General features: G+C 66.0%; 210 protein-coding genes, 7 tRNA genes, 1 other RNA gene, 5 pseudogenes and 1 riboswitch (1 of these 224 cut by a window edge). Of the genes and pseudogenes, 112 read left to right on the top strand and 111 right to left on the bottom strand.

All coding sequences use genetic code 11. The features are described 5' to 3' along the window. Positions 1-371: 371 nt before the first annotated feature. Positions 372-5,870, top strand: a pseudogene (locus tag E9536_RS11290) (YadA-like family protein); the annotation flags it as partial. Between the two features lie 82 nt (positions 5,871-5,952). After that, positions 5,953-6,768 carry an EAL domain-containing protein gene (locus E9536_RS11295; RefSeq protein ID WP_060084006.1) on the top strand — a complete coding sequence of 272 codons (816 nt, stop codon included), beginning with the start codon at positions 5,953-5,955 and terminating at the stop codon, positions 6,766-6,768. A gap of 291 nt (positions 6,769-7,059) precedes the next feature. Here E9536_RS11295 and E9536_RS11300 read toward each other — a convergent pair whose 3' ends face one another. Further along, on the bottom strand, positions 7,060-7,743 hold the full coding sequence (locus E9536_RS11300; RefSeq protein WP_049098221.1) for a GntR family transcriptional regulator: 684 nt from the start codon (positions 7,741-7,743) through the stop codon (positions 7,060-7,062). A 542-nt stretch (positions 7,744-8,285) separates the two neighbouring features. Between E9536_RS11300 and E9536_RS11305 the strand changes: the two genes are divergently transcribed. The 3 genes from E9536_RS11305 to groL all read left to right on the top strand — a co-directional run bounded on the left by E9536_RS11305 (position 8,286) and on the right by groL (position 11,696). Continuing rightward, entirely contained in the window at positions 8,286-9,056 is a 771-nt protein-coding gene (locus E9536_RS11305) for a response regulator transcription factor (RefSeq protein ID WP_136469873.1), read from the top strand. Between the two features lie 659 nt (positions 9,057-9,715). Further along, positions 9,716-10,009 (top strand): co-chaperone GroES, encoded by a 294-nt coding sequence (groES, locus tag E9536_RS11310; protein WP_011351136.1) that lies wholly within the window; start codon positions 9,716-9,718, stop codon positions 10,007-10,009. A 46-nt stretch (positions 10,010-10,055) separates the two neighbouring features. Beyond that, entirely contained in the window at positions 10,056-11,696 is a 1,641-nt protein-coding gene (gene groL / locus E9536_RS11315; RefSeq protein WP_021163332.1) for a chaperonin GroEL, read from the top strand. Between the two features lie 187 nt (positions 11,697-11,883). Here the strand turns inward: groL and E9536_RS11320 are convergent, their stop codons facing one another. Continuing rightward, positions 11,884-12,750: a hydroxymethylpyrimidine/phosphomethylpyrimidine kinase gene (locus E9536_RS11320; protein WP_027788204.1), complete on the bottom strand. Its 867-nt coding sequence runs from the start codon at positions 12,748-12,750 to the stop codon at positions 11,884-11,886. 254 nt (positions 12,751-13,004) lie between these two features. Between E9536_RS11320 and E9536_RS11325 the strand changes: the two genes are divergently transcribed. The 8 genes from E9536_RS11325 (at position 13,005) to E9536_RS11360 (ending at position 19,631) form a co-directional block, all read left to right on the top strand. Then, positions 13,005-13,175 (top strand): rubredoxin, encoded by a 171-nt coding sequence (locus E9536_RS11325; protein ID WP_004186709.1) that lies wholly within the window; start codon positions 13,005-13,007, stop codon positions 13,173-13,175. Positions 13,176-13,278: 103 nt separating this feature from the next. Then, positions 13,279-14,580 (top strand): hypothetical protein, encoded by a 1,302-nt coding sequence (locus tag E9536_RS11330; protein WP_060372244.1) that lies wholly within the window; start codon positions 13,279-13,281, stop codon positions 14,578-14,580. Between the two features lie 194 nt (positions 14,581-14,774). After that, a complete protein-coding gene (locus tag E9536_RS11335) occupies positions 14,775-15,353 on the top strand; it encodes a YqgE/AlgH family protein (protein ID WP_027788202.1) in 579 nt (192 codons plus the stop codon). After that, on the top strand, positions 15,350-15,799 hold the full coding sequence (gene ruvX, locus E9536_RS11340) for a Holliday junction resolvase RuvX (protein ID WP_027788201.1): 450 nt from the start codon (positions 15,350-15,352) through the stop codon (positions 15,797-15,799). Before E9536_RS11335 ends, ruvX begins: the two co-directional genes overlap by 4 nt. Continuing rightward, positions 15,786-16,298: a bifunctional pyr operon transcriptional regulator/uracil phosphoribosyltransferase PyrR gene (gene pyrR / locus E9536_RS11345; RefSeq protein ID WP_059695976.1), complete on the top strand. Its 513-nt coding sequence runs from the start codon at positions 15,786-15,788 to the stop codon at positions 16,296-16,298. Before ruvX ends, pyrR begins: the two co-directional genes overlap by 14 nt. Before the next feature lie 73 nt (positions 16,299-16,371). Next, the gene (locus E9536_RS11350) at positions 16,372-17,403 is read left to right on the top strand and encodes an aspartate carbamoyltransferase catalytic subunit (protein ID WP_006476735.1); all 1,032 of its coding nucleotides are present in this window, start codon (positions 16,372-16,374) and stop codon (positions 17,401-17,403) included. 61 nt (positions 17,404-17,464) lie between these two features. Continuing rightward, a complete protein-coding gene (locus E9536_RS11355; RefSeq protein ID WP_136469874.1) occupies positions 17,465-18,754 on the top strand; it encodes a dihydroorotase in 1,290 nt (429 codons plus the stop codon). A 19-nt stretch (positions 18,755-18,773) separates the two neighbouring features. Beyond that, the gene (locus E9536_RS11360) at positions 18,774-19,631 is read left to right on the top strand and encodes a lysophospholipid acyltransferase family protein (RefSeq protein WP_136469875.1); all 858 of its coding nucleotides are present in this window, start codon (positions 18,774-18,776) and stop codon (positions 19,629-19,631) included. Between the two features lie 45 nt (positions 19,632-19,676). Here E9536_RS11360 and E9536_RS11365 read toward each other — a convergent pair whose 3' ends face one another. Further along, positions 19,677-20,516 carry a symmetrical bis(5'-nucleosyl)-tetraphosphatase gene (locus tag E9536_RS11365; RefSeq protein WP_136469876.1) on the bottom strand — a complete coding sequence of 280 codons (840 nt, stop codon included), beginning with the start codon at positions 20,514-20,516 and terminating at the stop codon, positions 19,677-19,679. A gap of 340 nt (positions 20,517-20,856) precedes the next feature. On the opposite strand from E9536_RS11365, the gene rfbB reads away from it, so the two are divergent. Genes rfbB through rfbD form a run of 4 tightly spaced genes read left to right on the top strand, consistent with a single transcriptional unit; the run spans position 20,857 to position 24,251 of the window. Then, a complete protein-coding gene (gene rfbB / locus E9536_RS11370) occupies positions 20,857-21,918 on the top strand; it encodes a dTDP-glucose 4,6-dehydratase (RefSeq protein ID WP_060206475.1) in 1,062 nt (353 codons plus the stop codon). Positions 21,919-21,929: 11 nt separating this feature from the next. After that, entirely contained in the window at positions 21,930-22,823 is an 894-nt protein-coding gene (gene rfbA / locus E9536_RS11375) for a glucose-1-phosphate thymidylyltransferase RfbA (protein ID WP_027788194.1), read from the top strand. Next, the gene (gene rfbC, locus E9536_RS11380) at positions 22,808-23,359 is read left to right on the top strand and encodes a dTDP-4-dehydrorhamnose 3,5-epimerase (RefSeq protein ID WP_027788193.1); all 552 of its coding nucleotides are present in this window, start codon (positions 22,808-22,810) and stop codon (positions 23,357-23,359) included. Before rfbA ends, rfbC begins: the two co-directional genes overlap by 16 nt. Before the next feature lie 7 nt (positions 23,360-23,366). Further along, the gene (rfbD, locus tag E9536_RS11385) at positions 23,367-24,251 is read left to right on the top strand and encodes a dTDP-4-dehydrorhamnose reductase (protein ID WP_196589625.1); all 885 of its coding nucleotides are present in this window, start codon (positions 23,367-23,369) and stop codon (positions 24,249-24,251) included. Between the two features lie 150 nt (positions 24,252-24,401). Here the strand turns inward: rfbD and E9536_RS11390 are convergent, their stop codons facing one another. The 8 genes from E9536_RS11390 to E9536_RS11425 all read right to left on the bottom strand — a co-directional run bounded on the left by E9536_RS11390 (position 24,402) and on the right by E9536_RS11425 (position 36,077). After that, positions 24,402-25,520 carry a glycosyl transferase gene (locus E9536_RS11390; RefSeq protein ID WP_027788191.1) on the bottom strand — a complete coding sequence of 373 codons (1,119 nt, stop codon included), beginning with the start codon at positions 25,518-25,520 and terminating at the stop codon, positions 24,402-24,404. Then, a complete protein-coding gene (gene wecB / locus E9536_RS11395; protein WP_059695965.1) occupies positions 25,511-26,611 on the bottom strand; it encodes a UDP-N-acetylglucosamine 2-epimerase (non-hydrolyzing) in 1,101 nt (366 codons plus the stop codon). The genes E9536_RS11390 and wecB overlap by 10 nt, the downstream gene beginning before the upstream one ends. A 14-nt stretch (positions 26,612-26,625) precedes the next feature. Beyond that, complete coding sequence (locus tag E9536_RS11400) at positions 26,626-30,303, bottom strand: polysaccharide pyruvyl transferase family protein (RefSeq protein ID WP_136469877.1); 3,678 nt, start codon at positions 30,301-30,303, stop codon at positions 26,626-26,628. Then, positions 30,300-31,607 carry an ABC transporter ATP-binding protein gene (locus E9536_RS11405; RefSeq protein WP_136469878.1) on the bottom strand — a complete coding sequence of 436 codons (1,308 nt, stop codon included), beginning with the start codon at positions 31,605-31,607 and terminating at the stop codon, positions 30,300-30,302. The genes E9536_RS11400 and E9536_RS11405 overlap by 4 nt, the downstream gene beginning before the upstream one ends. A gap of 132 nt (positions 31,608-31,739) precedes the next feature. Then, the gene (locus E9536_RS11410) at positions 31,740-32,978 is read right to left on the bottom strand and encodes a glycosyltransferase family 4 protein (RefSeq protein ID WP_059695957.1); all 1,239 of its coding nucleotides are present in this window, start codon (positions 32,976-32,978) and stop codon (positions 31,740-31,742) included. A gap of 1 nt (position 32,979) precedes the next feature. After that, positions 32,980-33,588 carry an acyltransferase gene (locus tag E9536_RS11415; RefSeq protein ID WP_027788186.1) on the bottom strand — a complete coding sequence of 203 codons (609 nt, stop codon included), beginning with the start codon at positions 33,586-33,588 and terminating at the stop codon, positions 32,980-32,982. A gap of 116 nt (positions 33,589-33,704) precedes the next feature. Next, on the bottom strand, positions 33,705-35,132 hold the full coding sequence (locus E9536_RS11420) for a mannose-1-phosphate guanylyltransferase/mannose-6-phosphate isomerase (protein WP_059695955.1): 1,428 nt from the start codon (positions 35,130-35,132) through the stop codon (positions 33,705-33,707). A 117-nt stretch (positions 35,133-35,249) separates the two neighbouring features. Continuing rightward, positions 35,250-36,077, bottom strand: coding sequence for an ABC transporter permease (locus tag E9536_RS11425; protein ID WP_162923032.1), 828 nt, complete (start codon positions 36,075-36,077; stop codon positions 35,250-35,252). 746 nt (positions 36,078-36,823) lie between these two features. Here E9536_RS11425 and E9536_RS11430 point away from each other — a divergent pair. The 4 genes from E9536_RS11430 to E9536_RS11445 are packed head-to-tail and all read left to right on the top strand — an operon-like array spanning position 36,824 to position 41,555. Beyond that, positions 36,824-37,678: a glycosyltransferase family 2 protein gene (locus tag E9536_RS11430; RefSeq protein WP_027788183.1), complete on the top strand. Its 855-nt coding sequence runs from the start codon at positions 36,824-36,826 to the stop codon at positions 37,676-37,678. Continuing rightward, positions 37,675-38,637 (top strand): SDR family oxidoreductase, encoded by a 963-nt coding sequence (locus E9536_RS11435; RefSeq protein ID WP_060311398.1) that lies wholly within the window; start codon positions 37,675-37,677, stop codon positions 38,635-38,637. The genes E9536_RS11430 and E9536_RS11435 overlap by 4 nt, the downstream gene beginning before the upstream one ends. Before the next feature lie 5 nt (positions 38,638-38,642). After that, positions 38,643-39,659, top strand: a complete 1,017-nt coding sequence (locus E9536_RS11440; RefSeq protein ID WP_175756224.1) for a glycosyltransferase family 4 protein — start codon at positions 38,643-38,645, stop codon at positions 39,657-39,659. 12 nt (positions 39,660-39,671) lie between these two features. Further along, positions 39,672-41,555: a nucleoside-diphosphate sugar epimerase/dehydratase gene (locus E9536_RS11445; RefSeq protein WP_027788180.1), complete on the top strand. Its 1,884-nt coding sequence runs from the start codon at positions 39,672-39,674 to the stop codon at positions 41,553-41,555. 87 nt (positions 41,556-41,642) lie between these two features. Here E9536_RS11445 and E9536_RS11450 read toward each other — a convergent pair whose 3' ends face one another. Genes E9536_RS11450 through E9536_RS11470 form a run of 5 tightly spaced genes read right to left on the bottom strand, consistent with a single transcriptional unit; the run spans position 41,643 to position 47,080 of the window. Further along, the gene (locus E9536_RS11450; RefSeq protein WP_027788179.1) at positions 41,643-42,749 is read right to left on the bottom strand and encodes a glycosyltransferase; all 1,107 of its coding nucleotides are present in this window, start codon (positions 42,747-42,749) and stop codon (positions 41,643-41,645) included. A 27-nt stretch (positions 42,750-42,776) separates the two neighbouring features. Further along, positions 42,777-43,799 carry a UDP-glucose 4-epimerase GalE gene (gene galE / locus E9536_RS11455; RefSeq protein WP_027788178.1) on the bottom strand — a complete coding sequence of 341 codons (1,023 nt, stop codon included), beginning with the start codon at positions 43,797-43,799 and terminating at the stop codon, positions 42,777-42,779. A 15-nt stretch (positions 43,800-43,814) separates the two neighbouring features. Further along, positions 43,815-44,951, bottom strand: coding sequence for a glycosyltransferase family 4 protein (locus E9536_RS11460; protein ID WP_027788177.1), 1,137 nt, complete (start codon positions 44,949-44,951; stop codon positions 43,815-43,817). 51 nt (positions 44,952-45,002) lie between these two features. Next, the gene (locus tag E9536_RS11465) at positions 45,003-45,827 is read right to left on the bottom strand and encodes a glycosyltransferase (protein ID WP_136469879.1); all 825 of its coding nucleotides are present in this window, start codon (positions 45,825-45,827) and stop codon (positions 45,003-45,005) included. After that, a complete protein-coding gene (locus tag E9536_RS11470; protein WP_136469880.1) occupies positions 45,824-47,080 on the bottom strand; it encodes an oligosaccharide flippase family protein in 1,257 nt (418 codons plus the stop codon). Before E9536_RS11470 ends, E9536_RS11465 begins: the two co-directional genes overlap by 4 nt. Positions 47,081-47,343: 263 nt before the next feature. Between E9536_RS11470 and E9536_RS11480 the strand changes: the two genes are divergently transcribed. The 3 genes from E9536_RS11480 (at position 47,344) to E9536_RS11490 (ending at position 51,839) form a co-directional block, all read left to right on the top strand. Further along, entirely contained in the window at positions 47,344-48,738 is a 1,395-nt protein-coding gene (locus E9536_RS11480) for a phosphomannomutase/phosphoglucomutase (protein ID WP_021161706.1), read from the top strand. Positions 48,739-49,660: 922 nt separating this feature from the next. Continuing rightward, entirely contained in the window at positions 49,661-50,539 is an 879-nt protein-coding gene (locus tag E9536_RS11485) for a methyltransferase domain-containing protein (protein WP_136469881.1), read from the top strand. A 253-nt stretch (positions 50,540-50,792) separates the two neighbouring features. Continuing rightward, positions 50,793-51,839: an acyltransferase gene (locus E9536_RS11490; protein WP_168799520.1), complete on the top strand. Its 1,047-nt coding sequence runs from the start codon at positions 50,793-50,795 to the stop codon at positions 51,837-51,839. Between the two features lie 2 nt (positions 51,840-51,841). Here E9536_RS11490 and E9536_RS11495 read toward each other — a convergent pair. After that, positions 51,842-51,994, bottom strand: a pseudogene (locus tag E9536_RS11495) (IS5/IS1182 family transposase); the annotation flags it as partial. A 222-nt stretch (positions 51,995-52,216) separates the two neighbouring features. Further along, on the bottom strand, positions 52,217-53,866 hold the full coding sequence (locus E9536_RS11500) for an FAD-dependent oxidoreductase (RefSeq protein WP_081084643.1): 1,650 nt from the start codon (positions 53,864-53,866) through the stop codon (positions 52,217-52,219). A gap of 222 nt (positions 53,867-54,088) precedes the next feature. Between E9536_RS11500 and E9536_RS11505 the strand changes: the two are divergent. The 4 genes and pseudogenes from E9536_RS11505 to waaA form a co-directional block, all read left to right on the top strand. Next, positions 54,089-54,864: pseudogene (locus E9536_RS11505) on the top strand (IS3 family transposase); the annotation flags it as partial. A gap of 118 nt (positions 54,865-54,982) precedes the next feature. Then, positions 54,983-56,011, top strand: a complete 1,029-nt coding sequence (waaC, locus tag E9536_RS11510; protein ID WP_348772152.1) for a lipopolysaccharide heptosyltransferase I — start codon at positions 54,983-54,985, stop codon at positions 56,009-56,011. A gap of 57 nt (positions 56,012-56,068) precedes the next feature. Beyond that, positions 56,069-56,953 carry a Kdo hydroxylase family protein gene (locus E9536_RS11515; protein WP_021161704.1) on the top strand — a complete coding sequence of 295 codons (885 nt, stop codon included), beginning with the start codon at positions 56,069-56,071 and terminating at the stop codon, positions 56,951-56,953. A gap of 37 nt (positions 56,954-56,990) precedes the next feature. Further along, on the top strand, positions 56,991-58,349 hold the full coding sequence (gene waaA, locus E9536_RS11520) for a lipid IV(A) 3-deoxy-D-manno-octulosonic acid transferase (RefSeq protein ID WP_136469884.1): 1,359 nt from the start codon (positions 56,991-56,993) through the stop codon (positions 58,347-58,349). A 63-nt stretch (positions 58,350-58,412) separates the two neighbouring features. Here the strand turns inward: waaA and ureG are convergent, their stop codons facing one another. From ureG to hemN, 16 genes are all read right to left on the bottom strand, one after another. Next, on the bottom strand, positions 58,413-59,060 hold the full coding sequence (ureG, locus tag E9536_RS11525) for an urease accessory protein UreG (RefSeq protein ID WP_027788168.1): 648 nt from the start codon (positions 59,058-59,060) through the stop codon (positions 58,413-58,415). A 14-nt stretch (positions 59,061-59,074) separates the two neighbouring features. Next, positions 59,075-59,755 (bottom strand): urease accessory UreF family protein, encoded by a 681-nt coding sequence (locus tag E9536_RS11530; RefSeq protein ID WP_042976674.1) that lies wholly within the window; start codon positions 59,753-59,755, stop codon positions 59,075-59,077. Next, complete coding sequence (gene ureE, locus E9536_RS11535) at positions 59,742-60,365, bottom strand: urease accessory protein UreE (RefSeq protein WP_060083989.1); 624 nt, start codon at positions 60,363-60,365, stop codon at positions 59,742-59,744. Before ureE ends, E9536_RS11530 begins: the two co-directional genes overlap by 14 nt. Positions 60,366-60,389: 24 nt before the next feature. Then, complete coding sequence (gene ureC / locus E9536_RS11540; protein WP_136469885.1) at positions 60,390-62,096, bottom strand: urease subunit alpha; 1,707 nt, start codon at positions 62,094-62,096, stop codon at positions 60,390-60,392. Between the two features lie 28 nt (positions 62,097-62,124). After that, the gene (locus E9536_RS11545; protein ID WP_021161917.1) at positions 62,125-62,430 is read right to left on the bottom strand and encodes an urease subunit beta; all 306 of its coding nucleotides are present in this window, start codon (positions 62,428-62,430) and stop codon (positions 62,125-62,127) included. 8 nt (positions 62,431-62,438) lie between these two features. Beyond that, a complete protein-coding gene (locus E9536_RS11550; RefSeq protein ID WP_006491064.1) occupies positions 62,439-62,741 on the bottom strand; it encodes an urease subunit gamma in 303 nt (100 codons plus the stop codon). A 236-nt stretch (positions 62,742-62,977) separates the two neighbouring features. Continuing rightward, complete coding sequence (locus E9536_RS11555) at positions 62,978-63,853, bottom strand: urease accessory protein UreD (RefSeq protein ID WP_136469886.1); 876 nt, start codon at positions 63,851-63,853, stop codon at positions 62,978-62,980. Between the two features lie 173 nt (positions 63,854-64,026). Beyond that, entirely contained in the window at positions 64,027-64,719 is a 693-nt protein-coding gene (urtE, locus tag E9536_RS11560; RefSeq protein ID WP_027788162.1) for an urea ABC transporter ATP-binding subunit UrtE, read from the bottom strand. 4 nt (positions 64,720-64,723) lie between these two features. Next, positions 64,724-65,581, bottom strand: a complete 858-nt coding sequence (gene urtD / locus E9536_RS11565; protein ID WP_027788161.1) for an urea ABC transporter ATP-binding protein UrtD — start codon at positions 65,579-65,581, stop codon at positions 64,724-64,726. Continuing rightward, positions 65,578-66,765 (bottom strand): urea ABC transporter permease subunit UrtC, encoded by a 1,188-nt coding sequence (urtC, locus tag E9536_RS11570; protein ID WP_021161913.1) that lies wholly within the window; start codon positions 66,763-66,765, stop codon positions 65,578-65,580. The genes urtD and urtC overlap by 4 nt, the downstream gene beginning before the upstream one ends. Position 66,766: 1 nt before the next feature. Further along, on the bottom strand, positions 66,767-68,386 hold the full coding sequence (gene urtB / locus E9536_RS11575; protein ID WP_136469887.1) for an urea ABC transporter permease subunit UrtB: 1,620 nt from the start codon (positions 68,384-68,386) through the stop codon (positions 66,767-66,769). 139 nt (positions 68,387-68,525) lie between these two features. Beyond that, positions 68,526-69,833, bottom strand: coding sequence for an urea ABC transporter substrate-binding protein (gene urtA / locus E9536_RS11580; protein WP_059685649.1), 1,308 nt, complete (start codon positions 69,831-69,833; stop codon positions 68,526-68,528). 437 nt (positions 69,834-70,270) lie between these two features. Beyond that, complete coding sequence (locus E9536_RS11585) at positions 70,271-70,594, bottom strand: rhodanese-like domain-containing protein (RefSeq protein ID WP_011351193.1); 324 nt, start codon at positions 70,592-70,594, stop codon at positions 70,271-70,273. A gap of 14 nt (positions 70,595-70,608) precedes the next feature. Continuing rightward, positions 70,609-71,265: a protein-L-isoaspartate O-methyltransferase gene (locus E9536_RS11590; RefSeq protein ID WP_021157052.1), complete on the bottom strand. Its 657-nt coding sequence runs from the start codon at positions 71,263-71,265 to the stop codon at positions 70,609-70,611. 104 nt (positions 71,266-71,369) lie between these two features. Beyond that, complete coding sequence (locus E9536_RS11595; RefSeq protein ID WP_060357140.1) at positions 71,370-71,627, bottom strand: hypothetical protein; 258 nt, start codon at positions 71,625-71,627, stop codon at positions 71,370-71,372. Between the two features lie 70 nt (positions 71,628-71,697). Then, positions 71,698-73,089 (bottom strand): oxygen-independent coproporphyrinogen III oxidase, encoded by a 1,392-nt coding sequence (hemN, locus tag E9536_RS11600; RefSeq protein ID WP_060357141.1) that lies wholly within the window; start codon positions 73,087-73,089, stop codon positions 71,698-71,700. A gap of 172 nt (positions 73,090-73,261) precedes the next feature. On the opposite strand from hemN, the gene E9536_RS11605 reads away from it, so the two are divergent. From E9536_RS11605 to E9536_RS11615, 3 genes are all read left to right on the top strand, one after another. Then, a complete protein-coding gene (locus E9536_RS11605) occupies positions 73,262-73,579 on the top strand; it encodes a YkgJ family cysteine cluster protein (protein WP_034195806.1) in 318 nt (105 codons plus the stop codon). Continuing rightward, complete coding sequence (locus E9536_RS11610; protein WP_027788156.1) at positions 73,576-74,157, top strand: DUF1439 domain-containing protein; 582 nt, start codon at positions 73,576-73,578, stop codon at positions 74,155-74,157. The genes E9536_RS11605 and E9536_RS11610 overlap by 4 nt, the downstream gene beginning before the upstream one ends. Positions 74,158-74,238: 81 nt before the next feature. Next, positions 74,239-75,069 (top strand): undecaprenyl-diphosphate phosphatase, encoded by an 831-nt coding sequence (locus E9536_RS11615; protein ID WP_060357142.1) that lies wholly within the window; start codon positions 74,239-74,241, stop codon positions 75,067-75,069. Between the two features lie 111 nt (positions 75,070-75,180). Here the strand turns inward: E9536_RS11615 and trmB are convergent, their stop codons facing one another. Next, positions 75,181-75,948 (bottom strand): tRNA (guanosine(46)-N7)-methyltransferase TrmB, encoded by a 768-nt coding sequence (gene trmB / locus E9536_RS11620; RefSeq protein ID WP_021157058.1) that lies wholly within the window; start codon positions 75,946-75,948, stop codon positions 75,181-75,183. A gap of 133 nt (positions 75,949-76,081) precedes the next feature. Then, positions 76,082-76,156, bottom strand: a tRNA-Gly gene (locus tag E9536_RS11625). Positions 76,157-76,411: 255 nt separating this feature from the next. On the opposite strand from E9536_RS11625, the gene E9536_RS11630 reads away from it, so the two are divergent. The 3 genes from E9536_RS11630 (at position 76,412) to E9536_RS11640 (ending at position 79,428) form a co-directional block, all read left to right on the top strand. After that, positions 76,412-77,317 carry an Imm72 family immunity protein gene (locus E9536_RS11630; RefSeq protein WP_136469888.1) on the top strand — a complete coding sequence of 302 codons (906 nt, stop codon included), beginning with the start codon at positions 76,412-76,414 and terminating at the stop codon, positions 77,315-77,317. Positions 77,318-77,552: 235 nt separating this feature from the next. Further along, complete coding sequence (locus E9536_RS11635; RefSeq protein ID WP_027788152.1) at positions 77,553-77,897, top strand: cupin domain-containing protein; 345 nt, start codon at positions 77,553-77,555, stop codon at positions 77,895-77,897. 370 nt (positions 77,898-78,267) lie between these two features. Then, positions 78,268-79,428: an enolase C-terminal domain-like protein gene (locus tag E9536_RS11640; RefSeq protein ID WP_136469889.1), complete on the top strand. Its 1,161-nt coding sequence runs from the start codon at positions 78,268-78,270 to the stop codon at positions 79,426-79,428. A gap of 11 nt (positions 79,429-79,439) precedes the next feature. Here the strand turns inward: E9536_RS11640 and E9536_RS11645 are convergent, their stop codons facing one another. The 3 genes from E9536_RS11645 to E9536_RS11655 form a co-directional block, all read right to left on the bottom strand. Then, positions 79,440-80,066: a LysE family transporter gene (locus E9536_RS11645; RefSeq protein ID WP_060357145.1), complete on the bottom strand. Its 627-nt coding sequence runs from the start codon at positions 80,064-80,066 to the stop codon at positions 79,440-79,442. A 124-nt stretch (positions 80,067-80,190) separates the two neighbouring features. Next, positions 80,191-80,532: an SMR family transporter gene (locus E9536_RS11650; RefSeq protein WP_027788149.1), complete on the bottom strand. Its 342-nt coding sequence runs from the start codon at positions 80,530-80,532 to the stop codon at positions 80,191-80,193. Between the two features lie 122 nt (positions 80,533-80,654). Then, positions 80,655-81,575, bottom strand: coding sequence for a LysR substrate-binding domain-containing protein (locus E9536_RS11655; protein ID WP_136469890.1), 921 nt, complete (start codon positions 81,573-81,575; stop codon positions 80,655-80,657). Positions 81,576-81,745: 170 nt separating this feature from the next. Here E9536_RS11655 and E9536_RS11660 point away from each other — a divergent pair, with 170 nt between their 5' ends. The 3 genes from E9536_RS11660 to scpB all read left to right on the top strand — a co-directional run bounded on the left by E9536_RS11660 (position 81,746) and on the right by scpB (position 85,159). Beyond that, positions 81,746-83,068: an MFS transporter gene (locus tag E9536_RS11660; protein WP_021157066.1), complete on the top strand. Its 1,323-nt coding sequence runs from the start codon at positions 81,746-81,748 to the stop codon at positions 83,066-83,068. A gap of 61 nt (positions 83,069-83,129) precedes the next feature. After that, on the top strand, positions 83,130-84,353 hold the full coding sequence (locus E9536_RS11665) for a CaiB/BaiF CoA-transferase family protein (protein WP_136469891.1): 1,224 nt from the start codon (positions 83,130-83,132) through the stop codon (positions 84,351-84,353). Continuing rightward, the gene (scpB, locus tag E9536_RS11670; RefSeq protein WP_060174675.1) at positions 84,350-85,159 is read left to right on the top strand and encodes a methylmalonyl-CoA decarboxylase; all 810 of its coding nucleotides are present in this window, start codon (positions 84,350-84,352) and stop codon (positions 85,157-85,159) included. Before E9536_RS11665 ends, scpB begins: the two co-directional genes overlap by 4 nt. Before the next feature lie 83 nt (positions 85,160-85,242). Here scpB and E9536_RS11675 read toward each other — a convergent pair whose 3' ends face one another. The 3 genes from E9536_RS11675 to E9536_RS11685 all read right to left on the bottom strand — a co-directional run bounded on the left by E9536_RS11675 (position 85,243) and on the right by E9536_RS11685 (position 87,299). Further along, positions 85,243-85,785, bottom strand: coding sequence for a chromate transporter (locus tag E9536_RS11675; RefSeq protein WP_027788146.1), 543 nt, complete (start codon positions 85,783-85,785; stop codon positions 85,243-85,245). After that, positions 85,782-86,393, bottom strand: a complete 612-nt coding sequence (locus tag E9536_RS11680) for a chromate transporter (protein WP_124839589.1) — start codon at positions 86,391-86,393, stop codon at positions 85,782-85,784. Before E9536_RS11680 ends, E9536_RS11675 begins: the two co-directional genes overlap by 4 nt. Before the next feature lie 150 nt (positions 86,394-86,543). After that, entirely contained in the window at positions 86,544-87,299 is a 756-nt protein-coding gene (locus E9536_RS11685) for a DeoR/GlpR family DNA-binding transcription regulator (protein ID WP_059685625.1), read from the bottom strand. Between the two features lie 81 nt (positions 87,300-87,380). Between E9536_RS11685 and E9536_RS11690 the strand changes: the two genes are divergently transcribed. From E9536_RS11690 to E9536_RS11710, 5 genes are all read left to right on the top strand, one after another. Then, positions 87,381-87,980 carry an NUDIX domain-containing protein gene (locus E9536_RS11690; protein WP_021157072.1) on the top strand — a complete coding sequence of 200 codons (600 nt, stop codon included), beginning with the start codon at positions 87,381-87,383 and terminating at the stop codon, positions 87,978-87,980. Further along, positions 87,977-88,357, top strand: coding sequence for a hypothetical protein (locus E9536_RS11695; RefSeq protein WP_060206505.1), 381 nt, complete (start codon positions 87,977-87,979; stop codon positions 88,355-88,357). Before E9536_RS11690 ends, E9536_RS11695 begins: the two co-directional genes overlap by 4 nt. 189 nt (positions 88,358-88,546) lie before the next feature. Then, positions 88,547-89,419 (top strand): Sir2 family NAD-dependent protein deacetylase, encoded by an 873-nt coding sequence (locus E9536_RS11700; RefSeq protein ID WP_060193887.1) that lies wholly within the window; start codon positions 88,547-88,549, stop codon positions 89,417-89,419. Between the two features lie 181 nt (positions 89,420-89,600). Continuing rightward, the gene (gene crcB / locus E9536_RS11705; protein ID WP_027788140.1) at positions 89,601-89,987 is read left to right on the top strand and encodes a fluoride efflux transporter CrcB; all 387 of its coding nucleotides are present in this window, start codon (positions 89,601-89,603) and stop codon (positions 89,985-89,987) included. Positions 89,988-90,010: 23 nt separating this feature from the next. Further along, on the top strand, positions 90,011-90,361 hold the full coding sequence (locus tag E9536_RS11710; RefSeq protein WP_027788139.1) for a DUF190 domain-containing protein: 351 nt from the start codon (positions 90,011-90,013) through the stop codon (positions 90,359-90,361). Positions 90,362-90,373: 12 nt separating this feature from the next. On the opposite strand, the gene E9536_RS11715 is transcribed toward E9536_RS11710, so the two are convergent. Continuing rightward, the gene (locus E9536_RS11715) at positions 90,374-90,937 is read right to left on the bottom strand and encodes a YggT family protein (protein ID WP_027788138.1); all 564 of its coding nucleotides are present in this window, start codon (positions 90,935-90,937) and stop codon (positions 90,374-90,376) included. 75 nt (positions 90,938-91,012) lie between these two features. After that, entirely contained in the window at positions 91,013-91,942 is a 930-nt protein-coding gene (locus E9536_RS11720) for a DUF2520 domain-containing protein (RefSeq protein ID WP_060083972.1), read from the bottom strand. Positions 91,943-92,469: 527 nt separating this feature from the next. On the opposite strand from E9536_RS11720, the gene E9536_RS11730 reads away from it, so the two are divergent. Continuing rightward, positions 92,470-92,772, top strand: a complete 303-nt coding sequence (locus E9536_RS11730) for a hypothetical protein (protein WP_021157078.1) — start codon at positions 92,470-92,472, stop codon at positions 92,770-92,772. 124 nt (positions 92,773-92,896) lie between these two features. Here the strand turns inward: E9536_RS11730 and E9536_RS11735 are convergent, their stop codons facing one another. Both E9536_RS11735 and E9536_RS11740 read right to left on the bottom strand, forming a co-directional pair. Beyond that, entirely contained in the window at positions 92,897-93,565 is a 669-nt protein-coding gene (locus E9536_RS11735; RefSeq protein ID WP_059695907.1) for a LysE family transporter, read from the bottom strand. A gap of 58 nt (positions 93,566-93,623) precedes the next feature. Further along, a complete protein-coding gene (locus E9536_RS11740) occupies positions 93,624-95,180 on the bottom strand; it encodes a UbiD family decarboxylase (RefSeq protein ID WP_136469892.1) in 1,557 nt (518 codons plus the stop codon). Here E9536_RS11740 and E9536_RS11745 point away from each other — a divergent pair. Both E9536_RS11745 and E9536_RS11750 read left to right on the top strand, forming a co-directional pair. After that, positions 95,152-95,346 carry a hypothetical protein gene (locus tag E9536_RS11745; protein WP_124535574.1) on the top strand — a complete coding sequence of 65 codons (195 nt, stop codon included), beginning with the start codon at positions 95,152-95,154 and terminating at the stop codon, positions 95,344-95,346. The genes E9536_RS11740 and E9536_RS11745 overlap by 29 nt on opposite strands. Before the next feature lie 430 nt (positions 95,347-95,776). Continuing rightward, the gene (locus tag E9536_RS11750) at positions 95,777-96,886 is read left to right on the top strand and encodes a lytic transglycosylase domain-containing protein (protein ID WP_059695904.1); all 1,110 of its coding nucleotides are present in this window, start codon (positions 95,777-95,779) and stop codon (positions 96,884-96,886) included. Positions 96,887-97,014: 128 nt separating this feature from the next. Here E9536_RS11750 and E9536_RS11755 read toward each other — a convergent pair whose 3' ends face one another. From E9536_RS11755 to E9536_RS11795, 9 genes and pseudogenes are all read right to left on the bottom strand, one after another. Then, complete coding sequence (locus E9536_RS11755) at positions 97,015-98,211, bottom strand: pyridoxal phosphate-dependent aminotransferase (protein WP_136469893.1); 1,197 nt, start codon at positions 98,209-98,211, stop codon at positions 97,015-97,017. Positions 98,212-98,284: 73 nt separating this feature from the next. After that, positions 98,285-98,722: a transcription antitermination factor NusB gene (gene nusB / locus E9536_RS11760; protein WP_027788132.1), complete on the bottom strand. Its 438-nt coding sequence runs from the start codon at positions 98,720-98,722 to the stop codon at positions 98,285-98,287. Continuing rightward, the gene (ribH, locus tag E9536_RS11765) at positions 98,719-99,237 is read right to left on the bottom strand and encodes a 6,7-dimethyl-8-ribityllumazine synthase (RefSeq protein WP_011351235.1); all 519 of its coding nucleotides are present in this window, start codon (positions 99,235-99,237) and stop codon (positions 98,719-98,721) included. The genes nusB and ribH overlap by 4 nt, the downstream gene beginning before the upstream one ends. A 53-nt stretch (positions 99,238-99,290) precedes the next feature. Further along, entirely contained in the window at positions 99,291-100,433 is a 1,143-nt protein-coding gene (ribBA, locus tag E9536_RS11770; protein ID WP_027788131.1) for a bifunctional 3,4-dihydroxy-2-butanone-4-phosphate synthase/GTP cyclohydrolase II, read from the bottom strand. A 186-nt stretch (positions 100,434-100,619) separates the two neighbouring features. After that, the gene (locus tag E9536_RS11775; RefSeq protein WP_027788130.1) at positions 100,620-101,138 is read right to left on the bottom strand and encodes a DUF1993 domain-containing protein; all 519 of its coding nucleotides are present in this window, start codon (positions 101,136-101,138) and stop codon (positions 100,620-100,622) included. Between the two features lie 146 nt (positions 101,139-101,284). Next, a pseudogene (locus E9536_RS11780) lies at positions 101,285-101,556 on the bottom strand (riboflavin synthase); the annotation flags it as partial. A gap of 14 nt (positions 101,557-101,570) precedes the next feature. Beyond that, positions 101,571-102,692, bottom strand: coding sequence for a bifunctional diaminohydroxyphosphoribosylaminopyrimidine deaminase/5-amino-6-(5-phosphoribosylamino)uracil reductase RibD (ribD, locus tag E9536_RS11785; protein ID WP_060083969.1), 1,122 nt, complete (start codon positions 102,690-102,692; stop codon positions 101,571-101,573). A 15-nt stretch (positions 102,693-102,707) separates the two neighbouring features. After that, positions 102,708-103,991 (bottom strand): glutamate-1-semialdehyde 2,1-aminomutase, encoded by a 1,284-nt coding sequence (hemL, locus tag E9536_RS11790; RefSeq protein ID WP_014897811.1) that lies wholly within the window; start codon positions 103,989-103,991, stop codon positions 102,708-102,710. A 191-nt stretch (positions 103,992-104,182) separates the two neighbouring features. Then, positions 104,183-104,635, bottom strand: coding sequence for a hypothetical protein (locus E9536_RS11795; RefSeq protein ID WP_048024193.1), 453 nt, complete (start codon positions 104,633-104,635; stop codon positions 104,183-104,185). Positions 104,636-104,890: 255 nt separating this feature from the next. Here E9536_RS11795 and E9536_RS11805 point away from each other — a divergent pair, with 255 nt between their 5' ends. Further along, on the top strand, positions 104,891-106,108 hold the full coding sequence (locus E9536_RS11805) for a Bcr/CflA family multidrug efflux MFS transporter (protein ID WP_136469894.1): 1,218 nt from the start codon (positions 104,891-104,893) through the stop codon (positions 106,106-106,108). A 98-nt stretch (positions 106,109-106,206) separates the two neighbouring features. Here the strand turns inward: E9536_RS11805 and E9536_RS11810 are convergent, their stop codons facing one another. The 3 genes from E9536_RS11810 to zwf all read right to left on the bottom strand — a co-directional run bounded on the left by E9536_RS11810 (position 106,207) and on the right by zwf (position 110,350). Next, entirely contained in the window at positions 106,207-108,135 is a 1,929-nt protein-coding gene (locus E9536_RS11810; protein ID WP_059695899.1) for a bifunctional transcriptional regulator/glucokinase, read from the bottom strand. Continuing rightward, the gene (gene pgl / locus E9536_RS11815; protein ID WP_136469895.1) at positions 108,113-108,793 is read right to left on the bottom strand and encodes a 6-phosphogluconolactonase; all 681 of its coding nucleotides are present in this window, start codon (positions 108,791-108,793) and stop codon (positions 108,113-108,115) included. The genes E9536_RS11810 and pgl overlap by 23 nt, the downstream gene beginning before the upstream one ends. 87 nt (positions 108,794-108,880) lie before the next feature. Beyond that, on the bottom strand, positions 108,881-110,350 hold the full coding sequence (zwf, locus tag E9536_RS11820) for a glucose-6-phosphate dehydrogenase (protein ID WP_027788124.1): 1,470 nt from the start codon (positions 110,348-110,350) through the stop codon (positions 108,881-108,883). Between the two features lie 432 nt (positions 110,351-110,782). On the opposite strand from zwf, the gene E9536_RS11825 reads away from it, so the two are divergent. From E9536_RS11825 to ugpC, 4 genes are all read left to right on the top strand, one after another. Beyond that, a complete protein-coding gene (locus E9536_RS11825; protein WP_027788123.1) occupies positions 110,783-112,030 on the top strand; it encodes an ABC transporter substrate-binding protein in 1,248 nt (415 codons plus the stop codon). A 137-nt stretch (positions 112,031-112,167) separates the two neighbouring features. Further along, positions 112,168-113,106, top strand: a complete 939-nt coding sequence (locus E9536_RS11830; protein WP_027788122.1) for a sugar ABC transporter permease — start codon at positions 112,168-112,170, stop codon at positions 113,104-113,106. Further along, the gene (locus tag E9536_RS11835; protein WP_006476648.1) at positions 113,096-113,953 is read left to right on the top strand and encodes a carbohydrate ABC transporter permease; all 858 of its coding nucleotides are present in this window, start codon (positions 113,096-113,098) and stop codon (positions 113,951-113,953) included. The genes E9536_RS11830 and E9536_RS11835 overlap by 11 nt, the downstream gene beginning before the upstream one ends. Positions 113,954-114,065: 112 nt before the next feature. Further along, on the top strand, positions 114,066-115,184 hold the full coding sequence (gene ugpC / locus E9536_RS11840) for a sn-glycerol-3-phosphate ABC transporter ATP-binding protein UgpC (RefSeq protein ID WP_021163438.1): 1,119 nt from the start codon (positions 114,066-114,068) through the stop codon (positions 115,182-115,184). 89 nt (positions 115,185-115,273) lie between these two features. On the opposite strand, the gene E9536_RS11845 is transcribed toward ugpC, so the two are convergent. The 3 genes from E9536_RS11845 to trxB form a co-directional block, all read right to left on the bottom strand. Beyond that, on the bottom strand, positions 115,274-115,897 hold the full coding sequence (locus E9536_RS11845) for a trimeric intracellular cation channel family protein (protein WP_027788121.1): 624 nt from the start codon (positions 115,895-115,897) through the stop codon (positions 115,274-115,276). Then, positions 115,884-116,663, bottom strand: a complete 780-nt coding sequence (locus E9536_RS11850) for a Smr/MutS family protein (protein WP_027788120.1) — start codon at positions 116,661-116,663, stop codon at positions 115,884-115,886. The genes E9536_RS11845 and E9536_RS11850 overlap by 14 nt, the downstream gene beginning before the upstream one ends. Positions 116,664-116,799: 136 nt before the next feature. Further along, positions 116,800-117,762, bottom strand: a complete 963-nt coding sequence (gene trxB / locus E9536_RS11855; protein WP_021163435.1) for a thioredoxin-disulfide reductase — start codon at positions 117,760-117,762, stop codon at positions 116,800-116,802. A 413-nt stretch (positions 117,763-118,175) separates the two neighbouring features. On the opposite strand from trxB, the gene E9536_RS11860 reads away from it, so the two are divergent. The 3 genes from E9536_RS11860 (at position 118,176) to E9536_RS11870 (ending at position 122,720) form a co-directional block, all read left to right on the top strand. Then, entirely contained in the window at positions 118,176-120,485 is a 2,310-nt protein-coding gene (locus tag E9536_RS11860; protein ID WP_021163434.1) for a DNA translocase FtsK, read from the top strand. A 46-nt stretch (positions 120,486-120,531) separates the two neighbouring features. Continuing rightward, positions 120,532-121,221 (top strand): outer membrane lipoprotein chaperone LolA, encoded by a 690-nt coding sequence (gene lolA / locus E9536_RS11865; protein ID WP_021163433.1) that lies wholly within the window; start codon positions 120,532-120,534, stop codon positions 121,219-121,221. Between the two features lie 188 nt (positions 121,222-121,409). Beyond that, on the top strand, positions 121,410-122,720 hold the full coding sequence (locus E9536_RS11870) for a replication-associated recombination protein A (protein ID WP_027788118.1): 1,311 nt from the start codon (positions 121,410-121,412) through the stop codon (positions 122,718-122,720). A gap of 39 nt (positions 122,721-122,759) precedes the next feature. Here the strand turns inward: E9536_RS11870 and E9536_RS11875 are convergent, their stop codons facing one another. Further along, positions 122,760-123,026, bottom strand: coding sequence for a DUF2164 domain-containing protein (locus E9536_RS11875; RefSeq protein WP_021163431.1), 267 nt, complete (start codon positions 123,024-123,026; stop codon positions 122,760-122,762). A 263-nt stretch (positions 123,027-123,289) separates the two neighbouring features. Between E9536_RS11875 and serS the strand changes: the two genes are divergently transcribed. The 3 genes and pseudogenes from serS to E9536_RS11890 all read left to right on the top strand — a co-directional run. Further along, positions 123,290-124,591 carry a serine--tRNA ligase gene (gene serS / locus E9536_RS11880; RefSeq protein ID WP_021163430.1) on the top strand — a complete coding sequence of 434 codons (1,302 nt, stop codon included), beginning with the start codon at positions 123,290-123,292 and terminating at the stop codon, positions 124,589-124,591. Between the two features lie 136 nt (positions 124,592-124,727). Continuing rightward, positions 124,728-124,818, top strand: a tRNA-Ser gene (locus tag E9536_RS11885). Between the two features lie 117 nt (positions 124,819-124,935). Further along, positions 124,936-125,194, top strand: a pseudogene (locus E9536_RS11890) (methyl-accepting chemotaxis protein); the annotation flags it as partial. Here E9536_RS11890 and E9536_RS11895 read toward each other — a convergent pair. Next, positions 125,194-126,354, bottom strand: a complete 1,161-nt coding sequence (locus tag E9536_RS11895) for an alkane 1-monooxygenase (protein WP_136469896.1) — start codon at positions 126,352-126,354, stop codon at positions 125,194-125,196. The pseudogene E9536_RS11890 and the gene E9536_RS11895 overlap by 1 nt on opposite strands. Before the next feature lie 263 nt (positions 126,355-126,617). Beyond that, a complete protein-coding gene (locus E9536_RS41385) occupies positions 126,618-126,773 on the bottom strand; it encodes a hypothetical protein (RefSeq protein ID WP_168799521.1) in 156 nt (51 codons plus the stop codon). A gap of 119 nt (positions 126,774-126,892) precedes the next feature. Between E9536_RS41385 and E9536_RS11900 the strand changes: the two genes are divergently transcribed. The 5 genes from E9536_RS11900 to E9536_RS11920 all read left to right on the top strand — a co-directional run bounded on the left by E9536_RS11900 (position 126,893) and on the right by E9536_RS11920 (position 130,187). Further along, complete coding sequence (locus E9536_RS11900) at positions 126,893-127,534, top strand: GNAT family N-acetyltransferase (RefSeq protein ID WP_226113008.1); 642 nt, start codon at positions 126,893-126,895, stop codon at positions 127,532-127,534. 169 nt (positions 127,535-127,703) lie between these two features. Beyond that, complete coding sequence (gene minC / locus E9536_RS11905; protein ID WP_059695888.1) at positions 127,704-128,483, top strand: septum site-determining protein MinC; 780 nt, start codon at positions 127,704-127,706, stop codon at positions 128,481-128,483. Positions 128,484-128,542: 59 nt separating this feature from the next. Beyond that, the gene (minD, locus tag E9536_RS11910; protein ID WP_027788114.1) at positions 128,543-129,358 is read left to right on the top strand and encodes a septum site-determining protein MinD; all 816 of its coding nucleotides are present in this window, start codon (positions 128,543-128,545) and stop codon (positions 129,356-129,358) included. Positions 129,359-129,370: 12 nt separating this feature from the next. Continuing rightward, complete coding sequence (minE, locus tag E9536_RS11915) at positions 129,371-129,625, top strand: cell division topological specificity factor MinE (RefSeq protein ID WP_006486661.1); 255 nt, start codon at positions 129,371-129,373, stop codon at positions 129,623-129,625. Positions 129,626-129,785: 160 nt separating this feature from the next. Further along, positions 129,786-130,187, top strand: a complete 402-nt coding sequence (locus E9536_RS11920) for a YXWGXW repeat-containing protein (RefSeq protein WP_059695887.1) — start codon at positions 129,786-129,788, stop codon at positions 130,185-130,187. Positions 130,188-130,303: 116 nt separating this feature from the next. Here E9536_RS11920 and E9536_RS11925 read toward each other — a convergent pair whose 3' ends face one another. Beyond that, positions 130,304-131,863 (bottom strand): chloride channel protein, encoded by a 1,560-nt coding sequence (locus tag E9536_RS11925; RefSeq protein WP_059695987.1) that lies wholly within the window; start codon positions 131,861-131,863, stop codon positions 130,304-130,306. Positions 131,864-132,033: 170 nt separating this feature from the next. On the opposite strand from E9536_RS11925, the gene waaC (E9536_RS11930) reads away from it, so the two are divergent. Next, positions 132,034-133,032, top strand: a complete 999-nt coding sequence (gene waaC / locus E9536_RS11930) for a lipopolysaccharide heptosyltransferase I (protein ID WP_136469897.1) — start codon at positions 132,034-132,036, stop codon at positions 133,030-133,032. A gap of 19 nt (positions 133,033-133,051) precedes the next feature. Here the strand turns inward: waaC (E9536_RS11930) and E9536_RS11935 are convergent, their stop codons facing one another. The 9 genes from E9536_RS11935 to rph all read right to left on the bottom strand — a co-directional run bounded on the left by E9536_RS11935 (position 133,052) and on the right by rph (position 139,576). Beyond that, on the bottom strand, positions 133,052-133,231 hold the full coding sequence (locus tag E9536_RS11935) for a hypothetical protein (RefSeq protein ID WP_021164136.1): 180 nt from the start codon (positions 133,229-133,231) through the stop codon (positions 133,052-133,054). A 104-nt stretch (positions 133,232-133,335) separates the two neighbouring features. Further along, entirely contained in the window at positions 133,336-134,646 is a 1,311-nt protein-coding gene (locus E9536_RS11940) for an MFS transporter (RefSeq protein ID WP_136469898.1), read from the bottom strand. A gap of 298 nt (positions 134,647-134,944) precedes the next feature. Beyond that, the gene (locus E9536_RS11950; protein WP_136469899.1) at positions 134,945-135,436 is read right to left on the bottom strand and encodes an energy transducer TonB; all 492 of its coding nucleotides are present in this window, start codon (positions 135,434-135,436) and stop codon (positions 134,945-134,947) included. 334 nt (positions 135,437-135,770) lie between these two features. Further along, complete coding sequence (locus E9536_RS11955) at positions 135,771-136,064, bottom strand: hypothetical protein (RefSeq protein ID WP_027788108.1); 294 nt, start codon at positions 136,062-136,064, stop codon at positions 135,771-135,773. A gap of 233 nt (positions 136,065-136,297) precedes the next feature. After that, positions 136,298-136,693 carry a hypothetical protein gene (locus tag E9536_RS11960; protein ID WP_027788107.1) on the bottom strand — a complete coding sequence of 132 codons (396 nt, stop codon included), beginning with the start codon at positions 136,691-136,693 and terminating at the stop codon, positions 136,298-136,300. A 142-nt stretch (positions 136,694-136,835) separates the two neighbouring features. Beyond that, positions 136,836-136,923: transfer RNA gene (locus E9536_RS11965), tRNA-Ser, on the bottom strand. A 44-nt stretch (positions 136,924-136,967) separates the two neighbouring features. Beyond that, complete coding sequence (gene hemW / locus E9536_RS11970; protein ID WP_027788106.1) at positions 136,968-138,182, bottom strand: radical SAM family heme chaperone HemW; 1,215 nt, start codon at positions 138,180-138,182, stop codon at positions 136,968-136,970. A 34-nt stretch (positions 138,183-138,216) separates the two neighbouring features. Continuing rightward, a complete protein-coding gene (gene rdgB, locus E9536_RS11975; protein ID WP_021164128.1) occupies positions 138,217-138,843 on the bottom strand; it encodes an RdgB/HAM1 family non-canonical purine NTP pyrophosphatase in 627 nt (208 codons plus the stop codon). A 1-nt stretch (position 138,844) separates the two neighbouring features. Next, positions 138,845-139,576 carry a ribonuclease PH gene (gene rph / locus E9536_RS11980; RefSeq protein ID WP_059695881.1) on the bottom strand — a complete coding sequence of 244 codons (732 nt, stop codon included), beginning with the start codon at positions 139,574-139,576 and terminating at the stop codon, positions 138,845-138,847. Between the two features lie 173 nt (positions 139,577-139,749). On the opposite strand from rph, the gene E9536_RS11985 reads away from it, so the two are divergent. From E9536_RS11985 to E9536_RS12000, 4 genes are all read left to right on the top strand, one after another. Continuing rightward, a complete protein-coding gene (locus E9536_RS11985) occupies positions 139,750-140,673 on the top strand; it encodes a YicC/YloC family endoribonuclease (RefSeq protein WP_059529547.1) in 924 nt (307 codons plus the stop codon). Positions 140,674-140,761: 88 nt separating this feature from the next. Beyond that, complete coding sequence (gene gmk, locus E9536_RS11990; protein ID WP_027788102.1) at positions 140,762-141,445, top strand: guanylate kinase; 684 nt, start codon at positions 140,762-140,764, stop codon at positions 141,443-141,445. A 58-nt stretch (positions 141,446-141,503) separates the two neighbouring features. Next, positions 141,504-141,707 (top strand): DNA-directed RNA polymerase subunit omega, encoded by a 204-nt coding sequence (rpoZ, locus tag E9536_RS11995; RefSeq protein ID WP_006025620.1) that lies wholly within the window; start codon positions 141,504-141,506, stop codon positions 141,705-141,707. Between the two features lie 63 nt (positions 141,708-141,770). Continuing rightward, positions 141,771-144,137 (top strand): bifunctional (p)ppGpp synthetase/guanosine-3',5'-bis(diphosphate) 3'-pyrophosphohydrolase, encoded by a 2,367-nt coding sequence (locus E9536_RS12000; protein ID WP_021164124.1) that lies wholly within the window; start codon positions 141,771-141,773, stop codon positions 144,135-144,137. Between the two features lie 190 nt (positions 144,138-144,327). On the opposite strand, the gene E9536_RS12005 is transcribed toward E9536_RS12000, so the two are convergent. The 3 genes from E9536_RS12005 to E9536_RS12015 form a co-directional block, all read right to left on the bottom strand. Then, positions 144,328-144,404, bottom strand: a tRNA-Arg gene (locus E9536_RS12005). A 60-nt stretch (positions 144,405-144,464) separates the two neighbouring features. Continuing rightward, positions 144,465-144,541: transfer RNA gene (locus tag E9536_RS12010), tRNA-Arg, on the bottom strand. Between the two features lie 66 nt (positions 144,542-144,607). Then, positions 144,608-144,684: transfer RNA gene (locus E9536_RS12015), tRNA-Arg, on the bottom strand. 129 nt (positions 144,685-144,813) lie between these two features. Between E9536_RS12015 and greB the strand changes: the two genes are divergently transcribed. After that, the gene (gene greB, locus E9536_RS12020) at positions 144,814-145,377 is read left to right on the top strand and encodes a transcription elongation factor GreB (protein WP_136469900.1); all 564 of its coding nucleotides are present in this window, start codon (positions 144,814-144,816) and stop codon (positions 145,375-145,377) included. Between the two features lie 77 nt (positions 145,378-145,454). Here the strand turns inward: greB and E9536_RS12025 are convergent, their stop codons facing one another. Together E9536_RS12025 and E9536_RS12030 are read right to left on the bottom strand one after the other, a co-directional pair. Then, on the bottom strand, positions 145,455-146,600 hold the full coding sequence (locus tag E9536_RS12025; RefSeq protein ID WP_060083963.1) for a porin: 1,146 nt from the start codon (positions 146,598-146,600) through the stop codon (positions 145,455-145,457). Between the two features lie 499 nt (positions 146,601-147,099). Then, positions 147,100-147,366, bottom strand: a complete 267-nt coding sequence (locus tag E9536_RS12030; RefSeq protein WP_027788099.1) for a hypothetical protein — start codon at positions 147,364-147,366, stop codon at positions 147,100-147,102. Positions 147,367-147,765: 399 nt separating this feature from the next. Between E9536_RS12030 and E9536_RS12035 the strand changes: the two genes are divergently transcribed. Together E9536_RS12035 and E9536_RS12040 are read left to right on the top strand one after the other, a co-directional pair. Next, positions 147,766-147,969 carry a cold-shock protein gene (locus E9536_RS12035; RefSeq protein ID WP_011351289.1) on the top strand — a complete coding sequence of 68 codons (204 nt, stop codon included), beginning with the start codon at positions 147,766-147,768 and terminating at the stop codon, positions 147,967-147,969. A 141-nt stretch (positions 147,970-148,110) separates the two neighbouring features. Beyond that, a complete protein-coding gene (locus tag E9536_RS12040; RefSeq protein ID WP_136469901.1) occupies positions 148,111-149,250 on the top strand; it encodes an exonuclease domain-containing protein in 1,140 nt (379 codons plus the stop codon). A gap of 18 nt (positions 149,251-149,268) precedes the next feature. On the opposite strand, the gene E9536_RS12045 is transcribed toward E9536_RS12040, so the two are convergent. Continuing rightward, positions 149,269-149,862: a chorismate mutase gene (locus E9536_RS12045; RefSeq protein WP_060174687.1), complete on the bottom strand. Its 594-nt coding sequence runs from the start codon at positions 149,860-149,862 to the stop codon at positions 149,269-149,271. A gap of 223 nt (positions 149,863-150,085) precedes the next feature. After that, complete coding sequence (locus E9536_RS41390) at positions 150,086-150,190, bottom strand: chorismate mutase (protein ID WP_162269111.1); 105 nt, start codon at positions 150,188-150,190, stop codon at positions 150,086-150,088. 240 nt (positions 150,191-150,430) lie between these two features. Here E9536_RS41390 and E9536_RS12050 point away from each other — a divergent pair, with 240 nt between their 5' ends. The 3 genes from E9536_RS12050 to E9536_RS42055 all read left to right on the top strand — a co-directional run bounded on the left by E9536_RS12050 (position 150,431) and on the right by E9536_RS42055 (position 153,909). Beyond that, the gene (locus E9536_RS12050; RefSeq protein ID WP_136469902.1) at positions 150,431-150,820 is read left to right on the top strand and encodes a DUF2946 domain-containing protein; all 390 of its coding nucleotides are present in this window, start codon (positions 150,431-150,433) and stop codon (positions 150,818-150,820) included. Between the two features lie 312 nt (positions 150,821-151,132). Then, positions 151,133-153,310 (top strand): TonB-dependent receptor, encoded by a 2,178-nt coding sequence (locus E9536_RS12055; protein WP_247873435.1) that lies wholly within the window; start codon positions 151,133-151,135, stop codon positions 153,308-153,310. Then, positions 153,298-153,909, top strand: coding sequence for a hypothetical protein (locus tag E9536_RS42055; protein WP_136469903.1), 612 nt, complete (start codon positions 153,298-153,300; stop codon positions 153,907-153,909). Before E9536_RS12055 ends, E9536_RS42055 begins: the two co-directional genes overlap by 13 nt. 79 nt (positions 153,910-153,988) lie before the next feature. Here E9536_RS42055 and E9536_RS12065 read toward each other — a convergent pair whose 3' ends face one another. From E9536_RS12065 to pepN, 7 genes are all read right to left on the bottom strand, one after another. Beyond that, positions 153,989-154,243: a GlsB/YeaQ/YmgE family stress response membrane protein gene (locus E9536_RS12065; RefSeq protein WP_027788093.1), complete on the bottom strand. Its 255-nt coding sequence runs from the start codon at positions 154,241-154,243 to the stop codon at positions 153,989-153,991. A 260-nt stretch (positions 154,244-154,503) separates the two neighbouring features. Then, the gene (locus tag E9536_RS12070) at positions 154,504-154,716 is read right to left on the bottom strand and encodes a hypothetical protein (protein WP_059695867.1); all 213 of its coding nucleotides are present in this window, start codon (positions 154,714-154,716) and stop codon (positions 154,504-154,506) included. Continuing rightward, positions 154,713-156,446 carry an FAD-dependent oxidoreductase gene (locus E9536_RS12075; RefSeq protein WP_136469904.1) on the bottom strand — a complete coding sequence of 578 codons (1,734 nt, stop codon included), beginning with the start codon at positions 156,444-156,446 and terminating at the stop codon, positions 154,713-154,715. Before E9536_RS12075 ends, E9536_RS12070 begins: the two co-directional genes overlap by 4 nt. Positions 156,447-156,590: 144 nt before the next feature. Further along, complete coding sequence (locus E9536_RS12080; RefSeq protein ID WP_060372282.1) at positions 156,591-157,400, bottom strand: LuxR C-terminal-related transcriptional regulator; 810 nt, start codon at positions 157,398-157,400, stop codon at positions 156,591-156,593. 170 nt (positions 157,401-157,570) lie between these two features. Further along, positions 157,571-157,646: transfer RNA gene (locus E9536_RS12085), tRNA-Thr, on the bottom strand. Positions 157,647-157,852: 206 nt separating this feature from the next. Next, positions 157,853-158,866 carry a class 1 fructose-bisphosphatase gene (locus E9536_RS12090; RefSeq protein ID WP_006485729.1) on the bottom strand — a complete coding sequence of 338 codons (1,014 nt, stop codon included), beginning with the start codon at positions 158,864-158,866 and terminating at the stop codon, positions 157,853-157,855. Between the two features lie 279 nt (positions 158,867-159,145). Further along, positions 159,146-161,839, bottom strand: coding sequence for an aminopeptidase N (pepN, locus tag E9536_RS12095; RefSeq protein ID WP_136469905.1), 2,694 nt, complete (start codon positions 161,837-161,839; stop codon positions 159,146-159,148). A 187-nt stretch (positions 161,840-162,026) separates the two neighbouring features. Here pepN and E9536_RS12100 point away from each other — a divergent pair, with 187 nt between their 5' ends. Further along, entirely contained in the window at positions 162,027-162,728 is a 702-nt protein-coding gene (locus tag E9536_RS12100) for a DUF4136 domain-containing protein (protein WP_048024326.1), read from the top strand. Positions 162,729-162,782: 54 nt separating this feature from the next. On the opposite strand, the gene E9536_RS12105 is transcribed toward E9536_RS12100, so the two are convergent. From E9536_RS12105 to E9536_RS12150, 8 genes are all read right to left on the bottom strand, one after another. Next, positions 162,783-163,355, bottom strand: a complete 573-nt coding sequence (locus E9536_RS12105; RefSeq protein WP_021163944.1) for a TMEM165/GDT1 family protein — start codon at positions 163,353-163,355, stop codon at positions 162,783-162,785. A gap of 78 nt (positions 163,356-163,433) precedes the next feature. Continuing rightward, positions 163,434-163,571: riboswitch (yybP-ykoY riboswitch) on the bottom strand. Between the two features lie 178 nt (positions 163,572-163,749). Then, positions 163,750-165,066: a guanine deaminase gene (guaD, locus tag E9536_RS12115; protein ID WP_027788087.1), complete on the bottom strand. Its 1,317-nt coding sequence runs from the start codon at positions 165,064-165,066 to the stop codon at positions 163,750-163,752. Beyond that, positions 165,063-165,410 carry a hypothetical protein gene (locus E9536_RS12120; RefSeq protein WP_081066142.1) on the bottom strand — a complete coding sequence of 116 codons (348 nt, stop codon included), beginning with the start codon at positions 165,408-165,410 and terminating at the stop codon, positions 165,063-165,065. Before E9536_RS12120 ends, guaD begins: the two co-directional genes overlap by 4 nt. Before the next feature lie 27 nt (positions 165,411-165,437). Then, complete coding sequence (locus E9536_RS12125) at positions 165,438-166,463, bottom strand: adenosine deaminase (protein ID WP_060311311.1); 1,026 nt, start codon at positions 166,461-166,463, stop codon at positions 165,438-165,440. Between the two features lie 18 nt (positions 166,464-166,481). Further along, entirely contained in the window at positions 166,482-167,486 is a 1,005-nt protein-coding gene (gene xdhC / locus E9536_RS12130) for a xanthine dehydrogenase accessory protein XdhC (RefSeq protein WP_027788085.1), read from the bottom strand. Between the two features lie 638 nt (positions 167,487-168,124). Next, the gene (locus E9536_RS12140; protein WP_027788084.1) at positions 168,125-168,637 is read right to left on the bottom strand and encodes a disulfide bond formation protein B; all 513 of its coding nucleotides are present in this window, start codon (positions 168,635-168,637) and stop codon (positions 168,125-168,127) included. Between the two features lie 140 nt (positions 168,638-168,777). Beyond that, a complete protein-coding gene (locus E9536_RS12145; protein WP_027788083.1) occupies positions 168,778-170,154 on the bottom strand; it encodes an amidase in 1,377 nt (458 codons plus the stop codon). A gap of 6 nt (positions 170,155-170,160) precedes the next feature. Continuing rightward, positions 170,161-170,841, bottom strand: a complete 681-nt coding sequence (locus E9536_RS12150; RefSeq protein ID WP_136469907.1) for a GntR family transcriptional regulator — start codon at positions 170,839-170,841, stop codon at positions 170,161-170,163. Between the two features lie 280 nt (positions 170,842-171,121). On the opposite strand from E9536_RS12150, the gene E9536_RS12160 reads away from it, so the two are divergent. Both E9536_RS12160 and E9536_RS12165 read left to right on the top strand, forming a co-directional pair. After that, complete coding sequence (locus E9536_RS12160; protein ID WP_060311309.1) at positions 171,122-172,309, top strand: type 1 glutamine amidotransferase; 1,188 nt, start codon at positions 171,122-171,124, stop codon at positions 172,307-172,309. A gap of 115 nt (positions 172,310-172,424) precedes the next feature. Beyond that, positions 172,425-173,117: a DUF2968 domain-containing protein gene (locus E9536_RS12165; protein ID WP_136469908.1), complete on the top strand. Its 693-nt coding sequence runs from the start codon at positions 172,425-172,427 to the stop codon at positions 173,115-173,117. 79 nt (positions 173,118-173,196) lie between these two features. On the opposite strand, the gene E9536_RS12170 is transcribed toward E9536_RS12165, so the two are convergent. Further along, positions 173,197-173,919 carry a hypothetical protein gene (locus E9536_RS12170; RefSeq protein WP_247873436.1) on the bottom strand — a complete coding sequence of 241 codons (723 nt, stop codon included), beginning with the start codon at positions 173,917-173,919 and terminating at the stop codon, positions 173,197-173,199. Between the two features lie 324 nt (positions 173,920-174,243). Continuing rightward, complete coding sequence (locus tag E9536_RS12175; protein ID WP_134319937.1) at positions 174,244-174,498, bottom strand: hypothetical protein; 255 nt, start codon at positions 174,496-174,498, stop codon at positions 174,244-174,246. On the opposite strand from E9536_RS12175, the gene E9536_RS12180 reads away from it, so the two are divergent. Beyond that, complete coding sequence (locus E9536_RS12180; protein WP_059695985.1) at positions 174,497-175,792, top strand: MFS transporter; 1,296 nt, start codon at positions 174,497-174,499, stop codon at positions 175,790-175,792. The genes E9536_RS12175 and E9536_RS12180 overlap by 2 nt on opposite strands. Before the next feature lie 90 nt (positions 175,793-175,882). Here E9536_RS12180 and E9536_RS12185 read toward each other — a convergent pair whose 3' ends face one another. After that, positions 175,883-177,793, bottom strand: a complete 1,911-nt coding sequence (locus E9536_RS12185; RefSeq protein WP_060193929.1) for a tetratricopeptide repeat protein — start codon at positions 177,791-177,793, stop codon at positions 175,883-175,885. 58 nt (positions 177,794-177,851) lie between these two features. Here E9536_RS12185 and E9536_RS12190 point away from each other — a divergent pair, with 58 nt between their 5' ends. Continuing rightward, positions 177,852-179,495, top strand: coding sequence for an FAD-dependent monooxygenase (locus E9536_RS12190; RefSeq protein WP_060206536.1), 1,644 nt, complete (start codon positions 177,852-177,854; stop codon positions 179,493-179,495). A gap of 8 nt (positions 179,496-179,503) precedes the next feature. On the opposite strand, the gene E9536_RS12195 is transcribed toward E9536_RS12190, so the two are convergent. Genes E9536_RS12195 through E9536_RS12210 form a run of 4 tightly spaced genes read right to left on the bottom strand, consistent with a single transcriptional unit; the run spans position 179,504 to position 184,806 of the window. After that, complete coding sequence (locus E9536_RS12195) at positions 179,504-179,755, bottom strand: formate dehydrogenase subunit delta (RefSeq protein ID WP_027788075.1); 252 nt, start codon at positions 179,753-179,755, stop codon at positions 179,504-179,506. Between the two features lie 7 nt (positions 179,756-179,762). Continuing rightward, positions 179,763-182,714, bottom strand: a complete 2,952-nt coding sequence (fdhF, locus tag E9536_RS12200) for a formate dehydrogenase subunit alpha (RefSeq protein ID WP_060372290.1) — start codon at positions 182,712-182,714, stop codon at positions 179,763-179,765. A 17-nt stretch (positions 182,715-182,731) separates the two neighbouring features. Further along, a complete protein-coding gene (locus E9536_RS12205) occupies positions 182,732-184,309 on the bottom strand; it encodes a formate dehydrogenase beta subunit (protein WP_136470025.1) in 1,578 nt (525 codons plus the stop codon). Continuing rightward, a complete protein-coding gene (locus tag E9536_RS12210) occupies positions 184,306-184,806 on the bottom strand; it encodes an NAD(P)H-dependent oxidoreductase subunit E (RefSeq protein WP_027788072.1) in 501 nt (166 codons plus the stop codon). The genes E9536_RS12205 and E9536_RS12210 overlap by 4 nt, the downstream gene beginning before the upstream one ends. A gap of 131 nt (positions 184,807-184,937) precedes the next feature. Between E9536_RS12210 and E9536_RS12215 the strand changes: the two genes are divergently transcribed. Then, positions 184,938-186,044 carry a substrate-binding domain-containing protein gene (locus E9536_RS12215; protein ID WP_124839610.1) on the top strand — a complete coding sequence of 369 codons (1,107 nt, stop codon included), beginning with the start codon at positions 184,938-184,940 and terminating at the stop codon, positions 186,042-186,044. Between the two features lie 101 nt (positions 186,045-186,145). Further along, positions 186,146-186,415, top strand: coding sequence for a hypothetical protein (locus E9536_RS12220; protein WP_042973441.1), 270 nt, complete (start codon positions 186,146-186,148; stop codon positions 186,413-186,415). Positions 186,416-186,443: 28 nt separating this feature from the next. Here E9536_RS12220 and E9536_RS41395 read toward each other — a convergent pair whose 3' ends face one another. After that, complete coding sequence (locus tag E9536_RS41395; RefSeq protein WP_168799522.1) at positions 186,444-186,713, bottom strand: hypothetical protein; 270 nt, start codon at positions 186,711-186,713, stop codon at positions 186,444-186,446. A gap of 79 nt (positions 186,714-186,792) precedes the next feature. Here E9536_RS41395 and E9536_RS12225 point away from each other — a divergent pair, with 79 nt between their 5' ends. The 10 genes from E9536_RS12225 to E9536_RS12270 all read left to right on the top strand — a co-directional run bounded on the left by E9536_RS12225 (position 186,793) and on the right by E9536_RS12270 (position 194,429). Continuing rightward, the gene (locus E9536_RS12225) at positions 186,793-187,146 is read left to right on the top strand and encodes a DUF4148 domain-containing protein (protein WP_027788069.1); all 354 of its coding nucleotides are present in this window, start codon (positions 186,793-186,795) and stop codon (positions 187,144-187,146) included. A 577-nt stretch (positions 187,147-187,723) separates the two neighbouring features. Then, positions 187,724-188,041, top strand: coding sequence for a hypothetical protein (locus E9536_RS12230; protein WP_136469910.1), 318 nt, complete (start codon positions 187,724-187,726; stop codon positions 188,039-188,041). Beyond that, positions 188,025-188,774 carry a hypothetical protein gene (locus tag E9536_RS12235; protein WP_136469911.1) on the top strand — a complete coding sequence of 250 codons (750 nt, stop codon included), beginning with the start codon at positions 188,025-188,027 and terminating at the stop codon, positions 188,772-188,774. The genes E9536_RS12230 and E9536_RS12235 overlap by 17 nt, the downstream gene beginning before the upstream one ends. 181 nt (positions 188,775-188,955) lie before the next feature. Beyond that, positions 188,956-189,213, top strand: a complete 258-nt coding sequence (locus E9536_RS12240) for an AlpA family phage regulatory protein (RefSeq protein WP_136469912.1) — start codon at positions 188,956-188,958, stop codon at positions 189,211-189,213. Between the two features lie 4 nt (positions 189,214-189,217). Further along, complete coding sequence (locus tag E9536_RS12245) at positions 189,218-189,544, top strand: hypothetical protein (protein ID WP_136469913.1); 327 nt, start codon at positions 189,218-189,220, stop codon at positions 189,542-189,544. Next, positions 189,541-190,344, top strand: coding sequence for a toprim domain-containing protein (locus E9536_RS12250; protein ID WP_136469914.1), 804 nt, complete (start codon positions 189,541-189,543; stop codon positions 190,342-190,344). The genes E9536_RS12245 and E9536_RS12250 overlap by 4 nt, the downstream gene beginning before the upstream one ends. Before the next feature lie 16 nt (positions 190,345-190,360). Continuing rightward, complete coding sequence (locus E9536_RS12255) at positions 190,361-191,662, top strand: virulence-associated E family protein (protein ID WP_168799523.1); 1,302 nt, start codon at positions 190,361-190,363, stop codon at positions 191,660-191,662. Between the two features lie 214 nt (positions 191,663-191,876). Then, complete coding sequence (locus tag E9536_RS12260; RefSeq protein WP_136469916.1) at positions 191,877-192,308, top strand: single-stranded DNA-binding protein; 432 nt, start codon at positions 191,877-191,879, stop codon at positions 192,306-192,308. A 264-nt stretch (positions 192,309-192,572) separates the two neighbouring features. Next, on the top strand, positions 192,573-193,265 hold the full coding sequence (locus tag E9536_RS12265; protein WP_136469917.1) for a hypothetical protein: 693 nt from the start codon (positions 192,573-192,575) through the stop codon (positions 193,263-193,265). 696 nt (positions 193,266-193,961) lie between these two features. After that, on the top strand, positions 193,962-194,429 hold the full coding sequence (locus E9536_RS12270) for a phage terminase small subunit P27 family (RefSeq protein WP_136469918.1): 468 nt from the start codon (positions 193,962-193,964) through the stop codon (positions 194,427-194,429). A gap of 7 nt (positions 194,430-194,436) precedes the next feature. On the opposite strand, the gene E9536_RS12275 is transcribed toward E9536_RS12270, so the two are convergent. From E9536_RS12275 to ompA, 5 genes are all read right to left on the bottom strand, one after another. Beyond that, entirely contained in the window at positions 194,437-195,678 is a 1,242-nt protein-coding gene (locus E9536_RS12275; protein WP_136469919.1) for an integrase arm-type DNA-binding domain-containing protein, read from the bottom strand. Between the two features lie 177 nt (positions 195,679-195,855). Beyond that, positions 195,856-196,225, bottom strand: a transfer-messenger RNA (tmRNA) gene (gene ssrA / locus E9536_RS12280). Positions 196,226-196,242: 17 nt separating this feature from the next. Then, complete coding sequence (gene gph, locus E9536_RS12285) at positions 196,243-196,959, bottom strand: phosphoglycolate phosphatase (protein WP_136469920.1); 717 nt, start codon at positions 196,957-196,959, stop codon at positions 196,243-196,245. Positions 196,960-196,972: 13 nt separating this feature from the next. Further along, the gene (ubiG, locus tag E9536_RS12290; protein ID WP_027788067.1) at positions 196,973-197,671 is read right to left on the bottom strand and encodes a bifunctional 2-polyprenyl-6-hydroxyphenol methylase/3-demethylubiquinol 3-O-methyltransferase UbiG; all 699 of its coding nucleotides are present in this window, start codon (positions 197,669-197,671) and stop codon (positions 196,973-196,975) included. Between the two features lie 154 nt (positions 197,672-197,825). Beyond that, positions 197,826-198,494, bottom strand: a complete 669-nt coding sequence (gene ompA / locus E9536_RS12295) for an outer membrane protein OmpA (RefSeq protein WP_021157465.1) — start codon at positions 198,492-198,494, stop codon at positions 197,826-197,828. Between the two features lie 527 nt (positions 198,495-199,021). Here ompA and gyrA point away from each other — a divergent pair. The 16 genes from gyrA (at position 199,022) to cysM (ending at position 216,767) form a co-directional block, all read left to right on the top strand. Further along, entirely contained in the window at positions 199,022-201,625 is a 2,604-nt protein-coding gene (gyrA, locus tag E9536_RS12300) for a DNA gyrase subunit A (RefSeq protein ID WP_027788066.1), read from the top strand. An 83-nt stretch (positions 201,626-201,708) separates the two neighbouring features. Next, positions 201,709-202,308 carry a DUF2059 domain-containing protein gene (locus E9536_RS12305; protein WP_021157463.1) on the top strand — a complete coding sequence of 200 codons (600 nt, stop codon included), beginning with the start codon at positions 201,709-201,711 and terminating at the stop codon, positions 202,306-202,308. A 155-nt stretch (positions 202,309-202,463) separates the two neighbouring features. Continuing rightward, positions 202,464-203,546: a 3-phosphoserine/phosphohydroxythreonine transaminase gene (gene serC, locus E9536_RS12310; RefSeq protein WP_027788065.1), complete on the top strand. Its 1,083-nt coding sequence runs from the start codon at positions 202,464-202,466 to the stop codon at positions 203,544-203,546. 33 nt (positions 203,547-203,579) lie between these two features. Further along, positions 203,580-204,662 carry a prephenate dehydratase gene (pheA, locus tag E9536_RS12315; RefSeq protein WP_048024358.1) on the top strand — a complete coding sequence of 361 codons (1,083 nt, stop codon included), beginning with the start codon at positions 203,580-203,582 and terminating at the stop codon, positions 204,660-204,662. Positions 204,663-204,848: 186 nt separating this feature from the next. Beyond that, positions 204,849-205,775 carry a prephenate dehydrogenase/arogenate dehydrogenase family protein gene (locus E9536_RS12320; protein ID WP_091923236.1) on the top strand — a complete coding sequence of 309 codons (927 nt, stop codon included), beginning with the start codon at positions 204,849-204,851 and terminating at the stop codon, positions 205,773-205,775. 13 nt (positions 205,776-205,788) lie between these two features. Next, positions 205,789-207,093 carry a 3-phosphoshikimate 1-carboxyvinyltransferase gene (aroA, locus tag E9536_RS12325; RefSeq protein WP_059695838.1) on the top strand — a complete coding sequence of 435 codons (1,305 nt, stop codon included), beginning with the start codon at positions 205,789-205,791 and terminating at the stop codon, positions 207,091-207,093. Positions 207,094-207,106: 13 nt separating this feature from the next. After that, positions 207,107-207,793, top strand: coding sequence for a (d)CMP kinase (gene cmk / locus E9536_RS12330; protein WP_006476573.1), 687 nt, complete (start codon positions 207,107-207,109; stop codon positions 207,791-207,793). Positions 207,794-207,917: 124 nt separating this feature from the next. Further along, entirely contained in the window at positions 207,918-209,648 is a 1,731-nt protein-coding gene (gene rpsA, locus E9536_RS12335) for a 30S ribosomal protein S1 (RefSeq protein WP_306304903.1), read from the top strand. Positions 209,649-209,670: 22 nt separating this feature from the next. Next, positions 209,671-209,994, top strand: a complete 324-nt coding sequence (locus E9536_RS12340; RefSeq protein WP_006486894.1) for an integration host factor subunit beta — start codon at positions 209,671-209,673, stop codon at positions 209,992-209,994. Positions 209,995-210,204: 210 nt separating this feature from the next. Further along, a complete protein-coding gene (locus E9536_RS12345) occupies positions 210,205-210,498 on the top strand; it encodes a LapA family protein (protein WP_021157458.1) in 294 nt (97 codons plus the stop codon). A 53-nt stretch (positions 210,499-210,551) separates the two neighbouring features. Beyond that, complete coding sequence (gene lapB, locus E9536_RS12350) at positions 210,552-211,724, top strand: lipopolysaccharide assembly protein LapB (protein WP_059485227.1); 1,173 nt, start codon at positions 210,552-210,554, stop codon at positions 211,722-211,724. Between the two features lie 90 nt (positions 211,725-211,814). Beyond that, complete coding sequence (locus E9536_RS12355; RefSeq protein ID WP_027788058.1) at positions 211,815-213,215, top strand: UDP-glucose/GDP-mannose dehydrogenase family protein; 1,401 nt, start codon at positions 211,815-211,817, stop codon at positions 213,213-213,215. 7 nt (positions 213,216-213,222) lie between these two features. Continuing rightward, positions 213,223-214,173, top strand: coding sequence for a D-glycero-beta-D-manno-heptose-7-phosphate kinase (gene rfaE1, locus E9536_RS12360; RefSeq protein ID WP_051363294.1), 951 nt, complete (start codon positions 213,223-213,225; stop codon positions 214,171-214,173). A 63-nt stretch (positions 214,174-214,236) separates the two neighbouring features. Continuing rightward, positions 214,237-215,229 carry an ADP-glyceromanno-heptose 6-epimerase gene (gene rfaD, locus E9536_RS12365; protein WP_027788057.1) on the top strand — a complete coding sequence of 331 codons (993 nt, stop codon included), beginning with the start codon at positions 214,237-214,239 and terminating at the stop codon, positions 215,227-215,229. Between the two features lie 73 nt (positions 215,230-215,302). Then, on the top strand, positions 215,303-215,650 hold the full coding sequence (locus tag E9536_RS12370; RefSeq protein WP_060083941.1) for a helix-hairpin-helix domain-containing protein: 348 nt from the start codon (positions 215,303-215,305) through the stop codon (positions 215,648-215,650). A 214-nt stretch (positions 215,651-215,864) separates the two neighbouring features. Beyond that, positions 215,865-216,767, top strand: a complete 903-nt coding sequence (cysM, locus tag E9536_RS12375) for a cysteine synthase CysM (protein WP_136469921.1) — start codon at positions 215,865-215,867, stop codon at positions 216,765-216,767. Positions 216,768-216,845: 78 nt separating this feature from the next. Here the strand turns inward: cysM and mltB are convergent, their stop codons facing one another. Beyond that, positions 216,846-218,189: a lytic murein transglycosylase B gene (gene mltB, locus E9536_RS12380; RefSeq protein WP_168799524.1), complete on the bottom strand. Its 1,344-nt coding sequence runs from the start codon at positions 218,187-218,189 to the stop codon at positions 216,846-216,848. A gap of 43 nt (positions 218,190-218,232) precedes the next feature. On the opposite strand from mltB, the gene E9536_RS12385 reads away from it, so the two are divergent. After that, positions 218,233-219,156: a histone deacetylase family protein gene (locus E9536_RS12385; RefSeq protein ID WP_021157450.1), complete on the top strand. Its 924-nt coding sequence runs from the start codon at positions 218,233-218,235 to the stop codon at positions 219,154-219,156. Positions 219,157-219,186: 30 nt separating this feature from the next. Here the strand turns inward: E9536_RS12385 and E9536_RS12390 are convergent, their stop codons facing one another. Next, positions 219,187-220,107: an alpha/beta hydrolase gene (locus E9536_RS12390; protein WP_136469922.1), complete on the bottom strand. Its 921-nt coding sequence runs from the start codon at positions 220,105-220,107 to the stop codon at positions 219,187-219,189. Positions 220,108-220,323: 216 nt separating this feature from the next. Between E9536_RS12390 and E9536_RS12395 the strand changes: the two genes are divergently transcribed. The 6 genes from E9536_RS12395 to E9536_RS12420 all read left to right on the top strand — a co-directional run. Beyond that, the gene (locus E9536_RS12395; RefSeq protein WP_136469923.1) at positions 220,324-221,358 is read left to right on the top strand and encodes a methionine ABC transporter ATP-binding protein; all 1,035 of its coding nucleotides are present in this window, start codon (positions 220,324-220,326) and stop codon (positions 221,356-221,358) included. After that, a complete protein-coding gene (locus tag E9536_RS12400; protein ID WP_006486982.1) occupies positions 221,348-222,001 on the top strand; it encodes a methionine ABC transporter permease in 654 nt (217 codons plus the stop codon). The genes E9536_RS12395 and E9536_RS12400 overlap by 11 nt, the downstream gene beginning before the upstream one ends. Positions 222,002-222,030: 29 nt before the next feature. Continuing rightward, positions 222,031-222,825, top strand: coding sequence for a MetQ/NlpA family ABC transporter substrate-binding protein (locus E9536_RS12405; RefSeq protein WP_027788052.1), 795 nt, complete (start codon positions 222,031-222,033; stop codon positions 222,823-222,825). 228 nt (positions 222,826-223,053) lie between these two features. Then, positions 223,054-223,803 (top strand): electron transfer flavoprotein subunit beta/FixA family protein, encoded by a 750-nt coding sequence (locus tag E9536_RS12410; protein ID WP_021157446.1) that lies wholly within the window; start codon positions 223,054-223,056, stop codon positions 223,801-223,803. A gap of 16 nt (positions 223,804-223,819) precedes the next feature. Next, positions 223,820-224,755 (top strand): electron transfer flavoprotein subunit alpha/FixB family protein, encoded by a 936-nt coding sequence (locus E9536_RS12415; protein ID WP_027788051.1) that lies wholly within the window; start codon positions 223,820-223,822, stop codon positions 224,753-224,755. 98 nt (positions 224,756-224,853) lie between these two features. Further along, positions 224,854-225,985, top strand: the 5' portion of a protein-coding gene (locus tag E9536_RS12420) for an acyl-CoA dehydrogenase (protein WP_136469924.1). The gene runs 659 nt beyond the window's last position; 1,132 of the gene's 1,791 nt are visible here — the first part of the coding sequence; its start codon is at positions 224,854-224,856; its stop codon lies off the right edge, out of view.

Consider the following 225,985-nt stretch of genomic DNA (forward strand, 5'->3'; position numbering starts at 1 on the left):
GTGCGGGCCGCCTTCGACTGGAAATCAGCGATGAACCAGTTTGCTATCCTGTTTGGCGAGCGATTCACGCAGGCGCGCGGATAAGGCGCTGTTCAACCGCCTCGCCCACAAAAATGCGGACAGGTTCGACGGGCCCGACAACCAGCTACAACATGGGCTGTACCACCGGCAGCGACGTGCTTTTCATGGGCGGCTATTCAGGGGGGCCGGGAATCAATTCGGGCGCCAGCACGTCGACCACATGGATCACTGTCAACAACGCGACGACGCCAAGTTCGAGCGTCACCGGCTCCATACCGGGGCAGTCGATCGAACTGTATGCACCGGGAAGCATCATCCTGAATGGCAGTAACGTCAACGTATCCAGCAATAAAATCATCAACCTTGCGAACGGTACCGTTGCCGCCGGCAGCGGGGACGCGGTCAACGGCGGCCAACTGTTTACGCTGTCGACTTCGACGTCGACCGGCTTGTCGTCGGCCACCAGCTCGATTTCTTCGCTGTCGACGTCGACTTCGACGGGGCTGTCGTCCGCGAACAGCTCGATCACGTCGCTGTCGACCTCGGCGTCGACGGGCTTGTCGTCGGCCACCAGTTCGATTTCTTCGCTGTCCACGTCGACCTCGACGGGCATTAGCTCGCTGTCCACTGGCCTGAGTTCGGCTAATAGCACGGTGTCGTCGCTGTCGACTTCGACGTCGACGGGCTTGTCGTCGGCGAACAGTTCGATCTCCTCGTTGTCCACGTCGACCTCGACTGGCATCAGCTCGCTGTCGACCGGCCTGAGCTCGACCAACAGCTCGGTGTCGTCGCTGTCGACCTCGACGTCGACGGGTTTGTCGTCCGCGAACAGCTCGATCACGTCGCTGTCGACCTCGACGTCGACGGGCCTGTCGTCGGCGAACAGTTCGATATCCTCGTTGTCCACGTCGACCTCGACGGGCATCAGCTCGCTGTCGACCGGCCTGAGTTCGACGGATAGCTCGGTGTCATCGCTGTCGACTTCCACGTCGACGGGGCTGTCGTCGGCGAATAGCTCAATCTCCTCGTTGTCGACCTCGACTTCGACGGGTCTGTCGTCCGCGAACAGTTCGATCTCCTCGTTGTCCACGTCGACCTCGACGGGCATCAGCTCGCTGTCGACCGGCCTGAGCTCGACCAACAGCTCGGTGTCGTCGCTGTCGACCTCGACGTCGACGGGTTTGTCGTCCGCGAACAGCTCGATCATGTCGCTGTCGACCTCGACGTCGACGGGCCTGTCGTCGGCGAACAGTTCGATATCCTCGTTGTCCACGTCGACCTCGACTGGCTTGTCGTCGGCCAACAGCTCGATTTCTTCGCTGTCCACCTCGACTTCGACGGGCATCGGCTCGCTGTCGACCGGCCTGAGTTCGACGGATAGCTCGGTGTCATCGCTGTCGACTTCCACGTCGACGGGGCTGTCGTCGACGAATAGCTCAATCTCCTCGTTGTCGACCTCGACTTCGACGGGTCTGTCGTCCGCGAACAGCTCGATCACGTCGCTGTCGACCTCGACGTCGACCGGTCTTTCGACGGCGAACAGCTCGATTTCTTCGCTGTCCACCTCGACCTCGACGGGCATCAATTCGTTGTCGACGGGCCTGAGCTCGACGGATAGCTCGGTGTCGTCGCTGTCGACTTCCACGTCGACGGGGCTGTCGTCGGCGAACAGCTCAATCTCCTCGTTGTCCACGTCGACCTCGACGGGCATCAACTCGCTGTCGACGGGCTTGAGCTCGACGGATAGTACGGTGTCGTCGTTGTCGACCTCGACGTCGACCGGTCTTTCGACGGCGAACAGCTCGATTTCTTCGCTGTCCACGTCGACCTCGACGGGCATCAATTCGCTGTCGACGGGCCTGAGCTCGACGGATAGCTCGGTGTCGTCGCTGTCGACTTCCACGTCGACGGGTTTGTCGTCGGCGAACAGCTCAATCTCCTCGTTGTCGACCTCGACTTCGACGGGTCTGTCATCCGCGAACAGCTCGATCACGTCGCTGTCGACCTCGACGTCGACGGGCTTGTCGTCGGCGAACAGCTCGATTTCTTCGCTGTCCACGTCGACCTCGACGGGCATCAACTCATTGTCGACGGGCCTGAGTTCGACGGATAGCTCGGTGTCGTCGCTGTCGACCTCGACGTCGACCGGTCTGTCGTCGGCGAACAGCTCGATTTCTTCGCTGTCCACCTCGACTTCGACGGGCATCAACTCGTTGTCGACCGGCCTGAGCTCGACGGATAGCTCGGTGTCGTCGCTGTCGACGTCAACATCGACCGGTCTGTCGACGGCCAACAGCTCGATTTCTTCGCTGTCCACGTCGACCTCGACGGGCATCAACTCGTTGTCGACGGGCCTGAGCTCGACGGATAGCTCGGTGTCGTCGCTGTCGACCTCGACGTCGACCGGTCTGTCGTCGGCCAACAGCTCGATCTCCTCACTGTCCACGTCGACATCGACGGGCATCAACTCGCTGTCGACCGGTCTGAGCTCGACGGATAGCTCGGTGTCGTCGTTGTCGACTTCGACGTCGACGGGTTTGTCGTCGGCGAATAGCTCGATTTCTTCGCTGTCCACGTCGACCTCGACGGGCATCAGCTCGCTGTCGACGGGCCTGAGCTCGACCGATAGCTCGGTGTCGTCGCTGTCGACCTCGACGTCGACCGGCTTGTCATCGGCCAACAGTTCGATCTCTTCGCTGTCCACGTCGACCTCGACGGGCATCAGCTCGCTGTCGACGGGTCTGAGCTCGACCGATAGCTCGGTGTCGTCGCTGTCGACCTCGACGTCGACTGGCTTGTCGTCGGCCACCAGCTCGATCTCTTCGCTGTCCACGTCGACCTCGACGGGCATCAACTCGCTGTCGACCGGTCTGAGCTCGACGGATAGCTCGGTGTCGTCGTTGTCGACTTCGACGTCGACGGGTTTGTCGTCGGCGAATAGCTCGATTTCTTCGCTGTCCACGTCGACCTCGACGGGCATCAGCTCGCTGTCGACGGGCCTGAGCTCGACCGACAGCTCGGTGTCGTCGCTGTCGACTTCGACGTCGACCGGCTTGTCATCGGCCAACAGTTCGATATCTTCGCTGTCCACGTCGACCTCGACGGGCATCAGCTCGCTGTCGACGGGCCTGAGCTCGACCGATAGCTCGGTGTCGTCGCTGTCGACCTCGACGTCGACTGGCTTGTCGTCGGCCACCAGCTCGATCTCTTCGCTGTCCACGTCGACTTCGACGGGCATCAGCTCGCTGTCGACGGGCCTGAGCTCGACCGATAGCTCGGTGTCGTCGCTGTCGACCTCGACGTCGACTGGCTTGTCGTCGGCCACCAGCTCGATCTCTTCGCTGTCCACGTCGACTTCGACGGGCATCAACTCGTTGTCGACGGGCCTGAGCTCGACCGATAGCACGGTGTCGTCGCTGTCGACTTCAACGTCGACGGGTTTGTCGTCGGCCAACAGCTCGATCTCTTCGCTGTCCACGTCGACTTCGACGGGTTTGTCATCGGCCAACAGCTCGATCACGTCGCTGTCGACCTCGACGTCGACGGGCTTGTCGTCCGCGAACAGCTCGATCACGTCGCTGTCGACTTCAACGTCGACCGGCTTGTCGTCGGCCACCAGCTCGATTTCTTCGTTGTCCACGTCGACCTCGACGGGGCTGTCGTCCGCGAATAGCTCGATTTCTTCGCTGTCCACCTCGACTTCGACGGGCATCAGCTCGCTGTCGACCGGCCTGAGCTCAACGGATAGCACGGTGTCGTCGCTGTCGACGTCAACATCGACCGGTCTTTCGACGGCGAGCAGCTCGATTTCTTCGCTGTCCACCTCGACCTCGACGGGTCTGTCGTCCGCCAACAGCTCGATCACGTCGCTGTCGACTTCGACGTCGACCGGTCTGTCGTCGGCGAACAGCTCGATCTCTTCGCTGTCCACGTCGACCTCGACGGGTCTGTCGTCCGCGAACAGCTCGATCACGTCGCTGTCGACTTCGACGTCGACCGGCTTGTCGTCGGCCACCAGCTCGATTTCTTCGTTGTCCACGTCGACCTCGACGGGCCTTTCATCCGCGAACAGCTCGATTTCCTCGCTGTCCACGTCGACTTCGACCAGCATCGGCTCGCTGTCCACCGGCCTGAGCAGCACGAACAGCACGATCCTGTCGCTGTCCACCTCGACGTCGACGGGTATCGGCTCCTTGTCCACGGGGCTCAGTTCGACCAACAGTTCGATGACGTCGCTGTCCACGTCGACCTCGACCGCGATCGAAGCCGCGAAAACGCACTACTACAGCGTCAATGATGGAGGTGCGCAAGGGGCGAACTACGCGAACAGCGCAGCGACGGGCATCTACTCGCTGGCCGCCGGCGTAGCCGCAACTGCCGCGGGCGCAAGCAGTGTCGCGGTCGGCTACGGCTCGAACGCACAATCGGACGGCTCGGTCGCGATCGGTCAAAGCGCGTCGGCAACAGGTGGCAAGGCCGTGTCGATCGGCTCCGGCAATACCGCGAGCGGCGACGGCGCGGTCGCGATCGGCGACCCGAGCGTCGCGACGGGCACCGGCGCAGTCGCGATGGGTGCGAACGACACGGCGACCGGTACCGGCGCAGTGGCGCTCGGCAATGCGAGCACGGCAACCGGCAACAGCGCGCTCGCACTCGGCAACTCGAGCCAGGCCACCGCGGACAACACGATCGCACTCGGCAACCAGGCCACGGCCAGCGCGATCGGCGCGCAAGCCTACGGGTCGGGCGCGACGGCCAGCGCGACCGACGCACTCGCGCTCGGTTCGAATGCCACCGCGAACGTTGCCAACTCGATCGCGCTCGGTGCGAACGCGGTCACCGGCAATGCGGTCGCGGTGTCGAGCGTCACGGTCGGCGGTGTCGCGTACTCGGTCGCCGGCGCCAGTCCGGTGGGCGTCCTGAGCATCGGTTCGCCGGGCGCGGAACGCCAGATCACGAACGTCGCTGCCGGCCAGGTGTCGGCCACCAGCACGGACGCGATCAACGGCAGCCAGTTGAACGCGACGAACCAGGCGGTCAACAGCCTGTCGACGTCGACCGCGACGAACGTCGCATCGCTGTCGACGGGTATCAACTCGCTGTCGACGGGGTTGAGTTCGACCAACAGCAACGTATCGTCGCTGTCCACCTCGACCTCAACCGCGATCAACGCGCTGTCGACATCGACGGCGGCCGGTCTCAGTTCCCTGTCCACCGGCCTGAGCACGACGAACAACAGCGTGGCCTCGCTGTCGACTGGCGTGACGAACATCAACAACCAGTTGAGTCAGCTTTCCACGTTGATGACGACGAACACGACGAACACCGCCGGCGTCGCTGCCGACATGAACGGCACCGGCTCCGACAAACCAACCGTCACTGCCGGCTCGAACTCGGTGGCAATCGGCGCGAATTCGAACGACGGCGGTCGCTCGAACGTGGTGTCGGTCGGCAGCGACACGCAGCAGCGCCAGATCACGAACGTCGCGCCGGGTACGCAAGGCACCGACGCGGTGAACGTGAACCAGCTGACGCAGGTGCAGACGACGCTGTCGACGGCACTGTCGGGCCAGCAGGCGCAGATCAACTCGCTGGGTTCGCAACTGCAGCAGACCGACCAGATGGCGAAGCAGGGTATCGCGGCCGTCGGCGCGATGGCGTCGATCCCGCAGCTCGATCGTGACGCCAACTTCGGGATGGGTGTGGGCACGTCGACCTTCCTCGGCCAGAAGGCGATGGCGGTCAACATGCAGGCGCGCATCACGGACAACCTGAAGGCGTCGATCAACGGCGGCTTCAGCGGCGGTCAGAAGGTGATCGGCGCCGGCATGCTGTATCAGTGGAAATAATTGCATGTTCGCGCACGGCCGACTGAAAGCCCGGAGCGGGAGCAAGGCGTATCGGCGGGCACCGGAATTTCGAGTGCGTGCATTGGAGATCGCTGTGGATGGTGCGGCCGTGCGTTGCAATACCGATGATCTTGTCGAAGACGCGGAGCGTGGATTGGCGCGGAAGGAGTTCTTTTTCGTTTATCAGCCAAAGCTCCGCCTTCAGACCGGATTGTTGTCCGGATTCGAGTCATTGATACGCTGGCAGCATCCGGAGCGCGGCGTGTTGATGCCGGCGGCGTTCATTGACCTCGTCGAAGATTCGCATCTGACATGCCGATTCACTGATTATGTGGTCGAGGAGTCCGCGCGCGTGCTCGCCGGTTGGGCTGCGCTCGGCTATGACGATTTGTCTCTGTCCGTCAATTTGCCCGCTCATGAAGTCACGCGGCCGGGAATGGCAAGAAGACTGGCGCTCGTTCTGGATTCCTACGCCGTCCGTGCCGCGAATTTTCAGATTGAACTGACGGAGTCCATCGATCCTGGCCCGATAGAGGCACTTGCCGCGGCCGTGTCATCGATTCGAGATCTTGGGGCGAGCGTTGCGATCGATGATTTTGGTTCGGGGTGCTGGTCGTTGACCAAATTGCATGGCCTGGCTGTCGATACACTCAAGCTGGATCGATCCTTCATGCGCGACGTTCATGAAAGTGCTGAATCGAGAGCGATGGTCGAAGCGCTCGTCGAGCTTGGGAGCCGCTTGAAGAAGAACGTCGTCGTGGAGGGTGTCGAAACCAGGGCTCAGTTCGAGTGGCTGAGAGAAATGATGCAGATTGATTGCCAGGGATACTACATCTCCGAACCCGTTCGAGAGGAGCAGGTGGATCGATTGATCGAACGATGCGGAATTCCGGGGTGAAGCGAGGGCGTTGTTGTTCAGGGGGAATCCACTTGACCGCGGCCTGGCGGGGCGTGACGAGTGTGGCACTCCGTGACGGGTCGACATGGGCGGGGTGTCCACGCGATGCCTTCAGGGGATGATGCCGTTGCGTCAAAACCGGCATGCTTACGAGCGAGCGTGCGCATTATTTGCCGGGCACAGGCGCAGGCTCGACTCATCGAAGGCGCGGGATCGAACGTGCCATGTAACGCATGAAAGGACAGGCCGCAACCTTGAGTCGATATCGCGAATCGAAGCCGAAAAGTACGATCAGGCCGACACGCGCGAGTGATGCGGTTCAAAGTCGCGAGTAAAGCAATCTCGCGTGAATGCGTCGATATAGTCCATCATCAAATCGGATGAGCGTCCGGCTTCCTGCTCGTCACCGGCAGCGACTGCTCGCGCGACTCTCGTGTGCTGCAGGCTCGCCGACGGCAAATCATCCAGCTGCTTGTGATACATGAAGTAAAAGCGTCGCGACAGGGCATGTAACGGCGCGATGGCCTCGGCGGCGAACCGATTCCGTGAAAACTGCGCGATGAGTTGATTGATCGCATAGACGCATCTCAAGTAGGCGACGACGTCTCGAGATTCGCCTGCCGCGTCGAGTTTTTTGGCGATTTCGCGGATCTGTTCGCGCTCCTCTGGCAATGACCGCCGTGCAGCGCGTTGCGCGATGAGGCGTTGGAGTTCACGGCGCGTTTCGAGTACGAGCAACTGATCATGAATGTTCGGGACGGTGATCATGATGCCGTGTCGTGGAACGATCTGAAGGAGATGCGACGCAGCCAGTCGTTGCGCGGCCTCGCGAACCGGCGTTCTCCCGGTATTCAGCTTTTCTGCGAGAGAGGCCTCGGACCAGACGCTGCCGGGCGCAAGCTCCAGCGTGACGATGAGTTCCTCGAGTTTATCGTGGGCTTGTTCGGCCAAGGTACTGCCAGTCAGTCCGTTCATTTGCCTAAGTGTTTGCCTGAGGAATATCACTAACATATTAGTCAGGTCCCCCCTTGTTTTCAACTCGAGACTTAAAAAGGGCAAGGTCGAGGAACGGGTTTACCCCCCTTTGATCTCTGGCAGGTGTCTCGATATCCTACTGATATGTTAGTAACATTTGAGTGGCATGGTATGTGGATGCGCCATTTCGAGCCAGGGCGGGCGATGAGTTTGCTCGACGCGTCGATCGCTATCGAGGCCGGCATGAAATGGCAATCCAGGCGCCGGCTTGCCTGGCAGGCTCGCGACGGTCTGCCAATCCGCATCGTCAACGCCGCTCTTTGGTGTTGGGCACGGAACAGCGGGTACTTGGAGAAGTTGATGACGGGAAAGGTTGCAAGGTCGTGTATCGCTGGATGGTGAGGTTGATGTAGGGGTGAGATGAGGTTGGTTTCAATCGGTCGGCGTTATCAAAAACAAAACATACGTTCAGACCTGTGTATTCAGGCGATCGATTTGGAGTGCGATGAAAATCATTCGGGTCGACGAAGGCTGGGGGTGTTATGAGTATCTTGTTAGTGGAAGGGGATCACGATCAGGCGTCGGCCCTTGAAAGGGCGCTGCACGGGTCGGGTCAGGAAATTTTCCGGGTGTGCGATAGCACACGGGCTGTTCAGTTTCTGAAAAAGGAGAGGGTCGAACTCATCGTGCTCGATTGGCGAATTCCAGATGCCAACGGCCTGAATTTGCTGCACTGGATTCGGGCCAACGTCGGAGATGAGCCGGTCGTTTTGTTCCTTGCCGCGAGAACGCTTGAAGCAGATGTTGCCGCCGCGCTGGACGCAGGAGCCGACGAGTACATCGGCAAGCCGTTCCGCGAGATCGAGTTGGCCGCTCGCGTCAACGCGCTGTTGCGTCGAAATGGCCGCAACAAGAAACCCGACAGCAGGGTCGAGGTCGGAGCGTATGTGTTGAACCCGCTGGCGCGCACAATCGCCGTGCACGGAAAGATCATCGACTTGACGGCAAAGGAATTTGCGCTGGCAAATTTCCTGTTCACCAACATCGGGAGCGTGCTTTCCCGGGATTCCCTGTCGACGCTGGCGTGGGGGCGAGCGCTCGATGGAACATCGCGGAGCCTCGACACGCATATCTATCGACTTCGACAAAAATTGGCGCTTCGTCCGGAAAACGGGCTTCAATTGAGTGCCGTGTATACGCATGGCTACCGGCTCGATATGGTCGACGACTTTTCGATGGCGGAGAATTTTGCGGCCCGCGGCCCGGTCCCGCAGCGTGCGATTGTCGAGAGCCCTGCTTCCGCGCTGGTTTAGACAATTCCGGGAGATTCGTCCGTCTAATTGTGTGAAGGTGATCCGGGCTGCTCTCGGCGGTTATCGCGTGGGCAGCCCGTTTCGCGCCAGCGATTTCGTGGATCCGATGCATGACGTGTCGACGGGCAGGTCGTCCGGGTTCTGTGCGATTCCGTGCGCCAGCCATGGCGCAGCAAGATGATGAACTTCTCTTGTCTAGAGGGGACGAATGCGGTGCGGTGCCTCCTCCCCGCGGGCGCAGTGGGGTATTCGTACCCCATATAATTTGCCTGGGTTTGCCCGGATACGCGGGATATCCCTGAGGGATCGTGGCCGTGTGGTTTTCCGGTGGGGACGGATCGGGCAAGTGGCGCGCGGCGTCTTCCCGGTTTCTCGGGCTGTCGCCCGGGTTTATGTCCAAGCTATTGTTTTTGCAGGACATATCGGGGGTTTCCCTGGTTCGTCGAGGTTGTCCCGGGTTCACGTTCGGGTGAGCAACGTTCGAGGTCGAGCGGGCTTCGCCGGCCCGAAAAAAACCGTCAATTCCCCTTCTTGAATTTGTCAAAACCCGTCCATATAATTAGCACTCGCTGCACGAGAGTGCTAACAATTCTCTGCCGGGCGATAAGCCGGGCAGATTCCCTAAGCGTTCTTCAATCTCAGTCAAGAGAGGAGTGAATATGAACCTTCGTCCTTTGCACGATCGCGTGATCGTCAAGCGCCTGGATCAGGAAACCAAGACCGCCTCGGGCATCGTGATCCCCGACGCCGCTGCTGAAAAGCCGGACCAGGGCGAAGTCCTGGCCGTCGGCCCGGGCAAGCGTGACGACAAGGGCGCCCCGATCGCGCTCGACGTGAAGGTCGGCGATCGCGTCCTGTTCGGCAAGTACGCAGGCCAGACCGTGAAGGTCGACGGCAACGAACTGCTGGTCATGCGCGAAGAAGACATCATGGCCGTGGTCAACGCCAAGTAAGCGTCCACCGACGGTACATATTCCCAAGAATTCAAGGAGTTAGAAGATGGCAGCTAAAGACGTCGTATTCGGCGATTCCGCCCGTTCGAAGATGGTCGAAGGCGTGAACATTCTCGCCAACGCAGTCAAGGTCACGCTGGGTCCGAAGGGCCGCAACGTGGTGCTCGAGCGCAGCTTCGGCGGCCCGACGGTCACCAAGGACGGTGTGTCGGTCGCGAAGGAAATCGAGCTGAAGGACAAGCTCCAGAACATGGGCGCGCAAATGGTCAAGGAAGTTGCTTCCAAGACCAGCGACAACGCAGGCGACGGCACGACGACGGCAACCGTCCTCGCGCAATCGATCGTTCGCGAAGGCATGAAGTACGTCGCATCGGGCATGAACCCGATGGACCTGAAGCGCGGCATCGACAAGGCAGTCGCAGCGGCTGTCGACGAGCTGAAGAAGATCAGCAAGCCGTGCACGACGAACAAGGAAATCGCACAGGTCGGCTCGATCTCGGCGAACAGCGACACGTCGATCGGCGATCGCATCGCTGAAGCGATGGACAAGGTCGGCAAGGAAGGCGTCATCACCGTCGAAGACGGCAAGTCGCTGGCCGACGAACTCGACGTCGTCGAAGGCATGCAGTTCGACCGCGGTTACCTGTCGCCGTACTTCATCAACAACCCGGAAAAGCAAGTCGCCGTCCTCGACAACCCGTTCGTGCTGCTGCACGACAAGAAGGTGTCGAACATCCGTGATCTGCTGCCGGTGCTCGAGCAAGTCGCGAAGGCTGGCCGTCCGCTGCTGATCATCGCTGAAGACATCGAAGGCGAAGCGCTCGCAACGCTGGTCGTGAACAACATCCGCGGCATCCTGAAGACCGTTGCGGTCAAGGCGCCTGGCTTCGGCGATCGTCGCAAGGCGATGCTGGAAGACATCGCGATCCTGACGGGCGGCCAAGTGATCGCCGAAGAAACCGGCCTGACGCTCGAGAAGGCAACGCTGGCAGAACTGGGCCAGGCGAAGCGCATCGAAGTGGGCAAGGAAAACACGACGATCATCGACGGCGCAGGCGAAGCCGTGAACATCGAAGCACGCGTGAAGCAAGTGCGCGCGCAAATCGAAGAAGCGACGTCGGACTACGACCGTGAAAAGCTGCAAGAGCGCGTGGCCAAGCTGGCCGGCGGTGTTGCGGTGATCAAGGTCGGCGCAGCGACCGAAGTCGAAATGAAGGAAAAGAAGGCACGTGTCGAAGACGCACTGCACGCAACGCGCGCAGCTGTGGAAGAAGGCATCGTGGCAGGTGGCGGCGTTGCGCTGATCCGCGCTCGCACCGCGATCGCAGGCCTGACCGGCGCGAACGCCGACCAGAACGCCGGCATCAAGATCGTGCTGCGCGCAATGGAAGAGCCGCTGCGTCAGATCGTCACGAACGGCGGCGAAGAAGCCAGCGTCGTGGTGGCGGCAGTTGCTGCAGGTACGGGCAACTACGGCTACAACGCAGCGACGGGCGAGTACGTCGACATGGTCGAAGCCGGCGTCGTCGACCCGACCAAGGTCACGCGTACCGCACTGCAGAACGCAGCTTCGGTTGCAGGCCTGCTGCTGACGACGGACGCAGCTGTTGCCGAACTGCCGAAGGAAGACGCACCGATGCCGGGCGGCATGCCGGGCGGCATGGGCGGCATGGGCATGGACATGTAATCGACTTCGGTCGATGGTGTCCGGAGCGCGCAGCGATGCGCGTTCCAGCCAAAAGAAAAGACCCGCAGCGATGCGGGTCTTTTTTTATTGGTGCCGTTGAATCGGCGGCGGGTGCGGGACGGCCGGGTGCGGCAAGGATGGCGCCGCGAGTTCGCCGCGACGGCGGGACGTGCCCGCCGTGTTCGGCTCAATGCCGGTGCGACGTCCTCGGCACCGGGTCGACCTTCACCGCCGGCGGGGTATCGGCGTCTTCATTGCTGCGCGCCCAGAAGAACCGGTCGGGCAAATACGCGCCCATGCCGGGCCGGAACGCGTCACGCACGGCCTGGTACAGGTATTCCTGCGCTTCACGAACCGCTTCGGGCGGCTCCTGGCCGTTCGCGAGCAGTGCCGCGATGGCCGCGCCCAGCGTGTCGGTGATGCCCATCAGCCGATGCGGCGAACGATCCCACATGTCCTCGCGCAACTGGCCTTCTTCGCCGTACAGCGTGTTGACGAGCCGGTGCGAGCCGGTCTCGGACGACAGGATGTACTCGCAGCCCTGCGACAGCAGGTGCGACACGGCTGCGTCGAGATTCGGCGCCTCGGCGTCGCCGTCCGGCTGTGCGAGCGCGATCAGCGTCGCGTAGTCGGCAACCAGCAGCGTGGTTTGCGGCGCGAGCAGGTCGGCGATCGATTCGCGCAGGTCGTCGGCGGCGAGCACGTGTTCGTCGTCGAGCGTGAAGTCCGGCGCGAGTACGAGCGGCACGCCGTCGTAGTCGGCGACGACCTCGGCGATCGCGCTCACGACTTCCGCACGCGTCGCCGCGCCGATCTTGAATGCGGCAACCGGCATGTCTTCGAGCAGCATGCGGGCCTGGGCGGCGACCACGTCGGGATCGAGGCCGGTGACTTCGTCGCAGGCGGCCGAGTCGCGCACCGTGTAGCCCGTCAGGACGGACACGCCGTGACAGCCCATGCTCGCCAGGGTCATCAGATCGGCTTGGAGGCCGGAGCCGCCGGTGGGATCGGACAGGCCGAAGGTGAGGACGATCGGAGGGGCGTTGCTGGACATGTAAAAATGGGGCAAGAGAAAAACGGGAAAGCGACGGACATGCGGACGGCGAGGCGAAATGGGCGTTTTCGGCCCTGTGTTGCCCGGCAGGCCGCACTTTTCAGCCATTATGCGGCGGAATCCGGCCCGCACGACGGATTTTTTAGCGCAGCGCAACGTAGTCGCCTTACTCCAGCGCGATTGCTAGGCAGTCCGGCCCCGACACGGTACCATCATGGCTCCCGAATTTACCGACTTTCCCGACGCGGCTTAAGATGGAATACAAGAGCTGGATGTGCCTGATTTGTGGCTGGATTTATGACGAAGAAGCCGGGCTGCCCGAAGAGGGCATCGCCCCGGGCACGCGCTGGGAAGACGTCCCGATCAACTGGACGTGTCCTGAATGCGGCGCCCGCAAGGAAGACTTCGAGATGGTCCAGATCTGACCGGACCCTCGGCCCACGGCACACCGCTCAGGCCTCGCATCGGTCCGGCGCTCGCGCGCCGAGGCCTGCGCGAGCGACTTGACGATGACAGGCGCGCGTGTGCATGAGGCCCGAACCGGCGAACGTTCCCCACCCTGACGCATTGCCCAACCCGCGCGGCGGGGCCGTGCGCGCGGCCGACGCGTGGCTTGCGGCGGCTGCCGACGCATTCGAGCGTCGCGACGACGCGGCCGCGCCGCTGTCCGCCGCGGCGGCCGTGCTGGCGGAAGCCGGCTGGCTGCCGGCCGCGCGATTCGCGGGGCAGTTGTCGGCCGCCGTGCCGCTCGTCGCCGTCGAGCCGACTTCGGCCGGCTGGCGGGCCGCGCTGCGCGATTTCCGCGCGGCCGTCGGCCGCCACAACCTGCGCGAGCTCGCCTGCTCGCCCGTTCTCTTCGAACATTTCCGTGCCTTGCGCGCGCAAAGCGCCGCCGACCTGCGCGCGAGCGCGCCGCTCGACGCGCTCGCGCTCGTCGGCCGTGCGGTGCCGCCGGCCACGCTGCGCGCGTTGCCCGATGCGTTTGCGACCCGGATTCGTGCCCGCTACGAACAGGCGCTGCTTGGCGTGCTGCGCGCGGGACACGGCGCGCCTGATGCGGCACTCGCCGAACTCGACGCGATGCTGGCCGTGCTGGCGGGCGACGATCCCTACGATTTCTGGCGGCTCGCGGCCGCGTGCGTGCGCGCGCTGCGCGCCAGCGGCGCGCCGGAGCTGAAGCGCTTTCTCGCGCGGACGAACCTGCTGCTCGGCGAGCACGCGCAGGGCCGGCGCAGTGCGCCGCCGGAACTTGTGCGCGAGACGGTGGCGCTGCTGTGGCGCGATTTCGCGCTGTTCGGCGCCGCAGCCGAGGATGTTGCACTCGTCGACGTGCTGCACGACTACGGGCTGACGGTCGACTGGCACGTCGCCGGCACGCCCGCATCGGAGGCGCTGTGGGAGGCCGATGCCGCCCGGGCCGAGCACGATGCGGTTGCCGCCGCGCCGACCCGCGCGCTTGGCGTCGTGACGGTCAATGCGCATGCCTATGAGGATTTCCTGCAGACGGCCGATGCGTCGATGGCCGACCTCGCTGCCGATCCGGCCGCGGCCGACGCGGGGGCCGCATGGCACGCGTCTGGCGCCGCCTACCGGGTCGGTACGGCCGCATGCGCGCTCGGGCTCGGCCATGCGGCGCTCCTGGCCGACACGCTGGGCCTGGCGTGGCGGCGTGCGGCGCACGGCGTGCCGCTCGCCGACGGCGGCCTCGATGCGCACGGCCACGCGTCCGACATGCTGCGCGCGGCGCTGCTGAAGATCGCCGCCGGCGTGGCGCCGCCGGACCTCACCGCGGCGTCCGGCGCGCTCGGCGCGGCGCTCGGCCGGGCCTGACGAACAGGGGGACGAGCAAGGGGATGAACACGCGGCGGCGGCCCTTGCCGCGCGGGCCTGCAACACGCTGCCGACAGCGCCCGCGCGCGTGTTAGAGTGCCGTGTGATCCGCGCGCGCCGTTGCCAGCGCGGCGCGGCGTTGCTTGTTGATCGCGGCCCGGTCAGGCCGCGGCGTCTTTGCTAAAATTCAAACCATGTCAAAGCCTTCCGATCGCATCAATCTCACCAACCAGTTCCTGATCGCCATGCCGAACATGGCGGATCCGACGTTTTCAGGAACGGTGGTCTATCTTTGCGATCACAGCGAGCGCGGTGCGCTCGGCCTCGTCATCAATCGTCCTACCGACATCGACCTCGAATCGCTGTTCAACCGCATCGACCTGAAGCTCGACATCGAGCCGCTGCTGCACATCCCGGTGTATTTCGGCGGCCCGGTCCAGACCGAGCGCGGTTTCGTGCTGCATGAACCGGTGGAGGGCGCGAGCTACAACTCGTCGATGTCCGTCGAGGGTGGGCTGGAGATGACCACGTCGAAGGACGTGCTCGAGGCGGTCGCGACCGGCAACGGCCCGAAACGCTTCCTGCTGACGCTCGGCCATGCGGGCTGGGGGGCGGGGCAGCTCGAGGAAGAAATTTCCCGCAACGGCTGGCTGACCGTGGCCGCCGATCCGCGCATCGTGTTCGACACGCCGGCCGAAGAGCGTTTCGAAGCCGCGCTCGGCCTGCTCGGCGTCAGTTCGTCGATGCTGTCCGGCGAAGCAGGGCACGCATGAGTGGCGCGAGCGCGCGCGATGCGACGCTGCTCGCGTTCGACTACGGCGAAAAACGTATCGGCGTCGCGATCGGCAATGCGCTGACGCGCTCGGCCCGTGCGCTCGTCGTGATCCAGAACCTGAACCGCGAACACCGCTTCAAGGCGGTCGGCGACCTGCTGGCCGAATGGCGGCCGGACGCGCTCGTCGTCGGCCTGCCGATGCATCCGGACGGCACGCCGCACGACATGACGCAGCAGGCGAAGCGCTTCGGCAACCAGCTGAACGGCCGCTTCGGGCTGCCCGTCACCTGGGTCGACGAGCGTTATTCGTCGGTCGAGGCCGAGGCCGGGCTGCGCGAGCGTAACGTGCGCGGCCGTGCCCGGGCCGAGATGCTCGATGCCGAGGCCGCGCGCGTCATCCTTCAACAGTATCTCGATCAATTGTCCGACCATGAGCACCATTGACGCCGAGGCGCTTTACCGCGTCCTGCTCGACCAGATCCGCGCCGCGTACGGCACGGCTTTCGCCGAACCGGGCGGCCCGCGGCTCGCCGGCATTCACAGCGGCGGCGCATGGCTCGCCGAGCGCCTCGCGCGCGATCTCGGCGCGCCGGCGTTCGGCGTCGTGAACGTCGCGCTGCACCGCGACGATTACGCGAAAAAGGGGCTGCACAGCCAGGCCAGCCCGACGTCGCTGCCGTTCGAAATCGACGGCGCGCGCATCGTGCTCGTCGACGACGTGTTGTATACCGGGCGCACCGTGCGCGCGGCGCTCAACGAGCTGTTCGACTACGGCCGTCCGGCCGCGGTCGAGCTCGCGGTGCTCGCCGATCGCGGCGGCCGCGAGCTGCCGGTCGCCGCGCGCTTCGCGGGCGGCACGCTGGACGTGCCGGCCGGCGCGACGCTCGTGCTCGCGCGCGACGACGCGCAGTTCACGCTGCGCGTCGAGGCGCACGGCGCCTGAGCGGCACGCGAACCGTATCCCGGGCCGCTGGTTTGCACCGCGGCCCGTTTGCATAGTTGGAATCACGCACACCATGACCACCGACACCACTGGCCGCACCGGCAATCCCGCTGCGGCCGCGAGCCCCGACCGGTTCCGCTACGGCTTCCTGAAGGGCAATCCGCAGCTCACGAAAAACGGCGAGCTGAAGCACCTGCTGTCGATCGAGGGCCTGCCGCGCTCGATCGTCAATCACATCCTCGATACGGCCGAGCAGTTCGTCAGCGTGACGGACCGTGAAGTGAAGAAGGTGCCGCTGCTGCGCGGCAAGTCCGTGTTCAACCTGTTCTTCGAGAACTCGACGCGTACGCGCACGACCTTCGAGATCGCCGCGACGCGCCTGTCGGCCGACGTGCTGAACCTGAACATCAATGCGTCGTCGACGAGCAAGGGCGAATCGCTGCTCGACACGATCAACAACCTGTCGGCGATGCATGCCGACCTGTTCGTCGTGCGTCACGCGTCGAGCGGTGCGCCGTACCTGATCGCCGAGCACTGCGCACCGCACGTGCACGTGATCAACGCGGGCGACGGCCGTCATGCGCACCCGACGCAGGGCCTGCTCGACATGTACACGATCCGTCACTACAAGCGCGACTTCACGAAGCTGCGCGTGGCGATCGTCGGCGACATCCTGCATTCGCGCGTCGCCCGCTCCGACATCCACGCGCTCACCACGCTCGGCGTGCCGGAAGTGCGCGCGATCGGCCCGCGCACGCTGCTGCCGGGCGGCCTCGAGCAGATGGGCGTGAAGGTGTTCCACAACCTCGACGAAGGGCTGAAGGGCGTCGACGTGATCATCATGCTGCGCCTGCAGAACGAGCGGATGAGCGGCGCGCTGCTGCCGTCGGCGCAGGAATACTTCAAGACCTGGGGCCTGACGCCCGAGCGCCTCGCGCTCGCCGCGCCCGACGCGATCGTGATGCACCCCGGCCCGATGAACCGCGGCGTCGAGATCGACTCGCAGGTCGCCGACGGCCCGCAGTCGGTGATCCTCAACCAGGTCACGTTCGGCATCGCCGTGCGGATGGCGGTGATGGGCATCGTCGCCGGCAACAGCGACTGAGCCCGTTTTCGCGCATCCTGATCCAGGCACTCAACGCATTCAACGCATTCACAGACAGCGCATGAAGATTCATATCAAAGGCGGCACGCTGATCGACCCGGTCGCCGGCACCGAACGGCAGGCCGACGTTTTCGTCGCGGACGGCAAGATCGCCGCGATTGCCGACGCTGGCACCGCCGCGCCGGCCGGTTTCAACGCCGGGAAGACCATCGACGCATCGGGCCTGATCGTCGCGCCCGGCCTCGTCGACCTGTGCGCGCGGCTGCGCGAGCCGGGCTACGAGCACAAGGCGACGCTCGCGTCCGAGATGGCCGCTGCCGTCGCGGGCGGCGTCACGACCCTCGTCTGCCCGCCGGATACCGACCCCGTGCTCGACGAGCCTGGCCTCGTCGAGATGCTCAAGTTTCGCGCACGCAACCTCCACCAGGCGAACGTGCATCCGCTCGGCGCGCTGACGGTCGGCCTCAAGGGTGAAGTGATCACCGAGATGGTCGCGCTGACCGAGTCTGGCTGCGTCGGCTTCACGCATGCCAACGTGCCGGTGCGCGACACGCAGGTGCTGCTGCGTGCGCTGCAGTACGCGAGCACCTACGGCTACACGACGTGGCTGCGCCCGCAGGACGCATTCATCGGCCGTGGCGGCGTTGCCGCGAGCGGCGCGCTTGCGTCGCGGCTCGGGCTGTCCGGCGTGCCGGTCGCGGCCGAGACGATCGCGCTGCACACGATCTTCGAATTGATGCGCGTGACGGGCGCACGCGTGCACCTCGCGCGGCTGTCGTCGGCGGCCGGCCTCGCACTCGTGCGCGCGGCGAAGGCCGAGGGGCTGCCCGTGACGTGCGACGTCGGCGTGAATCACGTGCACCTGATCGATGTCGACATCGGCTACTTCGATTCGCAGTTCCGGCTCGATCCGCCGCTGCGCAGCGAGCGCGATCGCGAAGCGATTCGCGTGGCGCTCGCCGACGGGACGATCGACGCGATCTGCTCCGACCACACGCCGGTCGACGACGACGAGAAGCTGCTGCCGTTCGGCGAAGCGACGCCGGGCGCGACGGGGCTCGAGCTGCTGCTGTCGCTGACGCTGAAGTGGGCGGACGAGACGCGTACGCCGCTGGCGCAGGCGCTGCGCCGCATCACGTCCGCGCCGGCCGACGTGCTGCAGCTGCCGGCCGGCCGCCTCGCCGAAGGCGGCGCGGCCGACCTGTGCGTGTTCGATCCGCGCGCACACTGGCGCGTCGAGCCGCGTGCGCTGAAGAGCCAGGGCCACAACTCGCCGTTCCTCGGCTACGAACTGCCCGCCAGCGTGCGCACGACGCTCGTCGCCGGACAGATCGCGTTCGAGCGCCCCTGAACCACGCCGGACCTTCGCCATGATTGCCCTTCGCAAGCTGCGTCTCGTCTTTCACCTGTTGCGCGGCATGGCGATCGTCGCGCTGCGTTTTTCGCACGTCACGCCCGCGCGGCGTGCCGAGATGACGCGCCGCTGGTCGCTCAAGCTGCTGCGGATCTGCGGGATGCGCCTCGTCGTCCACAACGACGGCGCGCGGCTTGACGCGAGCGCGCTCGTGGTCGGCAATCACGTGTCCTGGCTCGACATCTACACGATCAACGCGTGGCGGCCGACGCCGTTCGTGTCGAAGGCCGAGGTGCGGCAATGGCCGGTCGTCGGCTGGCTCGCCGAGAAGCTCGACACCGTGTTCCTGCAGCGCGAGAAGCGCACCGAGGCGATGCGGGTCATGCACGAAATGGCCGAGCGCCTGCGCAACGGCGGGCTGATGTGCGTGTTTCCGGAAGGCACGACGACCGACGGGCAGGAACTGCTGCCGTTCCATGCGAACCTGTTCCAGGCCGCGGTATCGGCGGGCTGCGCGGTGCAGCCGATCTGCCTGATGTACGAGGACGCGCAGCGGCGGCAGTCGGTCGCGCCGGCCTACACGGGCGAGCTGGCGCTCGGCAAGTCGCTCGACATGGTGTTGCGCGGTGGCCCGATCGTCGCGCATCTTTACGTGTGCGAGCCGATCGCGCCGGGCGGCGACCGGCGGGCGACGTCCGCCGCGGCGCGCGATGCGATCGCGGCCGCGCTCGCGACGCTGCAGGAGAAGGTCGGCAAGCCGTCGGCCGAGTCGCTCGCGGAACTGGCGAAGCATGCGTATCCGGCGACCGAGGTCGGTGCCGGCGAAGCGGGCAACGAAGCGGCCGATGCGCCCGTGCCGGGGCGCGAGGGCTGACGCGTCGGGGCCGACCCACCTCCGGCCCCGCGAATCAGTCTCTCGTCACTCTCCGCCCGGTGAGCGGCACGCTTCGCACTGCACCTGCGTGACCGTGCGCTGCGCCGGATCGGCCGTCAGCCGGACGGCCGACAGCTGGTTACCCCACACACATCCCGAATCGAGCGCGACGAGATTCTCGCGCAGCATCAGGCCGAGCGCGGCCCAGTGCCCGAACACGACCGTCACGTCCTCCGTGCGGCGCCCCGGTACGTCGAACCACGGCAGGTAGCCGGACGGCGCGCTGTCGGGGCCGCCGTTCGCCTTGAATTCCATCGCGCCGTCGGGCGTGCAGAAGCGCACGCGCGTGAATGCGTTGAACGCGACGCGCATCCGGTCGCGTTTCTTCAGGTTGGGACTCCATTGATTCGGCTCGTTGCCGTACAGCTGCTGCAACGTGTCGCGCCAGTCGGGCGCGCGCAGCGCGCGCTGGAGTTCGTCGGCGAGTTCGAGCACCAGTGTGGTGTCCCATTGCGGCAGCACGCCCGCGTGCACGAGCAACATTCCGTTTTCCGCATGCACGAACGGGCGATGGCGGACCCAGTCGAGCAGCGCGTCGGCGTCGGGGGCGTCGAGGATTTCGCCAATCGTGTCGCCCGGGCGCTCGGTGCGCAGGCCGGCGGAGACCGCAAGCAGGTGGAGGTCGTGATTGCCGAGCACGACGGTCGCGCGCGGGCCGAGGTCGACGAGCGTACGCAGCGCGGCGAGGGAGCCGGGGCCGCGGTTGACGACGTCGCCGGCGATCCAGAGCGGGGTGTCGGCAGGCGGGGACAGCTTGTCGAGCAGCGACTGGAGAGCGGAATGACAGCCCTGGATGTCGCCGATTGCGATGGGGGTGCGGGTCATGAGAGGTAGGTTGTTACAAATCCTGACGCGGGTCGAAAAAGGATGCGATCGCTGCAACTCAACTGCGAGCGTATTCGGGGAATTTTAACGTATTGATTTGAATGAAGATTTTTTCGGGGGAGGGTCCGGGGCGCTGTTTCAAGTTGTTAGCGACGTGGATTTTGACCCAACCCGCTTCTTATAATCGGTGGCCCTTCAACAAAATTAGCATTTCATGGTTTTGAGGGTTACGGTCAGCAGTTAGAATGCCCGCCTTGGGGGGACGTGCACGTCATCGTCGCGTCCGGAGTTCGTGGCGGCTCGCGCTTGAGGCACGCCATGCATGACTAGAGGGAGCCTCATGATTCTGGTGACGGGCGGCGCGGGTTTTATCGGCGCCAATTTCGTAATCGACTGGCTTAGTCAATCCGACGAGGCCGTGCTCAATGTCGATAAATTGACCTATGCAGGCAACCTTCGCACGCTGCAATCGCTGAACGGAAGCCCGAAGCACGTATTCGCCCGCGTGGACATCTGCGACCGCGCGGCACTCGACGCGCTGTTGGCCGAGCACCGGCCGCGCGCGATCCTGCATTTCGCGGCGGAAAGTCACGTCGATCGCTCGATTCACGGTCCGGCCGAGTTCGTTCAGACCAACGTCGTCGGCACCTTCACGCTGCTCGAGGCCGCGCGCCAGTACTGGAGCGCGTTACCCGACGCGGAGCAGGCCGGCTTCCGGTTCCTGCACGTGTCGACCGACGAAGTGTTCGGTTCGCTGTCCGCGACGGATCCGCAGTTCTCTGAAACGACACCGTACGCGCCCAACAGCCCGTACTCGGCGACGAAGGCGGGCTCCGATCACCTGGTGCGTGCGTATCACCATACGTATGGCCTGCCGACGCTCACGACCAACTGCTCGAACAACTACGGCCCGTACCAGTTCCCCGAAAAGCTGATTCCGCTGATGATTGCGAATGCACTCGCGGGCAAGCCGTTGCCGGTCTACGGCGATGGCCAGAACGTGCGCGACTGGCTGTATGTCGGCGATCACTGCAGCGCGATTCGCGAAGTGCTCGCACGCGGCACGCCGGGCGAGACCTACAACGTCGGCGGCTGGAACGAAATGACGAACCTCGACGTCGTGCATACGCTGTGCGATCTGCTCGACGATGCCCGACCCAGGGCACAGGGCACGTATCGCGACCAGATTACGTACGTGAAGGATCGTCCGGGGCACGATCGCCGTTACGCGATCGATGCGCGCAAGCTCGAGCGCGAACTCGGCTGGAAGCCGGCCGAGACGTTCGCAACCGGCCTCGCGAAGACGGTCTCCTGGTATCTCGACAACCAGGCGTGGTCGGACGAGGTGGCTTCGGGCGAATACCGCAAGTGGGTCGAGACCAATTACGCAGCACGCGTTTGACAGGAGAGACGATGGCACGCAAGGGCATCATTCTCGCCGGCGGTTCAGGCACACGGCTCTATCCGATCACGCATGCAGTATCGAAGCAGCTGCTGCCGGTGTACGACAAGCCGATGATCTACTATCCGCTGTCGACGCTGATGATTGCAGGCATCCGGGACGTGCTGATCATCTCGACGCCGCAGGACACTCCGCGCTTCGAGTCGATGCTCGGCGACGGCAGCCAGTGGGGGATGAATATCCGGTATGCGACGCAGCCGTCGCCGGACGGGCTCGCGCAAGCGTTCGTCATCGGCCGGGACTTCGTTGGCAACGAGCCGTCGGCGCTCATCCTCGGCGACAACATTTTCTACGGGCACGATCTCGCGAAGCAGCTCGAGCGGGCCAGCGCGAAGGATACGGGCGCGACCGTATTTGCGTATCACGTTCAGGACCCCGAGCGGTATGGCGTGGTCGAGTTCGACCGCGAATTCCGCGCGATATCGATTGAAGAGAAGCCGGCAAAGCCGCGTTCGAGCTATGCGGTCACGGGGCTGTATTTCTACGACAGGCAGGTTTGCGACATCGCAGCCGACATCAAGCCGTCGGCCCGCGGCGAGCTCGAGATCACCGATGTCAATTCGCGCTACCTGGCGGCGGGCCAGCTCGACGTCGAGCTCATGGGGCGCGGTTATGCGTGGCTCGATACGGGTACGCACGATTCCTTGATCGAGGCGGCGACGTTCATCGCGACGCTGCAGAAGCGTCAGGGGCTCATGGTTGCGTGCCCCGAAGAGATCGCGTACCGCCGCAACTGGATCGACGCGGAGCAGGTGCTGAAACTGGCACAGCCGCTCGCGAAGAACGCCTACGGGCTGTATCTCCGGAACCTACTCACCCATCAGGTCGCATGGCAATCCACGTAACGTCAACGGCACTGCCCGAAGTCAAGCTTATCGAGCCGAAGGTATTCGGAGACGCGCGCGGGTATTTCTACGAGAGCTTCAACGCGCGCGAGTTTGCGGAGCACGTCGCTCCGGGTATCGAGTTCGTGCAGGACAATCACTCGCGGTCCGCAAAAGGCGTGCTGCGCGGGCTGCACTACCAGATCGAACACACGCAGGGCAAGCTGGTGCGCGTGGTTGAGGGCGAGGTGTTCGACGTCGCAGTCGATGTGCGCCGCAGCTCGCCCAATTTCGGCAAGTGGGTCGGCGTGACGCTGTCCGCCGACAACCATCGGCAGCTTTGGGTTCCGCCGGGGTTCGCGCATGGCTTCCTTGTGGTGTCCGAGTCTGCTCAGTTTCTCTACAAGACGACCGATTATTGGTTTCCCGAGCACGAGCGCAGCATTGTCTGGAACGATCCGGACATCGGGATCGCGTGGCCGCTGGATGGCGAGCCGCTGCTGGCCGTCAAGGATGCCGCGGGCATGCGGTTGATGGACGCTGATCTTTTTGAGTGAGGTCGTGATGAATTCCGAGTCGACGATCCTCGTAACCGGTGTCACGGGTCAGGTAGGCTTTGAGCTGCTGCGCTCGCTGCAGGGGCTCGGCCGTGTGGTGGAGTGCGACCGCTCGATGCTCGATCTGTCTGATCTCGACCGGATCCGTGCTGTCGTGCGGGCGTTGCAGCCGGCCTTCATCGTGAATCCGGCTGCCTATACGGCCGTTGACAATGCCGAGGACGACGTCGATGCGGCAAGACGCATAAATGCCGATGTGCCGCGGGTCCTGGCGGAAGAGGCTGCGCGCAGCGGTGCGGTGCTGATTCACTACTCGACCGATTACGTGTTCGACGGAGCCAAGGCGGGCGCGTATACCGAGACCGATGCAGTGAATCCGCTGAACGTGTATGGGACGACCAAGCTTGAGGGCGAGCGTGCGATCGAGAACGCAGGGTGCGCGTACCTGACTTTGCGAACCAGCTGGGTATACGGGCGACGTGGCAGGAATTTCTTGCGCACGATGCTCAAGCTGGGCGCGGAGCGACCCGAATTGCGTGTGGTTGCCGACCAGGTCGGCGCGCCGACCTGGTCGAAAACAATTGCAGCCGCGACTGCGCACATCCTCTCCAAAGGGCTGGCGGCCCATGATGAGGCCTGGTGGCAGGCGCGCTCGGGAACCTATCATCTGAGTGCGGCCGGCGAGACGTCCTGGCACGGTTTCGCCAAGGCGATTCTCGGCATCGCGATGGGGGATGACGCACCCGCTGTGGTGCCGATTTCCGCGAGCGAGTTTCCGGTGCGCGCACGTCGCCCGGCGAATTCGCGCTTGTCCCACGGCAAACTCGCCGAGACGTTCGGTTTGCACCTGCCCGATTGGGAATACGCGCTGGGCCTCTGCATGGCCGACTGAAAGGGATCGCCGGTGGTCGGACCCTTGCATCGCCACGTATTGACCGGGCGCGTCAGGGTAACGGGCAGTCGAGCGGATCCCGTCACCGAGTTTTATCGTCTTGTCAGCCTTGCATGCCGAAGCGAACCGCGATCAGGCAGGGATAGAACACTAGCCGAGAATGCCTGTTGCCGCGAAACGGGCGGCCCAGCTGTTTGCGCTCCGGATCCGCGATACCTCGTCGTGCGTCGTCCGGTATTCGAGTGCCTCGACAACGATTGAAGACAGGTTCTCGGATCCGCTCGAGAGGAATGTACCGGGTTCGTCGCACCGTGTTGCCATTTCTCCGAAGGGGGTCGAGATGACCGGTAATCCGAGCGCTCTGTACTCGTAATACTTGATCGGATCGACACCGTCCGTGAGCGGGTTGCGCAGGAACGGAATCAGGCCGACGTCGAAGTCCGACATCGCGGCGAGAGCGGCGGCGTGTTTCAGCGGCGGAAGAATCTGCACGTTCTCGGGCAGCGCGATTTGCGGGGGATGGAATAACGGCCCGATCAATCGAATCGTGTCCGCGGGGCGGCATTGCGCAAGCGCAGCGAGCCATTGCCAGTCGAACCAAGGCCCCATGGTGCCCAAGTAACCCAGTACATGCGGCCCGGCATGATCCGACGTCTTTTCGCGGAACGCCGGAAGGACGGCTGGATCGAGCCCGTTGTGGACCAGCCTGGCGTCGGGCCGAATACTGCTCCAGCTCGAGCGTAAGCCCGACGACGATACGAAAACCGTGTCGACCTCGCGCGCGACAGCGAGTTCGGTGCGTTTCATCGCCGAGCGCGAAACGCCTCGATAGAACGACGGGAAGTCGTCCATCCTGTCGTAGAGCGACCGGGCGGGACGAGCCGCTCGTAACAAGTCGAGCGCGAGCCCGGACGGCTTCCCGACCGCGAGAAGCGTGTTGCGCTCGGCGCAGAATTGCACGACGCGACGCGTGATGTCACGCCATCCGAATCGATTGATTGCGGTGCCGAGGGGCAGTGGCTCAAGCGGAAGGCTGCGGATGCGGACGACGTCGAGCCAAGGCGGCGCGGCGGTATGCGCGTCGGACTTGCCTTCGCCGGATGGACGGCGCAAGTCTTGAAGCATGGGCAGGCGGGTTGGATACGGATCGATCCAGAGCACACGGCCATGGGTTTCTTGATGAAACCACTCGACGAACTTGTGAGGTCGCTGTGCAAAGCTGCTCCATGGCACCGGCGACAGATAGACGAGTTGTTCGATCACACGCATTGTTCCCGGATGACGTCGAAAATCCGCTGGGCTGCCTTTCCGTCACCGTAGGGCGAGACGCCGCGTGCAACCTTGCCGTATTCGTCGGCGTTGTCGAGCATCAGTTGGACCGCATTGACGATCGTATCGGTTTGAGTGCCGACGAGCCTGACGACACCGGCTTCGACAGCTTCCGGGCGCTCGGTCTCGTCGCGCAACACCAGGACCGGTTTGCCCAGAGCTGGCGCTTCTTCCTGCACGCCGCCCGAGTCGCTGAGGATGAGGTACGAGCGCTGCATGGCAGCGACGAACGGCACATAGTCGAGCGGCGGGCAGAGTCGGATCCGGGCGTGGTGCGACAGCAGTTCGCGCGTCGTACGCTGGACGTGCGGATTGGGATGTACGGGAAACAGCACCTCGATGTCGTCGTTGGCGTCGACAATCTGGCGAATGGCATGGCAGATCCGTTCGAGCGGGGCGCCGAAATTCTCCCGGCGATGCGCGGTGACCAGAATCAGCCGTTTCGTGTCGTCGATATCGACGCCGCAGGACGGATGTGTCCGCAAGACAGTGTGAAGCGCGTCGATGACGGTGTTCCCGGTCACCCAGATCTGGTCGCTGGGGATGTTTTCATGCAAGAGGTTGTCGCGCGAACTCGCTGTCGGCGCGAAATGCAGCCTTGCGAGACGCCCCGCGAAAACGCGGTTCATCTCTTCAGGAAACGGATTGCCGAGATCGCGGGTACGCAGGCCCGCTTCAATATGACCGAACGGTATATGCCGATAGAAGCATGCAAGCGCCGTGGCCATGACCGTCGTGGTGTCGCCTTGTCCCAGTACGAGATCGGGACGCTTGTCCACGAGCACGGCATCGATACCGTCAAGCAGACGCGACGTCAGGCTGGCAAGCCCCTGATTCGGACGCATGATGTCGAGATCGACATCCGGTTTGATATCGAAACAGGTCAGGATCTGGTCGAGCAGATCGCGGTGTTGCGCGGTCGCGAGCACGTGCACCTTGAATCCCGGGTCCGCTCGCAAACGCAGGATGACCGGCGCCATCTTGATGGCCTCCGGTCGCGTACCTACGACGCACAGTATGGTTCTAGACATGCTGTCGCTACGAATCAATCGATGTAGTCCAGATAGAAATGCGAGTAATCGCGCCACTTCTCCTTGAAGTAGTTCGCGTTGCGAAGGAATAGCTTGCGATAGGCCTCGCTGCCGCTGTCGGCGCCGGTCGTTTGATGGGGCTGATGGCGGATTCCGGACAAATCCCGGTAAGTGACCTTCATTCCGAGTGCCTTGACCTGGAAGCACAGGTCCGTATCTTCAAAGCAGGTCGGGTCATAGAAGGTATCGAATCCTTGCGTCGCATCGAACGTGCGCCGACGCATGAAGAAGCCGCTGGTGCCGAGGAAGCCGATGTCGGCACGATAGCCGTTGCGGATTGCCGCCGCGTTCATCGCCCGATTCGGACAATAGTCGGCGATCATGCCGCCGAGATCGGTGCGCGTGGCGTCGAACCAGCCTGCATTCCATCCGATGACACCGACGCTCGCGTCGTTTTCCAGGACGTGCAGCGCTTCCTCGAAACCCGACGCGCCCACAAACCACTGATCGCTGTCGAAGAAGACGATGTACTTGCCCGTGCTGTGCTGAACGCCGAGATTACGTCCCGACGAGCAGCCATTCTCCGGGTTGCGGACCAGCCTGACGTTGGGAAATTCGCGCTCGACGAGTTCTGCACCACCATCGGAACTTGCGTTGTCGACGACAATCACTTCCGCTATGTACGGCGCAGCATGCTGGAGCAGGGTCTGCAGGCAGCGTGCGATGATGCCCGCGTTGTTGTGAATCAGGATAACGACGCTGACGTCGTGCCGGGGCTGCGGCGGGCACAGCTGCTCGACGCGGCCGAGCCAACTGTTGCCCGCAACGAAGATGTCGTCGTTTTGTGTGACGGGTTCTGCCGCAGCGAGTGCGCCGCATTGCGCCGCGAACGACGCAAGGTCCGTGCGAACGTGTAACAGCGGGGTGGCTGTCACGCCAAGTTCCATCGAACACACGACCGGCTTGCGCTGAAGCAGCGCTGCATAAATACCTGCGGTGGAGTCGGCGCTGCGCAGGCTCCGCGCGCCAAGCGGGAAGAACATGAAATCCGCATGGGCGATGTAGGCCGGCACTTCGCTCGTGTGTCGCATGCCAAGCATGACGACGTTGTCCGGCAGGCCCGGCGTCAGTTGCCCATCGGCGATCACGCAGAACGTGACGTTGACGTTGCGCTCCGCGGTTTCCTTGAGCCACTGGTAATCCACCGAGTCGAGTCCGTCGACCGAGTAGAACAGTGCGACGCTGCGGCGCTTGGACGGCATGTCGCCCGGACGGTTGTACTGCTTGTAGACGTCGAAGACCGTATGAACCGCGGCACCGGGCAGCAGCTCGATTTTTTCCCGGGCACGCTGCGGGATGGTGTCTGCAAGTGCCGGCATGCCGACGGTGCATCGATCGGCATCGACGGCGATCGACTCGAGGATGCGCATGGCCTGGCCATCGTGGCTCCAGTCCTGTGCGACGTCGAGGATTGTTTCGAGCCCGCGATTGCGCGCGAACTCGAAAAAGGGTGTGACCCGGGAGTCGGGCACGCCGATGATCAATTTCGCGCTTTCCGATACCTGACCGAAAATGTCCTCGATCTTCGTCGGATCGATATATTCGTGAATCAATCCGGGAATGCGGGGCGTGAGCGGCGCGGGCGTCGATCCCGTATCCGGAGGCGCGACCAGATAGACAACGCGATGGCCCGCGGCGAGCGCCGTCGTGGTCAGTTGTGCGTAGCGATGCCCGGAACCAGCCCAGTCGTACGCGTGAGCGGCGATGACGATGATTTCTTCGCGTTGCAGCTTGGCTGCTGCGCGGAACGAGAGGCGTTGATCTTCCGCAGTCGGACTGCCGCTTGCCACTTCGATGGCGGCCTGCTGGATCTGCTGCTGTGCTTGCTGATACCGGTAATGGCGTCGTGCAGCAGACACGAGCGCGCGTACGCCGCCATTGCGCAGAATATAGGCGGCACGGCTCATGTAGGTGAGAGGGGCGGACATGTACCGGCGAAAAAGCATAGAGGATCCCGAAGTGGAGTGAATTGCGGCTGCGGCCACATTGGGTTGCGGGGGTGCTTCGGACTCGGCGTGACCCTGCTCGAATTGCCGGATCGTTGCCTTGAGGCTTGAAATTTTATCAGCTTGTTCCTCCGCCGCTTTTCGAGCGGAGTCCTTGAGCGTCGTCGTTTGCGCGGCATGCACTTGTGACGCGTGCTTGACGAACGCTTCCGCCGCGAGCAGTTTATGGTTCGCCAGTTCCAATCGGTTCTGAAGCTCGGCGACCTGTTCTTCCTGTTGCGCAAGCTGTGCGTCGCGGAAATGCAGCAAATCCACTGTTTTCCCGAGTTCCGTCTCAAGCTGGCCGACCCGTGCGTCTTTCTCGGCGAGTTGTGAATCGCGGTAGCGCAGCAGGTCGAGCGCCTTCTCGCTCATGCGAGCGGCGCCATTCTTTTGCCAGACGAGCTGCTCGAGCCATGTGCTCATCCAATCCAGCTGCTGGCTGCTCCAGCGGCGCGGGGCTCCGCCCGACGCGGAGCGAACGGCCGCAAAAGCGTGGTCCAGGACGGTTGAATGTACGCACGCCGAAGCGTTTAGCGCATCGAGCTTTTCCTGCGCGATGATCCAGGGTGCGCCATCCGGGTGTGTCAGCCTGCGCACCGCGGCAGTGAAGTCTGCTGCGTCGTCGTTCAGTTGAAGGCGCAGCGACGCCGGAAGGCCCGCCATATCGTGCGCACGCGCCATCTTGACGTCATATTCCAGCGCCGCGACCGGGATCGATTTTCCGAGTGCGAGGATGCTTCCGTGCAGGCGCATCGAGAACGCGGCGTCGCACTCGCCGATAACCGCGAATGCCTCGTCGGGCGTGATCCCGTCGATGATGACACTTTCGATATGGGGCGACACCGCGAGCTTGAGGTGCTCGAGAAAGGATCGATCGGTGAGACGCTCGTGGTCGCCGACGCTCCATTGAAAGCCGAGCCACACGATCGACCAGCTGTCGTCCAGCGCTTCATTCAACGCGGAGACGAGTTTTTCTTCCCAGTTCCGGTTGAACTCCCACGATCGGGCAATGACCGCCAGCTTCTTCTTTGTCCCCAACGGGGCGAGTGTGCCGGAAACGTCGACTTCGGCGGGCGGGCGGCTGACGAATGCCCAGCCCGGATCGGCGCCGACGGGAATGTCCCGACTTACGCCGATATCGTGCAGAAGCGCCTCGGAGTCCGTATCGCGCAGCGAAACGTGATCCACATGCGTGAACACGTCGCGCGTGATGTCGCGGCTGTCCGGGTTGACCAGCGGTCCGACGCCGTGTGCCCAGATGACCGTGCGGACCCCGAACTGCCGAGCCATGTAAAAAATCCGCGCATAGCCCGCGATATCGTTTTGGGTCGGGTCGTAAAGTGCCTCGACGTTGAACGGATGATGATCCTGAAAGATGCCGCCACCGCCGAATACCAGCAGATCGGCGTCGGACAGTGCGCGGCCGACGGCACCGAGATTGAAATAGTCGACGGCGGCGATGCCGTGGGCATGCGTCGTATATTCGGGGTTGATGCTCAGTGCGACGAGCTCGCCGCCGCGCTCCCGAACCTGGCGAGCGAGCAGGCCCAGCAACAATTCGTCGCCGACGTTGGGTGCGCCGTAATAGCCGACCGCGACGACCTTGATGCTGCGCGCTTGCATGGTGTCGTTCTCCGTCATCATTCGAACTCGAATACCGGACACGGCGCGAGCCACCCCGATCCACTGTTGTTTTCCGGAAGCACGTCGATGTGGCCACCATAGGGCAGGCGCGCGTGCCGCTTGTATTCGCCGGAGGCGATATCGCCGACGCCGACCGCCAGCACATAGCGGTTGCCGGAGAAGCTCGCGCGCATCTTCCAGGTGAACTGGTACGTTCCGGCGGACAGGGGCGGCAGCGCAATATTCATGTGCTGGGTGGTCGCGCTCCATAGCACGATATCGTCGATGCTTTTGATCTGAAGTCCGAAGCAAGGCTTCGGGTTCGGCTCGGACACGCTGATCGATACGACGACGCGGAACGCTTCATTGAACGAGAAGGTCGTGCGTTCCTTGCCGTTCGCATCCTCGATCTTCACGTCGAGAATCGACGTCCGGTCCGACATGGCCGTCATGGCATCGCTTACCGCCGAGCTGGCGGGGGAATCGGTGTCGGTGTGCGGTGTCGGCACCTCGATGTCGATCGCGCTCCCGCCTTCTTCGTCGACGAGGTCGTTCGCATAGAGCTTGACCACGTCGCGGCACGGACCGTCCTTTACCAGCCGGCCCCGCTTCAGGTAGATGGCCCGGTCGCAGTACTCGACGAGGGTGTTGGTGGAGTGTGTTACCAGCAGGATCGTGACGCCTTCCTTCTGCATCTTCCGGATCCGCGTCAGGCATTTGGTCTGGAACGCGGTATCGCCGACCGCAAGTGCCTCGTCGACCACCAGGATATCGGGGGAGACGTGAATGGCTACCGCGAATGCGAGCCGGACGTACATGCCCGACGAGTAGGTCTTGACGGGCTGGTCGATGAATTCGCCGATGTCGGCGAACGCTTCGATTTCGTGAAAACGCGCGCGGATTTCTTCCGACGTGATGCCCATGATCCGTGCAGACAGCATCACGTTCTCGCGGCCGCTGAATTCCGGATTGAACCCGGCGCCGAGTTCCAGCAGTGCGGAGATCCGGCCGTTGACCGTGACCGAGCCGTCGCTCGGCGACAGCGTGCCGGCAATGATTTGCAGCAACGTCGACTTTCCGGAACCGTTTCTGCCAATGATTCCGATGGTCTCGCCCCGCCGGACGGGGAAAGAGACGTCGTGCAGCGCCCAGAAATCGCGACCGTATTGCCGGGAATTGCTCCCAGGGAGCTTGATGCGAGTCGCGAGCGAGTGCCGCAGCCGGTCCGCCGGTTTGTCGTAGATACGGAAGCACTTGGAAAGGTGCTCGACGTTGACGAGCAGCTGTTCCGTTTGGCTTGTAGGTTCAGGCTCGCGAGTTTGCATGAGAGGGAGCGAGTTAGCTTTCACGTGTTCAGCGCAGGCGGAAAAAAGACGATCGCACAGTAGGCTCAGGGGTCGGATGCTGACTTGCCTCGCGGCCACCACGGTGGCACGGCGAGGTCAGCATTCGTTCGGTTACCGCGAATGCATCAGCCTATTGTAGAGGTCCCGTTTGGTGCGAACGCACGCATCGAGATCATACTTGTCCTTCAGGAGCTGACGGGCGTTCGTGGACAGCGTCGCCAGCATCTCGCGATTCTGGGCGAGCTCGATGATCGAGTCGGCAAATTCAGCCGCCGTATCGCAGATGACGATATCCCGACGGTTGACGGCGCCCAGCCCCTCGCAGCCCTTTGCCGTGCTGAGAACGGGAATGCCGTTGCTCATCGCTTCCAGAATCTTGACGCGCACGCCGCCGCCTGAAAGCAGGGGAACAAACAGTAGATGTGCATCCGCCAGAATCGGGTCGAGCGACGGCACGAAGCCGTGAACGAAGATGTGTCGTCCGTCGTGAAGCGCCTTGAGATCGTCCGGCGGGTTGCCTCCGGTGAAATGGAGCTTGATGTTGTGCGTCTCGAGCTTGTCGCGTACCAGTGGGAGAATGTCGCGGACAAACCACGCAACACCTTCCGCATTCGGATACCACCAGAAGCCACCCATCCAGAGCAGGTTGACCTCGTTGGTCGGCTTCGCTCGGTAGTCGGTGTCCTTGATCGGGAAGCACAGCGGCAAATAGTGCTTCTCCACGGGCGCCTTCACGCGCTCCATGTCTTCGCGTGAAATGAACGTCATGGCGTCGAAGCGCCAGACGTTGTCGATTTCGACGCGTCGGGCGTTGCGGCGGCTGATCTCGGCGATGCGCGCGACCGCTGCTTTTTTCCAGCCTGTCAGTTGCGCGGGAATCCAGAACGGGAAGAGATCGGATTCGATGTTGTGACTGACCAGGACGGCCGGCAACGCCGGGAAGAACTTGCGGAAAAACGCCAGATGACTGCTGTGCACCTCAAGCATGTCGATCTTCTTTTCCTTGACGATCCGGCGGGCACTGCGAATTGCCGCAGGGCTGAAGTAGCTCGCATCCATGAACGGAAGGCCATGGAAGCAGTGGACCAGTGAATGCCATGCTCGTCCGGGCGTACCCATGTCGGCAGGCATGGCAGCCCGAGGCTCCACGTGGACCGATTTGAAATGTCGTTCATATAGCGAACGATTTTCCTCGATCTTCTTTTTTTCCTCGTCTCCACCGATGGTGAACAGATGGAAATCATACTCGTCGACCAGCGGCGCGAGCGTATTCATCACGTAGATCGGGCCCCCCGCGCTGGCAGGAAGCGGCGGAGACAGCGTAAAAACGAGGATGCTCTTTTTCTGCATATTAGCCACGGGATTCGTCAAACACGTCGGTGTCGAAGAAAGGAGAAAAGTCGGTCAGATAGGCAATGTCGGGATTGCGTTGACCGATGATTTTTGCGGGCACACCACCGACCACGGTGAAATCCGGGACGTCTTTCGTGACGACCGCGCCGGCCGCGACGACTGCGCCTTTGCCGATCGTCACGCCTGGCAGGATAATGGCGCGCGCGCCCAGCCATGCGTGGTCGTGGATGGTCACGACGCCGCCGATCGACATGAAACCCGGGTGGTTGTGATCGTGATGCAGGCTGAGAAGGCAGCACTGGAACGAGATGTTGACGTTGTTTCCGATCTCGATGCCCGTGCGACCGTCCAGGTAGATCTCACGATTGAGCACGCAGTTGTCGCCGATGCGCACGTTGCAGCGTGTGTGGTACCCGGTGAAGAACTGCCGCATGCTGACGTGCGTTCGTTGGCCGATGACGATACCCAGCACGCGTCGATAGTAGAAGTTGCGGACTCTTTCAATCGGCATGCGCGCAATGAAGTTGTTGCCGATGTAGTACTTGAGCGCGGCCAGAAAAAAATACGTCGACGACGCTAGCAGGCGGGCCTTGATCCTGCTTTTCATGCGGCCTCGGAAGCTTGCATTGGTCATGATGTGAGGGAGCGGTTGATCAGACGGTTGCTGTCGTCGCGCGCCGGAAAGGACGACGACTGCAACCGCCTTTGCGCGATGGCAGAAGGCTAGCTTCGACCGTAGTTGTCGTCGAAGCGGACGATGTCGTCTTCGCCGAGGTAGTCGCCGCTCTGGACTTCGATCATCACGAGGTCGACGACGCCCGGATTGGTCAGACGGTGCTTGTGTCCGGCCGGGATATAGGTCGATTCATTGGTGCGCAGGTAAAACTCCTCGTCGTTGTTGACGACGAGGGCCATGCCGCTCACCACGATCCAGTGTTCGCTGCGATGATGATGCAACTGCAGGCTGAGGCTTGCGCCCGGTTTGACCTCGATTCGCTTGATCTTGAAGCGGGTGCTTTCTTCGAGAACCGTATACATGCCCCACGGACGGCCTACCGTTCGATGTACCCGGAAGGTTTCGTGGCCTTGCGACTTGAGGGCCGCGTAGACGTGCCGAACGTCTTGCGCGCGATTGCGATCGGCAATGAGGAGTGCGTCGGGGGTGTCGACGACCAGGAGGTCCTTGACGCCTACGGCGCCGACCAGCCGGTTGTCGCTACGGATGTAGCAATTGCTGACATCGTGGAGCAGCGCTTCGCCGTCCACACGATTGCCGTGGTCGTCCGGTTTCAACAGGTCGCCGAGCGCATTCCACGAACCGATATCGCTCCAGCCGATATCGCAGCGCACGACCTCAACCTTGTCGGAGCGCTCCATCAGCGCGTAGTCGATCGAAATATCGGGCGTGCGATTCAGCAGGTCACCGTTCAGTTCGACCAATGAAACGCCGCCGCCTTCCGACTGACGAGACTGCGCGATGCATGCACGCGTGGCTTCGAGCACGTCGGGGCAATGTTTTGCCATTTCCGCCAGCAGGAATGCGGCGGTAAAGCAGAACATGCCGGAGTTCCACAGGAACGATCCCGACTCGACGTATTGCCTGGCCACGTCCACCGTCGGCTTTTCCACGAATCGCTTGACCCGCGTGCCGTCTGCCTCGATGTATCCGTATGCGGTTTCCGCAAACGTCGGCGTGATGCCGAAGGTGACCAGCGCACCCTTGAGCGCCAAGGCGGCAGCTTCCTGGACGGCGGTCGCGAAGGCGGCATCGTCTGTCACGAGGTGGTCCGCGGGAAGCACCAGCAGGATTGCATTTTCGCCGAGCGTTGCGGCAACACGCAGCGCGGCGGCGGCGATCGCGACGGCCGTATTGCGGCCGAACGGCTCGAGGATGAACGACGTCGACAGATGCCCGGTATTGACGGTGCTGAATTCGTCGCTTGTCTTGAAGTACAACTCGCGGTTCGTGACGGTCACGACTTCGGTGACGCCCGGAAGCTGGGCGCCACGCTTGAATGCCTTTTGCAGCAGGCTCTCGCCATCTTCGAGGCGGATGAACGGCTTCGGATGGGATTCGCGCGAAACGGGCCACAGGCGAGAGCCTGCGCCGCCACACAGGATGGTGGGAACTATTTGGGGCTGCGTCGACATGTGCAGAATATCTCCGGTGATTGCTCTATCGCGTCATGATCCGATCGGTCGGCGATCTATCCGCGTGCCCGGCCACTGCCACTGATGCAAGGCGGCAGGCGAGCGCGCTGGCATGGATTACAGGACGTCTGCGAATCCCTTTCGGGTCCGCTGGAACCACCAGAATCCGAACCACGCGAGAAGCAGCGATGCGATCATGCAGGTTAGCCAGTTCGTCCAGTCGGGGGGGTGCCCGAAGATCAGCGTGTTGCGTCCCTCTTCGATGATGAACGTAAGGGGGTTGAGTTCGATCCAGGACCGATACTGTGGCGGCAGATTCGACACGGGGTAGAAAACCGGCGACAGGAACATCAGCACTGACGTGATGACACCGGTAATCTGCGAAATGTCTCGAATGTAGACGCCCAAAGCCGACAGAAACCATGCGAGCCCCAGTGAGCCGACGATCAGCGGCAGCATGACGACGGGGAACAGGATGGCGGTCCAGGGCAGCGAGTGGATAAGGATGCACTCGGCGATGATCAGGACCAGCAGGCTGATCGCGCTGTGGAACAGCGCTGACGCGAGCGCGACCACCGGCAGTATCTCGAGCGGGAAAATAACCTTCTTGACGTAGTTGACGTTTGCAAGGATCAACGTCGGCGCCCGGTTGATGCACTCTGCCAGCAGGCTGTGGAGGATCAGGCCGACGAACAGGACGATCGCGAAGCTTGCCTTGTCGTCGCTCGTGGTACCCCACCGCGACTTGAAGATGACGGAGAAGAAGAAGGTGTAGACGACGAGCATCAGCACGGGATTGAAGAACGACCACGCAAGACCCATTGCTGACCCGCGATAGCGCCCGACGACCTCGCGTTGAGTCATTTGCAGAATCAGTCCGCGATTACGGTAAATGCTACGGGCGATCGCTATCGGCGATGCCGGGTGCTTCGAGTTCGGATTCATCAAGTTGCGTGTCGTTGCATTCGGATCGGTGATGGAGCCCCCAACCCCTCGCCCACGTGGCGCAGCCATTGTTGCGGGGTGTCGTGAGTCTGAAAAAGGCGGCAATCCAGTTGGCCGCGACGTTTCAATGTGCTCCCGACTTCAATCCTGAGCGATCGGGCAAACAAGGTGCCATCGCCCGCAACGTATTCTAATGCAGGCCATCCGTCCAGCCCTGGACTGAAGCGCTCTCTGCCTTGATTGGCGGCGCTTGGTGACGCTGGGTTGAGACCGGACCGGTACCGACTGACGACGGCTCGCCCATGGAAACCAAGCATGATCGCCGGAATGCCGATGACGCGCAATAGATGTTAATGTTTTCACATCTTTTAACAACTAGGCGTCCGGCGGGGGATTGACATGCTCAGGCCTCCTGGTGTTTATGAGATACGGCATTCGGCGCCGCGAGAGAGGCGCGTCCTGGAAGGGGCGCGTATCTCGTGCTGGAACCCGTCCGGCCGTGGCTCGCCCTGGTCGCCGATCAGGGCCGAACGCGTTGGGCCGGCACGGATCGAGGGCAGCGGCATTGCACGGCGTCCCGGGACGGGCGCGTCCGGCAAGGGTGCGAGCAGTTAGAATTGCACCCGTATCGCGAGCACGCGGCAGGCATTCCCTGCACGCCTGACAAATGAGTAAGCCCGCTGTCTCCCAGACGGGCCAGCCAACCCATCGCGCTTGCTGCAGTCAAGCGCTTAGCCGAATTCCGGATGAATGTCATAAGCGCCCCACAACGTCAGTCCGATGACGTCGATGGTCTCTCCATTTCCCTGGTCGTATACCGCCCCGATATCGCGCAACTGCGGCAGACGCTCGACAGTCTCGGCGCAGCGTGCGAGAACCTGCGGGTGGTTTCACCTGAATACCCCGTCGAGCTGTTCCTGGTCGACAACGGCGGACTCTGCGACATTTCGGGGGCGGTCGACCGGCTCAGCGCGCAAGGCGTGGCATGCCGAATATTGACGGGGCATGGCAACGTCGGTTATGGGCGTGGCCACAATCTTGCGATCGAGCATTCCAGCGGGTCGTTGCACTTGATCCTGAATCCGGATATCGATCTGGATCCGCAGGCATTGGTGTTGGCCCGTACGTTTTTCAAATCGCACGCCGATACGGGCTTGATCGCTCCCTGGGTCGGGGACGGAGCAGGCGGGTTTCAGTATCTCTGTCGCCGGTTTCCGTCGATCGTCGACCTGCTGGTTCGCGGCTTCTTGCCAACCTGGGCCAGACGGCCGTTCCGGAAGCGACTTGCCCGCTATGAAATGCGCGATACCATCGACGGCATGTCCGTCGTCTGGGATCCCCCAATCATCAGCGGTTGTTTCATGCTGTTTCGAACGAACGTGCTGAAGACGCTAGGGGGCTTTGACCCTCGTTATTTCCTGTATTTCGAGGACTATGACTTGAGCTTGCGCACCCACAATGTCGCGCGTGTCGCCTATGTCCCGTCCATCCGCGTGATTCACCACGGCGGAGGCGCCTCGCGCAAGGGCTTCGCGCACATTCGGATGTTCGCAGTGTCCGCGCTGAAGTTCTATAGCCGGTTCGGCTGGAGGTTGTGGTGAGCCGCATTGTCGTAACCGGTGCGAACGGTTTCGTCGGCCACGCTGTGTGCCGACTTGCGCTGGCGGCGGGGCATACCGTCACGGCGCTGGTGCGCCGGCCGGGTGGGTGTATCGAGGGCGTGCGAGAGTGGGTGCACGACGCACCTGACTTCGAGGGAGTCGCTGGTGCGTGGCCCGATGATTTGCAGGCCGATTGCGTGATCCATCTGGCCGCGCGGGTACACGTGATGCACGACAAATCCTCCGATCCGGACGCCGCCTTCGATGCGACCAACGTAGCGGGCACGTTGCGGGTTGCCGATGCCGCGCGCATGCATGGTGTGCGCCGGTTCGTCTTCGCGAGCAGCATCAAGGTAGTCGGCGAGGGCGACGCGGGCGTACCGCTCGCGGAGGATACCGTCCCGGACCCGCAGGATGCATATGGGCGCTCGAAGCTGCGTGCCGAGCAGCAGTTGGCACGGCTCGGTGAGGCCGGTCTCGAAGTCGTCGTCGTCCGTCCGCCGCTCGTCTACGGGCCGGGGGTACGCGCCAATTTCCTCCGGATGATGGATGCCGTATTCCGCGGTGCGCCATTGCCCTTGGCCGCGATTCCTGCTCGTCGCAGCGTTGTCTATGTCGACAACCTTGCCGATGCCCTGCTGCACTGCGCAATCGATCCGCGTGCGGCGGGCGAGTGCTTCCACGTCGCTGACGACGATGCGCCCTCGGTTGCCGGATTGCTGCGGATGGTCGGTGACGCGCTCGGCAAGCCGGCAAGGCTGTTCCCGGTGCCGGCAGGTGCGTTGCGCGCGCTCGGTCGGCTGACCGGTCGAAGCGCTGTCGTCGATCGCCTGACGGGCAGCCTGCAGCTCGACACTGGGCGCTTGAGGCGGGTACTGAATTGGCATCCGCCCTATACGACGCGGCAGGGCCTCGAGGCAACGGCCGCATGGTATCGTTCGCGCCACTTACAGAAATAGGCAACATGCACTTCACGATTAACACGTGGTTTGCCGCGGTAGCAGTGGCAACGGGCGCGGCCGTCGCCACGACGACGATCCTGCGCGTGCTGCTCGCCACCGGACTGGCGTGGCGACTTGCCACCGACATCCCAAATGAACGCTCGCTGCATACGCGCCCGACGCCGCGCGTCGGTGGCTGGGGCATCGTGCCGGTCTGCGTTGTCGCATTGCTGTGGCTCGCGCCACAGATGTGGTTCATCGCCGTGGCGGCGGCGGGGCTGGCGGCCTTGTCGCAGCTCGACGATCGGCGCGGGCTACCCGCTCGTGTGCGGTTTGCGGCGCATTTGACCGCGGTCGTGGCGCTGATCGTCATCTACCCGGCCGCCGCCCCATGGTGGCTGCTCGTGGGGATTGGTTTCGTGATGGTCTGGCTGACCAATCTCTACAATTTCATGGACGGAGCGGACGGCCTCGCCGGCGGCATGGCGCTGTTCGGCTTCGGAGCCTACGCCGTTGCGGCACTGTCCGGCGCGCAACCGTCCCCGGATCTCGTCGTCGCGGGCGGGGCGATCGCGGGGGCCGCGTTCGGCTTTTTGCTGCTGAACTTCCATCCGGCGCGACTGTTTCTTGGCGACGCAGGTTCGATCCCTCTCGGATTCATGGCCGGCGCGCTCGGCTATTGGGGCTGGCACGGTGGCATTTGGCCGGTCTGGTTTCCGGCGGCGGTGTTCGCTCCGTTTATTGCCGATGCATCTGTAACGCTTCTGAGACGTTTGTTACGCGGAGAAAAGTTCTGGCAAGCGCACCGGGAGCACTATTATCAGAGGATGGTGCGTTCCGGCATGAGTCACGAGCGTACTGCCGTTTATTGGTACCTCATCATGCTCCTGGGCATCGTCGTCGCTTTCTGGGCGCTCGGTCGTCCTGTCCTGCTGCAATGGTTGGTGTTCCTGGCGTGGTATGGCGTGCTGATGTGTATCGGCGTGGCGATCGACATGCGCTGGCGCCGGCTGCGGACGGTCATTGATAACAATTCGTGAGGTCTCTCGCCGATGTTGCGATCCAAAGCATCATGGCTGTCACTCAGTGCTTTCCTGTTCGATCTGCTGGCGGTTGTCGTCGCGTGGTTGTTCGCCTATCTCGTTCGCTTCAACGGTAGCGTTCCGCCCGATTTCCTGAGGGGCTCGCTGACTGCGCTCGCCTGGGTGCTTCCCGTCTATGCGCTGACGTTCCACCTGTTCGGCCTGTATCGCGGACTGTGGGTGTTCGCGAGCCTGCCGGACCTGGTGCGGATTTCGAAGGCGCTTGCGGGCGGCGGCGTGATTGTGATGATCGGTGCCGTGATGTTCCAGCCGTCGCCGATCATCCCGCGTTCCGTGCTGCTGGTCTCCCCGCTGATGCTGTTCCTGATGATGGGCGGCGCTCGTGCGCTGTATCGCGCGATGAAGGAGTTTTACCTGTACGGCGGCCTCGTCGGGCAGGGCAAGCCGGTGCTCGTGATCGGCGCGGGCACGGCAGGCGCGAACCTGGCACGCGAATTGTCGCGCTCGGGCGAATGGCGTCTCGTCGGCCTGCTGGATGACGACAAGACGAAGCAGGGCCGCGAAATCTACGGCTACAAGGTGCTCGGCTCGCTCGACGACGTCGCGCACTGGACCGAGGCACTGAAGATCGAATACGCGATCGTGGCGATTCCGTCCGCGTCGGTCGAGGTGCAGCGCCGGACGGCGACCCTCTGCGTGCGCGCCGGCTTGAAAGTTATGGTGCTGCCGTCGCTGACCGCACTGATGCCGGGGCAGGGCTTCCTGTCCCAGATCCGCGAGATCGACCTCGAGGATCTGCTCGGCCGCGACGCCGTGACGATCGACACGCCGCACGTCGAGGCGCTGCTTCGCGGTCGTGTCGTGATGGTGACGGGCGCTGGCGGCTCGATCGGTTCCGAGCTGTGCCGGCAGATCCTGCGTTTCGCGCCAGCGCAACTCGTCGCGTTCGACCTGTCCGAGTACGCGATGTACCGCCTGACCGAGGAACTGCGCGAGCGCTTCCCCGATCAGCCGGTCGTGCCGATCATCGGCGACGCGAAGGATTCCCTGCTGCTCGATCAGGTGATGTCCCGCCACGTACCGCATATCGTGTTCCATGCGGCGGCCTACAAGCACGTGCCGCTGATGGAGGAGCACAACGCATGGCAGGCGCTGCGCAACAACGTGCTCGGCACGTATCGCGTGGCCCGTGCGGCGATCCGCCACGACGTGCGTCACTTCGTGCTGATCTCGACCGACAAGGCGGTCAATCCGACCAACGTGATGGGCGCGAGCAAGCGCCTCGCGGAAATGGCCTGCCAGGCGTTGCAGCAGACGAGCGGGCGCACTCAATTCGAAACCGTGCGTTTCGGCAACGTGCTGGGCAGCGCGGGCAGCGTGATTCCGAAGTTCCAGCAGCAGATCGCGAAGGGCGGCCCGGTGACGGTCACGCATCCGGAGATCACGCGTTTCTTCATGACGATCCCGGAGGCGTCGCAACTCGTGCTGCAGGCGTCGAGCATGGGGCACGGGGGAGAGATCTTCATTCTCGACATGGGCGAGCCGGTGAAGATCGTCGATCTCGCATGCGACCTGATCCGCCTGTACGGTTTCTCGGAAGATCAGATCCAGATCGAGTTCACCGGGCTGCGGCCCGGCGAGAAGCTCTACGAGGAGCTGCTCGCGGACGACGAGGCGACGACGCGCACCCCGCATCCGAAACTGCGGATCGCGCGTGCGCGGGAAGTACCGGACAATTTCCTCGACGAGCTGCTGCCGTGGCTGATGCAGCATCGTGTCCTGCCCGATGACGAAGTGCGGCGAGACCTGCGGCGCTGGGTGCCGGAATACCAAACGGCCGTTACCCCGACGCTGCAGAGCGTGCCGTCGGTGCGCGTCGTATCGAACGGGTAACTTGGCCGGGCGGCGGTTCGAACCGCATGGCAATGACGAAAAAAAACGCCCCGCGGGGCGTTTTTTTTGATGAAGCCGGCAGGCCGTTCAGTGGCTGCGCCGCTCCTTCCTCACCACCATCCACCGCGGCACGCGGAACCGTACGATGCTGAGATACAGCCACACGTAGGTCAGCGCGAACAGCAAGACGAACACGAACAGGTGCACCGTGTGCCGCCAGAACAGCGTCGCGGGTATCACCGCGACGAGACACAGCAGCCACAGGTACGGCGACGTCAGCGAATTGCGGCGCGTGAGGTCGTGCGCGTGTTTCGTGCCGACGGCCCAGCGCATCAGCCGCTTGTACACGAGCATGTGCAGGTGCACGCCGTCCGGAATCCCCGGCGACATCCCACGAATGAATTTCTTCCGGTAGATCGAGAAGCAGGTCTCGAAGATCGGGTACATGAACAGCAGCACCGGGTACCAGGCCGACACTTCGCGGTTGCGCATCACGAGCATGATCGCGAGTTCCGCGAGCATGAAGCCGATGAAATAGGCGCCGCCGTCGCCGAGGAAGATCAGCCCGGCCGGGAAATTCCACAGGAAGAAGCCGAGCACGGCACCCATCATGATGATCGACGCCGACATGACGACCGGGTCGCGGACCTGGAACGCCACGTAAGCGAGCGATGCGAACATCATGAAGCTGACCATCGACGCGAGCCCGTTGAAGCCGTCGATGATGTTGACCGCGTTCGCGAGCGCCGCGACCGCGAGCACGGTGATGAACGCCGAAATGGCCGCGTAGTGGAGCAGGAAGTCGAGCGGCGGCACGCTGATGCGCGTGACCGCGATACCCATCAGCCAGAACGCGAGCGCGGCCGCGCCCATCGTGCAGAGCAGCCGCGCGCGCGGCGACACGCGTTTGGTCAGGTCCTCGACGAGGCCGGACAGAAACGCCGGCAGCCCGCAGGCCGCGATGCCGAGAATACTGCCCGCGATCGTCGGATAGTGCCGGGACAGAATCAGCGCGGCCACGACGACCCCGGCGAGGATCCCGATGCCCCCCACGCGCGGCACGGGCCGCACGTGGAATTTCTGCACGCCGGCCAGGTCGCTGTCGACCGAGAATTTCTCGTGAAGGTGCGCGTAGCGCACGATGAACAGCGTGACGAGCAGGGAGACGATGAAGCCGGACGCGAAGCTGAGCATGGGATCGCTCGAAAAATGGACAGCGGATTATACAAAACCGCGCGGGTTCCCCTCCTGCCATCGCCAGTGGTCGACACACATTTCCTCGATGCCGAGCGTCGCGCGCCAGCCGATGATGTCGGCCGCGGCCTGCGGGTTCGCGTAGCACTCGGCGATGTCGCCCGGGCGGCGCGCGACAAGTTCGTACGGCACCGGGCGGCCCGATGCCTTCTCGAACGCGCGCACGACTTCCAGCACGCTGTAGCCCTGGCCCGTGCCGAGGTTCACGACGAAGCTCGCGTCGCGTTTCGCGAGCGCGTCGAGCGCGGCGATGTGCCCCTTCGCGAGATCGACGACGTGGATGTAGTCGCGCACGCCCGTGCCGTCCGGCGTCGGGTAGTCGGAGCCGAACACGCGCAGTTTTTCCAGCTTGCCGACGGCAACCTGCGCGACATACGGCATCAGGTTGTTCGGGATGCCGGCCGGATCCTCGCCGATCAGCCCGCTCGCGTGCGCGCCGACCGGGTTGAAGTAGCGCAGCGTCGCGATGCGCCACGTCGGGTCCGACACCTCGAGATCGCGCAGGATCTGCTCGGCGATCAGCTTCGACTGGCCGTAAGGATTCGTCGCGGACAGCGGGAACGACTCGTCGATCGGCGAGCGCTCGGGCACGCCGTACACGGTCGCGGACGAGCTGAACACGAACTGCTTCACGTTGCGCTCGCGCATTACCTTGAGCACGGCGAGCAGGCCGCCGAGGTTGTTCTGGTAGTACTCGAGCGGCTTCTCGACCGATTCGCCGACGGCCTTGAGCGCCGCGAAATGGATCGTGCCGGTGATCGGATGCGCGTCGAACACCTTGGCGAGCGCGGCTTCGTCGCACACGTCGACCTGATGGAACGCGGGCGTCTTGCCGGTGATCCGCTCGATGCGGCGCACGGATTCGGCCTTGCTGTTGACGAGGTTGTCGACGATCACGACATCGTAGCCGTTGTCGAGCAACTCGACGGCCGTGTGCGAGCCGATGTAGCCCGCACCGCCGGTAACGAGGATGGTGCCTTTAGCGGTCATTGCAGATGCGCTCCTTCAGAGGGTGATGCCGGTTAGCGAATGGATGGTTCGCCGGTAGCGTTCGACGACCTGCTGTTCGTCGAATTCCGCCACGACCTTCTGCCGGCCGCGCGCGCCCATCGCGTCGCGTCCGGCCGTTCCGAGTTCGATCATGCGGAGCAGCTGCTCCGCGAGGCTCGCGCTGTCGCGTGCGCGGCACAGGAAGCCCGTGTCGCCGTCGGCGACGACGTCGCGGCAGCCCGGCACGTCGGTCGCGACGATCGGGCGCCCCATCGCCGATGCTTCCATCAGCGTGCGCGGCACGCCTTCGCGGTACGACGGCAGCACGACGCAGTCGGCCGCCGCGATATGGGGGCGCACGTCGTGCGCTTCGCCGAGATACTCGACGACGCCTTCGCCGACCCACGCATCGACATCCGCGCGGCCGATCGCGCTCGGATTGTCGACGCCGAGCGGCCCGAGCAGCTGGAAGCGCGCGTTCGGGAAGCGCTCGCGCACGACACGCGCGGCCTCCACGTATTCGCGCACGCCCTTGTCCCACAGCAGGCGGCCGATCAGGATGAAGACGGGGGCGCTGCCGGCCGGCAGCGGTACCGGCGCGAACTGTTCGAGATCGACGCCTTCGCCGTGCAGCAGCCGCGCGCGATCGGGATGCGCGAGCAACTGCTCGTCGGTGAAGGTGGCGAGATCGTCGCGGTTCAGGAACCACACTTCACGCGGGAAGCGGAACGCGAACCGGTACAGGCGTTTCGCGACGCTCGCCGCGCGGCTCTTCTGGATGAAGACGTAACCGAGCCCGGTCGTCACCGCGATCGACGGCACGCGCGCGAGCCACGCGGCGACCGAGCCGTAGATGTTCGGCTTGATCGTGTAGTGAAACACGAGATCGGGCCGCAGCGCGCGGTAATGACGGAACAGTGCGGCAAGCGTGCCGAGATCCTCGCGCGGGCTCGTGCCTTTCGACGCGACCGCGAGCGCCACGTAGCGGCAGCCCATCTGCTCGAGCAGGGGCACCGTGCGGTCGTGCGGTGCGATCACGATGACGTCGGCGCCGCGCGCGACGAGCGCACGGATCAGCCCGTGGCGATACGTGTAGATCGCCCAGGCCGTGTTGCAGACGAGCGCGATGCGCAGCGGGGAGGTGGCGGACATGAAAAAAAGAAAAAATAAAGCGTCGAAATGGCCGAAAACGCCGGCTGCGCGTCAGGCGGACGGCCGAGCGGCGAACAGCGTCTGCTTGATCCGCTGCAACGTACGGTACGGCGTCACGAAATGCAGCAGGTTCTTGGCGAGGCCGGCCCAGTCGTACGGGTTCAGCGCGTTGAAGTGGCTCAACAGCAGCGTGAGCGTCGACACCAGCTGGCGCCGGCGCTTGGTCGCACTGATCCCGCCCTCGTTCAGTTCGTAATAGAGGCCGAGTTCCGGCAGGTTCGCGCAATCGTAGCGTTGCATTAACCGCAAAAAAAGATCGAGATCCTCGGCCGCACGGTATTTCGCACGATAGTTCCCCACTTCGCGCACGGCGTCGATGCGCAGCATGACCGACGGATGCACGAGCGGCGAGCGCAGAAAGCGCGTGCGGCGCAGCGTGCGCGGATCGGCGGGTGGCGTCAGCATGAAGCGCGGTTCGCCGGCGCGCGACACGACCTGCGTCCACATGCCGACGCAGGCCACGCGCGGGTGGGCGCCGAGATACGCGCGCTCCTTCGCGAGGCGCTGTGGCGCAGCGAGATCGCCTGCGTCGATGCGCGCCGCGAAGCGGAAGCCGCGTGCGGCGAGCGCGTCGATGCCGGCCGCGAGCGCGCGTTCGATGCCGCCGTTGTCCGGCATGCGCAGCACGTCGATCGTGAGGCCGGGCAGGTCGGGCGCGACGATCGGCGGCGTGCTGCCGTCATCGACGACCAGCACGTGCACGGGCGTGTCCTCGCGAAACGATGCGAGGGTCCGAACGACGTCGTCGTGCCCGTTGTAGGCCGGCATCAGCACGGCCACGTCGTCGAGCGGGGTCGGGCAATCAGGGGACGTCATGGTCGCAGCTTGAAACAGATGTAATAAAAGTTGACGGCGGCGGCGGCCAGATAGCCGGCCGCCAGCCCGACGAGCGCGCCGTACAGGCCGAGCCGCGGGATCGCGAACAGGTTGACGAGCGCGGCGATCGCGAGCGCGAGCAGCCATTTCGACAGCAACACGAATTTTGCTTGATATTTGAGAACGATAAGATTGCCTATCGCCTCGATGCCGGCCGGCACCGACAGCCAGACCGCCCAGCGGAAGATGTCGACCGACGCCTCGTAGCCGCGGCCGAACACCTTGCCGACGATCAGCGGGGCGGCGGCGTCGAGCACGAGCGCGCCGGCCGTCATCAGGCAGGCCGTCATCGCGATCAGCCGGACGATGTTGCGGCGCAGCCGCGCGACGTCCTGCACGCGATAGACGAAGGCGGGCGCGATCGTCTGCGCGAGCATCAGCGCGAGCGTGATCCAGTTCTCGTTGAGCTGCTGCGCGGCCGAGTAGCGGCCGAGATCGGCGAACGACACGTGACGCTCGAGCATCAGGCGGTCGAGCTTCAGGAACAGGTACATGCAGATGAGGCCGAGCCAGAACACGGTGCCGGCCGTCGCAAAGTGCCTGAACAGCGGTTTGTCGAACGTCCAGCCGAGCGAGCCGCCGTTACGATGCCGGTAGTACAGCATCAGCGCGAAACCGATGGCAGCGGCCTCGAGTGCCCACAGCCATGCGAAGCGGGCCGGGCCCGCGGCCGCACGGACGAGCAGCCAGACGAGCAGCGCCTTCGCCAGCGCGGTGACCATGCTGGTGACGAGCTGCGGCTTGCTGTAGGTCATGCTCTGCAGCCACGCGTTGATGACGCCGACGAACGGCTCGCGGAACACCATCGTGACCGCCAGGCCCGCGAGCATCGCGCCGACCAGCGGATCGAAGGCGCCCGCGGCGATCGCGATCCAGGTCGCGACGAGCGCGGCGGCGGAGACGGCGATGCGCAGCGCGAATGCGCTGCCGAGTACCGCGCCGAGCTGGGCGGGCGGGCGCTGGACGATGGTCGGGACGAGGATTTCCGCGCCGCACACCCAGGTGAGCGGCGCCAGTACCAGGAGGAGCGTATTCGCATACTGCCATTTGCCGAACACATCCGGCCCGAAATAACGGGCCAGCAGGCCGCTGATCGCGATCGCGACGCCGATCTGCGTGAGCCGTTCGAGCCCCAGCCAGACGAGATTCGCGACGGCCTTCGCGACGTCCGGGTTGCCGAAGCGCTTCAGCATGCGCTGTGGCGGCGTGCGCGCAAGGGGGCCGGCAGGGCGCCCGGGGGCTGCAGGTCGGCGGCGGCGGGACGGCTAGGCATTAAAATGGGCGGCATGCGCGTCATCAAAACCCGCGATTATAAGTGGGATCGGGGTGGCTTCCGCCGTTCTGCGCCAGCGGGTGCGCTCCTCGCCGGGCGGGCATGTATCATGCGCGGCACCGGCGAGCGGCGGCCAGGCAAGCCAGACAATTTTCCATGCACGCAACTGAGAGAAGTGAATCGATGATCTCCCAATCCATCTTCAAGGCATATGACATCCGTGGCGTGGTCGGCAAGACGCTCGACACCGACACGGCGCGCGGGATCGGCCGCGCATTCGGCAGCGAAGTGCGCGCGCAGGGCGGCGATGCGGTCGTCGTCGCGCGCGACGGCCGCCTGTCCGGGCCGGAGCTCGTCGGCGCGCTTGCCGACGGCCTGCGTGCGGCGGGCGTCGACGTCGTCGACGTCGGCATGGTGCCCACGCCGGTCGGCTATTTCGCGGCGAACGTGCCGCTCGCGCTGAAGGACGGCGAGCGCCGCGTCGATTCGTGCATCGTCGTCACGGGCAGCCACAACCCGCCCGACTACAACGGCTTCAAGATGGTGCTGCGCGGCGCCGCGATCTACGGCGAGCAGATCCAGGCGCTGTACCGCCGCATCGTCGACGAGCGCTTCGAAACGGGCAGCGGCTCGTACGAACAGTTCGACGTGGCCGACCAATACATCGCGCGCATCGTCGGCGACATCAAGCCGGCCCGTCCGATGAAGCTCGTCGTCGACGCCGGCAACGGCGTGGCCGGCCCGCTCGCGACGCGCCTGTTCAAGGCGCTCGGCTGCGAGCTCGTCGAGCGCTTCACCGACATCGACGGCACGTTCCCGAACCACCACCCCGATCCCGCCCACCCGGAAAACCTGCAGGACGTGATCCAGGCGCTCAAGGACACCGACGCCGAGATCGGCTTCGCGTTCGACGGCGACGGCGACCGCCTGGGCGTCGTCACGAAGGACGGCCAGATCATCTATCCGGACCGCCAGCTGATGCTGTTCGCGGAAGAAGTGCTGTCGCGCAACCCGGGCGCGCAGATCATCTATGACGTGAAGTGCACGCGCCACCTCGCGCAATGGGTGAAAGCGAAGGGCGGCGAGCCGCTGATGTGGAAGACGGGCCACTCGCTCGTGAAGGCGAAGCTGCGCGAGACGGGTGCGCCGCTCGCCGGTGAAATGAGCGGCCACGTGTTCTTCAAGGATCGCTGGTACGGCTTCGACGACGGCCTCTACACGGGCGCACGCCTGCTCGAGATCCTCGCGAAGACGGCCGACCCGAGCGCGCTGCTCAACAGCCTGCCGGACGCGATGAGCACGCCCGAGCTGCAGCTCTGGCTCGACGAAGGCGAGAACTTCCGCCTGATCGACAAGCTGCAGAAGGAGGCGAAGTTCGACGGCGCCGAGGAAGTCGTGACGATCGACGGCCTGCGTGTCGAGTACCCGGACGGCTTCGGCCTCGCGCGTTCGTCGAACACGACGCCGGTCGTCGTGATGCGTTTCGAGGCCGAGACGCAGGAAGGGCTCGAGCGCATCCAGGAAGACTTCCGCCGCGTGCTGACGGCCGCGAAGCCGGACGTCAAGCTGCCGTTCTGAGTGCCGGTGGCGGCGCGGCCGCCACTGGTGCTAAACGCCCTCAGGGCTGGGTCGGAAAAGCGGCGCACGCGCATCGCGTGAGGCCGCTTTTCGCACTGTGTGCGGCTAGACTGCAATTCCAGTCGCAGCGGGGCGGGTTTGTCCTTGTGCCGCAAGCATTCGATGTGATTTTGAGGTCCCGGTTTCTGTCTACGGCCAGGCCTGCCTGATCAGATCGAGTGCGTTTGTTTGGGCGTGGTGGCAATGTCGAAGGTCGGCGCCCGGTCCGGGGGGCGACAGATGTGGCGCACGCTGCCGCCCAGCTCAGCCATCAGCGTGGAGAAGCGGTGGACGGGCGTTGTGGTTGACCATCTTGTCTTGCAGCTTGCCGCGAACGCTGCGCCGGTGTCACCGGGTTGTATGCGGCCTTGGCTGCTTGCTCGGTGTCGGCGAACGTCAGCTCACGCCGGAGCGTGTTTCGAACCTTGCTTCAGATGGTGCGTGACCTGCGAGAACAGCTGCGCGTGTGCGATGAATGCAAAGCTCAACCCAGTGCAATGATCCCGGACAGCTTCGCGTTTCGTGTTGCTGCCCAGACATTGGGTAGTCGAGTGCAGCTTCGCCTGTCGGATGCACACCCAAATCATCGACTTCATTTATATAGGTTCATATCGGATCCAGAATCCAAGCGGGCCAGATAGCGCGCAAATACGGGAAAATCTGTGTATTCGACGAGCCTAAAGGCTCCCGGGCTGGCGTTCATCGCTATTCCGAATATCTGACTCATCCGATCGATGTGGAATATGCCGATAAGGCGGTTAACGCAGAGACGGGTTTGCGCCCTATCATCACTGCGTTGGTTGGTGCAATTCGGAAATAGCGGAGGATGCTATACAATGTCCTGACCGAACATTCTCACCAGCTGTCAACAGAGCATTGACATATGGAAACCATTGCCGCAGGAATGAGGTTTGATTCGCCATATATAAATCAGGAGACAATCACCGAAGCGACGAGGCGCGTCGACGAGGAGGGCCGACGTCTTGGCGTCGGCGGCGGAGGTCTTCATTTCGATACGAGGCGTTTCGCGCTGACGGTCGAATACATGAAAGCGTTCGAGCTTCACCGAGGGTATTGTGTCGAAATCGGTAGCCTCGAATACTTGAGCTCCAAAGTGATATGGTCGTTCTTTCCAGGCTCAACCGTCCGCGGGACCGAAAGCGATCTGCGATATGATCCGCTTCCTTTTGCCGATAATTCAGTCGACAACGTAATCTGTACCGAAGTCATCGAGCATATTTCGGACATTTCTTATCGGCAGGCTACGACGCTGAACGGAATATTCTTTTTCCTCGATGAGGTCTACAGGGTTCTTCGAGTTGGGGGGCGTGCGCTGATTTCAACTCCGAATGCGACCAGCCTATGGGCAATTCAGCGGGCGATGATGCAACAAGCGCCATTGATGTATGACTGGCACTTCCGTGAATTCACGAAACACGAAATGCGTCAGATCGTTGAATATGCCGGATTTGAGGTCGTTGAACATAACGCCGAGTTTGTATGGCATTTATGGGATTTCAGTCCGGTTGAAGAGTTCATGAGGAACTCAAACTACGAATTGTCCGACCGGGGGGATGATCAGTTCATGATCATCGAGAAGCCGGCCCAGCGAATCCGGAGGCCGCACAATCTCAACCTGCCGTCCAAGAAAATCTGGAAAGAGGGTGGCCTACGGCTGGTCAAGAATCAAATTCGACGGAAGTTATATAACCTCGACCTTAGGCTAAAGCTTGCAGCGAGGCGATTCGCTGGGCGTAATTAATTTACGAAACCAAATGTCCGGCGGGGAGAAAATCGGCGTAAGCATCCCGCCGCTCGCCAGTGTCTGATCGGGCCCCTTGATACGGCCACGTCTCGTGATCCAGCACGCAACCGAACGAGACGGTATGCCGAAACGGTTCTGCGGCCGATTGTGATCAGCGCACTACGAGCGAACCAGGGGCGATTCGCGATGTGAGAAAATTGGCGCAACCCGCAACATGCGATTGCGCCCCTTCCCGATTCGACCCGTCAACATGCTCGGAGCACTCCGCACTTTTCTAGCGCTGATCGTCATGGCCGCCCATCTTGGGCGATGGACTGATCTCACGGCAACCTATGCTGTGTCGACGTTCTTCGTGATCAGTGGCTATCTGATGACCGCAACGCTCCATCGCAATTATGGGTTCGGGTCATCGGGATTCTTTCGATTCTTCCTGAACCGCTTCCTGAGGCTCTATCCGATGTACTGGATTGCAGCTGGCATGTCGGTCTTGCTGATTGCCCTTGAGCCCACGCTTGCGGAGGCATATCACCGAAATTTTCTGCTGCCCGATTCGCTGCGATCGTGGGCTTGCTTGGCCATGAACTGGTACTGGCGCCCGGATTTCCCCCTGCCCGGCAAGCCGAGCGTATCGCACGTCGTGCCGCCGGCATGGGCGCTAGCCGTTGAATTTGCCATGTACGTGGTGCTCGCATTGGGTGCTGCGCGCAACATCAAAACCGGCGTGCTGTGCCTGCTTGTCGGCGTGTTGTTCCATGTTGCGATGGCTCATGACGTGAACGAGCGGATATATGCGATACCTGCGGCTGCACTTCCGTACGGCATCGGAATATGCCTCTATTTCGCAGTCAAGGCATGTCGGGCTTCCGTCACTACGTATGCCTCGGTTACCGCTACGCTCCTGTACGCAGGATTTATATGCGCGCTGCATTTCCTCCCGCTCGATGCCGCAGGAATCCCTTACTACCTGAATCTGGCGGGATTCGCGGTGGCATTCTTCTTCATCGCGTCCGCGACGGAAGGGCGCTATTTCAGATGGATTGATCGAAATATCGGAGGCCTGTCTTATCCGATCTATCTCATCCACTATCAGGCTGCCTTCGCCATCCAGCTCCTTCTTTCTACGAAGGCAGCTGGTTGGACGTTATTCTGGTTCACGCTCCCCTTGGCCGTGGCATTATCGGCGGCACTCGAATACTTGAACAGGCAGATAGTTGACCCTTGCAGGAATGTGGTTCGCGCAAAAGGTGGCGTCGTGTCTGGGGGCGCACCGAGCATGAGCCAATCAGGCACCAGATGAATTTAATGTGTCTGGCGGAAACTGGGCAGCGTACGACGTCCATCGTGGATCAGCTGGCGCAGGATCATCCGCAGGTTGTGCGTGGCGCCGCACGGCACTGCGTGGATCGCGTCACCCAGCGCGTCCTTGAGTCAGTTCCGATCGAGTTTGCCGTCGATGGCAACGTCCTTGTAGTCACCTTGTAAAGAGTTGCAGGTTTTACGCGCCAATATGCCCGTTCCCTGCAACTCCTGTATCGTTTCGACCTTGCAGCCTTGCTGTATATGCCTTCAAGGATTGTTCAAGGTCGACTACTTTCTCGGTTGAGTCGGTGAAGGCGACCAAGAATTCCATCGGGAACCTCAGAAAGTACAAGCAGCCATGCTGCCCCGTCGGCGTCATCTGTTCGCCAACACCGCACCTTCGCTCACCAGTGTCGCGGACAGCTTTGCATAGTCGATGTTTTGAACACTGCTTCGCGAATCTATGGCGAGCGCTGCGGCGGCTCCGGCCGCCTGACCGGTAATCATGAATGTCGGCTCGACGCGTATCGATGAATACGCGACGTGCGACGCGGACAGTGCAACCGGCACGAGCAAATTCCGGATCTCGCTGTACTTGGGGACGATCGATCGATACGAGATCGGGTACGGACGCGGCAGCGGCTGCCAAATGGCGCCTTCGGTACCGACCTGTCCGTCTACCGCAATGCGATTGACCGTATGCTGATCGATTGGGAATGCACCAAGACCGATGGGATCCGGGATCCTGGTTTCCGTGTACAGATCGTGCTGTGTCATCACATAGCTACCGACCATCCGGCGACTTTCCCGTACGTAAAGGCGCCATGGGAACCCGCCGTTATCCTGGAACTCGTCCTTGCAGAATCCCCACGAGCGAACGTCATCGCGTACGTTTGGCGGAATGCGGGGATCCGTCGCGAGAAACGTCAGGAGCGCCAGCGTATAACGCTTGTGCTCCGCCTCGATTTGGCGACGACCGTTCGCATTCGCATTGGCATACTCCGCGCTTCCCTCGATCTCGTCCGTAGAGAGCAGGCCGAGGCTATTGACGTCGAACTTGTTGTTGGGAATCGGAACGTTCGCGATGTAGTTGAACGTCTTGACGATTTCCGGGTGAGCCAGGGCGACGCGCCCCAGCAGTTCGAATTCCTTGGGATCGTAGTTGGCCGGTTTGACGACGGGAATCTGGTTTCCCTTATCCGCAGTGAGGCAAAGCCGATAGCCATATGCCTGCACGGCCGAGTCTGCCGTGCCCGGTGCGCCGAGATTGTTGGGCGCCACATGCGGAAGCAATCCGCTGTTCGGTTGACCTGGCACAACGTAGGGATCCACGCGCGCGCCGTCCTTGATGGAAATGGGGCCAACGCCGGCGAGGGGTTCGCCATATTGTGATTTCGCTTCGCGCCCGAGCGTATGGTCGACGCCGGCCTTCTCGAGCAAATCGCCTTCGTAGCTCGCATCGATGAACATCTTCGCCGCGTAACTATGTCCGTTGCTCGTCTGGACGACCTTGATCTCGTGATTATTGGTTTGAACGCTCGCCAGTTCGGCACCGTATTCGACGGAAACGGACGGGGCGTCGGCAAGCATCTGCAGCAGAATGCTCTCGGCGACATGCGGCTCGTGAAATATGCCGCCCATCGTCCAGGTCTTCCCGTAGCGCGTGTTTACCGCGTCGACGAAACGATGCGCGAAACCGCCCATTGCCCAGAGACGATCCTGGGGATAGGCGTCTGTCACGCCGATCCCGCTCGTCGTCATCCCACCGACGTGTTTCGTCGGTTCCAGAATGACGACCCGCTTTTTCAGTTTCGCGGCTTCCAGTGCCGCGGATATACCGCCCGGCGTCGCACCGTAGACGAGGACATCCGCAGGGTCGGATCCTGGCGCGGGCACCGGCATGGCGACGGGCGGAGCGGGCGTCCCTTGTGGTTCCTCGTCGGTACCGTGGCCGCACGCCGCGAGAATGAGCACCGAACCGACCAGCAGCAATCTGCTTGCAACATTATCGAATACTACGAACATGTGACCGCGAGTGTTAGAGAAACAGGGTTAGATGAATCGAGCGACGAGGAACCAGGCTCGGCGAGCGCCTTTAATATTACGACGTATTAAAAACGTTACGATGTATTACGAAAGGTTCGCGGAGTTTATCACTTGCGGATGACACAAAACTATCGACTGGAACCCTGCGGATCCTTGCCGCGCGAGGAGCGGCGAAACGGGGCAGGAGATGGCGAGGGTCAGATCAAGATGCTGACAAACCGGGGGCGGGGGGCGACGAAGGCCGGCAAGCTGAAAGATGTTGTCGACCGACACCGGAAGCCACTGACAGAAATGGAGGCCGAGCTGGCACGGGCCAGGCGTTGGCTGGTCGAGGTCAGAACGGAGCGCGCTCTCCTCAAAAGGTTCGCGACGTACTTCGCGAAGGCGTCGAGGTGAGGTGCGGATTGAACCAATGCGACGAGACTACCCCGTGCCGCCAATGTGCCGAGTGCTGGGCGTACCGGTGAGCGGCCACCATGTGTGGCGCAAGCGCAAGTCACCCGAAAGAACGTGGCAGGAACTTCTCCCTGGAAGCGGAGGTGCTTACGGTCCACCGGCGAAGCCGGGAAGGTTTCAGGCCGGAGCGCCTGCGGCGACATCTGGAGGTGCGTGGCGCGCGAATCGGCTTGCACCGGGTCAGGAGGTTGCGCAGAAAATCGGGATAGCGCCGCAAGCAGAAGCGCCGGTTCCGGGCCACGACGAATGCGAAGCACGACCTGCCTGTCGCGTCGAATCCGCTGAACCAGGATGTCTCGGTGACGGTCCCCAATCAAGTCTGGTGTGGTGACGTCACCTCTTTTGCGATCGATGAGGGTTGGTTGTGTCCTGCCGGCCAGAGGTACCTGCACCGCGGTGAAATCGCCGGTTACGCGAAGAGCGAACGGATGACGAAACATCTGGTCACGCAGGCCTTGTTTCGCGCTGTCGCGGCTCGCCGGCCGCCTGCAGGTCTGATTCGCCACACCGAGCGCGCGTCGTAACACTGTGCGTTGGGCTATCAACTGCTCGTGAACCGGTTGACTGCTACTAATTCAGTCCGACCTCAGTTTTTCGCCTGATCGGCCCCCCGGGCGCGATAAAATCGCGTCTTTATGCCTGTCGCCGGCTGCCAGCCGGCGTTTTTTCAGCGTGCAAAAGATCCTGATCGTGCGCGTGTCGTCGCTGGGCGACGTCGTGCACAACATGCCGGTGATCGCCGATATCCGGCGCCGCCACCCCGATGCGCAGATCGACTGGCTCGTCGAGGAAAGCTTCGTCGATCTCGTGAAGCTCGTCGACGGCGTGCGCAACGTGCTGCCGTTTTCGTTGCGGCGCTGGCGCAAGAAGCCGTTCTCGGGCGCCACGTGGCGCGAGATCCGCGCGTTCCGCCAGCGCCTCGCGGCCGAGCAGTACGACCTCGTGATCGATTGCCAGGGTCTCATCAAGACGGCCTGGGTCGCGAGCTGGGCGCGCGGCCCGCTCGTCGGGCTCGGCAACCGCACCGACGGCGCCGGCTACGAGTGGCCCGTGCGTTTCTTCTACCGCAAGCGGGTGCCGATCGCGCCGCGCACGCACGTCGTCGAGCGCTCGCGGCAACTCGTCTCGGCCGCGCTGGGCGACCCGGCGCCGACGCCGGCCGATCCGGTCGACTTCGGCCTCGATACGCGCGCGGCGGCGCTCGCGGTGGCCGCGCTCGGCCTGAACCTGCCGGTGCCGTACGTGGTGTTCGTCCACGCGACGTCCCGTGCCGACAAGCAGTGGCCGGACGCCGCGTGGATCGAGCTCGGCCAGGCGCTCGTGCGGCGCGGCGCATCGCTCGTGCTGCCGTGGGGCAACGACGCGGAGCGCGCGACCAGCGAGCGGCTCGCGAAGGAATTCGGCGCGGCGGCGATCGTGCCGCCGAAGCTGTCGCTGCCGGCCGTGGTCGGCCTGATCGACGGCGCGGCCGCCACCGTCGGGGTTGATACAGGTCTGGTTCACATCGCGGCGGCGCTGAAGCGTCCGACGGTCGAACTGTACAATTTCGCGACGGCCTGGCGGACCGGCGGCTACTGGTCGCCGAACGTCGTCAATCTCGGCACGGCGGGGCAACCCCCGTCGATCGCGCAGGTGAAGTCGGCGCTCGCGGGCTTCGGTCTCCTGTAACGCCCGCGCCATACGCACGAACCTGCACGCATCCGCGCGAACCCAAGCGAACCGATCATGAGCGAATCCCAGATCATCGAAGTCCCGTCCGCCGACTGGAGCGGACACAACCTGTCGGCGCCGCGCGAGCAGCTGCTGGCCGCCGTCGAGGAAGGCAAGGTGCTGTATTTCCCGCACCTGCGCTTCGCGATCGAAGGCGGCGAGGAAGCGCTGCTCGATCCGGCGCTCGCCGACCCGAAACGCAAGAACATCAGCCTCGCGCCGAACGGCGGCGCGCTCGCCGGCGTGCTCGGCGACAGCGTCACGCAGTCGGCGGTGCGCGCGCTCGTCGCGCGTTTCCAGCAGCAGGCCGGCACGCTCGTCGACGGCCTGTTTCCCGAATACCGCGGCAAGCTGCGCGTCGCGCCGACGAGCCTGAGGCTGATGCAGGTCGAGACGCGCCAGACATCCTGGCGCAAGGACGACAGCCGGCTGCACGTCGACGCGTTCCCGTCGCGGCCCAACTACGGCGAGCGCATCCTGCGCGTGTTCACGAACGTGAACCCGGCGGGCGTGCCGCGCGTGTGGCGCGTCGGCGAGCCGTTCGAGGACGTCGCGAAGCGCTTCCTGCCGCGCATCAAGCCGCAGCTGCCGGGCGCCGCGTGGCTGCTGAACCTGCTGCACGTGACGAAGTCGCCGCGCAGCGCGTACGACCACCTGATGCTGAACCTGCACGACAGCATGAAGGCCGATCTCGACTACCAGAAGACCAGCCCGCAGGAGACGATGCCGTTTCCGCCGGGCTGCGTGTGGATATGTTTCTCGGATCAGACTTCGCACGCTGTGATGTCCGGCCAGTTCATGCTCGAACAGACGTTCTTCCTGCCGGTCGACGCGATGGTTCGCCGCGAATGCGCGCCGCTCGGCATTCTCGAACGCCTGAAGGGCAGGGCGCTGGTTTGAGCGCGCCTCTTCTCCGAAGCAACACGAGGGCCGCTGCATGCTGCGGGTGATCTATCGCGCGCTGTGGTGGCTCGTCGCGCCGGCCGCGGTCATCCGGCTCTACTTGCGCTCGCGCAAGGAGCGCGGCTATCGCGAGCACATCGCCGAACGTTTCGGCCACGTGTCGGGCCGCTCGCGCGACGACCGCGCGCCGCTGATCTGGGTGCATGCGGTGTCGGTCGGCGAGACGCGCGCCGCGCAGCCGCTGATCGACGCGCTGATGCGCGCGCGTCCCGATGCGCGCATCCTGCTCACGCACATGACGCCGAGCGGCCGCGCGACCGGCGAACAGATCTTCGGCGATCGCGTGCTGCGCTGTTACCTGCCGTACGACATGCCCGGCGCGGTGCGGCGCTTCCTGCGCGCGTGGCGGCCGACGCTCGGCCTCGTGATGGAAACCGAGGTGTGGCCCACGCTGATCGACGAGTGCCGCCGCGCGGACGTGCCGCTGGTGCTGACCAATGCGCGGATGTCCGCGCGTTCGTTCCGGCGCGCGGCGAAGTTCGGCGCGGCGACGCGCGACGTGTTCGGCGGCTTCTCGCGCGTGCTCGCGCAGAGCCCGGCCGATGCGGAGCGGCTGACTTCGCTCGGCGCGCGCAACGTGACCGTGCTCGGCAACCTGAAGTTCGACATGACGACGCCGCCGGAACTGGCGGCGCGCGGCCATGCGTGGCGCGACGCGATCGGCGCGCGGCCGGTGTGGGTCGCCGCGAGCACGCGCGAGAACGAGGAGGCGCTGGTGCTGCAGGCGTTCGCCGCGATGCGTACGCCCGGCGCGCTGCTGGTGCTCGTGCCGCGTCATCCGCAACGTTTCGCCGAGGTCGAGGCGCTCGTCGGGCGCAACGGGCTCAAGTGCGTGCGACGCTCCGCATGGGCGGCCGACGCGGCGGCACTCGCGGCCGGCCGGCCGGCCGCCGAGCCGCTGCCGGACGACGTGACGGTGCTGCTCGGCGATTCGATGGGCGAGCTCGGCGCGTATTACGCGGCCGCCGACATCGCATTCATCGGCGGCAGCCTGCTGCCGCTCGGCGGACAGAACCTGATCGAAGCGTGCGCGGTCGGCGTGCCGGTACTGATCGGGAAGCACGTGTTCAACTTCACGCAGGCGACCGCCGACGCGGTCGCGGCCGGCGCGGCACTGCAGGTCGAGGATCCGCTCGATCTCGCGCACGTGCTCGACGCGCTGTTTGCCGACAACGCGCGGCGCATCGCGATGGGTGCGGCCGGCGCGGCGTTCGCTGCGCGTCACCGCGGCGCGACCGCGCGCACGGTCGACGTGCTCGCGGCACTGCTGCCGCCCGCCGAAGCCGGCGCGCATGCGCTGCCGGGCGTGCAGGACGCTGCCGACGACGCATAGACGGCGGGCGGCGCGACGCCGCCCCGGCACGCGTGGCGGCGTCGCAGGGCGCCGCCACGCCGCTCACACCGTCAGCAAACCCTTCTTCTCAATGAACGCGATCACGTCCGCGACGCCTTCGAGCGCCTTCAGGTTCGTCATCACGTAGGGCCGCTCGCCGCGCATCTTCTTCGTGTCGGACGCCATCACGTCGAGGTTCGCGCCGACCAGCGGCGCGAGGTCCGTCTTGTTGATCACGAGCAGGTCGGACTTCGTGATGCCGGGGCCGCCCTTGCGCGGAATCTTCTCGCCGCCTGCGACGTCGATCACGTAGATCGTCAGGTCCGACAGCTCGGGGCTGAAGGTCGCCGCGAGATTGTCGCCGCCCGATTCGATGAACACGATGTCGGCGTCGGGAAAGCGCGACAGCATCCGGTCGACGGCCTCGAGGTTGATCGACGCATCCTCGCGGATCGCCGTGTGCGGGCAGCCGCCCGTCTCGACGCCCATGATGCGCTCCTCGGGCAGCGCGCCGGCAACCGTCAGCAGCCGCTGGTCTTCCTTCGTATAGATGTCGTTGGTGATCGCGACGAGGTCGTAGCGCTCGCGCATCGCCTTGCACAGCATTTCGAGCAGCGTGGTCTTGCCGGAGCCGACGGGGCCGCCGATGCCGACGCGCAGCGGCGGCAGTTTCTTCGTGCGGCGGGCGGGGGACGGAGCGGGTGCGTTCATGGCGTGTGTCGTGTTCAGGAGCGGAACAACCGCGAATACTGGGTTTCGTGCCGTGCGGACAGGATGCCGAGCTGCGGCGCGAACGTGTTGACGGCGTCGGGCGGCGTCGCGAGCGCGCGGCGTACGGCCGCGTCGATCGCGCCGCGCAGCGCGACGATGATGCGTTGCCCGGCGAGCTGGCCGAGCGGCACGGCCTTCAGCGCGGCGGACGTCTGGTTCTCGACCCAGCCGAATGCGTACGCGGCGAGCACGGCGTCGGCGCTCGCGTCGTGCGCGGCGGCCGCGTAGGCGAATGCGGTCGGCAGCGCGATCGGCGACATCGCCGCGAGCGTCGCGCGGCGCGCGGCATCGCCCCATTCGAGCGACGCGCACAGTTGCGCGAGCGACCAGCCCATCTGTTCGGTCTCGCGGCGCAGTTCTGCCGATTCGCGGCTCGCGACGAACCATGCATTTTCGGCGACGAGCGCGTGCGTGTCGTGCGCGTGCCAGCGTGCGAGCTGGTGCGCGAGGAACGGCAGCTCGCCGTGCGCGAGCACGTCGGTCAGGCCGCTGGCGATCCAGTCGCGCGCGGAATCGGCGTCGTGGATCAGGTTCGCGTCGAGCGCGGCTTCGAGGCCCTGCGAATAGCTGTACGCGCCGATCGGCAGCGCCGGCGACGCGAGATGCAGCAGCGCGACGAGTTCAGTGGTGGTCATGGCCGTGGCCGTGCGTGCATCCGGGACCATGCTGATGATCGTGATCGTGATCGTGATCGTGATCGTGATCGTGCGAGTGCGAGTGCGAATGGCCGTGATGCTCGCCGAACACCTGCTGCGCAAGCGCGTAATCCTCGGCGAACGTCGCATCGTGCCCGTGCTTGTGTCCGCCGCCGTACGCGCCGGCTTCCGGCTGGAACGGCGCTTGCGTTTCCTCGACCTGCGTGCCGAGCCGGCGCAGCATGTCCGCGAGCACCGGGTCGGCCTCGAGCTTCAGGTAGCCGTCGCCGATCTCGACCGGCGTATGACGGTTGCCGAGGTGATACGCGGCACGCATCAGCGTGAGCGGATCGGCCGCGCGCACGCGCAGCACGGTTTCGGCGGCCGCGGCGATGCGCACGAGCGCGCCGTCGTCGGCGACGAGCACGTCGCCGTCGCGCAGGATCGTGCCGCGCGGCAGCAGCACGGCGACATCTTCGCCGGTGTCGAGCGTCGCCGCGAGGCGGCTCTTGCAGCGGGCGTCATAGGCGAGCGTGAGCGTCGGCGCGCGCGCGACGAGCGACGCGGCGAGTTTCACGTTCGGGGCGATACGTTTGTCGAGGGTGCGCATGAAACAGGAACCGGAAACCGGCAATCAGAACAGGAAATAACGCTGCGCCATCGGCAGCACCGTGGCCGGCTCGCAGGTGAGCAGCTGACCGTCGGCGATCACGTCGTAGGTTTCGGGATCGACGCTGATCGACGGGCGCCATGCGTTGTGGATCATGTCGGCCTTCGTCACGTTGCGGCAGTTGCGCACGGGCACGATCCGCTTCGCGAGGCCGTAGCGTTCCGCGATACCGGCATCGGCCGCCATCTGCGACACGAAGGTCAGCGACGTGCGCGCGAGCGCACCGCCGCGCGTCGCGAACATCTCGCGATAGTGGACCGGCTGCGGCGTCGGGATCGACGCGTTCGGGTCGCCCATCTGCGCCATGGCGATCATCCCGCCCTTCAGGATCATCGTCGGCTTGATCCCGAAGAACGCCGGCTCCCACAGCACGAGGTCGGCCCACTTGCCGGGTTCGATCGAACCGACTTCGTGCGCGATGCCGTGCGTGAGCGCCGGGTTGATCGTGTACTTCGCGACGTAGCGCTTCGCGCGGAAGTTGTCGTTGCGTGTGCCGTCTTCCGGCAGCGCGCCGCGCTGCACCTTCATCTTGTGCGCGGTCTGCCAGGTGCGGATGATCACTTCGCCGACGCGGCCCATCGCCTGCGAGTCGGACGACAGCATCGACAGCGCGCCGAGATCGTGCAGGATGTCCTCGGCCGCGATCGTCTCGCGGCGGATCCGCGATTCGGCGAACGCGAGATCCTCGGCGATCGACGGATCGAGGTGATGGCACACCATCAGCATGTCGAGGTGCTCGTCGAGCGTGTTGATCGTGTACGGGCGCGTCGGGTTGGTCGACGACGGCAGCACGTTCGCCTCGCCGCACACCTTCAGGATGTCGGGCGCATGGCCGCCGCCCGCGCCTTCGGTGTGGTACGTGTGGATCGTGCGGCCCTTGAACGCGGCGACCGTCGATTCGACGAAGCCGCCTTCGTTCAGCGTGTCGGTGTGGATCGCGACCTGCGTGTCGGTGTCGTCGGCGACCGACAGGCAGTTGTCGATCGCGGCGGGCGTCGTGCCCCAGTCCTCGTGCAGCTTCAGCCCGATCGCGCCGGCCGCGATCTGCTCGACGAGCGGCTGCGGCAGGCTCGCGTTGCCCTTGCCGAGGAAGCCGAGGTTGATCGGCCAGCCGTCGGCGGCCTGCAGCATCCGCTCCATGTGCCACGGCCCCGGCGTGCAGGTCGTCGCGTTGGTGCCGGTGGCCGGCCCCGTGCCGCCGCCGAGCATCGTCGTCACGCCCGACGCGAGCGCCTCGTCGATCTGCTGCGGGCTGATGAAGTGGATGTGCGTGTCGATGCCGCCGGCCGTCACGATCAGCCCTTCGCCGGCGATCACCTCGGTGGCCGCGCCGATCGCGATCGTCACGCCCGGCTGGATGTCCGGATTGCCGGCCTTGCCGATCGCGGCGATGCGGCCATGCTTGATCGCGATGTCGGCCTTCACGATGCCCCAGTGATCGAGGATCACCGCGTTCGTGATGATCGTGTCGGGCACGTCGGCGGCCACGCGCTGCGACTGGCCCATGCCGTCGCGGATCACCTTCCCGCCGCCGAATTTCACTTCCTCGCCGTAGGTCGTGTAATCGCGTTCGATCTCGATCAGCAGTTCGGTATCGGCCAGCCGGACGCGGTCGCCCGTCGTCGGCCCGAACATTTCCGCGTACGCGCGGCGGCTCAAGCGTAATGTCATGTGCTGTTCCTGAAGAGCGGGGCGCGGCTTACAGCGGCCCCATCACCTTGCCCTGAAAACCGTAGACGGCACGATCGCCCGCGAGTGCGACCAGCTCGACGGTGCGCGTCTGGCCCGGCTCGAAGCGCACGGCGGTGCCGGCCGCGATGTTCAGGCGGAAGCCGCGCGCGGCCGCGCGATCGAACGACAGCGCGTCGTTGACTTCGAAGAAGTGGTAGTGCGAGCCGACCTGCACCGGGCGGTCGCCGGTGTTCGCGACGACGAGCGCGAGCGTCGCGCGGCCTGCGTTCAGTTCGTGTTCGCCGTCGTCGGTGAGGATTTCGCCGGGGATCATGCGGGGCCTCACGGAATCGGGTGATGGACGGTCACGAGCTTCGTGCCGTCGGGGAAGGTCGCCTCGACCTGGATGTCGGGAATCATCTCCGGCACGCCGTCCATCACGTCGTCGCGCGTGAGCAGCGTCGTGCCGTAATGCATCACCTCGGCGACCGTCCTGCCGTCGCGCGCGGCTTCCATCAGCGCGGCGGTGATGAAGGCGACTGCCTCCGGATAGTTGAGCTTCAGGCCGCGTGCGCGACGGCGCTCGGCCAGCAGCGCCGCCGTGAAGATCAGCAGCTTGTCCTTCTCTCGGGGAGTCAGTTTCATGAAGGCAAACGTTCAGTAAAACGTAATTTTTATCGGTGCGTGGGCGACGGGGCGGACGCGCGGGTCATCGTAGCACCGCGCCGTTTTGCGTGCGTCGTGTATCGGTTATGTAAGCAGCAAGGCGCGTGCCATGTGCATGGAACGCGGCGCGATGCGCGTTCCTGGTGCGCGATGCATGGACAGCGTGCAGCGCCGGCCGCGGCGCTGCATCGAAACGGTGCGTGGCGCGACCGTGCTCAGGTTTGCCAGAGGCGCAGCGGCCGTGCGTCGACGCCGTGCACGATCGGCCGCAGATGCAGCCAGCAGTCGGTGAAGTGGCGTTGCAGCGCTTCCATCGACGTCGACAGCGCGCGCACCAGCACGACGCCGGGCGTCACGCAGGTCGCGCTCGCGCGCAGCGTGGCATCGAACGGCATCCGCGCGGCGAGCGATTCGGCGAGCGCGGCGTCGCATGCGGCACCGGCGGCCCACAACGTGCCGTATACCGGAAAGCCGGCGAGGCCCTGCAGCGCACCGCGCAGCGGATCGTGCGCGTCGAGCAGCGCGCGTTCGGTCCACAGCGGCCGACCGCCGGCATCGACGAGCGCCGCGCTCGACACGATGCGGCCGGCCGACCAGTTTTCGCCGGCCGCCTGCCGGCCGAGCTGCGTCGCGTCCCAGCCGATCGCGCTTGCCCCCGTGCCGAGCTTCACCGTGAAAGCGAGCGACGCATGCGCCGCGTCGAAGAACAGGTTGTTCTGCGGCAGCCAGTCGAGTTTCGCGTGGTCGCCGACCGTGATGCCGATGCGCTGCGTTGCGTCGAGGCCGTTCGACTTGTACCACTTGGTCGCGCCGGGCGTGGTCAGCACCGCGTGCGTGCCGCTGCCGAGCGCGATGTCGATGTCGAGCCGGTCGCCGCCCGCGACGCCGCCCGGCGGGTGGACGATCACCGCATGGCAGATCGCGTCGCCTTCCGGATACAGCGGCCGCTGCACGCGCAACGGGCCGTCGTGCAGCCGGTGGGCGAGCGTCGTGCGTGCGCCGTGCCGCTCGAAGCCGAGTTCGAGGCGGCCGCGCCACGACTTGGCGACGGCGGGGCGGGACAGCGGGGCGTGGGAATCGGGGGCAGACATCGGCGGGAAGCAGGGGACGGGCGCAGGGATCGAGGATGCTACCGCAACACTATACGCCTGGGTGTTCCGGTTGCTGGACGCGGTGAAGCGGAGAGGCGATGACGCCGGCGATCGCATGACGTGCATCGATCGCCGGCACCGCGCAGCGGCGCAATCGTGCGCCGCGTGCGTCGCTACACGGCGATCAGCTCGCGCACGCCGTTCGCTTCCATGTCCCGCGCGTCGCCGCCCGCGACGATCTCGCCGCGGCTCATCACCCAGTAGCGGTCGGCGATCGACTGGGCGAAGTCGTAATACTGCTCGACGAGCAGCACGGTCATCTTCGCTTCGTCGACGAGCTGGCGCAGCGTGCGGCCGATATCCTGGATGATCGACGGCTGGATGCCTTCGGTCGGCTCGTCGAGGATCAGCAGCTGCGGCTCGCTCATCAGCGCGCGGCCGATCGCGAGCTGCTGTTGCTGGCCGCCCGACAGGTCGCCGCCGCGCCGCGTGCGCATGTCCTTCAGCACCGGGAACAGGTCGTAGATGCGGTCGGGCACCTTCGACGGTGCTTTCCGGCTCGCCGCGCCGACGAGCAGGTTCTCCTCGACGGTGAGCCGCGGAAAGATGTCGCGGCCCTGCGGCACGTACGCGAGCCCGGCCGCGACGCGCGCGTACGGCGGCATTGCGCCGAGCGCGGTGCCGCGCCACGACACGCTGCCGCTTTTCGCGGCGACGACGCCCATCAGGCAGCGCAGCAGCGTGCTCTTGCCGACGCCGTTGCGGCCGAGCAGCACGGTGAGCTTGCCGTCGTCGGCGGCGAGGCTCACGTTGCGCAGGATATGGCTGCCGCCGTAGTACTGGTTCAGTGCTTCGATCTTCAGCATTGCATCAACGTCCGAGATAAGACTCGATCACCGCGTCGTCGCGCTTGACCTGGTCGAGGGTGCCTTGCGCGAGGACCGCGCCTTCGGCCATCACCGTCACGCGGCCCGTGTCGCCGGCGAGCGCCGCGACGAATTCCATGTCGTGCTCGACGACCATCATCGAGCAGGTGCCGCGCAGCGTGTTCAGCAGCTCGGCGAGCTCCATCGTCTCGTGGTCGGTCATCCCGGCCGCCGGTTCGTCGAGCAGCAACAGCGCAGGGCGCTGCATCAGCAGCATGCCGATCTCGAGCCGCTGCTTCTGCCCGTGCGACAGCTCGCCCGCCGCGCGGTACGCGTCGCTTTCGAGGCCGATCAGCGCGAGCGTCTCCTCGATCTTCGCCTGCGCGGTGCGGTCGAGCCGCGCGCGCAGCGACGCGAGCCAGCCCTTGTCGGTCTGCATCGCGAGTTCGAGGTTTTCCCACACCGGATGCTGCTCGAACACGGTCGGCTTCTGGAACTTGCGGCCGATGCCCGCGCGTGCGATCTCCGGCTCGTTCATTCGCGCGAGGTCGATGGTCTGGCCGAGAAACACCTTGCCCGCATCGGGGCGCGTCTTGCCGGTGATCACGTCCATCATCGTCGTCTTGCCCGCACCGTTCGGGCCGATCACGCAGCGCAGCTCGCCCGCGTCGATCGCGAGCGACAGCTTCTTCAGCGCGCGGAAGCCGTCGAAGCTCACCTCGATATCCTCGAGGTAGAGGATCGTGCCGTGCGACGTGTCGATGCCCGGCGGCACCACGCGCCCCATCGATGCGGTGCCGCTGACGGCGAGCAGCTCGTCCTCGGGCGGCGGCGTGAACTGGTAGAGGGCCGTTCCGTTCATGCGCGTTTCCCCTTCGCGAGCACGGTTTCGACGAGGCCCATGATGCCGCGCGGCAGCAGCAGCGGCACGAGCACGAAGATCAGGCCGAGGAAGAACAGCCAGTATTCGGCGAAGTAGGCGGTAAAGAGGCTCTTCGCGCCGTTCACCGCGAACGCGCCGACGATCGGCCCGATCAGCGTGCCGCGGCCGCCCACCGCGACCCAGATCGCCATCTCGATCGAGTTGCCGGGCGACATCTCGCCGGGATTGATGATGCCGACCTGCGGCACGTACAGCGCGCCCGCGATGCCGCACAGCACGGCCGACACGGTCCACACGAACAGCTTGTACGCGAGCGGGCTGTAGCCGAGGAACATCAGCCGCGTTTCGCCGTCGCGCACCGCGGTGACCACGCGCCCGAGCTTGCTGGTGACGATCGCGCGCGCGGCGATGAACGCGAGCACGAGCGTCGCGAACGTCAGCAGCAACAGCACCGTGCGCGTACCGGGCGACGTGATCGCGAAGCCCGCGATGCGCTTGAAGTCGGTGAAGCCGTTGTTGCCGCCGAAGCCCGTCTCGTTGCGAAAGAACAGCAGCATCGCGGCGAACGTCAGCGCCTGCGTGATGATCGACAGGTACACGCCTTTCACGCGCGAGCGGAACGTGAAGAAGCCGAACACCCAGGCGAGCACGGCCGGCACGAGCACGACGAGCGCGAGCGCCCAGGCCAGATGCTGCGTGCCGCTCCAGTACCAGGGCAGCTGATGCCAGTCGAGGAACACCATGAAGTCGGGCAGGTCGCTGCCGTACTTGCCGTCGCGACCGATCTCGCGCATCAGGTACATGCCGATCGCATAACCGCCGAGTGCGAAGAACAGCCCGTGGCCGAGGCTCAGGATGCCGCAGTAGCCCCACACGAGATCGAGCGCGAGCGCGGCGATCGCGTAGCACATCAGCTTGCCGGCGAGCGTCATCGCATACGCGGACAGATGGAACGCGCTCGACTCGGGCGCGACCAGCGCGGCGAGCGGCACGCCGATGCCGATCGCGATGCACAGCGCGATCAGCGCGAGCCACGCGCGGCGCGACAGCAGCGCGGGGCGGGGCGGCAGGCCGAGCGCGAAACCGTTCTCCGCACGCGCGGCGGCAGCGGGCTTCGGCGCGTCGGCGAGCGGCTTCGACAACGAATCGGTGATTGAAGTCATGTCACGCCTCCGCGCTGCGGCCCTTCGGGGCGAACATGCCCTGCGGACGCTTCTGGATGAACAGCACGATCATCACGAGCACCGCGATCTTCGCGAGCACGGCGCCCCAGAACGGCTCGATCGCCTTGCTGACGAGGCCGAGCCCGAAACCGCCGAGCACGGTGCCGGCGATCTGCCCGACACCGCCGAGCACGACGGCCATGAACGAATCGATGATGTAGTTCTGGCCGAGATCCGGGCCGACATTGCCGATCTGCGACAGCGCGCAGCCGCCGAGGCCCGCGATGCCGGCGCCGAACGCGAACGCATACGCGTCGACGCGTGCGGTCTTCACGCCGACGCACGCAGCCATCCGGCGGTTCTGCGTGACGGCGCGCACGAACAGGCCAAGGCGCGTCTTCGTCAGCACGGCCCACGCGACGAACACCACGGCGAGCGCGAACGCGAGGATCACGAGGCGGTTGTACGGCAGGATCAGGTTCTGCATCACCGTCACGCCGCCGCTCATCCACGACGGGTTCACGACCTGCACGTTCTGCGCGCCGAACAGCATCCGCGTCGCCTGGATCAGGATCAGGCTCACGCCGAAGGTGGCGAGCAGGGTCTCGAGCGGGCGGCCGTACAGGTGCCGCAGCACGAGCCGTTCGAGCACGATGCCGACCAACGCGGCCGTCACGAACGACACCGGCACGGCGACGAGCGGATACCAGTCGAACGCGCCGGGTGCGTAGCGCTGGATCAGCGTCTGCACGACATAGGTTGCGTACGCACCGATCATCAGGAATTCGCCGTGCGCCATGTTGATCACGCCGATCAGCCCGTACGTGATCGCGAGGCCGAGCGCGGCGAGCAGCAGCACGCTGCCGAGCGACAGCCCCGCGAACAGCGTGCCCGCGATCTCGCCGCGGCGCTGCAGCGAGTGCAATGCGTCGAGCCCTTGCTGGGCGGCGTCGCGCACGCGCGCGTCGGGCTCCGCGTAGCTGCCGTCGGCATTCTTCGCGACGAGCGGGCGCAACTGCTCGATCATGTCGAGATCGCGGCGCGCGGCCACCACCTGCACGGCTTCGAGGCGCTTCGCCGGTTCGGCGTCGTGCAGCGCGGCGATCGCCCACAATGCATCGAGGCGGCGCTTCAGCGTGGGATCCGTTTCCTTTGCGCGCGCTCGGTCGATCATCGGCTTGAGTGCCGGGTCGGGCGACTTCAGCAGCGCATCGATCGCGTCGCGGCGCGCGGCGACGTCGGGCGACGCGAGCGCGAGCCCCGACAGCGCGCCCGCGATTTTCGTGCGCAGCAGGTTGTTCAGCATCACGGGCTGCGCGTCGCCGGCCGGCGTCGCGGCCTGCGAGAGCGCGTCGTGTGCGGTGTCGCCGGTCTGGATCAGCAGGCGGCCGTCGCCGGTCGCGAGCGCGTCGCCGTTCGACAGCGCGTTGAGCAACGCGACGGCGCGCGGATCGGGATCGGCGGCGAGCCGTTCGACCGCGGCCGTCTTCGCGTCGAAGTCGTCGCCGGCGAGCGCGGCGGTATCGGCAGCCGTCAGCGCGAATGCGGCGCGCGGCAGCCCGCCCGCGAGAGCGGCGCACGCGACGATCGCGACGGCGGCTCGGCGAAAGCGTGTAGGCATCGGGAAATCCTGTCGGACGTGGAAAGCGGATGCGGGCGGCGATGCGCGGGCGCTTGTGGTGCGTCGGCAAGCGTGCCCGGTACGGCGGCGCCTGCAAGCGGGCGGAGCATCGCGCCGGTGCGCGACGCCCCGCGTCGCGTCAGGCGAGCGCCGTGCGCTGCCGGCGCAGGAACGCCGGGATCGACGTGACGATGTCCGGCTTGCCCTGGTTACCCGCGATGTACGGGCTCCACGGTTGCGCGCGCACGGCCGTCTTCGTCTTCCACACGACGTTGAACTGCCCGTCGCCGCGGATCTCGCCGATCATCACCGGCTTGTGCAGGTGATGGTTGCCGTCCATCGCGAGCGTGAAGCCCGACGGCGCGGCGACCGTCTGGCCGATCATCGCGACGCGCACCTTGTCGACGTCGGTGCTCTTCGCCTTCTCGACGGCCTGCTTCCACATGTGGATGCCCACATAGGTCGCCTCCATCGGGTCGTTGGTCACGCGCTTCGCGCCGCCCGGCAGGTTGTTCGCCTTCACCCATGCGGCGAACTGGTCCTTGAACTTCGTGTTGGTCGGGTTCTTCACCGACATGAAGTAATTCCACGCGGCGAGGTGGCCGACCAGCGGCTTCGTGTCGATCCCGCGCAGTTCCTCCTCGCCGACCGAGAACGCGACGACCGGCACGTCGGTCGCCTTGATCCCCTGGTTGCCGAGCTCCTTGTAGAACGGCACGTTCGAGTCGCCGTTGATCGTCGAGATCACGGTCGTCTTGCCGCCCTGCGAGAAGTTCTTGATGTTCGCGACGATGGTCTGGTAATCGCTGTGGCCGAACGGCGTGTAGACCTCCTGAATGTCGGCGTCCTTCACGCCCTTCGATTTCAGGAACGCGCGCAGGATCTTGTTGGTCGTGCGCGGATACACGTAGTCGGTGCCGAGCAGGAAGAAGCGCTTCGCGCTGCCGCCTTCCGCGCTCATCAGGTACTCGACGGCCGGGATCGCCTGCTGGTTCGGCGCGGCACCCGTATAGAACACGTTGCGGGACATTTCCTCGCCTTCGTACTGCACCGGGTAGTAGAGCAGCCCGTTCAGTTCCTCGAACACCGGCAGCACCGACTTGCGCGACACCGACGTCCAGCAGCCGAACACGCACGCGACCTTGTCCTGCGTGAGCAGCTGGCGCGCCTTCTCGGCGAACAGCGGCCAGTTCGACGCGGGGTCGACCACCACGGGCTCGAGCTTGCGGCCCATCACGCCGCCGCTCTTGTTGATGTCGGCGATCGTCATCAGCGCGGTGTCCTTCAGCGACGTCTCCGAGATCGCCATCGTGCCCGACAGCGAGTGCAGGATGCCGACCTTGATCGGGCCGGTGCCCGCGTCGGCCGCGTGCGCGAACGGGCTCTTGCCCGCGAGCGCAAGCGCGCCGGCCATCGAACCGAACTTCAACAGACTGCGACGTTTCATCGGGTTCCCCTTGACGTGTTGGATATGCGTGCGCCTTGACGGCGTCGGCCAACGGATAACGCAAGGCATGTGCCAGTCGTGCGGATGCACGCCCGGCGTGCCTGCGCGGGGCAGGGCGGGGCGTCGCGACGGGGCGCATGACGCGTCGTGCAGCATGCGCGGTCCGTCGCGGTGCAGGGTCGCGGGCGGAAATGGTGCACGGTCGGGGTTCCCCGTTCCGGTGCCCGCGTGCGGTGCGGGAACGGTCGTGCACCATGACTTCGCGGCAAGCGGGGTGGGGCGGGCGCGGCGCGGTGCCGTCGCAGGTCGGATGACGCCGAGACGAACCGGCGCGGGAATGAAAAACGGGCGCGCCATGCGCGCCCGTTCGGCGGGTCGGTATGACCGGCGGCGATGTGCCGGCCGGCGCGGCGGCGCGCGATGCGCCACCGGCGGGATCAGTAGCGCGGTACGGACGGATCGACGTCGCGCGACCACGCGTCGATCCCGCCTTGCAGGTTGTACAGCTTCGTGAAGCCGCGCGACTCGAGGAACATCGCGACCTGCGCGCTGCGCATCCCGTGATGGCACACGCAGACGATTTCCGCTTCGTCGTCGAGTTCTTCGCTGCGCGCGGGAATCTGCTGCATCGGGATCGACACGCTGCCGGCGATGTGCGCGGTCGCGATTTCCCACGGTTCGCGCACGTCGAGAACGACCGGCGCGGGGCGCGCCTTGTCGCCGAGCCATTCCGCGAGCATCGCGGCGGTCAGGATCTGCATGGAGGCTCCGCCGCTCAGAACTTGAAGCGCGACGGCTCGATCGCGTTGACGAGGTGGTCGATGTAGGTTTCGAACACGTCGGCGACGCGGTACTGCTTGTCGTCGATGCGCGTGATGATCTGCGCCTTCATCACCGGACGGCCGCCGACGAATGCCGACAGGCGGCCGCCGACCTTCAGTTGCTCGAGCATTTCCTGCGGCACGACGGGCAGGCCGCCCGCGACGCAGATCACGTCGTACGGCGCCTTGCCGGCCCAGCCGCGCGAACCGTCGCCGAGGACGACTTCCGCGTTGGTCACGCCGTCGTTGCGCAGGTTGTCTTCCGCGAACTTCGCGATGGCCGGATCGATCTCGACGGCCGTCACGTGCCGGGCGCGATGCGCGAACAGCGCGGCCAGGTAGCCCGAACCGGCGCCGATCACGAGCACGTTCTCGTGCTTCTTGACGGCCAGCTCCTGCAGCACGCGCGCTTCGACGCGCGGGAACAGCATCTTGCTGGTGCCGCCCGGCAGCGGCAGTTCGAGGTCGGCGAACGCGAGATCGCGATATTCGGCCGGAACGTAGTTTTCACGCTTGACGATCGACAGCAGGCCCAGGACGTCGAGATCCAGCACGTCCCACGGCCGGATCTGTTGTTCGATCATGTTGAAACGCGCGTTTTCGATATTCATGGTGTGGTCACGCAGCCTGGTCGGCCATCAGCGGGGATAGAGAAACTTCGTGATTGTACCAAACGGGGCGGCTGCAAAGCCTTCAGGCGGCCTGCAACAGACCTTTACCCCTTGCTCTTCCTGATCTGCGCCTCGAATGCGAGGTCGAGCTTGCTCGCCTTGCGCGGTTTTTTGGGGCCGAATTCGTCGACGAACTTGACGAACGCGTCGAGCGGCAGCGGCTCGCAGCGCTTCTCGGGGGTGCCGCCCGAGCGGTCGACGAGATAGAACAGGCCGCCCGCCATTGCGACGGCCGCGAAATGCGGGTTGCCGGAGCGGGTCTTCAGGCGTTCGACCGCGTGGGTCGCTTTGGTGGTGCGCATCGTGCGGATTCTGGCGGGGCGTAAGCCCCACACTGTATCAAACCGGCCGTCCGCATGCGCCCGGCCGGCCCTAGACCGTGCGTGAATACCGCTGCTGCTGCGTTTGCCCGAGATACGCGTCGAACGCCATCGCGATGTTGCGCACGACCATCCGGCCGGCCGGATGGATCGTCAGGCGGTCGCCCGCGATCGTCAGCAGCCCGTCGCGCTCGAACGGGCGCAGCGCGTCGAGCTCGCGCGCGAAATGATCGGCGAAGCGGATGCCGTGTGCGGCCTCGACATGCGAGAACGGCAGTTCGAGGTTGCACATCAGCTGCGTGATCACGTCGCGGCGCAGCCGGTCGTCGGGCGTGAGCCGCACGCCGCGCGCGATCGGCAGGCGGCCCGCGTCGAGCGCGGCGCCGTAGGCGGGCAGGTCCTTCGCGTTCTGCGCGTAGACGTCGCCGACCTTGCCGATCGACGACACGCCGAAACCGACGAGGTCGGTATCCGCGCGCGTGCTGTAGCCCTGGAAGTTGCGTTGCAGCGTGCCGTTGCGCTGCGCGCGCACGAGCTCGTCGGACGGCCGCGCGAAGTGATCCATCCCGATGTACACGTAGCCGGCCGACGTCAGCATGTCGATCGCGAGGCCGAGCAGCGCGATGCGCGTTTCCGGCGGCGGCAGCGTCGCATCGTCGATCTGCCGCTGCATCTTGAACAGGTGCGGCATGTGCGCGTAGCCGAACACCGACAGCCGGTCGGGCGCGAGTTCGATGATCGTTTCCAGCGTGCGCGCGAAGACGGCAACGGTCTGGTGCGGCAGCCCGTAGATCAGGTCGACGCTCACCGAATGAAACCCCGTCGTGCGCGCGGCGGAGAGCAGGTCGGCCGTCATCGCGCGCGGCTGGACGCGGTTGATCGCCTGTTGCACCGCCGGGTCGAAATCCTGCACGCCGAGGCTCAGCCGGTTGAAGCCGATATTGCGCAGGTGGACGAGCGTGGCGGGCGTGACCGTGCGCGGATCGATCTCGATCGAGAATTCGGCGTCGGCATCCGGCGCGAGCGCGAAGTGCTCGCGCGTGGCCACCATCAGCTCGGCCGTTTCGTCGTCGGACAGGAAGGTGGGCGTGCCGCCGCCCCAGTGCAACTGCGTGACCGGGCGCGCGGGATCGAACAGCGCGGCCTGCAGCGCCATCTCGCGCTTGAGCTGCTCGAGATACGGGCGCGCGCGGCGGCGGTTGTTGGTCGCGATCTTGTTGCAGCCGCAGTAGAAGCACGCGGTATTGCAGAACGGGATGTGGAAGTACAGCGACAGCTCGCTCGACGAGGCGCCGGGGTCGCTCGCTGCGCGCAGGTAGTCGGCCGGGTCGAAATCGTCGCGGAACTGCAGCGCGGTGGGGTACGACGTATAGCGCGGCCCGTTCGCGCCGTATTTCGCGAGCAAATCGGGACGGAACATTGAGTCGGCAGAACCGGAACGCATGATGGTCTCGCGCTTTTTAGATGCTTTCGAGTATATAAACGCGCGATTGAGCTGCATTGTGTAATAACGTCGCAGCCGGCGATGGCACAATGCGGGGTGAGGCTGCCGGCACCGCGTCCGGTTGCCGCACCGTTTTTTGTTGTTCGTTCGAGAGAGCCGAGTGTCCGTCGAAATGCCTGTCCGCCCGGCGCCTGCCGATGTCCCGCCACCGCATGCGTGCCGCGAGGGCTGCGGCGCGTGCTGCATCGCGCCGTCGATTTCCAGCCCGATTCCGGGCATGCCCGACGGCAAGCCAGCCGGTGTGCGCTGCGTGCAGCTCGGCGACGACCTGCGCTGCCGGATCTTCGGCCGCCCCGAGCGGCCCGCGTGCTGTTCCGGGCTGCAGCCGGCCGCGGACATGTGCGGCGCGTCGCGCGACGACGCGCTCGCGTGGCTCACGCGTCTCGAGGCCGCGACGCGGCCGTCGCAACCAGGAGAGTGTTCAGCATGACCGCACCTTGCGCGCCCGGCCGGCGCCGTTTCCTCGCCGCAACCGTCGGCGCCGTCGGCGTGACGCTGTCGCTCGCCGCGTGCGCGTCGACCTTCCCGTTCATCCCCGATCACTACACCTTTTCGCGCGGCGACGTGCAGAAGGCCGTCGCCCGCAAGTTCCCGTACCAGAAGACGGTCGCGCAGGTCGTCGACGTGTCGCTCGCGAACCCGGCCGTCAACCTGCTGCCCGACCAGAACCGCGTCGCCGTGCAGCTCGACGCGCATTTCGCGAGCCCGTTCCTGCGCGCGCCCGTCAGCGGCAAGTTCACCGTGTCGGGCCAGCTTGCTTACGACGCACCGAGCCGTTCGGTGGTGCTGAAGTCGCCGGCCGTCGACAGCCTCGCGCTCGACGGCGACGCGCAGATGTACGCGCAACAGGTCGGCGCGGCCGCGGGCCTGCTCGCGACGCAGTTGCTGACCAACTATCCGATCTACACGTTCAAGCCCGAACAGCTGCAATTTGCCGGGGTGAACTATGAACCCGGTACAATTACGATTCTTACAAACGGCATACGCGTGGCGATCGTCGAAAAGTGACGACGAACCGCGCCCGGCCGGAGGGGGGCCGCGCGTGGAAGAGTGGCCCATTCATTCGACCATTTCGGAGTTGGGCCACGGATGGACTGGATCCTGATCTGCAAGGCTTTGATCCTCGGCGTCGTCGAGGGGCTGACGGAATTCCTGCCGGTGTCGAGCACCGGTCACCTGATCGTCGCGGGCAGCTTCCTGAATTTCAACGATTCGCACGCGAAGACTTTCGACGTCGTGATCCAGTTCGGGGCGATTCTCGCGGTCTGCTGGGAATACCGGCAACGGATCGTGTTCATCGTATCCGGGCTGCCCAGCCGGCCCGATGCGCGGCGCTTCACGCTGAACGTCGTGATCGCGACGATTCCCGCGATCGCACTCGGCCTCCTGCTCGAGAAGAAGATCAAGGCCGTGCTGTTCTCGCCGGTACCCGTCGCGTTCGCGCTCGTCGTGGGCGGGGCGATCATCCTGTGGGCCGAGGCCCGGCAGCGCGAACGCAGCGAGCCGCCGCGCGTGGTGTCGGTCGACGCGCTGACCCCGCTCGATGCGCTCAAGGTCGGCATCGCGCAGTGCTTCGCGCTGATTCCCGGCATGTCGCGCTCGGGCTCGACGATCATCGGCGGGATGCTGTTCGGTCTCGACCGGCGCGTCGCCACCGAATTCTCGTTCTTCCTCGCGATTCCGATCATCTTCGGCGCGACGCTCTATGAAACCGTCAAGGACTGGCAGGCGTTCACCGTCGATTCGCTCGGCCTGTTCGCGCTTGGCCTCGTCGCCGCGTTCGTCAGCGCGTTCGTGTGCGTGCGCTGGCTGCTGCGCTACGTCGCGACGCACGATTTCACGGTGTTCGCGTGGTACCGGATCGCGTTCGGGCTGTTCGTGCTGCTGGTCGGGTACAGCGGCTGGCTGAACTGGGCGTGACGCGGACACGGAGGCGGGCGCGCCTCCAATGAGAAAAGCCCGATCGGCAGATAACCGATCGGGCTTTTTTTATCCGGATCCGGGCGGCACGCGCCGCCGCAGCGGGAAGGCTCAGCCTGCGCGCTTGCGGAACACCAGGTCCCACACACCGTGGCCGAGGCGCAGCCCGCGCCGTTCGAACTTCGTGACCGGGCGGTAGTCGGGGCGCGGTGCGTAGTCGGCGGCGGTGTTTTCGAGCGTCGGTTCCGCGCCGAGCACTTCCAGCATCTGTTCAGCGTAGTTCTGCCAGTCGGTCGCGCAGTGAATATATGCGCCGGGCTTCAGGCGCGACGCGAGATGCGCGACGAGCGGCGGCTGGATCAGCCGGCGCTTGTGGTGGCGCGCCTTGTGCCACGGGTCGGGGAAGAAGATGTGCACGCCGTCGAGACTTTCCGGCGCAAGCATGTGCTCGAGCACCTCGACCGCGTCGTGCTGGATGATGCGGATGTTCGGCAGATCCTGCTCGCCGATGAGCTTCAGCAGCGCGCCGACGCCCGGCTCGTGCACTTCGACGCCGAGGAAGTCGTCGCCGGGGCGGTTCGCAGCGATTTCCGCGGTCGAGGCGCCCATCCCGAAGCCGATCTCGAGGATGCGCGGCGCGCTGCGGCCGAACACCGCATTCCAGTCGGGCAGCTCCGGCGCATACGGCACCACGAAGCGCGGGCCGAGTTCGTCGAGCGCGCGGCGCTGGCCGGTCGACACGCGGCCGGCGCGCGTCACGAAGCTGCGGATGCGGCGGTGGTGCAGCGGATTGACGGCGTCGGCGCCTTCGGCGGCTTCGTCGGGAATGGCGTCGTCGTGCGGCGGCAGGCCGGCTTCGTTCGGATCGTCGTGCATCATCGGTACAGAGAAAGGCTCGGTTGCGGGCGAGGGCCCGTTGCGCGCAGCAGTGCGCCGGGTGAACCGGCACATGGTACAAAAAAGCCGCCTTCGACGAGGCGGCTTTTGCGCAGGCTGCGATGCAGCCGGAAAGTGGAGCGGGCGATGGGAATCGAACCCACGTCATCAGCTTGGGAAGCTGAGGTAATGGCCATTATACGACGCCCGCAGAACGCGCAATTCTACAGGGGTTCGGGTCGGGATGGCAAGCGGGTGGTTTGGCGCAGAGCAACTGACAGGGCTCGATGCCGGACCGGCGGCGTCGCGCGCAGTGGCGGGTGAGCCCGCGCTATCCACGGGATCTACCGTCCAGGCTGAAGGCACATCCCTTCGGTGCGCTGTAGCATCGGAGCCGAATTTCAACGGCCCAACGGATGTGCCGCATAGCCGATGGCGGCAAACAATCGACGGACGAACAGGTTCAATGATGTTGAATATTTTGACCATGACCCCCGAGCAGGAACAGGATGCGCGGGCAAAGGCTTTTTACCTGCTCAAGAAATGGACGAGTGTCACGTTCCTGGAATACGCCGTTGGACGATATCGGGACTTTCTCGGCGCGTACGCAAAACAACTGGACACATCGAGCCCAAATCAGGTCGAGCTTGAGAAAGCCTACACGCATGATTTCTCGGGGGCACTGGTGCGCATGGATCTGGGCATCGATGCACTGCGCCGAGGTCTCGACAAACGAGCCGCATACGACGCATTGGTTAGAGGAAGCCAGCAAGGCGGCGACCTGTTGTTTGGACGGAGTGCGCTTGAAATCGGTCGTAAATACGATCCGTTTTTTCATTCACTGGGACTGAAGGACACCAGCTTTTCGGACCCGGTGTATGCCACCGGGTTCGCGGAGGGGGTATGGATCGAGAGATTGATTTGCTACGCGCTCAAGTGCACGGTCGGATTCGGTTATACCGGGATGCTCGCATACGGAACACGCGCGGATGGCGGGACCCGCGTATTCGAGCACTGGACCTATGAATCCATGTTCGAAAACGCGCCGCTTCCTGCTTGGCGATATTGGCCACCCGGTCGCACCTATCCTGCATCGCTTCCTCCCTGTCCGCCGAAGAACGAATCCGCAAGCGGCGAGGTTTGCAGCGACCAGGAGATTCCTGTCGAGGGGATCTGGGAGCCGTGGTTTGCGTCCGGCAAGGTGGGCTGTCCGAGTTACTTCCTCAAAGGCAGTGTTGCCCACAAGTACCTGTTGGAAGGTACGAACGACGAGCATGTGGTGCGCTGGCGGCTGCTGTGGGAAGACAAGCGTTACCGGGACGGCAGCATTCCGGCGGAGGAGGAAACTTACTTCCCCAAGCCTGTCGCCTGACCGACGCTACGGGGCCTGCCAGGAGAGCCTTGTCCGCGCACCGGTTACTGACAAAGCCAGACCGCATCGTCAGGCAGCACCGCAGCGCCAACGCCGAACGAAACGCGCCGGCCGTGCGCGTGCCCGCGGGCCGGTGTCGAAAATAGACGAGTCGGTGTCGGAAGCATGCAAGTCCCGACCACGCTTTCGCACTAACGTGACAAGCCTCTTACACGAACGTTAGTCTGGAGCTGACATGTCCGATTTCATCACCGTTTTGCGCGAAACCTGCCCGACGCCGGTCCTTGACGCGACCAAGTGGAAGCGTATCGGCGGCGATCCGCACACCGTGAACCTCAACGCGTACCTCTCCAAGGACGGCAGCAAGATCATGGGTACCTGGATCTGCACGCCGGGCAAGTTCGAGGTGAACTACGAAAAATGGGAGTACTGCCACTTCCTCGATGGCTACTGCATCATCACACCGGAAGGCGAGGAGTCGGTGCACCTGAAAGCCGGCGACGTGTTCGTGATCGAACCCGGCATGAAAGGGACCTGGGAAGTGGTGGAGACGGTGCGCAAGTACTTCGTCTTTGCCTGAGCGGGCCTGAAAATTCGACCACGCATACCGTCGTCGCCCGGATACCTTCGAGGTTCGCGCCCTCCGGGCGACTGCACGTTTTCGCGCGACAGCGTAGCCGATGCGGTGTGCGCGGTGGGCCGGGGCATTCGTATCGAGGGGCGCGGTCAAAGCGCCAGCCCCGGCGACGCGGTCGACCGCGTGCTCGTTCAAGCCGGCACACACCGGCGCATTCCGTCCAGGCGGTGCGCCGGCCGATTCGAAAAGGCGATTGCCGCGCCGTCCTGCGCGTCATCGCCCAAACCCCTATGATGCAGCGATCCGCCCACCGTTCCGGTCGCATCGCGTACCTCGTTCGCTTGCGCCGGTCGCCACCCCCGGAATCCCGACCATGCGTATCACCGACATCCGCGAACGCACGATTCCCGTCTCCCGCTATGCCGACCCGGCCATTCCATCCGGCGGCCTGACGACGAGTGTCGTCGCGCTCACCACCGACGTCGTGCGTGACGGCCGCCCCGTGACGGGCTACGGCTACGCATCGGTCGGCCGCTTCGCGCAGGGCGGCCTGATCCGCGAACGGTTCGCGCCGCGCCTGCTGGCCGCCGCCGACGCGCTCGCCGACGAAGCCGGCACGAACCTCGACCCGTTCCGCGCGTGGCGCGCGATGATGGCCGGCGAAAAGCCCGGCGGACACGGCGAACGCTGCGTGGCGATCGGCGCGCTCGACATGGCGATCTGGGACGCCGCCGCGAAAATCGCCGACCTGCCGCTCAATCGCTTTCTGGCCGACCGGCTTGGACGCACGGCGGCACCGCGCGTGCGTGTGTACGCGGGCGGCGGCTATCGTTATCCGCACGACGATCTCGCGCGACTGTCGGACGAGATGCGCCGCATTGCCGACCTTGGCTATACGCACGCGAAGATCAAGATCGGTGGCGCGGACGTCGCTCAGGACAGCAGGCGCATCGAAGCGGCCGCCACGCAGTTGACGGACAGTTCGCATCTCGCGGTCGACGCGATGAACACGTACGACGCGACGACCGTCGATATTGCGGCCGCGATGCTCGAGCCGTTCGGCCTCTGGTGGTTCGAGGACATCTGCGATCCGCTCGACCTGCCGCTCCAGGCAGGCGTCGCCACGCGCTACGCCCCGCCGATCGCGGCCGGCGAAGCGCTGTTCTCGCTCGCGGAAGCGAAGCTGCTCGACCGCTACGGCGGCCTGCGTCCCGACCGCGACGTGCTCGTGTTCGACCCGGTGCATTGCTACGGGCTGCCGGGATACCTGCAGATCGTCGAGCACTTCGCATCGCGCGGCTGGCGGCGCGACGCGTTCTGGCCACATGGTGGCCACCTGTTCTCGCTGCATGTCGTCGCAGCGCTCGGGCTCGGCGGTGCGGAAGTCAATCCGTTCGCGTTCGATCCGTTCAGCGGGATCGCCGATGGCGAAACCGTCGACGCAGGTTTTGCGCGCACGCCGCAGGCGCCGGGCATCGGTTTCGAGCTGCATGCCGGCGCGCATCGCGCGTTTCGCGCGGTATCGGGCCGTTGACACCCGAAGCGCTAAAGCGCGTCGATCGCGAAACGCGCCGCGAAACCGAGCATCATCGTCGCGACGAACAAATCGAGCACGCGCCACGCCAGCGTACGGGCAAACCACGCACGGCACGCGCGTGCGCCATAGGCGAGCATCAGGAACCACGCGAGCGAAGCCGCCATCGCGCCGAACGCGAACGGCGCGCGTTCGGCGGGCGCGTGACTCACGATCACGGTGCCGAGCAGCAGCACGGTATCGATCCACGCATACGGATTGAGCAGCGACACGGCGGCCGTCGCGAGCAGCGTGCGCGACAGCGCGGGGGCGTGGCGCGCGTGTGAGTCGTCGACGTGCTCCGGCTGCCGCCGCCGGATCGCCGAGCGCAGCGCGAGCAGGCCATAACCGGCGAGATAGGCGATACCGGCCCACAGCGCGGCCGATACCACACCGGGATGCCGCGACAGCAGTGCCGACAACCCCTGCGCGCCGAGCACGATCAGCAGCGCGTCGCTGCCTGCGCAGACGAGGGCGATGGAGAGGAGATAGGGGCTCGAGATCGAGCGCTTGATGACGAAGGCGTCCTTGGGGCCGACCGACGTGAACAGGCCGGCGCCAAGCAGCAGGCCTTCGATGAAGGCGGAGGTGTCGAGCACGAGCGGGCCGACAACCTCTTAAGCTGAACCGGTGATGGTTACGATGAACGAAACGTTAAGGGGCGCGCGGGGGCGGTGTCAATGCCCCCTGGCGCCCATGCGTCGACGACCGGCAGGCCACCGGTCAGTGCGTCGCCGCCTCGCCGAGGTTGAGCGCGACGAGCGCACAAACGGTCAGCGCGATGCCGGCGAGCTTCAGCGACGACACCGCTTCGTCGAAGCAGACGATGCCGATCACGGCCGTGGCCGCGGTGCTGGCGGCGGCCCAGCTCGCGTACGCGAGCCCCATTTCGAGCCGCTTCGTCGCGAGCGCCATCAGCCAGACGGCGCAGGCATAACAGACGACGGTGAGCGCGGACGGGAGCGGGCGGGAAAAGCCCGCCGAGTATTTGAGGCCGACGGAGCCGAGCACTTCGGCGAGGACACTGACGCCCAGCAGAAGCCAGGCAGACTGAAGCGGGGACACGAACGGCCTCCTTCCCCCGACGCTTATACCGAGCGGCGAGGAGAAGTGGACGTGTCAGCGGTACCCAGGATGAAAGGAGCTTAGTCCACACGGCGCGGCAGGGCAACGCATGCCGCCGCTCGTCACGCCCGCCCGGCCGCCCACTCCGGCCGCTGCCCGAGCGTGTCGAACAGCCGGACGATCTCGGCTTTCACCTTCTGCACCGCGTTGCTGACGAGCGCCGTATCGTGCCAGCACAGCGACAGGTCGCGCGCGAACAGCCGGTGCGCGACCGTCGACAGCTTGAGCTTGCGCTCCTCGATCTCGACGTGCGCGGCCGTCCACGGCAGGATCGTCACGCCGAGCTGCGCCATCACGGCCGCGAACAGCAGCCCGGTCGAACTCGCCTCGAAGCCGATCTCGTACGACAGCCCGGCCTCGCGCATCGCCCATTCGACACGGTTGCGGATCGTGTTCGGCGCGCTCGGCAGGACGAGCGGCATCCGCGCGATCGCGTCGAGCGGCACGGGATCGTCCGGCACCGGGAATTCGGGCCACGTGATCAGGTACAGCGTTTCCGTCAGCAGCCGGTGGATCGCGATGCCGCGCGTCTCGACCGCGTCGACGACGATCGCGAGATCGAGCCGCGCGCGTTCGAGCAGCGTGTCGAGATCGGCGCTCGGCGCCTCGATCAGTTCCAGCATGATGCCCGGGTAGCGGTCGCGCACCGCGCGGGCGAGCGGAATGGCCAGCACGCGCGCGGTGCTCGACGGCATCCCGACCGTCACGCGGCCCTGCGGCGTGTCGGCGTCGCGGCGCAGCAGCTCGCGCGTGCCGTCGGCCTGGCGCAGCAGTTCGAGCGCATGCCGGTACAGCGTGCGGCCGGCGGCGGTCGGCGCGACGCCGCGCACGCTGCGTTCGAGCAGCTGCATCCCGAGATCCTGTTCGAGATTGCGCATCTGCTGGCTCACCGCCGGCTGCGCGACATGCAGCGCCTCGCTCGCATGCGTGACGTTGCCGCATTCGACGACCTTCACGAAATAGCGCAACTGCCTCAAGTCCATCGCCGCCGCCTCCCGATTCAAGCCATAAGCCAATCCGATCGAGCAAGATGAATATCATATTTTTCCCCGATCGATGGGGTTTCTATACTCGTCTCACACAAGAGCCAGCCTGCCGGCCATCCCGGACCGGACGCGGCAAAAGTGCCGGCCCCGCCGGCAAGGAGACGAAGATGTTCAAGGCGATCGACGCGCCGGCGGCCGGCGCGAAGCCGCGGCGCACGCCGCTCACGCGCGAGCAGGTCAAGGGCTTCTGGGCCGTGTATGCGGGCTGGGTGCTCGACGGCGTGGATTCGGTGATCTACGCGCTCGTGCTGATTCCCGCGCTGACCGAACTGCTGCCGGCGTCCGGCATCGCGGCGACGCCCGCGAATCTCGGGATGTACGGCTCGATCCTGTTCGCGCTGTTCCTGATCGGCTGGGGGCTGTCGTTCATCTGGGGGCCGCTCGCCGACCGCTTCGGCCGCGTGCGCACGCTCGCCGCGAGCATCCTGATCTACTCGGTGTTCACCGGCGCGGCCGCGTTCGTGCACGACGTGTGGGCACTGGCCGCGTGCCGTTTGATCGCCGGGATCGGCGTCGGCGGCGAATGGGCGCTCGCGGGCACCTACGTGGCCGAGAGCTGGCCGGAAGATCGCCGCAAGATGGGCGCCGGCTACCTGCAGACGGGCTACTACTTCGGCTTCTTCATCGCGGCGTGCCTGAACTACACGATCGGCGCGACCTACGGGTGGCGCGCGATGTTCCTGTGCGGGCTCGCGCCCGCGCTGCTCGCGGTGTTCACCGTGATGCGCGTGAAGGAGCCCGGCCAGTGGCGCCGGCACGACGCGCGCGACGGCGACGTGGCCGACGCGCGGCGCGCGCATCCGCTGCGCGAGATCTTCGCGCCGGCCTTCCTGCGCCGCACGCTGACGAGCGCGAGCCTGGTCGGCGTCGCGATCGTCGGGCTGTGGGCCGGCTCCGTGTACGAGGCGAGCGCGGTCACGACGCTGGCGGCGCGCGCGGGCATCGATCACATCGGTGCGCTGCGGCTCGCGTCGATCGGCGCGGCGATCCTGTCGTGCGCGACGATCGCCGGCTGCCTGGTTGCGCCGTGGCTCTCCGAACGGCTTGGCCGGCGCACGGCGCTCGGTGTGTATTTCGCGGGCATGGCCGGTTCGATCGTGTTCGCGTTCGGCTGGGCGTTCTACCAGCCGAACGGGCTCGCGGCATTCATGGTGTCGCTCGCGTTCCTCGGTTTCTTCGGCGGCAATTTCGCGATCTTCTCGTTGTGGCTGCCCGAGCAGTACCCGACACGCGTGCGTGCCACCGCGTTCGCGTTCAACGCATCGGTCGGCCGCTTCATCGGCGCAGGCGTGAACTTCCTGCTCGGCGCCGCGATTCACGGTTACGGATCGCTCGGCGTGCCGGTCGCATGGACCGCGGCCGCGTTCGGGCTCGGCATCCTGATCCTGCCGTTCGCGGTCGAAACGCGCCATCAGACGCTGCCCGAATGAGCGGTGCGCCGCGATCGTTCGGAAACAAGCCACACCCAGTCATCAATATCAGGAGTCCGGAATGCAGGCATTACAAGGAATCAGGGTCGTCGATCTGAGCCGCGCGCTGTCGGGGCCGTTCTGCTCGATGGTGCTCGCCGATCTCGGCGCCGACGTGATCAAGGTCGAGTCGGGGCCGCAAGGCGACATGAGCCGCGCGTGGGGGCCGTTCGATCGCGGCGTGAGCACGTACTACCTGTCCTGCAACCGCAACAAGCGCGGCATCTGCGTGGATTTCCGGCAGCCGGCCGGCCTCGACGTCGTGCGCCGGCTGATCGGGCAGGCCGACGTCGTGATCGAGAATTTCAAGGCCGGCACGATAGACGCGATGGGGCTCGGTTACGCCGCGCTGAGCGCGCGCGATCCGCGGCTCGTGATGGGCAGCGTCACCGCGTTCGGCCCGCGCGGCCCGTTGCGCGACTGGCCGGGCTTCGACCAGATCGCGCAGGGCTACGCGGGGCTGATGAGCCTCACCGGTTTTCCCGACGGCGAGCCGACCCGCACGGGCACCGCGATCGGCGATCTCAGCTCGGGGATGTGGGTCGCGACCGGCGTGATGGCGGCGCTGTTCGAGCGCGAGCGCACGGGGCGCGGGCAGCATGTCGGTACGTCGCTGCTCGAAAGCCTCGTGTCGCTGCTGAGCGTGCACGGACAACGCTACCTGAGCCTCGGCGACGTGCCGCGCCGCACCGGCAATGCGCATGCGGTGATCGCGCCGTACGGCGTGTTCGAGACGGCCGACGGGCCGCTCAACCTTGCGCCGATCACGACCGACATGTGGCTGCGGCTGTGCCAGTTGCTGGATCTGCCCGAACTGCCGGACGATCCGCGCTTCGCGACCAACGATGCGCGTGTCGCGCACCGTGACGAACTGAAAGCGCTGCTTGAAGGCCGGTTGCGCACGCGCGGCAAGCGCGAATGGACCCAACGTTTCGTCGACGCCGGGCTGCCGGCGGGGCCGATCAACACGCTCGACGAAGTGTTCGACGATCCGCAGCTCGCGCATTGCGGGCTGGTCGAACCGGTCGCGCATCCGACGCTCGGCACGCTGCGCCAGGTCGTCACGCCGCTCGGCGGGATGGGGGACGCGGTGCCGGCGCCGCGCACGCGTCATGCGCCGCCGCTGCTCGGCGAGCATACGGTCGACGTGCTGCGCGAAGCGGGCTACGACGACGACGCGATCGACACGCTGCTGGCCGGGCGCGCGATCTTCCAGGCGGAAGCGGTGGCGGAGGCCGTGCAATGAGCGACACGACGAAACACGATGGCGCGTCGCGCGTGACGGTCGACATGGTCGGCGAACGGATCGCGCGCGTGCGGTTCGCGAATCCGGCGCGCCGGCATGCGCTCGACGCGCCGTTGCTCGATGCGCTCGTCGCGCGCCTCGATGCGCTGGCCGGACACCGTCCTCCGCCCGTCGTGATCCTGTCGAACGACGGCAGCGGCGACGTGTGGAGCGCGGGGCACGATCTGCGCGAGCTGGCCGACGATCGCGATCCGCTCGCGTACGGCAAGCCGCTCGAACGGGCGCTGCGGCGCGTGCGGACTTATCCGGGCGCGGTGATCGCGGCGGTGTCGGGTTCGGCGTGGGGCGGAGCGGTCGATCTCGTGATGAGCTGCGACCTGGTGGTCGCGGCGCGCGATGCGCGTTTTGCGATGACGCCCGCGAACATCGGCCTGCCGTATTCGACGAGCGGCCTGCTGCGCTTCCACGACAACCTGCCGATCCATGTGCTGAAGGAGATGTTCTTCTGCGCGCAGCCGCTCGATGCGGAACGCGCCGCGCATCACGGGCTCGTGAACCGGCTGGCGGAAGCAGGCGGTGTCGACGAGGCGGCGCTCGACGTCGCGCGCACGATCGCCGCGAAGGCGCCGCTCGCGGTGCACGCGGTGAAGGAGCAGTTGCGCGTGCTGCAGGACGCGCGGCCGTTGCCGGCCGACGCGTTCGAACGGATCGCCGAGTTGCGCCGGCACGCGTGTGAAGGCGAGGACTTCGACGAAGGGCTGCGCGCGTTTGCGGAGCGGCGCGCGCCGGTGTTTCGCGGCGGGTAGGGCCGGCGCAGGCCCGCCATTGGCGTGAACAGGCTCTCTGCGTTCACGTGCCCGAGCGGTTCCGCGGTGCGAGGCGGCGTGCGCTACGCGCCGCCGATCGCGTGCACGCCGACGAGCAGCAGCGCGCCGATGGCGATCAACAACAGCGCATGGACGCGCGTATACATCACGCACAGCGTCGACGCGACCGCGATCGCGCGCGCGGCCCAGCCGCCGTCGAGCGCCTGCAGCAGCACCCACACCGACGCGAGGATCATGCCGGCCGCGACCGGGCGCAGGCCGGCCTCGAGCGCGATCTGCCAGCGCGCGCCCTGGTGCCGCCGCCACAGATGCGCGACGCCGTAGATCAGGAACGCCGTCGGGCCGAACAGTGCGAGCGTCGCGATCACCGCGCCCCAGAAACCTGCCACCTGCCAGCCGATCAGCGTCGCCAGCAGCGAGCCGGGGCCCGGCGCCATTCGCGCGATCGCGAAATCGTTCACGAATTGCGTGGCGGTCATCCAGTGATGCACGTCGACCACCTGCCGCTGGATGTCGGCGATGATCGCCTGCCCGCCGCCGATCGTCGCGATCGACAGCGGCGCGAACACGCCGAACAGCGCGGCGTAGCGTTGCGATGCAGTCATCGTGTGTCGCGCCCGGTCGGTGTGGCGGCCGCGCGGCGGTATTCGAGCGCGACGCTCAGCGTGCCGCCGACCAGCACGGTCCACACCAGCGGCCAGTGCAGCACCGCAACCGACACGAAGGTGAGCGCCGTCACCGCGAACGGCAGCGCGCGGCGCGGCAACCGACGCACGGCGGTGATCGCCATCGAGATCGACAGCCCGATCGCCGCGGCCGCCGCGCCGGCGAGCGCGACGTGCGTGAGCGGGAAGCGCGTGAGGGTCGAGAACGCGATGCCGAACAATACGATCAGCACGGCCGGCGGCGCGATGATGCCGGTGAAGCCGGCCACGGCGCCGCGCCATCCGGCGAGCCGGTAGCCGATCCAGATCGCGAGGTTCTTCACGTTGACGCCCGGCAGCGCCTGCGACAGCGCGAGGCCGTTGAGGAACGCCTCCTCGTCGAGCCAGCGGCGTTCGTACACGAAGTCGCGCATCATCCGGCCGCTGAGCCCGCCGCCGAAGCTGGTCAGGCCGATCTGCGAGAACGCAATGAACAGTGCGAGGACGCCGGGCGGCGGCGCATTGCCTGCGGGCGGCGCCGACGAGGAGGTGGCGGAGGGCGGTGGCATCGGGCGTGCGGTGCGTGGCGATTGGGCGGGCGCCCATGTTAGCAAGCGGACGCTGTCAGCACGCTGACATCGGCGAGGGGTTGGCGCGATGAAAGCACGCAGGTGATACGACGGACATATCCGGCCCATCCAGCACGGCCACAACCGACGCTACGCGCGCACGACCGTCACGCCCGCTGCTTCGATCGGCTTCGTCAACGCGGCGTCGGTTTCCTTTTCGACCACCACGGTGTGCGCCAGCGTGAGCTCGCCGATCACGAACTGCGACGCCGCGCGCAGCTTCGACTGCGACGCGAGCACGACGGTCTCGGCCGCGCGTTCGGCCAGTGCGCGCTTGATCGCCGCTTCCTCGAAATCGCCGGTGCTGAGCCCCGCAACCGGGTGCACGCCCGTCACGCCCATGAAGTAAAGATCCGCGTGGATGCGCGCAATGCCTTCCATGGCCGCCGCGCCGACGGCGACGATCGAATGCTTGTAGAGCCGCCCGCCGATCAGGATCACCTCGATCGACGGATGCGCGGCGAGCGCCACCGCGACACTCGGGCTGTGCGTGACGATCGTCGCGCGCAGGTCGGCAGGCAACTGGCTGACGAGCAGCGCCGAGGTGGTGCCGCCATCGACGATCGCCACCTGCCCGGGCGCGATCATCTCCGCGGCGCGGCGCGCGATGCGCCGCTTTTCCGCCGTCTCGAGCGTTTCGCGCTGCGCGAACGGCGCAACGGCCGGCGACGCCGGCAGCGCACCGCCATGCACGCGCTGCAGCAGGCCCTCGGCCGCGAGCTCGCGCAGGTCGCGGCGGACGGTGTCTTCGGATACGCCGAATTGCGCGCTCAGCTCGACCGCCAGCACCTGGCCATCGCGCGCGAGTGCGTCGAGGATCGCTTTCTTGCGTTGTGTCGTCAGCATCGGGTTTGCACGAATTTTCTTGAAATTGCACGAATCTGCACGTTACCATGGGCACCGTCTTTTGTCGAACCGGAGGCTGCGATGGCTGCAACGCGGGACCGTGTCCGCATCGTCGATACGACGGTGCTGTCCGATGACTGGTATGTGCTGAAGAAGGTGACGTTCGATTTCCTGCGCCGTGACGGAACGTGGCAGCGCCTGAGCCGCGAGACCTACGATCGCGGCAATGGCGCGACCATCCTGCTGCGCAATGCCGATACCGGCGACGTGCTGTTGACGCGGCAGTTCCGGATGCCGGCGTTCGTCGGCGGACACGACGGCATGCTGCTCGAGGCCGCCGCCGGCCTGCTCGACGATGCGACGCCCGAAGCGCGCATCCGCGCGGAGGCCGAGGAGGAGACCGGTTACCGCGTGCGCGGCGTGCGCAAGGTGTTCGAGGCGTTCATGAGCCCGGGCTCGGTGACGGAGAAGCTGCATTTCTTCGTCGGTGAATACGATGCGTCGCTGCGCACCGGCGACGGCGGCGGCGTCGCGGAGGAGGGCGAGGATCTCGAGGTCGTCGAGATGCCGCTGCAGGCGGCGCTGGATGCGGTCGAGCGCGGCGAGATCGTCGATGCGAAGACGATCATGCTGCTCCAGTATGTCGCGCTGCGGGAAACCGCCGGCGCGCGCACGGCATGACGCCGCTGCTCGTGCTGGTCGCCGGCCCTTACCGCAGCGGCACGGACGGCGACCCCGCGCGCATCGCCGCGAACCTGCACCGGCTGGAGGAGGCGGCGCTCGCCGTGTATCGCCGCGGGCATGTGCCGATGATCGGCGAGTGGGTGTCGCTGCCGCTCGCCGTCGCGGCCGGGTCGCGACAGGTCGGCGATGCAGTCAGCGAGGCGTTCCTGTATCCGGCCGCGCACCGGCTGCTGCGCCGCTGCGATGCGGTATGCCGGATCGACGGCGCGTCGCGCGGCGCCGACGCGGATGTCGCCCTCGCGCGGCAGCTCGGCAAGGCCGTCTATTTCTCGGTCGACGACATTCCGGTCGTGCAGGACGATCCGGATCGCTGAACAGGCGGGGAGGCGCCCGGCCATGGCGGTGCAGGCGGCTCCGCGCGTCGCTCGCCCGCACCGCCCGCGGCCGGGCGAGCGTCGCGTCATGCCGTTGCATCGTGCATGTCATGCATGCCGCGCCGCGCGCGAACCGGCGTATGATCGCGACGCCACCCGCGCACCGTCCGACGCCACCGACGCCCCGTCATGCCGCTCTCCGATTCCGCCGATTTCACTGCCGCGACTGCCGCCGCGCAACTGCCCGCCGATCTCGTCGCTTCCGCCGTTGCCGCGCTCGCGCGCGCCGACGCATTGCTCGTGACGGCCGGCGCCGGTATCGGCGTCGATTCCGGGCTGCCCGATTTTCGCGGCACGGACGGGTTCTGGCGCGCGTATCCGGCGCTGCGCCACGAGCGCTTCGAATTCCACGAGATCGCGTCGCCGCACGCGTTCCGCGCGCGTGCGCCGCTCGCATGGGGCTTCTACGGGCACCGCCTCGCGCTCTACCGTGCGACGGTGCCGCATGCGGGCTTCGCGATCCTGCGCCGCTGGATCGACGCGATGCCGAACGGCGGCTTCGTCCTGACGAGCAACGTCGACGGCCAGTTCCAGAAAGCCGGCTTCGATCCGGCGCGGATCGTCGAGATCCACGGTTCGATCCACGCCATGCAGTGCCTGCGCCCCTGCTCGGACGACACGTGGGATGCGGCGCCGTTCGTGCCGGACGTCGACGAAACCACCTGCCGCCTCGTCGGCGAAATGCCGCGCTGCCCGCGCTGCGGCGGCCTCGCGCGGCCGAACATCCTGATGTTCGGCGACACCGGCTGGCTCGGTGCGCGCTACGACGCGCAGGAACGCGCGCTGGAAGACTGGATCGCGCGGGCCGGGCGTGTCGCCGTGGTCGAGATCGGCGCGGGCACCGCGATCCCGACCGTGCGCCTGCTGAGCGAACGGCTCGGCGCCGACGTGATCCGCATCAACGCGCGCGAAGCGCATGCGCGCCGTGCGGACGTGATCGGCCTGAAGGGCGGCGCGCTGGCGACGCTGGGCGCGCTCGACGCCGCCTGGCAACGCGCGTGACCGTGTGTGAACGGGCGGGTACCCGCCACGCGAACGGGCGGGCATCCCGGCGGCGGCCGTTGCAGGCGCGACGCGAATCCGCATACAGTTCAGCCGGTGCCGCCCGCGTGCGGCCCGGACATCACCCCGGGCGACCGGGGCCGGCGGCTGAATCCAGCCGCTTCATCGAACGGGAGCGCCCTTGTTCTATTCGATCGTCGCGATCTTCGTCGGCGCCGGGCTCGGCGCATTGCTGCGCTGGTTCCTGAGCCTCGCGCTCAACGAATTCTTTCCCGCCGTGCCGCTGGGCACGCTCGCCGCGAACCTGATCGGCGGCTACGTGATCGGCATTGCCGCCGTCGTGTTCACGACCCGCGTCGGGTTGCCGCCCGAGTGGCGGCTGTTCGTGATCACGGGCTTTCTCGGCGGCCTCACGACGTTCTCGACCTATTCGGTCGAAGTGATGACGCATGCGTTGCAGGGCGAATTCGGATGGGCGTTTGCGGTGGCTGCCCTACACTTGACTGGATCGTTCGCGCTGACGGCGCTCGGCATGTGGACCGCGCGCGCATGGCTCGCGGCGGCCTGAGCGTGCCGCCATCGGAGGGAGCGATGGACAGGATCTTCTTGCGTTTCTACGTGCACGAGCAGCACCGGCTGCACTGGAAGCCGCTGTGGGAATGGCTGCTGGAGGAGGCGAACCGGATGGGCGTCGCCGGCGGTTCCGCGTTTCGCGCGATGGCCGGCTTCGGCCAGCATCGCGTGCTGCACGAGGACCGCTTCTTCGAACTGCAGGGGTCGCTCGCGATCGAGGTCGAATTCATCGTCACCGAGGACGAGGCGCAGCGCTTGCTCGCGAGGCTGTCGCAGGAAAAGGTGCGCGTGTGCTACGCGATGATGCCGGCGCAATTCGGCGTGATCGACACGCTCGGCGCACCGCCGGCGCAGGGGCCGGCGGTGTAGGGTGCGACGGCGTCAGATGCCGAACATCGTCAGCGACACGGCGGCGCGCGTGACGATCATCAGCAGCACCTGCACGATCACGAACAGCAGGATCGGCGACAGGTCGATGCCGCCGAGATTCGGGATCACGCGGCGCAGCGGGTTCAGGAACGGCGCGGTGAGCTGGTAGAGGATCGGCATGGCCGGCGAGCGCGGGTTGAGCCACGACAGCAGCGCCATCAGGATCGTCATCCAGATCACGAGATTGAGCGCCCACTTCACGACGGTGAGCAGCGCGACCACGACGAGCGTCGCGATCACCGCGGCCGGGTCGAAGCCGGCCATCACGACCATCAGCACGACATAGACGAGCGCGGTGAGGAGGGCGGCGACAACGCTGGCCCAGTCGATGCCGCGCACGCCCGCGATGACGCGGCGCAGCGGCAGCACGAGCCAGTTGGTCGCCTGCAGCACGGCCTGCGTGACGGGGTTGTACGGCGGCACGCGGACGGCCTGCATCCAGACGCGCAGGATCAGCGCGGCGCCGAACAGCGTGAAGATGGTATTGAGCAGAAAACGGGCGATCTCGCCGAACATCGTTGGCATCCTTTTTATACGGTCAGTAGCGTGCGGCCGCCAACGCCGGATGGCGGCGCATCGGCCGACACCTTATCACGCCTCGTCTCGCGACGGGGAGGGGGGCGCGGCGGTGCGCGCGAGCGACGTTTCGACGGCTTCGGCGAGTGCCGGCAGCGACGCCGGCGGCGCCGCGCGCTGCGCCGCGAGCGCGACCGCGCGGCGCGTCAGCAACGCGTACAGCGTCGCGTGATCGCCGCCGAGCGTTTCAAGCAGTGCCAACTGGCGTTCGACGATGCCCGTATCGCCGCGCGACACGGGGCCCGAGAGCGCGTTCGCGAGCCCCTTGTCGCGTGCGGTCTCGATCGTACCGGCCAGCATCGGCAGCAGCGCGCGCAGCGCGGCTTCCTCGTCGAAGCCGAGGCCGCGCCACAGCTCGACCGCTTCCGCGAGCCCGCACAGCGCGAAGCTCGCCGCGTAGTGCGCGGCCGCGTGATAAAGCATCCGGCCGCCGGCCGGAATCGACAGCGGATGGCAGCCGAGTGCGGCGGCAAGTCGCATCAGCGTCGCATGCAGCGCGCCGTCGGCTTCGATCGTGACCGAGCAGCCGTCGATGCGGGCGAGGTCGGCGTCGGTGCCGCCGAACAGGTAGAGCGGATGGAAGCCGCCGGTGGCCGTGCCCTGCTGCTTCGCCGGATCGAGCAGCGCGACGGCCGACGCGCCGCTGCAGTGAACGACGGCCTGCCGCGCGGCGCGCGATGCGTCGAAGCGCAGCGCCGCGGCGGCGGACGCGAGATGGTCGTCGGGCACCGTCAGGAAGATCAGGTCGGCGGCGTCGGCGACCTGCTGCGGCGTGTCGACCGCCTGGCAGCCGTCGATGCGCGCGGCGAGGGCCGCGGCCGACGCGGGCGTGCGGCTCGCGATCGCGACGACCGGAAAGCCGGCCTGTGCGAAGCGCTGCGCGACACAGCGTGCGAGACGGCCGGCGCCGATGAAGCCGAGGCGGGGTGTGTCGGGGACGGACATGGCAGCGAACGTAAGCGAAAACGAAGCAACCGCCAGTATCGCAGGAATGACGGCGGGGCCGCGAAAGGGCGACTTCTGTGCGGACACGTGCGTGGCTGACAGTTGCGCGGCGCGAATGACGCATTTATCGACGCGTGTATCGGCGCCCGGCACCACGGTCGATTCACGATCGTGGAATCCGACCCCGAAACATATCGCACCCGCGTCCGGCTTGAAACGTCGGCATCTTGTCTCAAATTTGTAATCGTTCATTACGATCGCGTGCCCGCCGCACGCGCCGTATCCGGTAAGACTGACCGGCCATGATGTTGCGACCCGACTCGTCGGACGGAACCGCGCGGCCCGCAAGGGTCGCCGAAGGTGCTGCGAGCCGCGCCGCACGGCGGTTCCGGCCGCGTGCGATTGCAATTTGCAACAAATGCCCGATACGTGAGGAGCGCGTTTTCGCTACATTGCTTCCATGCGACGTGCATGCCCGCCGTTGCCGACAGGGGCGCATAAAATACCGCTCCAGCAGGAGAATCGAAGTGAAAAAGCTCATTCCGTTCATCGCCGCCGCCGCGCTGGGCCTGGGTGCCGCAAGCGCTGCGCAGGCTCACGTGTCGATCGGGGTCGGCATCGGTATCCCGGTCGCACCCGCGTATCCCGTCTATGCACCGCCGCCGCCCGTGTACTACGCGCCGCCGCCTCCGCCCGTCTATTACGCGCCGGCGCCGGCTTACTATGCACCGCCGCCCGCCGTGGTCGTCGGCGGCTATGGTGGCTACTACGGTCGCCCGTACTGGCGCCATGGTTACGGCGGCTGGGGCCATCACGGCTGGCGTCGCTGATTCGTCCCGCGCGGCCTGACCGCGCGTGGCAAAACGGCGCAGCGTCCCGAGCGGGGCGCTGCGCCGTTTTTCTTTTCGGGCTGCCGCCCGGCCTCGGTGCGCGGCCCGTGCAGGCCGGCTGCGATTACACCGCGTTCACGATCAGGTCGCGATAGCCGCCGACGATCACGCTATACGAGAAATACGCGAACAGCAGCGCCGACGCGATGTGGCACGCGCGCATCAGCCCCGCGCCCGCGCGCTTGCGGCCCTGGCTCGCGAGCGTGCACATGAAGAGCGTCCATGCGAGGCCGCCGAGGAAAAAGCCCGACAGGAACACCGACGCGGTGGCCGGCGTGGTCGCGCCGGCTTTCGCGATCAGCGCGCCGCCGACCGCCGCGAACCACAGGATCGCGCTCGGCGACGACATCGCGAGCAGCATGCCGCGCAGGAAGCTGCGCCGTGCGCTCGCGCGCGGCTGCGGCGTCTCCTCGGCATCGTCGCCCGCCGCCTTGGCCGGCGCCAGCGCTTCCCGCGCCATCTTCCACGTGAGGAACAGCAGCACCGCGCCGCCGCCGATCCACACGATCCAGCGCACCGGCTCGAACTGCAGCAGCACGGCCATCCCGGCGAGCGCGAGCGCCGCATAGACGAGATCGCCGACGCACGATCCGATGCCGAGCCAGAAGCCCGGCCGGAAGCCGTGTGACAGCGTCAGCGACAGCATCGCGACGTTCACGAGGCCGATGTCGAGACAGAGCGACAGCGACAGAAAGAAGCCGTCGGACAGCATGGAGGTGGGCGGAAAGGTCATCTTCGTTGTTCTTGTTGCAATGGCAATCCACGGGCCGGCGGGCGCCGGCCGCGTGGCGTCAGAGTCCGATCTCCTGCCAGAGCCGGTCGACGCGCGTCTTCACGGCGGCATCCATCTCGATCGGGCGGCCCCATTCGCGGCTGGTCTCGCCCGGCCACTTGTTGGTCGCGTCGAGCCCCATCTTCGAACCGAGGCCGGCCACCGGCGATGCGAAGTCGAGATAGTCGATCGGCGTGCTGTCGACCATCACGGTGTCGCGCACGGGGTCGACGCGCGTCGTGATCGCCCAGATCACCTCCTTCCAGTCGCGGATGTTCACGTCCTCGTCGACGACCACGATGAACTTCGTGTACATGAACTGCCGCAGGAAGCTCCACACGCCGAACATCACGCGCTTCGCGTGGCCCGCGTAGCTCTTCTTCATCTGGACGATGGCCATCCGGTAGCTGCAGCCTTCGGGCGGCAGGTAGAAGTCGGTGATCTCCGTGAACTGCTTCTGCAGCAGCGGCACGAACACCTCGTTGAGCGCGACGCCGAGCACCGCGGGCTCGTCAGGCGGCTTGCCCGTGTAGGTCGAGTGGTAGATCGCGTCGCGGCGCATCGTGATGCGCTCGACGGTGAACACGGGGAACCACTCCTGCTCGTTGTAATAGCCCGTGTGGTCGCCGTACGGCCCTTCGAGCGCGTGCTCGTACGCGGCCGACGCGTTGCCGGCCGGGCGCGGCGGTGCCCCGGCCGGAACGGGGGCGGGGGTGCCTTCCTGCGGATAAATGAAGCCTTCGAGCACGATCTCCGCGCGCGCGGGCACCTGCAGCGTGTCGACGCCGGGCGTCAGGCACTTCGCGAGCTCCGTGCGGCTGCCGCGCAGCAGGCCGGCGAACTGGTACTCGGACAGCGAATCGGGCACGGGCGTAACCGCGCCGAGCGTCGTGGCCGGATCGGCGCCGAGCACGACCGCGACCGGATACGGCTTGCCGGGGTTGCGCAGCGCGAATTCGCGGAAGTCGAGCGCGCCGCCGCGATGCGCGAGCCAGCGCATGATCAGCTTGTTGCGGCCGATCAGCTGCTGCCGGTAGATCCCGAGGTTCTGCCGCGACTTGTTCGGCCCGCGCGTGATCGTCAGGCCCCACGTGACGAGCGGCCCCGCGTCGCCGGGCCAGCAGGTCTGGATCGGCAGCCTGTTCAGGTCGACGTCGGCGCCTTCCCAGACGATCTCCTGGCAGGGCGGCGACGACACCGACTTCGGCGCCATGTCCCACACGGCCTTCGCGAGCGACAGCAGCTTGCCGGCATCCTTCAGGCTCTTCGGTGGATCGGGTTCCTTCAGCGCGGACAGCAGGCGCCCGAGATCGCGCAGCGAATCGAGCGCGGCGTCGTCGCCCGCGTCGACGCCCATCCCGAGCGCGACGCGGCGCGGCGTGCCGAACAGGTTGCCGAGCACCGGGAAATCGTAGCCGGTCGGTGCGTTGAACAGCAGCGCAGGGCCGCCGGCGCGCAGCACGCGGTCGCACAGCTCGGTCATTTCCAGCACGGGCGACACGGGCTGCGTGACGCGCCGCAGTTCGCCGAGCGCCTCGAGGCGCTGGATGAAATCGCGTAAGTCTTTGTATTTCATGAAGATGGTCCGGGCCACCCGCGTGGCGGGCAGCGATGGGCGGGCGCAGCGGCCGGCTGCGGCCCCGAATCGACCGACGATTTTACCCGCGCCGCCGCATGCCCGCCCGGCGGAGAAAAAAGTCGACCGCGCGCAAACCCCCTACGGCACGGGGCTCGCGATCTGAAGAGTGTCTGTAAATTACTTTTTGTTATAATTTCAAGGTTTTATAGTGTTGACGATCTATAAAACCCTGCTAGAATCCGCTCACATTGGCTGCAGGGTAAAAGGCTTCGAGCCGCCAATCACCGATCTTTGACGCAGCGCGTCACCGTCCGCCGATACCTGCACGGCGTATCCGACGGTCTTAGTCGTAGTCTCAGCCAGCGCCACCAGACGCTGGTTTTTTGCGTGGGTGCCACCGCGTATGCCCGCCTCGCCCAGTGTGCGAAGGTGCCGGCCCTCTTACACCGTGGCCTCGAACGGTACTTATACCGTTTCCCCGATGTCTGCACGTCCCAACCAAGGCGTGCGGCGTCGTGATTCCGCGGCGCGTTACCTGTCTCGCCATCGAGCTGAGCGAGCCGCACGAGTCATGTTCATGGGAGATGATCTGAATGAACGCTTGGTTATCGTGGCGTCCTAGTGAGCAGCATGCGCAATTCGTGCGCAGCATGCTGCGTCGCGGGACGCGTGTCAGTCACCATCTATTCAGCGTTGTCGGCTGTCTCGCGGTCGCGGTTGCACTCGCACTGTGGCTGCTGCCAACCGTGCGCGGCACGCTCGCCGCGAAGCTGATGCCGGTCGTATCCGCGGCCGTGCAAGCCGGCCCGGCCCGTCTGCTGACCGGCCATCCGCTGCCGAACTTCGCGCCCGCCGGCGCGCAGCCGCAGCAGGAAGACAGCCCTGAAACGGACGCGCTTGCGGTCGGCCTCGACGTCGCACCGGAAGCCACCGCGCAGGGCGATGCATCCGATCCGGCCCGCAACGGCCCGTCGCCCGTCGCGCTGGCGAAGCTGATCCCGACCCAGCGCGTGGCGGCCGATGCGCGTGACGACCGCGCGCTTGCGTCGAATCGCGAGCAGGCGCTGGTCGCGACCTACCTGTCGCGCCGTTACCGCGTCGCGCAGGAGCCGCTCGGCCAGCTTGTCAAGGCTGCGTTCCAGACCGGCCGTGACGTCGGCCTCGATCCGCTGCTGCTGCTGTCCGTGATGGCGATCGAATCGGGCTTCAACCCGTACGCCGAAAGCGGCGTCGGCGCGAAGGGCCTGATGCAGGTCATGTCGAAGGTCCATTCCGACAAGTTCGAGTATTTCGGCGGCACTGATACCGCACTGCAGCCGCTCGCGAACCTCCAGGTCGGCGCGCTCGTGCTGAAGGACTGCATTGCCCGTGGCGGTTCGCTCGCGAACGGCCTGCGCCTGTACAACGGCTCGACGAACCCGGACGACACCGCATACGGCGCGAAGGTGATGGCCGAGCGCGGTCGCCTGCGCGACGTGTCGCACGGCCGCAGCGTGCCGGTCAACGCGCCGCAGGCGCCGGCGAAGCCGATCGTCACGGCCGCCGCCGTGACGGCGGCAGCGGGCGGCGCGAAGCGCGTGCATGCGACGCTCGAAACCACGACGTCGGCGAAGTCGGCGGCATCGAAGGAAGCCGCGCCGCAGGACGACGCGAGCGTCGATACCGCGAAGTCGCACGGCGACCGTTCGGAGCTCGGCGCGTAACGCGCGACGGTAGCGCAGCACTGCACGGCTTCGGCCGGCAGGACATGAAAAAGGCACCCGATCAGGGTGCCTTTTGCTTTTTGCGGCGCGAGAAGCCGCCGGCGTGCCGGCCGAGGCTCAGTCGTGGCTCAGTGCTGCCCGAACAATGTCGCGAGCCGTTCGACCGCTTCCTCGAGCCGCGAGTAGGCCGTCGCATAGGACAGGCGGATATAGTCGCGCGGCGCATGGACACCGAAGTCCATGCCGGGCACCAGCACGACGCCCGCGTCGTGCAGCATTGCCGTCGTGAGCGCGGCGCTGTCGCCGGCCGCCGGGTGGGCGACGCCGCCGCAGTGCGCATACACATAGAACGCGCCGTCCGGCATCACGGGCACCGTGAAGCCGAGCCGTTCGAGCGCCGGTGCGATGAAATCGCGGCGGCGCTTGAATTCGAGCCGACGCGCTTCGTAGATGTCGAGCGCGGCGGGCTCGAAGCAGGCGAGCGCCGCGTGCTGCGCGAGTGCGGACGGACAGATGAACAGGTTCTGCGCCAGCTTCTCGAACGTGCCGACCAGCGCGGGCGGCACGACCAGCCAGCCGAGCCGCCAGCCCGTCATGCTGAAATACTTGGAGAAGCTGTTCACGGTGACGACGTCGTCGCCGAATGAAAGCGCCGACACGGGCGCCGCGTCGTAGCTGAGCCCCTGGTAGATCTCGTCGACGATCGTGAAACCGCCGCGTGCGCGCACGGCTTCGACGATCCGCTTCAGTTCGTCCGGTTCGAGCGACGTGCCGGTCGGGTTCGACGGCGATGCGAGCAGCACACCGCGAGTGCGGTCGCCCCAGCGCGTGCGGACGTCGTCCTCGGTGAGCTGGAAGCGCGCGTCCGGACCGCTCGGCACGAGCACCGCGCGGCCTTCGGCCGCCGCGACGAAGTGCCGGTTGCACGGATACGACGGGTCGGGCATCAGCACCTCGTCGTCACGCCCGACGAGCGCGAGGCACGCGAGCAGCAGCGCAGCCGATGCGCCGGCCGTCACGACGATCCGCTCCGGGCTGATCGTGAGGCCGTAGGCACGCGCGTAGTGCGCGGCGATCGCCTCGCGCAGCGGTGCAATGCCGAGCGCGCTCGTATATTGCGTGACGCCGCGGCGCAGCGCGGCCGCAGCCGCTTCGACGACCGGCTCCGGCGCGGTGAAATCCGGCTCGCCGATGCCCATGTGGATAACATCGCGCCCGGAGGACTCGAGACGCTGTGCCTCCTTCACCAGTTCCATCACATAGAAGGGCTGGATCGCGTCGACGCGTGCGGCGAGCTTGACGAGCGAATCGGTGGCGGTATTCATCGGGCGGGCAGGGGGAGGGGGCGTGACGAAAGAAAAAACGGGCGCATGCGCGCCCGTTCCGGACCAAACGGTATCAGCCGTTGCGGCGCGCCTGCGTTTCGGCGGGGCGCAGCTTCGCGGCGAGCTTGTCGAGCACGCCGTTTACGTACTTGTAGCCGTCGGAGCCGCCGAACGTCTTCGCGAGTTCGACGGCTTCGTTGATGATCACGCGGTACGGCGTTTCAACGTGGTGCGTGAGCTCGAACGTCGCGATGAGCAGCACGGCGCGTTCGACCGGCGACAACTGGTCGATCGGGCGGTCGAGCGACGGCGTCAGCGCTTCGACGAGCGTGGTGTGCTCGCGGATCACGCCGTGCAGGATCGCGTCGAGCAACTCCTTGTCAGCCTTGTCGTAACCGAGCGCGCCGCGCAGTTGCGCGTCGATCTCGCCGGAGGACGCGTTCGACAGCAGCCACTGGTACAGCCCCTGCGTCGCCAGCTCGCGCGATTGTCGGCGGGCGCTCTTCTTCATGCGCGCTCCTCTTCGTCGTCTTCGTCTTCCTCTTCGTCCTCGTCGTCATCGCCGAGCTGGTCGAGCGCCATCGTCAGGTTGGCCATCTCGACGGCGACGCGTGCGGCGTCACGACCCTTTTCGGTCATGCGCGCGACGGCCTGCTCGTCATTTTCGGTCGTCAGGACCGCGTTGGCGATCGGCAGGTTGAAGTCGAGGCCGATGCGGGTGATGCCCGCGCCGCTCTCGTTCGACACGAGTTCGAAGTGGTAGGTCTCGCCGCGAATCACCGCGCCGAGCGCGATCAGCGCGTCGAACTGGCCGCTTTCCGCGAGCTTCTGCAGCGCGAGCGGGATTTCCAGCGCGCCGGGCACCGACACGAGCAGCACGTCTTCACCGGTGACGCCGAGGCGTTCCAGTTCCTCGACGCACGCGTCGGCGAGGCCGTTGCACACCGGCTCGTTGAAGCGCGATTGCACGATGCCGATCCGCAGGCCGTCGCCTTCGAGATTCGGTTGGTATTGTCCGATTTCCATGATCTTGTCCGTGGTGTGGATGAACGGTTATAGGGCGAAAGCGTCGTGGCGGGTTACGCGTTGGACGCCGGGCAGGACTTGGCTTCGCCGCCGGGCATCGGAATGAAGCCCGTGACTTCCAGGCCGTAGCCGGACATGCTGCCCAGCTTGCGCGGATTCGACAGCACCTGCATCTTGCCGACGCCGACATCGCGCAGGATCTGCGCGCCGATGCCGAACGTCTTGAAATCGACCGGCCGGCGCTTCAGCACAGCGGCCTTTTCTTCCTCGTCGAACGCCTTGAAGACGTCGATCAGGTGTTCCTTCGTGTCACCGCAGTTGAGCAGCACGATCACGCCGAGGTCGCGCTCCGCGATCTCGCGCATCGCGGCGTCGAGCGTCCACGAGTGCGTCGACACGCCCGTTTCGAGCAGGTCGAGCACCGACAGCGGCTCGTGCACGCGCACCGGCGTATCGACGTCGGGCGCGGGCGCACCGCGCACCAGCGCGATGTGCGGCGAGCCGCTCGGCTGGTCGCGGTACAGCACCGCGCGGAACGTGCCGTGCGCGGTCTGCATCGTACGCTCGGCGATCCGCTCGATGATCGATTCGGTGCGGCTGCGGTACTGGATCAGGTCGGCGATCGTGCCGATCTTCAGGTTGTGCTCCTGCGCGAATTCGATCAGGTCGGGCAGGCGCGCCATCGTGCCGTCGTCCTTGATGATCTCGCAGATCACCGCGGCCGGCGTGAGGCCGGCGAGCGCGGTGAAGTCGCAACCGGCCTCGGTGTGGCCCGCGCGCACGAGCACGCCGCCCGGCTGCGCCATGATCGGGAACACGTGGCCCGGCTGCACGATGTGCTCGGGGCGCACGTCGTGCGCGACCGCCGTGGCGATCGTGTGCGCACGGTCGGCGGCCGAGATGCCGGTCGTCACGCCTTCGGCCGCTTCGATGCTGACCGTGAACGCGGTGCCGTACTGCGTGCCGTTGCGGTAGGTCATCAGCGGCAGGTGCAACTGCTTGCAGCGTTCCTGCGTCAGCGTCAGGCAAACCAGGCCGCGGCCGTACTTGGCCATGAAGTTGATCGCTTCCGGTGTGACGAATTCGGCGGCGATCACGAGGTCGCCCTCGTTTTCGCGGTCTTCTTCGTCGACCAGGATCACCATCCGGCCGGCTTTCAGCTCGGCGATGATGTCGAGCGTGGAGGCGAGCGTCATAAGGGGGCGAGAAAGAGGAAAGTGCGTATTTTACGCCAGCCGGGCGGCGTTTCGGCTGGCAGGGGCCGCGCGCCGCCGGTAAGCGCTCCGGAAAGCGCCGCGGCCGGCCTGCGCGGCAGGCCTGGCCGGGCCCGCCGCAGGTTGCCTGCACGCGCGGTGGTAGGCCGGGCCTTGCCCGACCGCGCGTCAGGCGTGCTGGTCGCGTCCGCCCAGGTAGTCGAGCTTGCCGAGCTCGACGCCGCTGTGACGCAGGATGTCGTACGCGGTCGTCACGTGGAAGAAAAAATTGGGCAGCACGAAATTCAGCAGATACGACTGGCCGGTGAACTCGATCGGGCCGACACGCATCTTCAGCACGATCTGGCGCGTCTCGCTGCCGTCGATCTGCGCGGCGTCGAAGCTTTTCAGGTAGTCGATCGTCTTCTGGATGCGTGCGTGCAGTTCGTCGAAGGTCTGCTCGACGTCCGGATAGCTCGGGATCTCGGCGCCGGCGAGGCGGGCGGCGCAGCCCTTGGCCGTGTCGGTCGCAATATAGACCTGGCGGACGAGCGGCAGCATGTCCGGGTACAGGCGGGCGCCGACGAACACCGACGGATCGATCTGCTTTTCGGCCGCATGCGCCTGCGCCTTGCCGAGAATGTGCTGAAGATTGGTCAGGCCGCGGATCAGCACGGGCAGTGAAGCCTGGTACATCGAGATGGACATGGGGGCGACTCCTTGAGGAAGAGGGCGGCCGCTACGCGGCGCGTCGTGCATTGCGGTATCGAGACCGCTGTCGACGCATCTTAGCGCGACCGCATGACCCGTGCGCGTCGTTGGCCGTTCGGCCGAAGGAGCCGGCGGGCGGGCCGGTGTGCGCGCAGCGCCTTCTCGAGGTTCACTTCGCCGGGTTGGGCGAGGCCGACCGTACGGTTCAGGCTTTCGCGCGACACGTCGACGTCGAACGCGGTGTCGCTCCTGTCGATCACCGTCATGCACGCGCCCTGGATCGCAATGCAGTCGCCCGGCGCGACATCGGCGAGGTCGAGGCCGCCGGCCGGCACGGTCAGGCGCACGCCGGCGTCGGCCGACGCGCCGAGCGGCCGGATCGATTCGATACGGCCGCGACAATTCCGGTGAACATCGTGACGATCCCGTTCAGTGCGCGGCGTCCGTCGGCGTGAAGCGCGCGAGGATCCGCAGATCGTCGCCGACCCGCTCGACCCCGTGGAACGACAGCCGCGTGCGTGCATCGAGGCTCGCCGGCGCGGCAAGGTCGAACATGCCGGCCGCATCGGCGCCCAGCAGGCTCGGTGCGAGATAGACGAGCAACTCGTCGACGCACTGCTCGCGCAGCAGCGAGCCGTTCAGCTTGTGGCCGGCCTCGACGTGCAGCTCGTTGACGCCGCGTGCGCCGAGCGCCGCCAGCATCGCGGGCAGGTCGACCTTGCCGTGCGCATTCGCGAGCGGCACGATTTCCGCGCCGCGCGCCTTCAGCACCTTCGCCCGCACTTCGCCGGCGGCGTCGAGCCGGCCGCAGAAGATCAGCAGCGGAGCGCCTTCGAGCAGCCGCGCGTTGAGCGGCAGGTCCAGGCGGCTGTCGACCAGGATGCGCTGCGGCTGGCGCGGCGTGTCGATCCCGCGCACGGTCAGCAGCGGGTTGTCCTCGCGCACGGTGCCGATGCCGGTCAGGATCGCGCAGGCGCGCGCGCGCCACGCGTGCCCGTCGAGGCGCGCGGCCTCGCCGGTGATCCACTGGCTTTCGCCGGACGGCAGCGCGGTGCGGCCGTCGAGCGACGCGGCGGTCTTCATCCGCACCCACGGGCGGCCGCGTGTCATCCGCGACACGAAGCCGATGTTCAGTTCGCCGGCTTCATGCGCGAGCAGCCCGCAGCGTACGTCGATGCCGGCGTCGCGCAGCATCCCGAGGCCGCGCCCCGATACCTGCGGGTTCGGGTCTTCCATCGCGGCGACGACCTTCGCGACGCGCGCGTCGATCAGCGCGTTCGCGCATGGCGGCGTGCGGCCGAAATGGCTGCACGGTTCGAGCGTGACGTAGACGGTCGAGCCCGCGACGTCGTAGCCGCGCGCGCGCGCGTCCTTCAGCGCCTGGACCTCCGCGTGATCCTGGCCGGCCGGCTGCGTGAAACCTTCGCCGATCACGTCGCCGTCCTTGACGATCACGCAGCCGACACGCGGGTTCGGTGCCGTCGTATACATGCCGCGCGCGGCGAGCGCGAGCGCACGCTGCATGTGGGCGAAATCGATATCCGAGAACATGCGCGCGGCCCCGGGTCAGGCAGCGAGTGCCGCGAAGGCGCGGCGCGCGGCCGCGAGCGTCGCGTCGATCACCGCGTCGTCGTGCGTGCTCGACACGAAGCCGGCCTCGTACGCGGACGGCGCGAAATACACGCCTTCGTCGAGCATCAGGTGGAAGAAGCGGTTGAAGCGCTCGGTGTCGCTCTTCGTGACTTCGGCGAAGCTGGTCGGCACGCGTTCGGCGAAGTAGAGGCCGAACATCGCGCCGATCGAATCGGCCGCGAACGGCACGCCGGCCGCACGCGCTTCGGCCGCGAGGCCGTCGGCGAGACGCTTCGTCTGCGCGGTGAGCGCGTCGTAGAAGCCCGGCGCCTGGATCAGCTGCAGCGTCTTCAGCCCCGCGGCGACCGCGATCGGGTTGCCCGACAGCGTGCCGGCCTGGTAGACGCCGCCGAGCGGCGCGAGGTGGGCCATGATGTCGCGGCGGCCGCCGAACGCGGCAGCCGGCATCCCGCCGCCGATCACCTTGCCGAGGCAGGTGAGGTCGGCCGTGATCCCGTAGTATGCCTGCGCGCCGCCGAGCGCGACGCGGAACCCGCACATCACCTCGTCGAAGATCAGCACGGCGCCGTGCTTCGTGCACAGTGCGCGCAGCGCGTTGAGGAATTCCGGCGTGCCGCGCACGAGGTTCATGTTGCCCGCGACCGGCTCGACGATCACGGCGGCGATCTCGTCGCCGAACGCGCCGAACGCTTCCTCGAGCGCGGCGACGTTGTTGTATTCGAGGACGGTCGTGTGCTTCGCGATGTCGGCGGGCACGCCGGCCGACGTCGGGTTGCCGAACGTCAGCAGGCCCGAGCCGGCCTTCACGAGCAGGCTGTCCGCGTGGCCGTGGTAGCAGCCCTCGAACTTGACGATCCGGCTGCGGCCCGTGAAGCCGCGCGCGAGGCGCAGCGCGCTCATCGTGGCCTCGGTGCCGCTCGACACCATCCGCACCTGCTCGATCGACGGCACGAGCTTGCAGATTTCCTCGGCGATCTCGATCTCGGCTTCGGTCGGCGCGCCGAACGAGAAGCCGTCGGCGAGCACGTTCTGCACGGCCGACAGCACTTCAGGATGGACGTGGCCGACGATCATCGGGCCCCACGAGCCGATGTAGTCGATGTACTGCTTGCCGTCGGCATCCCAGAAATACGGGCCTTGCGCGCGCGCGACGAAGCGCGGCGTGCCGCCGACCGAACGGAATGCGCGCACCGGCGAGTTGACGCCGCCGGGAATGGTCTTCTGGGCGCGTTCGAAGAGGATCTGATTGTTGGACATGAGCGAAACCTGCGAGAGAAGGGCGCGGGGGCCTGTGCACGGGCCGCGGCGCCTGGGCGGAACGATCGTCCGATTGTACCGGAGACGCGCGCGGCGGGCCCGCGGCGCGGTCCGCGGCCTTTCGGCGCGTGCGGGGTTGCACGGGCCGGGGCCGGAAAGGAGGGGCAGATGCGGCACGGCGGCCGCTTCGGTTATCGCGGCGGTTTGCGCTTGCCGGTCAGCTCGGCCCAGCGTTTCTCGAGCGGGCCTTCGACCATCGGCTTGATCACGGTGCCGGAGCTTTGCGCGTCCCAGGTCTGTACCGAGTACGGATGCACGCGCAGCGCATCGCGCGGGATCACGACGTCCTGGTGCGCGTCGACCAGCCAGTCGTATACGAAGTCGATGCACAGCCGGTAGCCGCGCTTCGTCGCCGGATCGGGCACCTCGTACGGCGCGCGCGTCACGTAGCCGGAGCCGAACACGCCCTTGGGCTCCTTCGCGACGCGGTGCAGGAACACGCGGTCGCCCGGCAGGATGCCGCGCGCGAAGCCGCAACCCCACACGTCATGCACGGCCTCGCCGGCCTTCACGCGCGCGGCGACGTCGGGCAGTTCGGGCCACGGCCATTTCTTGGGGCTCCAGATCAACAGGAAAGCGGTCATCGGTTCGGTCGTGTGTCGAATTGAATGGATCAGACAATTGGCAGCGAGGCGCTGCAAGCTTAATCGAATCCCTGCTCGCGATCCCGCGCGGCGGGCGCCGTGCCGGTGTTTTTTCCGCCGGTCGCGCGCCGGGCCGGCGGCACTAAAAAAAGTTGCGCGTACAATCATGGGCCCGAGCGCGCCGTTCGCGGCGCGGCCTCCCGTCGTCACCACCACGCGCGCCCCGATGCGCGCGGCGCTCCATTCCGGATACCCATGTCTCACGTCGTCCGGCGCCGGCCCGATGCCCGGCTGATCCTGTTGCTCGGTGCGCTCGCCGCCTGCGGGCCGATCGCTACCGACATGTACCTGCCGAGCCTGCCGTCGATCGCCGACGGCTTCTCCGTCAGCCCCGGCGCCGCGCAGCGCACGCTGACGAGCTTCATGGCCGGCTTTTCGGTCGGCATGCTGCTGTACGGCCCGCTGTCCGACACGTGGGGCCGCCGTCCCGTGCTGCTCGGCGGCATCGCGCTATTTACGCTCGCGAGCATCGGCTGCTTCGTGTCGAACTCGATCGACATGCTGATCCTCGTGCGCTTCCTGCAGGCGCTCGGCGCCGGCGCGGCGTCGGTGCTGTCACGTGCGATCGCGCGCGACGCGCACGAGCCGACCGACGCGGCGAAGGTGTTGTCGATGGTCGCGATCGTTACCGCGGTCGGGCCGCTGCTCGCGCCGCTGATCGGCGGGCAGATCCTGCGTTTCTCGGGCTGGCGCGGCGTGTTCGTCGTGCTGGCCGTGTTCGGCGCGGTGTGCGCGGCGACCGCGTACCTGCGCGTGCCCGAAACCTGGCCGAAGGAGCGGCGCAAGAGCGCGGCCGTGCTCGCGTCGTTCGCGTCGTACGGGCGCATCCTGTCCGACCCCGTCGCATGGGGGCACATGCTGTGCGGCGGGATGGCGTTTGCGTCGATGTTCTCGTACATCACCGCGACACCGTTCGTCTACATCGAGTATTTCCACGTGTCGCCGCAGCACTACGGGTTGCTGTTCGGCCTGAACGTGGTCGGCATCATGATCGGCAACTTCACGAACACGCGGCTGGTCAGCCGCGTCGGTTCGCTGCGCATCATCGCGGCCGCGTCGCTGGTGAGCTGCATCGCGTCGCTCGCGGTCGCGCTCGTCGCGCTGACGGGGTGGGGCGGATTGTGGTCGATCGTCGTGTGCCTGTTCTTCGTCGTCGGCGTGGTCGGGATCCTGTCCGCGAACTGCACGACCGACCTCATGCATCGTTATCCGCACAATGCGGGCGCGTCGGCGGCCGTGTTCGGCGCGATGCAGCTGGCGCTCGGCGCGATCGCGAGCGTGGCGATCGGCGCGCTCGCGGACGGCACGCCGTTCGCGATGGGGGTGACGATCGGTGTTACGGGCGTGCTGTGTTTCGCCGGGCGCTGTCTCGTGCTGCGCTGGCACGGGCGGCCGGTGAAAGCGGGGGCGTGATCCTCCAGCCGGGCGGCACCATGAAAAACGCCACCGCGCGCGATGCGCCGGTGGCGTTTTTCGTTGGGGGCAGGAAGCGGCTTGCGCCGCGCCGTGCGTCAATCCCGCGCGACGTCCTTCGCCGCCGGCGACGCGCCGTGGCTCAGCCAGTCGAGCACGTCGGCCGTTTCGTCGTCGCTCGCGCGTGCCTTTGCCTGGGCGACGGCCTCGGGCAGTTCGCCGTTCGTCGACGCCCGGCGGATCGCGACGCCGACCGCGAGGATGTCGATCATCAGCAGATGCAGGATCCGCGAGATCATCGACAGCTGCGATTCGCGCATCTCGATGTGGTCGGTCTCGAGCGCGACGGTCGCGCGCTTCGCGAGCGGCGTGTTGCTCGACGTGATCGCGATCACCTTCGCGCCCGCCTGCATCGCGACGTCGAGCACGCGCAGCAGCTCGGGCGCGCGTCCCGACTTCGACACCGCGACGATCACGTCGCCCTTGCCGAGCAGCGCGGCCGATGCGGCCTGCATGTACAGGTCGCCGTACGCGATCGTCGGGATCCCGAAGCGGAAGAACTTGTAGTGCGCGTCCTGCGCGACGATGTTCGAGTTGCCGAGCCCGTAGAACTCGATGCGCCGCGCGCCGTTCAGGATCTCGATCGCGTTCTCGACGTGCTCGAAGTTCAGGTGCTCGCGCAGCTGCAGGATCGCCGACACCGTGTTGTCGAGCACCTTCGCGCCGAAGTCGGTGGCCGTGTCGCCGAGATGCACCTGGCTGTGGCTCATCGGGATCGTGCCGGTGAGGCCGGTGGCGAGCTTCAGCTTGAAGTCCGACAACCCCTGGCAGCCGAGCGAGCGGCAGAAGCGGATCACCGTCGGCTGGCTCACGTCGGCCTTGCGCGCGATGTCGACGATCGGGTCGTTGATGATCGAGCGCGGATGATTCAGCGCGAGATCGGCGACGCGGCGCTCGGCCGGCGTCAGCGCGTCGCGCATCTGGCGGATCCGTTCGAACACGGCCGACGACGCACCGCCCGAGCGGTTCGACAACTGCTCCGCGAGGATCGCGGATACGCCGAGGAACGCCGGGTATTCGGCGGTGATCAGGTAGGTCGGGATGTTCTCGAGATAGTGCGTGAAGCGGCCCTTCGCCTCGAAGCGCGCGCGGAACGACGAGCGCGTGAACAGCTCGCCGAGCTTCAGCGCGACGCCGCCGCCGATGTACACGCCGCCGAGCGCACCGAGCGTCAGCGCGACGCTGCCCGCGAACGCGCCGAGAATCCCGCAGAAGCATTCGACCGTCTCGAGCGCGAGCGCGTCGCCCGCATGCGCGCGCTCGACGATCTCGACCGTGTCGACGGTCGCGGCGACGCGCTTCTTGTCACGCGCGGCGAGCGCGCGATAGATGATCTCCATGCCGGGGCCCGCACACACGCGTTCGAACGACACGTGCGGAAACTTCTTGCGCGCGTACTGCAGCACCAGATCCTCGCGCTCGTCCTGCGGCGCGAACGACGCGTGGCCGCCCTCGCTGCCGAGCGCGATCCAGCGGTCGTCGGCCGGAATCAGCCCCGACACGCCGAGCCCGGTGCCGGGCCCGAGCAGCCCGATCACGCTGTTCTGGCGGCGCGTGCCGCCGCCGATCTGCACGCGCTGCGCGTCGGTCAGGCCCGGCAGCGCCATGGCCAGCGCGGTGAAATCGTTGACGACGAGCAGCGTGTCGAAGCCGAGCGCGCGGCGCGTCGCCTCGATCGAGAAGCTCCAGTCGTGGTTGGTCATCGTGACCTGGTCGCCGTCGACCGGATTGGCGATCGCGATCGCCGCGTGGTTCACGCGGGTGATCTTCACGTCCTTCAGGTATTTGCGGATCGCATCGGTGAGCGTCGGATAGTCGGCGCCGGGATACACGCGGATTTGCGTGATGTCGCCCGGCCCGGTTTCCAGCGCGAAACGCGCGTTGGTGCCGCCGACGTCCGCGAGCAGGCGCGGGCCGTCGGCATGCTGGCCCGCGACAACGGCCTTACTTTGCGCACCAGTAGACATCGAGCTGGGTCCCCTTGTCGTTGGCCAGTTGGGAAATCGCGTTCTTCTGCAGCGATGCGGCCGCGGCGTCGAGCACCGCGCGCTTGCGTTCGCCCGCGATCAGCAGGAACAGCCGGTCGACGCGCTTGAGCGCATCGAGCGAGAAGCTCACGCGCGCATGCGGCGCGGCGCCGGGATGCACGGCGACGAACCGCTCGGGCGTCGTGATCGCGTGATCCCATTCGGGCGCATCGGCGAAGATCGACGCGGTATGGCCGTCCTCGCCCATGCCGAGCACCGCGACGGTCGGCACGCGGTAGTCGGCGTTCGCGTTCAGCGCGGCGACGTGCGCGTCGAGCGCGCTGCGCGTGTCGACGAGCGGCAGGAAGCGGACAGGGGCCGCCGCGTGCTGCAGCAGCGTGTCGCGCACCAGGCGCGCGTTGCTGGCCGCGTCGTCCTCCGGCACCCAGCGGTCGTCGACCAGTGTCACGTCGACGCCGGCCCAGTCGAGCGCCGCGTGCGACAGCGTGTGCAGGAACGGTCGCGGGCTCGTGCCGCCGGACACCGCGAGCGTCGGGCGCGCGGGGCCGGCGAGCGCGGCGCGCAGCGCATCGCCGACGGCGCGCGCGAGCGCTTCGCTTTGCGCTTCCTGGGTGTCGAAAGCGTGGATCTCGATCACATCTCCTCCGGACTGCTTTGTCTGTTCAAATCGTACGAATCGTGGGGCACGTCGCCGCGTACGAAGGCGTGCGCGGTGACGTTTACATCAGTTCTCTTCTTCGAGCCAGCAGGTGTCGTGCTGCGCGAGCATCGCGCTCGCCGCGGCCGGCCCCCACGTGCCCGCCGCGTACGGCTTCGGCGGCTTCAGCGTGCGGGCCCATTCGTTCAGGATCGGTTCGACCCAGCGCCATGCGGCTTCCTGTTCGTCGCGGCGCACGAAGAGGGCGAGACGGCCGTTGATCACGTCGAGCAGCAGGCGCTGGTACGCCTCCATCTGCCCTTCCTTGAAGAACTGGTCGAACGCGAGGTCGAGGTGCACGCTCGCGAGGTTCATCCCTTCGCCCGGCTGCTTGGCGAGGCAGTACAGGCGGATCGTCTCGTTCGGCTGCAGCCGGATCACGAGGCGGTTCGAACCGGGACGCAACGCGGTGGGCCCGAGCGCCGAGTGCGGCACCGGGCGGAAATTGACGACGATCTCCGCGACGCGGTCGGCCAGACGCTTGCCGGTGCGCAGGAAGAACGGCACGCCGGCCCAGCGCCAGTTCTCGATCTCGACCTTCAGCGCGACGAAGGTTTCGGTCTGGCTGTCCGGCTTCACGCCCGGCTCGGTCGCGTAGGCGGGCACCTGCGCGCCCTTGATCACGCCCGCATGATACTGGCCGCGCACGGCCACCTTGCCGATGTCGCGCGGATCGACCGGCTTCAGCGCGCGCAGCACGCGCAGCTTCTCGTCGCGCACCGAATCCGAATCCATCGAATGCGGCGGCTCCATCGCGACGATCGACAGCAGCTGCAGCAGGTGGTTCTGCACCATGTCGCGCAGCGCGCCCGTATTGTCGTAGAAATCGCCGCGTGCCTCGACGCCGAGCTCCTCGGCGATCGTGATCTGGATGCTCTCGACCCATTCGCGGCGCCACAGCGGCTCGAACAGCGCATTGCCGAAGCGCAGCGCGAGCAGGTTCTGCACGGGTTCCTTGCCGAGGTAGTGGTCGATCCGGTAGATCTGGCCTTCCGCGAAGATCTCGCCGACCGCGTCGTTGATCGCATTCGACGACTTCAGGTCGTAGCCGAGCGGCTTTTCGAGCACGATGCGCGAGCCTTCGTTCAGGCCGACCGACGCGAGCGCCTTGCAGATCGGCACGAACAGCGACGGGCCAGTCGCGAGATAGAACACGCGGATGCCGGGCAGCGATGCGATCGCGTCGCGCAGCACGACGTAGTCTTCCGCGCGGCCGAGGTCGAGCTTCACGTACTCGATGCGATCGAGGAAGGACTTCCACGCCGTTTCGTCGAGCGCCTTGCCGGCGGCTTTCTCCGCGTGCGGCTTCACGTGCGTGTCGACCCATTCGAGATAACCCGCGCGATCCGATTCGTGACGCGCCACGGCGACGATCCGGCCGCTCTCCGCCAGCATGTTCGCACGGTGCGCTTCGAACAGCGCGGGCAGGATCTTGCGCATCGACAGATCGCCGGTGCCGCCGAAAAGTACGAAGGTAAAGCTGGAATCGGTATGCATGTGTCTCCGCCGTGTTGGGGGTGCTGGGAAGCGATCCGTAGTGCGATAAAAATATTTTTGACACTGAATTGTAGTTTAACTACAATCCGCCGCAAGGGGTAGCACCTGGGTGAAGAAAAAAAGAAGTGCGGTCGATGAACTGCGCGAGCTTCGCCTTCGGGAACGCCTTGTGCCGAATGTTATCGGACATTGACGGCGCGCATCGTCGGCGCGCCGTCGGCCCCGGGCTCGCGCCGCAGCATCGCGGCGGGCCAGAAACACAAAGAGGAGACACGCCGTTGAATCTCGATTCACGCTTTCTGTAAGAGCCCGGCCGGTCATCGGCCCCGTACGCTGCATGCGTCCCGCGGCTCGATTTCCCCGTCGTTTATCAAGAAGCCGGTTCCCGGTCAGGGAACCTCACGAGTTGATTCAGTCTGGAGGAGATAAGTAATGAAAGTTCGCTCGATCATGGGCGCGCTCTGCGCGGCAGGTCTGATGGCTGGCGCCGTGGCGGCGCAGGCAGCCGAGAACGTAACGGTGCTGCACTGGTGGACCTCGGGCGGCGAGTCGAAGGCCGTCGGCGTGCTGAAGGACGACCTGCAGAAGCAGGGCTACGTGTGGAAGGACTTCGCGGTCGCGGGCGGCGCGGGCGCAGCGGCGATGACCGCGCTGAAGACCAAGGTGATCAGCGGCGACGCACCGTCGGCCGCGCAGATCAAGGGTCCGCTGATCCAGGACTGGGCCGACCAGGGCGTGCTCGTCAACATCGATTCCGCTGCCGGCGACTGGAAGCAGAACCTGCCGCCGGAAATCGACAAGATCATCAAGTACAAGGGCCACACCGTCGCGGCGCCGTTCTCGGTGCACCGCGTGAACTGGCTGTACATCAACAAGGCCGCGCTCGACAAGGTCGGCGCGAAGGTGCCGACCACCTGGCCTGAATTCTTCGCGGTGGCCGACAAGCTGAAGGCCGCGGGTATCCAGCCGGTCGCGATGGGCGGCCAGCCGTGGCAGGACCTGACGCTGTGGGAAGACGTCGTGCTGTCGCAGGGCCCGGCGTTCTACAAGAAGGCGCTGGTCGACCTCGACCAGGCGACGCTGACGTCGCCGCAGATGCTGTCCGTGTTCGACACGGTGCGCAAGATCCAGGGTTACTTCGATACCGGCCGTAACGGCCGCGACTGGAACCTCGCGACCGCGATGGTCATCAACGGCAAGGCCGGCATGCAGTTCATGGGCGACTGGGCGAAGGGCGAGTTCGAGAACGCCGGCAAGAAGGCGGGCAAGGACTACATCTGCGCGGCGGTGCCGGGCACGGCGAATGCCTATACGTTCAACGTCGACTCGTTCGTGTTCTTCCAGCAGAAGGGCGAGAAGGCCGCGACGCCGGGCCAGCTCGCGCTCGCGAAGACGATCATGACGCCGGACTTCCAGGAGCAGTTCAGCCTGCTGAAGGGTTCGGTGCCCGTGCGCCTCGGCGTGAAGATGGACAAGTTCGACGACTGCGCGAAGAAGTCGTACGCCGACGAGCAGACCGCGATCAAGTCGGGCGGCTTCGTGCCGTCGCTCGCACACGGGATGGCGCAGAGCGATGCGACCGCCGGCGCGATCACGGACGTCGTGACGAAGTTCATGAACTCGCAGCAGGATTCGAAGAGCGCGGTCGCCGCGCTCGCGAAGGCCGCGAAGGTCAAGTAACGCGCGACAGGCGCCCGGCCGGACACGCTATCTCGGCCGGGCGTTTTTGCATGTGCAGCAAACGGGCTCGCCCGCGGGCCCGTGCCGTACCGGCGCCGGCCCGGCCTGCGCCGCCCTCGTTCCAGGAGTCGAATCAAGTGGCTGCCCCTCTTAGCGGAAACGGATCCGGCGCTGCCGCCGCACGGCGTACGTCGCCGATGTCGGCCTTCGCCGATCGCTGGATCCCGAAGCTCGTGCTTGCGCCGAGCGTCGCGATCGCCGTGGTGTTCATCTACGGCTTCATCCTGATTACCGGCTATCTGTCGCTGACCAATTCGCGGCTGTTGCCGAACTACGAATTCGACGGCTTCGGCCGTTACACGGACCTGTTCCAGAACGACGTGTGGTGGACGTCCGCCGCGAACCTCGCGTGGTTCGGGATTCCGTTCATCGCGATCTGCGTTGCGCTCGGGCTGTTCCTCGCGATCCTGCTCGACCAGCGGATCCGCAACGAAGGCGCGCTGCGCGCGATCTTCCTGTACCCGATGGCGCTGTCGTTCATCGTCACGGGTACCGCGTGGCAGTGGATCCTGAACCCGGGCCTCGGCCTCGAGAAGGTGATGCACGACTGGGGCTGGACGAGCTTCTCGTTCGGCTGGCTCGACGATCCGGACAAGGCGATCTTCTGCGTGGTGATCGCGGCCGTGTGGCAGTCGACCGGTTTCGTGATGGCGCTGTTCCTCGCGGGGCTGCGCGGCGTCGACAGCGAGATCTTCAAGGCCGCGCAGGTGGACGGCGCGACGCTGCCGACCATCTACCGCAAGATCGTGATCCCGAGCATGCGCCCGGTGTTCTTCTCGGTGCTGCTGATCCTCTGCCACATCACGATCAAGACCTTCGACCTCGTCGTCGCGCTGACGGCGGGCGGGCCGGGCACGTCATCGTCGCTGCCGGCCATGTTCATGTACACGTTTTCGTTCAACCGCGGCCAGCTCGGGCTCGGCGCGGCATCCTCGGTGATGATGCTCGCGACCGTGGTCGCGGTGCTGGTGCCGCTGATGTATATGGAATCGAGGAGCACCCGCAATGCAGCCTAAGATGACGATCAGCCGGGCAGTGATCTACGCGGCACTGATCCTGTTCGCGCTGTATTTCCTGTTCCCGATCTACGTGATGCTGTCGACGTCGTTCAAGGATCTCGACCAGCTGCGCACCGGCAACCTGCTGACGCCGCCCACCAGCTGGACCGTCGACCCGTGGGTGAAGGCGTGGAGCGGCGCCTGTACCGGCGTGCGCTGCGACGGGATGAAGCCGTTCTTCCTGAACTCGCTGCAGATGGTGATTCCGGCCGTGCTGATCTCGTCGCTGATCGGCGCGTTCAACGGCTACGTGCTCACGCACTGGCGCTTTCGCGGCGCCGACGCGCTGTTCACGATGATGCTGGTCGGCTGCTTCATCCCGTTCCAGGTGATCCTGCTGCCGATGGCGCGCCTGCAGGGGATGCTCGGCCTTGCCAACACGATTCCGGGCCTCGTGTTCGTGCACGTCGTGTACGGGATCGCGTTCACGACGATGTTCTTCCGCAACTTCTACGTGAGCGTGCCGGCCGAACTGGTGAAGGCCGCGCGCATCGACGGCGCCGGTTTCTTCACGATCTTCACGAAGATCCTGCTGCCGGTGTCGCTGCCGATCTTCATGGTGTGCCTGATCTGGCAGTTCACGCAGATCTGGAACGACTTCCTGTTCGGGATCGTGTTCTCCGGCGTCGATTCGATGCCGATCACGGTTGCGCTGAACAACCTCGTCAACACGTCGACGGGCGTGAAGGAGTACAACGTCGACATGGCCGGCGCGATCATCGCCGCGCTGCCGACGCTGCTCGTCTACATCGTCGCCGGCCGCTATTTCGTGCGCGGGCTGACGGCGGGCGCGGTGAAGGGGTAAGCGCGGCTTCATCCGATACGACGAACCGGCCGCGCCTCGCGCGCGGCGCATCGAAACGAACCCGACGCGGCGCCGGAGTGCGCCGCGCGAGACGAGACAGAGGATTCACAGCATGGCAAGCCTTTCCATCCGTGACGTGTACAAGACCTACCCGAACGGGGTGCCGGTCCTGAAGGGTGTCGACATCGAGATCGAGGACGGACAGTTCCTGATCCTGGTCGGCGGTTCGGGCTGCGGGAAATCGACGCTGCTCAACATGATCGCCGGGCTCGAGACGGTCACGAGCGGCGAGATCTGCATCGACGGCAAGGTCGTCAACGACCTGTCGCCGAAGGATCGCGACATCGCGATGGTGTTCCAGTCTTACGCGCTGTACCCGTCGATGACGGTGCGCGAGAACATCTCGTTCGGCCTGAACATCCGCAAGGTGCCGAAGAGCGAACAGCAGCAGATCGTCGACCGCGTGTCGCAGATGCTGCAGATCCAGCACCTGCTCGACCGCAAGCCGGGCCAGCTGTCCGGCGGCCAGCGCCAGCGTGTCGCGATGGGCCGCGCGCTCGCCCGCGATCCGTCGCTGTTCCTGTTCGACGAGCCGCTGTCGAACCTCGACGCGAAGCTGCGCATCGAGATGCGCGCGGAAATCAAGCTGCTGCACCAGCGCCTCGGCACGACGATCGTCTACGTGACGCACGACCAGATCGAGGCGATGACGCTCGGCGACCGGATCGCGGTGATGAAGGACGGCGTGGTCCAGCAGTTCGGCGCGCCGCAGGAGATCTACGATTCGCCGTCGAACCTGTTCGTCGCGGGCTTCATCGGCGCGCCGCCGATGAACTTCATCAACGGCAAGCTGGTCGAGCAGGGCAGCGGGATCGCGCTCGAGATCGACACGGGCCTCGCGCGCAGCGCGCTGAACCTGCCGTTCGACGCGAAGCGGATGAACGGCCACGTCGGCCGCGAGGTGATCCTCGGGCTGCGTCCGGAGCGCATCACCGATGCGCGCAACGCACACCACGGCGAGGCGTCGAAGCTGCAGCCGATCGACGTGCGCGTCGACGTGACCGAGCCGACCGGGCCGGACACGCACGTGTTCGCACAGGTGAACGGCAAGCGGATCGTGAGCCGCGTGCATCCGGCCGCGAACCCGCAGCCGGGGCAGACGCAGTCGCTGCTGTTCGACGTGTCGAAGGCGGTGCTGTTCGATCCGGCGTCGGAAGAGCGGATCGCGTGAGGCAGCGTTCGCGCTGAACGAAGAAGGGGCCGTCTCGACGTGAGCGGCCCCTTTTGTTTCTGGCGATGCGTCCGGCGTTGCGGCGGCGCTCAGTGCGGCAGCCGCACGTCGAACTTGAAGGTCGCGAGCCGCGCGACGAGGATGAAGCCGGTCGCGAGCAGCACGCTGTACACGGAATCGAACTGCAGCCACACGAGCAGCAGGTAGAACCAGCAGCCGACGAACGCACAGGTCGCGTACGGTCGCGAATCGCGCAGGATCAGCGGGATGTCGTTGCACAGCACGTCGCGGATGATCCCGCCGACCACGCCGGTAATCACGCCCATCATCACCGCGATGAAGCGCGGCATCTCGGCATCGAGCGCGATCGCCGTGCCCGAGATGCTGAAGATCCCGAGCCCGATCGCATCGGCGACGAGCAGCAGCCGCTCGGCCGACAGCCGCGACAGCATGCGCAGCACGAACGGCGCGAACAGCGCGAGCACGAAGATCGCGATCACGTAGTCGTCGTGCACGACCCAGTAGAACGGGCGGCGCTCGAGCAGGATGTCGCGCAGCGTGCCGCCGCCGAACGCGGTGGCGAGCGCCACGACGAACGTGCCGACCGAATCGAGACGGTTCTTGCGCGCCTCGATGAAGCCCGAGATCGCAAAGGCCAGCGTGGCGATCGCCTCCAGTACCGCGATCGCGAGCGTCAGCCTAGGATGCGGCACGCGGCCCCCGGTCGGCGGGTGCCGCGAACGGCTGCAGCAGGACCAGCACCGCGCCCGCGCCGCCGTCGTGGCCGCGCGCCTCGCAGAACGCGATCACTTCTTCCTTCTGCACGAGCCACGCGCGCACCTTGCCCTTCAGCACGGGTTCCTTGCCGATCGAGCCGAGCCCCTTGCCGTGGATCACGCGCAGGCAGCGCAGCCCTTTCTTGCCGGCTTCGCGGATGAACTCGGCGAGCGCGTCGCGCGCCTCGTCGCGCCGCATCCCGTGCAGGTCGATCTGCGCCTGCACGATCCACGCGCCGCTCCTCAGCTTGCGCACGACGTCGCGGCTGATGCCGGGGCGGTGGTAATACAGCGAGTCGTCGCTGTCGAGCAGCGTCTCGGGATCGAATTCGTCGGACAGCGTCGCGTTCAGCACGGCTTCCTCGTCGCGCTGCGTCTGCTTCGGCACCGGGTCGGGCGGCGTGCGGCCGGCTGCCGCGCGCGGCGGGGCATTGAGCGGCTGGATCGCGCCGATCTCGTTGCGGAACAGGTTCGCGTCGGCTTCCGCCTTGCGCTCGGCCTTGGCCGTTTCGACGCGTTGGCGTTCGCGGCGATCGGCTTCGCCTTGCAGCGACTTGCGCAACGCGCCGAGGCCCGCGAGCCCCTGGCCGCGCAATGCGGCGGGATCGGGCGCGGGCGCCGGCGCGACGGGCGCGGGGTTCGCGGGACGGGCGGCGATCTGCCGCTTCGCGGGATCGCTCGGATGGGGCTGGTTCTTCGCCATGATTCGGTACACAGGGCAGGCGCGTTCGGGCGCGCGGGCAAAAAAAAGCCGCTGCACGGCGGCAGCGGCTTTCCGGTCGAGCCCGCTTCGCGGCAGCGGACGCCATTGTAGCGCCCGGCGCGAGCGGTCTCGCGGCTTACTTCTTGTCGTGCAGGCTTTCGAGGTAGCGCTGCGCGTCGAGTGCGGCCATGCAGCCCGTGCCCGCGCTGGTGATTGCCTGGCGGTACACGTTGTCCTGCACGTCGCCGGCGGCGAACACGCCCGGCACGCTCGTCGACGTCGCGTTGCCGTGCAGGCCGCTCTTGGTCAGGATGTAGCCGTCCTTCATCTCGAGCTGGCCCTGGAACAGGTCGGTGTTCGGCTTGTGGCCGATCGCGACGAACACGCCCTGCACGCTGAGGTCTTCCGTCGCACCGGTCTTCACGTTCTTGATGCGCAGGCCCGTGACGCCCGAATCCTCGCCCGTCACTTCGTCGAGCACGTGATCCCACTTGATCACGACGGCGCCTTCCTTTTCCTTTTCCAGCAGGCGGTCGATCAGGATCGGCTCCGCGCGGAACTTGTCGCGGCGGTGGATCACCGTGACCTTCTTCGCGATGCCCGTCAGGTAGAGCGCTTCCTCGACGGCCGTGTTGCCGCCGCCGATCACCGCGACTTCCTGGCCGCGATAGAAGAAGCCGTCGCAGGTCGCGCAGGCCGACACGCCCTTGCCCATGAAGTGTTCTTCGGACGGCAGGCCGAGATACTGCGCGGACGCGCCGGTCGCGATGATCAGCGAGTCGCACGTGTATTCGCCCGAGTCGCCGATCAGGCGGATCGGCTGCTCGTGCAGCTTCGCGGTGTGGATGTGGTCGAACACGATTTCGGTGTTGAAGCGCTCGGCGTGCTCGAGGAAGCGCGCCATCAGCTCCGGACCCTGCACGCCTTTCGCGTCTGCCGGCCAGTTTTCGACATCGGTCGTGGTCATCAGCTGGCCGCCCTGCGCGATGCCGGTGATCAGCACCGGGGACAGGTTGGCACGTGCCGCGTAGACGGCAGCCGTGTAGCCGGCGGGGCCGGAACCGAGAATCAGGACTTTGGCGTGTTTGGGCGTGGACATGTGCGAATCCGTAAAAGTCGGCTGCGGCGGGCGGGGTAGGGCTCGCCGTACGATCCGGGTTGACCGGGATGCCGTCATAGATGGGTATCAGACGCGCATTATAAAGGCCCCGTTGCTGCGTTGCCGAACGAGAGTTTCAATCGCGGCGATAGTGTCTCGCGGCGCAACGGTCGCGCATGCGGGGCGGGCGGGGCGTGGTGCCCGCCCGAGGCGGCGCGGCTGCGGGCGGCCGGCCGGACGGTGCACCGGAGTGAAAGGGCGGAAAGGGCCGCCGCGGAGAGCATGCGCCGCGCCGGCCGTACCCCGGCCCTGTTATGTAACCGTCATTTACACTTGGCGGCCCGGTGCAGCGCTTACAATATGCGGGATCGAACGACAGGCGGGCGCGCAGCCCGTCCTCTTTATACGGATTCATGGCAAAAGCTCCTTATTCCGCCCAGGCACAGGCGTTGCCGCACCGGATGTCGAAGCTCCTCACGGAGATCCGCTGGATTCTCCAGGTCGCGCTCTGCGCATTTCTGGTGATGGCCCTGCTGAGCTACAGCCGGCGCGATCCGAGCTGGACGCACGCCGCCCAGGTGGACCACATCTCGAACTGGGCCGGCCGCGTCGGCGCCTGGACGGCCGACATCATCCTGCTGCTGTTCGGCCTGTCGGCCTACTGGCTGATCGTGCCGCTCGCGCGGCGCATCGCCGTCAACTACCGCCGCATCACGCGTCACGAGGCGGTCGTGGACGAACCCGAGCGGCCGATCGGCTGGCTCACCGAAATCTTCGCGTTCGTGCTCGTCGTGCTGGCGTGCGACGGCATCGAGGCGCTGCGCATGTGGTCGCTGAAGGTGCAGTTGCCGCGCGCGCCGGGCGGCGTGATCGGCGAGGCCGTGGCGGGCGCGATGTCGCACGCGTTCGGCTTCACCGGCGGCACGCTGCTGCTGCTGATCCTGCTCGCGATCGGCCTGTCGCTGTATTTCCGCTTCTCGTGGCTGTCGGTCGCCGAGCGCGTCGGCGGTGCGATCCTGTCCGCCGTCAATGTCGCGAAGCTGCGCCGCGAGGCCGAGCGCGACCGCAAGCTCGGCGAGGCCGCGGCCGTGCGCCGCGAAGGCAAGGTCGAAGAGGAGCGCGTGCGCATCGAGGATCACGAGCCCGTGACGATCGTGCCGCCGGTCGTCACGCCGGCGAAGTCCGAGCGTGTCGAGCGCGAGCGCCAGGTGCCGCTCTTCACCGACCTGCCGGGCGATTCGACGCTGCCGCCGGTATCGCTGCTCGACCCCGCGCCGAAGGCGCAGGAGGCGATTTCGGCCGATACCCTCGAATTCACGTCGCGCCTGATCGAGAAGAAGCTGAAGGATTTCGGCGTCGAGGCGAGCGTCGTGGCCGCGTATCCGGGCCCGGTCGTCACGCGCTACGAGATCGAGCCGGCCACCGGCGTGAAGGGCAGCCAGATCGTCAACCTCGCGAAGGATCTCGCGCGCTCGCTGTCGCTCGTGTCGATCCGCGTCGTCGAGACGATTCCCGGCAAGAACTACATGGCGCTCGAGCTGCCGAACCAGCGCCGCCAGACGGTGCACCTGTCCGAGATCATCGGTTCCGAGGTGTACGCGGCCGCATCGTCGGCGCTTACGCTCAGCCTCGGCAAGGACATCGGCGGCAAGCCGGTGTGCGCGGATCTCGCGAAGATGCCGCATCTGCTGGTCGCCGGTACGACCGGCTCGGGCAAGTCGGTCGGGATCAACGCGATGATCCTGTCGCTGCTGTATAAAGCGACCGCCGAGCAGGTGCGCCTGATCCTGATCGATCCGAAGATGCTCGAAATGAGCGTCTACGAAGGCATTCCGCACCTGCTGTGCCCGGTCGTCACCGACATGCGCCAGGCCGGCCACGCGCTGAACTGGACGGTCGCGGAGATGGAGCGCCGCTACAAGCTGATGAGCAAGCTCGGCGTGCGCAACCTCGCGGGCTACAACAACAAGATCGACGAGGCCGCGAAGCGCGAGGAGAAGCTGCCGAATCCGTTCAGCCTGACGCCGGAAGATCCCGAGCCGCTCGGCCGCCTGCCGAACATCGTCGTGGTGATCGACGAGCTGGCCGACCTGATGATGGTCGTCGGCAAGAAGGTCGAGGAACTGATTGCACGGATCGCGCAGAAGGCGCGCGCGGCCGGCATCCACCTGATCCTCGCGACGCAGCGTCCGTCGGTCGACGTGATCACGGGCCTCATCAAGGCGAACGTGCCGACCCGGATCGCATTCCAGGTGTCGTCGAAGATCGACTCGCGCACGATTCTCGACCAGATGGGCGCCGAATCGCTGCTCGGGATGGGCGACATGCTGTACCTGCCGCCGGGCAGCGGGCTGCCGGTGCGCGTGCACGGCGCGTTCGTCGCCGACGACGAAGTGCACCGCGTCGTCGAGAAGCTCAAGGAGCAGGGCGAGCCGAACTACGTCGAAGGGCTGCTAGAAGGCGGCACCGCCGACGGCGACGAGGGCTCGGCCGGCGCGGGAACCGGCGAAGGCGGCGGCGAGTCTGATCCGCTGTACGACCAGGCGGTCGAGATCGTCATCAAGAACCGCCGCGCGTCGATCTCGCTCGTGCAGCGGCACCTGCGGATCGGCTATAACCGCGCGGCGCGGCTGCTCGAGCAGATGGAGCAGTCGGGGCTCGTGTCGGCGATGTCGTCGAGCGGCAACCGCGAAATTCTTGTGCCGGCGCGCGACGCGGAATGAGTCCGCGGCGTTCGCGGCGCCGGCCATCCAGGGAGAAAACCGCAATATGCAGCAACATTCGTTCGCAATGTCCCTTCGTTCGACGCGGCGCTGGCTCGGCGCGGCGCTCGCCGGCGCATCGCTGATGCTCGCGGCGACGCACGCGTTCGCGGGCGGCACCGAGCAACTGAAGGCGTTCGTGTCGCAGGTGCGTTCGGCGAAGGGCGACTTCACGCAGCAGATCGTCAAGGCGCCGGCGAAGGGCGCGAGCGCCGCGCAGGCCGTGCCGAAGCCCACCGACAATTCGAGCGGCACGTTCGTGTTCGCGCGCCCGGGCAAGTTCATCTGGACGTACCAGAAGCCGTACCAGCAGGTGCTGCAGGCCGACGGCGAGAAGCTCTACGTGTATGACCGCGACCTGAACCAGGTGACCGAGCGCAAGCTGAACGGCGCGCTGGGCGCGAGCCCGGCCGCGATCCTGTTCGGCAGCAACGATCTCGACAAGAGCTACACGCTGCGCGATGCCGGCGAGAAGGGCGGCATCGAGTGGCTCGAGATGCTGCCGAAGGCGCAGGACACGCAGTTCCAGCGGATCGGCATCGGCTTTCGCAACGGCACGCTCGCCGCGATGGAGCTGCACGACGTGTTCGGCAACGTCACGCTGCTGACGTTTACGAACATCCAGACGAATCCGCCGCTGAAGGGCGATACGTTCAAGTTCGTCGTGCCGAAGGGCGCCGACGTGATTACCGGCTGACGGCGCCGCACGCCGCTTGTTCGCAACGGGCCTGCCGGCGACGGCAGGCCCGTGTTGTTTTCGGGCGCGGGCACCGGGCGCGGGCACTGGGCGCGGGCAGCAGGCACGGCGGTGCCGTCGCGCGGCTGTCATAATGTCGGGTCCGGCGGCCGGTTCGGCCGCGACTGTTTGATGTGGAGCGAGGGTTCATGTCCGATCTGTTTCAAGTCGAGCCGCGCCGGCCGCTCGCCGAGGCGCTGCGGCCGAAGACGCTCGCCGAGGTGATCGGCCAGACGCATTTGCTGGGCGAAGGCAAGCCGCTGCGGCTCGCGTTCGAATCGGGCAAGCCGCATTCGATGATCCTGTGGGGGCCGCCCGGCGTCGGCAAGACGACGCTCGCGCGGCTCACCGCGCTCGCGTTCGACTGCGAATTCATCGCGCTGTCCGCGGTGCTCGGCGGCGTGAAGGACATCCGCGAGTCGATGGAGCAGGCGAAGGACACGCTGAACCGCACCGGCCGCCACACGATCCTGTTCGTCGACGAGATCCACCGCTTCAACAAGGGGCAGCAGGACGCGTTGCTGCCGTTCGTCGAGTCGGGGCTCGTGACCTTCATTGGTGCCACGACCGAGAACCCGAGCTTCGAGGTCAATTCGGCGTTGCTGTCGCGTGCGCAGGTGTACGTGCTGAAGTCGCTGGACGACGACGAGATGCGCCAGTTGCTGAAGCGCGCACAGGAAATCGCGCTCGACGGCCTCGCGTTCGACGACAAGGCGATCGATACGCTGGTCGGCTATGCGGACGGCGACGCGCGGCGCTTCCTGAACCTGCTCGAGCAGGCGCAGACGGCGGCCACGTCGGCGGGCGTCGCGACGATCGACGCCGATTTCGTCAGCAGCGCGATGACGCTGAACGCGCGGCGTTTCGACAAGGGCGGCGACAACTTCTACGACCAGATCTCGGCGCTGCACAAGTCGGTGCGCGGTTCGAGCCCGGACGGTGCGCTGTACTGGTTCTGCCGGATGATCGACGGCGGCGCGGATCCGAAGTACCTCGCGCGGCGGATCGTGCGGATGGCGTGGGAAGACATCGGCCTGGCCGATCCGCGCGCGCTGCAGGTGGCGAACGACGCGGCCGAAACCTACGAGCGGCTCGGCTCGCCGGAAGGCGAGCTCGCGCTCGGGCAGGCGGTGATCTATCTCGCGTGCGCGGCGAAGAGCAACGCGGGCTACAACGCGTTCAACCAGGCGATGGCGTTCGTGAAGCAGGACAAGTCGCGCGAGGTGCCCGTGCACCTGCGCAACGCGCCGACCAAGCTGATGAAGGAACTCGGCTACGGTCACGCCTATCGCTACGCGCACGACGAGCCGAATGCGTATGCGGCCGGCGAGACGTACCTGCCGGACGGGATGCGCGAACCGCGCTGGTACAAGCCCGTGCCGCGCGGGCTCGAATCGAAGATCGCCGACAAGCTCGCGTGGCTGCGCGAACTCGATCGCGAAGCCGGCAAGAAGGACTGACGGCGCGGCCCGGGCTGGCCGGCATGCTTGTGGCTCGCGTCAGCGCTTGCGTGCCGGCTGCTTCTTCCAGTAGTCGAACGGCTCCTGATGGCATTCGATGTCGAGTTCGGCGATGCGCGTGTGCAGGCTCGACTGCGCGTCGGCGATCGCGAGGTTGTAGATCACCGGGCCGATCTCCTCGACGAAGAAATGCAGCAGCGCGCCGGCCTGGATATTGCCGATCGGCTCATCCATGTTTTCTGTGAAATAGCGTTGCAGTGACGCGATCGCGCGGTCGCGTATTTCCTTGTCCAGTTCGATGGCCATCGGGTTCCTTGGGGTGCTGTGACGTGGGGCGGGCGCCTTGCTCGATGCGCCGCCGCGGGCCCGCGCGGGCGTTTCGCGATCCGCGGCGCTTCGATGCCGCGCGATTTCGCGGGTGCCGACGGGCGGGCCGGCAACGCGATACTGCCATGGCCATCGCGCCACGGTCATCGCCCGTTTGCAGCATAGTCCGTCCGTCCAGTGCCTTGGCGGCCCTGCGGTGCGTTAGAATTCCCGTCTTACACAACGATTCTCCAAGTCCTCCCATGCTCGACATCCAGTTGCTGCGCAAAGACCTCGACGGCGTCGCGAAGCGCCTCGCCGATCGCGGCTACACCCTCGACATCGCCGCGTTCTCCGCCCTCGAAGCGGAACGCCGCGCGATCCAGACCCGCACCGAAGAGCTCCAGGCGCGCCGCAACAGCCTGTCGAAGCAGATCGGTGCGATGAAGGGCAAGGGCGAGGACACGTCGGCCGTGATGGCCGAGGTCGGCGGGATCGGCGACGAAATGAAGGCGGGGGAAGCCAAGCTCGGCGACATCCAGGCGCGCCTGTCCGACCTGATGCTCGGTATGCCGAACGTCGCGCATGAAAGCGTGCCGGTCGGCAAGGACGAAGCCGACAACGTCGAGGTGCGCCGCTGGGGCACGCCGCGCCAGTTCGACTTCGAGGTGAAGGATCACGTCGACGTCGGCACGCCGCTCGGCCTCGATTTCGAGACCGGCGCAAAGCTCGCCGGCGCGCGCTTCACGATGCTGCGCGGCTCGATCGCGCGCCTGCACCGCGCGCTCGCGCAGTTCATGATCGACACGCATACGCAGCAGCACGGCTACACCGAAGCGTATACGCCGTACATCGTGAACCCCGAGATCCTGTACGGTACGGGCCAGTTGCCGAAGTTCGCGGACGACATGTTCCGCGTCGAGAAGGGCGGCGAGGAGAACAAGGTCACGCAATACCTGATCTCCACGTCGGAAATCTCGCTGACGAACACCGTGCGCGAGTCGATCGTCGAAGGCTCCGCGCTGCCGATCAAGCTGACCGCGCATTCGCCGTGCTTCCGCTCGGAAGCCGGTTCGTATGGCCGCGACACGCGCGGGATGATCCGCCAGCACCAGTTCGACAAGGTCGAGATGGTGCAGGTCGTCGCGCCGGATGCGTCGTACGCGGCGCTCGACGAGATGGTCGGCCATGCGGAAGCGATCCTGCAGAAGCTCGGCCTGCCGTACCGCGTGATCACGCTGTGCACGGGCGACATGGGCTTCTCGGCCGCGAAGACGTTCGACCTCGAAGTGTGGCTGCCTGCGCAGAACACCTATCGCGAGATCTCGAGTTGCTCGAACACCGAGGCGTTCCAGGCGCGCCGGATGCAAGCGCGTTTCCGCAACGCACAGGGCAAGCCGGAACTCGTGCATACGCTCAACGGTTCGGGCCTTGCGGTCGGCCGCACGCTCGTCGCGGTGCTGGAGAACTACCAGAACGCGGACGGCTCGGTCACGGTGCCGGAAGTGCTGCGTCCGTACATGGGCGGCATCGAGCGTATCGACGCGCCGGCACAGGCGTCGTAGGGTCGCGCGCCGGCGATCGCTTCAAGCCCTCGCAAAAAAATTTGCAAAAAGGGCTTGTGAGATTCGAAGAGATCGTTCTATAATCTTTTCTTTCGCGGAAACGACCAAACGCGAAATGCAGTAAAGCAGCAAGGAAGGAGAGGTGGCAGAGTGGTCGAATGTACCTGACTCGAAATCAGGCGTACGGTTTCCCCGTACCGTGGGTTCGAATCCCACCCTCTCCGCCAAAATACGAAGCCCCTTGATCCGGAAGGATCAAGGGGCTTTTCGTTTTGGGCTTGCTAAATCGTGTGTCGCAAGGCGTTGCGGTGGCAACAGCATCGACCATCGATGCATCGGAATGTGTCGATGCGATAGCGACCGTGTTCCATACGTCTTGCTGCGCAGTGGGCAGCGTCGGCAGTTCAGCCTGTCCGGATCGCGGGGACGCGTGTCGCCGCCGCGAAGGAGATCAAGGGGCTCATCGAGCAGTCGACGCAGCGGGTTGACGAAGGCGCCGTGCTGATCGGCCGCGCGGGCGAGTCGATTCACGAGATCGTCGATGCGGTGCAGCGCGTCACGACGATCGTCGGCGAGATCTCGTCCGCGTCGCAGGAGCAGAGTCAAACTGTGGCCGGATATTGCGCGAGCACCCGGGCGCGGATCGACGGCTTGATGTTCGATTGCGCCATGTTGCCGCCGTAGTGCGCGACCACCCGCGGGTTCATCACGCGATACCAGAGCGGCGGCACGTACGCGAACAGGATCATCGTCGCGTAGCCGGCCGGCAGTTGCGGCGAATCGTCGAAGTGGCGCAGCGCCTGATACGAGCGCGTCGGATTCGCGTGATGGTCGGCGTGCCGCTGCAACTGGTACAGGAACAGGTTGGTGACGACGTGATTGCTGTTCCACGAATGCTGCGGCGTGCAGCGTTCGTAGCGACCGTTCGGCAGCTTGCGGCGGCCGAGCCCGTAGTGCTCGACGTAGTTCACGACTTCGAGCAGCGACGCGCCGTAGACGGCCTGGATCACGAGGAACGGGATCACGACCTTGCCGGCCAGCACGATCGCGATGCCCCACACGACGACGGTCATCGCCCATGCGTGCAGCACCTCGTTGCGCCAGGTCCACGGCGAATGCCCGAGCCGTTCGAGGCGGGTCTTCTCGAGCCGCCACGCGGAGCGGATGCTGCCGGTCACGGTGCGCGGCAGGAAGGCCCAGAACGATTCGCCGTAGCGCGCGCTCGCCGGATCCTCGGCCGTCGCGACACGCACATGGTGGCCGCGATTGTGCTCGACGTAGAAATGGCCGTATGCGACCGGCGCGAGCGTGATCTTCGCGAGCCAGCGCTCGAAGCGGTCGGTCTTGTGCCCGAGTTCATGCGCGGTATTGATCGAGATGCCCGTCGCGGCGCCGAGCGATAGCGCGAAGCCGACATAGTCGTACCAGGCGAGCGCGTGCGTGCCGACGATCCATACGCATGCGAAGAACGCGACGTATTCGACGAGGGTCGCGAGATAGACGATCAGCCGGTAGTAGCGCTCCCGTTCGAGGTGCGGCACCACGGCCTCGGGCGGATTGTCGCGATCGTCGCCGATCAGCGTGTCGAGGATCGGGATCACGCCGAATGCGAACAGGGGGCCGAACCACCAGAACACGTGCAGGCCCGTCGACAGCGCGAGCTGGGCGGCGAGAATCGGCAGCGTGATCGTCAGTGCGCCGAGCAGCCACAGGTAACGCTTGCCATCCGACCAGCCCGAAGCCGATCCGTCGGTCATTGCCATTGTCTCCCTCCTGCCGGCCGGCCCGAAGGCGGCCGCCTGTACGGTTGTTCGAATTCTCGTTGGCCCGCGACGCACGCGCGGTTGAACCGGATCGTCGTCCGGTTCTGCCTGTTATACGACCCATGCGCACGCTTGCCAAACTCCGGCACTAGGCGTGCGGCTCCAAACGGCGGCGCGCGTGCGGCGCAGGCAGGGAAAGGCCCGCGCACGCCGATTGAAACATGCGGGAATGACCGGATCGGCCCGCGCGGGCGGCAGGTTTGTCAGACGGATGGCGTGCCGTGACGAGGATTGGCGTCGACGCTGCAGGTTCGCAACAAATGTTGCGTCGCAATATGCGGAGCGGGATGATGACCCATGCCGCTTGCTTCGGCGTTACCAATATTACGGATCATTACGCCCTTCATGATGAAATTCACGGGGCCCGACCTGCGACTGCCTCTTGCCGCAAGGCGACTGCTGCCAGGCGTCGAATGAAGCCGTCACGGAGGTCATCCGGTTGCCGCGTCGATGCGCCGATGCTGCACCTGCACACGGGCTGGCCGCATGGCCGCCCGCAGTGCCTGCCGCCTTTCGATTCGCGCTGCCATTTGAAAATTACGATTTGACTCATGCCCCGCTTTCGGTTGAAGCTAGTAGCTTGCTGTCCGAAGGGGGCTGTGCCTGCATGAGTTCGACCTTGACCGTTCGTCGTATCGTTGCCGACCAGGGCGGCGTGTATCGCGAACTCCGCGCTGCATCGCTGCGCGAGCCCTACGCGCCCGGCGAAGCGCCGGAGGCCGAATTGCTGAACGTCGAAACGGACGCAGCGTCGGCGATTGCCGCGCAGCGCGCCGTGTCCGACGAGTCGACGACTTTCCTGCTGTATACCGAAGGCCATCCGGCCGGCATGATCGGCGCGTATTTCGACAATACGCCCGATCGGCGTGCGTTCGTCAGCGAGCTGTGGGTCGCGCACGCGGTGCGCCATCTGCGCGGCGGCGTGCTGCTGCTGGAGACGGCCACCGCCTGGCTCGCCGAGCGCGGCGCCCAGGACGTCTACGCGTGGATTGCCGATGCGAACCGCAACGCGATCCGCTTCTACGAGCGCGCGGGTTTCGGCAACACCGGCGAACACGCGCCGATCGCGCGGATGCCCGGCGCGATGAAATCGCTGTACGTGTCGCAGGTGAAGCACTGACGCGACGTCAGAACGCGGGCCGCGCGGCGCGATGAAGGTCCGGTCGCCCGCTTGCCAGCCTGCTTTCCGGTTGCGCGCCCGCCCGGGCCGCTGCAACCCGGTTCCCCAAAAATAATGGCCGCGCGCGTGGACGCCTGTAAAATACGCAAAAAATTTTTGCAGAGTGTCCATGTCGCTTAAAAAATCGCCATTCTTCGAGCTGCGCAGCGGATCGGTCGATACGTTGCTGTTCACCGTGAAGACGACCGATCTCGATGCGTTGCGTACCGAACTGGTCAAGCGCTTCGAAGCGACTCCCGAGTTTTTCGCCGACGATGTCGTCGCGATCGACGTCCGCCGCCTGGCGGACGGCGAACGCGTCGCGCTGGCGGACATCCGCCAGATGCTGAACGACGTGCGGATGCGCCCGGTGGGTGTCGTCGCGCTGGCCACGCAGGGCTGGGCGGGGGAAGCCGGTCTGCCGTTGCTCGAGGCGCGCGATCGCCGCGCGCCGGCCGCGAAACCGGCCGAGGGCGCGGAGGCGTCGCCGGTCGCCGAGGCCGTCGTCGCTGCAGCAGCCGCGGCGGCGCCCGAGCAGGCGTCCGAATCGGTGCCGGTGTCGAACCAGCCGGGCGGCCAGACGCTCGTGATCGACCGGCCGTTGCGTTCGGGGCAGCAGATTTACGCGAAAGGAGACCTCGTGGTGCTCGCGCCGGTCAGTCACGGCGCGGAGATCATCGCGGAAGGCAATATCCACATCTACGCGCCGTTGCGCGGCCGCGCACTCGCGGGCGTGCACGGCAATCACGACGCGCGCATTTTCTGCACGTGTCTCGAGCCGGAACTGATTTCGATCGCGGGTATCTATCGAACAACCGAGAACCCGTTGCCCGCCGATGTACTGGGGAAAGCGGTGCAGATCCGGCTCGAAGAGGAAAAACTGATGATTGAACCGCTGCGCCTGACGTAATACACGCGGTGCGCTCCGGATCGATCGGCTCTCATTGACGAACACAGGGTATTGGGTAAATGGCAAAAATCATCGTGGTGACCTCGGGCAAGGGCGGCGTGGGCAAGACGACGACGAGCGCGAGCTTTGCGTCCGGTCTCGCGCTGCGCGGCCACAAGACGGCCGTGATCGACTTCGACGTCGGCCTGCGCAACCTCGATCTCATCATGGGCTGCGAGCGCCGCGTGGTGTACGACCTCGTGAACGTGATCCAGGGCGAAGCGAACCTGAACCAGGCGCTGATCAAGGACAAGAAGTGCGAGAACCTGTTCATCCTGCCGGCGTCGCAGACGCGCGACAAGGATGCGCTCACGCGCGAAGGCGTCGAGAAGGTGCTGAACGACCTCACCGCGATGGACTTCGAATACATCGTCTGCGATTCGCCGGCCGGCATCGAGGCGGGCGCGCTGCACGCGATGTACTTCGCGGATGAAGCGCTGATCGTCACGAACCCGGAAGTGTCGTCGGTGCGCGACTCCGACCGCATTCTCGGCATCCTGTCGTCGAAGACGAAGCGTGCGACCGAAGGCAAGGATCCGATCAAGGAACACCTGCTGATCACGCGCTACAGCCCGAAGCGCGTCAGCGAAGGCGAGATGCTGTCGCTCGAGGACATCAGCGAGATCCTGCGCATCAAGCTGATCGGCGTGGTGCCCGAGTCGGAAGCCGTCCTGCATGCGTCGAACCAGGGCTTGCCGGCCGTGCATATCGACGGCACCGACGTGGCGGAAGCGTACAAGGACGTCGTCGCGCGCTTCCTCGGTGAAGACAAGCCGCTGCGCTTCACCGATTACCAGAAGCCGGGCCTGCTGCAGCGCCTCTTCGGCAGCAAGTAACGGAGGCCGCCAATGTCCATCCTTTCGTTTCTCCTCGGTGAGAAGAAGAAGTCCGCATCGGTCGCGAAGGAGCGCCTGCAGCTCATCATCGCGCACGAGCGCGTCGGCGGCCGCCCGCCGGCGGATTACCTGCCGGCGCTGCAGAAGGAGCTGGTCGCGGTCATCTCGAAGTACGTCCATATTTCGAACGATGACATCCGCGTGAGCCTCGAGCGCCAGGACGATCTCGAAGTCCTCGAAGTGAAGATCGAGATCCCGCAGGCCTGAGTGCTACCTGTGTCCCTCCGCACGGCGGCACTCGCCGCCGTGCGCGTCTTACGCCCTGTTGCACTTTCGGGCACGCCGTAACACGGCGCCTGTCGGCCGTTATCGGTCCTCCCGCATTGAACGAATACGCTCGCGTAACTTGTTCAACCTGGAGGTTGTGATGGCTGTCTCTACTGTTCAACGTCGTATCGTTTCGCTCGCCCTGCTTGCCGCGAGCCTGTCAGCCGTCGTCGCGCCGCTTGCCGCGCATGCGGACGAGATTCTCGTCGGCACACCCGTGATCGCGCCGCAGGGCCGCGTGGTCGTCGCCGAGCCGGTCGCCGTGCGCACCGAGGAAGTCGTCATCGTCGCGCCGAATGCGCCGCCGCCGGTGCGCTACGAGGTCGTGCCGGCCGCGCGCGTGGGCTACGTGTGGGATCGCGGGCACTGGCACTGGGAGCATGGCCGCTACGTGTGGATCGGCGGCCACTGGGAGGCCGAGCGCGTCGGCATGCAATGGGTGCCGGGCCATTGGGACCAGCGCGGTCCGAACTGGTTCTGGACCCGTGGCCACTGGGCGTGATGGAGGCGGGCGATGAAAAGAACCGCAATCGCCATCGCGCTCGTCGCGATCACGCTGGCCGGGTGCATCGTCGTGCCGGCGCGGCCCGTGTACTACCGGCCGGCACCCGTCGTGATCTACTGAGCGTCGCGCGGGCCGGGCTGCGCCGCGCCGTTGGTCCCGGCCGCGGCCGGCTCGTCGTCGTGCGGCGCCGGCGCATCGGCGGCGCCTTCGGTCGGTGCGGCGGCGGGCGGTACTTCACCACCTTCGTCGCGCAGCGTGTCGAGCGGGTCGGCGGGCGCGGCGGCCGCATCCTGCGGCTCGGTGATGCCGGTTGCCACCGTCGTGCTCGCCGCGGCTGCCGCGGCCGGTTCCGCGGCCGCGACGGGCGGCGCGAGATAGCGCAGCGCGAGCGTTTCGTAGAGCGGCGGCGCGAAGAAGCGCGATACGCGGCTCGACACCAACGCGGTGGCCATCAGCGAAATCACGAGTGCGTGACCGTTGATCATCTCCATCACGATCACGAACGACGTGATCGGCGACTGCGTGACGGCCGCCATATAGCCCACCATCGCGAGCGCGATCAGCATCGGCAGGCTCATGTTGCTGAACACGACGTGCAGCAGGTTGCCGAACCCTGCGCCGATCGACAGCGACGGGGCGAAGATCCCGCCGGGGATGCCCGGCAGGTACGATGCGACCATCGACACCATTTTCAGGAACGGGTAGAACACCGACAGATGCTGGCTGCCGTCGAGCAGGCCGCGTGCTTCGGCATAGCCGCTGCCGAAGGTCGTGCCGCCCGATACGAGGCCGACGACGGCGATCGCGAAGCCGCACAGCGCGGCGAACGCGATCGGCCGCTCGCGATACAGGCCCAGCAGTCGCGCGGGCAGCCAGCGTCCCGTGTTGAGCAGCAGCCAGCAGAACAGCCCGCCCGCGATTCCCGTCACGATCGCGGTGACCAGCACGGCGAGCGCCAGCAGTTTCGGGAAATGGGGGCCGGCATCGATCGTACCGAAATACGTGTAGTTGCCGTTCAGGCCGAGCGCGACGACGCCGGCGAGTATGATCGCGGTGATCAGCACGCCGCTGGCGCGCGCGGAGAAGCTGCGCGTCAGCTCCTCGATCGCGAACACGATCCCGGCGAGCGGCGTATTGAACGCGGCCGACAGCCCGGCCGCCGCGCCGGCGAGCACCAGCTGGCGTTCGATCTGCGCGTTCGAGCGCGGGTAGAAGCGCCGCAGGTTGAACATCAGCGCCGCGCCGACCTGCACGGTCGGCCCTTCGCGGCCGATCGTGAAGCCGCCCAGGATGCCGAGGAACGACACCAGCACCTTGCCGAACAGGATGCGCAGCGTCAGCAGCCGGGAGCCGAACGCGCTCGGGCGCGCATGCAGCGTCGCGATCACCTGCGGGATGCCGCTGCCCTCGGCGCCGCGGAAGAAGCGGCGCGTGATCCATACCGACACAGCGGCGATTGCCGGCGTCAGCAGCAGCGGCAGCCACGCGGCGTGATCGCGCATCGTGCGGAAGCTTTCATAGCCCCAGTCGATCAGTCGCGCGTAGAGCACGGCCGCGAGGCCGACGACGATCGCGCCGAGCCAGAAAACGCCGTACTGGCGCCAGATTCTCAGCGAGCGTCGCGTGAGGGCGGGAAACAGGGCGGGAAGGGCGGCAAGAGCGGGGCGTGGCATCGGCGGGGCCATCGGGCAAAGGAGACATTATAAAAAGGAACCGGGGTCGCACAGTGGGCGACAGGGTTTCGCAAGCTTGTAGCATTTCGTTGCAAATGTAATTCAGGAGTAATGTTCGCGGCGGGTATCCGTCGTTAGCATCCCCAAATGGCTCGCTCTTCCCCGCAAACGTGAAACGCATCCTCATCGTGAAAGTGACGTCGCTCGGCGACGTCGTCCAGACGCTGCCTGTCGTCGCGGATCTGCATCGCGCCTTTCCCGGCGTAACGGTCGACTGGGCGGTGGACGAATCGTGCGCGGAGGTCGTGCGCTGGCATCCGGGCGTCAGCCATGTCCTTTGCGCGCCGCTGCGCCGTTTCAAGAAGATGCGCAATCGCGGCGACCTGAAGGCGATCTCGGCGTCGATCAGCGCGCTGCGGGCGCACCGCTACGATGCGGTGATCGACCTGCACGGCGTCTACAAGAGCGCGATCATTTCGCTGCTGGCGCGCGCCGCGCGCCGCGTCGGCTACCAGACGCAGGATCTCGGCGAAACGGGCGCACGCTTCGCGTATTCGCATCGCTTCGGCCCGCGGCCGGATTGCGATGCGTGGCACGGGATGCGCGTGAGCGCGGGCGAGGCGCTCGGTTACGCGCCCGAGGGTGTCGCCGCGTACGGCATCGTCCCGCCGCAGGACGCGAACTTGCCGACGGCCGTGACCGACGGCGCACCGTTCATGCTGTTGTTCCATGCAACGTCCAACCCCGACAAGAAATGGCCGGCCTATCACTGGGCCGCGCTCGCCACGCAGATGATGGCGCGCGGCGTGCGCGTGCTGTTGCCGTGGGGATCGGCTGCCGAGCACGATGACGCGCAGGACATCGCCGCGCGCGCGCCGGGGGCGGTCGTGCTGCCCGCGATGACGGTGCGCGAACTCGGTGCGGCGCTTGGCCGGGCTGCGCTCGTGGTGGGGGTCGATACGGGGTTCGTGCACATGGCGCACGCGTTGCAGCGGCCGACCGTGATGATTTTCGTCGCGACGTCGCGGCACCATTGCGGGATCGGCGGCGCGCCGAATGCCCTGTCCATCGGCGAGCCGGGCGCGATGCCGTCGGTCGAGGAGGCGCTGGACGCGATCGATACGGTCTGCCCGGCCTACGGCGCGCGGCGCGCGCGACTGACCGCCTGACGAAGCGGGGCGGGCCGGTTCAGGCGAGCAGCGCCTCGACCGTGACGACGGCGGCGATCGCCGCCAGGTTCGCCAGCAGCGCCTCGAACACGAGGCCGCGCCACGTCTTCGGCCGGAAGCGCAGCGCGAGCAGGAGCGCGCCACCGAGCGCAAGCGCGAGGATCAGGACGAGATCGGCATTGCCGAGGCGGATGTTCATGGCGGCGGCTCCTTCGGGGCGGGATCCCGGGGGCGCGCGGCGACGCACCCGGGATCGAGTATAGGCAGCGCCGGCCACCGCGCAACCCGGGTCGCCCCGGAGACTCAGACGAGCGACGCGTCGCGCGTTTCGCGCATCAGCAGCACGCCGATCAGGCTGATGGCCGCCGCAACCGATACATATCCGCCGACCCACGACAGCCCGCCGCGCGCCGCCAGCAGTTGCGCGATGTACGGTGCGATCGACGCACCGAGGATCCCGCCGAGGTTGTACGCGACCCCCGCGCCCGTATAGCGGACGTTGGTCGGGAACAGTTCCGGCAGCAGCGCGCCCATCGGCGCGAACGTCACGCCCATCAGGAACAGCTCGATCGTCAGGAACAGCGCGACGAGCGGCATCGAGCCGCTGCCGAGCAGCGGTTCCATCGCGAAACCCGACAGCAGCGCGGCGATCGCGCCCACGACCAGCACCGGTTTGCGGCCGAAGCGATCGGATGCCCACGCGGACAGCGGCGTCGCGAGTCCCATGAACACGACCGCGAAACACAGCAGGCCGAGGAAGCTCTGGCGCGGAATATGCAGCGCCGACACGCCGTACGACAGCGAAAACACCGTCGAGATATAGAACAGCGTGTAGCAGACGACCATCGCGAGCGCGCCGAGCAGCGTCGGCTGCCAGTGTTGCGTGACGAGGGTCGCGACCGGCACGCGTACGCGCTCGTTGCGATCGAGCGCGGCCTGGAACGCGGGCGTTTCGGTGATCTTGAGTCGCACGTACAGGCCGAGCGCGACGAGCACTGCGCTGACCAGGAACGGGATGCGCCAGCCCCAGCTGCGGAACTGCTCGTCCGACAGCGACAACGCGAGCGCGAAGAACAGGCCGTTCGACATCAGGAAGCCGACCGAGGGCCCGAGCTGCGGGAACATGCCGAACCAGCCGCGCTTGCCCTGCGGCGCATGCTCGGTCGCGAGCAGCGCGGAGCCGCCCCATTCGCCGCCGAGGCCGATCCCCTGGCCGAAGCGCAGCACGCACAGCAGCACCGGCGCGAGCGTGCCGATCGCGTCGTAGCCGGGCACGAAGCCGATTGCGGTGGTGGATACGCCCATCACGAGCAGCGACGCGACGAGCGTCGATTTGCGCCCGATGCGGTCGCCGAAGTGCCCGAACAGGAACGAGCCGATCGGGCGCGCGATGAATGCGATGCCGAACGTGACGAACGCGGACAGCGCCTGTGCGGTCGCGGAGCCGTGTGGAAAGAATACGGGGCCGATGACGAGCGCGGCAGCCGTTGCGTACACATAGAAATCGTAGAACTCGATCGCGGTGCCGATGAAGCTCGCGAACACGATGCGCCGGTGGCTGACGGCGCCGGCCGAACCGGTTGCGTGTGCAACGGTCGGGGGGGATGCGGACATGGATGTCTCCGTTTTGTCGTTGGGGCGGTCGGCTGGGCGTGCGGTCGGGCAGGCAGGTGGACGCCTGCCGGGGAGCAGCCGAGCGGATGATGCGGTAGCGGCGTGGACGCGCGCCATGGCGCGGACGTCACCCGCCGGTCGACGATGGAGACGGGTACGTCGCCGCCGCCCGGTGCCGGCGTGGTCGGCTCGCATGCCGGGTGGGGCGCACGAACGCGCGCGCGGCGTGATGGCCGCGCGATTGCGGAAAATTATAGCCAGCGCTGCCGCGCACCGGCAATCGCGGTGCGGCGGCCGGTCAGTCGATCGATTGCGCCTGCGCCGACGCGGTGCTTTGCAACTGGAAGTGGCCGTCGTCGTTGAAGAGCCAGCCTTCCATCATTTCGAGCCGGCCGTTGCCGTCGAGCAGCCGCGACGGTGGCGGCGGCAGCGGCGCCGAGCGGCGCAGCGACGCGAGCGCGAGCGCTTCCGCTTCGCTGTCGCCGTTGCTGCGATAGACGGACGCGTTGACGAGCCGGCCGCTGCCATCGACGGTGAAGGCCACGACGACGAGCGAACGGAGCATGGCCTGCGGCGTGCCGTGCAGCAGGCCGGACGGATTGCGTTCGGCGACACGCTGCGCGACTTCGACGCGGTATTGGTCGAGGCTGCCACTGCGTGTGATCGACGGAATCGTCAGGATCGAGTGCAGCGACGGAGGCGGCGTGATCGTGCACGCCGCGAGCATGGCGACGACGGCCAGTGCAACTGCACGCAGCCGGTCGACGCGCGAACGGGAACGGGGGCGCATGGGAGGCTAGCCAGAAGTGACTATAAAAAAATGATAGGCGCACGGGCGCGAGCCGGCATCGGGAGAAACGCATAACGGTCGATGCCGGGTGTCGCGATCGCTGATGGCGAGGCAGCCTGCGCCCGCGTATCGCGATGTGACGTGACATGTGACGGCACGCTCGCGCGGCTGCCGCACGTCCGCATCCCGGTGCGCGTGTTGCACGGTTGAAAGCAAGGCGAGGAACGCGACCGGCGCGCAGGCGCTTGGAGATGGTTCGGCAGCGCGCATCCGTCGCCGCGGGCAGCACCGCGGCGGATGCCCGCGCAATCGTCAGCGACGCGTGTCGCCCGGTTCAGAAACCGTGCGTGACGAGTGACAGGACCGACAGGTCGGGGTGCGTGCCGTCGATGATGCTCTTGCCGACATGCACGGCTTCGTGGACGGCTTCATCGAGGCTGGCGAAGCTTTCCTCGCCGTCCGCATGGAACGGTACCGCGTGGCCGGGTAACGCGGGATTCGCGCCGGGATGGCATACGTAGCCGGTGTAGGTATAGCGCGTGTCGCTGCCGGGCACGGCAGCCGGCACGACATGGACCTCGAAGCCTTCGTAATCGACGTGTTCCGTCGGTATCGACAGTTCGGTCATGGCGATCTCCGTGTACCGCACGCAGGGGTGGCGCGCGCGGCATCGAGTACGCGGCGGCGGTTGTGTCGCCGTGTTGATCGAATTCTAGGTGATCGAGCGGCTGGCCGGGAGGCTTCCGGCGCGGTGCGGCGCGATGACGGGCTGCTGCCCGTGCCGGTGGCTCGGATGCCGCGCGAGAGCCCGGCGCGAACGCACGTGCCGTTTCGACGAACGGGTTCGCGCGCGGCGCTGCATCATTGTTTGCAGCGGGCGTCCTTGCGCTGCACGACGATGATCACCGGGTATTTCTGGCCGTGGTCGAGCTCCACGCGTGCCACGACGGTGAGCGTCGCCGGATCGGAATCGTCGTACACGCTCACCTGTTCGTTGCGCAGGTAGGTCACGCCGGTGCAGTTCGACGTGCGTCCGTCGTCTCCCACCTTGCACTGGAGGTCGTTGTCTTTCAGGTAGTTGTACGGCGACGGGCTCGCGAGGTATTCGCTCAGGCCGCGCGGCGAGCCGCCGACGCCGGACACGTATGCGATCGCGCACGACGCTTGCGCGTCGCTGCCGGACGCGGTGTCGGCTGCCGCGTGCGTGCTGACGGCCGCGAGCAAGGCGACGAGCGACGAGACGATGAGGGGCTTCATGACGTGGGTTTCCCGTTTCGCGAATCGGAGCGCCGGATTGTAACGGCATCCGGCGGGACGCGTCGGAACGTGGGGGAAAGCCGTGCGAGAACCAACAAAAAACCCCGTCATTCGCTGAATGGACGGGGTTTGGCAAACTTCCTGGCGGAAGCGGTGAGATTCGAACTCACGGACAGTTTCCCGTCGCCGGTTTTCAAGACCGGTGCCTTAAACCGCTCGGCCACGCTTCCACACGAGGCGGCATTGTAACCGAAATGCCGCGATCTTCATGCCCTCAATCGTCGCGCAGGAACAATTCCTGCAGGTCGTTGAGGAAACGCTGGCCGAGCGGCGTCGGCGCGATCTGCGCGAAATCGCGTGCGATCAGTCCGCGCCGTTCCGCTTCCTGCAGTGCCGGCTCGATCGTGCTCATCGGCAGGCCGGTGCGCTCGGCGAAGCTGTGCACGGGGAAGCCCTCGACGAGCCGCAGCGTGTTCAGCATGAACTCGAACGGCAGGTCGCGCGCGCCGACTTCACGCTCTTCCTGCACGGCCGTGCCGGCCATCGCCTGCTCGATGAAGGTCGCCGGATGCTTGTAGCGTGCCTGCCGCAGGATCCGGTTCGGGAACGACAGCTTCGTGTGCGCACCCGCACCGATCCCGAGATAGTCGCCGAAACGCCAGTAGTTCAGGTTGTGCTTGCACTGATGATTCGGCTTCGCATACGCGGACACTTCGTAGCGCCCGTAACCGGCCTCGGCCGTACGTGCGTGAATCCATTCCTGCATGTCGGCCGACGCGTCGTCATCGGGGACGACCGGCGGGAACTTCGCGAACAGGGTATTCGGCTCGAGCGTCAGGTGATACAGCGACAGATGCGGCGGCGCGTACGACAGTGCGGTTTCGATGTCGGTACGGCATTCGTCGAGCGTCTGGTTCGGCAGCGCGAACATCAGGTCGAGGTTGAAGTTGTCGAAGTTCTTCGCGGCGATCTCGACGGCCGCGCGCGCCTGCGCGGTGTCGTGAATCCGGCCGAGCGCCTTCAGGTGCGTTTCGTTGAAGCTCTGGATGCCGACCGACAGGCGGTTCACGCCGCTCGCGCGGAACTGCGCGAACTTCGCGGCCTCGAACGTGCCCGGATTCGCCTCGAGCGTGATCTCGGCATCGGCGTCGAGCGGCAGCAGCGCGCGCACGTCGGACAGCATCCGGTCGAGGCCGGCGGCCGACAGCAGGCTCGGCGTGCCGCCGCCGATGAACACCGTATGCACCTGCCGGCCCCACACGAGCGGCAGCGCCTGCTCGAGATCGGCGCGCAGCGCGTCGAGATACTCGGTTTCCGGAAACCGTTCGCCTTTCCACTCGTGCGAGTTGAAATCGCAGTACGGGCACTTGCGCACGCACCACGGGAAATGCACGTACAGCGCGAGCGGCGGCAGCGACGTGAGCCGCACCTGGCCGGGCGACGTGAAGGTCGCCACGACGCGTGCGCCGGTTTCCGCGGCCTGGCTCATGCAACCTCCCGCAGCGAAGGGGTATCGGGCATGCTCATGCCTCCTCCGCGAGCCGCGCCAGCAGCGCCTTCAGCGCCAGCGCGCGGTGGCTGTGCGTGTTCTTCACGGCCGGTTCGAGTTCGGCGGCCGTCGCGCCGAGCGAAGGCAGATAGAAATACGGGTCATAGCCGAATCCGTGCTCGCCGCGCGGGGTATCGACGATCTCGCCCGCCCAGCGCCCTTCGGCGAACAGCGGCTCGGGGTCGTCGGCATGGCGCACGAGCGCGAGCACGCAGCAGTAGTATGCGCGCCGGTCGTCGACGCCGCGCAGCTGCTCGACGAGATACGCGTTGTTCGCCGCATCGCCCTTGTCGCGGCCCGCGCGCTGCGCATAGCGCGCCGAATAGACGCCCGGCGCGCCGCGCAGCACGCGCACGCACAGGCCCGAATCGTCGGCGATCGCCGGCAGCCCGGTGAGCCGCGACGCGTGACGCGCCTTCGTCAGCGCGTTCTCGATGAAGGTGCCGAACGGCTCGTCCGCCTCGGGCACCGCGAGGTCGCCCTGCGGGACGATCTCGATGCCGACCGTCGAGAACAGCGCGGTGAATTCGCGCAGCTTGCCGGCGTTGTTCGACGCGAGGACGATGCGCGACAGCGGCGCGATGGTGTGGTCGTCCGGCATGTCAGGCGCCCAGCACGTCTTTCTGAAGCTGCACGAGTTCGGCGATCCCGCCTTGCGCGAGGTCGAGCAGCGCGTTCATCTCGGCGCGCGAGAACGGCACGCCTTCGGCAGTGCCCTGGACTTCGACGAAGCCGCCGGCGCCCGTCATCACGACGTTCATGTCGGTATCGCAGCGCGAATCTTCCGCGTAATCGAGGTCGAGCACGGGCGCGCCCTCGTACACGCCGACCGAGATCGCGGCGACGTGGTCGGTGATCGGCGAGCGCGTGAGCTTGCCGGCCGCGATCAGCGTCGACACGGCGTCGTGTGCGGCGACGAATGCGCCGGTGATGCTCGCCGTGCGCGTGCCGCCGTCGGCCTGGATCACGTCGCAGTCGATGTGGATCGTGCGCGGGCCGAGCGCCTCGAGGTCGAACACGGCGCGCAGCGCGCGGCCGATCAGGCGCTGAATTTCCTGCGTGCGGCCGGTCTGCTTGCCGCGTGCGGCTTCGCGGTCGCTGCGCGTGTGCGTCGCGCGCGGCAGCATGCCGTATTCGGCGGTCAGCCAGCCTTGCCCGCGGTCGCGCAGGAAATCGGGCACGCGTTCGGAGACGCTCGCGGTGCAGAGCACCTTGGTGTCGCCGAATTCGACCAGCACCGAGCCTTCGGCGTGTTTCGTGTAGTGGCGCGTGAGGGCGACCTTGCGCAGTTCGTCGGCGCGGCGGCCGCTCGGGCGGGAAACGGAGGACGTCATGTGGGAATCGCGGAACGAGAGGAAACCCCGATTTTAGCGCCGAACGGCGGGCTTGCCCGGCGGGGTGGTTCCCAAAAATGGGATAATGCGCGCTTCCCGCCCCGCGCTTTCCGATGCGCCGGGCGCCTCGACATATCCCCGCCCGCGAGGGCACCCAGACGGCGAGACGAACCATGATCTACAGCATGACGGGCTACGCGAGCGCGACGCGCGAACTCGCGACGGCCACCGGTAACGGCGGCACCAGCGTGTCGGTCGAACTGCGCACCGTGAACTCGCGCTTCCTCGACCTGAATTTCCGGATGCCGGACGACGTGCGCGCGTGCGAACCCGCGCTGCGCGAAATGCTGATGAACAAGCTGTCGCGCGGCAAGGTCGACATCCGCATCAACCTGCAGCGCGGCGAGCAGAGCATCGGCGCCGGCGCGCTGAACCAGTCGGCGCTCGGCCAGCTCGCCGAACTCGAGCGCTCGGTGCTGGACACGTTCCCGGGCGTCGGCCGCCTGCGCGCGGGCGAGATCCTGCGCTGGCCCGGCGTGATCGCCGAAAGCGGCGTGTCGGCGGAAGCGATCCGCGACGCGGTGCTCGCGTGCGGCAAGGAAGCGATCGGCGAACTCGTCGTCGTGCGTTCGCGCGAAGGCGCGCAACTGGCGACGATGCTGCTGTCGAACGTCACCGAGATGGAAGCGATCGTCGCGCGCATCACGCCGCTCGTGCCGGAGCTGATCGCGAAGCATCAGCAGAAGATCGTCGAACGGCTGCAGGAAGCGCTCGGCATCGCGGCGCCCGAAGGCAGCGCGACGATCGTCACGCGCGAGGAAGCCGCGGAGCGCATTCGTCAGGAAGTGACGATGTACGGGATCCGGATCGACATCGCGGAAGAGCTGTCGCGTCTCACCGCGCACCTGAACGAAACGCGTCATGTGATCGAGAAGGGCGGCCGCGTCGGCAAGCGTCTCGACTTCATGATGCAGGAACTGAATCGAGAAGCAAACACGCTCGGCTCGAAGGCGGCGGCGAAGGAACTGGCCGACGCATCGATGGCGCTCAAGCTGTTGATCGAGCAGATGCGCGAGCAAGTGCAAAACCTGGAGTAACAGAGATGAAACGACCCCCACGCTCACTATGTTCGCTGCCCCCCGAGGGGGCGGCCAGCCTCCTTGGGGCTGCCCGGCGGAGGCAGTCATGACCGATTCCCATCGCGACGTCCACGCGTCGCATTCGCTGCACGGCGGCGTCTATCCCGGCAACCTGTTCATGGTCGTCGCGCCGTCGGGCGCCGGCAAGTCGACGCTCGTGAACGCGCTGCTGTCGAAGGACAACGACATCTGCCTGTCGATCTCGTACACGACGCGCAAGCCGCGCCCGGGCGAGCAGGACGGCCGGCACTATCACTTCACGACGGTCGAGGATTTCCGCGCGCGTCACGCGGCGCACGAATTCCTCGAGAGCGCGGAAGTGCACGGCAACTACTACGGCACGTCGCGCGTCTGGATCGAAGAGCAGATGAAGAACGGCCACGACGTGCTGCTCGAGATCGACTGGCAGGGCGCGCTGCAGGTGAAGAAGCAGTTCCGCAACGCGGTCGGCATCTTCATCCTGCCGCCGTCGCTCGACGCGCTCGAGGAGCGCCTGAAGAAGCGCGGCCAGGACGAGCCGAACGTGATCACGCGCCGACTGCTCGCCGCCGGCAGCGAGATCGCGCACGCGTCGGAAGCGGAATACGTGGTGATCAACGAGAATTTCGAGCGTGCGCTCGCGGAGCTCGAATGCATCGTCGCCGCCACGCGCCTGCGCTTTGCTTCGCAGTACGCGCGACACACGGAGCTGTTCATCGAGCTCGGCATCCATCTGCCCCACGCGGAATGACGCGGGGGACGAGGGACATAAGGTAGAATAAGGACTATATTCAGAAGGAATTACCAACATGGCTCGCATTACCGTCGAAGACTGCCTGAAGCAAATCCCGAACCGCTTCGAACTGGCGCTCGCCGCCACCTATCGCGCGCGGCAGCTCGCGCAAGGCCATACGCCGAAGATCGAAAGCCGCGACAAGCCGACCGTCGTCGCGCTGCGCGAAATCGCTGCCGGCCAGGTCGGCGTCGAGATGCTGAAGAAGGTGCCGGTGTAACGCGCATCCGGCCCGTTCCAGCCATGTAATCCACGCGCGCAACGACTCGACCTGGAGGCGAATATGAGCACCACCCCATCGTCCGCCTCCGCGGATTCGACCACCGAAGCCACGGCCCAGTCGCCTGCGCGCCAGTACATCGACGCGGTCCTCGAACAGTCCTTCCGGCATCTGTTCGGGCCGACCGCCACACCGGAGCAGCCGCGCAAGCACGGCGTCGTTTCGATTGCGAAACTGACGGCCGTGCTGGCCGAGTATCTCGCTCCGGAGGAAATCAAAGAGGTCAAGGCGGCGTTCCACTTCAGCGACGAAGCCCACCTCGGTCAATATCGCCAGAGCGGCGAACCCTACATCACCCATCCCGTCGCCGTCGCGGAAATCTGTGCCGGCTGGAAGCTCGACGCACAGGCCGTCATGGCAGCGCTCCTGCACGACGTGATGGAAGACCAGGGCGTGACCAAGAGCGAGCTGGCCGAACGGTTCGGCCCGAAGGTCGCCGAACTGGTCGACGGCCTGTCGAAGCTCGACAAGATGGAGTTCCGCAGCCGCGAGGAAGCGCAGGCGGAAAACTTCCGCAAGATGCTGCTCGCGATGGCACGCGACGTGCGCGTCATTCTCGTCAAGCTCGCCGACCGCCTGCACAACATGCGCACGCTCGGCGCGGTGCCGATGGAAAAGCGCCGCCGCGTCGCGCGCGAGACGCTCGATATCTACGCGCCGATCGCGCACCGCCTCGGGTTGAACAACACGTATCGCGAGCTGCAGGACATGAGCTTCGCGAACTTCAACCCGCATCGCTACGCGACGCTCGAGAAGGCCGTCAAGGCGGCGCGCGGCAACCGCCGCGAAGTGATCAGCAAGATTCTCGAGGCCGCGCAGCGCGCGATGGCCGACGCGAAGATCGACGCCGAGATCACCGGCCGCGAAAAGACCATCTACAGCGTGTACCGCAAGATGCGCGACAAGCAGTTGTCGTTCTCGCAGGTGCTCGACGTGTACGGTTTTCGCGTCGTCGTCGACAGCCCGCTCGACTGCTACACGTGCATCGGCGCGCTGCACGCGCTGTACAAGCCCGTGCCCGGCAAGTTCAAGGACTACATCGCGATCCCGAAGATCAACGGCTATCAGTCGCTGCACACGACGCTCGTCGGTCCGTTCGGCGCACCGATCGAGTTCCAGGTGCGCACGCGCAAGATGCATGAGATTGCCGAGGCGGGGGTCGCCGCGCACTGGCTGTACAAGAACGGCAGCGCCGATCTCAGTGACGTGCAGAAGCGCGCCCACCAGTGGCTGAAGTCGTTGCTCGACATCCAGAGCGAAGCCGGCGATTCGAGCGAATTCCTCGAGCACGTGAAGATCGACCTGTTCCCCGATGCGGTCTACGTGTTCACGCCGAAGTCGAAGATCATGGCGCTGCCGCGCGGCGCGACGGCGCTCGATTTCGCGTATTCGATCCACAGCGATCTCGGCAACCAGTGCGTGGCCGTGAAGATCAACAACGAACTGCTGCCGCTGCGCACCGAGCTGAAGAGCGGCGACATCGTCGAGGTGATCACCGCGCCGTATTCGAAGCCGAACCCCGCATGGCTCGGTTTCGTGCGTACCGGCAAGGCGCGTTCGGCGATCCGTCACTACCTGAAGACGATGCGCCTGAACGAGTCGGTGCAGCTTGGCGAGCGGCTGGTCGACCAGAGCCTGAAAGGCTATGGTCTCGCGCTGGCCGATGTCGAGCCGGAGGTGTGGGAGAAGCTCGTGCAGTGGACGGGCAACAAGAGCCGTCAGGAAATCTTCGCGGACATCGGCCTCGGCCGTCGCGTTGCCGCGGTGATGGCCAAGCGCATCGAGGTGCTGATGAGCGGCCGCGACGCGGACGACGATCTGCCGAAGTCCGAGCGGCATCCCGCGCATCATGCGCCGCCGGTCGTGATTACCGGCACCGAAGGGATGTCCGTGCAGTTGTCCGCGTGCTGCCGGCCGATTCCGGGCGACGCGATCATGGGCTACATCGGCATCGGCCTGGGGATGGCGATTCATACGACCGATTGCCGCGTGGCGCAGCGGATTCACCGCCGCGATCCGGGCCGCTGGATCGACGTCGAATGGGCGCCGCAGCCGGGCCGCCTGTTCGATGTCGCGGTGAAGGCGCTCGTGAAGAACACCAAGGGTATCTTTGCGCGCGTGGCGGCGGACATCACGTCGGCCGACGCGAACATCGTGCATATCGCGATGGACGAGGATCTGACGCACGAATCGACGGTACTGCGCTTCGTGATCCAGGTCAGCGACCGCGTGCATCTCGCGAACGTGATGCGGCGCGTGCGGACCAATCCGGACGTGATGCGGATCATGCGCGAGCGTTCGACCGACGACGGCGCGCATGCGCGCCATGACGGCGGCATGCGGATCGAGCGCGAGCGGCAGGATTATTGACGCTTGCCAGCACAAGCGGGCGATTGATCGACGGCGGCCAATATGGCCGCCGTTTTCATTTGTGCGGTACGAAGAGCGAACGTGCGGCGTGGCTGGACAAGGGCGCCTGTAACCGGGCCGTGTCGTGAGCAAGGGAAGAGGGGCGGGCGGAAAAGAAAAAGGGCTTTCCCGGAGGAAAGCCCTTTTAAGGTGGCGCGGCTGGCAGGATTCGAACCCACGACCCCTTGGTTCGTAGCCAAGTACTCTATCCAACTGAGCTACAGCCGCACGCAAAACGGTACTGCTTGACTGTCGGAACCTTCTGCGATGGGAAGGCCCCCAAAAAAGTGGCGCGGCTGGCAGGATTCGAACCCACGACCCCTTGGTTCGTAGCCAAGTACTCTATCCAACTGAGCTACAGCCGCACGCAAAACAAAACTTCTACTGCTTCGAACTGAAAGGGCCTTCGGTTCGGAAGGCCCTCGAAAAAGTGGCGCGGCTGGCAGGATTCGAACCCACGACCCCTTGGTTCGTAGCCAAGTACTCTATCCAACTGAGCTACAGCCGCACGCAGAAGCGAAATTATAGCAGGGTTGTATAAAAAGGGAAGCCTTATTCGCGAATTGTTCTGCGCGGCCTTGCCGGGGCCCCCATCGTGTACCCTTGGAGCATCAGTCATCCACGTTGAATCTGCATCATGAACAAGGCGTTTGTCAAAGAGTCGGACGGCGACGACGACGATCTCGACCAGGCCCAGCCCGCGATCCCGGCGGGCGCGAAGAACTACATCACGCCGGCCGGCCACAAGCGGCTGAGGGACGAACTGCTGCACCTGATCGACGTCGAGCGTCCCGAGGTCGTGCGGCTCGTGTCCTGGGCCGCATCGAACGGCGACCGGTCGGAAAACGGCGACTACATCTACGGCAAGCGACGGCTTCGCGAGATCGATCGCCGCATCCGCTTCCTGACGAAGCGGCTCGATCTTGCCGAAGTCGTCGATGCGAGCCGGCAGGAGAATGTCGACCAGGTGTTTTTCGGTGCAACGGTCGATTACGAGACGCCGGACGGCCAGGATCATACGATCACGATCGTCGGGATCGACGAGGTCGATCTGGATCGCGGCTGCGTCAGCTGGATTTCCCCGGTTGCGCGTGCGCTGATCAAGGCGAAGATCGGCGATACCGTCATGCTGATGACGCCGGCCGGCCCGCAGCCGATCGACGTGCTCGACGTTCGCTACCCGCCGCGGGACAACGCCTGACCCGATGCAGTCCGGCAAAGAAAAAGCGCCCCGACGGGGCGCTTCGTCATCCGGCATGCAGCGGATGTGCCGGTCGCTCAGAAGCGATGGCGCATGCCGGCCGTGACCGCGATCTGCTTGTTGGTCGATGACGCGGCGCCCAGACCGTTGATGTTGGCGCCGAGGTCGAGGCCGTCGTTGTTGACCTTCTGGAACTCGCCCTGCAGGTAGACGTCGGTGCGCTTCGACAGCGCATAGTCGGCTTGCAGGTTGAACTGGTGCCAGGTCGGCTTGTCGCCGGCCAGGCGGCCCTGCGTGTACGTGTAGGAGCCGGCAAGCGACAGCGCCGGTGTCAGCGCGTAGCGGCCGTTGAGTTCGTAGTTGCTGAAGCGCGCGGTTCCGCCGAGGCCCGTGATGCCACCGGACACGCCGGACTGCCCTGCGCTGATTGCGCGGATGCCGGTGAGGCGCGTCTGCGTGAACACGAAGCCGACCGTGGCCGGGCCGAACCCGTAGTTCAGGCCGGCGCCCCAGGTGCGTTGCACGCGCGAGGCGAAGGTCCAGTCGCCGGTCACTGCGCCCGGGTCGGTCGCGGCCTGCGCGAGCGCGTTCACATCGCTGTTCAACTGCAAGTAGGCCGCGGCGAAGTTGAAGCCCAGGTAGCTGTACGACACGCCGCCGCTATAGGCGCGGTTGTTCGCGAAAGACGTCGAGTTCGAGAACCCGTACAACGCACCGAACTTGAGTCCGCCGTAGTTCGCGCTCTGATATTTGACCGAGTTGTTGATCCGGAACGAGTTGTTCAGGTTGTCGTTGTCGAACGGGTGAGCGAACTGCGTGCCGCCGTACTGGGTGCCGGTCAGCGACAGCGGCCCGAGATAGTCGACGACGCTGTCGTACTGCCGGCCCAGCGTCAGCGAACCGTAGCTGTTGTGTGCGAGACCGACAAACGCTTGCCGGCCGAATTCGCGGCCGTTCTGCTTCAGCGCGCCGTTATTGATGCCGAAACCATTTTCCAGCGTGAAGATCGCTTTCATGCCGCCGCCGAGATCTTCGGTGCCGCGCAAGCCCCAGCGGCTGCCGTTGACCGAACCGCTCGTTTCCTGCCAGGCGCTGTGGCCGTGCTGATTGTTCGTGTAGGTGATGCCGGCGTCGATCAGGCCATAGAGCGTCACGCTGCTCTGGGCATGGGCTGCCGTAACGAATACACCCGACAACGCGGTGACGATCAGAGTTTTTTTCATGGATCTGTCTCCAAACAGGATGATGTCGATCGAACCTGCTGCGGACTGGCATGTTGTGCTTGACGCTGCGGCCGGTCCGGCAGAGCGGCGGTGCGCTTTTCAAAAAGCCATCTGCAGTGTAAGGAGTGCGTGGAGCGGGGATGGGGCGCGCTTTAAGCAATAATGTATTTTGGAATCCGCAAAGATCTAGGGGGAAGCGCAAACGGTTGTCCAGCAAGGGTTTGCGGCGATGCAGCGAAAGAAAATGGCGCTCAGGACTGCGTAACGGACGTTGCGCGATCGCGACAGGTAATCACCAGCAGGCGACGGCGGTCATAGCGCGATTATTGACACATCGGCAATAGAGGTTTGTGTGGAGCATGGATAATGAAAGGTTGTTCTCTCGCTATACTGCGATCTCTGCTTTCCGAAGCAGACTTTTTCGTTGACGGAAAAGATCTCCAAACCTTTGTCGGCGCGACTTCCCAGTCGCGCTTTTTTTTTGCCCCGCCGCTGCGCGCTACTGCGTGTACGAGCGCCGCTTGCGCTTGGCCGCAGGCGCGGCCTCCTTGGCTTCGTTCGGGGGCGGCGTGTATGTCCAGTCTTCCATCACGTAGTGACGGGCATCGAGGGGCGATGCAAGCAGGTTCTGCCAGTGATCGCCGTGCCAGGTCGTATCGAACTCGGTGTCGCACGGCGCTTCGCGCGCGGACTCTGCCAGGGCGCGGGACTTGCGGCGTACGCGCCCAAGCCGGCTCGCGAAGCGCTTGATTCCGTCCAGCCACATGACCTTCTCCTTCCTTCCGGCGTTGGATGAGCATCGCAATGTCCCCGCATTTCTGCAACCCGGAAAAAACCCGAGGATTTTACCGAGGCGATTTGTCCCCGGTAGAAATTTCGTGGCCGAGATTATCGGAGCTCCCACCCCGGTAATGTTGACAGGTTTTTGACTCGAATCAATTAATAAAAGGCGATGGTGTACCGATTCCAATGCCATTAGCACTATTTTGATAAAACGATCATCAAAAATTTTCTTGACGCACCCGGATTGTCCAATTTATAAAGTCAGCACTCCGTCCTCGGGCGGCGTGCTGGTGCTGGTGCAGTTGCTGGCGCGATGTTTCGGGATTTCGGGAAACGGCTATAAAAATAGCTTCTTTGATCTAATCGAGTGGGGAACGAAGACATGGATACCGGTATCGTGAAATGGTTTAACGATGCTAAAGGTTTCGGCTTTATTACGTCGGACAATGGTGGTGAAGATTTGTTTGCGCACTTTTCCGAAATCAAGATGGACGGCTTCAAGACGCTGAAGGAAAACCAGCGTGTTTCGTTCGACGTGAAAGTCGGGCCGAAAGGCAAGCAGGCAGCGAATATCCAGGCCGTCTGACGCGCCACGCATTGCCGATCACGTCCGGCCCCCGCATGGCGGGGGCTTTTCATTTTCCGGGGACGGAACAATACGGTTCGGGCTGGCCGCGAACAGGGATGCCGGTGCATACTCACGGAAGCATCGTTTCCCAGTCTTTTCATGTCCGATTTCCCCTGTCCGTCCGATCCGGCCAGCGAACAGCCGCTCGTTTTCGTCGACCTTGAAACCACCGGCGGCTCGCCCGCCGAACACCGCATCACCGAAATCGGCGTGGTCGAAATCGGCCCGCTCGGCGTGTCGACGTGGACGACGCTCGTCAACCCGGGGCAGTCGATTCCGCCGTTCATCCAGCAACTGACGGGTATTTCGGACGAGATGGTGCGCGACGCGCCTTCGTTCGCATCGCTGGCGCCGGCCTTGTTCGAGCGGCTCGACGGCAAGCTTTTCGTCGCGCACAACGCGAGCTTCGACCGCGGTTTCCTGCGGGCCGAATTCGAGCGCGCAGGTTTCGCGTTCAATCCCGACGTGCTGTGTACGGTGCGGCTGTCGCGTGCGCTGTTCCCGCGTGAAGCGCGGCACGGGCTCGACGCGTTGATCGAGCGCCACGGCCTCGTGCCGGCTGCGCGCCACCGGGCACTGGCGGATGCCGACCTCCTGTGGCAGTTCTGGCGCCAGTTGCACGACATCGTGCCGCTCGAGCGGCTGCGCGACCAGATCGCGCGCACGACGCGCCACTTCCGTCTGGGCGGCGACCTGACCGAAGCCTGGCTCGATACCGCGCCGGCCGGGTGCGGGGCGTACGCACTGTTCGGGGAGGGCGACGCGCCACTGTACGTCGGCCGCAGCGTACGCGTGCGGCAGCGGCTGCGCGCGTTGTTGACGGGAGAGCGTCGGTCGTCGAAGGAAATGCGGCTTGCGCAGCAGGTACGGCGCGTTGAATGGCGCGAGACGGGTAATGAACTGGGGGCGATGCTCGCAGAAGCGCAATGGATCGCCGGGCTGCGTCCGTCGTACAACCGGCGCCCTGCGGCCGACACCGCCCGTACCGGCAATGCACCCTGGCCGTTCGAAGGCGCCGTTGCGTTCGAGGCAAGCGGCGAGCGCCGCCTGTTTCATGTGATCGATGGCTGGCGCTATCTCGGCGTCGCGGAATCGCTCGACGCGGCCGCGCGGCTCGCGGCCGACGGGGCAGCCGGCGCATTCGAACCCTTCACCCACCGCCTGCTGCAGACGCATCTCGCGCGCGGCCTGCAACTGATTCCGCTCGCCGCACTCACGCCTGCGGGCCAAGCGGGTTGACCCGGCGCGACCGCCGTATCAGCCGATCGCGCTTGCGCCGCCGGCCGAGCAGATGTGCGACAACGCGGTGTCGAGCGCTTGCGTCTGCGTGGAGTCGTAGCGCGTGAGCGTCTTCCAGTTCGCGATGCTGCGGGCGAGTCGCGCCTGACAATCAGGCGCATCGCGCAGCGGTGCAACCTGCGTGAGCCCCGTGAGCATTTTCTGCGTCAGCCGGTCGAGCGCCGGGCGCGTGCTGGTCGCGAGATCGGGAGGCGTGCCTTCGGGCGGCCGCGTCGTGCGCCAGGTTGCGAACAGGGCGTTCTGCACATCCTTGCTCGCCGCGATCTGATCCTCGAAGAACGTCCGCGCGAACGCGGGATCGACGCCGGCCTGTGCCGCGCGCTTCCCGACCGATTCGAGCAGCGCCGCTTCGCGCGGGCGGTCCTCGATTGCCTTGTGATTCGCCCATTTCCATCGGGCCACCGGCTCAGCGAGCGCGAGGCGCTGCGACGCGAGTGCGACGATGTTGGTGAGGGCGGTGTCGTCGCCGTCTGCAACGGCGATGCGCGGGGACGAAAAGAGGGCGACGCCGAGCGCGGCGACAGCGACGCTGGCACGAATGGCTTGCTTCATCGGAACGATCGGGAGAGCCGGGTGGGCCGGACGTGGAAAACCAGAAGGATAGACGAAGACAGGCGCGCGGCGTAGCGACGCGACAGAGGAATCAGCAGGCGAGCTGATCCAGCACCGTCAGGCTGTTGCGGCCCGGGTGCGAGGCGAGTTGCGCGCGATGCGCAATGATGAACCGCACGATAGCGATGATCGACACGTGGCGGTTACAGAACCGAACAGGCGTTCACTTCGGCGAGTACAGCTTGTGCTGCTCGTCGAAGAATGCCCGTACGTGGTCGGGCAATTCGGCGAGGAATTCCACGCCGACGGGTTCCGGATCCGGGCTCATCACTTGCTCCGGCGGTGGCATGCGAGTTGGTCTTTCGTCCATGGTCATTTCTCCAGCAGGTTCGATGATTATCATCCTCGCGCTTGGATTTATGCCAGTGGCGAATCGTTAGATTTTGTCTCTGTTGTATTAACGGCACATGCGCTCGGACGCGCGCTGCGATGCCGACTATCGAGTCGTGCGGAATCGGCAACAATCGGGCCGCTTGTTATACTTGCGCGCACTTTTTCCTGCACCGCGATGAAACGAACGATGCGATGGATCGGCCTCGTATGGCTGGCGCTGGTACTGAACGTACTGTCGCCCGTCGTCGGCTATGCGCGTCTCGCCTCGACCGGCTCCGGCGAGCTCACGCTCGAGTTGTGCAGTGCAGCGGGCGCCCGCCAGATCGTGCTCGCGCAGGCCGGCGGCGATCACGATGCGCCGTCGTTCGACCATGCCGGCGTGCCGCACTGCATGTACTGCCCCGGCTTCGCGGCGAACGTGGCGCTCGGTACGAGCCTGCCCGCGCTGCCGGGTTTCGTGCGGACGTTCGCCTACCGCGCGGCAGCACCCGTCATTCCCGATTGCCCCCGCAAGGGTATCCGTCTCGCGCAGCCCCGCGCGCCGCCTGAAAACGCTCCGATCTGATTGATGTCGTCCGCGCGCCCCGGTGGCGCGCGTGCCGCTCGCGGCCGGGCCGCGTGCCGCGCCGTCCGTGCGTGGTGCGCGCGCTCGTGTCCGGCGGCGTTCGATCACGTTTTCAGGAATCCCCTCATGTCCTCCTCCTTCGCCGCGCGGCCGTCGCGCGGGCGGCTCGCGCTCGCATGCGCGGCCGCTTTCGCGTAGCCTGTCGCCCATGCGGCTTCAACTGACGATACGCGTGTCGACACTGCCCGCCGTGGTGTCGAGCGTCCCGCCGATCCCGTCGCGCCGGCATCCACCGCTGCAGCCGTTTCGCCGGTGCCGATCGGCAGTACGCTGACCACGGTCAGCGTGACCGCGCAGCGGCAACCGGTCGATCCGGATATGCCGGCCGTCGTCACATCGATCACGCGCGAGCAGATCGAATCGCATACCAACGTCACCACCGAGGACGCGCTCAAGTACGCACCGAACCTGATGGTCCGCAAGCGCTATATCGGCGACCGCAACAGCGTGTTCGCCGGTCGCGACTTCAACGAACTGCAGAGCGCGCGCGGGCTCGTCTATGCCGACGGCGTGCTGCTGTCGAACCTGCTCGGCTCGAGCTACGCGTACCCGCCGCGCTGGTCGCTGATCCCGCCTGACGATATCGCGCGCGTTGACGTGCTCTATGGCCCTTTTTCCGCGCTGTACCCGGGCAACTCGATCGGCTCGACCGTGCTGCTCACGACGCGCCGGCCGGAAAAGCTCGAGGCGTCGCTGTCGACGCAGTTCTTTACGCAGCGCTACCACGACGGCTACGGATTCGCGGACAACCTCGGCGGCAATCACCAGACCGCGCGGATCGCGAACCGCGTCGGGCGGTTCTGGTTCGCGCTGTCGCTCGACCGGCTCGAGAACAACGGTCAGCCGATGCAATATGCGAGCCCCAATTCGGCGTACAACCCGAAGCTCGGCGCCGCCGTGCCCGTGAGCGGCGCCGCGACCGACATCGGGCCCAACGGCAAGCCGCGGACGATCGTCGGCGCGCAGACGATCGAGCGGACCGAACAGCTCAACGAGACGATCCGGATGGGCTACGCGTTCACCGACCGAATCGATGCGACGCTCACGCTCGGGCATTGGGAGAACCATTATCGGCAGCACGGCGAAACCTTCCTGCGCGATGCGGCCGGCAATCCGGTCTACGGCGGCAACGTGTCGATCGGTGGCCAGAGCATGACCGTTGCGCCGAATGCGTTCGCGCCGCAGCGCGGCGACCAGGAGAACTGGCTGTACGCGCTCGGGCTGAACGGCCGGCTCGATTCAGGCTGGCGCCTGTCGGGTGTCGTGTCCGCGTACGACGTGTCGCGTGACGTGCAGCGCTCGGCGTCGACCGTGCAGGGCGGTGCAGGCACGCTGTTCCAGGGAGACGGCACCGGCTGGCGCACGCTCGACCTGAAGGCCGAGGCGCCGGAAGTGAAGGGCCACACGTTCACGTTCGGCTACCACTACGACAACTACTTCCTGCGCAACGTCACGTACAACACGGCCGACTGGCTGGCCGGGCCGACCACGTCGCTCGCGAGCACCTATCGGGGCGACACGCGCACGCAGGCGCTGTTCGGGCAGGATGCGTGGCGCTTCGCACCGGGCTGGCTCGCGACGCTGGGGCTGCGCTACGAACGCTGGGATGCGTACGGCGGCGCGCTCGGCAACGCGAGCGGCACGCTCGGTTATGCGGATCGCAGCGCGAATGCGTTGTCGCCGAAAGTCGCGTTGCAATGGGATGCGACCGACGTCTGGCGCTTCCGGCTGTCGTTCGCGACGGGCACGCGTTACCCGACGGTCGGCGAACTGTTCCAGGGCACGATCTCGAACAACGCAATCGTCAACAACAACCCGAACCTGCGGCCGGAAAAGGCGATTGACTGGGACTTCACGGCCGAGCGTGACGTGGGTGTCGGCGTCGTGCGTGCCAGCGTGTTCCAGAGCGATCTGCGCGATTCGATCTACAGCCAGACGACGGTGTCGGGTGCGACGACGGTGACCAACATCTCGAACGTCGATCGCGTGCGCGTGCGCGGTGTCGAACTCGCGTTCAGCGGCGAGAACGTCGGGCTGCGCGGCCTCAGTCTCGACGCGAACGTGTCGGCGACCAACGCGCAGATCCTCGCCGATGCCGCGAATCCCGCGTACGTCGGGTCGCGCTTTCCGCGTATTCCGCGCATGCGTGCAAACCTGCTCACGTCGTATCGCCTCGACGAACACTGGCTCGCGAGCGTCGGCGTGCGCTATTCGGGCCGCCAGTTCAACACGCTCGACAACAGCGACGTGAACCCGGACGTCTACGGCGGGACGAGCTCGTTCACGATCGTCGACCTGAAGGCGCGCTACCGCTTCGACCGTCACTGGACCGCGTCGGTCGGCATCGACAACCTGACGGACCGCCGCTACTACGTGTTTCACCCGTATCCGGGCCGTACTTTCTACGGAGAACTGAAATGGTCACTGTGAAATCGCTCGCGGCAGGCGGCGCGCTGTGGTGCGCGTTGCTGTCGACTGCCGGGGCGCACGACGCCCACGTCCTGCCGAAGGCCGCCGATTCGCGCGCCGCGCACATGAGCATGCAGGAAGTGCCCGCGCAGCAGAAGCAGCCGCTCGCGACGGGGGCGGCATTCGACACGCATCACCGGCTGTGGGCCGCGTGGGTCGAAGGCGCGCATGTCGTCGTCGCGCAGTCCGACGACGCGGGCCGCACGCTGTCCGCGCCCGCCTCCGTCAACGCGATGCCGGAGGCGATCTACACGGGCGCCGAGAATCGTCCGAAGATCGCTACGAGTCCGGACGTGCAGCTCGCGATGGTCGCAATGGATGTGTACGACGACAACGGCGTGGCGATCTCCCGGGCACTCGCGCAGATGCATCTGCCGCAGGTCGCGCAGTACGCGAACGCCGAGCCGATGCCCGAGCGGCTGAGCGCGGCGCTCGATGCGGGATGGAGAGGGGAGATGCCGCGCACCGTATGGATCGGGCGCGATGGCGCACGCGAAGCGCGCAGCGGATTGCTGACGGCTGACGTGCTCGACGACGGGTTGCAGCGCGCCAGGCGCTGAACGGGCCGGTGGCGCGCGGCGAACGGGCCGCGCGCCGGCCTGATGCGAAAACGCGCCCGAAGGCGCGTGGAGAGAAGCGTCAGGCCGCTCGCTTGAATAGCCGGATCACGAACAGCAGGATCACCGCACCGACGACCGCGACGATCACCGATCCGATGAAACCGCTGCCGATGCTGATGCCGAGCAGCCCGGCGAGCCAGCCGCCGATCACTGCGCCGACGATCCCGACGATGATGTCGACAATCAGCCCGAAGCCGCCGCCCTTGACGAGCAAGCCGGCAAGCCAGCCGGCGATCGCGCCGATGATGAGCCACATAATCAAGCCATGAGTCATGGTGGTCCTCTCCTTGTGTTGTGTCGAATGACCGGACGTCGGCTGTCGCCGCAAGCTGAATGAAGGCGGCATTGCGACCCGCCGCGCCGCCCACGCAATGTAACGCGATAGACGGGTCGGAATCGTTAAGTAATGTTATGCACCCTTAACCGGATTTTCCAGGGAATTCGTCTGCATACGGCGAGGCTGGCGCACGGGCGATGCGCGGCGAAATGAATCTGTAAGGAATGACTGCCGGTGAAGCCGGTCGGCCGTGAGCGTCATCGTCCGAGCGTCGAAGCCAGCATGCCCGCAGAGGGCAATCCGTCGCTTGCGTCGGCAATCAGCCGTGCGACGGTCGCGGTGTCGCCGATCGCCTCGATCGACAGCAGTGCGAAGCGGGCGAGAAAGAGCGATGCATCGGCTTCACCGATCCGCGTCATCGTGCGGCACAGGTCGGTGTAGAGGGTGTCGCGTTCGGTATCCGTCATCATGCGGTCTCCTGAGGATCGGTCGATGCGCAAGGGTGGAGTGCGCGTTCGAGTGCGGCGGCCACGTCGCCGGCGCGCGCGTCGTGCCAGCGGCCGAGTACGTGACCGTCCGGACGCACGAGATAGACGGTGCCGTCGCGCGCGCCGTACATGTCGAACAGCCGGCCGTCGACGTCATGGCCGCCGCAGGCCGGTTGCCGTGGCGCCGCATGCCGTGCGAGCGTGACGAGCGCGAACGGCATCCGCGCAGCCTGCAGGCGCCGTTCGAGATCGGCCAGCGTCGCCTCGGGCACGCCGTCGGCAGTGAAGCAGAATGCGGTGAAGCGCGGAGCGACGAGGTCGGTCAGGTGGCCGCGGCGCACGTCGCTGCCGTGTGCCGTGTACAGCATCAGCGGGCATTCGGCGAGCACCGTGCCGGGCGCGGGGCCGGCCGAAAACGTGTCGCGTTCGGCTGCGTTGAGCGGCGACGTCGCATACGCGATGGCCGTCGTCTGGCGCGGATTGATCAGCGAGCGCAGCGTGGGATGCCGGACCGCGAGCGACAGCACGGCCTTGCGCATCAGTTCGAACGCGAACGACGGCGGCGCCATGAACTCGGTGCTCTTGGTGCCGTAGCGGAGGTTCTCGTGCGTCGCGAACACGCGTTCGTCCGAGTAGCTGTCGAGCAACGTGTCCGATGCGAGTCCGCGCGTCACGTACGCGAGTTTCCATGCCAGGTTGTCGGCATCGTCGATGCCCGAGTTCGCGCCGCGCACGCCGAAGATCGGCACGAGGTGCGCAGCGTCGCCGCAGAACAGCACGCGACCGTGTCGATAGCGTTCGAGTGTCAGTGCGTTCGCCTTGTAGATCGTGATCCAGATCGGCGACCAGTCGCCGCGCTCGCCCATCATGTCGAGCAGGTTCTGCACGCGCGGGATCACGTTCTCCGGTTTCACGGCGGCTTCGGCATCCTCATCGTCGCGCAACTGATAGTCGATCCGCCACACGTTGTCGGGCTGCTTGTGAACGAGCACCGTCGAGCCCGGGTTCGACGACGGGTCGAAGTACGCCAGTCGTTCGGTCGGCCGGTCGCTGTCGAGCGCGATGTCGACGATCACGTAGCGGCCCTCGTAGCTCGTGCCGCGGAGCGACAGGCCGAGCGCGTCGCGCATCGTGCTGCGCCCGCCGTCGCACGCGACGACCCGGTCGGCGTCGAGTGCGTAGCCGCCAAGCGGCGTGTCGACGTCGAGTCGCACGCCGTCCGGTTGCCGGGTCACGCCGGTGACTCTCGTCTGCCAGCGGATCTCGATGAGTTCGCGGCGGCGCAGCGCGGCGTCGAGCAGGAACTGCTCGATGTGATACTGCGCGAGATTCACCATCGGCGGCAGCTTCTGGTTTTCGTCCTGCGGCATCGTGAAATGCAGCACTTCGTCGCGACGGTAGAAGCTGCGCCCGCCGGTCCACGGCAGCCCCTTGCGCAGGAAGTCGTCGAGCGCACCGAGCCGCTCGATGATCTCGAGGCTGCGCCGCGAGATGCAGATGGCGCGGCTGCCGTGGCAGACTGCGTCGTCGGCCTCGATCAGCACGCTGCGGATGCCGTGGTTCGCAAGGCCGAGCGCGACGGCCAGGCCGACGGGGCCGCCACCGACGATCGCAACGCGATGCCGGTGCGTATCGATACCGTCGTCGCAGGCCGGCAGATGCGCGGGATGGCGCTCGGCGACGAACGGGTAGGGCTTGAAGTCGATATCCATCGTTGGCTTCCAGGGTTGTCCGGCTCGACGTGCGCGCATCGACGCAAAGATGCGCGCAACAGGTCGGGACAGTATGGAAGCCGGTCGTGCGTCGGTTGTCCCCAAATCGGGTACAGCGAGGGGCTCAACGCAGGCCGCGACGTTTCACGGCTGCATGCACAGCGCAAACAGCTCGCGCTGGCTCGAGATGCCGAGACGCCGGTACGCGCGCTTCTGGTAGGTGACGACACTCGATGCCTTCACGCCGATCGTCTCGCCGATCTCGTGCGCGGTCTGGCCGTCGAGTACGCCGCGCAGCACGTCGAGCTCGCGCTTGGACAAATCGGGGCATGCATGGCGCAGTCGCGCGAGCATCCGTTGCGGGATACCGATCTGCGCGGCACCGGCGAGCGCGTAGTGATGCCTTGCGGCCTGCGCGATCAGCGGCGCGAGCGCTTCGATCGCGGCGATCTCGCGCGGCTGGAATGCGCCGCTGCGATGCGCGCGGTACAGGTTGATCGACAGCCACGTCGCATCGCCGGGCTGCATCAGCAGCGCCAGCCGGTCGGAAACGTCGGGGCCGCGGTAGCACGCGGCACGATACGCTTCGTGATCGATCTCGTCGCCGGCCTGCTGGTGCAGCAGCAGATCGTGGCGGCGTGTGCCGCGATGGGCGGTCGACACGATCTGCTGGTTGCCGTCGAGTGCGTAGAAATGTCGTGCGTAGGTGTCGGCGAGATCGCGCAGGTAGCGGCCTCCGCGATGATCGGCGACCGACATCGTGCGCGGGCGATTGCCGAACTCGTACGCGAAGATCGTGCACTGCGTGATGGACAGCGCGTCGTCGAACAGCTTCAGGATTTCGGCCGCGAATGCGTTCGGCTCGTTGCCGCCGATCGCGGCGACGAGGCGCGTTGCGCGGGACACGTCCAGCTGCGCGGCGAGATTCGCTCGCTCGAGACGCCAGGTGCGCATGAAGAAGGGGGCGAGGGTGGAGTGTCCGGCGATTGTAGTCGTCGGCGCGTGATACGGGAGTCCGGGGATGCCCGCAAGCGGACTGGGTGAGGCGAGAGGGCGGGCGCACGATTTCGGCGCCGGAAAAGAGAAAAGGCCTGACAAGCGATGCTTGTCAGGCCTTTATGTCTTGGTGCCGGAGATAGGAGTCGAACCTACGACCTTCGCATTACGAATGCGCTGCTCTACCAACTGAGCTACACCGGCAGCAGAGAAATGAAATTATATGGTGATTTCCGGGATCTTGGCAATAGGTTTTGCGAAATTTTTTTCAGCTTGCTGCTGCTGCTTCGCGAAACCATCGATCCGGCGGACTTCCCGCTTTCACTTCACTGTGATGCGACCGGTCAGGGCCACATCAAGAGGCGCGATTGTACTTGCGCATCGCACCTCCGTCTAGTGCTGCAGTGCAATTATTTTGCTTCGTCGTGATAGCCGGTCACGCGCTCGACTTCGTTCTTCGAGCCAAGGAACACGGGCACGCGCTGGTGCAGGCCCGTCGGCTGGACTTCCATGATGCGTTGCGTGCCCGTCGTCGCGGCGCCGCCCGCTTGTTCGACGATGAACGACATCGGGTTCGCTTCGTACATCAGGCGCAGCTTGCCCGGACGATCGGGCGTGCGCTTGTCGGCCGGGTACATGAAGATCCCGCCGCGGTTCAGGATCCGGTGCACGTCGGCGACCATCGAGGCGATCCAGCGCATGTTGAAGTTGTCGCCGCGCGGGCCGTCCTTGCCGGCGTTCAGTTCGTCGACGTAGCGCTTGACCGGGTCGTACCAGTGGCGCGCGTTCGATGCGTTGATCGCGTATTCGCGCGTGTCGGCCGGGATCTGCATGTTGCTCTGCGTGAGCACCCACGAGCCGACTTCGCGGTCGAGCGTGAAGCAGTTCACGCCGTTGCCGGTCGTCAGCACGAACACCGTCTGCGGGCCGTACACGGCGTAGCCGGCCGCGACCTGCTGCGTGCCCGGCTGCAGGAACGATTCCTCGGTTGCCTGCTTGCCGTCCGGGCAGCGCAGCACCGAGAAGATCGTGCCGATCGACACGTTCACGTCGATGTTCGACGAACCGTCGAGCGGATCGAACACGAGCAGGTATTCGCCGCGCGGGTAGTTCGCCGGGATCGGGAAGAAGGTTTCCATTTCTTCCGATGCCATCGCGGCGAGGTTGCCGCCCCATTCGTTCGCGTCGAGCAGGATCTCGTTCGACAGGATGTCGAGCTTCTTCTGCACTTCGCCCTGGACGTTCTCGCTGCCGGCGGTGCCGAGCGCCTCGCCGAGCGCGCCCTTCGACACGTTGTAGCTGATCGCCTTGCACGCGCGTGCGACGACTTCGATCAGCAGGCGCAGGTCGGCGGGGAGGTTGTTGGTCTCACGTTGCTGTTCGATCAGGAACTTCGACAGCGTGGTGCGGCGGGCAATGGACATGACAGACTCCAGAAGGCCAAAGAATCCTTGAATGGCCGCAATTTTACCCGCCGCGCCTCCCGTGCCGCCGGCTTTTTTCGTCCGGTTACATGGCCGGGCGGCCGGATCGGCCCGGTTTCCGGCAGCGACGATGCACGGGACGCGCCATGCAGCGGCGGCAAGCGGCGCGGTCAGACCCCGCGACTACGTCCGGGGCCGGCAGTATTCATGCAGTAAAAAAGCCGGTGCCGCCATGGGCGGCACCGGCTGTTTCGCGTGTGAGCGATGCGGAGAATTGCGTTACGCGAGCGCCTTCTCGACGATCTCGCGCACGTCGCGCGATTTCGCGCCTGCCGCGACCTGCTCGAGCGCTTCGCGCATGCGGTCGCGCAACGCGGGCGTGAAGCGGCGCCACAGTTCGAGCGAGCGGGCGAGGCGCGCTGCGACCTGCGGGTTGATCGCGTCGAGCGCGAGCACCTGTTCGGCCCAGAATGCATAACCCGAGCCGTCCGCCGCGTGGAATTGCGCGGGGTTGGCCGCGCAGAAGCTGAAGATCAGCGAACGTGCGCGATTCGGATTCTTCAGGTTGAACGCGGGGTGCGCGAGCAGCTTGCGAACCTTCGCGAGCGTCGGCTGCGCGGGCGTACCGCGTTGCGCGGCCTGCATCGCGAACCATTTGTCGATCACGAGTGCTTCCTTCTCGAAGCGGCGGTAGAAATCGTCGAGCGCGTGCTCGGCCGGTTCGTTCGCGCCGGCGGCCGCGGCGGACAGCAGCGCGCCGAGTGCGGCCGCGCGATCGGTCATGTTGTTCGCCGCGTCGTATTGCGCGGTCGCGAGGCGCACGGCATCGGCCGGATCCTCGAGTTCGGCGAGATACGCGAGCGCGAGGTTCTTCAGCGCGCGGCGGCCGGAGGCCTCGGGCGTCGGTTCGTAGGCGCCGGGCGTCTGGTGCTGCTCGTATGCGGCGAGCCATTCGGCGCGCAGCGCGGTGGCGAGCTGGCGGCGCACGAACTGGCGCGCGCGATGCACGGCGGCCGGATCGGCTTCCGCCATCTGGTCGGCGAGGTAGGTTTCCGACGGCAGCGTCAGCGCGAGTTCGCGGAACGCGGGCGACAGCGTCGCGTCGGTCAGCACGCGGCGGAAGGCGGCAACGAAGTTCTCGCCGAGCGTGAGCGGCTCGTTCGCGGCGGCGCGCGCGGCGAGCGTCAGCAGCGCGCGCGTCGCGAGGCGCTGGCCGGCTTCCCAGCGGTTGAACGGATCGCTGTCGTGCGCGAGCAGGAATGCGAGGTCGTCGTCGCTGTAGTCGTACTCGACGATCACCGGCGACGAGAAGTTGCGCAGCAGCGACGGCAGCGGTTGTTCCGGCACGTCGACGAACGTGAAGGTCTGTTCGGTGTCGGTGAAGTCGAGCACGCGCGTCGTGCCCGCCGCGGCGGCTTCGCCGTCGAGGCGCAGCGGCAGGTCGCGGCCGTCGCGGCCGATCAGGCCGATCGCGAACGGGATCAGCAGCGGCCCTTGCTGCGTTTCGCGCGCGGCCGGCGACGCGTCGCCGTAGCCCTGCGCGAGCGTGACGGTATAGCGGCGCGCGGCCGCGTCGTACGCGGTGCGCACCGACACGCGCGGCGTGCCGGCCTGGCTGTACCAGCGCTCGAACTGCGCGAGGTCACGCCCGTTCGCGTCGGCCATCGCATGGCGGAAGTCGTCGCAGGTCACGGCGTGCCCGTCGTGGCGCTTGAAATACAGGTCCATCCCCTTGCGGAAGCCGTCGCGGCCGAACAGCGTCTGGTACATCCGCACGACTTCCGAGCCTTTCTCGTAGACGGTCATCGTGTAGAAGTTGTTGATCTCGACGTAGCTCTCCGGGCGCACCGGGTGCGCCATCGGGCCTGCATCCTCGGCGAATTGCAGCTGGCGCAGCACGCGCACGTCCTCGATGCGCTTGACCGCGCGGGCCGCCGATTCGACGGCGTCGCCCGCGGCCATGTCGGCCGAGAATTCCTGATCGCGGAACACCGTCAGGCCTTCCTTCAGGCTCAGCTGGAACCAGTCGCGGCAGGTCACGCGGTTGCCGGTCCAGTTGTGGAAGTACTCGTGGCCGACTACCGATTCGATGTTCGCGAAGTCGGTGTCGGTCGCGGTCTCGGGGTTCGCCAGCACGTACTTCGTGTTGAAGATGTTGAGCCCCTTGTTTTCCATCGCGCCCATGTTGAAGTCGCCGACCGCGACGATCATGAAGCGGTCGAGATCGAGCTCGAGGCCGAAGCGCTTCTCGTCCCAGCGGATCGAATGGATCAGCGAATCCATCGCGTGACGCGTCTTGTCGAGATCGGCCGGCTCGACCCACACCTGCAGCAGCTTTTCCTTGCCCGAGCCGGTCGTGATCTTCTCCTCGATCGCGACGAGCTTGCCGGCGACCAGTGCGAACAGGTAGCTCGGCTTGCGGAACGGGTCTTCCCACCTCGCGAAGTGGCGGCCGTCGGGCAGGTCGCCGGCATCGACGAGGTTGCCGTTCGACAGCAGCACCGGGTAGGCGGCCTTGTCGGCGCGCAGCGTCACCGTGTACGACGCCATGACGTCCGGGCGATCGAGGAAGTAGGTGATGCGGCGAAAGCCTTCGGCTTCGCACTGCGTGAAGAAGTTGCCGCTCGATACATAGAGACCCGACAGCGTCGTATTCTGGTCGGGCGCGCATGCGCTTTCGAGCGTCAGCTCGAATGCATCGGGGACGTTCTCGACGGTCAGCCCGTGCTCGTGCGCGCGCACGGCGCCATGCGGCGCGCCGTCCAGCCGTGCGCCGACGAATTCGAGCGCTTCGCCCATCAGCTCCAGGTGCGGCGTGGGCGCGGCGTCCGGGTTGCGGCGCACGCGCATCGTATTCCTGACGATCGTACGGGCCGGCGCGAGATCGAATTCGAGCGCAACGGCATCGATGAGAAAGGCCGGCGGCGTGTAGTCGGCGCGGCGGATCACGGTGGAGGAAGCGTTGTCGGACATGGTCGTCGATATCGGTGGAGTGGGGGACGGGCCCGTGGCACGGGCCGGGCGAACCGGGCCATTGTACAAAGGCTTGCGGCTGCGTGCCGGGCGAACTTTTTACCGGTTCCGGGAGTCCGCGTATTATCGGCATCCCGTTACGGTTCGCGCGGTGCGACGAACGGGTGACGGATCGAAGAGGATCAACATGAAACGCGAATGGATTCAACGCGGTGCGGGCTGGGCGGCGGTGCTGTGCGTGGCGCTGCTGACCGGCTGCACCAGCTACGTGACGACCCAGGTCACGGCCTTCTCCGACTGGAGCGGCAGCGACGCGACACGCACCTATGCGTTCACCCGCACCGACGCGCAGAAGAACAGCATCGAGCAGTCGACCTACGAACCGATCGTCGCGAACGAGCTGTCCACGTATGCGTTCCGGCAGGTGCCGCAGGCGCAGGCGCGGTATCTCGTCGGGCTGACCTATGCGGTCGGCAGCGATCTCGTGACGGTGCCGCAGCCCGTTTATTACGATCCGTGGTTCGTCGGGCCGGGGCCGTACTGGCGGCGCGGGCCGTGGGGCCCGTGGGGGCCCTGGGGGCCGATGCCGGCCGGTTATGTCGCGCAGACGTACCAGGTGTTCGACTACACGCTCGGCATCCGCATCACCGAGCGCGCGACGGGCAAGGAGGTCTACAACGTGTCCGCGCGCACGACCGGCGACAACGGCACGCTTCTGTACGCGATGCCGTTCCTTGCGCGCAGCGCGCTCGCCGATTTCCCGCTGTCGAACGGCGCGGTCCGCTCGGTCCGGCTGCCGGTCGACAAGCGCGGCGGCCCGGCGGCACCGGCCGCCAACGAGCGCGCGGTGCCGGCTGCGCCCGCTTCGGGCGCAGCCGCCGCCAAGTAACGCGGCATCAGCCTCGGCGCGGCCGTCCGGCCGCGCCTGCCGTTTTCTTCCCCGTCAGACCCCGACGCCCAGCAGCGCCAGCGCGCCGAGCACGACGAACAGCACGGCCGCGATGCCGTGCACGAGCTTCGTCGGCAGGCGGTGCGCGAAACGGTCGCCGAGCAGGATCGCGGGCACGTTCGCGAGCATCATCCCGAACGTCGTGCCGGCCACGACACCGATGTAGTCCTGGAAGCGCGCGGCCAGCGCGACGGTCGCGATCTGCGTCTTGTCGCCCATTTCCGCGAGGAAGAACGCGACGAGGGTCGCACCGAACACGCCGAGCCGCGAGCGGTTGGCATTGGCCTCGTCGGCGTCGAGCTTGTCCGGCACGAGGATCCACAACCCCATCGCGATGAACGAGAACGCGAGCGCCCAGCGCATGATCGACGGCGTGACCAGCGCGCCGAGCCATTCGCCGAGCGCGCCGGCGAAACCGTGGTTCACGAGCGTCGCGACGAGCACGCCGAGAATGATCGGCACCGGTTTGCGATAGCGCGCGGCCAGGACGAGGGAAAGCAACTGGGTCTTGTCGCCGATTTCAGCGAGGGCGACGGCGCCGGTGGAGATCAGGAAGGCTTGAGACACGTATGGGGTTCCACGGGCCGGTGTTGTGCGTGCGAGCGACGATCCACGGCGCGCCGGGCCCTGATGCGGCGCACTGTGAACCATCGGTCTCGCCAGGCCTAGGTGGCTGCGCCCGCCATGGCCGCAAGGCCAAGTCTGTTGACGGACGCCTCCGTCACGATGCGCGCCGGGGGCGCGGGACATCGAGCGGAGCGGCTACTCCCCAATGAGCGGCGAATTCTAGCACGGCGTGTCGCGCGCGGGAATGCGGTCGAGCGGTGCGGTGCCTGGTGTCGGGGCGGGAATTGGCGTTCGGCAAGCTCCGGCCGTACAGCAGGCCCGGCAGGCGGGTAGCGGCCGCAGGCAGACGCGGCGGCGAACGCCCGCGCCTGCCGTGACACCCCCCGGAACGCCGTTACGCGGCGGGGCGGCGCGCCGCCCCGCGCTCGTGGACGAGTTCGCCGGCCGCATAGGTGCGGTACACCGCGCGGTCGTCGCCGAGCAGCGCGAACGCGAACAGCAGTTCCTCGAGCGAATCCGCGCGCTTCGTGCGGCGCGCGAGCAGCGGCGTGGCCTGCGGATCGAGCACGACGAAGTCGGCCTCGGTGCGCGGCTTGAGCGTGCCGACCGTGTCGGCGAGGTCGAGCGCCTGCGCGGCGCCGGCCGTCGCGAGCCAGAACATCCGGGTCGCGGTCAGGTGGTGGCCCGACAGCCGCGCGACCTTGTGCGCTTCGTTCATCGTCTGCAGCATCGAGAACGACGTGCCGCCGCCGACGTCGGTCGCGAGCGTGACGGGCACGTCGTGTTCACCGGCCTTGTCGAAATCGAACAGCCCGCTGCCGAGGAAGAAGTTCGACGTCGGGCAGTGCGCGACGACGGTGCGCGTCTCGGCCATCCGGCGGCGGTCCTCGTCGTCGAGGTGGATGCAGTGGCCGTACACCGCGCGCGGGCGCAGCAGCCCGTAGCGGTCGTAGATGTCGAGATAGCTGCGATGGCCGGGGAACAGCTCGGCCACCCATTTCACCTCGTCGACGTTCTCCGCGACGTGGCTCTGTACGAACACGTCCGGATGGCGGCGCGCGAGTTCGCTGCACGCCTCGAGCTGCGCTTCGGTCGACGTCGGCGCGAAACGCGGCGTGAGCGCGTACATCTGGCGGCCCTTGCCGTGCCAGCGGCCGATCAGCTCGGCGCTGTCGTCATAACCGGATTGCGCGGTATCGCGCAGGAATTCGGGGCAGTTGCGATCCATCAGCACCTTGCCCGCGATCATCCGCAGGTCGCGCGCGTCGCTCGCCGCGAACAGCGCATCGGCCGACTGCTTGTGCACCGTGCAGTAGACGAGCGCGCTCGTCGTGCCGCAGGCGAGCAGTTCGTCGACGAAGAAGTCGGCCACCTCGCGCGCATGCTCGGGATCGCCGAACTGGCGCTCGGTCGGGAACGTGTACTTGTCCAGCCACGGCAGCAGGCCCGGCGCCGGCGACGCGATCATGTCCGTCTGCGGATAGTGGATGTGCGTGTCGATGAAGCCGGGCACGATCAGCTTGTCGCGCAGGTCGTGGACGATCGCGTCGCGCGCGAGCGTCGCGGCGAGCTGCGCGTACGGGCCGGCCGCGACGACTTTGCCGTCGTCGACGATCAGGAGGCCGTCGGTCTCGTAGTTCGCGGCCTGGCTCGATTGCGCCGGGTCGCCGTTGAAAGTCAGCAGCTGGGAACGGAAAGCGGTTTGCGTCATGACGAATGGTCCTGCATCAAGGTAAGGCGAACAGAAGAAAGCGATCGACGCCGGAGGGCGGCGGGACGGCGTTTCGCGAGCGGTAGCGGCATGCTGCGTGCGGCACGACCGGAGGCGATTGCGCGGGCGAACGTGGCGGCCGAAGCCGCCGGCGAGTGGTTGCCGGCGGGCCTCGCAGCCGCTGCGTTCGCGACCGGAGCGGCGGCGAACGCAGCGGCGAACCGCGACGGCAAGCACGGGCGGGCGACGACGAATGGCGCGCTCGCCGCGCAGGCACGCACGCGACCGTTCCGGCGCGATGCCGGGCCGGTGGTTGCGAAGCGGATGCCGTTGCCGTGTTTCATCTGTCTGGCGTTCCTCGATACGGGCCGTCAGGCGGCCTGCCAGTACGCGTCGAGGCGCGCGTACAGTGCGTCGCGTTGCGCCGGTTCGATGAACGATGCCTCGAAGCCGTTGCGGATCACCGCATGGACTTCGGCATCCGTGAGTTGCAGCCCTTCGGCCGTCGCGAAGTAGTTTTCATTGACGTAGCCGCCGAAATAGGCCGGATCGTCGGAGTTGATCGTCACCGCGACGCCGCGATCGAGCAGCGCCTTCAGCGTGTGTTTCGCCATGTCGTCGAACACGCACAGCTTGAGGTTCGACAGCGGGCAGACGGTCAGTGCCGTGCGCGTCCTGGCGAGACGCTCGACCAGGGCCGCGTCCTCGATGCTGCGCACGCCGTGGTCGATCCGGTCGACCTTCAGCACGTCGAGCGCCTCGTAGATGTACGCGGGCGGGCCTTCCTCGCCCGCATGTGCGACGAGCTTCAGCCCGAGCGCGCGTGCCTTGTCGAACACGCGCGCGAACTTCGTCGGCGGATGGCCGAGTTCGGACGAGTCGAGGCCCACGCCGATCAGGCGATGACGATAGCGCTCGAACAGCGGCAGCGCGGATTCGAACGTCGCGAGCGCGTCCTCTTCGGACAGGTGGCGCAGGAAGCACAGAATCAGCTTGCTCGACAGCCCGCGCCGCTCGTAATCGGCGAGTGCGCGCTCGATGCCCGCGACTACCGTCTCGATCGGCACGCCGCGTTCGGTGTGCGTTTGCGGATCGAAGAACAGTTCGGTGTGGACGACGTTGTCGGCGAGCGCGCGTTCGCAGTACGCGGCCGTCATGTCGTAGAAATCCTGCTCGGTCAGCAGTACGCTCGCGCCGGCGTAATAGATGTCGAGGAACGACTGCAGGTCGGTGAACGCGTAGGCGGCGCGCAGCGCGTCGATCGAGTCGTACGCGAGCTTCACGCCGTTGCGCTGCGCGAGCGCGAAGATCAGCTCGGGCTCGAGCGAGCCTTCGATGTGGATGTGCAGCTCCGCTTTCGGCGCGCGGGCAATCTTGTCCTTGAATGTCGGGGTCATGGCGTCGTTCTTGGTCGGTCAGTAGGTAGGGGAAGCCTGCGCGGCCGCGTTCGCTTCGACGGCCTGCAGCAATTGCGCAGCCACCGAGATCGCGATCACTTCGGGCGCCTTGTCGATGATGCCTTCGACACCGATCGGGCAGCGCATCCGCGCGACCTGGGCCGGGTCGATGCCGATCGCCGCGAGGCGATGATCGAACTGCACGCGTTTGGCGTGCGAGCCGGTCATCCCGAAGTATGCATAGTCGCCGCGTCGCAGGATGCGCTCGGCCAGCACGAAATCGAGTGCGTGGTCGTGCGTCATCACGACGAAGTAGGACTGCGGCGGCGCCGTGTCGACGGCGTCGGCCGGGGCAGCGGCCGCCTCGATCGCGAGGTTGCCGATGCCGGCGAGTGCGTCGGCCGGCGGGAACACCGCATCGGGCCCGTCGATCCAGCGCACCTGGCACGGCAGCGTCGCCAGCACCTTCACGAGCGCGGTGCCGATGTGCCCGGCGCCGAACAGCACGACGGGGAACGCATACGGCGCGATCGTCTCGGTCATCAGCGACACGCCGCCGGTTTCCCACAGCAGGCAGTCGGCACGCGCGGCTTCCGATTCGGGCTCGCTCAACAGCGGCGCGCCCGGCGAGGGGCCGAATGATACGCTACGCACGGTCGCGGCGCCGGCCGCGACACGCTTCGCGAGCGACATGATCCAGCCGAGATCGCCGACGTCGAGCCGCTCGAACGCGAGCACCACGGCGCCGCCGCAGCACTGGCCGAGACTCGGGCCGAGCGCGAGCCGTTCGAGCCGGCGCGCGTGCGGCACGTGCGCGCCGTCCTTCAGCAGATGCCGCGCGATCTCGATCGCCTTCCATTCCAGATGACCGCCGCCGATCGTATGGCGGGCCGTGTCGCGCGTGACGAGCATCTTGGTGCCGGCTTCGCGCGGCGCGGAGCCGTCGGTGTGCGCGACCGTCACGAGCACGGCGGCTTCGCCGTGCGCGAGCAGTTGCTGCAGATCGCCGAGCCAGGCTTCCATCAGCACACCCCTTGCGAAACGACGCGGCGCGACACGCGGCGCGGGCTGGCGAGCGTGGCGGCTACGATGACGGACGGGAACGGAGCGGGCCGGCCGCACGGCGAATGCGGTGCGGCGGCGCGGCGACGGTGCGCGCGGACGGCACCGCCGGATGCGCGGACGCCATGAGGGTGACGGATGCGGATGGTTTGCGTTGTCATGATGAATCCAGTCGACATTGCGGATCGGGCGCGCGTTACGCAGGGGTGGGGAGACCGCCTGGCCTCGCGCACGTAGATCGCCATCCAGTCCCGAAGATAGCACCGCACGGCGGCGGGAACATCGCGGGGCGGTGATCCGGGCTATCAGGAGGCGATCATGTCGATCATAGGCCCGCCGCCCGGGATCGGGGCGCCGATGCGTGCACATCGGGCCAAAACGCAGGCGTGGCGGGGCTGGGCGCGGAAGTCGCGCGATGCGCGTTCGCCAGGCTATCCGGGCGGCGGCGAGGTAGGTGTTTACGCGGGGCCGCCCGGGGACGGCCGGTCAGGGGCGACCGGCCGGGCCGGTTCGGCGAGTGCTCCGGTGCCGGGCTTGCCGGCCGGCGGCGTGCGGCCCGGGTGAGCGGGCCGCACGCAGGCCGGTGCGAAACCGGCCGGTCAGGCCGCGAGCTTGCGGCGATGGCGCCAGAGGCTCGCGACGACGGCAACCAGGATCGCGGCGAAGCCGATCAGCGCCCAGCCGGGCAGCAGGATGCCGAAGATCGGCGGGTAGACGGTCTCGCACAGCCCGGCGACCTTGAACATGCCGGGGAACCACTGCGCGGGCGGCAGGCTGTCGACGATCGGCTGCAGCGTGTCGAAGCCGCAGCTGAAGCCCGGATTCATCTGGATCGACAGATGGCGGGCGGCCGTGCCGACGCCGCCGGCCGCGGCGATCGCGATCAGCAGCTCGAGCACCCAGATGACGCGCCAGTTGCGGATCCCGGCGGCCAGGAACGCGAAGATCCCGATCGCGCAGAAGAAGTAGCGCTGGATGATGCACAGCGGGCAGGGATCTTCGTTCTTCACGTACTGCAGGTAGAGCGCACCGGCCAGCAGGGCGATGCACACCCAGCCGAGCAGCATCAGCAGGCGGCGTTCGCGGCGGATTGCGAGCGTGTAGTCGTTCATGTCGGCGGGGTTCCTCGTGGGGTCGGTCCGGAAAACAATCGCGCGATTTTAGCGCGAACGGTCTGGCACGAAACTGACAGCGCGCGTGCGGCAACCTGCCGCACCGCGCGCCCTGTCCGCTGGCGCTCGGCTGGCTGCGTTCAGCGGATCGTATTGAGCACGGCCTCGACGGCCTGGCCGATCGCGAGCAGCGCGTCGTCGCGATGCGGTGCGGCCGCGAGCATCAGGCCGACCGGCGCCGCGTCGCGCGGATGGCACGGCAGCGACAGCGCGCACGCGTCGAGGAAGTTGAACGCGCTCGGGTTGCGCAGGATCAGCGCGTTGGTGCGCGTGAACGCGGCGTCGTCCGTTTCGAGGTCGGCGATGCGCGGCGGCACGACCGGCACCGTCGGCGCGACGAGCGCATCGAAGCGCGCCCAGACCGTGTGCGCGGCTTCGTCGAGCATCGCGGTGCGCGCGGCGAGCAGGTCGAGATAGTCGGCCGCGCTCGCGGGTTCGCCCTTCAGGATCCGCGTGAGCACGCGCGGATCGTACTGGTCGCGGTGCCGAGCGAGCAGCGGGCGATGCCATGCGTAGGCCTCGATCGGCGAGAAGCCGAAGCGGTTGACGTCCGGCAGCCGGTCGAGCGCCGGGAAGCGCACTTCCGTGACGATCGCGCCGGCGGCTTCGAGATGCTTGAGCGCGGCGTCGAGCGCGGCCGCGACGTCGGCATCGACACCGTCCGTCACGTAGTTCGTCAGCACGCCGAGCCGTACGCCCTCGAGCGGCCGGGCGGCCGGCACGTGCGGTTCGAGGCCCGCGAGCATCCGGTCGACGAGCGCGCAGCAGGCGACCGTCAGGCCGATCGGGCCGAACGAGTCGAGCGTCGTCGACAGCGGGACGCCGCCTTGTGTCGGGATCCGGCTCGCGGTCGGCTTGAATCCCGTCAGCCCGCACAGCGCCGCCGGAATGCGGATCGAGCCGCCCGTGTCGGTGCCGAGCGCGACGGCGGCCATCCCGTCGGCGACGGACGCGGCCGCGCCGGACGACGAGCCGCCGGAAATCCGTGCGTCGCCCGGCACGTCGCGGTGGTACGGCGAGCGCGGGTGGCCGAAGTGCGGATTCAGCCCGAGCCCCGAGAACGCGAACTCGCTCATGTTGGTGCGGCCGACCAGCACCGCGCCCGCCCGCTTGAGCCGGGCGACGGCGACCGCATCGGTGCGCGCAGCCGGCGCGCCGTCGAGCACGCGCGAACCCGCGCGCGTCACCTGGCCCGCGACGTCGAACAGGTCCTTGACCGACACGGGAATGCCCGCGAGCGGCGACAGCACGGTGCCCGCGGCGCGCAGCCGGTCGTGCGCGTCGGCGGCGGCACGCGCGTTGTCGGCATCGACTTCGGTGAAGACGACCGCACCCTGGCCCGACGGATCGGCGATCCGGTCGAGCGCGGTGTCGACGAGCGCGCGGCTCGTGGTCCGGCCGGCGGCAAGGTCGGCAGCGAGCTGGGCGAGCGGGGGAAAGGGCGTGAAAGTGGTCATGGCGGCTCAGGGGCGAAGATGTTGAAGAAGCGTGGAGCGGAACGAGTCGATATGGTTTTCGACGGCCGCGCGTGCGCCGGCGGCGTCGCGCGCGGACAGCCGGTCGAACAGTTCGCGATGCTCGTGCTGGACGTCGGCGAGATGGTGGGGTTCGGACAGCGTGACGAACCAGAAGCGCAGCGAGCGTTCGTGCAGCGCGCGCAGGATCTCGGCGAGAACCGCATTGCGCGCGGCCGCGGCGATCGCCTGGTGGAACGCGCGGTCGAGTTCCATCATGCCCTCGACGTCGTGCGTGTCGACGCATGCCTGTCCTTCGTCGAGCAGCGCGGCCAGGCGCGCGAGATCGTCGGGCGCCGCATGGCGCGCGGCGAGTTCCGCGCAGTGCGCTTCGTTGATGCGCCGCACGTCGATCACCGCGACGATGTCGTCGAGCGACAGCGGCTGCACCATCAATCCCTTGCGCGGCATCACGGACAGCAGCCCTTCGAGCACGAGCCGATGCACGGCCTGGTGCACCGGCGTGCGGCCGATCCCGGTGCGGGCGACGAGGTCGGCTTCGTTGAGTGCGGCACCGGGCTTCAGGCGCATCGTGATGATGTCGCGCTGGATCAGTGCGTACGCGCGGTCGGCGAGGCTGGCCGCCGGTGCGGCGGGGCGGTCGCGGGTGACGTCGGTCAGGGCATTCATGCGGGGTGCGGCGCGGCGGCGGGGCGGGGCGCGATCATGGCGCGGGCGATCGGGAAGCGTGGACGATGGCTGGATATTATTGTGATATATCACTGGTGTCCAGTACCGGCGGCGGTGCACCGGCTTGCCGGCGCGAGGGGCGGGGGCGCTTGCCGGCGCAGTTTGCCGCCGACTTGCAACAATATCGACAGGATGTTGCAGGTTTGCCGCGCGATCGTGCGCTGACGCATAATGAATCCTCGTTTATCCATACGCGTGAGCGACGTACCAGACCATCGTCATGAGCGAAAACACGCCTTCCCCGGCCGGTCTGCCCGGCACCTCCTCCGTTTCTTCCGATTCCCCCCGTACCGATCCGGCGAAAGCGCCCGATGCGCCGGCAGCCCAGGCCGCCGCGCAGAACGTCGCCGCGGACGGCGCGTCGCCGGTCACTGCGGCGTCCGAGCCGGGTGCGCCCGGTGCAACGGGCACCGCCATCGATGGCGCTGCTGCCACGCCGCCGAAGCATGGCGCGCCGCCGCCGGGGTTCGGCGCGCAGCCCGACTTCGACACGCCGCGCCCGCCGCCGGCGAGCGCGCAGAATGCGCCGCCGGCCTACCTGAAGCAGAGCGACACGCCGTGGTCGGTGTTCGGCCGGATCGTGGCCGCGCGCGCGCGCCGGCTGTTCGACCGCGCCGGCCAGCGCATCACGCAGCGCACGCTGCGCATCGGCGTGTCGGCGCGGATCTTCCATCCGGAACCGGGTGCGAAGGGGCTGCGGGGCAAGACGCTGCAGTATCTCGAGGAATCGATCGCGCACTGGGTGATGTCGCGCGACGTGCTCGTGTTCATGATTCCGACCGTCGGCCACCAGGGCATGATTCACCCGAGCAACATCCGCCTGCGCGACTACGCGAAGCATCTCGACGGGCTGCTGCTGCAGGGCGGCGCCGATGTATCGCCGCAAACCTACGCCGCGTCCGACGCCCGCCCCGAATGGCCGGGCGATCGCGTGCGCGACATGTACGAACTCGAGCTGCTGCACGAGTTCGTCGAATCCGGCAAACCCGTCCTCGGCGTGTGCCGCGGCTGCCAGTTGATCAACGTCGCGTTCGGCGGCTCGCTGTACCAGGACATCGCCACCGACGTGCCCACCGCGAATGCGCACGTGAGCGAGCATTACGACCAGCATCGACACGCGATCCGCTTTCCCGATTCGTCGACGCTCGCGAGCATGTTCCCCGGGCGCAGCGAGGCGATCGTCAACTCGATTCACCATCAGGCGATCCGCGATCTCGGCCGCGATCTGAACATCGAGGCCGTGTCGGCGGGCGACGGGATCATCGAGGGCATTCGTCATCGGCGTTCGCCGTTCGTCGTCGGCGTGCAGTGGCACCCCGAGTTCCATCGCGCCGGCGGCTCGGAGCTGCTCGACTGCACGCCGCTGCTCGATGCGTTCCTGCGCGCGGCGCGCGAAACCCGCCTGTAGCCAGCCACTTTTTTCGCGTCGTACGAAGGCCGGCCGCATCCCGATAAATTCGAGATGCGGCCATTTCGTTTTGAACGATAATCGCGAGTTCCGATTCGTTCGCCGGAGTCCGACGTTGGTTTTCCGAAATTTTTCCCCTGCACGATGCGCAACGTGGATCGTTGCGCTGGCTGCCTGCACGCAAGCAGGCACGGCCTGGTCCGCCGACGCGACCGCGCCGGCCGCCGGTACGCGCCCGGCGGTCACGAGCCTGCGCGGCGACGCGGCGGCGTCCGCCACGGTGGCGACGGATGCATCCGCGCAAGGCAACGTCGCCGAGCTGACGCAGATGCTGCACGATGGCCGGATCGTCGAAATGCGCACGACGTACAACGGCAGCTACGGTGCGAGCCTGATGTTCGATCCGCGCGAGATGACGTACTACGTCGCGCTGTTCCAGGACAAGCACCTGTGGCGTGTGATCCGGTCGCAGGAGAAGCGCCGCGCGGAGATGGTGTACGCGAACTTCGTTCAGCAGACCGTACAACTCGCCGATATCGAGATCCGTCGTACCGAGCTGGAGGCGCAGAAAGCGTTTCTCGAGCGCGTGATCGCGCTGCAGGCGAACCGCGCGCAGCAGTTGCAGGCCGACCTGAGCGTTGCGCGTAGCCAGCAGGCCGAAGTCGCGCAACGGCAGCGTTCGGCGCAGGAGCAGGCACAGGCGCTGCAGGTCGAGAAGCGGGCCGCGCAGATGCAGTTGCGTGATCTGCAGGAGCAGGTGCGGCAACTCGAGAAGCAGACCGAGACGGGGCTGCCGGCACACAAGTAACGATTCGTCAGACGGACGGAGAGAGACGGGCAAAACCCGGCGAAGCGCGCTTCGCCGGGTTTTTTTCATGGTGCGGCCGTCAGCGTGCGAACGCGTCCGGCGTATCGGTCAGGCGGCGGTGGGACAGTTGTGCCGTCCAGTCGAAACCGGCGGCGGGCGTGTGCGATGGGCGCTCGGGTTGGGTAGCGCGCAGCGCGCTTGCCATTGCGATCAGCGTGAGCGGATCGTCGAGCGTGTCGCGTGGTTCGGCGATTGCGGGCGACGCGGGGGCGAACTGATCATGTGCGCGTGGGGCAACCGTGCTGCTCCGGACCGGTGGGCGCGCGGCCAGCCGCGACGCGGCCGCGGGCCGGGCCGGTGCTGCCGTCGCGCCGCGTTTGTCGTTCGAACGGGGTGACGATGCAATGGCCGCGGGCGGCACGTTGGACGTTGCGTCGGGACGAAGCGGTGCCGGACGACGCGTGACGTGGTGCATGACCTGCGGCGCTTCGGCCGTTGTCGCGACAGGCGCGGCCATCGTGTGCTGCGGTGGCGTGCTCGTCGACGTACCCGGCTGTACCGTCGCGACCTGCACGGTGCCGGACCACGACGTAGCGTGATCCGGCACGCTGCCGGCCGCTTGAATCGCGTATGTGGGCCCGAAGCCCGCAGGCGGTTCATATGCGGCGATCAGCCAGCCGATGATGCCGAGCGCGCCGATGCTCCAGCAGATCGCATACCGCGCACGCCGGTCGTGAGAGCGGCGGATGCGCGTGCCGGCAATGGCAGCCGGCACGACCGGCGCGCCAGCCGAAACCGGCATCGATAACGCCACGGACCGCGGCTGCCAGCGGCATGCGCTGTGCGGCCGGTCGACGTCGATGCAGGATGTCGTCAGCGTGGCGAGACAGTGCCTGTCGGGCCGTGCACCGGGCGCGCCGCGAAAGGTCCATTCGCGGCCGAACGACGGAGCGATATCGAGCGGCTTGACGCGAGGGCGGGCGAGTGCACTTTCGACGGGGACGAGTGGCGATGGGGTCATGAGGGCGGTACGCCGTGCGACACGGGCAACCTTGCCGGCCGCGGCGCGGAAATGTCGTCGCAAATCGTGACATTGTGGTCAGGTGGCGAGAGCAGGTCGATCAGATCAATCCGATTTTTGCTCCCGATTTTGGGCGACTCGTACGAGAAGAGTGCCGCGACGGCAATGGCAACGGTCGCGGCGGCACAAGGCAAATGTCGGGTTGGCGTGGCATGATGCGCGAACCATGCCGGTGCGCGCGTCGTCGCGCGGCGCGCCGCCGGCGGGCAGCGATGCCCGTGCGCGCCGGCCCGGCGCCGCGTGCGTCGTCGGATCCATGCGGCGCGGATTCGCGCCATCCGAGCTGAGCGAGAAAAACATGTCCACAGCGTCACACGCCATCACGCAGGAATCGAAATTCCGCACCGTGTTCCGCGTCGTCAGCGGCAACTTCCTGGAAATGTACGACTTCATGGTCTACGGCTATTACGCGTCGGCCATCGCGAAAACCTACTTTCCGAGCGGCAACGCATTCGCGTCGCTGATGCTGTCGCTGTCGGTGTTCGGCGCGGGCTTCCTGATGCGCCCGGTCGGCGCGATCGTGCTCGGTGCGTACATCGATCACCACGGCCGGCGCAAGGGGCTGATCCTGACACTCGGGCTGATGGCGCTCGGCACGCTCACGGTGGCCGCGATACCCGGCTACGCGACGATCGGCGTGCTCGCGCCGGTGCTCGTGCTGCTCGGCCGGCTGCTGCAGGGCTTTTCGGCGGGCGTCGAACTCGGCGGCGTGTCGGTCTACCTGTCGGAGATCGCGACGAAGGGCCACAAGGGGTTCTATACGTCGTGGCAGTCGGGCAGCCAGCAGGTGGCCGTGGTGTTCGCCGCGTTCGTCGGCGTGCTGCTCAACCGTGCGCTGCCGGTCGAGGAGATGACCGCGTGGGGTTGGCGCATTCCGTTCCTGATCGGCTGCCTGATCGTGCCGTTCCTGTTCCTGATCCGGCGTTCGCTGAAGGAGACCGACGAGTTCCTCGCGAAGCGTCATCGTCCGACGATGGGCGAGATCATGCGTTCGATGCTCGACAACTGGGGCGTCGTGGTGGCGGGCATGGGGATGGTGATCATGACGACGGTGTCGTTCTACATGATTACCGCCTATACGCCGACGTTCGGCAAGGAAGTGCTACACCTGTCGTCGCTCGACGCGCTCGTCGTGACCGTCTGCGTGGGGATTTCCAATCTCGTGTGGCTGCCGCTGTCCGGTGCGTTGTCCGACCGCATCGGTCGCCGCCCGGTGCTGATTGCGTTTACCGTGCTGACGCTACTGTCGGCTTACCCGGCCGTGCTGTGGCTCGTCGGCGATCCGTCGTTCCTGCGGCTGCTCGCGGTCGAGCTGTGGCTGTCATTCCTGTATGCGTCGTATAACGGCGCAATGGTCGTCGCGCTGACCGAAGTGATGCCGGCCGACGTGCGCACGGCCGGTTTCTCGCTGGCATACAGCCTGGCGACGACGATCGGCGGCTTCACGCCCGCGATCTCGACGCTGCTGATTCATCAGACCGGCAACAAGGCCGCGCCGGGGCTGTGGCTGAGCGTTGCCGCGATTTGCGGGCTGATCGCGACACTCGTGCTGTATCGCACGCCCGAGGCTCGCAACCAGTACAAGGCGGCCTGACGGGCAAGCGCCTGTCGCGCGGCGCCGGCCGCGCGCGTCGCATGGACAAAGGGAGCCCGGGTGAACGGCGCTCCCTTTTTTCGTCCGCGTTCAGGCTTCGCGCAGCATGCCGGCGACTGCTGTCGCCACGTCGAGCCATTGCCCCGGTGCGGGCTGGCGGGCGAGCCTGGCCTGCGGATACCACGGGCAGTCGTCGCCGGTGAACCACCGCCAGTCGGGCGCGAACGGCAGCATGACCCACAGTGGCTTGCCGAGCGCGCCGGCGAGGTGCGCGACCGCGGTATCGATCGTGACGACGCCGTCGAGCCGTTCGATCAGCGCGGCCGTGTCGGCAAAGTCGTTCAACCGGCCGTCGAACCGGTGCACGCGCGGATGCGCGTCGACGCGCGCGCGTTCGTCCTCGTCGAGTGCGGGTTGCAGCACGATCCAGTCGATATCCGGCAGCGCGAGCAGCGGCGCGAGCGCGTCGAACGGCATCGAGCGGTTTTCCTGCGCCTGCCGGCGCCCCGACCATGCAAGGCCGAACTTGCGCTTCGACTGCCCGCCGAGCGAGCCGCGAAAGCGCCTGCCGGCGCCGTCGGGGGCGTCGAGGTAGCGCGAGCCCGCGACGATGTCCTCCGCCTGAAGCCCGAGCAGGAACGGCAAGCTCATCAGCGTGCAGGCGACATCCGCGGCAGGCGGTTTCGCGGTGCCCTGTGCGACGAGGGTCACGCGCCAGCGCGCGGCCGCCGGCGCCAGCAGCGTAACGAGTTCCGGCTGGACTTCGAGCACGACGCGCGCGCAGCGCGCGCGGGCGAGCGGCACGAAGCGGACGAACTGCAGCGTGTCGCCGAAGCCCTGTTCCGCGCGGATCAGCAGCGTACGCGACGCAATCGGTTCGCCTTGCCAGCGCGGCAGCGTGCCGAGCGGCGTCGCGCCCGGCGTGTCGTGGCGCGCTTCATAGGCGGGCAGGCCGCGCGTGAAGTCGCCGAGCGTCAGCAGCGTGACCGCGCGGTGCAGCCGTGCCAGCGTGAGATCGGGGGCGACACGCAGCGCCTGGTCGAACGCGCGCAGCGCCATCTCGTGCGCACCGAGCGCGTGATGTGCGTTGCCGAGGTTCAGCCAGGCCAGGCTGAACGACGGATCGAGACCGACCGCTCGCTCGTAGAAGGGCAGCGCGTCGCGGTGGCGCGCCTGCGCGCTCAGTGCGTTCGCGAGCCCGAACAGCGCGAGCGGAAACGGCGGATGCAGCGCGAGCGCGGCTTCGAACGCGGCGGCCGCCTCGGCATGCCGGCCGACCGCGTCGAACGTGTTGCCGAGATTGAAGTGCGCGGCGACGAAGCGCGGCTGCGCGGCGATCGCGGCCTGGAAGTGCGCGATCGCATCGTCGGCGCGGCCCATCGCGTTCAGCGCCATCGCGAGGTTGTTGTGCGCCCCCGCATGCCCCGGCCGCAACTCGAGCGCGCGATGGAACGCGGCGAGCGCGTCGTCGTGGCGGCCGAGCGCGTTCAGCGCGTTGCCGAGATTGTTGTGGATCGATGCATCGTCGGGCGTGAGCCGCAGCGCGCGGCCGAATGCGTCGATCGCATCGTCGTGGCGCTGCAGCGCCGCATACGCGTTGCCGAGGTTGTAGTGCGCGAGCGGAAATTCGGGCGCGAGCGTCAGCGCGTTGCGAAAGCGGTCGACCGCTTCGTCGAGCCGGCCGAGCGCCTTCAGCGCGTTGCCGAGATTGAGCTGCAGCGCGGCATCGTCCGGACGCAGCGCGACGGCGCGGCCGACGAGGTCGGCCGCCTCGGCGTGCTGGCCCTGCTGGTGCCGCAGCACGCCGAACAGATGCAGCGCGTCGGCGTTGGCGGGATCGGAGGCGAGCGCGTTGCGATAGCCGTGCTCGGCCTCGGCGAGGCGGCCCGCGCGGTGTGCGGCATACGCTCGGTCGAATGCGGTATCCATGACGCGAAAACTGACGGAAAGGGCGTATTTTCCCACACCGCGCGGCGCCGCCGCGCGTCGGCCGATCGGCATATGGCCCCGTCACGTGGAGCGGCGTAGACTTGCAGGATCGCGTGTCATCGAGGTTCTCATGGCTGACACACTGCCCGATATCCGGCCCGTGCTGATCGTCGGTGCGGGGCCGACCGGCCTTGCCGCGGCGATGAGCCTCGCGCGAGCCCGCGTGCCGGTGCGCATCATCGATCGGCTTGCCGCGCCCGCGCCGCATTCGCGCGCGATCGGCATCCAGGCGCGCACGCTCGAACTGCTGGAGCAGCATCGCGCGGTCGAACCGTTTCTCGCGCTCGGCCATCGTGCGCATGCAGCCGCGCTCCATGCCGACGGCCGCGTGATCGCGCGGCTCGATTTCGATCCGCTGCACACGCGCTATCCGTACCTGCTGTTTCTCGACCAGACCGTCACCGAGCGCCTGCTCGCCGAGCATCTGGCCCGGCTCGGCGTGACGGTCGAGCGCGGCGCGACGCTGACCGCATGCGATGCGGGCGGCGCGTCGCTCGACGTGACGATCCGCCGCGCCGACGGTCGTGACGAATCGTTCGCGCCGTCGTACCTGATCGCCGCCGACGGCGCGCACAGCACGGTCAGGCATCTGCTCGGCCTGGGCTTCACCGGGCAGGCGTTCGAGCAGACGTTCCTGCTCGCCGATTTCGCGGCGATACCCGACTGGTCGGACGAAGAGATCCACCTGTTCGCGACGCCCGAAGGCATGGCCGGCCTGTTTCCGATGGGCGGCGGCCGTTACCGGCTCGTGGCCGACCGGCCGCCCGGCAGCGACGCGTCGTCCGATGCGCCGGTCCCGTCGCTCGCGGAATGCGACGCGATCGTGCGTGCCCGTGCCGGCGCGTCGATCTCGCCGAGCGATCTCGCGTGGTCGTCCTATTTTCATCTGCACAGCCGGATGGTCGACCGGCTGCGTCACGGCCGCGTGTTCTTCGCGGGCGACGCCGCGCACGTCCACAGCCCGGCCGGGGCGCAGGGCATGAACACCGGCATCCAGGAAGCGTTCAATCTTGGCTGGAAGCTCGCGCGCGTGCTCGGCGCGGGCACGCCCGAACGGCTTCTCGACACGTATCACGCGGAACGTCATCCGATCGAGCGCGACGTGTTGCGGCAGACCGGTTTCGTCACGCAGGTCGTCGAAGCCGAGCGCGGCGCGATGAAGCTGCTGCGCGATCATGTCGTGCCGCTGCTGGCGTCGTTCGGGCCGATGCGCGACGCCGTGCGGCGTACGGTCAGCGAACTCGGCGTGCAGTACCGGAAGAGCCCGCTCACGCTGGAGCGCGTGCTCGACGGCGGGCCGCGCGCGGGTGAGCGGGCACCCGATGCGTACGTGCGCGTGGTCGACGGGCCGCTCGGTCAGGCGCCCGGCACGGCGCGGCTATACGACCTGCACGATCCGGCGAGCTTCACGTTGCTGCTGCTGGAAGAACCGCCGGATGCCGACGCCGGCGCGTTGCCGCCGATACCGGCCGATGCGCAGGTGCTTGCGCAGGGGCTCGAACGGATCATGCCGGACGCGGTGCGCGTCTGGCGCGTCACCGATGCCGAAGGCGGGGATGCCGGGCTTGCGCAGGAATACGGCCGCTCGCGGCCGTCGTTTTACCTGCTCCGGCCCGACGGTTACGTGGCCGCGCGCGGGCGCACGGCGACCGACGCGAACGCGTTGCTGCGCCACTGCGAAAGCTGGTTCGCGGGCATGTCGCGGCCCGCGTAGCGGGGCGGTCAGGCCTTTGCCGCGGCAGGCACGAGGGACGCGCGGTGCGCGGCGATCGCGTCGCGCACGATCGGTGCTGCACGTTGCGCGGCCTCGCATGACGGATCGTCGAGCGCCGCGAGAAGCGCGCGGCGCATCCGCGGCTCCCAGAAGCGCCGGATATGGTCGGCGATGCCGGCCAGCGCTTCGTCGCGATCGGGCATCGATTCGAAGAATGCGCCGATCTGGTTGGCCATGTCGATCAGGTGTCCGTTGTCCATCGCTTCCTCACTTGCCCGTGGTCTCGCCGGCGGTCGCGGCCGCACGGCGCTCGAGCAGATCGAGCTGCTCGGCGTTGAAGCGTGCGTAGGCTTTCTGCCAGTCGGACGGCTGCGCGACGGGCAGCACCTGGACGGCCGTCACCTTGTACTCGGGGCAGTTCGTCGCCCAGTCCGAGCTGTCCGTCGTGATCACGTTCGCACCCGATTCGGGGAAGTGGAACGTCGTATAGACGACGCCCGGCTGCATGCGTTCGGTCACGAGCGCGCGCAGCACCGTCTGCCCCGCGCGCGACTCGATGCCGACCCAGTCGCCGCTGCGGATCCCGCGATCCTGCGCGTCGTGCGGATGGATCTCGAGGCGATCCTCCTCGTGCCAGCGGACGTTCTCGGTGCGGCGCGTCTGCGCGCCGACGTTGTATTGCGACAGGATGCGACCCGTCGTCAGGATCAGCGGATAACGTTGCGTGACCTTCTCCGGCGACGCGATGAACTGCGTGATCACGAACTTGCCCTTGCCGCGCACGAATGCGTCGATGTGCATCGTCGGCGTGCCTTCCGGTGCGTGCTCGTTGCACGGCCACTGGATGCTGCCGAGCGCGTCGAGCTTCGCGTACGACACGCCCGAGAACGTCGGCGTGAGTCGCGCGATCTCGTCCATGATTTCCGACGGATGCGCATAGTCCATCTCGTAGCCGAGCGCGCGCGACAGCATCAGGGTGACTTCCCAGTCGGCGTAGCCCGCGAGCGGCGGCATCACCTTGCGCACGCGCGAGATGCGGCGTTCCGCGTTCGTGAACGTGCCGTCCTTCTCGAGGAACGACGAGCCGGGCAGCAGCACGTGCGCGTATTTCGCGGTCTCGTTCAGGAAGATGTCCTGCACGACGATGCACTCCATGGCCGACAGTGCGGCGGCGACGTGCTGCGTATTCGGGTCCGACTGGACGATGTCCTCGCCCTGGCAGTAGAGCCCCTTGAAGCTGCCGTCGAGCGCCGCGTCGAACATGTTCGGGATGCGCAGCCCCGGTTCGGGTTGCAGCGTGGCCGACCACGCCTGTTCGAACTGCGTGCGCACGATCGTGTCGCTGATGTGCCGGTAGCCGGGCAGCTCGTGCGGGAACGAGCCCATGTCGCACGAACCCTGCACGTTGTTCTGGCCGCGCAGCGGATTGACGCCGACGCCTTCGCGGCCGACGTTGCCGGTCGCCATCGCGAGGTTCGCGATGCCCATCACCGTCGTCGAGCCCTGCGCGTGCTCGGTCACGCCCAGCCCGTAGTAGATCGCGGCATTGCCGCCCGTCGCATAGAGGCGCGCGGCTTCACGGACCCGTTCCGCCGGCACGCCCGTCACGTCGGCGGTCGCCTCGGGAGAGTTGTCGGCACGCGATACGAATTCGCGCCACTGTTCGAATGCGCGCGTCTCGCAGCGCTCGGCGACGAACGCGTCGTCGACGAGCCCCTCGGTGACGATCACGTGCGCGAGTGCGTTGACGATCGCGACGTTGGTGCCGGGGCGCAGCTGCAGATGGTGGGTGGCCTTCACGTGCGGGCCGTCGACGACGTCGATGCGGCGCGGGTCGATCACGATCAGCTTCGCACCCGCGCGCACGCGCCGCTTCAGCCGCGAGCCGAACACCGGGTGCCCGTCGGTCGGGTTCGCGCCCATCACGACGATCACGTCGGCCTGATCGACCGACGCGAACGTCTGCGTGCCGGCCGATTCGCCGAGCGTCGTCTTGAGGCCGTAGCCCGTCGGCGAGTGGCACACGCGTGCGCAGGTGTCGACGTTATTGTTGCCGAATGCGGCGCGCACCAGTTTCTGCACGAGGTAGGTTTCCTCGTTCGTGCAGCGCGACGACGTGATGCCGCCGATCGAGTCGCGGCCGTACTTCTGCTGCAGCTTGCGGAATTGCGTTGCCGCGTAGGTGAGTGCTTCGTCCCAGCTGACTTCGCGCCACGGGTCGGTGATCTTCTCGCGGATCATCGGCTTCGTGATGCGGTCCTTGTGCGTCGCGTAGCCCCATGCGAAGCGTCCCTTCACGCACGCATGGCCTTCGTTGGCGAGGCCGTTCTTGTGCGGCGTCATGCGCACGACCTGCGTGCCCTTCATCTCGGCCTTGAACGAGCAGCCGACGCCGCAGTACGCGCAGGTCGTGACGACGGAGTGTTCCGCCTGCCCGAGTTGCACGACCGTTTTTTCCTGCAGCGTGGCGGTCGGGCAGGCGGCGACGCATGCGCCGCACGATACGCATTCCGACGCCATGAACGATTCGCTTTCGCCGGCGGCGACGCGCGATTCGAAGCCGCGTGCAGCGATCGTCAGCGCGAACGTGCCTTGCGTTTCCTCGCAGGCGCGCACGCAGCGGTTGCAGACGATGCACTTCGACGGGTCGTACGTGAAGTACGGGTTCGACTCGTCCTTGCGGTCTTTCAGGTGATTCGCGCCGTCGAAGCCGTAGCGCACTTCGCGCAGCCCGACGACGCCCGCCATGTCCTGCAACTCGCAGTCGCCGTTGGCGGGGCAGGTGAGGCAGTCGAGCGGATGGTCGGAGATGTACAGCTCCATCACGTTGCGACGCAGCGACTGCAGCCGGTCCGACTGCGTGCGCACCTTCATGCCCGCTTCGGCCGGCGTCGTGCACGAGGCGGGATAACCGCGCCGGCCTTCGATCTCGACGAGGCACAGCCGGCACGAGCCGAACGGTTCGAGCGAATCGGTCGCGCAGAGCTTCGGGACGTTGACGCCGGCTTCGATCGCCGCGCGCATCACCGACGTGCCGGCCGGCACGGTGACCGGCTGGCCGTCGATTTCGAGCGTGACGTCGGTATCGGCATGCCGTTGCGGCGTGCCGTAGTCGGTATCGTCGAACGGGTCGCGGGCACGCGCTTGCGCGGCGCTCTTGCACGCGCATTGGCCCGAGCCGCAGCCGCCTTGGCGGACGTTGTTCGTGTCGAGGGACATGCAGGGCTCCTTCTGGGTCAGGCCGCAGCCTTGACCGGACCCGACGCGGCGTCCTTGCCGGCGGCGAGCCCGAAATCTTCGGGGAAATGGTCGAGCGCGGACAGCACCGGATAGGGTGTCATGCCGCCCATTGCGCACAGCGAACCGGCCAGCATCGTGTCGCACAGGTCGCGCAGCAGCGTGACCTGCCGCTCCGACGTGTCGCCGTGGCGGATGCGCGCGATCGTCTCGACGCCACGTGTCGAACCGATCCGGCACGGCGTGCACTTGCCGCACGACTCGATCGCGCAGAACTTCATCGCGTATTCGGCCAGCTCGGCGAGGTTCGACGTATCGTCGTGGAGCACGATGCCGCCGTGCCCGACGACCGCGCCGATCGCCGTGTACGCTTCGTAGTCGAGCGGCACGTCCCACTGGTGGTCGGGCAGGTAGGTGCCGAGCGGGCCGCCGACCTGGGCGGCGCGCGCGGGCCGGCCGCTTGCCGTGCCGCCGCCGAAATCGAACAGCAGCTCGCGCAGCGTGACGCCGAACGCGAGCTCGACGAGGCCGCCGTGGCGGATGTTGCCCGCGAGCTGGAACGGCAGCGTGCCGCGTGAGCGGCCCATCCCGTAGTCGCGATAGAACGCGGCGCCGCGCGCGAAGATCACGGGCGCCGTCGCGAGCGTGATCACGTTGTTGATGACGGTCGGCTGGCCGTACAGGCCCGCGAGCGCGGGCAGCGGCGGTTTCGCCCGCACGACGCCGCGCTTGCCTTCGAGCGATTCGAGCAGTGCCGTTTCCTCGCCGCACACGTACGAGCCCGCGCCTTTCGCGACGTGCAGTTCGAACGCATGCGCGGAGCCGAGCACGTGCTCGCCGAGCCAGCCGGCTTCGCGTGCACGGACGATCGCGGCTTCGAGCGTGGCGATTGCATGCGGGTATTCGCTGCGCACGTAGATGTAGCCGACCGTCGCGCCGGTCGCGACGCCCGCGATGATCATCCCTTCGATCAGGCAGTACGGATCGCACTCCATCAGCAGGCGGTCGGAGAAGGTGCCCGAATCCCCTTCGTCTGCATTGCAGACGACGTATTTCTGCGTGGCGCTGGCTTGCCGGACCGTGCGCCATTTGATGCCGGCCGGGAACGCGGCACCGCCGCGGCCGCGCAACCCCGATTCGATCAGCGTTTCACACGCGGCGTCGCCGTCGAGCGCGAGCGCGTTCTTCAGGCCGGCGAGGCCTTCGTATTGCAGGTAGTCGTCGATCGACAGCGGATCGGTCAGGCCGATGCGGGCGAACGTGAGGCGTTGCTGGCGCGCGAGATAGGGCAATGCGTCGACGAGGCCCACACCGCTCGGATGCGTGCCGCCGTCGAGCCAGTTTGCGTCGAACAGGGCCGGCACGTCGGCGGCCGACAGGTTCGCATAACCGACGCGGCCGGCGGCCGTGCCGACCTCGACGAGCGGCTCGAGCCACAGCAGCCCGCGCGAACCGTTGCGGACCAGCTCGACGGCGACGCCGCGCCGCTGCGCTTCCGCCGTGATGGCGGCGGCGAGCGCGTCGGCGCCGAGTGCCAGTGCGGACGAATCGCGCGGAACGTAGATGCGGGTCGTCATGCGGCCTCCGGGGTATGGGCGACCGCCTCGGCAAGCAGCGCGTCGAATTTCTCCGGCGTGACCTTCGCGTGCAGCACGCCGTTGACCGTCAGCGACGGCGATTGCGCACACAGTCCGAGGCAGTAGACCGATTCGAGCGCGACGTCTCCGGGCGCATGCGCGTTCGCGACATCGCCGTGCGCCGCGTCGAACCGGCAACCCGTGCGGGCTTCCGCATGCGCGGCCAGCGCTTCGCAGCCCATGCTGCGGCACGCTTCGGCACGGCACATCTGGATCGTCACGCGGGCGGGCGGCGCGGTGCGGAAGTGGTGGTAGTAAGTCAGTACGCCGTGCACTTCCGCGCGCGACAGGTTGAGCGCCCTGGCGAGCGGCGCGACGCAGCCCGGCGGCACGTAGCCCGCGTCGTCCTGGATCGCGTGCAGGATCGCCACGAGCGACCGGCCGGCGCGCGCATGGCGCTCGACGAGCGCGTCGGGCGCTTCGGAATTCGGGGACATCGGTTGTGCTCCTCCAAAATCTCATATGCGCTCTAAATTCATATAGTGCGCACTTCGACTTCGTTCTGATTGATTTTGAACAACGATAAGCGGAAGATTTGGCGGTCGCAATAGGAAATCGGAGTGCATAATTGGTTCGAATCGAATGCGACGCGTATCTGACCGTACGCGACACGGAAGGCCGTGCGGCCAGCCTGTCGGATGTCGCGCCGTTGCTGGAACTCGTGGCCGACACGGGCAGCATCGCGCAGGCCGCGCACGCGAAAGGGCTGTCCTACCGGCACGCGTGGGGCATGCTGCGCGCGCTGGAGGCGTGCATCGGCGGGGAACTGATCGAAACCGCGCGCGGCAAGGGCTCGACGCTGTCGGCGCTCGGGCAGGCGGTCGTCGATGCGCAGCGCCTCGCGCGCAGCCGGCTCGACGGTAACCTGCGGACGCTGGCGGCCGAGGTGGCGAGCGACCTGAACCGGCGGCTCGCGCAGCGCGACGGCGCCGTGCGCATTCATGCGTCGCACGGCTACGCGGTCGCGACGCTCGTATCCGCGCTCGTCGATGCGCAGGCGGCTGTCGACATCAAGTATCGCGAGAGCGTCGAGGCCGTGCAGGCGCTTGCCCGCGGCGAGTGCGACCTGGCGGGCTTCCATCTGCCGCGCGGTGCGTTTCGTGCGCAGTGCGCGCAAATCTACCGGCCGTGGCTCGACGATACGCGCCATGTGCTGATCCACCTGACTCGGCGCCAGCAGGGGCTGTTCGTCCCACGCGGCAACCCGAAGCAGGTTCGCGGCCTCGCGGATCTCGCGCGCAATGACATCCGCTTCGTCAACCGCCAGCCGGGGTCGGGCACGCGCATGCTGCTGGACCTCGCGCTGCGCGCGATCGGCATTGATCCCGAGCGCATCGACGGCTACGCGTCGGCCGAGCTCACGCATTCGGCGATCGCGGCGTTCGTCGCGAGCGGGATGGCCGATCTCGGCTTCGGCGTCGAACCTGCCGCCCATCATTTCGGGCTCGATTTCATCCCGGTCGTCGACGAAGACTATTACTTCGCGTGCGAACGCGCGCGGCTCGACGCGCGGCCGCTTGCCGGCGTACTGGCGCTGCTGCGCGACACGCGCTTCGTCGAGCGCGTCGCGCATCTCGACGGCTACGATCCGGCTGCGTGCGGAACGTTGACGAGCATCTCGACGGGGCTGGCCGGCGGCGACGGCGCGAGCGTGCCGGGCGGCAATTCGCGGTAACGCGCGCGCGATCGAACCGCGCTGCAGCAGCGGGGGATTTGCGCTACGCTTACCGCTTGACCAACGTTCCAACAAGTACGCCGCTCAAGCGTCATCCCGCCATGAAATTTTCCGTTCCCCTCGCCGCGGCAGCGTTGACCGCGGGGCTGCTGGTCGCTGTTTCGCCGTTCGCGCTCGCGCAGAATTCCCCCGGTGTGCCTGGCGGTATCCTGAGCGAACAGTTTCGCCTGAACGAGCATCCGCAGATGCCGTTCGCAGCGTCGACGCCGTCGCAGAAATACCAGAGCGGCAAGAAGTCGGCCTTGCGCCGTAAGGGCGACCTGGGCGATCCGAACGGCTGCAACCTGAAGTGTCCGATGGATAGCCAGTAACCGGGCGGACGGAGTACGTCCGCAAGGGTCATGCGGCGCCGGTTCGCTTGACGGGCGTTGCGTCCACGTACTGGCCTGGCCGGTTGACCGGCGACTGCCGGAGTCCCGTGGGATTCCGGTTCTGTCCGAGCCCCGCGAAGTGTTGCCGCTTCGCGGGGCTTTTGCTTTCCGGCGAATCTTCATGCGATTCGATGTCGGGCGATGCCTGCATGCGCGCATCGTCGGCCTCGTGGGGGTTTAGGGTTAACCCGTAAATCAGGAAGGATGTCTTCCAGAAACCTGCCTTATTCTTAAGCATCCGCCTACATAAACTTCGGGTTGTCAGCGATGAACAAGGTGTTCACCGCGAACACAGACAAATCTGGAGGTAGGTCATCATGAAGTCGCTCGTTCAAGCTGTTGTCGTTGCTGCCGCTCTCGTTGCCCCGGTCGTGTCGTTTGCCCAGTCGGGTTCGACGATCACCCGCGCGCAGGTTCGCGCCGAACTGGTCCAGTTGCAGCAGGCAGGTTACAACTCCGCTCGCGGTGAAGATCCGCATTATCCGGAAGCGATCCAGGCCGCAACGGCGCGTGTTGCCGAGCAGCAGCGCAGCGCGATGGCGCAAGCGCAAGGCGCCGACGCCAGCGGTTACGGCGCACAGGCGCAGGGTGCGTCGGCGTCGGGTTCGCGTGCAATGGGCGTGCGCCCGGCCACCGCTGAAGAAATGAAGTCGCTGTATCGCGGCAGCTAAGCCGCACATCGCCCGGTGTGCGTGAGTGCTGGTGCGACGACGCGTCCGGCGCTGCGGCACTTGGGCCGGCCGCCGCCTGGCGCGATCGATGATTGTGCGGGCGCGGCAGGACATCCGTCACCTCCTGTCGCCGGAATACCGGTGGCATTCCGCCCGGCCCGCCCGTGGCTGGGCGCTTTTTCGGAAGGGGAAGGGTGCATGCGTTTCGGCGGCAACAAAAAACCCCGCAGACTTGCGTCATGCGGGGTTCGTGCGACGAGCGCGGAATTTGGTGGGGCGGCGGCAATCCTATTCGGGCCGCTTTCCCTTATCAGGCAATGATCTTCTCTCCCGTTCGGTGGGAAGAACCCCCAAAAGAACCCCCGAATAATATCCATTGGGCCGATATTCGTACCCCTGCGGGGTACGCAGAAGCGCGTATCTGTACAGAAAAAACGGTGTCCCATCTACAATGGTGCGCGACGGTTGCCAAGCATGAGCAACCTGTAGATCAACCGCACCTAGGTTAGCGCTCGAAAGCCCGATTCCCTTGCCGGGCCGGCGCGGTTGCCGCACAAGGGCTTGCGTGTGGGGCGCAATGGGCATTAAGGATGATCTGGCCGCGCGAAAGGCCGGCTTTATCAGTTTGCGTACGCTGTTGGAAACCATAAGTGCGCACGAGAAGGTGAGTCTGCAAGAGGCAGCCGACTGGTTTGCGGCGCAGTTGCGTGAAGCTAGTCGGTCGAATTCGGAGCGGAAGTGTCCCAACTGGTGCGAAATGCTACCGGGACACGGTATCGAAGTGCTGGCCGGACAGGATCGCAAAGCCGCTGCTTGGGCCGCGCTTCAGTTCGTCGTTAACAACGGCAAGTTGGGCAACGAATGGGAGGAAATGTCAGATGACATCCCCTTCTGATTACGACCGCATCGGATTCAAGGTAGCGGAGATTCTCCCGTTTCTGGAACAGTGCGGCGTCACGTTGCCGCGCGGCGATGCGGGCTCGGTGCCGGAAATCGGACCTGCCGAACGGAGTGCGCCAGATTGGGTGAAGCCGTTTATTTCACGTCGCAAATTCTCCCTCATACAAGCTGCTGCGTTTTTGGCCGGCGTTGATCTCGATACGCCGGGCTACTTCTCGGACGACGAACAGGCGGAAATTGGCCGATGGCGCGATACGCTTGCGGATGCAGTCGATGCCGGAGAAATCGAGGCGACAACGTGGAGCACCGACAGGGAGCGGGAGCAGGCGCTATCGCACGATTCGATCCGCTTATGGTGCCAAAGGTACGGCTACGACTGGCCTATTCCGGAGGTTGACCCGCAACCGGTAATCAGTGCTGAACTGCTAGCGGAGAATCGGCGATTGAACGCTGAGGTTGAGCGCCTGAAGGCGGAACTTACTGAAGCCAAGGAAGGCGATTCAATGGCGGATCACGAGTTTTGGCCGGAAGAGCTTGACGACTGCGTGAGCGTCTGGCGCGCCGCTGCGCAACGTTGGAAGCCAACCGACGGAAAGACGCCGAAGACTGTTGTCGAAGAAGTGATCGACGAATTGCATCCCGGCATCGAAGATGCCAAAAAGAAACGCTATTCGGCGGTATGCAATTGGGACAAGGATCGAAACAGAAAGGCGCGCACAAAGGAATAGGTGAACTGTTCCGGGCCTCGCTGGCAAAGGGCTAGGTCGATTCCGTACCCGTTTCAGTTCACCTGTTTTCCGTATGCGTCGCTCTGGCGGTATCCGGTTCAGGTGAACTGGTTTCACTATATTCGCCGCATCACAGTTCTTACGCTGCGAGCCATGTTCAACGACCTGCGAAGGTTTCCACATGGCCGCACATCATCACAACGCGCTGCCGTCCGGTAGCGTGCAATACGAACCCCAAGCGCTGCCGCTTGACGGCTTCACTCGTTGGGCCGACCTGAAGCGCATCGTTCCCTTGAGCCACGAGTCCGTGCGTCTGCGCGAACGGGCGGGTCGCTTTCCGAGGCGCGTGCAGCTCGGTTCCGCGCGGTGCGTTGGCTGGCCCAATCGCGAACTGCACCGCTGGCTCGCCGATCCGGCTGGCTATCGCGTCGAGGGGTGAGGCGATGGAAAAGAAAAACGCCCGCCAACCGAAGCCGACGAGCGCGAACCAACACCGCAACTTTAACGGAACGTCGAACCCGCGTCACTTGCGCGCGCTGGCCGTTCTCCAAAACCGTCCGATGCCGCGCGAAGAATTGGACGGTTTCGTTGGCTGTAGCAATTCGCCCGACCTCATCGCACACCTGCGCGCAATGGGCCTCACCTTGCCGTGCGTACGCGTCCCGTGCATCGACCGCGACGGATTCGAAGTGCGTCGCGGCATCTATCACCTCACGACGTCCGACCGACGCAAGGTTGCCCGTTGGCTGAAATCGCGGGAGGTCGTATGAGCGCGATTGCATGGAGCCATTACGCGACCGGCAACTATCGCGTGCGTTGCCTTGTTTGCGGGCGTGGCGCACGCGATAAGACGCTCGGGTTGACCATCGCAGCAAGCGGGGCGGGTGTCGCGCACTGTTTCCGCTGCGACTTCACGGAAACGTACCGCCCCGAACGCGGCGTGAGCGGCCGGGCGTATGGCAGGGAGCGCATGCCGATTGTTACGCCGTCCGAGAAGTATCACGCCCTGTCTGATTATGGGCGCGACCTTTGGAACGCGTGTCGCGCCGTTTCCTGCGAAGCGCTGGCCTATCTCAACGCTCGGCACTGCCGCATTCCGCCGGCCGATGGCGATTTGCGCTGGCATCCGTCGCTGAAGCATCCGAACGGCTATGCCGGCCCGGCGCTCGTCGGGCTCGTGACGCACGCGGTAACGCGCGAATCGATGACCTTGCACAAAACATGGATTCGGACCGATGGCCGCAAGGCTGAGGTTGACCCGCCGCGCCTGCTGCTCGGCAGGCATCGCAAGGCGGGCGGCGTCATTCGCTTGTGGCCCGACGAGGCCGTAACGAGCGGGCTCGGCGTCGCGGAAGGCATCGAAACCGCGCTTTCGCTCGCGCACGGCGATGTGCCGGTTTGGGCATGCATCGATGCGGGCAACCTGAAGGCGCTGCCGGTGCTGGCCGGAATTGAATCGCTGATCGTTGCTGTGGACGATGACCTGGCGGGCAAGGCCGCTGCCGATGCATGTGCGCAACGTTGGGCCGATGCGGGCCGTGAAGTCGTGGAGGTGGTCTATGGGGGGTGACCTGAATGACCTTGCAATGAGCAGTGGCGAACAGGGCATTCAACTCGCCATTGCGAACGGCAAGCGCGTCACGAAAAGCGAGCCGGTGCCCGATGGCACGATGGTCGAGTCGTGTGTTTCGGCCGTACGCGATACCAGCAGCGCCCGCAAATTCTCACGCGCGACGATGCATCAACTTCTCGACTTGCTGGCGGAAGACCCGGCGCTTTGCGGACTGGTTCGCTACGACGAAATGAAGCGTCGCGTCGTCATCGCGAGCGCGCGCCCTTGGGAGGTCGCGCCGTCGCCGTACTGGACCGATGCGGACACAACGAACCTGCGCGCGTATATCGAACGCCGCTACATGTTGACGGCGGCGAAGGAGCACGCGGCGGACGCGGTACACACGCACGCCGAACGCAATCGCTTTCATCCGCTGCGCGAATGGCTCGACGTGGTCAAATGGGACGGCGTGAAGCGCCTTGACGCTTGGCTTGCGACCTACTGCGGCGCGGACGATACGCCCTATGTGCGCGAGGTCGGGCGGCGCTTCCTGATTTCGGCGGTTGCGCGCGTATTGCGTCCCGGCTGCAAGGCCGATCACATGTTGGTGCTGGAGGGGCAACAGGGCATCGGCAAGTCGCGCACGGTGCGGGTGCTGGCGGGTGATGAATTTTATTCCGACGCCGTGCCGGACATGGACGATGTACGCCAGACGGGCGAGACGGTCGCAGGCGTATGGCTGCTCGAAAACAGCGAAATCGTTGGCCTTCGTAAACATGAGGCGGACGCCGTGAAAGCGTTCCTCAGTCGAAGCGAGGACGCATTCCGTCCGGCCTACGGGCGCGAGCAGGTCTATCAGCCGCGCCAGTTCGTGATGGTCGGCACGTGCAATCGCGACGGCGATGGAACCTACCTGCGCGATGAAACGGGCGGGCGGCGCTTCTGGCCCGTAACGGTCAGAGCGTGTGACATCGCCGCGTTGACGGCAGACCGCACGCAACTATGGGCCGAGGCGGTCGCGGCGTTCCGCGATGGTGAGGTGTGGTGGATTGAAGATGACGCCATGCGAGCGCTGGCTGCGCAAGAGGTGAGCGCGCGCACGGTGCAAAACCCGTGGATTGCCCATGTCGCGGCGTATCTCGGGAACAACCCCGGCATTGTGAACGTAAAGACGGGCGACATTTTCTGGACCGTGACCGAGCGCTCGAGCACCAGTCGCGATACAACCGACATGCGCCACATCGCGAATGCCCTGCGTGAACTCGGTTACGTGTCGCACAGGTTGAACACTGGCATCGTATGGAACAAGGGTGAACTCAGTGAACCCACCGCGTGAATCCATTCCGAAGAGTGGGTTCACCGCTGAAACCCGCTACGGCTAAGGCTTGTCGAGATACGGTGAACCCAGTGAACCCATATTTCTATAGCAAGACAGAGGAAAAAGGTGCGTGAGATGGGCGCGCGCGTGGCGCGTATAGGGAAAGACGCTACACAGGCTTCACGGGGTACACGTGGCGACATGTAACACGCGGCTTTCATGAGGTGGCGAAATGCTCGATGCACTGGCAAGCGGCAAGCTGTACGGCAAGCCGGGCGAACGGACCGGCCCGAGCGGTCGGCCCTTCGTCACGGCAAAAATGCGCGTATCCGTTGGCGACGGTGACGCGCTTTTCGTGAACGTGATTGCATTCGCGAACGACGCGAGGGCCGTTTTGTTGGCGCTCGATGACGGCGATTCCGTCGCGCTGGCCGGCACGCTGACGCCGAAGGTTTGGACCGACCGAAACGGCGACGCTAAACCGGCGCTCGACATGGTCGCGCACGCGGTGCTGACCGCTTACCACGTGAAGCGCAAGCGCGCCGCTATGCAAGGTTCGAACGAAGGCGACGAGCACCGGGGCGGACGCCCGTCTGTGGATCGTTCCCGACAAGCAGCGGCGTTCTACAGCGGCGAAGCGTCGGACATGCAGGACGATTTGTAGGCGCGGGGCATCCCGCACTGTGAGGCTGTTTTACTTCAGTAAATAGGAGTGCGAAATCAGGGAAGTGTCTGTTCCGAAAAGGCTTCTGGAGCGGCTGAATTTTGATGCCGCGCATGGCAGTTACAGCATGCTCGTTTGGCCCGGTCCGGGCGGCCGGACGCCATACCAAGTCGTAAAGCCCGGCCCGGTGAAGTACCGGGTCGAAATTCGTCCCGCAGGTTACATCGTCGTAATCCCGCGCTAACGCGCCTTTTGGAGAATGTCATGAAAAAACCTCTGCCCGAGCGTATGGAAATCCTCGAAGCGCTCGTCGCCGACACCGGCCTCGCCGACGAACTCACGGCGAAACAACGAGCGAAGCTCGATGCGCGCCGCGCCGAACTGGCGCATGAACTGAAGGCGGTGCCGAATCCCGAACGCGAGCTTTCCGCTTCGGTGAAGGAAGCGACGCGGACGGAAGCCGATTTCATCAAAGCCGAAATTGCTTACCGCGACGCCGAACGCGCGATGGTGGACGCGCGTACACGACACGTTGTTATGTCGCAGATGCACGAGGGGAAGCGGCAGCGCATCTTGACCGAACTCGAACGCACCGCGCCGCCGGAAGTCGGCGAGGCGCTCGACGCATTGTCGAGCGCCGATGATTTGTTGCGCGCTGCAGTTCGGACGGACGTATTCACGGAGAAAAACTGGCTCGGCGTTCCCGTCGGCAACGTTACGACGAACGTGCCCCAAATCAAGGCGGCTCGCGCGAAAATCGCCGAGGCACAACGCGACGTTCGCGCGCTTGTTCATGACGGGTCAGTTCCAAGCGAGGAACTGGTATCGCGGGCGCGGATGCTCGTAGATGCGGCGCTGGAACCGCTGTTCAGCTTCGTGTCGCGTCAGAAGTGGGAGACCCGCCGTTCGCGGCCGCATGGCGACCTGTTGACCGAAGTCGCTGGCTATGGGGACTAGCTGCGGGCTAGCGGCGTGCATCGGCGGCGCGTGTGTCCCGTGCGCCGCCTGCCGTTCGCTAACTCGCTGATTTCATAGCAGAACGCAAAATTGCGTTTCGCGCATTCGTTGCTGATTCAACAGGTTGATTTCAAAGCAAAGCTCAAAATTGAGTCGGACGAAGCCGGGCATTAGCGCATACCGCGACCGCCGCCGGTAAGTCGCATTGTCGAGGCTTCGATGCGCTGCGCGTGTTCAAGCGCAATTGGCGAACGTCCGACGGCGGAGCCGCCGGCATCTCCGCATTATGCTGGCTGAAGTGCGATGCCCGACCGAAACGCGGCCGTTGCGACTTGATAGCGCGCGACGGCTCGAACGCTGCCGAGACCGGCCGACGCGCGCGCCGCAGGGGTGATGACGAGCCGGCAATCGGGCGTGATGTTCGTTCGGGCTGGCCGGATTCGCGGCGATGTGCGCGGCGACTGCGCGCGCCACGAAGCGGGCCGATTGCCGGCGCTCTGAGCGGTCGGCGGGCGTGCCGATGGTCGACCTTGCCCGCCGTCGCGCGGGCCGCGTGGGCGGGCTTCGCGGGGCGTCCGCGCGGCATCGTGACGCCCCCCGGGGGGCTTCCGATCCCGAAGGGCGCGCCGCCGGTGATCGTCGCGCAACGCGAATTTTTGCAACGTCAGGACCAAAACCATTTTTCGGGAGCGAATCATGCCGCGAAAATCGAACGCCGCGAAGGCGCTTTCGGGTACGTTGCGTGCCGACCGGCTTAAGGGTATCGCGGCTGATCAATTGACCGTCGCGCCGCCGCCGCCGGACGGCATGTCATCGCGTGCGGCTGCGGAATGGGACCGCGTCGCGCCGCTCGTCGTGAGCTTGGGTCTGTTGAGCGCTTCCGACCTACGCGCGCTCGAACTGCTTGCCGAAACATTGGCAACGGAGGCGCAGTTACGCGAGACGCTGGACCGTGAAGGGTTGACGATTGCGACCGGGACGGGCGGAAGCAAGGCACATCCGGCGCTGCGCGCGCTGAGCGATGCGCGCGCCCAAGCGGCCCGTTTGCTCGATGCGTTCGGCCTGAGTCCGCGCGGACGGCAAGCTATCGACGCGCCGCCGCCGTTGCCGGCCGATAATCCATACACGGCCTTCGTTAAGCCGGCGCGCGGGCAGGAACGATAGTGCGCGGCTACCGCGTCGCAGCGTCAAACGGGATGACTTCGGCGCCTGCCTTGAGTCGGTCGAGATAGTCCGCCCATTTCTGCATCATTTCGCGGCGCTGGGGCAGGTGCGCCGTGCGGTTGTACGCCCGCCCGAGCGGGTCTTTCACTGCGTGCGCGAGTTGGGCCTCGATGATAGCCGCCGGCATGCTCAGGACTTCATCAAGAATCGTGCGAGCCATTGCCCGGAAGCCATGGCCGGTCATCGTGTCGCCGTCGAATCCGAGTCGACGCAGTGCGCCGTTGATGGTGTTATCGGACATCGGCCGCTCCTTCGTGCGCACGCTTGGAAAGAGCAGTCGGCCGTTGCCGGTGAGCGCGTGTAGTTCCCGCAGGATAGTGATGGCTTGAGTCGATAGCGGGACGATATGCGCGCCGCCGGCAACCTTGCCTTGCTTCGTGCGCTTCATGCGGTCACCGGGTATTTCCCAGATACCGGCGTCTAGGTCGAACTCGACCCATTCGGCGGCGCGTAGCTCGCCGGGGCGCTGGAAAAGCAGAGGCGCGAGCCGCAAGGCGCACCACACGGGAAGCGTCCCTTGGTAGCCGTCTATCGCGCGCAAAAGCCCGGCAACCTGCCTCGGATCGGTAATCGCCGCCATGTGTGTCGATTGCACCGGCGGAAGTGCGCCCCGTAGATCAGCCGTAACGTCGCGCTCGGCGCGTCCGGTTGCCACGGCATAGCGGACTACTTGGCTGACGTTCGCGTGCAGGCGGTGCGCAGTTTCGAGCGCGCCGCGCTTCTCTACTCGCCGCAGCACGTCGAGCACATCCGGCGGCGTGAGACGGGCAACGGGCTTGCCGCCGATCCACGGGAAGGCGTCTACCTCAAGGCGGCGTAGAATGCGTGCCGCGTGACCGTCCGACCAAGTGGGAGCGTACTTGGCGTGCCACTCGCGCGCGACCGCCTCAAAGGAATTCTCGGCATTGAGGCGCTGCGTGCGCTTCTCGGCTTTTTTTGCGTCGCCGGGATCAATCCCCGCCGTCAGCTTGTCTTTGGCTTCGTCGCGTCGCTTACGCGCTTCGTTGAGCGGGATGGCCGGGTAGGTGCCGAGCGCTAAGCTTTTCTCTTTGCCGGCGAATCGGTACTTGAGCACCCAGCGCTTGCCCCCGGTCGGTTTGATGAGCAGGAATAGTCCGCCGCCGTCGAATAACTTCTGTTGCTTGTCCGTGGGCTTGGCATTACGGATCGCTACATCGGTCAGGGCCATATCCGCTCCCGTGCTGGGGGTTCCGGGTTGGGGGTTTCGCAGAGAACCCCCGAAAGAACCCCCGACGGCGTGTGGCTGTCGTTGGGGGTTCTTTGCGGTAGTGTGCAACAAAAAACCCCGCAGAGCCAAGCCTAGCGGGGTTTTCTTGTCAAACGTTGGAAACGTTTGGCGGGTATTTGGTGGAGGCGGCGGGAATCGAACCCGCGTCCAGAAGCGCTCCACGACTAGTTCTACATGTTTAGTTCAGTCATTTGATTTAACCGCAGCGACGCGGACGAACACGCTGCACTACGGCGATTCGCTAGGTTTTCGACCCTGGCGTCGCGACGCCGACAGGGCTTAACTGACGTAAATGACCTCTGGCGGTATTGCTACCGGTCTTGCGACACTAGCCCGTCAGTGAACTAGGCAGAGGACGGCGGCCCTTAGGCTGCCAGTGCGAACGTATCGTCGTTTGCAGTTACGATTTTCCCATTGATTAACGAGGTGACGGGTCCTCGACATGCCCTAGCCGCTTCACAACCCCTGTCGAAACCAGGTCGCCCCCGCGGATAAGATCGACCATTATAGCCCAACATCGCGCAGCAGTTCGCGCAGTTGTAGTGTCGTGTCGACGAGATGTTGCGCTTGCCAGTCGGCCGGTGCGGCGCCGTCGCCGCAGTAGCCGTACGCGGCCGCGATCGTCGCCATGCCGGCGGCGCTGCCGGCCTGAATGTCGCGCAGATCGTCGCCGACGTAGACGATGCGTGCGGGCGCGAGCGTCAACTGGTCGGCCGCATGCAGCAGCGGGCCCGGATGCGGCTTCGGGTGCGGCGTTGTGTCGCCCCCGACGACGCAGGCCGCGCGTGGCGCGAGACCGAGCAACTCGACGAGCGGCGCCGTGAGCCGCATCACCTTGTTCGTGACGATCCCCCAGCGCACACCGCGTGCATCGAGTTCGTCGAGCACGTCGCCGATGCCGGGGAACAGCGTCGTATGCACACACAGATCCGTCGCGTAGTTGGCCAGGAACTCGTCGCGCATCGCTTCGTAACCGGGCGTGTGCGGATCGATGCCGAAAGCGCCGCCGAGCAGGCCTCGCGCGCCGGCCGAGGCCAGCGGCCGCAGCGCGTCGAGCGGTGTTTCGGGCAGGTCGCGCACGCGTTGCATCTTGTTGACGGCCGCCGCGAGATCGGGGGCCGTGTCGGCGAGCGTGCCGTCCAGGTCGAACAGCACGGCATCGCAGTGCAGCAGGCGCGGTTCGTCGCGTGCAGCCCGCGCGGTCGAGAGGGGAGTCGTCATGCAGGGTGGAGGGTCATGCGCCGCGGCGGCACGCGACGAGGTAGTTGATGTCGGTGTCGTTCGACAGCGCGAAGCGCTTGCCGATCGGGTGATACGTGATGCCCTTGATCTCCACGATGTGCAGATCCGTCGCACGCACGAAGCCGGCCAGTTCCGACGGGCGGATGAAGCGCGCGTAGTCGTGCGTGCCCTTCGGCAGCATTTGCGCGATGTACTCCGCGCCGATCACGGCGAACAGGTAGGCCTTCAGGTTGCGGTTCAGCGTCGAGAAGAACACCCAGCCACCCGGCTTCACGAGCGTCGCGCACGCGGCGACGACATCGCCGGGAGACGGCACGTGCTCGAGCATCTCCATGCACGTGACGACATCATAGGTGCCCGGTTCACGCGCGGCGATCGCTTCCGCTGCGATGGCTTCATAGTCGACAGTGATGCCGCTTTCGAGGCTGTGCAGGTCGGCGACGCCGAGCGCTTCGGTCGACAGGTCGATACCTTTCACCTGTGCGCCGAGTCCGGCCATCGATTCGGACAGGATGCCGCCGCCGCAGCCGACGTCGAGTGCACGCTTGCCGGCGAGGTGCGCATGCGCATCGATCCAGCCGAGGCGGACCGGGTTCAGGTCGTGCAGCGGCTTGAATTCGGCGTTCGGATCCCACCACCGATGGGCGAGGTCGCTGAATTTCTGGAGTTCGTGCGGATCGGCGTTGGTCATGTCGGCAAACGGGCTACGAGAGGAGGGCGGTACTGCGATTCGTCAGCCCCGAGTATATAAGAAGCGGACGAGCGGCGAAGCGGCAGGCGCCTGGACGGGCGTCAAAGAAAAAGCCCCGCCGGGGCGGGGCTTTGAAGCAGTCGAAAACCGCGGCTTAGTTTGCCGGAACGGTCGTCTTCTGGACTTCTTGCGTACCAACCACTTCGACTTCCACGCGGCGATCCGGTGCGAGGCAGGCGATGAGTTGCTTGCGGTTCTTCTGGTTGCAGCCCGTCGTGACCGGGTTGCGCTTGCCCTTGCCTTCCGTGTAGATCTTGTTGGCCGGCACACCCTTGCTGACCAGGTACGACTTCACGGCTTGCGCACGGCGCAGCGACAGACGGTCGTTGTACTTGTCCGAACCGATGCGGTCCGTGTAGCCCGTTGCGACGACCACTTCCGTGTTCATGCCTTCGATCTTCGAAGCCAGTTCGTCCAGCTTTTGCTTGCCCAGCGGCTTGAGCGTTGCCTTGTCGAAGTCGAACAGTGCGTCAGCTTGATACGTGATCTTCTGGCTCGAGATAGCCGGAGCGACCGGAGCGACCGGCGGCTGCGGTGCCTGGGCGACCAGTGCGCCATCGCACTTCGCGTTGGCGGTGGCCGGCGTCCAGAACGCATCACGCCAGCAGAGCTCGTTCGTGCCGTTCATCCACACCCATTCGCCCGTGCCGTTCACCCAGTTGTCATTGACGGCTTGACGCGACGCCGGCACCGACTGTGCCGAAGCGGATGCAGCCATAACTGCGGTAGCTGCAATGAACGCGAGCTTTGAAAGTTTATTCATATTTCTCCTCTCGAAATTGAGATTACCGCAGGTTTACTGCGAGCCTGTTGACGGTGACAAGTCATACATTGCTCGAAGTATAACATTGGTGCGGCACAAAAAACGCGGCACCGCTCTGTGTAGACTTCGAGCAGCGTCTAACTTTCAGTGCGTTGGCATTTTGCCATATCGTTCCCTTCCTACGAAAAAAAATCCTCCCCACCCTAAGATCGCTTCAACTTTGTGGTGCATGCGCAACACCGCCCTGCCGCAACTTTTAGAGATTGTCAAGAGTGTGTCGGCGAAATTGCGCGAATGTGCGTGGTTGTTTACTCGTGCGCATGAAACAAGTGTGACGGGATCGCCGGCGGCGTCGAGTCGCGTGCGATTTCGGTCGAATCGACGTGGCCGCGATTTTCGCTATTTATATATAGAGGGGGCGGCGAATTGGCGGCTGATGGGCGCATGTTAGAATCTCGCGTTGCGTTGCGCATGCAGCGCCCACGCGAAAGGCGTTCGCCGTCTTCGCTCCGAAACGATACGGATACATGGATCAATTCGCCAAAGAGACCCTGCCCACCTCCCTAGAGGAGGAAATGCGCCGTTCGTATCTCGATTACGCGATGAGCGTGATCGTCGGACGTGCCCTCCCGGATGTCCGCGATGGCCTGAAGCCCGTGCACCGGCGCGTGTTGTTCGCGATGCACGAACTGAACAACGACTGGAACCGCGCGTACAAGAAGTCTGCGCGTATCGTCGGTGACGTGATCGGTAAGTACCATCCTCACGGCGACACCGCGGTGTACGACACGATCGTGCGGATGGCGCAGGACTTCTCGCTGCGCTACATGCTGATCGACGGGCAGGGCAACTTCGGCTCGATCGACGGCGACAATGCCGCGGCGATGCGTTACACCGAAATTCGCATGGCGAAGATCGGTCACGAGCTGCTCGCCGACATCGACAAGGAAACGGTCGATTTCGAGCCGAACTACGACGGCAACGAAATGCAGCCGTCGGTCCTGCCGTCGCGCATCCCGAACCTGCTGATCAACGGCTCGTCGGGCATCGCGGTCGGCATGGCGACCAACATCCCGCCGCACAACCTGAACGAAGTCGTCGACGCGTGCCAGCATCTGCTGGGTAACCCGGAAGCGACGATCGACGAGCTGATCGAGATCATCCCGGCGCCGGATTTCCCGACGGCCGGCATCATCTACGGCGTCGCCGGCGTGCGCGACGGCTACCGCACCGGGCGCGGTCGCGTCGTGATGCGCGCGGCCACGCACTTCGAGGAGATCGACCGCGGCCAGCGGATGGCGATCATCGTCGACGAGCTGCCGTACCAGGTGAACAAACGCTCGCTGCTCGAGCGGATCGCCGAACTCGTCAACGAGAAGAAGCTCGAAGGCATCTCCGACATCCGCGACGAGTCTGACAAGAGCGGCATGCGCGTCGTGATCGAGCTCAAGCGCGGTGAAGTGCCGGAAGTGGTGCTGAACAACCTGTACAAGGCGACGCAGCTCCAGGATACGTTCGGCATGAACATGGTCGCGCTGGTCGACGGCCAGCCGAAGCTGCTGAACCTGAAGGAAATCCTGCAGTGCTTCCTGTCGCACCGACGCGAAGTGCTGACGCGCCGCACGATCTACGAACTGCGCAAGGCCCGTGAACGTGGCCATGTGCTTGAAGGTCTCGCGGTCGCGCTCGCCAACATCGACGAATTCATCGCGATCATCAAGGCAGCGCCGACGCCGCCGATCGCGAAGGCGGAGTTGATGGCGAAGCCGTGGGATTCGTCGCTCGTGCGCGAGATGCTCACGCGCGCCGAGAGCGAGAACGCAGCGGCCGGCGGCCGCTCCGCGTACCGCCCGGAAGGCCTGAACCCGGCGTTCGGCATGCAGAGCGACGGGCTGTACCGCCTGTCCGACACGCAGGCCCAGGAAATCCTGCAGATGCGCCTGCAGCGCCTGACCGGGCTCGAGCAGGACAAGATCATCGGCGAGTATCGCGAAGTGATGGCGCAGATCGCCGACCTGCTGGACATCCTCGCACGCCCCGAGCGGATCACGACGATGATCGGCGAGGAGCTGACCTCGGTGAAGGCCGAATTCGGCGACGCGCGCCGCTCGAAGATCGAGCTGAACGCGACCGAGCTGAACACCGAGGATCTGATCACGCCGCAGGACATGGTCGTCACGATGTCGCACGCGGGCTACGTGAAGTCGCAGCCGCTGTCCGAGTACCGCGCGCAGAAGCGCGGCGGCCGCGGCAAGCAGGCGACGCAGATGAAGGAAGACGACTGGATCGAAACGCTGTTCATCGCGAACACGCACGACTACATCCTGTGCTTCTCGAACCGCGGCCGCGTGTACTGGGTCAAGGTCTATGAAGTGCCGCAGGGTTCGCGCAACTCGCGCGGTCGCCCGATCGTCAACATGTTCCCGCTGCAGGAAGGCGAGAAGATCAACGTCGTGCTGCCGGTCAAGGAGTTCTCGGCCGACAAGTTCATCTTCATGGCGACGTCGCTCGGCACCGTGAAGAAGACGCCGCTCGAGGCATTCAGCCGTCCGATGAAGAAGGGCATCATCGCGGTCGGCCTCGACGAGGGCGACTACCTGATCGGCGCGTCGATCACCGACGGTGCGCACGACGTGATGCTGTTCTCCGATTCCGGCAAGGCCGTGCGCTTCGACGAGAACGACGTGCGTCCGATGGGGCGTGAAGCACGAGGCGTGCGCGGCATGCAGCTCGAGGACGGGCAGCAGGTCATCGCGATGCTGGTTGCCGGCAGCGAGGAGCAGACGGTGCTCACCGCGACCGAAAACGGCTACGGCAAGCGCACGCCGATCACCGAGTACACGCGTCACGGCCGCGGCACGAAGGGTATGATCGCGATCCAGACGTCGGAGCGTAACGGCAAGGTCGTGGCTGCCACGCTCGTCGACGCCGAAGATCAGATCATGCTGATCACGACGGCCGGCGTGTTGATTCGCACCCGTGTCTCGGAGATTCGCGAGATGGGGCGTGCCACGCAAGGTGTTACACTCATCAGTCTCGATGAGGGTACCAAGCTCTCCGGCCTGCAGCAGATCGCGGAGGCTGAAGAGGGCGATGGCGAGGCCGACGAGGCGTCGGACGGCGAAGCCTGAAGAACGGATGAGACTCTGGCCGCCGCGGGCGTGAAGCGCCGCGGCCGGCGAGCAACCATTCATATTTCCAAAAGGGAGTGATGATGCAAAAGCAATTCAAGCAACTGGTCCTGCTGGCTGCACTGGTGCCGACGTTCGCGATGGCGCAAGCGCTGTCGAATTCCGCACCGGCGCCTGCCGCGGCAGCTGCGCCGATCGACGCCGACAAGAAGGCTGCGATCAAGGATCTGCTCGACGCGATCGACGCGCCGAAGCTCGTGTCGGCAATCGGCAACAGCGCCGAAATGCAGGCCAAGCAACTCGTGCCGGCAATCCTGTCGGACGCGCTGTCGGAAAACAAGACGCTGAACGACAAGCAGAAGCAAGCTGCCGTTCCGACGCTGCAGAAGAACGCGGTGCCGAAGCTGGTCGACGGCGCAGGCAAGGTGTTCGGTACGCAACAGTTCCAGAACGACGCGATGTCGGCTCAGTACGACGCCTACGCGAAGTACTACAGCACGTCGGAGATCAAGGATCTGACGACGTTCTACAAGAGCCCGACGGGCCGCAAGTTCATCCAGGTTCAGGATCAGGTCGGTCGCGACGTGGTCAACGGCCTGATGCAGAAGTACATGCCGCAAGCGATCCAGGCAACGCGTACGCAGGCTGACAAGGAAGTCGCAGCAGTCAAGCCGGGCAAGTAAAGCCGTCCGGGCACGCCACCGGCCGTTCGGCCGGGTTTGGCGGGAGCCTGACGACAGTGCGATAATGGCCGTTTGCGCGCGAGCGCAAGCGGCCATTTCTTTTCTGGCGCGTTCTGCCGGCGGCGAGCCGGTCGCGTCCCTCCGAGGTTTTCACGATGCGCGTCTTTAATTTCTCCGCCGGCCCTGCGGCGATGCCCGAGGAAGTGCTGCGGCAAGCCGCCGACGAAATGCTCGACTGGCACGGCAGCGGTATGAGCGTGATGGAGATGAGCCATCGCGGCAAGGAGTTCATGTCGATCCACGAGGCCGCGCTGACCGACCTGCGCGACCTGCTCGGCGTGCCGGCAAGCCACCGGATCCTGTTCCTGCAGGGCGGCGGTATCGCCGAAAACGCGATCGTGCCGATGAACCTGCTCGGCTCGCGCAAGACGGCCGACTTCGTCGTGACGGGCTCGTGGTCGCAGAAATCGTTCAGCGAAGCGAAGAAATACGGCACGCCGCATCTCGCCGCAACCGGCAAGACGGAAAACGGCTTCACGCGTGCGCCCGCGCGCGCCGAATGGCAACTGTCGGACGATCCGGCCTACGTGCATCTGTGCACCAACGAGACGATCGACGGCGTCGAGACGTTCGAGATTCCCGATCTCGGCGACGTGCCGCTGGTCGCGGATGTCTCGTCGCACATCCTGTCGCGTCCGATGGACGTCGCGAAGTACGGTGTGCTGTTCGGCGGTGCGCAGAAGAACATCGGGATGGCCGGTGTGACGCTCGTGATCGTGCGCGAGGACCTGCTCGACCGCTCGCTGTCGATCTGCCCGTCCGCGTTCGAATGGAAGACCATCGCCGCGAACAACTCGCTGTACAACACGCCGCCCACCTACGCGATCTACATCGCGGGTCTGGTATTCCAGTGGCTGAAGCGGCAGGGCGGTCTCGAGGCGATCGAGGCCCGCAATATCGAAAAGGCGAAGCTGCTCTACGACACGATCGATGCGAGCAGTTTCTATCTGAACAAGGTCGAGCCGGCAGCACGTTCGCGAATGAACGTGCCGTTTTTCCTGGCCGACGAAACGCGCAACGAAGACTTCCTTGCCGGCGCAAAGGCGCGCGGGCTGCTGCAGCTGAAGGGCCACAAGTCCGTCGGCGGTATGCGGGCGTCGATCTACAACGCGGTGCCGCTCGAGGGCGTGAAAGCGCTCGTCGAGTACATGAAGGACTTCGAGCAGCGCGGCGCCTGACGGCGGCGCTGTTCAAACAGCACGGCAAAACGCATGGACGACGAACTGAATTCCCGCCTGAAACCGCTGCGCGATCGCATCGACGCGATCGATGCGCAGCTGATCGCGCTCCTGAACCAGCGCGCCGCGGTGGCGCTGGAGGTGGGCGAGGTCAAGAAGCATTTCAACGCGCCGGTGTTCCGGCCGGAGCGCGAGCTGCAGGTGATCGCGCGGTTGCAGGATATGAGCGCGGGGCCGCTCGCGAGCGAGCACATCAGCGCCATCTGGCGCGAGATCATGGCCGCGAGCCGCGCGCTCGAGCAGACGATCCACGTCGCGTTCCTCGGGCCGGTCGGCACGTACAGCGAGCAGGCGATGCTCGAGTATTTCGGCCAGTCGATCGAAGGGCTGCCGTGCCCGTCGATCGACGAAGTATTCCGCTCGGTCGAGGCCGGGGCTGCTGCGTACGGCATCGCGCCGGTCGAGAATTCGACCGAAGGCGCCGTGTCGCGCACGCTCGACCTGCTGCTGCAGACGCAACTGCTGATCAGCGGTGAGCTCGCGCTGCCGATCCATCACAACCTGCTGACGCAGGGCGGCACGCTCGACGGCGTGAAGCGCGTCTGCGCGCATGCGCAGGCGCTTGCGCAATGCCAGCAGTGGCTCGCGGCGAATGCGCCGCAGCTCGAGCGGCAGGCCGTGGCGAGCAATGCGGAGGCCGCGCGTCTCGCGGCGGCCGATCCGACCGTCGCGGCGATCGCGGGCGACCGTGCGGCCGCGCACTACGGATTGCAGATCGCGTTCTCGCTGATCCAGGACGATCCGCATAACCGCACGCGCTTCGTCATCGTCGGCAAGCAGCCGGCCGGGCAAAGCGGTCACGACCAGACGTCGCTGATCGTGTCGGTGAAGAACGAGCCGGGCGCCGTGTTCAAGCTGCTCGAGCCGCTCGCGCGGCACGGCGTGTCGATGACGCGCTTCGAATCGCGCCCGGCGCGCGTCGGCACGTGGGAGTACTACTTCTACATCGATATCGAAGGGCACCGGGACGATGCGGCGGTGGCGGCCGCGCTCGCGGAACTCGGCCAGAAGGCTGCGTTCCTGAAGATACTCGGTTCGTATCCGCGCGCACGTTGATGCGCGGCGGCCCGTCGCCTGCTCGGGCAGGCGTTGCGGCGAGGCGGGCAGGGCAGGCCGGTTGGCGCTGCCGAAGGCGGGTTCGGCCCGCGTCCGGCACAGGTTGCGCCGGGTGCGGGCCCGTTGCCCGGAATCTGGAATTCCGCATGCGGGGCGTCGTTCCGCGCGCGTAACTTGGCTCTTGTCGTGTCAGGCTTTGCATTCAACAAACTGGTCATTTTCGGCGTCGGCCTGATCGGCGGATCGCTGGCCCGCGCGCTGCGCGAACGCGCGCCGGGCGGTGCGGGCGAGGTCGTCGGCGTGGGCCGTTCGCGTGCGTCGGTCGAGCGCGCGCTCGCGCTCGGTGTGATCGATCGCGCGGCGGCACTCGACGATGACGCGCAATTGCGCGACGCGCTGGCCGGCGCCGATCTCGTGCTGCTGGCGGCACCCGTTGCGCAAACGGGCCCGTTGCTCAAGCGCATCGCGCCGTGGCTTGAAGCGGCGACGATCGTCACCGATGCGGGCAGCACCAAGTCCGATGTCGTCGCGGCCGCGCGCGACGCGCTCGGCGCACGCATCGCGCAGTTCGTGCCGGGGCATCCGATTGCCGGTCGCGAGTCGAGCGGCGTCGAGGCCTCGTTGCCGGATCTGTACGTCGGTCGCAACGTGGTGCTGTGCCCGCTGCCGGAGAATGCGCCCGAATCCGTCGCGCGGATCGACGCGATGTGGCGCGCGACCGGTGCCGACGTGCGCACGATGAGCACGGAGCAGCACGATCGCGTGTTTGCGTCGATCAGCCATTTGCCGCACGTGCTGTCGTTCGCGCTCGTCGAGCAGATCCTCGGCGAGGCCGACGCGGAACTCAAATTCTCGTACGCGGCGGGTGGTTTCCGCGATTTCACGCGCATCGCGGCGTCGAGCCCGGAGATGTGGCGCGACGTGTGCGTTGCGAATCGCGCGGCGCTGCTCGACGAGCTCGACGGCTATACGCGCGTGCTCACGCGGCTGCGCGCGGCGATCGACGCCGGCGACGGCGCGGCGCTCGAAGCCGTGTTCACGCGTTCGCGCGCCGCGCGCAAGGCATGGCAGGAGCGCGGCGGCGCGCCTGCTGCCGAACCGGTCAAGAAATAACAGGACGATTCCCATGGACTATCTCGATCTCGGCCCGTACTCCAGCGCATCGGGCACCGTGCGCCTGCCCGGCTCGAAGAGCATTTCGAACCGCGTGCTGCTGCTCGCGGCGCTGGCCGAAGGCGAAACGACGATCACCAACCTGCTCGACTCCGACGACACGCGCGTGATGCTCGACGCACTCGGCAAGCTCGGCGTGAAGCTCGCGCGCGACGGCGATACCTGTGTCGTCACGGGCACGCGCGGCGCATTCACCGCGAAGACGGCCGACCTGTTCCTCGGCAACGCGGGCACGGCCGTGCGGCCGCTGACCGCCGCGCTCGCGGTGAATGGCGGCGACTATCGCGTGCACGGCGTGCCGCGCATGCACGAGCGGCCGATCGGCGATCTCGTCGACGGCCTGCGCCAGATCGGCGCGCAGATCGACTACGAGCTGAACGAAGGCTTCCCGCCGCTGCGGATCAAACCCGCGACGATCTCGGTCGATGCGCCGATCCGCGTGCGCGGCGACGTATCGAGCCAGTTCCTCACGGCGCTCCTGATGACGCTGCCGCTCGTGAAGGCGAAAGATGGCCGGATCGTCGTCGAGATCGACGGCGAGCTGATCTCGAAGCCGTACATCGACATCACGATCCGGCTGATGGAGCGCTTCGGCGTGACCGTCGAGCGCGACGGCTGGCAGCGCTTCGTCGTGCCGGCCGGGGTTCGCTACAAATCGCCGGGGCAGATCATGGTCGAGGGCGACGCATCGTCGGCGTCGTATTTCCTCGCGGCTGGCGCGCTCGGCGGCGGGCCGCTGCGTGTCGAGGGCGTGGGGCGCGCGAGCATCCAGGGCGACGTCGGCTTCGCGAACGCGCTGATGCAGATGGGCGCGAACGTGACGATGGGCGACGACTGGATCGAAGTGCGCGGCATCGGCCACGACCACGGCAAGCTCGAGCCGATCGACATGGATTTCAACCTGATTCCCGATGCGGCGATGACGATCGCGGTCGCGGCGCTGTTCGCCGCCGGCCCGAGCACGCTGCGCAACATCGCAAGCTGGCGCGTGAAGGAAACCGACCGCATCGCGGCGATGGCGGCCGAACTGCGCAAGGTCGGCGCGATCGTCGAGGAAGGCCCTGACTATCTCGTCGTCACGCCGCCGGAAAAGCTCACGCCGAACGCGGCGATCGACACGTACGACGATCACCGGATGGCGATGTGCTTCTCGCTCGTCAGCCTGGGCGGTGTGCCCGTGCGGATCAACGATCCGAAGTGCGTCGGCAAGACGTTCCCCGACTATTTCGACCGCTTCGCCGCGCTCGCCAAAGCCTGACCCGACTGTTCCGATGAAATCGACCCGACCCTTTCACCCGACTCCCGTCATCACGATCGACGGTCCCACTGCTTCCGGCAAGGGCACCGTCGCCGCGCTCGTCGCCGCGCATCTTGGCTTCCACCTGCTCGACAGCGGCGCGCTGTACCGCCTCGCCGCGCTCGCGAGCGTGCGCTACGGCATCGCGGCAGAGGACATCGACGCGCTGGTGAAGCTGATCGACGATCTCCACATCACGTTCCGGGAGGGCTGCGCGCAGCTCGACGGCGTCGATGTGTCGAACGACATCCGTGCCGAAGCGGTCGGCAACCGCGCATCGGCGATTGCCGTGCATGGGCCGGTGCGCACCGCGCTCGTCGCGCGTCAGCGCGCGTTCCGCAAGACGCCGGGCCTCGTTGCAGACGGGCGCGACATGGGCACCGTGATCTTCCCGGACGCCGTGTTGAAGGTGTTCCTGACGGCCAGCGCCGAGGCGCGCGCGACCAGACGGCATAAGCAATTGATGCAAAAAGGTTTTTCTGCTAATATAGATGACTTGCTCCGGGATCTTCGTGAACGTGATGCGCGCGACAGCAATCGCGCGGCCGCGCCGCTGAAGCCTGCGGCAGATGCCAAGCTGCTCGATACGTCGGCGCTTTCGGTCGATGAAGCGGTCGACCAGGTGCTGCAGTGGTACCGGGCGCTCGGCCAGCCCGCCTGAGAAGGCGGGTAGCAGTAGGTGTTCCGCGTCGCAAGCGCGGAGCGTGTTTCGAACCCTTAACCCCGTGTGGTCGTCGATCTGGCCCTTTCAGCCTGCCATTCCGGCCGGCGTGGCACAGCGATCCATGCACAATCAGATTTTTATGTCCGACCTGCAAACCTCCACCCCGAATACTGAATCTTTCGCGGCTCTGTTCGAAGAGTCGCTGACCCGCCAAGACATGCGCGCCGGCGAAGTGATTTCCGCCGAAGTCGTGCGCGTCGACCACAACTTCGTGGTCGTCAATGCAGGCCTGAAGTCCGAGGCTTACATTCCGATCGAGGAATTCCTGAACGATCAGGGCGAGGTTGAGGTGCAGTCGGGCGATTTCGTGTCCGTCGCGATCGACGCACTCGAAAACGGCTACGGCGACACGATCCTGTCGCGCGACAAGGCGAAGCGCCTTGCATCGTGGCTGTCGCTGGAAAAGGCTCTCGACAACAACGAACTCGTCACCGGCACGATCACCGGCAAGGTGAAGGGCGGCATGACCGTGATGGTCAACGGCATCCGTGCGTTCCTGCCGGGTTCGCTGGTCGACACGCGTCCGGTCAAGGACACGACCCCGTACGAAGGCAAGACGCTCGAGTTCCGCGTGATCAAGCTCGATCGCAAGCGTAACAACGTCGTGCTGTCGCGTCGTGCAGTGATCGAAGCAACCCAAGGCGAAGAGCGCGCGAAGCTGCTCGAGACGCTGAAGGAAGGCGCGATCGTCAACGGCGTGGTCAAGAACATCACCGACTACGGCGCGTTCGTCGACCTCGGCGGCATCGACGGCCTGCTGCACATCACCGACATCGCATGGCGTCGTGTGCGTCACCCGAGCGAAGTCCTGTCGGTTGGCCAGGAAGTCACCGCGAAGATCCTCAAGTTCGACCAAGAGAAGAACCGCGTCTCGCTGGGCATCAAGCAACTGGGCGACGATCCGTGGGAAGGCATCTCGCGCCGTTACCCGTCGGGCACGCGCCTGTTCGGCAAGGTCACGAACATCACCGACTACGGCGCATTCGTCGAAGTGGAATCGGGCATCGAAGGCCTCGTCCACGTGTCGGAAATGGACTGGACCAACAAGAACGTTGCTCCGTCGAAGGTTGTCCAGCTGGGCGACGAAGTCGAAGTCATGGTCCTCGAGATCGACGAAGACCGTCGTCGTATCAGCCTCGGCATGAAGCAGTGCAAGCCGAATCCGTGGGATGACTTCAGCCGCAACTTCAAGAAGGGCGACAAGATCACGGGCGCAATCAAGTCGATCACCGACTTCGGCGTGTTCATCGGTCTGCCGGGCGGCATCGACGGCCTGGTCCACCTGTCGGACCTGTCGTGGAGCGAAGCCGGCGAAGAAGCCGTTCGCAAGTACAAGAAGGGCGACGAAGTCGAAGCGATCGTGCTCGGTATCGACGTCGAGAAGGAGCGTATTTCGCTCGGCATCAAGCAGCTCGAAGGCGACCCGTTCAGCAACTACGTTGCAATGAACGACAAGGGCTCGATCGTTGACGGCGTCGTGAAGACGGTCGATGCGAAGGGTGCGGTCGTCACGCTGACGGGCGACATCGAAGGCTACCTGCGTGCGTCGGAAATCTCGCAGGATCGCGTCGAAGACGCACGCAACGTGCTGAAGGAAGGCGACAAGGTCAACGCGATGGTGATCAACATCGATCGCAAGTCGCGCGGCATCAACCTGTCGATCAAGGCGAAGGATTCGGCTGAACAACAGGAAGCGATCCGCGGCCTGCAGTCGGACACCAGCGCTGCTGCGACCGGTACGACCAACCTCGGCGCGCTGCTGAAGGCGAAGCTCGACGGCCAGAACCAGTAAGCCTCACGAGGTCTGCTGAAGTATGACCAAATCCGAGTTGGTCGCGCAGCTGGCATCGCGATTTCCGCAACTTGTCCTCAAGGATGCGGATTTCGCGGTGAAAACGATGCTCGATGCGATGTCTGACGCTCTGGCGAAAGGGCATCGTATCGAAATTCGGGGTTTCGGCAGCTTTGGCCTCAACCGTCGCCCGGCGCGCGTCGGACGCAACCCGAAGTCAGGGGAGAAAGTGCAGGTGCCCGAGAAGTTCGTGCCGCACTTCAAGCCTGGCAAGGAATTGCGGGAACGCGTCGACGGCCGCGCCGGTGAGCCGCTGAAGGCTGATGATCCGGACGACGAGCGTTGAGCGTCACCCGGATTGCCCGGAATCCATCCGGCGAAGGCTGAAAAGAAAAGCGCCCCTTGCGGGCGCTTTTTTCATTTCCGGCGATTGCGACGAAACGGGTGCGTGCAGGATGTGCGCAGCCGCGGAAACGCTTCCTTTACAATACGGGTCGATTCGGCGCGACGAAGGGGAGTCGCGCGCCGCGGCAAACCTCAACAAAGAGAGGGCTTCATGAAGTTTATCGTCTGGCTGATCCGGGTATTGGTGTTCGTACTGCTGCTGGTGCTTGCGCTGGCCAATACGCAAACCGCGACGCTGAATTTCGTGGCCGGCTATTCATGGCAGGCGCCGCTGATCCTGATCGGCCTCGCGTTCTTCGCCGTGGGGCTGCTGGCCGGCTTGCTGTCCGCGCTGCCTTCGATCTTCCGCCTGCGTCTCGAGAACGGGCGCCTGAAGCGCGATCTGCGCGCGGCACGCGAAACGCCGGCCGTCATCGACCAGCCGCCGATGCCGCCCGTCATTTAACACGGACGCCGCGCGATCATCGCGCGGTTTTCGTCTCTGCTTCGATATTTCGCATGGATCTGGATTTCTGGTGGTTGCTCGCGATTCCGGTCGCGTTCGCGCTCGGTTGGGCGGCGTCACGCTATGACCTTAAGAATCTCCTGTCGGAGAGTGCCAACCTGCCGCGCTCGTATTTCCGCGGCCTGAATTTTCTGTTGAACGAACAACCCGACAAGGCAATCGACGCGTTCATCGAGGTCGCCAAGCTGGATCCCGAGACGGTCGAGCTGCACTTCGCGCTCGGCAACCTGTTTCGCCGCCGCGGCGAAACCGACCGCGCGATTCGCGTGCACCAGAACCTGCTGAGCCGCACGGACCTGCCGGTCAACGAGCGCGACCACGCACTGTACGAACTCGGCCAGGATTTCCTGAAGGCCGGCCTGCTCGATCGCGCCGAGGAGGCGTTCCACAAACTCGCCGACGGCGATTACGCACTCGGCGCGCAGCGGGCGCTGCTGACGATCTACGAGATCGAGAAGGACTGGAACAAGTCGATCGATACGGCGAAGCGCATCGAGTCGATGAGCGACAAACCGCTCGGCGTCGAAATTGCGCAGTTTCACTGCGAACTTGCGCAGGATGCGCTGCAGCGCAAGAACGCGGCAGCGGCTGCCGAACAGTTGCGCCTCGCGTTGACCGTGAACCCGCAGAACGTTCGCGCGACGATCCTCTCCGGCGACGCCGCGGCGGCCGAGGGTAACCATGCGGCCGCGATCGAGCACTGGAAGCGCGTCGAGGCGCAGAATCCGGCGTATCTGCCGCTCGTCGCCGACAAGCTGATGAAGGCGTACGTCGCGCTCGGCAAGAACGCCGAGGGCGCCGAGCTGCTGATGGGCTATGTCGACCGCTATCCGTCGAACGACCTGCTCGACATCGCATACCAGCACATCGCGGGCTTGCGCGGCCAGGACGCGGCGCACACGCTCGCGCGCACGCAGATGGAGAAGTCGCCGAACCTGTCGGGGATGCTGCACCTGCTCGATGCGCAGATCGCGGCGGCCGACGAGCCGCGCCGTAAGGAACTTGAAATGATGCGTGCGCTGATCAAGCAGCGCACCAAGAATTTGCCACGGTATACGTGCCAGAATTGCGGTTTCCGGGCGCGCAATTTCTACTGGCAGTGTCCGGGCTGCAGCGGCTGGGAAACCTATGCGCCGCGTCGCGTCGATCCTGCGATGCCGGGCTGATCCCGGCACGCGGAGCCAACGCGCTGCGGTTGCCGCCGGGTTCGTCCCGGCGGCCAAGTTAGTCAATTACCGGGAAGTACCGGAACATCTATGAAAATCACCATCATCGGCACCGGCTATGTCGGTCTCGTCACGGGCGCCTGCCTGGCGGAGATCGGCCACGACGTATTCTGCCTCGACGTCGATCCGCGCAAGATCGACATCCTGAACAACGGCGGGATGCCGATTCACGAACCTGGGCTGCTGGACATCATCGCGCGCAACCGCGCAGCGGGGCGCCTGCGCTTCTCGACCGACATCGAGGCAAGCGTCGCGCACGGCGAGATCCAGTTCATCGCCGTCGGCACGCCGCCCGACGAGGACGGCTCGGCCGACCTGCAGTACGTGCTCGAAGCCGCGCGCAACATCGGCCGCCACATGACGGGCTTCAAGGTGATCGTCGACAAGTCGACGGTGCCGGTCGGTACCGCACAGCGCGTGCGCGGCGTGGTCGACGAAGCGCTTGCCGCCCGCGGGTTGGCAGGCAGCGTCGCGCATCGCTTCTCGGTCGTGTCGAACCCGGAGTTCCTGAAGGAAGGCGCCGCGGTCGAGGACTTCATGCGTCCGGACCGGATCATCATCGGCGTCGACGACGACGAGACGGGCACGATCGCGCGCGAGAAGATGAAGAAGCTCTACGCGCCGTTCAACCGAAACCATGAGCGCACGATCTACATGGACGTGCGTTCGGCGGAATTCGCGAAATATGCGGCGAATGCGATGCTTGCAACGCGTATCTCGTTCATGAACGAGATGTCGAATCTCGCCGACAAGGTCGGCGCCGACATCGAGGCCGTGCGCCGCGGGATCGGCTCCGATCCGCGCATCGGCTATCACTTCCTGTACGCCGGCGTCGGCTACGGCGGCTCGTGCTTCCCGAAGGACGTCCAGGCGCTGATTCGCACGGCCGGCGAGAACGGCCAGCCGTTGCGCATCCTGGAAGCCGTCGAGGCGGCCAACCATGCGCAGAAGGACGTGCTGATCGGCAAGATCGAGCAGCGCTTCGGTGCCGACCTGACCGGCCGCGAGTTCGCGGTCTGGGGCCTGGCGTTCAAGCCGAATACCGATGACATGCGCGAGGCGCCGAGCCGCCGCCTGATCGCCGCGCTGCTCGAACGCGGCGCGACCGTGCGTGCGTACGATCCGGTCGCGGTCGACGAGGCGCGGCGCGTGTTTGCGCTCGATTTCGGTACCGATCCGGACGCGCTGGCGCGGCTGCATCTCGTCGACACGCAGGACATCGCCGTGACGGGCGCGGACGCGCTCGTGATCGTGACCGAGTGGAAGGAATTCCGGAGCCCTGATTTCACGCGCCTGAAGGCTGAGCTGAAGGCGCCGGTGATCTTCGACGGGCGCAACCTGTACGAGCCGGATGCGATGGCCGAACTCGGCATCGACTACTACGCGATCGGCCGGCCGTATGTCGATCCCCAGTCGTCCTCCCGTGGCTGATCACACGATGAATACTCTCCGCGAGGTCGTTCCGGTGCCGCGTGCGCAACTCGCGCGCTCGCGCGTGCTTGTCGTCGGCGACGTGATGCTCGACCGTTACTGGTTCGGCAACGTCGACCGCATTTCGCCCGAGGCGCCCGTGCCGGTCGTGCACGTGCAGCGCCAGGAAGAGCGGCTCGGCGGTGCGGCCAACGTCGCGCGCAACGCCGTGACGCTCGGCGGCCAGGCCGGGTTGCTGTGCGTCGTCGGGTGCGACGAACCCGGCGAGCGCATCGTCGAACTGCTCGGCAGCAGCGGCGTGACGCCGCATCTCGAGCGCGACCCGGCGCTGCCGACCACGATCAAGCTGCGCGTGCTCGCGCGCCAGCAGCAACTGCTGCGCGTCGACTTCGAGGCCATGCCGACGCACGAGGTGCTGCTCGCGGGGCTCGCGCGCTTCGATGCGCTGCTGCCGCAGCACGACGTCGTGCTGATGTCGGATTACGCGAAAGGCGGCCTGACGCACGTCACGACGATGATCGAGAAGGCGCGCGCGGCCGGCAAGTCCGTCCTCGTCGACCCGAAGGGCGACGACTGGGCGCGCTATCGCGGTGCGTCGCTGATCACGCCGAATCGCGCGGAATTGCGCGAAGTGGTCGGGCAGTGGAAATCGGAAGACGATCTGCGCGCACGTGTCGCGAAGCTGCGCGCGGAACTCGACATCGACGCGCTGCTGCTCACGCGTTCGGAAGAAGGCATGACGCTGTTTTCCGCCACCGGCGAACTGCACGCACCGGCGCTCGCGCGCGAGGTGTTCGACGTGTCGGGCGCGGGCGATACCGTGATCGCGACGGTCGCGACGATGCTCGGCGCAGGCGTGCCGCTCGTCGACGCCGTCGTGCTCGCGAATCGCGCGGCAGGCATCGTGGTCGGCAAGCTCGGCACGGCCACGGTGGACTACGACGAACTGTTTCATTGAGCGCATGCGGCGGCGCGATGAGCGCGCCGCACGCATGGCTCGCACTTTTCAGGCAGGACGATCATGACCCTCATCGTCACCGGCGCAGCCGGTTTTATCGGCGCAAACATCGTCAAGGCGCTCAACGAGCGCGGCGAGACGCGCATCATCGCGGTCGACAACCTGACGCGCGCGGACAAGTTCCGGAATCTCGTCGATTGCGAGATCGACGACTATCTGGACAAGTCGGAATTCGTCGAACGTTTCGCGCGCGGCGATTTCGGCAAGGTGCGCGCGGTGTTCCACGAAGGTGCGTGCTCGGACACGATGGAAACCGACGGCCGCTACATGATGGACAACAACTTCCGCTACAGCCGCGCGTTGCTCGACACCTGCCTCGCACAGGGCACGCAGTTCCTGTACGCGTCGTCGGCGGCGACCTACGGCGGCTCGACGCGATTCGTCGAGGAGCGCGACGTCGAGGCGCCGCTGAATGTCTACGGCTATTCGAAGTTCCTGTTCGACCAGGTGGTCCGTCGTGTGCTGCCGACCGCGCAGAGCCAGATCGCTGGCTTCCGCTATTTCAACGTGTACGGCCCGCGCGAGACGCACAAGGGCCGCATGGCGTCGGTCGCGTTCCACAACTTCAACCAGTTCCGTGCGGAAGGCAAGGTGAAGCTGTTCGGCGAGTACAACGGCTATGCACCGGGCGAGCAGACGCGCGACTTCGTGTCGATCGAGGACGTGACCAAGGTGAACCTGTTCTTCTTCGATCATCCGGAGAAGTCGGGCATCTTCAACCTCGGAACCGGCCGTGCGCAGCCGTTCAACGATATCGCGTCGACGGTCGTGAATACGTTGCGCGCGCTCGACAACCTGCCGCCGCTGACGCTTGCACAGCAGGTCGAGCAAGGGCTGATCGAATACGTGCCGTTCCCCGATGCGCTGCGCGGCAAGTACCAGTGCTTCACGCAGGCCGACCAGACGAAACTGCGCGCGGCCGGTTACGACGCGCCGTTCCTGACCGTGCAGGAAGGCGTCGACCGCTACGTGCGTTGGCTATCCGGCCAGGTTTAAACGGAAGCGTTGCATCGATAGACTGGGTCTCACGGTCGGCAGCCGCCGGCCGTATTCATCGGAGATCCAGCACATGATCAGAAAATGGTTGGCCGCAGCGGCAATGCTCGGCACGATTGCCTCGGCCTGGGCGGCCGTCGACGTCAACACCGCCAACGAGGATGCGCTCGTCGGCATCAAGGGTATCGGCCCGGCGCGGGCAAAGGCGATTCTCGACGAACGAGGCGCACGCGGTCCGTTCAGGAATGCGGAGGATCTCGCCGCACGCGTGAAAGGCATGGGCGGCCATACCGTCGAGCGGCTTCAGCAGGAAGGCCTGACGATCGGTGCGGCCGGCACGGGTGCCGCGCAGCCGGCCACGGGCAAGCCGGCCGCCGGCAAGCCTGCGGCCGCACCTGCCCGCACCACCACGCAGAAGTAACGCGTCGCGCGCAGCCGACAACAAGCTCCTTCAGTCGCCGTCGTTGCGACGGCTTCCCGCGGCATGCCGCGGGTTTTTTGCGTGGGCACGGCGCATGCGGCGTCCACGCGTTGCACGGCATGCGTATTCCATCGCCGCAATGGGGTTGCCGGCGCGAGCAGCGGTGCTGGTTTACAATCGATCGATTGATCGGCCTCGTACTCACGGTATATCCATGGCTTACAAAACTATCGAAGACACGATCGGCAATACGCCGCTCGTCCAACTGGTCCGCTTGCCGGACGACGAGATTCGCGCGCGCAACAACGTGGTGCTCGCGAAGCTCGAAGGCAACAATCCGGCCGGTTCCGTGAAGGATCGCCCGGCGCTGTCGATGATCAGCAAGGCCGAGGCGCGCGGGCGCATCAAGCCGGGCGACACGCTGATCGAGGCGACCAGCGGCAACACCGGTATCGCACTCGCGATGGCAGCGGCGATCCGCGGCTACAAGATGGTGCTGATCATGCCGGAGGACCTGTCGGTCGAGCGCCGCCAGAGCATGGCCGCCTACGGTGCCGAAATCATCCTGACGCCGGTGAAGGGCGGGATGGAACTGGCACGTGATCTCGCGGACGAGATGCAGCGCGAAGGCAAGGGCGTGATCCTCGACCAGTTCGCGAACCCCGACAATCCGATTGCGCACTATGAAGCGACGGGCCCGGAAATCTGGCGCGATACCGAAGGGCGCGTCACGCACTTCGTGTCGGCAATGGGCACGACGGGCACGATCATGGGCACGTCGCGCTATCTGAAGGAGCAAAATCCGGTGATCGAGATCGTCGGTGCGCAGCCGGAAGACGGTTCGCGCATTCCGGGCATCCGCAAGTGGCCGGAAGCCTATATGCCGACGATCTTCGATCGCAGCCGTGTCGACCGCGTCGAGAGCGTGAGCCAGGCTGCGTCGGAAACCATGGCGCGCCGCCTCGCGGCCGTCGAAGGCATCTTCGCGGGCATTTCGTCGGGCGGCGCATGCGAAGTCGCGATGCGCATCGCGCGTCAGGTCGAGAATGCGACGATCGTGTTCATCGTCTGCGATCGCGGCGACCGCTACCTGTCGACGGGCGTGTTTCCTGCCTGAACGCGGGCAGATGCGCGCCGCGCGTGTACGAAAAGAAAGCGCCGCTTGTGCGGCGCTTTTTCATTGGGCGGGCGGTGCTTACTGCGACTGTGTATCGGTGGTATTCGGCTGAAGTGCGCCGCTCGCTTCCATCTGCGCCTTTACAGCCTCGCCAAGCTGGTACACGGTAAGCGCGTAGAAGAAGCTGCGGTTGTAGCGCGTCAGCACGTAGAAATTCTTGAGCCCGAGCATGTATTCGGTCGCGCGGCCCGGCGACGGCAGGTCGACCACCGTCACGGGCGTGCCGGCTTCGGTCGTGATGTTGACCGTCGGCTCGTTCAGCGTCATGCCCGCGCGCAGCAGTTGCGACAGTGCCCAGTGCGGTTCGGGCTGGCCGTCGGCGGCGGCCTGTGCGATCCCCAGGCTGCCCGTGTCGGGCGTGATCTGCCAGACCACCGGTCGGTCGGTTTCCCAGCCGTGCTGCTTCAGGTAGTTCGCGACGCTGCCGATCGCATCGACAGGACTGCTGCGCAGGTCGACATGGCCCGTGCCGTCGAAGTCGACCGCATATTCTCGGATGCTGCTCGGCAGGAACTGCGGAATCCCGATCGCGCCCGTATACGAACCGAGCACGGTGGTCGGGTCGAGCTGGTTGTCGCGGGTCCAGACCAGGAAATCCTCGAGGTTCTTGCGGAACGTCGCCTGGCGGCTGTCACGATTCGGCGTGTCCGGATAGTCGAACGTGAGCGTCGTCAGCGCGTCGAGCACGCGGAAATTGCCCATGTAGCGGCCGTAGATCGTCTCGACACCGATGATGCCGACGATCACCTCGGGCGGCACGCCGAATTGCTCGGATGCACGCTGCAGCGTTGCCTGGTTCGCCTTCCAGAATTTCACGCCCGCGTTGATGCGGATCGGCTCGATGAAGCGCGAGCGATAGACGCGCCAGTTCTTGACCGTCGGCGACGGGGCCGGTTTCACGAGCTTGACCGCTGTCGCCGAATAGCTGATGCGCGAGAACAGCGCATGCAGGCTCGCGGAGTCGAAGCCGTTGCGGCTGACCATCTCGTCGATGAACGCGTCGACCTTCGCGTTGTTCGCGTAACGCTGCGGAACGATTTCCTCTTCGAAGGTCTGGCCTTGCGGCGTCGGCTGTTGCGGCTGGGCCTGTGCGACGAGCGTGCCCGCGGGCTTCGCGGGTTGCGTCTGCGCGCCGGCGGGCGCGGTGCCGAGGGCCGCGACGACAGCGGCCGCGACGAGCGGAACGCGAACACGGAACAGCGCGGAGAGAAGGGCGGCAGGCTTGCTGGAATTCATGTCGAAGCGGGCGGACAGGGCGATTGGGTTCGGCGCAGTATACCCGACGGATCCGGCGCGCCGGGGCGTGGCAGGCCCCCGTTGTGGTAAGTTAGCGGCGAATTCGCGGCCGACGATGGACATCATTGATGGAGACCTGCGGCGCACCGTGCGCCGCGGATGACAGCTTATGGCAACCGCTTTCTATACGCACCCCGACTGCATGCTGCACGAGATGGGGGAATGGCATCCGGAATGTCCGGCCCGCCTGTCGGCGATCCAGGATCAACTGATCGCGAGCCGCATCGACGATCTGATCGTGCACGAAACCGCGCCATTCGCGAGCGAGGTGGCGCTGGGCCGGGTGCATACGCAGGCGCACATCGACTACATCCGGAGCATGACGCCGGTCGACGGCTACGTCGAGATCGATCCCGATACGCTGATGAACCGCGATACGTGGCGCGCGGCGCTGCGTGCGGCCGGCGCCGCGATCGCGGCGACCGACGCGGTGATCGAAGGCCGCTATGCGAATGCGTTCTGTGGCGTGCGTCCGCCCGGCCACCATGCGGAGCCTGCGCGTGCGATGGGTTTCTGCTTCTTCAACAACGTCGCGATCGCCGCGCGACATGCGCTCGACGTACACGGTCTGGAGCGTGTCGCGATCATCGATTTCGACGTGCATCACGGCAACGGCACCGAGGCGGCGTTCGCGAACGACGAGCGGGTGCTGATGTGCAGCTTCTTCCAGCATCCGCTGTACCCGTTCTCGGGCGTCGATCACCAGGCGCCGAACATGGTCAACCTGCCGATGCCCGCGCGCAGCAACGGGATGGCGATCCGCGAAGCCGTCGACATGTTCTGGCTGCCGCGCCTCGATGCGTTCAAGCCGCAGATGCTGTTCGTGTCCGCGGGTTTCGATGCGCATCGCGAGGACGACATCGGCAATCTCGGCCTCGTCGAAGCCGATTTCGAATGGTTGACCGCGCAGATCGTCGAGGTGGCGCGCCGGCATGCGCAGGGGCGCATCGTGAGCTGCCTCGAAGGCGGCTACAACCTGTCCGCGCTCGGGCGCAGCGTCGTCGCGCACCTGCGCGTACTGGCCGGCATCTGACGATCGCGTGACCGGCCGGGCCGGGCGCGCTCAGCGCGCCGGCACGCGCGCATGAATCCACGCGATCAGCGCGTCGATCACGCGATCGCGTTCGAGATCGTTCATCGTTTCGTGAAAGCCGCCTTCGTACAGCGTCAGCGTGCGATCGGGCGAGCCGACGCACGCACCGAACGCACGGCTGCCGTCGGGTTCGGTCAGCTTGTCCTCGGTGCCGTGATAGACGAGCACCGGAACGCGCAGCCCGCCGCGACCGCTTTCGATGCGTGCCATTGCGTCGAGAATCTCCGCGCCGGTGCGCGCGGGCACCGGGCCATGATGGACGAGCGGATCGGCGCGATTGGCTGCGACGATGGCCGGATCGCGCGACAGCAGCGCGGCATCGATCCTGATTGCGGGGAAGGTCGGCCATATGCGGCTGATGACGCGGCTCACAGCAAGCATCCAGCGCGGCACGTCACGTCCCGGCGCGAGCGCCGGACTCGACAGCACGAGGCCGGCCAGCGCGTGGCCGCGTGCCGGCGCGCGTTCGATCGCGTACAGCGCCGCGACCGCCCCGCCCATGCTGTGCCCCATCAGGAACAGCGGCGAATTGCCGCGTGCGGCTTCGGCGACCAGCGCATCCGCATCGTTCAGGTAGCCGTCGAAGCGCTCGACCCAGGCGCGCTTGCCGGGTGACTGGCCGTGCCCGCGCAGGTCGATCGCGAGCACCTCGATGCCGGCCGCATTCAGCCGGCCGGCGAGCGCGGCATAGCGACCCGCATGTTCGGCAAGGCCATGTACGAGCGCGATCGTCGCACGCGGCGGCTCGGTGCCGTCGCCAGCCGGCCAGCGGTACGACGCCAGTTCGAGCCCGTCGGCGGTACGCAGGCGGCCCATCGTCGGCGCGGGTGGGGACGATGGCGCCGGTCCGGCGGTGGCAGGTGCGGCGGCCGGCGTGGTGGTGGCGGTCATCTGGCGTGTCCCCTGTCGGTTGGTCGGTGTTCCGGATCATAGTCGCGGCATCGTCGTGGCGCGCCAGCGGCGTCCCTCTAATTTCGTGCGGTTATGAAAAGATCGAAATCGATTATTAAGGGGAATGAGGGGTTTGCGGTAAAATCGACGGTTATTCCAGATGCATCGGCGGCCGACTGGCGGGCCAACTCGCCGGCCGGCCGCCGTTTTGTTTACATGATCGAATTACGCAATCTTTCGCAGCGATTTCCCGGGCCGGGCGGCTGGGTCGAGGCGCTGCGCAACATCAACCTGACGATTTCGCAGGGCGAGGTGTTCGGCATCATCGGCCGAAGCGGCGCCGGCAAGAGCACGCTCGTGCGCACCATCAACCTGCTCACGCGGCCGACCGAAGGCAATGTCGTCGTCGGCGGGCTCGATCTCACGCTGCTGTCGGCTGGCGCGCTGCGCGAGGCGCGACGCGAGATCGGCATGATCTTCCAGCACTTCAACCTGCTGTCGTCGCGCACGGTGTTCGACAACGTCGCGCTGCCGCTCGAGCTGGCCGGCGCAAGCCGTGCCGACATCGAGGCCGCGGTGCTGCCGCTGCTCGACCTCGTCGGGCTGTCCGCGCAGAAGGATCGCTATCCGTCGCAGATCAGCGGCGGGCAGAAGCAGCGCGTCGGCATCGCACGCGCGCTCGCGAGCCAGCCGAAGGTGCTGCTGTCGGACGAAGCGACGTCCGCGCTCGATCCCGAGACCACGCGCTCGATCCTCGACCTGCTGAAGCGCATCAACCGCGAACTCGGCCTGACGATCGTGCTGATCACGCACCAGATGGAAGTGATCAAGCAGGTGTGCGATCGCGTCGCGGTGCTCGATGCGGGGCGCGTGGTCGAGGAAGGCCGCGTGATCGACGTGTTCCTGCAGCCGCATCACGAAGTGACACGCGCGCTGATCGGCGACGTGATCGCGCAGGAGTTGCCGCCCGCGCTGAAGGCGCGCGTGGCCGAGCGGCTGAAGACCGGCAGCGGGCATCTGCTGCGGCTGGCGTTTACGGGCTCGGGTGTCGACCAGCCGATCCTGTCGGAAACGATTCGTCGGTACGAACTCGATTTCAACATCCTGCATGGCCAGATCGACGAGATCCAGGGGCAGGCATTCGGTTCGCTCGCGGTGCTCGCGGGCGGCGAGCCGGGCAAGGTCGGGCAGGCGCTCGCGTTCCTGCGCGAACAAGGTGTAGTGGTAGAGGAGCTTTCGTATGTTGAGTGAGATGTTCGATATGTTCGTGCAGTCGTTCTGGGAGACGCTGATCATGGTCGGCATCTCCGGGGCGGTCGGCGCGCTCGTCGGCCTGCCGCTCGGCGTGCTGCTCTACCTGACCGACCGCCAGGGCGTGCTGCAGAACCTCGCGGTGAATCGTGTGCTCGGCGGCATCGTGAATGCCGTCCGCTCGACGCCGTTCATCATCCTGCTGGTCGCGGTGATTCCGTTTACGCGACTCGTCACGGGTTCGTCGATCGGCACGGCCGCGGCGGTCGTGCCGCTGACGCTCGCGGCCGCGCCGTTCATCGCGCGTCTCGTCGAGACGGCGCTGCGCGAAGTCGACCGCGGGCTGATCGAGGCCGCGCAATCGATGGGCGCGACCACGTCGCAGATCGTCTTCAAGGTGCTGTTGCCCGAATCGCTGCCGGGCGTCGTCGCGGGTCTGACGATCACGTTCGTGTCGCTGGTCGGCTATTCGGCGATGGCGGGCGCGATCGGCGGCGGCGGGCTCGGCGATCTCGGGATCCGCTATGGCTACCAGCGCTATCTGCCGGAAGTGATGTGGACGGTCGTCGCGATCCTGATCGTATTCGTGCAGATCGTGCAGTCGTTCGGCGACTGGCTCGTCCGCCGGCTGAGCCACAAATAAGACGAAATGGATCCGTTAGGAGAGAGACGATGCAACGACGCTTCATGCTGAAGTTCGCGGTGGCACTCGGCGCAGCCGCACTGTTTGCGGGTGCGCACGCACAGGCCGAAACCATCAAGGTGGGCGTGACGGGTGGGCCGCACGCGCAGATCATGGAGGCGGTGAAGAAGGTCGCGGCGAAGAGCGGCCTCGACATCCGCATCGTCGAATTCTCCGATTACGTGCAGCCGAACGCCGCGCTTGCGTCGGGCGACCTCGATGCGAACAGCTACCAGCACGACCCGTATCTGCAGGCGCAGGTGAAGGATCGCGGCTACAAGCTGATCAAGGTCGCGGATACCGTCACGTTCCCGATGGGCATCTATTCGAAGCGCGTGAAGTCGCTGGCCGAACTGAAGCCGGGCGCGCGCATCGCGGTTCCGAACGATCCGACCAACGGCGGCCGTGCGTTGCTGTTGCTGCAGAAGCAGGGCCTGTTGAAGCTGCGTGCGGACGCGGGGCTGAAGGCGACGCCGCTCGATATCGTCGACAATCCGCGCAAGCTGAAGATCGTCGAGCTTGATGCGGCGCAGATTCCGCGTTCGCTCGGCGACGTCGACGCGGCCGCGATCAATACCAACTACGCGATGGAAGCGGGGTTGAAACCGAAACAGGACGCGATCGCGATCGAAGGGCCGAGCGGCCCGTACGCGAACGTCCTGGCGATCCGCGAGGCGGACCGGAACAAGCCGTGGGTGGCGAAACTGATCGCGGCCTATCATTCGGCCGATGTGAAGCAGTTCATCGAAGGCAAGTTCGGCGGAGCGGTCATTGCCGCCTGGTAACGGGCGAACAACGGGACGCCCGGAGAGATTAGAGTCGATGATCGAAAACCCGGGCTTTGCGTCCGGGTTTTTTCTCTTTTAAAATAGAACGATCGTTCGCTATCATTGGCGCGTCGTCAAGAAGCGGTATCCTCGACAACCATGATGGTTGGGTCCGCTTGGCCGCGCAGTCATGAGGCCTCGCTATAGAATGGCCTCTGGTCGTATTCGTAACTTTGGAGCGTGTGCATGAAAATCCTGGTGCCAGTGAAAAGAGTGGTCGATTACAACGTGAAGGTCCGCGTGAAGTCGGACAACACGGGCGTCGACATCGCGAACGTGAAGATGTCGATGAACCCGTTCGACGAAATCGCGGTGGAAGAAGCGGTGCGCCTGAAGGAAGCGGGCGTCGCGACCGAAGTGATCGCGGTGTCGGTGGGCGTGACGCAAGCGCAGGAAACGCTGCGCACGGCTCTGGCGATCGGCGCGGATCGCGCGATCCTCGTCGAATCGAACGACAGCGTCGAGCCGCTGGCCGTCGCGAAGATCCTGAAGGCGCTGGTCGACAAGGAGCAGCCGCAACTGGTGATCCTCGGCAAGCAGGCAATCGACGACGATTCGAACCAAACGGGCCAGATGCTGGCCGCGCTGGCTGGTCTCCCGCAAGCGACGTTCGCATCGAAGGTGACGATCGCGGACGGCAAGGCAACGGTTGCACGCGAAGTCGACGGCGGCGCGGAAACGCTGTCGCTGACGCTGCCGGCGGTCGTGACGACCGACCTGCGCCTGAACGAGCCGCGTTACGTGACGCTGCCGAACATCATGAAGGCGAAGAAGAAGCCGCTGGAAACGGTGAAGCCGGAAGACCTCGGCGTGGACGTCGCGCCGCGTCTGAAGACGCTGAAGGTGGCCGAGCCGCCGAAGCGCGCAGCCGGCGTGAAGGTGCCGGACGTGAAGACGCTGGTCGAGAAGCTGAAGACCGAAGCCAAGGTGCTGTAAGAGGGAGCGGAAAGAAATGACGATTCTGGTGATTGCAGAACACGACAACGCGTCGATCAAGGCCGCGACGCTGAACACGGTGGCGGCGGCAGCGAAGATCGGTGGCGACATTCACGTGCTGGTCGCAGGCCACAATGCGCAAGGCGCAGCCGACGCGGCAGCAAAGATCGCGGGTGTATCGAAGGTGTTGCTGGCCGACGCGCCACAACTCGAAGCAGGTCTCGCGGAAAACGTCGAAGCGACCGCGCTGAACATCGCGAAGGACTACTCGCACATCCTCGCGCCGGCGACCGCGTACGGCAAGAACATCGCGCCGCGTATCGCCGCGAAGCTGGACGTCGCGCAGATTTCGGACATCACGGCGGTTGACAGTGCCGACACGTTCGAGCGCCCGATCTACGCGGGCAACGCGATCGCGACGGTGCAGTCGAGCGACCCGATCAAGGTCATCACGGTGCGTGCGACCGGTTTCGATCCGGTGGCAGCGGAAGGCGGCAGCGCGTCGGTCGAGAAGATCGAGGCGGCGGCCGATGCAGGCAAGTCGCAGTTCGTGAGCCGTGAAGTGACGAAGCTGGACCGTCCGGAACTTACCAGCGCGAAGATCATCGTGTCGGGCGGCCGTGGTCTGGGCAGCGGCGAGAACTACACGAAGGTGCTGGAGCCGCTGGCGGACAAGTTGAGCGCGGCACTCGGCGCATCGCGCGCGGCAGTCGACGCCGGCTACGTGCCGAACGACTACCAGGTCGGCCAGACCGGCAAGATCGTCGCACCGCAGCTGTACATCGCGGTCGGCATCTCGGGTGCGATCCAGCATCTGGCTGGTATGAAGGATTCGAAGGTGATCGTCGCGATCAACAAGGATCCGGAAGCGCCGATCTTCAGCGTGGCCGACTACGGCCTCGTCGGCGACCTGTTCGCGCTCGTGCCGGAGCTCGTGAACGAGCTCGGCTGACGCAGTGTGACGCTCAGGCGGTAAGCACACGAGAAGAGGGGCGCGACGAGCGCCCCTTTTTTTCGCCATCGACAGAAGAGAGAAGAGGGAGACACACCATGAGCTATAACGCCCCCGTCAAGGACATGCTGTTCGTGCTGAAGGAACTCGCGGGCATCGACGCCGTTGCGCAACTGCCGGGTTTCGAGGACGCCGGTTACGACACGGCGCAGGCCGTGCTCGACGAGTCCGCGAAATTCTGCGGCGAGGTGCTGGCGCCGCTGAACGTCGAAGGCGACCGCAATCCGAGCAGCTGGAAGGACGGTGTCGTGACCGCGACGCCGGGCTTCGGCGACGCGTTCCGCCAGTTCGTCGAAGGCGGCTGGCAGGGGCTGCAGCATCCGTCCGAATACGACGGCCAGGGGCTGCCGAAGCTGATCGCGACGCCGTGCATCGAGATGCTGAACGCGTCGAACCTGTCGTTCGCGCTGTGCCCGCTGCTGACCGACGGCGCGATCGAGGCGCTGCTGACGGCCGGCACCGACGAGCAGAAGCAGCGCTACGTGCCGAAGCTGATCTCGGGCGAATGGACCGGCACGATGAACCTGACCGAGCCGCAGGCGGGCTCGGATCTTGCGCTGGTACGCTCGCGCGCCGAACCGCAGGGCGACGGCACGTACAAGGTGTTCGGCACGAAGATCTTCATCACGTGGGGCGAGCACGACATGGCGGACAACATCGTCCACCTGGTGCTGGCACGCACGCCGAACGCGCCGGAAGGCGTGAAGGGCATTTCGCTGTTCATCGTGCCGAAGTTCCTGGTGAACGAGGACGGCTCGCTGGGCGAACGCAACGACGTGCACTGCGTGTCGATCGAGCACAAGCTCGGGATCAAGGCGAGCCCGACGGCGGTGCTGCAATATGGCGATAACGGCGGCGCGATCGGCTACCTGATCGGCGAAGAAAACCGCGGCCTCGAATACATGTTCATCATGATGAACGCGGCGCGCTTCGGCGTCGGGATGCAGGGGATCGGCGTGGCCGACCGCGCGTACCAGAAGGCCGCGGAATTCGCGAAGGAACGCGTGCAGAGCCGCCCGGTGGACGGGTCGGCCAAGCAGTCGGTGACGATCATCCATCACCCGGACGTGCGCCGGATGCTCGGCACGATGCGCGCGCTGACCGAAGGTGCGCGCTCGCTGGCGTACGTGGCCGCGGCGCACAGCGACATTGCCCACCGCCATTCGGACG

Origin of the sequence: Burkholderia sp. LS-044 (assembly GCF_004803625.1) — a bacterium.
GTDB lineage: Bacteria > Pseudomonadota > Gammaproteobacteria > Burkholderiales > Burkholderiaceae > Burkholderia > Burkholderia cepacia.

Excerpts from the sequence above, each read along its gene's own strand:
- E9536_RS11300 (WP_049098221.1), bottom strand. The coding sequence starts at position 7,743 with ATGAACGGACTGACTGGCAGTACCTTGGCCGAACAAGCCCACGATAAA.
- E9536_RS11305 (WP_136469873.1), top strand. The coding sequence starts at position 8,286 with ATGAGTATCTTGTTAGTGGAAGGGGATCACGATCAGGCGTCGGCCCTT.
- groES (WP_011351136.1), top strand. The coding sequence starts at position 9,716 with ATGAACCTTCGTCCTTTGCACGATCGCGTGATCGTCAAGCGCCTGGAT.
- groL (WP_021163332.1), top strand. The coding sequence starts at position 10,056 with ATGGCAGCTAAAGACGTCGTATTCGGCGATTCCGCCCGTTCGAAGATG.
- E9536_RS11320 (WP_027788204.1), bottom strand. The coding sequence starts at position 12,750 with ATGTCCAGCAACGCCCCTCCGATCGTCCTCACCTTCGGCCTGTCCGAT.
- E9536_RS11325 (WP_004186709.1), top strand. The coding sequence starts at position 13,005 with ATGGAATACAAGAGCTGGATGTGCCTGATTTGTGGCTGGATTTATGAC.
- E9536_RS11330 (WP_060372244.1), top strand. The coding sequence starts at position 13,279 with ATGAGGCCCGAACCGGCGAACGTTCCCCACCCTGACGCATTGCCCAAC.
- E9536_RS11335 (WP_027788202.1), top strand. The coding sequence starts at position 14,775 with ATGTCAAAGCCTTCCGATCGCATCAATCTCACCAACCAGTTCCTGATC.
- ruvX (WP_027788201.1), top strand. The coding sequence starts at position 15,350 with ATGAGTGGCGCGAGCGCGCGCGATGCGACGCTGCTCGCGTTCGACTAC.
- pyrR (WP_059695976.1), top strand. The coding sequence starts at position 15,786 with ATGAGCACCATTGACGCCGAGGCGCTTTACCGCGTCCTGCTCGACCAG.
- E9536_RS11350 (WP_006476735.1), top strand. The coding sequence starts at position 16,372 with ATGACCACCGACACCACTGGCCGCACCGGCAATCCCGCTGCGGCCGCG.
- E9536_RS11355 (WP_136469874.1), top strand. The coding sequence starts at position 17,465 with ATGAAGATTCATATCAAAGGCGGCACGCTGATCGACCCGGTCGCCGGC.
- E9536_RS11360 (WP_136469875.1), top strand. The coding sequence starts at position 18,774 with ATGATTGCCCTTCGCAAGCTGCGTCTCGTCTTTCACCTGTTGCGCGGC.
- E9536_RS11365 (WP_136469876.1), bottom strand. The coding sequence starts at position 20,516 with ATGACCCGCACCCCCATCGCAATCGGCGACATCCAGGGCTGTCATTCC.
- rfbB (WP_060206475.1), top strand. The coding sequence starts at position 20,857 with ATGATTCTGGTGACGGGCGGCGCGGGTTTTATCGGCGCCAATTTCGTA.
- rfbA (WP_027788194.1), top strand. The coding sequence starts at position 21,930 with ATGGCACGCAAGGGCATCATTCTCGCCGGCGGTTCAGGCACACGGCTC.
- rfbC (WP_027788193.1), top strand. The coding sequence starts at position 22,808 with ATGGCAATCCACGTAACGTCAACGGCACTGCCCGAAGTCAAGCTTATC.
- rfbD (WP_196589625.1), top strand. The coding sequence starts at position 23,367 with ATGAATTCCGAGTCGACGATCCTCGTAACCGGTGTCACGGGTCAGGTA.
- E9536_RS11390 (WP_027788191.1), bottom strand. The coding sequence starts at position 25,520 with ATGCGTGTGATCGAACAACTCGTCTATCTGTCGCCGGTGCCATGGAGC.
- wecB (WP_059695965.1), bottom strand. The coding sequence starts at position 26,611 with ATGTCTAGAACCATACTGTGCGTCGTAGGTACGCGACCGGAGGCCATC.
- E9536_RS11400 (WP_136469877.1), bottom strand. The coding sequence starts at position 30,303 with ATGATGACGGAGAACGACACCATGCAAGCGCGCAGCATCAAGGTCGTC.
- E9536_RS11405 (WP_136469878.1), bottom strand. The coding sequence starts at position 31,607 with ATGCAAACTCGCGAGCCTGAACCTACAAGCCAAACGGAACAGCTGCTC.
- E9536_RS11410 (WP_059695957.1), bottom strand. The coding sequence starts at position 32,978 with ATGCAGAAAAAGAGCATCCTCGTTTTTACGCTGTCTCCGCCGCTTCCT.
- E9536_RS11415 (WP_027788186.1), bottom strand. The coding sequence starts at position 33,588 with ATGAAAAGCAGGATCAAGGCCCGCCTGCTAGCGTCGTCGACGTATTTT.
- E9536_RS11420 (WP_059695955.1), bottom strand. The coding sequence starts at position 35,132 with ATGTCGACGCAGCCCCAAATAGTTCCCACCATCCTGTGTGGCGGCGCA.
- E9536_RS11425 (WP_162923032.1), bottom strand. The coding sequence starts at position 36,077 with ATGAATCCGAACTCGAAGCACCCGGCATCGCCGATAGCGATCGCCCGT.
- E9536_RS11430 (WP_027788183.1), top strand. The coding sequence starts at position 36,824 with ATGAATGTCATAAGCGCCCCACAACGTCAGTCCGATGACGTCGATGGT.
- E9536_RS11440 (WP_175756224.1), top strand. The coding sequence starts at position 38,643 with ATGCACTTCACGATTAACACGTGGTTTGCCGCGGTAGCAGTGGCAACG.
- E9536_RS11445 (WP_027788180.1), top strand. The coding sequence starts at position 39,672 with ATGTTGCGATCCAAAGCATCATGGCTGTCACTCAGTGCTTTCCTGTTC.
- E9536_RS11450 (WP_027788179.1), bottom strand. The coding sequence starts at position 42,749 with ATGCTCAGCTTCGCGTCCGGCTTCATCGTCTCCCTGCTCGTCACGCTG.
- galE (WP_027788178.1), bottom strand. The coding sequence starts at position 43,799 with ATGACCGCTAAAGGCACCATCCTCGTTACCGGCGGTGCGGGCTACATC.
- E9536_RS11460 (WP_027788177.1), bottom strand. The coding sequence starts at position 44,951 with ATGTCCGCCACCTCCCCGCTGCGCATCGCGCTCGTCTGCAACACGGCC.
- E9536_RS11465 (WP_136469879.1), bottom strand. The coding sequence starts at position 45,827 with ATGACGTCCCCTGATTGCCCGACCCCGCTCGACGACGTGGCCGTGCTG.
- E9536_RS11470 (WP_136469880.1), bottom strand. The coding sequence starts at position 47,080 with ATGCTGAAGCGCTTCGGCAACCCGGACGTCGCGAAGGCCGTCGCGAAT.
- E9536_RS11480 (WP_021161706.1), top strand. The coding sequence starts at position 47,344 with ATGATCTCCCAATCCATCTTCAAGGCATATGACATCCGTGGCGTGGTC.
- E9536_RS11485 (WP_136469881.1), top strand. The coding sequence starts at position 49,661 with ATGGAAACCATTGCCGCAGGAATGAGGTTTGATTCGCCATATATAAAT.
- E9536_RS11490 (WP_168799520.1), top strand. The coding sequence starts at position 50,793 with ATGCTCGGAGCACTCCGCACTTTTCTAGCGCTGATCGTCATGGCCGCC.
- E9536_RS11500 (WP_081084643.1), bottom strand. The coding sequence starts at position 53,866 with ATGTTCGTAGTATTCGATAATGTTGCAAGCAGATTGCTGCTGGTCGGT.
- E9536_RS11515 (WP_021161704.1), top strand. The coding sequence starts at position 56,069 with ATGAGCGAATCCCAGATCATCGAAGTCCCGTCCGCCGACTGGAGCGGA.
- waaA (WP_136469884.1), top strand. The coding sequence starts at position 56,991 with ATGCTGCGGGTGATCTATCGCGCGCTGTGGTGGCTCGTCGCGCCGGCC.
- ureG (WP_027788168.1), bottom strand. The coding sequence starts at position 59,060 with ATGAACGCACCCGCTCCGTCCCCCGCCCGCCGCACGAAGAAACTGCCG.
- E9536_RS11530 (WP_042976674.1), bottom strand. The coding sequence starts at position 59,755 with ATGACCACCACTGAACTCGTCGCGCTGCTGCATCTCGCGTCGCCGGCG.
- ureE (WP_060083989.1), bottom strand. The coding sequence starts at position 60,365 with ATGCGCACCCTCGACAAACGTATCGCCCCGAACGTGAAACTCGCCGCG.
- ureC (WP_136469885.1), bottom strand. The coding sequence starts at position 62,096 with ATGACATTACGCTTGAGCCGCCGCGCGTACGCGGAAATGTTCGGGCCG.
- E9536_RS11545 (WP_021161917.1), bottom strand. The coding sequence starts at position 62,430 with ATGATCCCCGGCGAAATCCTCACCGACGACGGCGAACACGAACTGAAC.
- E9536_RS11550 (WP_006491064.1), bottom strand. The coding sequence starts at position 62,741 with ATGAAACTGACTCCCCGAGAGAAGGACAAGCTGCTGATCTTCACGGCG.
- E9536_RS11555 (WP_136469886.1), bottom strand. The coding sequence starts at position 63,853 with ATGTCTGCCCCCGATTCCCACGCCCCGCTGTCCCGCCCCGCCGTCGCC.
- urtE (WP_027788162.1), bottom strand. The coding sequence starts at position 64,719 with ATGCTGAAGATCGAAGCACTGAACCAGTACTACGGCGGCAGCCATATC.
- urtD (WP_027788161.1), bottom strand. The coding sequence starts at position 65,581 with ATGAACGGAACGGCCCTCTACCAGTTCACGCCGCCGCCCGAGGACGAG.
- urtC (WP_021161913.1), bottom strand. The coding sequence starts at position 66,765 with ATGACTTCAATCACCGATTCGTTGTCGAAGCCGCTCGCCGACGCGCCG.
- urtB (WP_136469887.1), bottom strand. The coding sequence starts at position 68,386 with ATGCCTACACGCTTTCGCCGAGCCGCCGTCGCGATCGTCGCGTGCGCC.
- urtA (WP_059685649.1), bottom strand. The coding sequence starts at position 69,833 with ATGAAACGTCGCAGTCTGTTGAAGTTCGGTTCGATGGCCGGCGCGCTT.
- E9536_RS11585 (WP_011351193.1), bottom strand. The coding sequence starts at position 70,594 with ATGCAGATCCTGACCGCCGCGATGCTCGCGGAATGGCTCGGCGACAAG.
- E9536_RS11590 (WP_021157052.1), bottom strand. The coding sequence starts at position 71,265 with ATGAATATCGAAAACGCGCGTTTCAACATGATCGAACAACAGATCCGG.
- E9536_RS11595 (WP_060357140.1), bottom strand. The coding sequence starts at position 71,627 with ATGCGCACCACCAAAGCGACCCACGCGGTCGAACGCCTGAAGACCCGC.
- hemN (WP_060357141.1), bottom strand. The coding sequence starts at position 73,089 with ATGCGTTCCGGTTCTGCCGACTCAATGTTCCGTCCCGATTTGCTCGCG.
- E9536_RS11605 (WP_034195806.1), top strand. The coding sequence starts at position 73,262 with ATGCCTGTCCGCCCGGCGCCTGCCGATGTCCCGCCACCGCATGCGTGC.
- E9536_RS11610 (WP_027788156.1), top strand. The coding sequence starts at position 73,576 with ATGACCGCACCTTGCGCGCCCGGCCGGCGCCGTTTCCTCGCCGCAACC.
- E9536_RS11615 (WP_060357142.1), top strand. The coding sequence starts at position 74,239 with ATGGACTGGATCCTGATCTGCAAGGCTTTGATCCTCGGCGTCGTCGAG.
- trmB (WP_021157058.1), bottom strand. The coding sequence starts at position 75,948 with ATGATGCACGACGATCCGAACGAAGCCGGCCTGCCGCCGCACGACGAC.
- E9536_RS11630 (WP_136469888.1), top strand. The coding sequence starts at position 76,412 with ATGATGTTGAATATTTTGACCATGACCCCCGAGCAGGAACAGGATGCG.
- E9536_RS11635 (WP_027788152.1), top strand. The coding sequence starts at position 77,553 with ATGTCCGATTTCATCACCGTTTTGCGCGAAACCTGCCCGACGCCGGTC.
- E9536_RS11640 (WP_136469889.1), top strand. The coding sequence starts at position 78,268 with ATGCGTATCACCGACATCCGCGAACGCACGATTCCCGTCTCCCGCTAT.
- E9536_RS11655 (WP_136469890.1), bottom strand. The coding sequence starts at position 81,575 with ATGGACTTGAGGCAGTTGCGCTATTTCGTGAAGGTCGTCGAATGCGGC.
- E9536_RS11660 (WP_021157066.1), top strand. The coding sequence starts at position 81,746 with ATGTTCAAGGCGATCGACGCGCCGGCGGCCGGCGCGAAGCCGCGGCGC.
- E9536_RS11665 (WP_136469891.1), top strand. The coding sequence starts at position 83,130 with ATGCAGGCATTACAAGGAATCAGGGTCGTCGATCTGAGCCGCGCGCTG.
- scpB (WP_060174675.1), top strand. The coding sequence starts at position 84,350 with ATGAGCGACACGACGAAACACGATGGCGCGTCGCGCGTGACGGTCGAC.
- E9536_RS11675 (WP_027788146.1), bottom strand. The coding sequence starts at position 85,785 with ATGACTGCATCGCAACGCTACGCCGCGCTGTTCGGCGTGTTCGCGCCG.
- E9536_RS11680 (WP_124839589.1), bottom strand. The coding sequence starts at position 86,393 with ATGCCACCGCCCTCCGCCACCTCCTCGTCGGCGCCGCCCGCAGGCAAT.
- E9536_RS11685 (WP_059685625.1), bottom strand. The coding sequence starts at position 87,299 with ATGCTGACGACACAACGCAAGAAAGCGATCCTCGACGCACTCGCGCGC.
- E9536_RS11690 (WP_021157072.1), top strand. The coding sequence starts at position 87,381 with ATGGCTGCAACGCGGGACCGTGTCCGCATCGTCGATACGACGGTGCTG.
- E9536_RS11695 (WP_060206505.1), top strand. The coding sequence starts at position 87,977 with ATGACGCCGCTGCTCGTGCTGGTCGCCGGCCCTTACCGCAGCGGCACG.
- E9536_RS11700 (WP_060193887.1), top strand. The coding sequence starts at position 88,547 with ATGCCGCTCTCCGATTCCGCCGATTTCACTGCCGCGACTGCCGCCGCG.
- E9536_RS11710 (WP_027788139.1), top strand. The coding sequence starts at position 90,011 with ATGGACAGGATCTTCTTGCGTTTCTACGTGCACGAGCAGCACCGGCTG.
- E9536_RS11715 (WP_027788138.1), bottom strand. The coding sequence starts at position 90,937 with ATGTTCGGCGAGATCGCCCGTTTTCTGCTCAATACCATCTTCACGCTG.
- E9536_RS11720 (WP_060083972.1), bottom strand. The coding sequence starts at position 91,942 with ATGTCCGTCCCCGACACACCCCGCCTCGGCTTCATCGGCGCCGGCCGT.
- E9536_RS11735 (WP_059695907.1), bottom strand. The coding sequence starts at position 93,565 with ATGACCTTTCCGCCCACCTCCATGCTGTCCGACGGCTTCTTTCTGTCG.
- E9536_RS11745 (WP_124535574.1), top strand. The coding sequence starts at position 95,152 with ATGAAATCGCGTAAGTCTTTGTATTTCATGAAGATGGTCCGGGCCACC.
- E9536_RS11740 (WP_136469892.1), bottom strand. The coding sequence starts at position 95,180 with ATGAAATACAAAGACTTACGCGATTTCATCCAGCGCCTCGAGGCGCTC.
- E9536_RS11750 (WP_059695904.1), top strand. The coding sequence starts at position 95,777 with ATGAACGCTTGGTTATCGTGGCGTCCTAGTGAGCAGCATGCGCAATTC.
- E9536_RS11755 (WP_136469893.1), bottom strand. The coding sequence starts at position 98,211 with ATGAATACCGCCACCGATTCGCTCGTCAAGCTCGCCGCACGCGTCGAC.
- nusB (WP_027788132.1), bottom strand. The coding sequence starts at position 98,722 with ATGAAGAAGAGCGCCCGCCGACAATCGCGCGAGCTGGCGACGCAGGGG.
- ribH (WP_011351235.1), bottom strand. The coding sequence starts at position 99,237 with ATGGAAATCGGACAATACCAACCGAATCTCGAAGGCGACGGCCTGCGG.
- ribBA (WP_027788131.1), bottom strand. The coding sequence starts at position 100,433 with ATGACGCTCGCCTCCACGCTCGACATCATCGCCGAGCTGAAAGCCGGC.
- E9536_RS11775 (WP_027788130.1), bottom strand. The coding sequence starts at position 101,138 with ATGTCCATCTCGATGTACCAGGCTTCACTGCCCGTGCTGATCCGCGGC.
- ribD (WP_060083969.1), bottom strand. The coding sequence starts at position 102,692 with ATGTTCTCGGATATCGATTTCGCCCACATGCAGCGTGCGCTCGCGCTC.
- hemL (WP_014897811.1), bottom strand. The coding sequence starts at position 103,991 with ATGTCCAACAATCAGATCCTCTTCGAACGCGCCCAGAAGACCATTCCC.
- E9536_RS11795 (WP_048024193.1), bottom strand. The coding sequence starts at position 104,635 with ATGACCGCTTTCCTGTTGATCTGGAGCCCCAAGAAATGGCCGTGGCCC.
- E9536_RS11805 (WP_136469894.1), top strand. The coding sequence starts at position 104,891 with ATGTCTCACGTCGTCCGGCGCCGGCCCGATGCCCGGCTGATCCTGTTG.
- E9536_RS11810 (WP_059695899.1), bottom strand. The coding sequence starts at position 108,135 with ATGTCTACTGGTGCGCAAAGTAAGGCCGTTGTCGCGGGCCAGCATGCC.
- zwf (WP_027788124.1), bottom strand. The coding sequence starts at position 110,350 with ATGCATACCGATTCCAGCTTTACCTTCGTACTTTTCGGCGGCACCGGC.
- E9536_RS11825 (WP_027788123.1), top strand. The coding sequence starts at position 110,783 with ATGAAAGTTCGCTCGATCATGGGCGCGCTCTGCGCGGCAGGTCTGATG.
- E9536_RS11835 (WP_006476648.1), top strand. The coding sequence starts at position 113,096 with ATGCAGCCTAAGATGACGATCAGCCGGGCAGTGATCTACGCGGCACTG.
- ugpC (WP_021163438.1), top strand. The coding sequence starts at position 114,066 with ATGGCAAGCCTTTCCATCCGTGACGTGTACAAGACCTACCCGAACGGG.
- E9536_RS11850 (WP_027788120.1), bottom strand. The coding sequence starts at position 116,663 with ATGGCGAAGAACCAGCCCCATCCGAGCGATCCCGCGAAGCGGCAGATC.
- trxB (WP_021163435.1), bottom strand. The coding sequence starts at position 117,762 with ATGTCCACGCCCAAACACGCCAAAGTCCTGATTCTCGGTTCCGGCCCC.
- E9536_RS11860 (WP_021163434.1), top strand. The coding sequence starts at position 118,176 with ATGGCAAAAGCTCCTTATTCCGCCCAGGCACAGGCGTTGCCGCACCGG.
- lolA (WP_021163433.1), top strand. The coding sequence starts at position 120,532 with ATGCAGCAACATTCGTTCGCAATGTCCCTTCGTTCGACGCGGCGCTGG.
- E9536_RS11870 (WP_027788118.1), top strand. The coding sequence starts at position 121,410 with ATGTCCGATCTGTTTCAAGTCGAGCCGCGCCGGCCGCTCGCCGAGGCG.
- E9536_RS11875 (WP_021163431.1), bottom strand. The coding sequence starts at position 123,026 with ATGGCCATCGAACTGGACAAGGAAATACGCGACCGCGCGATCGCGTCA.
- serS (WP_021163430.1), top strand. The coding sequence starts at position 123,290 with ATGCTCGACATCCAGTTGCTGCGCAAAGACCTCGACGGCGTCGCGAAG.
- E9536_RS11895 (WP_136469896.1), bottom strand. The coding sequence starts at position 126,354 with ATGGCAATGACCGACGGATCGGCTTCGGGCTGGTCGGATGGCAAGCGT.
- minC (WP_059695888.1), top strand. The coding sequence starts at position 127,704 with ATGTCGCTTAAAAAATCGCCATTCTTCGAGCTGCGCAGCGGATCGGTC.
- minD (WP_027788114.1), top strand. The coding sequence starts at position 128,543 with ATGGCAAAAATCATCGTGGTGACCTCGGGCAAGGGCGGCGTGGGCAAG.
- minE (WP_006486661.1), top strand. The coding sequence starts at position 129,371 with ATGTCCATCCTTTCGTTTCTCCTCGGTGAGAAGAAGAAGTCCGCATCG.
- E9536_RS11920 (WP_059695887.1), top strand. The coding sequence starts at position 129,786 with ATGGCTGTCTCTACTGTTCAACGTCGTATCGTTTCGCTCGCCCTGCTT.
- E9536_RS11925 (WP_059695987.1), bottom strand. The coding sequence starts at position 131,863 with ATGCCACGCCCCGCTCTTGCCGCCCTTCCCGCCCTGTTTCCCGCCCTC.
- E9536_RS11935 (WP_021164136.1), bottom strand. The coding sequence starts at position 133,231 with ATGAACATCCGCCTCGGCAATGCCGATCTCGTCCTGATCCTCGCGCTT.
- E9536_RS11940 (WP_136469898.1), bottom strand. The coding sequence starts at position 134,646 with ATGTCCGCATCCCCCCCGACCGTTGCACACGCAACCGGTTCGGCCGGC.
- E9536_RS11950 (WP_136469899.1), bottom strand. The coding sequence starts at position 135,436 with ATGCGCCCCCGTTCCCGTTCGCGCGTCGACCGGCTGCGTGCAGTTGCA.
- E9536_RS11955 (WP_027788108.1), bottom strand. The coding sequence starts at position 136,064 with ATGACCGAACTGTCGATACCGACGGAACACGTCGATTACGAAGGCTTC.
- E9536_RS11960 (WP_027788107.1), bottom strand. The coding sequence starts at position 136,693 with ATGAAGCCCCTCATCGTCTCGTCGCTCGTCGCCTTGCTCGCGGCCGTC.
- hemW (WP_027788106.1), bottom strand. The coding sequence starts at position 138,182 with ATGAGCCAGGCCGCGGAAACCGGCGCACGCGTCGTGGCGACCTTCACG.
- rdgB (WP_021164128.1), bottom strand. The coding sequence starts at position 138,843 with ATGCCGGACGACCACACCATCGCGCCGCTGTCGCGCATCGTCCTCGCG.
- rph (WP_059695881.1), bottom strand. The coding sequence starts at position 139,576 with ATGACGTCCTCCGTTTCCCGCCCGAGCGGCCGCCGCGCCGACGAACTG.
- E9536_RS11985 (WP_059529547.1), top strand. The coding sequence starts at position 139,750 with ATGATCTACAGCATGACGGGCTACGCGAGCGCGACGCGCGAACTCGCG.
- gmk (WP_027788102.1), top strand. The coding sequence starts at position 140,762 with ATGACCGATTCCCATCGCGACGTCCACGCGTCGCATTCGCTGCACGGC.
- rpoZ (WP_006025620.1), top strand. The coding sequence starts at position 141,504 with ATGGCTCGCATTACCGTCGAAGACTGCCTGAAGCAAATCCCGAACCGC.
- E9536_RS12000 (WP_021164124.1), top strand. The coding sequence starts at position 141,771 with ATGAGCACCACCCCATCGTCCGCCTCCGCGGATTCGACCACCGAAGCC.
- greB (WP_136469900.1), top strand. The coding sequence starts at position 144,814 with ATGAACAAGGCGTTTGTCAAAGAGTCGGACGGCGACGACGACGATCTC.
- E9536_RS12025 (WP_060083963.1), bottom strand. The coding sequence starts at position 146,600 with ATGAAAAAAACTCTGATCGTCACCGCGTTGTCGGGTGTATTCGTTACG.
- E9536_RS12030 (WP_027788099.1), bottom strand. The coding sequence starts at position 147,366 with ATGTGGCTGGACGGAATCAAGCGCTTCGCGAGCCGGCTTGGGCGCGTA.
- E9536_RS12035 (WP_011351289.1), top strand. The coding sequence starts at position 147,766 with ATGGATACCGGTATCGTGAAATGGTTTAACGATGCTAAAGGTTTCGGC.
- E9536_RS12040 (WP_136469901.1), top strand. The coding sequence starts at position 148,111 with ATGTCCGATTTCCCCTGTCCGTCCGATCCGGCCAGCGAACAGCCGCTC.
- E9536_RS12045 (WP_060174687.1), bottom strand. The coding sequence starts at position 149,862 with ATGAAGCAAGCCATTCGTGCCAGCGTCGCTGTCGCCGCGCTCGGCGTC.
- E9536_RS41390 (WP_162269111.1), bottom strand. The coding sequence starts at position 150,190 with ATGAGCCCGGATCCGGAACCCGTCGGCGTGGAATTCCTCGCCGAATTG.
- E9536_RS12050 (WP_136469902.1), top strand. The coding sequence starts at position 150,431 with ATGAAACGAACGATGCGATGGATCGGCCTCGTATGGCTGGCGCTGGTA.
- E9536_RS42055 (WP_136469903.1), top strand. The coding sequence starts at position 153,298 with ATGGTCACTGTGAAATCGCTCGCGGCAGGCGGCGCGCTGTGGTGCGCG.
- E9536_RS12065 (WP_027788093.1), bottom strand. The coding sequence starts at position 154,243 with ATGACTCATGGCTTGATTATGTGGCTCATCATCGGCGCGATCGCCGGC.
- E9536_RS12070 (WP_059695867.1), bottom strand. The coding sequence starts at position 154,716 with ATGATGACGGATACCGAACGCGACACCCTCTACACCGACCTGTGCCGC.
- E9536_RS12075 (WP_136469904.1), bottom strand. The coding sequence starts at position 156,446 with ATGGATATCGACTTCAAGCCCTACCCGTTCGTCGCCGAGCGCCATCCC.
- E9536_RS12080 (WP_060372282.1), bottom strand. The coding sequence starts at position 157,400 with ATGCGCACCTGGCGTCTCGAGCGAGCGAATCTCGCCGCGCAGCTGGAC.
- E9536_RS12090 (WP_006485729.1), bottom strand. The coding sequence starts at position 158,866 with ATGTCCATTGCCCGCCGCACCACGCTGTCGAAGTTCCTGATCGAACAG.
- pepN (WP_136469905.1), bottom strand. The coding sequence starts at position 161,839 with ATGTCCGACAACGCTTCCTCCACCGTGATCCGCCGCGCCGACTACACG.
- E9536_RS12100 (WP_048024326.1), top strand. The coding sequence starts at position 162,027 with ATGAAACGCGAATGGATTCAACGCGGTGCGGGCTGGGCGGCGGTGCTG.
- guaD (WP_027788087.1), bottom strand. The coding sequence starts at position 165,066 with ATGACGCAAACCGCTTTCCGTTCCCAGCTGCTGACTTTCAACGGCGAC.
- E9536_RS12120 (WP_081066142.1), bottom strand. The coding sequence starts at position 165,410 with ATGAAACACGGCAACGGCATCCGCTTCGCAACCACCGGCCCGGCATCG.
- E9536_RS12125 (WP_060311311.1), bottom strand. The coding sequence starts at position 166,463 with ATGACCCCGACATTCAAGGACAAGATTGCCCGCGCGCCGAAAGCGGAG.
- xdhC (WP_027788085.1), bottom strand. The coding sequence starts at position 167,486 with ATGGAAGCCTGGCTCGGCGATCTGCAGCAACTGCTCGCGCACGGCGAA.
- E9536_RS12140 (WP_027788084.1), bottom strand. The coding sequence starts at position 168,637 with ATGAACGACTACACGCTCGCAATCCGCCGCGAACGCCGCCTGCTGATG.
- E9536_RS12145 (WP_027788083.1), bottom strand. The coding sequence starts at position 170,154 with ATGACCACTTTCACGCCCTTTCCCCCGCTCGCCCAGCTCGCTGCCGAC.
- E9536_RS12150 (WP_136469907.1), bottom strand. The coding sequence starts at position 170,841 with ATGAATGCCCTGACCGACGTCACCCGCGACCGCCCCGCCGCACCGGCG.
- E9536_RS12160 (WP_060311309.1), top strand. The coding sequence starts at position 171,122 with ATGAGCGAAAACACGCCTTCCCCGGCCGGTCTGCCCGGCACCTCCTCC.
- E9536_RS12170 (WP_247873436.1), bottom strand. The coding sequence starts at position 173,919 with ATGCCGGTTTCGGCTGGCGCGCCGGTCGTGCCGGCTGCCATTGCCGGC.
- E9536_RS12180 (WP_059695985.1), top strand. The coding sequence starts at position 174,497 with ATGTCCACAGCGTCACACGCCATCACGCAGGAATCGAAATTCCGCACC.
- E9536_RS12175 (WP_134319937.1), bottom strand. The coding sequence starts at position 174,498 with ATGTTTTTCTCGCTCAGCTCGGATGGCGCGAATCCGCGCCGCATGGAT.
- E9536_RS12185 (WP_060193929.1), bottom strand. The coding sequence starts at position 177,793 with ATGCCGATCGGCCGACGCGCGGCGGCGCCGCGCGGTGTGGGAAAATAC.
- E9536_RS12190 (WP_060206536.1), top strand. The coding sequence starts at position 177,852 with ATGGCTGACACACTGCCCGATATCCGGCCCGTGCTGATCGTCGGTGCG.
- E9536_RS12195 (WP_027788075.1), bottom strand. The coding sequence starts at position 179,755 with ATGGACAACGGACACCTGATCGACATGGCCAACCAGATCGGCGCATTC.
- fdhF (WP_060372290.1), bottom strand. The coding sequence starts at position 182,714 with ATGTCCCTCGACACGAACAACGTCCGCCAAGGCGGCTGCGGCTCGGGC.
- E9536_RS12205 (WP_136470025.1), bottom strand. The coding sequence starts at position 184,309 with ATGACGACCCGCATCTACGTTCCGCGCGATTCGTCCGCACTGGCACTC.
- E9536_RS12210 (WP_027788072.1), bottom strand. The coding sequence starts at position 184,806 with ATGTCCCCGAATTCCGAAGCGCCCGACGCGCTCGTCGAGCGCCATGCG.
- E9536_RS12220 (WP_042973441.1), top strand. The coding sequence starts at position 186,146 with ATGAAATTTTCCGTTCCCCTCGCCGCGGCAGCGTTGACCGCGGGGCTG.
- E9536_RS41395 (WP_168799522.1), bottom strand. The coding sequence starts at position 186,713 with ATGCTTAAGAATAAGGCAGGTTTCTGGAAGACATCCTTCCTGATTTAC.
- E9536_RS12225 (WP_027788069.1), top strand. The coding sequence starts at position 186,793 with ATGAAGTCGCTCGTTCAAGCTGTTGTCGTTGCTGCCGCTCTCGTTGCC.
- E9536_RS12230 (WP_136469910.1), top strand. The coding sequence starts at position 187,724 with ATGGGCATTAAGGATGATCTGGCCGCGCGAAAGGCCGGCTTTATCAGT.
- E9536_RS12235 (WP_136469911.1), top strand. The coding sequence starts at position 188,025 with ATGACATCCCCTTCTGATTACGACCGCATCGGATTCAAGGTAGCGGAG.
- E9536_RS12240 (WP_136469912.1), top strand. The coding sequence starts at position 188,956 with ATGGCCGCACATCATCACAACGCGCTGCCGTCCGGTAGCGTGCAATAC.
- E9536_RS12245 (WP_136469913.1), top strand. The coding sequence starts at position 189,218 with ATGGAAAAGAAAAACGCCCGCCAACCGAAGCCGACGAGCGCGAACCAA.
- E9536_RS12250 (WP_136469914.1), top strand. The coding sequence starts at position 189,541 with ATGAGCGCGATTGCATGGAGCCATTACGCGACCGGCAACTATCGCGTG.
- E9536_RS12255 (WP_168799523.1), top strand. The coding sequence starts at position 190,361 with ATGAGCAGTGGCGAACAGGGCATTCAACTCGCCATTGCGAACGGCAAG.
- E9536_RS12260 (WP_136469916.1), top strand. The coding sequence starts at position 191,877 with ATGCTCGATGCACTGGCAAGCGGCAAGCTGTACGGCAAGCCGGGCGAA.
- E9536_RS12265 (WP_136469917.1), top strand. The coding sequence starts at position 192,573 with ATGAAAAAACCTCTGCCCGAGCGTATGGAAATCCTCGAAGCGCTCGTC.
- E9536_RS12270 (WP_136469918.1), top strand. The coding sequence starts at position 193,962 with ATGCCGCGAAAATCGAACGCCGCGAAGGCGCTTTCGGGTACGTTGCGT.
- E9536_RS12275 (WP_136469919.1), bottom strand. The coding sequence starts at position 195,678 with ATGGCCCTGACCGATGTAGCGATCCGTAATGCCAAGCCCACGGACAAG.
- gph (WP_136469920.1), bottom strand. The coding sequence starts at position 196,959 with ATGACGACTCCCCTCTCGACCGCGCGGGCTGCACGCGACGAACCGCGC.
- ubiG (WP_027788067.1), bottom strand. The coding sequence starts at position 197,671 with ATGACCAACGCCGATCCGCACGAACTCCAGAAATTCAGCGACCTCGCC.
- ompA (WP_021157465.1), bottom strand. The coding sequence starts at position 198,494 with ATGAATAAACTTTCAAAGCTCGCGTTCATTGCAGCTACCGCAGTTATG.
- gyrA (WP_027788066.1), top strand. The coding sequence starts at position 199,022 with ATGGATCAATTCGCCAAAGAGACCCTGCCCACCTCCCTAGAGGAGGAA.
- E9536_RS12305 (WP_021157463.1), top strand. The coding sequence starts at position 201,709 with ATGCAAAAGCAATTCAAGCAACTGGTCCTGCTGGCTGCACTGGTGCCG.
- serC (WP_027788065.1), top strand. The coding sequence starts at position 202,464 with ATGCGCGTCTTTAATTTCTCCGCCGGCCCTGCGGCGATGCCCGAGGAA.
- pheA (WP_048024358.1), top strand. The coding sequence starts at position 203,580 with ATGGACGACGAACTGAATTCCCGCCTGAAACCGCTGCGCGATCGCATC.
- aroA (WP_059695838.1), top strand. The coding sequence starts at position 205,789 with ATGGACTATCTCGATCTCGGCCCGTACTCCAGCGCATCGGGCACCGTG.
- cmk (WP_006476573.1), top strand. The coding sequence starts at position 207,107 with ATGAAATCGACCCGACCCTTTCACCCGACTCCCGTCATCACGATCGAC.
- rpsA (WP_306304903.1), top strand. The coding sequence starts at position 207,918 with ATGCACAATCAGATTTTTATGTCCGACCTGCAAACCTCCACCCCGAAT.
- E9536_RS12340 (WP_006486894.1), top strand. The coding sequence starts at position 209,671 with ATGACCAAATCCGAGTTGGTCGCGCAGCTGGCATCGCGATTTCCGCAA.
- E9536_RS12345 (WP_021157458.1), top strand. The coding sequence starts at position 210,205 with ATGAAGTTTATCGTCTGGCTGATCCGGGTATTGGTGTTCGTACTGCTG.
- lapB (WP_059485227.1), top strand. The coding sequence starts at position 210,552 with ATGGATCTGGATTTCTGGTGGTTGCTCGCGATTCCGGTCGCGTTCGCG.
- E9536_RS12355 (WP_027788058.1), top strand. The coding sequence starts at position 211,815 with ATGAAAATCACCATCATCGGCACCGGCTATGTCGGTCTCGTCACGGGC.
- rfaE1 (WP_051363294.1), top strand. The coding sequence starts at position 213,223 with ATGAATACTCTCCGCGAGGTCGTTCCGGTGCCGCGTGCGCAACTCGCG.
- rfaD (WP_027788057.1), top strand. The coding sequence starts at position 214,237 with ATGACCCTCATCGTCACCGGCGCAGCCGGTTTTATCGGCGCAAACATC.
- E9536_RS12370 (WP_060083941.1), top strand. The coding sequence starts at position 215,303 with ATGATCAGAAAATGGTTGGCCGCAGCGGCAATGCTCGGCACGATTGCC.
- cysM (WP_136469921.1), top strand. The coding sequence starts at position 215,865 with ATGGCTTACAAAACTATCGAAGACACGATCGGCAATACGCCGCTCGTC.
- mltB (WP_168799524.1), bottom strand. The coding sequence starts at position 218,189 with ATGATGTCCATCGTCGGCCGCGAATTCGCCGCTAACTTACCACAACGG.
- E9536_RS12385 (WP_021157450.1), top strand. The coding sequence starts at position 218,233 with ATGGCAACCGCTTTCTATACGCACCCCGACTGCATGCTGCACGAGATG.
- E9536_RS12390 (WP_136469922.1), bottom strand. The coding sequence starts at position 220,107 with ATGACCGCCACCACCACGCCGGCCGCCGCACCTGCCACCGCCGGACCG.
- E9536_RS12395 (WP_136469923.1), top strand. The coding sequence starts at position 220,324 with ATGATCGAATTACGCAATCTTTCGCAGCGATTTCCCGGGCCGGGCGGC.
- E9536_RS12400 (WP_006486982.1), top strand. The coding sequence starts at position 221,348 with ATGTTGAGTGAGATGTTCGATATGTTCGTGCAGTCGTTCTGGGAGACG.
- E9536_RS12405 (WP_027788052.1), top strand. The coding sequence starts at position 222,031 with ATGCAACGACGCTTCATGCTGAAGTTCGCGGTGGCACTCGGCGCAGCC.
- E9536_RS12410 (WP_021157446.1), top strand. The coding sequence starts at position 223,054 with ATGAAAATCCTGGTGCCAGTGAAAAGAGTGGTCGATTACAACGTGAAG.
- E9536_RS12415 (WP_027788051.1), top strand. The coding sequence starts at position 223,820 with ATGACGATTCTGGTGATTGCAGAACACGACAACGCGTCGATCAAGGCC.